The sequence below is a fragment of the Flavobacterium sp. LC2016-23 genome, assembly GCF_009674775.1.
Classification (GTDB): domain Bacteria; phylum Bacteroidota; class Bacteroidia; order Flavobacteriales; family Flavobacteriaceae; genus Flavobacterium.
In genome coordinates this window covers 1-176,325 of sequence record NZ_WKKE01000012.1, presented here as the reverse complement: position 1 = coordinate 176,325, position 176,325 = coordinate 1, and the positions used below count along the sequence as shown (strand labels likewise).

General features: G+C 36.4%; 145 protein-coding genes and 1 tRNA gene. 59 read left to right on the top strand and 87 right to left on the bottom strand.

Annotation, left to right across the window (positions count from 1 at the left end):
• From GJU43_RS12255 to GJU43_RS12205, 11 genes are all read left to right on the top strand, one after another.
• Positions 1-1,455: non-ribosomal peptide synthetase (locus GJU43_RS12255; protein WP_154341042.1), on the top strand; the 1,455-nt coding region annotated here is incomplete at its 5' end.
• A gap of 13 nt (positions 1,456-1,468) precedes the next feature.
• The gene (locus GJU43_RS12250; protein WP_154341041.1) at positions 1,469-7,027 is read left to right on the top strand and encodes a non-ribosomal peptide synthetase; all 5,559 of its coding nucleotides are present in this window, start codon (positions 1,469-1,471) and stop codon (positions 7,025-7,027) included.
• Between the two features lie 60 nt (positions 7,028-7,087).
• Complete coding sequence (locus GJU43_RS12245; protein ID WP_154341040.1) at positions 7,088-9,472, top strand: outer membrane beta-barrel family protein; 2,385 nt, start codon at positions 7,088-7,090, stop codon at positions 9,470-9,472.
• A 62-nt stretch (positions 9,473-9,534) separates the two neighbouring features.
• Positions 9,535-11,160 (top strand): MBL fold metallo-hydrolase, encoded by a 1,626-nt coding sequence (locus GJU43_RS12240; RefSeq protein WP_154341039.1) that lies wholly within the window; start codon positions 9,535-9,537, stop codon positions 11,158-11,160.
• Between the two features lie 109 nt (positions 11,161-11,269).
• The gene (locus GJU43_RS12235; protein WP_154341038.1) at positions 11,270-21,448 is read left to right on the top strand and encodes a non-ribosomal peptide synthetase; all 10,179 of its coding nucleotides are present in this window, start codon (positions 11,270-11,272) and stop codon (positions 21,446-21,448) included.
• A 49-nt stretch (positions 21,449-21,497) separates the two neighbouring features.
• Entirely contained in the window at positions 21,498-23,303 is a 1,806-nt protein-coding gene (locus tag GJU43_RS12230; RefSeq protein ID WP_154341037.1) for an outer membrane beta-barrel family protein, read from the top strand.
• An 11-nt stretch (positions 23,304-23,314) separates the two neighbouring features.
• Entirely contained in the window at positions 23,315-24,034 is a 720-nt protein-coding gene (locus tag GJU43_RS12225) for a thioesterase II family protein (protein ID WP_154341036.1), read from the top strand.
• Entirely contained in the window at positions 24,027-25,670 is a 1,644-nt protein-coding gene (locus GJU43_RS12220; protein WP_154341035.1) for a cyclic peptide export ABC transporter, read from the top strand. Before GJU43_RS12225 ends, GJU43_RS12220 begins: the two co-directional genes overlap by 8 nt.
• Before the next feature lie 82 nt (positions 25,671-25,752).
• Complete coding sequence (locus GJU43_RS12215) at positions 25,753-30,201, top strand: non-ribosomal peptide synthetase (RefSeq protein WP_154341034.1); 4,449 nt, start codon at positions 25,753-25,755, stop codon at positions 30,199-30,201.
• 15 nt (positions 30,202-30,216) lie between these two features.
• A complete protein-coding gene (locus GJU43_RS12210; RefSeq protein ID WP_154341033.1) occupies positions 30,217-30,864 on the top strand; it encodes a 4'-phosphopantetheinyl transferase superfamily protein in 648 nt (215 codons plus the stop codon).
• A 10-nt stretch (positions 30,865-30,874) separates the two neighbouring features.
• The gene (locus GJU43_RS12205) at positions 30,875-32,815 is read left to right on the top strand and encodes an alpha/beta fold hydrolase (RefSeq protein ID WP_154341032.1); all 1,941 of its coding nucleotides are present in this window, start codon (positions 30,875-30,877) and stop codon (positions 32,813-32,815) included.
• 223 nt (positions 32,816-33,038) lie between these two features.
• On the opposite strand, the gene GJU43_RS12200 is transcribed toward GJU43_RS12205, so the two are convergent.
• The 5 genes from GJU43_RS12200 to GJU43_RS12180 form a co-directional block, all read right to left on the bottom strand.
• A complete protein-coding gene (locus tag GJU43_RS12200) occupies positions 33,039-34,088 on the bottom strand; it encodes a serine hydrolase (protein WP_154341031.1) in 1,050 nt (349 codons plus the stop codon).
• Positions 34,089-34,203: 115 nt separating this feature from the next.
• On the bottom strand, positions 34,204-35,106 hold the full coding sequence (locus GJU43_RS12195) for a GyrI-like domain-containing protein (protein WP_154341030.1): 903 nt from the start codon (positions 35,104-35,106) through the stop codon (positions 34,204-34,206).
• Between the two features lie 388 nt (positions 35,107-35,494).
• Positions 35,495-36,955 (bottom strand): NAD(P)/FAD-dependent oxidoreductase, encoded by a 1,461-nt coding sequence (locus GJU43_RS12190; protein ID WP_229655050.1) that lies wholly within the window; start codon positions 36,953-36,955, stop codon positions 35,495-35,497.
• Positions 36,956-37,116: 161 nt separating this feature from the next.
• Entirely contained in the window at positions 37,117-37,665 is a 549-nt protein-coding gene (locus tag GJU43_RS12185; protein WP_154341028.1) for a YbhB/YbcL family Raf kinase inhibitor-like protein, read from the bottom strand.
• Between the two features lie 88 nt (positions 37,666-37,753).
• Positions 37,754-38,590, bottom strand: coding sequence for an AraC family transcriptional regulator (locus tag GJU43_RS12180; protein ID WP_154341027.1), 837 nt, complete (start codon positions 38,588-38,590; stop codon positions 37,754-37,756).
• 212 nt (positions 38,591-38,802) lie between these two features.
• On the opposite strand from GJU43_RS12180, the gene GJU43_RS12175 reads away from it, so the two are divergent.
• The 4 genes from GJU43_RS12175 (at position 38,803) to GJU43_RS12160 (ending at position 41,158) form a co-directional block, all read left to right on the top strand.
• Positions 38,803-39,051, top strand: a complete 249-nt coding sequence (locus GJU43_RS12175; RefSeq protein ID WP_154341026.1) for a redox-active disulfide protein 2 — start codon at positions 38,803-38,805, stop codon at positions 39,049-39,051.
• A 227-nt stretch (positions 39,052-39,278) separates the two neighbouring features.
• Entirely contained in the window at positions 39,279-39,848 is a 570-nt protein-coding gene (locus GJU43_RS12170) for a Crp/Fnr family transcriptional regulator (protein WP_154341025.1), read from the top strand.
• Between the two features lie 80 nt (positions 39,849-39,928).
• Positions 39,929-40,666 carry an SDR family oxidoreductase gene (locus GJU43_RS12165; RefSeq protein WP_154341024.1) on the top strand — a complete coding sequence of 246 codons (738 nt, stop codon included), beginning with the start codon at positions 39,929-39,931 and terminating at the stop codon, positions 40,664-40,666.
• A 48-nt stretch (positions 40,667-40,714) separates the two neighbouring features.
• Positions 40,715-41,158, top strand: a complete 444-nt coding sequence (locus GJU43_RS12160; protein WP_154341023.1) for a VOC family protein — start codon at positions 40,715-40,717, stop codon at positions 41,156-41,158.
• A gap of 57 nt (positions 41,159-41,215) precedes the next feature.
• Here the strand turns inward: GJU43_RS12160 and GJU43_RS12155 are convergent, their stop codons facing one another.
• The 17 genes from GJU43_RS12155 to GJU43_RS12075 all read right to left on the bottom strand — a co-directional run bounded on the left by GJU43_RS12155 (position 41,216) and on the right by GJU43_RS12075 (position 52,040).
• Positions 41,216-41,539: a MazG-like protein gene (locus GJU43_RS12155; RefSeq protein WP_154341022.1), complete on the bottom strand. Its 324-nt coding sequence runs from the start codon at positions 41,537-41,539 to the stop codon at positions 41,216-41,218.
• Between the two features lie 3 nt (positions 41,540-41,542).
• A complete protein-coding gene (locus tag GJU43_RS12150) occupies positions 41,543-42,457 on the bottom strand; it encodes an AraC family transcriptional regulator (RefSeq protein ID WP_154341021.1) in 915 nt (304 codons plus the stop codon).
• Positions 42,458-42,467: 10 nt separating this feature from the next.
• Positions 42,468-42,794 (bottom strand): hypothetical protein, encoded by a 327-nt coding sequence (locus GJU43_RS12145; protein WP_229655049.1) that lies wholly within the window; start codon positions 42,792-42,794, stop codon positions 42,468-42,470.
• Positions 42,795-42,801: 7 nt separating this feature from the next.
• Positions 42,802-43,608 (bottom strand): SDR family oxidoreductase, encoded by an 807-nt coding sequence (locus GJU43_RS12140; RefSeq protein ID WP_154341019.1) that lies wholly within the window; start codon positions 43,606-43,608, stop codon positions 42,802-42,804.
• Between the two features lie 249 nt (positions 43,609-43,857).
• The gene (locus GJU43_RS12135; RefSeq protein ID WP_154341018.1) at positions 43,858-44,424 is read right to left on the bottom strand and encodes a DUF4256 domain-containing protein; all 567 of its coding nucleotides are present in this window, start codon (positions 44,422-44,424) and stop codon (positions 43,858-43,860) included.
• A gap of 5 nt (positions 44,425-44,429) precedes the next feature.
• Complete coding sequence (locus GJU43_RS12130) at positions 44,430-44,819, bottom strand: DoxX family protein (protein WP_154341017.1); 390 nt, start codon at positions 44,817-44,819, stop codon at positions 44,430-44,432.
• Positions 44,820-44,825: 6 nt separating this feature from the next.
• The gene (locus tag GJU43_RS12125; RefSeq protein WP_154341016.1) at positions 44,826-45,293 is read right to left on the bottom strand and encodes an SRPBCC domain-containing protein; all 468 of its coding nucleotides are present in this window, start codon (positions 45,291-45,293) and stop codon (positions 44,826-44,828) included.
• 4 nt (positions 45,294-45,297) lie between these two features.
• Positions 45,298-45,615, bottom strand: coding sequence for a helix-turn-helix transcriptional regulator (locus tag GJU43_RS12120; protein ID WP_154341015.1), 318 nt, complete (start codon positions 45,613-45,615; stop codon positions 45,298-45,300).
• 119 nt (positions 45,616-45,734) lie between these two features.
• Entirely contained in the window at positions 45,735-46,310 is a 576-nt protein-coding gene (locus GJU43_RS12115) for a YdeI family protein (RefSeq protein ID WP_154341014.1), read from the bottom strand.
• Between the two features lie 159 nt (positions 46,311-46,469).
• Positions 46,470-46,835 carry a hypothetical protein gene (locus tag GJU43_RS12110; RefSeq protein WP_154341013.1) on the bottom strand — a complete coding sequence of 122 codons (366 nt, stop codon included), beginning with the start codon at positions 46,833-46,835 and terminating at the stop codon, positions 46,470-46,472.
• Positions 46,836-47,019: 184 nt separating this feature from the next.
• On the bottom strand, positions 47,020-47,952 hold the full coding sequence (locus GJU43_RS12105; RefSeq protein WP_154341012.1) for a transglutaminase: 933 nt from the start codon (positions 47,950-47,952) through the stop codon (positions 47,020-47,022).
• A gap of 18 nt (positions 47,953-47,970) precedes the next feature.
• The gene (locus GJU43_RS12100) at positions 47,971-48,822 is read right to left on the bottom strand and encodes a substrate-binding domain-containing protein (RefSeq protein ID WP_154341011.1); all 852 of its coding nucleotides are present in this window, start codon (positions 48,820-48,822) and stop codon (positions 47,971-47,973) included.
• Between the two features lie 70 nt (positions 48,823-48,892).
• Entirely contained in the window at positions 48,893-49,279 is a 387-nt protein-coding gene (locus GJU43_RS12095; RefSeq protein ID WP_370455608.1) for a DUF4265 domain-containing protein, read from the bottom strand.
• A 120-nt stretch (positions 49,280-49,399) separates the two neighbouring features.
• A complete protein-coding gene (locus GJU43_RS12090; protein ID WP_154341010.1) occupies positions 49,400-49,648 on the bottom strand; it encodes a hypothetical protein in 249 nt (82 codons plus the stop codon).
• 36 nt (positions 49,649-49,684) lie between these two features.
• Positions 49,685-50,554, bottom strand: coding sequence for a nucleoside phosphorylase (locus tag GJU43_RS12085; RefSeq protein WP_154341009.1), 870 nt, complete (start codon positions 50,552-50,554; stop codon positions 49,685-49,687).
• Between the two features lie 88 nt (positions 50,555-50,642).
• Positions 50,643-50,975: a translation initiation factor gene (locus GJU43_RS12080; RefSeq protein WP_127339924.1), complete on the bottom strand. Its 333-nt coding sequence runs from the start codon at positions 50,973-50,975 to the stop codon at positions 50,643-50,645.
• 114 nt (positions 50,976-51,089) lie between these two features.
• The gene (locus GJU43_RS12075; RefSeq protein WP_154341008.1) at positions 51,090-52,040 is read right to left on the bottom strand and encodes an isopenicillin N synthase family oxygenase; all 951 of its coding nucleotides are present in this window, start codon (positions 52,038-52,040) and stop codon (positions 51,090-51,092) included.
• Between the two features lie 346 nt (positions 52,041-52,386).
• Between GJU43_RS12075 and GJU43_RS12070 the strand changes: the two genes are divergently transcribed.
• Positions 52,387-54,363 carry a thiamine pyrophosphate-dependent enzyme gene (locus GJU43_RS12070; protein WP_154341007.1) on the top strand — a complete coding sequence of 659 codons (1,977 nt, stop codon included), beginning with the start codon at positions 52,387-52,389 and terminating at the stop codon, positions 54,361-54,363.
• A 49-nt stretch (positions 54,364-54,412) separates the two neighbouring features.
• A complete protein-coding gene (locus tag GJU43_RS12065; RefSeq protein ID WP_154341006.1) occupies positions 54,413-56,155 on the top strand; it encodes a DUF885 domain-containing protein in 1,743 nt (580 codons plus the stop codon).
• A 132-nt stretch (positions 56,156-56,287) separates the two neighbouring features.
• On the opposite strand, the gene GJU43_RS12060 is transcribed toward GJU43_RS12065, so the two are convergent.
• Entirely contained in the window at positions 56,288-56,695 is a 408-nt protein-coding gene (locus GJU43_RS12060; RefSeq protein ID WP_154341005.1) for a glyoxalase, read from the bottom strand.
• A 70-nt stretch (positions 56,696-56,765) separates the two neighbouring features.
• Between GJU43_RS12060 and GJU43_RS12055 the strand changes: the two genes are divergently transcribed.
• Both GJU43_RS12055 and GJU43_RS12050 read left to right on the top strand, forming a co-directional pair.
• The gene (locus GJU43_RS12055) at positions 56,766-57,149 is read left to right on the top strand and encodes an acyl-CoA thioesterase (RefSeq protein ID WP_127339929.1); all 384 of its coding nucleotides are present in this window, start codon (positions 56,766-56,768) and stop codon (positions 57,147-57,149) included.
• 53 nt (positions 57,150-57,202) lie between these two features.
• Entirely contained in the window at positions 57,203-57,643 is a 441-nt protein-coding gene (locus GJU43_RS12050) for a hypothetical protein (protein WP_154341004.1), read from the top strand.
• Positions 57,644-57,811: 168 nt separating this feature from the next.
• Here the strand turns inward: GJU43_RS12050 and GJU43_RS12045 are convergent, their stop codons facing one another.
• Positions 57,812-59,068: a mechanosensitive ion channel family protein gene (locus tag GJU43_RS12045; protein WP_154341003.1), complete on the bottom strand. Its 1,257-nt coding sequence runs from the start codon at positions 59,066-59,068 to the stop codon at positions 57,812-57,814.
• Positions 59,061-59,348, bottom strand: a complete 288-nt coding sequence (locus GJU43_RS12040) for a DUF3817 domain-containing protein (RefSeq protein WP_154341002.1) — start codon at positions 59,346-59,348, stop codon at positions 59,061-59,063. The genes GJU43_RS12045 and GJU43_RS12040 overlap by 8 nt, the downstream gene beginning before the upstream one ends.
• 103 nt (positions 59,349-59,451) lie before the next feature.
• Between GJU43_RS12040 and GJU43_RS12035 the strand changes: the two genes are divergently transcribed.
• The 4 genes from GJU43_RS12035 to GJU43_RS12020 all read left to right on the top strand — a co-directional run bounded on the left by GJU43_RS12035 (position 59,452) and on the right by GJU43_RS12020 (position 64,413).
• Entirely contained in the window at positions 59,452-59,982 is a 531-nt protein-coding gene (locus GJU43_RS12035) for a DUF6155 family protein (RefSeq protein ID WP_154341001.1), read from the top strand.
• Positions 59,983-60,093: 111 nt separating this feature from the next.
• The gene (locus tag GJU43_RS12030; RefSeq protein ID WP_154341000.1) at positions 60,094-61,632 is read left to right on the top strand and encodes a DEAD/DEAH box helicase; all 1,539 of its coding nucleotides are present in this window, start codon (positions 60,094-60,096) and stop codon (positions 61,630-61,632) included.
• 101 nt (positions 61,633-61,733) lie between these two features.
• Positions 61,734-63,068, top strand: a complete 1,335-nt coding sequence (locus GJU43_RS12025) for a DEAD/DEAH box helicase (RefSeq protein WP_154340999.1) — start codon at positions 61,734-61,736, stop codon at positions 63,066-63,068.
• An 85-nt stretch (positions 63,069-63,153) separates the two neighbouring features.
• A complete protein-coding gene (locus tag GJU43_RS12020) occupies positions 63,154-64,413 on the top strand; it encodes an NAD(P)/FAD-dependent oxidoreductase (protein WP_154340998.1) in 1,260 nt (419 codons plus the stop codon).
• Positions 64,414-64,555: 142 nt separating this feature from the next.
• On the opposite strand, the gene GJU43_RS12015 is transcribed toward GJU43_RS12020, so the two are convergent.
• Positions 64,556-65,785, bottom strand: a complete 1,230-nt coding sequence (locus tag GJU43_RS12015; RefSeq protein ID WP_154340997.1) for a multidrug effflux MFS transporter — start codon at positions 65,783-65,785, stop codon at positions 64,556-64,558.
• Between the two features lie 144 nt (positions 65,786-65,929).
• On the opposite strand from GJU43_RS12015, the gene GJU43_RS12010 reads away from it, so the two are divergent.
• Together GJU43_RS12010 and GJU43_RS12005 are read left to right on the top strand one after the other, a co-directional pair.
• Positions 65,930-66,349, top strand: a complete 420-nt coding sequence (locus GJU43_RS12010) for a hypothetical protein (protein WP_154340996.1) — start codon at positions 65,930-65,932, stop codon at positions 66,347-66,349.
• Between the two features lie 91 nt (positions 66,350-66,440).
• Positions 66,441-66,824, top strand: coding sequence for a hypothetical protein (locus GJU43_RS12005; protein WP_154340995.1), 384 nt, complete (start codon positions 66,441-66,443; stop codon positions 66,822-66,824).
• Between the two features lie 20 nt (positions 66,825-66,844).
• Here GJU43_RS12005 and GJU43_RS12000 read toward each other — a convergent pair whose 3' ends face one another.
• Positions 66,845-67,255: a helix-turn-helix transcriptional regulator gene (locus tag GJU43_RS12000; protein ID WP_154340994.1), complete on the bottom strand. Its 411-nt coding sequence runs from the start codon at positions 67,253-67,255 to the stop codon at positions 66,845-66,847.
• A 482-nt stretch (positions 67,256-67,737) separates the two neighbouring features.
• Between GJU43_RS12000 and GJU43_RS11995 the strand changes: the two genes are divergently transcribed.
• From GJU43_RS11995 to GJU43_RS11985, 3 genes are all read left to right on the top strand, one after another.
• Entirely contained in the window at positions 67,738-68,154 is a 417-nt protein-coding gene (locus GJU43_RS11995) for a hypothetical protein (RefSeq protein WP_154340993.1), read from the top strand.
• Between the two features lie 623 nt (positions 68,155-68,777).
• Positions 68,778-70,694, top strand: coding sequence for a DUF294 nucleotidyltransferase-like domain-containing protein (locus GJU43_RS11990; protein WP_154340992.1), 1,917 nt, complete (start codon positions 68,778-68,780; stop codon positions 70,692-70,694).
• 3 nt (positions 70,695-70,697) lie between these two features.
• Complete coding sequence (locus GJU43_RS11985) at positions 70,698-71,294, top strand: PolC-type DNA polymerase III (RefSeq protein WP_154340991.1); 597 nt, start codon at positions 70,698-70,700, stop codon at positions 71,292-71,294.
• Between the two features lie 182 nt (positions 71,295-71,476).
• Here GJU43_RS11985 and acs read toward each other — a convergent pair whose 3' ends face one another.
• The 7 genes from acs to GJU43_RS11950 all read right to left on the bottom strand — a co-directional run bounded on the left by acs (position 71,477) and on the right by GJU43_RS11950 (position 82,156).
• Entirely contained in the window at positions 71,477-73,387 is a 1,911-nt protein-coding gene (gene acs, locus GJU43_RS11980) for an acetate--CoA ligase (RefSeq protein WP_154340990.1), read from the bottom strand.
• 508 nt (positions 73,388-73,895) lie between these two features.
• Positions 73,896-75,365 (bottom strand): ketol-acid reductoisomerase, encoded by a 1,470-nt coding sequence (ilvC, locus tag GJU43_RS11975; protein ID WP_154340989.1) that lies wholly within the window; start codon positions 75,363-75,365, stop codon positions 73,896-73,898.
• Between the two features lie 44 nt (positions 75,366-75,409).
• Positions 75,410-75,931, bottom strand: coding sequence for an acetolactate synthase small subunit (ilvN, locus tag GJU43_RS11970; RefSeq protein WP_154340988.1), 522 nt, complete (start codon positions 75,929-75,931; stop codon positions 75,410-75,412).
• Positions 75,932-76,024: 93 nt separating this feature from the next.
• On the bottom strand, positions 76,025-77,722 hold the full coding sequence (gene ilvB / locus GJU43_RS11965) for a biosynthetic-type acetolactate synthase large subunit (protein ID WP_154341044.1): 1,698 nt from the start codon (positions 77,720-77,722) through the stop codon (positions 76,025-76,027).
• Positions 77,723-77,846: 124 nt separating this feature from the next.
• Entirely contained in the window at positions 77,847-79,520 is a 1,674-nt protein-coding gene (ilvD, locus tag GJU43_RS11960; RefSeq protein WP_154340987.1) for a dihydroxy-acid dehydratase, read from the bottom strand.
• Positions 79,521-79,787: 267 nt separating this feature from the next.
• The gene (leuB, locus tag GJU43_RS11955; protein WP_154340986.1) at positions 79,788-80,906 is read right to left on the bottom strand and encodes a 3-isopropylmalate dehydrogenase; all 1,119 of its coding nucleotides are present in this window, start codon (positions 80,904-80,906) and stop codon (positions 79,788-79,790) included.
• 74 nt (positions 80,907-80,980) lie between these two features.
• A complete protein-coding gene (locus GJU43_RS11950) occupies positions 80,981-82,156 on the bottom strand; it encodes a 2-isopropylmalate synthase (protein WP_154340985.1) in 1,176 nt (391 codons plus the stop codon).
• 155 nt (positions 82,157-82,311) lie between these two features.
• Here GJU43_RS11950 and GJU43_RS11945 point away from each other — a divergent pair, with 155 nt between their 5' ends.
• Positions 82,312-83,856 (top strand): hypothetical protein, encoded by a 1,545-nt coding sequence (locus GJU43_RS11945; protein WP_154340984.1) that lies wholly within the window; start codon positions 82,312-82,314, stop codon positions 83,854-83,856.
• A 258-nt stretch (positions 83,857-84,114) separates the two neighbouring features.
• Here GJU43_RS11945 and GJU43_RS11940 read toward each other — a convergent pair whose 3' ends face one another.
• Together GJU43_RS11940 and GJU43_RS11935 are read right to left on the bottom strand one after the other, a co-directional pair.
• A complete protein-coding gene (locus GJU43_RS11940) occupies positions 84,115-85,770 on the bottom strand; it encodes a M1 family metallopeptidase (RefSeq protein ID WP_154340983.1) in 1,656 nt (551 codons plus the stop codon).
• Between the two features lie 155 nt (positions 85,771-85,925).
• Positions 85,926-86,303: a hypothetical protein gene (locus tag GJU43_RS11935; RefSeq protein WP_154340982.1), complete on the bottom strand. Its 378-nt coding sequence runs from the start codon at positions 86,301-86,303 to the stop codon at positions 85,926-85,928.
• 209 nt (positions 86,304-86,512) lie between these two features.
• Here GJU43_RS11935 and GJU43_RS11930 point away from each other — a divergent pair, with 209 nt between their 5' ends.
• Positions 86,513-87,211, top strand: coding sequence for a carbohydrate-binding family 9-like protein (locus GJU43_RS11930; RefSeq protein WP_154340981.1), 699 nt, complete (start codon positions 86,513-86,515; stop codon positions 87,209-87,211).
• 123 nt (positions 87,212-87,334) lie between these two features.
• On the opposite strand, the gene GJU43_RS11925 is transcribed toward GJU43_RS11930, so the two are convergent.
• The 12 genes from GJU43_RS11925 to GJU43_RS11870 form a co-directional block, all read right to left on the bottom strand.
• A complete protein-coding gene (locus tag GJU43_RS11925; protein ID WP_154340980.1) occupies positions 87,335-87,940 on the bottom strand; it encodes a hypothetical protein in 606 nt (201 codons plus the stop codon).
• A 128-nt stretch (positions 87,941-88,068) separates the two neighbouring features.
• Positions 88,069-88,665 carry a bifunctional phosphoribosyl-AMP cyclohydrolase/phosphoribosyl-ATP diphosphatase HisIE gene (hisIE, locus tag GJU43_RS11920; RefSeq protein WP_154340979.1) on the bottom strand — a complete coding sequence of 199 codons (597 nt, stop codon included), beginning with the start codon at positions 88,663-88,665 and terminating at the stop codon, positions 88,069-88,071.
• 164 nt (positions 88,666-88,829) lie between these two features.
• A complete protein-coding gene (gene hisF / locus GJU43_RS11915; protein ID WP_154340978.1) occupies positions 88,830-89,585 on the bottom strand; it encodes an imidazole glycerol phosphate synthase subunit HisF in 756 nt (251 codons plus the stop codon).
• Between the two features lie 93 nt (positions 89,586-89,678).
• Positions 89,679-89,990, bottom strand: coding sequence for an NIPSNAP family protein (locus GJU43_RS11910; protein WP_154340977.1), 312 nt, complete (start codon positions 89,988-89,990; stop codon positions 89,679-89,681).
• A 97-nt stretch (positions 89,991-90,087) separates the two neighbouring features.
• On the bottom strand, positions 90,088-90,840 hold the full coding sequence (gene hisA, locus GJU43_RS11905) for a 1-(5-phosphoribosyl)-5-[(5-phosphoribosylamino)methylideneamino]imidazole-4-carboxamide isomerase (RefSeq protein ID WP_154340976.1): 753 nt from the start codon (positions 90,838-90,840) through the stop codon (positions 90,088-90,090).
• A gap of 36 nt (positions 90,841-90,876) precedes the next feature.
• Positions 90,877-91,470, bottom strand: a complete 594-nt coding sequence (hisH, locus tag GJU43_RS11900; protein ID WP_154340975.1) for an imidazole glycerol phosphate synthase subunit HisH — start codon at positions 91,468-91,470, stop codon at positions 90,877-90,879.
• A gap of 68 nt (positions 91,471-91,538) precedes the next feature.
• Positions 91,539-92,675 (bottom strand): bifunctional histidinol-phosphatase/imidazoleglycerol-phosphate dehydratase HisB, encoded by a 1,137-nt coding sequence (gene hisB, locus GJU43_RS11895; protein ID WP_154340974.1) that lies wholly within the window; start codon positions 92,673-92,675, stop codon positions 91,539-91,541.
• Between the two features lie 277 nt (positions 92,676-92,952).
• Positions 92,953-93,999, bottom strand: a complete 1,047-nt coding sequence (hisC, locus tag GJU43_RS11890; RefSeq protein WP_154340973.1) for a histidinol-phosphate transaminase — start codon at positions 93,997-93,999, stop codon at positions 92,953-92,955.
• A 171-nt stretch (positions 94,000-94,170) separates the two neighbouring features.
• Positions 94,171-95,454 (bottom strand): histidinol dehydrogenase, encoded by a 1,284-nt coding sequence (gene hisD, locus GJU43_RS11885; RefSeq protein ID WP_154340972.1) that lies wholly within the window; start codon positions 95,452-95,454, stop codon positions 94,171-94,173.
• A 108-nt stretch (positions 95,455-95,562) separates the two neighbouring features.
• On the bottom strand, positions 95,563-96,420 hold the full coding sequence (hisG, locus tag GJU43_RS11880; RefSeq protein ID WP_154340971.1) for an ATP phosphoribosyltransferase: 858 nt from the start codon (positions 96,418-96,420) through the stop codon (positions 95,563-95,565).
• Positions 96,421-96,744: 324 nt separating this feature from the next.
• Positions 96,745-98,133, bottom strand: a complete 1,389-nt coding sequence (locus GJU43_RS11875) for a HAMP domain-containing sensor histidine kinase (protein ID WP_154340970.1) — start codon at positions 98,131-98,133, stop codon at positions 96,745-96,747.
• A gap of 3 nt (positions 98,134-98,136) precedes the next feature.
• Entirely contained in the window at positions 98,137-98,799 is a 663-nt protein-coding gene (locus GJU43_RS11870) for a response regulator transcription factor (protein WP_154340969.1), read from the bottom strand.
• Positions 98,800-99,010: 211 nt separating this feature from the next.
• Between GJU43_RS11870 and GJU43_RS11865 the strand changes: the two genes are divergently transcribed.
• Positions 99,011-101,101, top strand: a complete 2,091-nt coding sequence (locus tag GJU43_RS11865) for an LTA synthase family protein (RefSeq protein ID WP_154340968.1) — start codon at positions 99,011-99,013, stop codon at positions 101,099-101,101.
• 75 nt (positions 101,102-101,176) lie between these two features.
• Entirely contained in the window at positions 101,177-102,202 is a 1,026-nt protein-coding gene (locus tag GJU43_RS11860; protein WP_154340967.1) for a low specificity L-threonine aldolase, read from the top strand.
• A gap of 120 nt (positions 102,203-102,322) precedes the next feature.
• Here the strand turns inward: GJU43_RS11860 and GJU43_RS11855 are convergent, their stop codons facing one another.
• Positions 102,323-103,321 carry a zinc dependent phospholipase C family protein gene (locus GJU43_RS11855; protein ID WP_154340966.1) on the bottom strand — a complete coding sequence of 333 codons (999 nt, stop codon included), beginning with the start codon at positions 103,319-103,321 and terminating at the stop codon, positions 102,323-102,325.
• A gap of 204 nt (positions 103,322-103,525) precedes the next feature.
• Entirely contained in the window at positions 103,526-104,527 is a 1,002-nt protein-coding gene (locus tag GJU43_RS11850) for a cellulase family glycosylhydrolase (RefSeq protein ID WP_154340965.1), read from the bottom strand.
• A gap of 336 nt (positions 104,528-104,863) precedes the next feature.
• On the opposite strand from GJU43_RS11850, the gene GJU43_RS11845 reads away from it, so the two are divergent.
• Positions 104,864-105,817: a hypothetical protein gene (locus GJU43_RS11845; RefSeq protein WP_154340964.1), complete on the top strand. Its 954-nt coding sequence runs from the start codon at positions 104,864-104,866 to the stop codon at positions 105,815-105,817.
• An 8-nt stretch (positions 105,818-105,825) separates the two neighbouring features.
• Here the strand turns inward: GJU43_RS11845 and GJU43_RS11840 are convergent, their stop codons facing one another.
• The 20 genes from GJU43_RS11840 to GJU43_RS11745 all read right to left on the bottom strand — a co-directional run bounded on the left by GJU43_RS11840 (position 105,826) and on the right by GJU43_RS11745 (position 129,700).
• On the bottom strand, positions 105,826-106,791 hold the full coding sequence (locus GJU43_RS11840; RefSeq protein WP_154340963.1) for a YeiH family protein: 966 nt from the start codon (positions 106,789-106,791) through the stop codon (positions 105,826-105,828).
• A 74-nt stretch (positions 106,792-106,865) separates the two neighbouring features.
• Entirely contained in the window at positions 106,866-107,762 is an 897-nt protein-coding gene (locus GJU43_RS11835) for a LysR family transcriptional regulator (protein WP_154340962.1), read from the bottom strand.
• 196 nt (positions 107,763-107,958) lie between these two features.
• A complete protein-coding gene (locus GJU43_RS11830; RefSeq protein ID WP_154340961.1) occupies positions 107,959-109,986 on the bottom strand; it encodes a hypothetical protein in 2,028 nt (675 codons plus the stop codon).
• Between the two features lie 120 nt (positions 109,987-110,106).
• Entirely contained in the window at positions 110,107-110,853 is a 747-nt protein-coding gene (fabG, locus tag GJU43_RS11825) for a 3-oxoacyl-[acyl-carrier-protein] reductase (RefSeq protein WP_154340960.1), read from the bottom strand.
• Positions 110,854-111,114: 261 nt separating this feature from the next.
• Positions 111,115-111,318: a hypothetical protein gene (locus tag GJU43_RS11820; RefSeq protein WP_154340959.1), complete on the bottom strand. Its 204-nt coding sequence runs from the start codon at positions 111,316-111,318 to the stop codon at positions 111,115-111,117.
• 219 nt (positions 111,319-111,537) lie between these two features.
• Positions 111,538-112,887, bottom strand: coding sequence for a DUF4302 domain-containing protein (locus tag GJU43_RS11815; protein ID WP_154340958.1), 1,350 nt, complete (start codon positions 112,885-112,887; stop codon positions 111,538-111,540).
• A gap of 33 nt (positions 112,888-112,920) precedes the next feature.
• Entirely contained in the window at positions 112,921-113,781 is an 861-nt protein-coding gene (locus tag GJU43_RS11810; protein ID WP_154340957.1) for a putative zinc-binding metallopeptidase, read from the bottom strand.
• A gap of 22 nt (positions 113,782-113,803) precedes the next feature.
• A complete protein-coding gene (locus GJU43_RS11805; protein WP_154340956.1) occupies positions 113,804-115,288 on the bottom strand; it encodes a RagB/SusD family nutrient uptake outer membrane protein in 1,485 nt (494 codons plus the stop codon).
• Positions 115,289-115,299: 11 nt separating this feature from the next.
• A complete protein-coding gene (locus tag GJU43_RS11800; protein WP_154340955.1) occupies positions 115,300-119,025 on the bottom strand; it encodes a SusC/RagA family TonB-linked outer membrane protein in 3,726 nt (1,241 codons plus the stop codon).
• A gap of 306 nt (positions 119,026-119,331) precedes the next feature.
• Positions 119,332-120,444 (bottom strand): FecR family protein, encoded by a 1,113-nt coding sequence (locus tag GJU43_RS11795; RefSeq protein WP_154340954.1) that lies wholly within the window; start codon positions 120,442-120,444, stop codon positions 119,332-119,334.
• A 90-nt stretch (positions 120,445-120,534) separates the two neighbouring features.
• Positions 120,535-121,146, bottom strand: a complete 612-nt coding sequence (locus tag GJU43_RS11790; protein WP_154340953.1) for an RNA polymerase sigma factor — start codon at positions 121,144-121,146, stop codon at positions 120,535-120,537.
• A 342-nt stretch (positions 121,147-121,488) separates the two neighbouring features.
• Positions 121,489-121,917 carry a hypothetical protein gene (locus GJU43_RS11785; RefSeq protein ID WP_154340952.1) on the bottom strand — a complete coding sequence of 143 codons (429 nt, stop codon included), beginning with the start codon at positions 121,915-121,917 and terminating at the stop codon, positions 121,489-121,491.
• Positions 121,918-122,058: 141 nt separating this feature from the next.
• Positions 122,059-122,931, bottom strand: coding sequence for a succinate--CoA ligase subunit alpha (sucD, locus tag GJU43_RS11780; protein ID WP_154340951.1), 873 nt, complete (start codon positions 122,929-122,931; stop codon positions 122,059-122,061).
• An 84-nt stretch (positions 122,932-123,015) separates the two neighbouring features.
• The gene (locus GJU43_RS11775) at positions 123,016-123,378 is read right to left on the bottom strand and encodes a nuclear transport factor 2 family protein (protein ID WP_154340950.1); all 363 of its coding nucleotides are present in this window, start codon (positions 123,376-123,378) and stop codon (positions 123,016-123,018) included.
• A gap of 1 nt (position 123,379) precedes the next feature.
• Positions 123,380-124,309 (bottom strand): UDP-3-O-(3-hydroxymyristoyl)glucosamine N-acyltransferase, encoded by a 930-nt coding sequence (locus GJU43_RS11770; protein WP_154340949.1) that lies wholly within the window; start codon positions 124,307-124,309, stop codon positions 123,380-123,382.
• Positions 124,310-124,443: 134 nt separating this feature from the next.
• Complete coding sequence (efp, locus tag GJU43_RS11765; RefSeq protein WP_072970794.1) at positions 124,444-125,010, bottom strand: elongation factor P; 567 nt, start codon at positions 125,008-125,010, stop codon at positions 124,444-124,446.
• A gap of 136 nt (positions 125,011-125,146) precedes the next feature.
• A complete protein-coding gene (gene lpxA, locus GJU43_RS11760; protein WP_089050747.1) occupies positions 125,147-125,932 on the bottom strand; it encodes an acyl-ACP--UDP-N-acetylglucosamine O-acyltransferase in 786 nt (261 codons plus the stop codon).
• A 74-nt stretch (positions 125,933-126,006) separates the two neighbouring features.
• Complete coding sequence (locus GJU43_RS11755) at positions 126,007-127,395, bottom strand: bifunctional UDP-3-O-[3-hydroxymyristoyl] N-acetylglucosamine deacetylase/3-hydroxyacyl-ACP dehydratase (RefSeq protein ID WP_154340948.1); 1,389 nt, start codon at positions 127,393-127,395, stop codon at positions 126,007-126,009.
• Positions 127,388-128,431 carry a UDP-3-O-(3-hydroxymyristoyl)glucosamine N-acyltransferase gene (lpxD, locus tag GJU43_RS11750; RefSeq protein ID WP_154340947.1) on the bottom strand — a complete coding sequence of 348 codons (1,044 nt, stop codon included), beginning with the start codon at positions 128,429-128,431 and terminating at the stop codon, positions 127,388-127,390. Before lpxD ends, GJU43_RS11755 begins: the two co-directional genes overlap by 8 nt.
• Before the next feature lie 39 nt (positions 128,432-128,470).
• The gene (locus GJU43_RS11745) at positions 128,471-129,700 is read right to left on the bottom strand and encodes an HD domain-containing protein (protein ID WP_370455604.1); all 1,230 of its coding nucleotides are present in this window, start codon (positions 129,698-129,700) and stop codon (positions 128,471-128,473) included.
• 218 nt (positions 129,701-129,918) lie between these two features.
• On the opposite strand from GJU43_RS11745, the gene GJU43_RS11740 reads away from it, so the two are divergent.
• The 5 genes from GJU43_RS11740 to GJU43_RS11720 all read left to right on the top strand — a co-directional run bounded on the left by GJU43_RS11740 (position 129,919) and on the right by GJU43_RS11720 (position 134,387).
• The gene (locus GJU43_RS11740; protein WP_154340946.1) at positions 129,919-131,472 is read left to right on the top strand and encodes a bifunctional response regulator/alkaline phosphatase family protein; all 1,554 of its coding nucleotides are present in this window, start codon (positions 129,919-129,921) and stop codon (positions 131,470-131,472) included.
• Positions 131,473-131,704: 232 nt separating this feature from the next.
• Complete coding sequence (tsaE, locus tag GJU43_RS11735) at positions 131,705-132,112, top strand: tRNA (adenosine(37)-N6)-threonylcarbamoyltransferase complex ATPase subunit type 1 TsaE (protein WP_154340945.1); 408 nt, start codon at positions 131,705-131,707, stop codon at positions 132,110-132,112.
• 94 nt (positions 132,113-132,206) lie between these two features.
• Positions 132,207-132,680, top strand: a complete 474-nt coding sequence (locus tag GJU43_RS11730; RefSeq protein WP_154340944.1) for a GNAT family N-acetyltransferase — start codon at positions 132,207-132,209, stop codon at positions 132,678-132,680.
• Between the two features lie 84 nt (positions 132,681-132,764).
• Positions 132,765-133,964 carry an alanine dehydrogenase gene (locus tag GJU43_RS11725; protein WP_154340943.1) on the top strand — a complete coding sequence of 400 codons (1,200 nt, stop codon included), beginning with the start codon at positions 132,765-132,767 and terminating at the stop codon, positions 133,962-133,964.
• Positions 133,965-134,000: 36 nt separating this feature from the next.
• Complete coding sequence (locus tag GJU43_RS11720) at positions 134,001-134,387, top strand: DUF4258 domain-containing protein (RefSeq protein ID WP_154340942.1); 387 nt, start codon at positions 134,001-134,003, stop codon at positions 134,385-134,387.
• Positions 134,388-134,533: 146 nt separating this feature from the next.
• Here GJU43_RS11720 and GJU43_RS11715 read toward each other — a convergent pair whose 3' ends face one another.
• Positions 134,534-135,199 carry a uracil-DNA glycosylase gene (locus GJU43_RS11715; protein WP_154340941.1) on the bottom strand — a complete coding sequence of 222 codons (666 nt, stop codon included), beginning with the start codon at positions 135,197-135,199 and terminating at the stop codon, positions 134,534-134,536.
• Positions 135,200-135,327: 128 nt separating this feature from the next.
• On the opposite strand from GJU43_RS11715, the gene GJU43_RS11710 reads away from it, so the two are divergent.
• Positions 135,328-137,493 (top strand): DNA mismatch repair protein MutS, encoded by a 2,166-nt coding sequence (locus GJU43_RS11710; RefSeq protein WP_154340940.1) that lies wholly within the window; start codon positions 135,328-135,330, stop codon positions 137,491-137,493.
• A gap of 428 nt (positions 137,494-137,921) precedes the next feature.
• Positions 137,922-138,335 (top strand): thiol-disulfide oxidoreductase DCC family protein, encoded by a 414-nt coding sequence (locus GJU43_RS11705; protein ID WP_154340939.1) that lies wholly within the window; start codon positions 137,922-137,924, stop codon positions 138,333-138,335.
• Between the two features lie 165 nt (positions 138,336-138,500).
• On the opposite strand, the gene ettA is transcribed toward GJU43_RS11705, so the two are convergent.
• The 4 genes from ettA to holA all read right to left on the bottom strand — a co-directional run bounded on the left by ettA (position 138,501) and on the right by holA (position 141,917).
• Complete coding sequence (ettA, locus tag GJU43_RS11700) at positions 138,501-140,192, bottom strand: energy-dependent translational throttle protein EttA (protein ID WP_154340938.1); 1,692 nt, start codon at positions 140,190-140,192, stop codon at positions 138,501-138,503.
• A gap of 46 nt (positions 140,193-140,238) precedes the next feature.
• A complete protein-coding gene (locus GJU43_RS11695; RefSeq protein ID WP_370455602.1) occupies positions 140,239-140,628 on the bottom strand; it encodes a four helix bundle protein in 390 nt (129 codons plus the stop codon).
• A gap of 33 nt (positions 140,629-140,661) precedes the next feature.
• Entirely contained in the window at positions 140,662-140,844 is a 183-nt protein-coding gene (locus GJU43_RS11690; protein ID WP_057122980.1) for a CAL67264 family membrane protein, read from the bottom strand.
• Between the two features lie 68 nt (positions 140,845-140,912).
• Positions 140,913-141,917, bottom strand: coding sequence for a DNA polymerase III subunit delta (gene holA / locus GJU43_RS11685; RefSeq protein ID WP_154340937.1), 1,005 nt, complete (start codon positions 141,915-141,917; stop codon positions 140,913-140,915).
• 95 nt (positions 141,918-142,012) lie between these two features.
• Between holA and GJU43_RS11680 the strand changes: the two genes are divergently transcribed.
• Genes GJU43_RS11680 through GJU43_RS11670 form a run of 3 tightly spaced genes read left to right on the top strand, consistent with a single transcriptional unit; the run spans position 142,013 to position 144,368 of the window.
• Positions 142,013-142,462: a type I restriction enzyme HsdR N-terminal domain-containing protein gene (locus tag GJU43_RS11680; protein WP_154340936.1), complete on the top strand. Its 450-nt coding sequence runs from the start codon at positions 142,013-142,015 to the stop codon at positions 142,460-142,462.
• A gap of 20 nt (positions 142,463-142,482) precedes the next feature.
• Positions 142,483-143,502 (top strand): glycosyltransferase family 2 protein, encoded by a 1,020-nt coding sequence (locus GJU43_RS11675; protein ID WP_154340935.1) that lies wholly within the window; start codon positions 142,483-142,485, stop codon positions 143,500-143,502.
• A gap of 32 nt (positions 143,503-143,534) precedes the next feature.
• Positions 143,535-144,368 (top strand): OmpA family protein, encoded by an 834-nt coding sequence (locus GJU43_RS11670; RefSeq protein WP_154340934.1) that lies wholly within the window; start codon positions 143,535-143,537, stop codon positions 144,366-144,368.
• Positions 144,369-144,559: 191 nt separating this feature from the next.
• On the opposite strand, the gene GJU43_RS11665 is transcribed toward GJU43_RS11670, so the two are convergent.
• The 3 genes from GJU43_RS11665 to GJU43_RS11655 all read right to left on the bottom strand — a co-directional run bounded on the left by GJU43_RS11665 (position 144,560) and on the right by GJU43_RS11655 (position 148,522).
• The gene (locus tag GJU43_RS11665; protein WP_132036854.1) at positions 144,560-145,180 is read right to left on the bottom strand and encodes an L-threonylcarbamoyladenylate synthase; all 621 of its coding nucleotides are present in this window, start codon (positions 145,178-145,180) and stop codon (positions 144,560-144,562) included.
• A gap of 87 nt (positions 145,181-145,267) precedes the next feature.
• Complete coding sequence (locus tag GJU43_RS11660) at positions 145,268-147,604, bottom strand: ATP-dependent helicase (RefSeq protein WP_154340933.1); 2,337 nt, start codon at positions 147,602-147,604, stop codon at positions 145,268-145,270.
• A gap of 150 nt (positions 147,605-147,754) precedes the next feature.
• Positions 147,755-148,522, bottom strand: coding sequence for a TSUP family transporter (locus GJU43_RS11655; protein WP_154340932.1), 768 nt, complete (start codon positions 148,520-148,522; stop codon positions 147,755-147,757).
• A 123-nt stretch (positions 148,523-148,645) separates the two neighbouring features.
• On the opposite strand from GJU43_RS11655, the gene GJU43_RS11650 reads away from it, so the two are divergent.
• Complete coding sequence (locus GJU43_RS11650; protein WP_154340931.1) at positions 148,646-149,167, top strand: hypothetical protein; 522 nt, start codon at positions 148,646-148,648, stop codon at positions 149,165-149,167.
• 124 nt (positions 149,168-149,291) lie between these two features.
• Here GJU43_RS11650 and GJU43_RS11645 read toward each other — a convergent pair whose 3' ends face one another.
• The gene (locus tag GJU43_RS11645) at positions 149,292-150,191 is read right to left on the bottom strand and encodes a patatin family protein (protein WP_154340930.1); all 900 of its coding nucleotides are present in this window, start codon (positions 150,189-150,191) and stop codon (positions 149,292-149,294) included.
• A 230-nt stretch (positions 150,192-150,421) separates the two neighbouring features.
• Positions 150,422-152,482, bottom strand: a complete 2,061-nt coding sequence (locus GJU43_RS11640) for a M1 family metallopeptidase (protein ID WP_154340929.1) — start codon at positions 152,480-152,482, stop codon at positions 150,422-150,424.
• A 66-nt stretch (positions 152,483-152,548) separates the two neighbouring features.
• Between GJU43_RS11640 and GJU43_RS11635 the strand changes: the two genes are divergently transcribed.
• Genes GJU43_RS11635 through GJU43_RS11625 form a run of 3 tightly spaced genes read left to right on the top strand, consistent with a single transcriptional unit; the run spans position 152,549 to position 154,582 of the window.
• Positions 152,549-153,319: a diphthine--ammonia ligase gene (locus tag GJU43_RS11635; protein ID WP_154340928.1), complete on the top strand. Its 771-nt coding sequence runs from the start codon at positions 152,549-152,551 to the stop codon at positions 153,317-153,319.
• A 47-nt stretch (positions 153,320-153,366) separates the two neighbouring features.
• Positions 153,367-154,056, top strand: coding sequence for an aspartyl/asparaginyl beta-hydroxylase domain-containing protein (locus tag GJU43_RS11630; RefSeq protein WP_154340927.1), 690 nt, complete (start codon positions 153,367-153,369; stop codon positions 154,054-154,056).
• Between the two features lie 16 nt (positions 154,057-154,072).
• Positions 154,073-154,582, top strand: coding sequence for a hypothetical protein (locus tag GJU43_RS11625; RefSeq protein WP_154340926.1), 510 nt, complete (start codon positions 154,073-154,075; stop codon positions 154,580-154,582).
• Between the two features lie 77 nt (positions 154,583-154,659).
• Here the strand turns inward: GJU43_RS11625 and GJU43_RS11620 are convergent, their stop codons facing one another.
• The gene (locus tag GJU43_RS11620) at positions 154,660-155,202 is read right to left on the bottom strand and encodes a DUF1697 domain-containing protein (protein WP_154340925.1); all 543 of its coding nucleotides are present in this window, start codon (positions 155,200-155,202) and stop codon (positions 154,660-154,662) included.
• Positions 155,203-155,510: 308 nt separating this feature from the next.
• On the opposite strand from GJU43_RS11620, the gene recG reads away from it, so the two are divergent.
• The 6 genes from recG to GJU43_RS11590 all read left to right on the top strand — a co-directional run bounded on the left by recG (position 155,511) and on the right by GJU43_RS11590 (position 165,760).
• On the top strand, positions 155,511-157,619 hold the full coding sequence (gene recG / locus GJU43_RS11615; RefSeq protein WP_154340924.1) for an ATP-dependent DNA helicase RecG: 2,109 nt from the start codon (positions 155,511-155,513) through the stop codon (positions 157,617-157,619).
• Between the two features lie 632 nt (positions 157,620-158,251).
• Complete coding sequence (locus GJU43_RS11610; RefSeq protein WP_154340923.1) at positions 158,252-159,310, top strand: efflux RND transporter periplasmic adaptor subunit; 1,059 nt, start codon at positions 158,252-158,254, stop codon at positions 159,308-159,310.
• A gap of 95 nt (positions 159,311-159,405) precedes the next feature.
• Complete coding sequence (locus GJU43_RS11605; protein WP_154340922.1) at positions 159,406-162,501, top strand: efflux RND transporter permease subunit; 3,096 nt, start codon at positions 159,406-159,408, stop codon at positions 162,499-162,501.
• Positions 162,502-162,560: 59 nt separating this feature from the next.
• Positions 162,561-163,871: a TolC family protein gene (locus GJU43_RS11600; RefSeq protein ID WP_154340921.1), complete on the top strand. Its 1,311-nt coding sequence runs from the start codon at positions 162,561-162,563 to the stop codon at positions 163,869-163,871.
• 29 nt (positions 163,872-163,900) lie between these two features.
• Positions 163,901-164,764 (top strand): bestrophin family protein, encoded by an 864-nt coding sequence (locus GJU43_RS11595; RefSeq protein WP_154340920.1) that lies wholly within the window; start codon positions 163,901-163,903, stop codon positions 164,762-164,764.
• Between the two features lie 72 nt (positions 164,765-164,836).
• Complete coding sequence (locus GJU43_RS11590) at positions 164,837-165,760, top strand: helix-turn-helix domain-containing protein (RefSeq protein ID WP_154340919.1); 924 nt, start codon at positions 164,837-164,839, stop codon at positions 165,758-165,760.
• A gap of 261 nt (positions 165,761-166,021) precedes the next feature.
• Here GJU43_RS11590 and GJU43_RS11585 read toward each other — a convergent pair whose 3' ends face one another.
• Together GJU43_RS11585 and GJU43_RS11580 are read right to left on the bottom strand one after the other, a co-directional pair.
• A complete protein-coding gene (locus GJU43_RS11585; RefSeq protein ID WP_154340918.1) occupies positions 166,022-166,396 on the bottom strand; it encodes a DUF779 domain-containing protein in 375 nt (124 codons plus the stop codon).
• Positions 166,397-166,472: 76 nt separating this feature from the next.
• Complete coding sequence (locus GJU43_RS11580) at positions 166,473-167,978, bottom strand: aldehyde dehydrogenase family protein (RefSeq protein WP_154340917.1); 1,506 nt, start codon at positions 167,976-167,978, stop codon at positions 166,473-166,475.
• A 274-nt stretch (positions 167,979-168,252) separates the two neighbouring features.
• On the opposite strand from GJU43_RS11580, the gene pheT reads away from it, so the two are divergent.
• Complete coding sequence (gene pheT, locus GJU43_RS11575) at positions 168,253-170,673, top strand: phenylalanine--tRNA ligase subunit beta (RefSeq protein WP_154340916.1); 2,421 nt, start codon at positions 168,253-168,255, stop codon at positions 170,671-170,673.
• Between the two features lie 175 nt (positions 170,674-170,848).
• Here pheT and GJU43_RS11570 read toward each other — a convergent pair whose 3' ends face one another.
• Positions 170,849-171,673, bottom strand: coding sequence for an N-acetylmuramidase family protein (locus GJU43_RS11570; RefSeq protein WP_154340915.1), 825 nt, complete (start codon positions 171,671-171,673; stop codon positions 170,849-170,851).
• 293 nt (positions 171,674-171,966) lie between these two features.
• On the opposite strand from GJU43_RS11570, the gene GJU43_RS11565 reads away from it, so the two are divergent.
• The 4 genes from GJU43_RS11565 (at position 171,967) to GJU43_RS11550 (ending at position 174,460) form a co-directional block, all read left to right on the top strand.
• On the top strand, positions 171,967-172,407 hold the full coding sequence (locus GJU43_RS11565; RefSeq protein WP_154340914.1) for a hypothetical protein: 441 nt from the start codon (positions 171,967-171,969) through the stop codon (positions 172,405-172,407).
• 7 nt (positions 172,408-172,414) lie between these two features.
• Positions 172,415-173,062: a hypothetical protein gene (locus tag GJU43_RS11560; RefSeq protein WP_154340913.1), complete on the top strand. Its 648-nt coding sequence runs from the start codon at positions 172,415-172,417 to the stop codon at positions 173,060-173,062.
• 98 nt (positions 173,063-173,160) lie between these two features.
• The gene (locus GJU43_RS11555; protein WP_229655047.1) at positions 173,161-173,832 is read left to right on the top strand and encodes a sensor histidine kinase; all 672 of its coding nucleotides are present in this window, start codon (positions 173,161-173,163) and stop codon (positions 173,830-173,832) included.
• Positions 173,810-174,460 (top strand): response regulator transcription factor, encoded by a 651-nt coding sequence (locus GJU43_RS11550; protein WP_154340911.1) that lies wholly within the window; start codon positions 173,810-173,812, stop codon positions 174,458-174,460. The genes GJU43_RS11555 and GJU43_RS11550 overlap by 23 nt, the downstream gene beginning before the upstream one ends.
• An 8-nt stretch (positions 174,461-174,468) precedes the next feature.
• Here GJU43_RS11550 and GJU43_RS11545 read toward each other — a convergent pair whose 3' ends face one another.
• On the bottom strand, positions 174,469-175,233 hold the full coding sequence (locus GJU43_RS11545; protein WP_154340910.1) for a hypothetical protein: 765 nt from the start codon (positions 175,231-175,233) through the stop codon (positions 174,469-174,471).
• Positions 175,234-175,271: 38 nt separating this feature from the next.
• Positions 175,272-175,784 carry an adenine phosphoribosyltransferase gene (locus GJU43_RS11540; protein WP_154340909.1) on the bottom strand — a complete coding sequence of 171 codons (513 nt, stop codon included), beginning with the start codon at positions 175,782-175,784 and terminating at the stop codon, positions 175,272-175,274.
• A 112-nt stretch (positions 175,785-175,896) separates the two neighbouring features.
• Here GJU43_RS11540 and GJU43_RS11535 point away from each other — a divergent pair.
• Positions 175,897-175,970 (top strand) — tRNA-Arg (locus GJU43_RS11535).
• A 154-nt stretch (positions 175,971-176,124) separates the two neighbouring features.
• Here GJU43_RS11535 and GJU43_RS11530 read toward each other — a convergent pair.
• A partial coding sequence (locus tag GJU43_RS11530) for a transposase (protein ID WP_195760040.1) occupies positions 176,125-176,325 on the bottom strand: 201 nt, incomplete at its 5' end.

Here is a 176,325-nt window from a genome sequence, read left to right as displayed (position 1 = left end):
ATTAATGAGGCTGAATTTGCCAAATTTAAGTCCGTTCAGAATTCGTATCCCACCACAACGCCTGAACGCGGGGATCTATTGAATCAGCTGGCGTATTGTATTTATACTTCAGGCTCTACAGGAAATCCAAAAGGCGTACTAAACCATCATGCAGGCCTTTACAATCGCCTGGTCTGGATGAAAGAATACCTGAAAGTGGACGAAAAAGAAGTCTTTCTTCAGAAAACGCCTTATACCTTCGATGTTTCCGTTTGGGAATTGATTTTGCCTTTCCTTACCGGAAGTTCCCTGGTCATTGCCAAACCCGAAGGACATAAAGATGTGGTCTATTTACAGGACATCATCAGTAAAAAACAAGTTTCGATCGTGCATTTTGTGCCTTCAATGCTGGGTGTTTTCCTTTTGGATGCCGACGGTGAAAAATGCAAAAGTCTGGCCCATATTGTATGTAGTGGAGAAGAGCTGCCGGCCCTTATGGCACAGGAATGCAAGGAAAAATTCGCAAACGCGCAGCTGCACAATCTTTATGGCCCTACAGAAGCCGCTATTGATGTCACAGCTATCAACCTGAGCGAAATTGATGTTTTAAAGGAAGGCGTAAGCATTGGGAAACCCATCGCCAACACCAGTATTTATATCGTAAATCATTCCCTTGAACTGCAGCCTTTTGGTGTTCCGGGTGAGTTATTGATTTCAGGAATTCAGGTAGCCAGAGGTTATCTGAACCTTCCGGAACTTACACAAGACCGTTTTATAGCCGATCCGTTCAGAGAAGGGTATCAGGTGTACCGCACCGGAGACATCGCCCAATGGAAATCCGATGGCTCGATCCATTATATGGGAAGAATTGACAATCAGGTCAAAATAAGAGGGAACAGGATTGAACTGGGTGAGGTTGAAAACGCCATCATGGCGTATGGCGGCATCCAGCAGGCCGTAGCGACGCCTAAAGAAGTAAACGGCGAGAAAGTTTTGGTGGCCTATTACCTTTTAGAAAGAGGAACAGAAATAGACAAAGCGGCCATCCGTACTTATTTGCAGGGAAAACTTCCCGAATATATGGTACCGGGCTTTTATGTAGTACTGGAAAACTTACCGATGACTTCAAGCGGCAAAGTTGACCGCAAAGCCTTACCGGGAATTGGAGGCGACGATCTTATTCGTAGAGAGTACAAAGCACCCGGAAATCCAACCGAAGAGAAACTGGCCACGATCTGGCAGGATATTCTGGGCATAGAGCAGGTGGGCATTACCGATAATTTTTTCGAACTGGGAGGCACTTCTTTTCAGCTGATCAAATTGCAGAAAATGATTGAATTGCTGTGGCCCGACAAGATGGTTATTTCGGATTTATTTGAATTTAATTCGATAAAAGACATCGCAGTCTTTATCAATAGAGATTCAGGCGAAACCGACTTAGAAGAGAAAGACGAGATGAAATTTTTTGAAATTTAAAAACAAAACGATTATGGATATTGCATTAATTGGAGCTAGTATAAAATATGCTGATATAACAACGCTGCAACAGTTTGCAGAAGTGATAAGAAATAATAGTATTTGTGTCAAACAACCCACAAAAGAAAGAATCTTACATTCTAAAATCGATCCAAAAGAAAGGTATCATCCGTATGGCTATTTAGACAGGGCAGATCTTTTCGACCATGAATTTTTTAATTTGTCCAAAGGAGAAGCCAATACAATCGATCCCGGACACCGAATGATCCTGGAAGGGGTCTGTACTGCCATTGAAAATAGCGGTTATGACTTGGATTATATCGCCTCGCAAAACACAGGATTGTTTACCACCACTCAAACGGGACTTTATAATTTGCTGTACCAATCCGAAAATAAAGGATTGGATTTTATAGGCGGACTGGCTTCAATAGGCGGTGGAAGAATAGCGAATATTCTAAATATCAGAGGGCCTGTAATGAACATAGACACGGCATGTTCGTCGTCTTTGGTGGCTGTGCATGAAGCCGTACAAAACATAAGAAGAGGCGAAATTGATTTAGGCATTGTAGCCGGTTCACGTTTGTTATATCTGTTTAATGAAGCCGACAGTTTCGAAAAAGATGCCATCATGTCGACCGACGGGATGTGCAGGGCTTTTGATGAAGAAGCCTCAGGAACGGCAGGAGGAGAAGGTATAGCCGTTGTGATTCTGAAAAGACTCGACCACGCCATAAGAGATAACGACACTATTTTATCGGTTATAAAAGGATCCGCTATTAATAATGACGGAAGCAGTTCGAATAGTATAACGGCTCCCAGTCCGGCCGCGCAAAAAAATGTTATTTTAAGTGCCTGCAAAAACGCTGATATTCCTGTGACCAGCGTAGGGTATATCGAAACGCACGGAACGGGAACTAAGCTCGGAGACCCTATCGAGTATAAAGGAATAAAAGATGCTTTTTCGAGTACTAATGAGCCTTATTCGGTTCGTTTAGGGACTTTAAAACCCAATATCGGACATCTGGATAATATGTCGGGATTGTTTGGATTCCTAAAAGTAGCTCTTGTACTAAAAGAAAAAGAGTTTTTCCCGCTGGCCAATTTTAATACGGTAAATAAATTTATAGAAGAAGACCCTGATATTCTTCTGCAAAAAGAAGGAAATAAATGGGTTACGGATCAAATTAGAAGGGCAGGAGTGAGTTCGTTTGGCCTGAGTGGTACCAATGTACACATCATTTTGGAAGAATATACAGCAACTGCAGGAACAACTTCAAATACAGATTCTAATAGCTGGTTTAAAATTGCTGCAAAAAGCAAAAATGCCTTAAAAGAGTACATTGACAGTATTTATAATTTTATTTCAGAAACGACTCCGATAGAAGATCTGGCGTATACCTTAAACACTGGCAGAAAAGACTATAAATACCGACTGGCCGTATCAGGTAATACGATTGCTGAAATAAAAAAATCGCTTTTAAACCAAAAAGAGAATGATGAAGTTAAGACAGCAAAATATACCAAAATCGCTTTACTATATCTTTCTGATGCTGTTCCAAATGTTGAAAATTTCTTAAAATGCACGCAATTTAAAGATGTTTTCCTGAACCTGCAAAAAGAGATTGACAACGATCAAACAGATTTTGCGGTGTCACAAACGCTGGCATTCCAGGTTTCTTTATTCAGATACCTGTCGACAAAAGGATTTAACGTCAATCAGCTGATTTGTAATGGTACTGTAGCTAAAGCTTCAAAAGAAATAATTGAAGGTAAAAACAGCATTTCTAAAGGTTTAAACTTTAATGAAAGTTTTAGTTTAGACCTGGAGAAACTAAAAATATTAGCTCAAAACTGTAATGATAATAACATATTGTTAGTCGTGGTTGGTAACAATACCCATTCCATGCCGGGTATTCTTGCAGCGCTAAAAGAAGAACAAATTCCGTGCATAGATGTATTAAAAATCATGGACTGTAATAATTGGAATTTATTGTGGAGTACCCTGTACAATAACGGTCTAGAATTTAACTGGAAAGAATTTTACAGGAACGAAGTATTCAAAAAAGTGAATGCGCCAACGTATCCGTTTGAAAAAATATCTTGCTGGAATGAGCATAAAAATCCTTTGTTTTTTAATCCGATCCACCAAAAAACAGAAGAAGGAAAACCAGCATTTAATATTGAAAACCTGAGTGAGGAAGAAATTGTGGTGGGCATTTTAAAAGAAATTTTAAAAAATGACAATTTAAGCCTTACCGACGATTTTTTTGAATTGGGCGGAAATTCAATTGTAGGCGTTCAGTTTATAAACAGGGTCAATGAACTGTTTGACATCAGCATAAACTTTGATGCTTTGTTTGACTGTTATGAGATCAGTGAAATTGTAACCCTTATTAAAGATGCAGTTGAAGTAAAAAGCATAAATAATGTTGTAGCACTTCCCCTGACCAACGAATTGATTTTTGAAACTCTTGAGGCTTCCAACTCGCAGCAAAGAATGTGGATTGAATCTCTACTAGATACGTCGATGCAATCTATTTACAATATTGCCCTGACCTACAATGCGAAAGGAAGTTTAAATATTGAAGTTTTCAAGCAAACATTACAGGAATTAATCAGGGTGCATGCCTGTCTTCGCTCGACATTCTTCACCGATGAGAATGGAACGATCCAGCAGAAAATAAACGAGATTGAAAACACGGCAATTGATCCGTTTTTCACTTTTTATTCCAGTAACGATCCTTTTCTGCTGGAACAGAAAAAAGAAGAAATTCAAAATTTTCACTTTGATTTAGAACAGGGACCTTTGTTTCATGCCGCTGTTCTTCAAACGGATGAAAGCCATTACAAATTAGTCTTTGTTTTTCATCACATCATTTTTGATGGCTGGTCTACAGGGATTTTTATAAAAGATTTTGTATCCATTTATAAGCAGATTAGCAGTAAAGTGTATGTTCCTGCAGCCGGTAAAAAGGATTATTTTGACTACCTGCTTTGGCTGAAAGGAAATTTGCACCCTGAACAAACAGCATCCTACACCGATTATTGGAGGGAAAAACTGGGAAATATCAATTCCAATTTAAAATTAGGAAATCCGAACACCGGAAGTTTAGACGGGGCGCGGCTGAATTTTACGATAGCTAAAAACCTGAAAGAGAAGTTGGTCGATTATGCCAATAAAAACAGGGTAACACTGTTCAGCCTTTTAATTTCCTCCGTAAGAATCTCATTATACCGACTGGCTCAGGAAAACTTTGTCATCGGTACAGCGGTTTCCGGAAGGGTTAAAAAAGAGTTTGAATCCACCATTGGTATGTTTATCAATACACTGCCTCTTTATACCGAAATAGATGCGGATAAAAGCTTTTCCGATGCTGTCGCTGATGAAATGACGACTATTATGAAGGCATTGGAATACCAGACGTACCCTTACGATTTGATCTTAAATGATTTGAAAATTGCGAACAAAAAGTCCTTTTTTGATGTTATGGTCGTCTTGCAAAATCAGAATAACAGAGCCGGAATGGTGAGCAAAAGCGACCTTCCTTTTGAAATCGAAGAAGAAATCAGTCAGACTGCGGCATTTTCGAGATTCAATCTGTCCTTTACGTTTTTCGATCTTTTAGATACTTTGGAACTGGAATTAGAATACAAATCAGGAGTGTTTAGTCAGGAGTTGATACACGCAATCATGGATACGTTTTTCCATCTTCTGGAACAATTTACTGATGCTCCCGGGAACAAGATTTCGCAGTTTTCCATCTTAAATGAAAACCAGTTTGAGGCCATCGTCTATGGATTTAATGCTACCAAATCTGATTTCCCTGAAGATAAAACCATTATAGAACTATTCGAGGAACAGGTAGAAAAAACGCCCGATATCATTGCCGTTATTTTTGAGGATAAGGAACTAACGTATCAGGAACTTAACGCAGAAGCCAATCAATTGGGCTGCTTTTTAAGAGAGCTTTTCCAAATTGTACCAGACGATCTGATCGGAATTAAACTGGAACGAAGCGAGAGAATGATTCTGGCTATTTTAGGAGTACTCAAATCCGGTGCGGCCTATGTGCCTATAGATCCTTCGTACCCTCAGGAGCGAATAGACTATATCGAAAAAGACAGCAATTGCAAAATTGTAATTGATGAAAATGTATTGCTTTTATTTTATAAAAATCAAAACGCGTACCTCGGTAAAAATATCGAAAAAATAAACAGCCCAAAGGACCTGGCTTATATTATTTACACTTCGGGAACTACAGGAAATCCGAAAGGGGTGATGGTGGAACATACGAATGTAGTGAATCTGATTACTTCACAGACCAGACAGTTTAAAATAGACGAAAACGAAAAAATTCTTCAGCTTTCAAACTACACTTTTGATGCGTCTGTAGAGCAAATTTTCCTGGCGCTTTGCAACGGAGCGAGTTTGTACCTCATTGGAAGATCAGCCTTACTGGAAGCCGAAATCTTTGAAGAATTTATAGCTGCAAATGAAATTACGCATCTTCATGCAGTGCCTTCCGTTCTGGAAAAAATAACACCCGACAGTCGTTTTAGTCTAAAAAGAGTAATTGCCGGAGGAGACAGCTGTCCCGAAAAACTAGCGGAGTCCTGGAGCACGATTTGTGATTTTTATAATGAATACGGTCCAACCGAGACGACAGTCACATCGATTGAACTTCTCTATGACAAAAAAACAACATTTTGTATTGGTACTCCAATTTCAAATACACAGGTGTATATTCTGGATAACAATCTGTTGCCAACCCAGCTCGGCGTTTTGGGCAAAATATACATTTCCGGTGCCGGAGTTACCCGCGGTTATTTGAACAAACCGGAGCTGACTGCCGAAAAATTCATTGAAAATCCATTTGTACCCCATACCAAAATGTACGATACCGGAGATTTAGGCCGATGGCTGCCCGATGGAAACATTGAATTTTCAGGCCGAAATGACGATCAGGTAAAAATAAGAGGTTTCAGAATTGAGCTGGGGGAAATAGAAAATACCCTTTTGCAGTTTTCAGAAGACTTACGACAAGTCGTAGTGCAACCGCAACAGGTGAACGGAGACAAAACTTTAGTGGCGTATTACGTTTCGGATACTGAATTGGACAAAGCCGAAATTCGCCGCTATCTCCAAACGAAGTTACCGGAGTATATGGTTCCTTCCTTTCTGGTCGTTCTGGAACACCTGCCGTTAACGGCCAACGGAAAGATTGATCGCAGTGCCTTGCGAGGGATCAGTGAAGGCGATATCATCAGGAAAGCCTATGTCGGGCCAAGAAATGAAATCGAACAAAAAATAGCCGAAATATGGCAGGAAATTCTTGGAGTTGAAAAAGTAGGCGTTACGGATAGTTTTTTTGAGCTGGGCGGACATAGTCTGAATGCGACAAAACTGATTAGTATTATTCATAAACAGTTTAATGTCAAATTATCCATCATCGATTTGTTTGACAACATTATACTGGAAGAATTAGCACTGCTTTTAGAAAATACCCTCCTGTACAGCAGCAGTAATGAAGAAAACATTTCAATTGAAGAATCTGAAAATTTCACGATCTAATCTGTAAAACCGAAGCCCTCAGGGGGCAAAATTGAAATACTAATAAAACAAAAATCACTAATGAATCGGTTATTATTTATTGCATTTATTTTAAGTAACGTATTAACAGCACAAGTCAAAATATCCGGGAAAGTGGTTACTGCAGAAAATAGTCCTGTAGCGTTTGCTGAAGTGGTCCTTTTTGAAAATAATGGCGCTCGTCCTGTAAAAGGGGAGGTGACAAACGAAAAAGGGGAATTCATAATACCATACAAAGCGGGTTTGTATAGACTGCAAATCAGTCAGTTTAATTCTGTTTTGTATACGAAACAGATAGAAGTTACTGCAGACCTTGATTTAGGGGAAATTATAACGAATCCCGCACAGGAATTAGCGGCAGTGGTCATTACCCAAAAGAAAGAAATCGTAGAGCGAAAAGTAGACCGGCTGGTTTTCAACATAGAAAACACAATTAGTACGGCGGGTGGCGATGCGCTGGACGCCCTAAAGATTACCCCCGGTATACAGATTCAGAATGAGACGATAAACATCGTAGGTAAAAGTACTGTAAGAGTTTTGCTCGACGATAAAATGATTGAACTCGGACAGGAAGAACTGACCAATTTATTGAAATCAATTCCTGCCGAAAACATCAAGAGTATTGAAGTCATTACGACACCGCCCGCTAAATACGAGGCATTGGGAAATAGCGGACTGGTCAATATCAGGTTGAAGAAGGCTAAAAAAGATTCCTGGAACCTCTCTCTCGGGACGGGCTACTTACAGAGACACCACGATAGCGAAGGATCAAACACAAGCAATTTTATATACAACCAGAATAAACTGAGTATGTCTGCTTCCTTGAATTACAGGGATAGCGGAATCTACCTGGAACAGGAAAGCCGCATTCACTTTGCAGATGAATTATGGGTTTTAAATTACCCGCTCCAGAAAAAGTCTAAAATGCTGAATGGAATTTTCAACATGCAATATATAGCAACACCCAAATGGGTGGTGGGCTTTCAGTATCTCACTAACATCAATAAAACAGACACGGATGCCACCAGAAGTCTGTTGATTTATGATAATGATACCAATGAAATTAACAAAAACATTACTTCTGTCGGATATGCTTATTTAAGGCCAACGCTTCATTCCGTAAATTTCTTTAATGAATATAAGCTCAATCCAAAAGGCGGGAAAATGTTCGTGAATCTGGATTATTTCAAATACAAAAGCAAAGATTCCAGACCCTATGAAGGAACTTCAGAGGAATATAACCCGCCTAAGGAACAATTTTTTAAGGGAATCAATAACAACAATCAGAACATCCGTAACTTCTCCGCTAAAATTGATTTTGAAACCCCTTTAGAATGGATCAATCTTGGTTTTGGGGGAAAGGTTTCCTTTTCAGACACCAAAAATTTAATTTCAACATTCAATAGTGATTTTACAGATCAGCCGGTAACCGATTTACCGCTGGCAGAATTTGACTTCAGCTATAAAGAAAATGTTCAGGCCGTATATGCATCCGGAAACAAAAAGTTCAGTAACAATCTGGAATCACAGGTTGGCCTTAGAGTTGAAAATACGCAGGCAAAATCGTATGATGTAGCCTTAGATCAGTCCGTAAATAAGAATTATACCAAGCTGTTCCCGTCGGTCAATATCTCATACGCCCCGCAGCCGGGTGCTGTCTACAGACTGAGTTACAGCCGAAGGATAGACCGGCCTACTTTTGCCCAGTTAAACCCTAACATTGCCTATATCAATCCGTTTCAGAGCATACAGGGGAATCCTTTACTGCAGCCTGCCTTCATCGATAATTTTGAATTTATTTTTTCGTACAAAAAGCTGGAAAGCAAACTGTATTACAGTCATGATAAAAATGTATTCATGCAGATATCCACGCCCGATCCGAATACCAATGTGGTACGGATCATTAACCAAAACATCTTTAATATGGAGCGATACGGGATTTCGGAAATCTATGTCTTCAACAAATTCAAATGGTGGACAAGCAACAACACGGCTGATTTCAATTATACCAAATCAAAATCATTAATTGAATCAACAAACGGAGTGGAAGGTTTTAACCTTAAACTGGCAACGAATAATGATTTCGCCCTAAACGATAAAAAAACAGTCCTGTTAAACGTGAATTACTGGTATGTTTTTCCAAAAACAGAAGGATTTGTAAAGTTAGACGCATCCAGTTCTGCCGCAGTAACACTTCAATATTTACTTAATGACAACCTCAGGATATCACTGAAAGCCAATGATATTTTCAGAACTGAAAAAATAAATTTTAACCCAACCGTAAACGGAGTATACCAGGAATACAGGCTTTACAACGACAGCCGGTACGTACAGCTGTACCTCAATTACAGGCTTGGAAGCAAAAAAGCAAAAAGTGTAAGCAGGAATACCGGGAATGAGGAAGAAAGAAAAAGAGTCGGCAATTAAGGTGTAGCACAGAAAGAAGCAGTCAGTTAATATAAAATACAAATTATAAAAAATATTTTTAGATGGAAGGATTAGTTTATTTAAAACCGAACGTAGTAATTGAGCCTTTAATAGAAAGATGGTATGCCTGGTCGCACCTGATATCGCCCGCAACGGCAGCCATGAATGTAACCAAAAGGCATATTGAAATAATGAATTCTTATCTGGAATCGCCTGCGGTGCACGATGAGGCCGTTAAAGACCCTAAAATGCTGGGTGGTCCTTTTATGGATTATAACGGAGATCGTTCAGAGGACGTAAGAAAGTTGCTGGAATCAACCTTTACCAATCAGAAAGAACTAATTAGTCTTTCCATGGCGATACGAAAACTGGTTTTAATGTTGAATAAAGAGGCCAAAGGACAATCGTTAGAGGGACTGTATAAAAATGTACCCGATATTTTAAAAGGCTATGTAGAATTAATTTATGATCTGAACGGCAATCCATCTTTCCGATTTTACGAGCAGCTTTTATACAAAAGTAAATTTTATAACAAAAACAATCAAAGCCTGGCGTTGTGGGTGACGAATAACGATTCACGTCCTTTTTGCTTAAGCACTCCGCGACTGAATGAGAAAGACGTTCTGCATTTAGATATGCCGTTTGATCATCAATTTATAGATGAATTAAGCAAAATGAAAAGAACGCCCCGTCCTTACAGCGAAATCAGGGAATTGCTGGGCGATTTAAATGAAACCGAGAGCGCTTTATTCGAATCGTTTTTTACGGATACGCCGTCGGTACCGTATGTAAAATATGAAGGCGATAAAATCAGAATGCGATACTTTGGCCATGCCTGCATCCTAATCGAAACCAAAGAAGTAAGCATACTCGTAGATCCGTTAATCAGTTACTACGGATACCAATCCAGCGTAGAGCATTTTTCGGATTACGAACTGCCTGAAAAGATCGATTATGTATTGATTACCCACAATCATCAGGATCATATTTTACTGGAAACGCTGCTGCCGCTTAGACATAAAATAAAAAACATTATAGTGCCGCGTTCCGGTGGCGGACATCTTCAGGATCCTTCCCTGAAACTGATGTTCAACAATATAGGTTTTGATAATATTATTGAAATTGAAGAATTCGCTACGGTAAACTTTTCAGATTGCAGGATTACAGGGGTTCCTTTTACAGGAGAGCACAGTGATCTGGACATCAAGGCTAAAATCTGCTATCACGTTGAAATCGCTGAATTTTCATTGCTTTTTGCAGCAGACTCCAGGATTTTAGAAAAGAAATTATACGAGCATACACAAAGTGTAATCGGTGATGTAGATGTTATTTTCCTTGGAATGGAATGTGACGGCGCTCCATTGACCTGGTTATACGGACCACTGGTCGTAAACGAATTGTCTAAAGAACACGATCAGTCCAGAAGACTGGCCGGATCTGACTTTGCAAGGGGAATGCATTTAGTAGATGTCTTTAACCCATTAGAAGTATATGTGTACGCTATGGGGCAGGAGCCGTGGTGTGAGTTTATCAGCAGTATCAAATACACCGATGAATCCAATCCAATTATACAGTCCAACCGCCTCATTGCCGAATGCAGTTCGAGGGAAATAATCACAGAAAGGTTATTTGGCGAAAAGGAGATCTTATACAGCAAGAAAAAAACAGAAAACTATAGTTTGGTTTAAAAAGAATATGCAAACGGATTACACCGGATTTTAAATAAAAACCACTGTAATCCGTGATCAAAAACAAATCAGGGAATCATTACAGACAAGTATATAATAAGATAAAGCGATGCAAACACTACTCAAAAAATTAAGGGCCTCCAATATAAAACTTAATTTATCGGGAGATAAACTGGATATTAATGCTCCGAAAGGAGTGCTGACGAATGAGTTATTAGATGAAATTAAATTGCACAAGCAAAAAATAATTGATTTCATCAAACTGTCACAAAACGCCAATGATAGCCATAATGATATCCCCAATGTACCTGAGGCGGAAACGTACACCGTTTCCTCATCGCAAAAAAGTTTGTGGCTGCTGTGTCAGTTAGAAGAACAAAACACGGTATATAACATTCCCAGCATTTTTGAATTAAAAGGAGACCTAAATACAGACGCTCTTGAGAAAGCGTTTCAGGCGTTGCTGGAACGCCATGAATCTTTAAGAACGGTTTTTGTTGAAACAGCCAATACTGAAGTAAGACAACAGATTATTGCCCTTAAAGACCTGAATTTTAAGTTTCAAACAGAAGATTTATCTTCTCATAACGGTAACCAGAATCTAAATGATCGTATTGAACAGGAATTAAAATACGCATTTGATTTGGCAAAGGATTGTTTGGTTCGTGCAAAGCTCATCAAAACTTCCGGCGACACTTTTATTTTTGTACTGGTCATTCATCACATCATTAGCGATGGCTGGTCGATACAGGTCATGATGAACGAGCTGTTTGCTTTATATCATGCTTTTACAAAGAATATCTCCAATCCGTTGCCGCCTTTACAAATTCAATATAAAGATTACGCAGCCTGGCAGCAAAACCAGTTAAGAGATACTAGTGCGGCACACAAAGAGTACTGGCTGAAACAATTTCAGGACACTATTCCCATACTGGATTTACCGGTATACAAAACAAGACCGCTTACCAAAACATTTAACGGAGGTATTGTAAAGAGAAGTTTTAGCAGTGAAATCTTAAAAGAATTTTCCAGTTTATGTCAGGCCCATGATGCTACTTTATTCATGGGATTAACCAGCCTGCTGAACGTCTTATTTTACAGATATACTCACCAGAATGATATTATAATCGGGACACCCATTGCCGGAAGACCCCACTCGGATTTGCAAAATCAGACAGGGCTTTATTTAAACACCTTAGCCCTGCGAACTCAGTTTGACGGACAGGACAGCTTTGTTGATGTATTACTGAATGTTAAAAACAGAACACTGGAAGCCTATGAGCATCAGATCTATCCGTTTGATGAATTAATTGAAAATTTAAACTTAAAAAGAGACGCAAGCCGCAGTCCGTTATTTGATGTGATGCTGATCCTGCAGAACATGGACAGTTTCGACAGCAAACAACAACTGGATGGCATCACTATTCAACAATATCAGAACAAACAAAATCTGCTGATCAAATACGACCTGGAGTTTACCTTTGATGAGTTTGGCAATGAATTAAATTTCAACTTAACATTCAATACCGATATTTATACGGTAGATTTTGTTGAAAAAATAACAGCACATTTCGGAACCTTACTGCAAGCCGTTATTGCAGAACCGAACCTTCCGGTTTCGCGTATTGCTTATTTAGCGCCGGAGGAAATAAAGCAGCTGGTTGTCGATTTTAATGACACGTCCGTACCGTATCCAAAAGACAAAACGATTGTACAACTCTTCGAAGAACAGGCCGCACAAACTCCTGATGCTATCGCCATTGTTTTTGAGGAATTGCAATTGACCTATAAAGAACTGAACGAAAAAGTAAATCAGTTTGCCTCTTATCTGCGCGAAAGCTACGATATCCAGCCGGATGATTTTGTAGGCATCAAATTAAGCCGAAGCGAACAGTTGCTGATTGCTATTTTAGGAGTTCTGAAATCCGGAGCCGCCTATGTTCCGATCGATTCCGATTATCCACAGGAAAGAATAGAATACATCGAAGAAGATACCAATTGCAAGGCTATTATTGACGAGGATGAACTGATGATGTTTAACTTCCAGCGCTTCCGGTATAAAACTGAAAATCCGGATCCTGTAAACAGCCCGTCCGATTTAGCCTATATCATTTATACATCAGGTTCCACCGGAAATCCAAAAGGAGTGATGGTGGAGCATCGCAATGTGGTAAGACTGGTTAAGCCTTGTTCCTACTTTCCATTACATTCAGAAAAGATTCTGCTGAGCACAGGTTCCATCTCTTTTGATGCCACCACTATAGAGTTTTTCGGAACGTTGCTAAACGGAGCTACCCTGGTACTCACTACTCAGGACGATTTACTTGATTTATCGACTTTAGAAAACATCGTTAAAACAAATGCAGTCAATAGTCTCTGGATGACGGCTTCCTGGTTTAACAGTGTGGTCGAAAATAATATCGGTTTTTTCGAAAACATCAGTCAGTTGATTGTGGGAGGAGATGTAGTATCACCCAAACACACCCAAAAAGTGTTCGAAAGCAATCCGTCCATAAAAATTGTAAATGGGTACGGACCTACCGAAAACACTACCTTTTCGCTAACTTTTGATATTCAGAACGAAAAGTACATCACGATTCCGATTGGTAAACCCATCCCAAACAGCCAGGCTTACGTGCTGGATCACAATTTACAGCCCGTTGCTATAGGCGTAAGCGGTAAACTGTATTTGTCTGGTGATGGCGTTTCAAGAGGTTATTTAAACCAGCCCGAACTTACAGCCGAAAAATTCATCGAAAATCCGTTTATTCCGGGAACTAAGATATACGATACGGGAGATTTGGGCCGCTGGCTTCCGGATGGTACGATTGAATTTCTGGGCAGAAACGACCATCAGGTCAAAATACGAGGCTACAGAATTGAGCTGGGAGAAATAGAAACCGCCCTTTTGCAATTTTCAGCCAATTTAAAACAAGTCGTTGTTCAGGTGAAAGAGGCCAATGGAGAAAAAGTACTGGTAGCATATTATGTTTCGGACCTCGAAATCGACAATATTGAAATTAGAAATTACCTTCAGACGAAGCTGCCGGAATATATGATTCCTTCCTTTTATGTGCTTTTAGAGCAGATCCCGCTGACCTCAAATGGTAAGACCGACCGTAATGCGCTACCGGGCATCAACGGAGAAGACAGTATTCGAAGAGAGTATGTACAGCCCCGAAATGAGACCGAACAAAAAATGGTCGAAATCTGGCAGGAAGTACTCGGCCTTGAAAAAGTAGGGATTACCGATAATTTCTTTGAAATGGGAGGGCATAGCCTGATTGTGGCACAAGTCATCAACAGGCTCAACAAACAATTGAATAAAACCGTTTCATTCAAGGATTTTTTCTCTAACCCGACCATTGATGCACTGAGTAAAACCTTGAATCAAAATGAGTATGCCGCCATTCCTCAGGCACCGATTATGGAAAGTTATCCTTTAACGGCTTCTCAGAACCGTTTCTGGATTCTGAGCCAGCTCGAAGGAGGTTCTCTGGCCTACAATATGCCGTCGGCGATTAAATTAACCGGCGAGCTGGATACCGCTACTTTTAAAGAAACCTTTAGTTTGCTTATTGAGCGTTATGAAATATTACGAACAAGTTTTAAAAACAATTCAGAAGGTCAGATCGAACAATTTATAACGCCCGCCAATGATATTAATTTTGAAGTGGCAGAGCAGGATTTCAGCAACCATAAGGAGCAGGAAGATCTTGTTTTACAGTATCTGGAGGAACAGAATGCCATTACTTTCAATCTGGAACAAGCCCCTTTGATAAGAGCCTCTTTGATCAAAACAGAAGAAAAGGAACATATTTTTTCACTGTGTATGCATCATATCATTGGTGATGGCTGGTCTGTGCAGTTAATCATTTCCGAAATCGTAAAAATATACAATGCCATAGTTCAGGGAATCCCGGTTGATTTACCCGATTTAAACATCCATTACAAAGATTATGCAGTATGGATTAATGAAGAAAATAAACAGGAAAAGTACCAGCAATCCAGAAAGTTCTGGTTAAACCAGTTGAGTGGAGAATTACCGGTAATAGAACTGCATAGTTTTAAGAAAAGGCCTTTGGTTCAAACCTACAATGGCGCTGTTAAATCTTATGCATTTTCCGCTCCGCTTTTAGAGCAGCTAAAAACGTTTTCAGGGGAACAGGATGTCACCTTGTTTATGACCTTAATGGCCGGAATCAAAACGCTCCTGCACCGCTACAGTAATCAGGACGATATTATTGTGGGCACACCGATAGCAGGCCGTGAACACCCTGATTTAGAAAATCAGTTGGGGCTTTTCCTGAATACACTTGCGATTCGAACCAAATTTGAACCTGGTGACAGCTTTCGGGATGTTTTAAATAAAGAAAAAGAAACGCTTTTAAATGCTTACCAGCATCAGGAGTATTCTTTTGATGAACTGGTGGGAAACCTGAATCTGAAAAGAGACCTGAGCCGATCGGCTTTGTTTGATATTTTGGTGGTGCTTCAAAATCAGGCGCAGTTAAAAAATATAACCAACGACACTGGTTTAACAGGATTAGAAGTAGATGCTTTTGATTTTGAGAATAAAACCTCAAAATTTGATATCACCTTTATTTTTACGGAAACAGAACAGCTGTTGCTGAACGTCAATTACAATACCGATATATACGACACGTTTTTGATCGATGCGCTATTCTGTCACCTCGAAAATGTCTTTAACGAAGGGATCAGTGATCCCGAACAAGCCATTGATAAGCTGGATTATTTGACCGCTGCCGAGAAAACAAGAGTACTGAGCGATTTTAATGCTACTGCGGCAGTTTATCCCGAAAATAAAACACTTATTGATGTGTTTGAAGAACAGCTTGAAAAAACGCCGGATAATATCGCGGTGGTTTTTGAAGAAACAGTACTGACCTATCAAGAACTTAACGAACAGGCCAACCAGCTGGCGTATTATTTGAGAAGAAACCATGCCATTGCACCGGGAGATTTAGCAGGGATAAAACTGGAACGCAGCGAGAGAATAATCGTAACCATTTTAGGAATATTAAAATCAGGAGCAGCTTACGTACCGATTGATTCTTCTTATCCTCAGGAAAGAATTGAATACATCGAAAGAGACAGTAATTGCAAAATTGTAATTGATGAACCTGTCTTTGAGGCCTTTTATGCAACCAGAGAAAGCTATTCAGACCTGAATATTGAAAAAATAAATACCCCGACAGACCTGGCTTATATTATTTATACCTCAGGAACAACGGGGAATCCAAAAGGGGTAATGGTAGAACACAGGAATGTCATCAACCTGATCAGTTCGCAGACCAGACAGTTTCAAATTGATGAAACCGAAAGAATTCTGCAGCTTTCCAATTTTTCTTTTGACGCCTCCGTGGAGCAGACCTTTTTGGCACTCCTGAATGGAGCCGCTTTATACATATTGCCAATAAAAGTGTTGTTAGATGAAGTTGAATTGGAGCAATTTGTATTTGAAAACAAAATTACCCACTTCCATTCCGTTCCGTCGGTAGTAAGTAAATTAAAACCTTCCAAAAGACTTAGTTTAAGAAGAGTACTGTCCGGAGGTGATATTTGTTCCGAAAAACTGGCGGAGTCCTGGAATACTATTTGTGATTTTTACAATAAATATGGTCCAACGGAAACCACTGTGACGTCCATAGAATTTTTGTACAGCAGAGACCAGCCGTTTTCTATTGGTCGTCCGATTTCAAATACGCAGGTATATATCCTTAACAATGCCTTATTGCCAACGCCTCTGGGAGTTTCAGGAAATGTATACATATCCGGAGCAGGAGTGACCCGTGGGTATTGGAATAAACCGGAACTCACCGCAGAAAAGTTCATTGAAAATCCTTTTATTCCAGGTACCAAAATGTACGATACCGGAGATATAGCACGCTGGCTGCCGGACGGAAACATTGAATTTTCAGGCAGAAACGACCATCAGGTAAAAATAAGAGGGTTCCGAATTGAATTAGGCGAAATAGAAACCAGCCTTTTACAATATTCCGCTCCTGTAAAGCAGGCCGTAGTGCAGGCCCGAGAAGTCAACGGAGAAAAAGTACTGGTGGCCTATTATGTAACTGATGCCGAAATAGATAAAGCAGCCATCAGAAGCTATCTTTTAGGAAAGCTGCCGGAATATATGGTGCCTTCGTTTTATATCGGTCTGGATCAGTTCCCGGTAACACCCAACGGCAAAATAGATCGTAAAGCATTGCCGGATATTAGTGGCGAAGATGGTATTCGAAAAGAATATGTTGCCCCACGAAATGAGACCGAACAAAAAATGGCCGAAATATGGCAGGAAGTACTCGCTGTAGAAAAAGTGGGGATTACCGATAATTTCTTTGAGTTGGGCGGACATAGTCTCATCGTGGCACAAGTCATCAACAGGCTCAACAAACAATTGAATAAAACAGTGTCGTTCCGGGATTTTTTTGCTAACCCCACCATCGATGCGCTGAGTAAAACCCTGAACCAAAACGAGTATACAGCCATTCCTCAGGCAGCGATTATGGAAAGCTACCCTTTAACAGCTTCCCAATACCGATTCTGGATATTGAGTCAGCTGGAAGGTGCTTCTTTAGCGTATAATATGCCCGCAGCCCTAAAATTAAAAGGAGAACTGGATACCGATAAATTTAAGGAAACCTTTCAGTTGTTAATTCAAAGACATGAAATATTACGAACAGGCTTCAGGAATACGGCAGCGGGGCAACTGCGCCAGTTTATAAAACCTGTGGAGGAAATTGTTTTTGAAGTGACAGAGAAAGATTTCAGTCATAACGATGGGCAGGAAGCACTTGTTTTAAACTATTTAAAAGAACAAAATGCACTTGTTTTTAATCTGGAGCAAGCTCCTTTACTGCGGGCTTCCTTAATTAAAATAAATAAAAACGAACATGTGTTTTTCCTTAGCCTGCATCATATCATCGGGGACGGATGGTCGATGCAGTTAATCATCTCCGAAGTGGTGAAAATATATAATGCCCTCGTTCAGGGAATCACTATTGATTTGCCACCATTAAACTTCCATTATAAAGATTATGCAGTATGGATCAATGAAAAGATTCAGCAGGAAAAATACCAGAAATCCAAAGACTTTTGGCTGAACCAATTCAGCGGGGAATTACCGGTAACAGAACTTCCGAGCTTTAAGAAAAGACCGCTGGTGCAAACCTACAATGGGGAGAATAAGACGCATCAGTTCTCCGGTGCCTTGTTAGAAAAACTAAAAACGTTTTCAAAAGAACATGACGTTACCCTGTTTATGACCTTAATGTCCGGTGTAAAAACGCTGCTGCACCGCTATACAAATCAGGAAGATATTATTGTCGGTACGCCTATAGCAGGCAGGGAACATCCGGACTTAGAAAACCAATTAGGGCTTTACCTTAACACGTTAGCGATTCGAACAAAGTTTGAACAGGAAGATGACTTTCTGGATATTTTAAACAAAGAAAAAGAAATACTTTTAAATGCCTACCAGCACCAGGATTATTCATTTGATGAATTAGTAGAAAACCTGAACCTGAAGCGGGACCTGAGCCGTTCGGCTTTGTTTGATGTGCTGGTAGTGCTTCAAAACCAGAACCAATTGAAAAATCTGGTAAGTCCTTCCGCATTAGCAGGAATAGAAATAGCCGGTTTAGATTTTGAAAATAAGATTGCCAAGCTGGATATAACCTTCACTTTTGTCGAAACAGAGCAGCTAATCCTGAACATTGATTACAACACGGATATCTATGATGCTTTGTTTATAGAGGCCATTTTTGGGCATCTCAGCAATATATTCAACGAAGCGATTGATGATCCTAAACAAGCCATAAACGAGCTCGATTATCTCACGATTGCAGAGGAAAAGAAATTAGTATTGGATTACAATAACAATTCGACAGCCTATCCGGAGGATAAAACCCTGGTGGATCTGTTCGAGGATCAGGTCGCAAAAACACCGGAAAACAGGGCAGTTGTTTACGAAAACAAGAGCTTCACGTACAGGGAAATCAATGAGCAGGCCAATCAGTTAGGCCATTATCTGAGAGCGAATTACCAAATACAAACCGATGATTTAATAGGCATTAAATTAGACCGAAGTGAAAAAATGATCATCACACTACTGGGGATCCTAAAATCGGGTGCTGCTTACGTACCCATTGATAAATCTTATCCGCAGGAAAGAATAGCGTACATCGAAAAAGACAGTAATTGTAAATTGGTGATTGACGAAAATGTACTTGAATTATTCTATAACAACCAGAAAGAATATCCTAAAGTAAATGTTCAAAGAACCACCAGCGCAAATGATTTAGCCTATATCATTTACACTTCGGGAACTACAGGTCATCCGAAGGGAGTGATGATTGAACATAAAAATGCAACGGCACTCATTCACTGGTCGGAGACCGAATTCGACAGTACTAAATTTGAGACCGTATACGCGGTAACTTCTTATTGTTTTGATTTATCTGTTTTTGAAATATTTTATACCCTTTCGATCGGTAAGACGATAAAACTCCTGAAAAATGGTCTCGAAATCAAAAACCATATCGAAAAAGACCAGAAGATATTAATCAATACAGTTCCGTCTGTGGTGAACCAGCTTTTAGACGATGGTGTTTCTTTTGAGTCCGTAAGTATTTTAAATATGGCAGGAGAACCCATTTCGCACAGCATCCTACAAAGACTGCCTTTGGAACAGCTGGAAGTATACAATTTATACGGCCCGTCAGAAGATACGACGTACAGTACCTATTTCAGGATCAGGCAAAAAGACTATCTGTCCATACCCATCGGAAAAGCAATTTCGAATACGCAGCTCTACATTTTAGATCAAAAACTGCATCCGGTACCTACAGGAGTGTTTGGCAAAATATATGTAGCAGGAGCAGGGGTAGCCAGAGGTTATCTGAACAAGCCGGAACTGACGGCAGAGAAATTTATAGCCAACCCGTTTAAGTCCGGAAGTAAAATGTACGACACCGGAGACTTAGGACGCTGGCTGCCGGACGGCAACATTGAATTTTTAGGCCGAAACGACCATCAGGTAAAAATAAGGGGCTTTAGAATTGAATTAGGTGAAATCGAGGCCCGTTTGGCACAATATTCAGCAGCCATCAAACAAGTTGTGGTGGAAGTCAGAGAAGTACATAACGAAAAGGTTTTGGTAGCGTACTATGCTTCCCAGACCGAAATAGACAAAGCGGAGATAAGAAACCACCTTTTAGGAAAATTGCCGGAATATATGGTGCCTTCTTTTTATGTAGCCATGGATAGTTTGCCCCTGACCCCTAACGGAAAAACAGACCGTAAAGCGCTGCCGGGCATTAGTGGAGAAGACGTAATAAGAACAGCTTACGTAGCACCTGCTAATGGGACAGAAAAGAAAATAGCCGAAATATGGCAGGAAATCCTGGGTCTTGAAAAAGTGGGGACTACCGATAACTTCTTTGAGCTGGGTGGAAATAGTATTTCCGCAATCAACACCATTATTAAAATGAATAAAGAGTTTGCTGCGCATTATCCTTTGGATTCACTCTTCCGTTTTAATACCATCGCCGAAATCATAAAGTATCATCTGACTACTATTTTCGATTCAGATAAGGATTTTTATGAATATGGTAACCCCCAGTCTCAAAGTACCGTCTTTGCTTTTCCACCGATAGCGGGCTACGGAAGTGCTTACAGGGACTTATTCCGGAATAATGAAAACTCCAGATTTATATCCTTCAATTTTGTAGAAAACGAAGCGAATCCGGCAGAGTATTATGCCCATAAAATCAATGAAATTCAGGAAAGTGGCGACATTGTTTTATTCGGCTGGTCAGCAGGAGGAATCTTATCCTACGAAGTCGCCAATTATCTCACGAATGTGCTAAACCGAAAAGTATCCCGAATCATCATGTTTGATTCCGTGAGGCTTAACGAAGAAAAACTAAGCATTGAACGCGCTTCTGAAGGATTTGATTTGGGAACCGAAATCAGCGAAAACATGCAGGAAATACTGGCGCAGGCCAAAGAAAAGCGAATAGCCTACATCAATTACCTCATGTCTTTGAAATACACCCATGCCTTATCGACAGAATTAGTGCTGGTCAAAACCCAAAATAATGAAGACAAAAATTGGGAAGCCAACTTTGAAGCCGTTCGTTATATCACCGGAAAAGGCCAGCACCAGAACATGCTCGAAGGAGATCATTTAAAGCACAACAAAAAAATATTAAATAAAATTATTGCGAAAGAAGACATTCTTACCGCCATTTTTCAAGATTAACCTCTTAAAAATCGGCGCTTAAGAATCATCATAAAAATACAAATTGTACATGAAATATACATTATTTTGCTTGCTGCTCCTTCCGTTTTTAGGCTTTTCACAGACAGGCACTTCCCTGAAAGACCCCAATTCCACCGAAGATTCAGGAGAATACTTTGGAGGTGCGGTAAAGTCTGTTTACAAGCAGCATAAGTTTCCCAGTTTCAACAACAGCATCAATCTCGTCTACAACCGCGGAAGATGGAAAGTCAATTCGAGTATCAGTTACGGACGGGAGAAATTTTTCAGGGAAAATGATGTGAGTACTTTTTTTTCCGATGCCTCCTTTATTGGTTCGGGAACAACCGATTACGACTTTAACAGTTTCGTGACTTTTATTGATGTGCAGTACAAGATTTCAAAAAAGACAAAAATAAATGTCTCCTCGATGAATGATACGTACGAGAATATATTAGATACCAAAACAAACATCGATATCTATAACAGCCCCGACGTATTAGACCGCTATTATACAGGAAGCAAAAAGTTAATTTCGAACCTGAAACGCAATTCCCTGAATGCGCTGTTACGTCATGATTTTAATGAAAAGGAATTTTTAACCATAGAAGCAGACTGGCTTCAGAGACCCTGGGATTACAATCAAAATACCTATGGCCAGGATTATGATGTAAATGGTGCAGCAATTCCCAATCGCAATTATACCGTTTACCATGACGGGCGGACAGATCTGAATATCTATACGCTGAATGGTTTGTATCATGTTCCCACAAGGTTGTTCGATCTGACAGTTGGCGGCAAATGGATCTACATTGAATCCGATTATGTCATCAGGAATTTCAGGAAGTACGATGCCGATTATGTGCAGAATTTAGCGTTGTCACCCACGTGTACCTATATTGAAAACAGACAAATTATATTTTCAGATTTTAAAAAGAATTTTGGAAAACTGGATCTTCAGGTTGGGTTTAAACTCGAAAACACCATTATCAACGGTAATGTTGCGGACGTTAACGCTAAAAAAGCTCTGGACGATAACTATATAAAGCTGTTTCCGTCAGCAAATGTAAGCTACAATTTTGATGATCAGAAGAAGTTAAGTTTTGCCTTTTCGCAGTTTTACAACAGGCCGTTATACCGATTTATAAACCCCTCCCTGGGCATTTATAATGCGTATGAGACGTATTTGGGAAATCCGTTTTTAAAGCCGTCGCTAACCAGCAATTTCAATCTGGTCTATGCTTTTAAATCACAATACGACCTGGGATTTTCCTATTCGAAAACAAAAGACAATTTCTGGTCGCTGCCCAATTATACGGCAGACCATGTCGTAGAGCATAAAGTAGTCAGCTATATGGATTTAAATACGTTTCAGGTTTCAGCTAACGGAGTCTTAAAATATAATACTGCTGTTGAAACGAATTTTCAGTTACAGGGATTCTACAAGCTGAATAAATCCCTGGTGCCCGTTATCGATGATCTGGATGTCTGGGGCTGGTACGGTATGGTCAACAATCAGGTGTATTTCAATCCGGAGAAAAACATTTCCGCTAACCTTAATTTCTGGTACCGTTCTAAAAACATCAGCCAGGAAGCCATGATCAGCAAACAATGTGCACTGGATTTCGGAATGAAATTTTTATTGCTCCAAAAAGCTTTCATCCTCGAAGTAAATGTTACCGATATTTTAAAATCAATGAACGAATACAAAGTATCAACAGTGGACAATGTCAGGCAGACCTTTAGGAACTATCAGGATCCAAGGGCTTTCAGGATTTCGGCCACCTATAAATTTGGAAATAGGAAATTAAATTACGCAGAAAGAATAGCCGAAAACGCCACAGACCATTCCAGATAAAAACTAAAAATATGCAGCTTTTTTTACTACACTTTGCCGGAGGAAATGTTTTTTCATTTGAATTTCTCAGAAAGGAGATCACCCACCTCGATTTCATTCCCCTTGAATTACCGGGAAGAGGTAAAAGGCACAAAGAAGACTTAATTAAGAATAAGGATCAGGCCATTGCAGATTATTGTCAACAGATTAAATCTTTGAGAAACGGAGCCCCTTATCTGCTCTACGGGCACAGTATGGGAGCCACTTTGGGACTTTCCGTAGCCGCAAAAATGGAAATTGCGGGAGATGCGTCCCAGGCACTTGTTGTTTCCGGAAATGCAGGTCCCGGGATTAAAAAAAGCAGCAATGTCCTGCGTCACCAACTGGATGATTTCAATTTTAAAAAAGAACTGCTGAGTCTGGGCGGTATTCCGGCAGGAATAAGCGAAAACGAAGAATTATTTGATTATTTCCTGCCCATTATGAGAGCCGATTTTGAGTGTCTGGAAAAAGATCCTTTTTCCGAAAAAGGTCTCAAATTAAACATCCCGATACATGCCGTAATGGGTGTTGAGGAAGAAACCTGCCAGGAGATCGAAAACTGGAAAAATTTCACTGACGGTACGTTTACCTCTGAGATATGGAGCGGCAACCATTTTTTTATCCACCGTAATGCTGCGGCATTAGCACAGATTTTCACAAGTATCTTTCAAAAACAAATAACCAATCAAAATACAAACTACTATGTTTAAATTAAAATTTTCCTACGTCATTTATCTGTTGCTTTACGCAATACCCAACACGATTCTGAGCTTCGGAATTGTTTATATCATTAATAATGTGATTTCCGGAAAAACAGAATTCTTAACCGATTATATGGGGATTGTATTTGTTTCCACTGTGATCTATACGTATTTACTAAATATTGTTTTCCAGAAGAAAATCAATAAATACTCTTTTGAAGTATTGTATGAAAACGAGAAAAAAATCTTCGACAAAATATTAAAAGCCCCTTTAATTACCTTAGAAAAACTGGGCTCGCAGCGCTTTTATACCGCCATAGAAGATTTAAGGATTTTCGCGACTTTTCCTGAAGTGGTCACCCATACGATCAATTCTTTACTCATGTTGTTGCTCTGTATGATTTACTTGTTTACACTGTCCGTTTCAGCGGCTTTAGTGGTGGTGGGTTTAATTATCCTGATCGCTGTCACCTATTTTTTGGTAATCAGTACGATGTCGCAAAAAGTAGCCCATCTCAGAAAGTACAATGAGCATTATTACAAATACGTAGACGATGTCATAAAAGGATTCAAAGGATTTAAGTTAAGTACCCACAGAAGGGAAAAATTAATGCAGGACCATTTGTCACCGAATCGGGAAAATGCCAAAATACTGGATTTTAATATCAACTATGTTTTTTTATCCATCAACTTAATCAGTCAGTACGGGCTGTATCTGGTTATTGGAGCCATTCTGTTTTTATTGCCCGAGATTGGATTGTTACAAAGAGAAGATGTGATTTCATACGTCGTTATTCTATTATTTGTTTCAGGCCCTATTAACAACCTGATCAATATGCAGAATGTGTATACCAGACTGACTGTTGCCAATAACCGAATCAAGAAATTTTTAAAGGATTTTGACAGTTCAGAGGTAACCGTAACCCTTAAAACTGTAGATACCGAAGCTTTTAGTTCGCTACGATTTAATCAGATTCATTTTGAATATGAAAACAATGCTGCCGAAAAAACATTTGCCTTAGGACCTGTTAATCTTTCAATAGAAAAAGGAGAAATGATCTTTATAATTGGCGGAAACGGCAGTGGAAAAAGTACTTTTATCAACATACTGACCGGCTTGTATCAGCCTACGGAAGGGGAAATAATTGTAAACGAACAAAAAAACACTACGGGAAAAACAACAACACAGAACCTGATATCGGCAGTTTTCACGGACAATCACATATTTTCCAATAATTACGATGCGTACACTTTAGAAAATAATAAGGAATATCAGGAGTTGCTCCGCATCATGGAGCTGGACAAAGTCATTACCGATGATAAGGAAGATTCGGCAAGAAGGCCTTTTTCGAAAGGGCAGGGGAAAAGAATGTCATTGATTTTTGCACTCCTGGAAGACAAGCCAATTCTGGTATTAGACGAATGGGCAGCCGATCAGGATCCGCATTTCAGGAAATATTTCTACGAAAATTTACTGCCCAAGTTAAAACAGGAAGGAAAAACCATTATCGCAGTAACGCATGATGACGCTTATTTCAGGTATGCAGACCGAATCCTGAAATTTGATTATGGAGAAATTGTAAAAGATTTCAAAGTAAAAGACGAAACCCTGCACACAGAAAGCTTATGGCATAATGAAGTGTAGCGCCCGGAGATAAATGAGGCAGAAGCCGCAATTTCACAGATCACATTTTTATAATACAGACTATTAAATACCACACTTTTCAATGAGACTAACGCTTCCACAACAAGATGTTTATTTCGAGCAATTATTATTCCCTAAGGATCCCATTTATAATATTGGGGCCAAAATCGAAATTAAAGGAGTTATAGATACGGAGGCTTTTAAAAAAGCCTACACTACGCTTATTGATCAGCACGATACCTACAGAAGCATACTGGTGAAAAATCAGGAGGAGATAGCAATCAGTGTAGTAGAGGAGCATGATTCCCAACTTGGATTTGTAGATTTCTCCGATCGTGTGAATCCTGAAGAAGAAGCTGCAATTTACATGCAAAAGGAGTTTAGAAAACCTTTTGATTTATTTGATGAAAAGCTCTTGCATGTTTTTACTTTGGTTAAAGTGAAAGAAGATTTCCATTACCTGTTTTCCGTTTACCATCATATCATTACTGATGGCTGGGGTACGTCTTTAATGTTTCAGAGACTGGTACAGAATTATAATGAAATCCGGGAATTCGGGCATGTGACAACCACTTATCCGTTTAGTTATAAGGATTTTATGGAAGACGACCATGAGTACCAGAACGCTGCAGCTTTTTTGGAAGATAAAAAGTACTGGGTAGACAAATTTAAAGTACTGCCGGAGGCACTGTTGGAAAAAGAATTTTTATCTGATGGAATAGAAAACAATAAAAGCAGCCGTAAAGAACTGATTATTAAAAGAGAAGTATACAACCTGATCAACCAGTTGGCGGATGCCTGTAAATGCTCGTCTTTTCATTTGATCTTAGCTATTTTGTATGCCTATTTCGGAAGGAAACATCAAAATACGGATTTTGCTATTGGTTTACCCGTTTTAAACAGAAGTAAAGCGAAATACAAGAAAACAGTAGGCCTTTTTATGGGAATCGCACCGCTGCGGCTTTCGCTGGATTTCGATATGACTTTCGAAGATTTAATCATCCTGATCAAAAATCAATTGCGGGCCGATTACCGTCACCAGCGCTTTCCTTTGGGGAAACTCATCCAGGAATTGCAGGTTTTTACCGAAAAAGAAAAAATATTCAATATTACGCTTTCTTATGAAAAGCAAAATTACGCCACCGATTTCAATAATACCCAAACCCGCGTAATTCCGCTTACCCATGAGTCAGAGCGGGTAGCCCTGGCCATTTATATCCGCGAATTCGATGAATCGGAAGATGTAAAAATTGATTTCGATTACAATTTAAATTATTTCAATGAAGCTCGAATTACGCAGACCGTCCATCATTTTGAAAACCTGCTTAACAACATTTTAGCCGATCCGGACAAAAAGTTAAAAGAACTCACGTATCTAACCAAAGACGAAAGAAACCGGGTTTTAGAAACCTTCAATGCTACAAAAACCGAGTATCCAAAAGAGTTTACCTTACTGGATATATTTCAGCAGCAGGTTGAAAATTTTCCCGGAAAAGAAGCTTTAAAAGACGAAGACAGGTCGTACTCGTATGCCGAGCTCCATAAATTATCCAATCAGATAGCGCAATATCTGTTAACTACTTATGGAAAAAAAGATAAATCTCCTATTGCGGTTTTATTAGAGCGATCGGCTAATATGGTGGTAGTTTTATTAGGCATATTAAAATCGGGAAGATCTTATATCCCGTTAGACCCCACATTTCCGGAAGACCGTCTCAATTACATTATTGACAACAGTCAGAGTAAAATACTGATTACTGAAAAAGATTATTCCCTAAACACCTCCGGTGAGGTAAGGGTAGTAGCATTAGAGAGCATTTTGGAAGGAATCGATATTTTTAACGGAACGCCGGGAAAAGTAGTTTCTCCTAAAGATACAGCTTATATTATCTATACTTCCGGTTCAACAGGAAACCCAAAAGGAGTAGAAATTGGTCATCAGGCATTGCTTAATTTTTTAATCAGCATTCAACAAAAACCGGGAGTTGGATTACACGATACCTTTTTTTCGGTAACGACCTATTCCTTTGATATTTCGATACTAGAGTTTTTCGTGCCGTTACTGTCAGGAGCTACTTTGTACGTGGCCAATCAGAGTGTTTTGGCCGATCCGAATTTGATTATTCAAAAAATAGAAGAGATACAGCCTACGATCATTCAGGCCACACCAAGTTTTTACCAGATGTTGTTTCACGCCGGCTGGCAGGGCGATAAGCGATTAAAAGTACTGTGCGGTGGGGATTTATTGAGTGAAGCACTGGCAGAAAAACTAATCCGGAATAGTCTGGAAATTTGGAACATGTACGGGCCAACAGAAACTACGATTTGGTCCAGTATTAAAAAAATAGAGCATTTTAGGGATGCCTCAAATATTGGAAAACCAATCAACAACACGCAGTTTTATATTCTCGATGAATTTTTAAGCCCTAAACCGATAGGAATTCCCGGAGCCATTTACATAGCAGGCGATGGACTCGCCAAAGGTTATTATAAAAATGAAGAACTAACAAACGGAAAATTCATTGTAAATCCCTTTGACAACAGTAGTTTGCTCTACGAAACCGGCGATGTCGGAAAATGGAATGATAATGGAGAAATTACATTTTTGGGAAGAAATGACAATCAGGTCAAGATCAGAGGCTATAGAATCGAACTTGGCGATATAGAGACGCAGTTAAATCAGATAGAAGGGGTTCAGAATTCGGTGGTAATTGCCAAAAAAGGAGCGCAGCAGGAAGCTTTTCTGGTCGCTTATTTTCTTAAAAACCGGGAAATCGGTGTGGAACAGATTAAGACAGCCTTAAAAATGACTCTTCCATATTATATGATTCCGAACGTGATTGTTCCTTTGGAAGAATTTCCGCTTACTCCAAACCAAAAAATAGACCGGAAATCTTTGTCGAAAAGAGCCATTACAAAGGATACCGACTACGACGATTTTAAAGCTCCCGTTTCAGATTTAGAAAAAACACTTGCTGCCTACTGGAAAGAAGTATTAAATACGAAAGAACCGATAAGTGTTCATGATAATTTTTTTGCTTTAGGCGGTCATTCTCTAAATGCGGTAAAATTGATTGGTCTGGTAACGAAGCAGCTTTCACTTGATATTTCCCTGAAAACGATTTTTGATTATCCTACAATTGAATTGCTGGCGCATTATCTGCAAAAACTAGTTCCCAATCCGCCTGGGGGTATTATATTATCCGAAATAAAAGAGTTTTACGCTTTAACCGCGCCACAATACCATATCTGGCTGGCTTCCCAACAAAAAAACACTTCCATAGCCTACAATATGTTTGCCGCTTACAGTCTGGAAGGAAACGTGAATACGGATAAAATTGCTGCTGCAATTCGTAAAATTATCAGGAAACATGAAATCCTGAGAACGAATTTTACTGAAATAAACGGAATTCCTTATCAGAAAATTAATCCTTTTGAAAAGGTACATTTTTCCATTTCGGTCTCTGAAGCAGGTGATGAAAAAGTAACGGAAATGATTCATAAAGTAAATGATACCCCTTTCGATTTAGAAACAGATGTACTGCTAAGAGTACAGCTAATCAGGGCGGAAGAGAATAAAAATCTACTGCTTTTTTGTACACATCACATTATAATGGATGGTTTATCGCTGGAAATTTTCATTACCGAATTTATTGAAAATTATAAGGAGACCAATTCTTCGGAAACAACAAAAGAGGCTGCTTTGCAATTTCAGTTTAAAGATTATTCGGAATGGTTCAATAAAACGGTAGAAGATAACGCCGCCCAAAATGAGGCTTTCTGGAAAAAGTACCTGCACAATTACCATCCTAAGGATTCCTTTGACCGGGATTTTGAGAACAGGCAAAACGAGCAGGGCGGAGGCAAATATTGGTTTGAACTCAAGCCGGATACGGCCATGGCTTTAAAGAAATTAGCGCTTGACGAGCAGGTTACTTTTTATACCGTTTTAACAGCAGCTTTAAATGTACTGATTTCCAAATTTTCAAACCGTACTGATATTTGTATTGCAACCGCTAACTCAGGCAGAAATATTCCGGAACTGAACAATCAGATTGGAATGTTTGTGAAAACATTGATTTTAAGAACGCAATTAGAGCAGGAACAAAGCTTTACAGCCTTATTGAAAAATACGCAAAGAAATTTATTAGCGATTAATGAGTATCAGAATGTTCCGTTTGATAAAATCCCGCCGGCTGTTTTTGATCTTATGCTGGTGTACCAGAATCCGGAATTTTCCTTTGAAAGCAGTATTGAATTAAACGACCTAAAACTGACATCTTACCCGATGGAAAGCAAATACAGCAGGATGCCTATAGTATTTAATTTATTCGAAAGTGAAAATACGCTAAAAGGAATTATAGATTATAATACTGATCTGTTTGATAAGAATACCATACAGGTCATTGGAGCCAGTTACAGTACTCTTTTAAGCGAAATAGTAAAAAATCCGGCTACGACATTAGAGGCAATCGATATTAGAATAGAATGGGAGAAAAATACCGTGTCTGATTTTGATTTTAACTTCTGATAAACCACTATAGTTTTGATTTATATCTATTATGCTTATCTGTCGGAAGAAAATCACGAAAGTTTGCTGCGAAATAATCTGCTGCATTTTTCAGAAGAATACCAGCAAAAAATTAAGCGGTTCAGAAGATGGCAGGATGCACAATTATCGCTTTTGGGCCGGATATTATTGTTTACAGGGATGAAGGAATTTGGTTTGCAGGGTTCTCACAATAAAGAAATCCGATACACCAGATACAACAAACCTTATTTTGAAAATAATGCCCTGCAGTTTAATATTTCGCATTCGGGTGAAATCGTGGTTTGTGCCCTAAGCAGGGTAACCGAAATAGGAATTGATATTGAAATCATGTCCGACCTGATAATCGATGATTTTAAATTTCAGATGACTAAAAACGAATGGGACAAAATCAGTAATTCCGGCAATCAGAAAAATGCCTTTTTTGAGTATTGGACACAGAAGGAAGCGGTTATAAAAGCTCATGGCCACGGATTATCGATTCCCTTGAAATCCTTCGAAATTGTAGACTACAAAACCAGTATTGAGGGAGAAGAATACTACCTGAAAGAACTAAAAATAGATGAGAAGTACAAATGTATGATCTCCTCCAAAACGAATATGAATGATGTTGTGTTGAAAAACATATCTAAACCAATAATTTAACTGAAATAAAATGAAAAATCTATTACGACTATTTGTATTGCTCTGCCTTTTACCTGCTTGTTCGTTTGCTCAGACGAATGGTTTTAAATTCGAAAAAACAACCACTTTTTTCCCCGAACAAAAAACGATCAATGAGGAAAATATAGAATGGGGGTACTTAACAGTTCCTGAAAATTGGGACAAACCCGAAGGCAAAACAATTAAAATAGCAGTCGCGGTTTTAAAAAGCACCTCCAAAAAAGCAGATACGAATCCCGTGATTTATATTGAAGGCGGGCCGGGAGCAGGAGGGATTAAGGGCATCTGGGGCTGGCTGAAACATCCTTTAAGAAGCAGTAGTACTATTATTTTGGCAGATGTAAGAGGAACCGGTTTTTCGCTTCCTAAATTCTGTCCCGACTTAGGAAAAAAATTCCTGGAAATACTCGCCAAAAATCAAAAGGCAACGCAGGATGAACAGCAAAAAACAATTGCAGCAGCAGCTTGTAAACAGGACCTGCTAAACAGGGATATTGATTTAAACGCCTACAATAGCAAGTCAATAGCCAAAGACCTCAATGCTTTAAAAAAGGCCTTAGGCTATCAAAATTGGAATGTATACGGTACTTCTTACGGAACCTATACCGCTCAGGTCTACGCAAATGATTTCCCTGAAGACATTAAGTCCTTAATTCTGGATTCTTCTATTTCAGATATTTCCAGCTATTATAACCAGAATACGACCAACTACGCCAATAGTTTAGAAAAAGTTTTTAGTGCCTGTAAAAACGATCCGACTTGCAACAAACAATACCCGTATTTAGAAAATGTCTATTATGAAACACTGGAAAAATTAGAGAAAAATCCAATTACCGTAAAAGTAGATAAGAAAATTATTCCTGCCGGTGCCTTCACGTATAATGCGGAGGATTTTAAAATTGCTATCCAGCAGGCTCTTTACCAAAAGAAATTAATCGAACTGTTGCCCTTGCTGATCACCGAATTCAACAGAGGGGACAAAAATACCTTAAGTGCACTGGTAGCGGCTTTTTCCGGAGCATTGGGATTAGATTACGGACAATATTACTGTGTGAGCTGCAACGAAACGGTACCTTCTAATTCTATTGCAGCGTTTGATGCGAATGCAGCCCAATACCAAAAATTAAAAGGCGGCTTGTCTTTTTATAAATCAGACTTTTTGGTGTGTGACAAATGGAATTTGGGAGGTGTAACAAAATCGAAATCCACGTATGATTTATCGAATCTGTCAGCCGTAAAAGCACCGGTCTTAGTACTTGCGGGAGCATTTGATCCGATTACTCCGGCTTCCAACGGAAAGGTGACAGTAGGTCGATTCAAAAACGGATTTTTAGTGAATGCCCCTGTTTTTGGACATGCTCCCGGTTTTTCTAAAATTGGAGCTAAAATTATAGGTGATTTTGTAGGCAATCCGAATAAAAAACCGGACATAAGTGGCTTTCAGTCCGTGGCTAAAGTAAATTTTATTACAGATGTAAAATTAAGCGGAGGAGTTTCAAATTTTGCCAATAGTCTCAACGGTTTTAATCTTTTGTTTTTCGCGCCCTTTCTAATTGCTTTTCTCATTTTACTGGTTTCTGTTTTTGGACTGATTTACGGTTTTATAAAAAAAGAAATCACTACTAAGACCAATAAAGGAATCAGGGCTTTAATTGTAATTACGTCCTTATTAGGCCTCTTTACTATCATCGGATTTGTTCTGGCGATAAACGATACTGCACAGGATAATTTTTACATACTTGCTTTTGGAATGCGCAGCCAGTTTGGTTATTTGTTCATCGTGCAATGGTTTTTTATCGCATTTACTTTATTTTCAATTCTTTATTTTGCTTTTAAAATCAGCTCCGTTTCAAATGCAGGCGTTATTTCTACCATCTTGTTCTCTTTAATTCTGGTAGGGGTTTACTTTCAATATTGGGGCTTTTTGCTTTAATTTAACCGCAAGGCACCCAAAGGTTTTTTGATTATAGAATTCTATAATAAACGCAAAGTTCGCAAAGCTGTAACAGATAAAGCTTTGCGAACTTTGCGTTTTTAAGCACAATATCAGGATAAAAAACTTTGCTTGCCTTGCGGTTAAATCAATTTTAACGCAAAGTCAGAAGTTTGGAATTTTTTACTTGGAATTTATCATTTCAAGTATTTTTTCCACTGTTTTAATTCCGTACAGGAACCTTAATCTCATTGTAAGGCTTGTCTTCAAGTATAGATTTTATGGAATCACTAATAGCCTTTAAATTATTTTGTTTGTTATTGCTCATTAAAATAATGGTAAAATCAGGATTACTGATTAATAAAGCCTGATAATTAAAAGCAGCGCCATCGTGTATGTGGCTGAATACTTTCCCGTTTTCAACACTTCCTTCTCCAAGACCTGTCTGATTTCCTTCAGAAAAAGGGATAAAAATTTCTGCTGTTGATTCTTTGGTAATCAGTTTAAATGAATTAACGGCTTCCGACCATTTGTAAAAATCTTCTAAATTTAATGCCGTCCAGCCTGAAATATTATACTTAATAACATCCTGTTTTCCTTTATTATTAAACGATTTAGCGAACTGTTTCTCTTTTTCATCAGGATCAACAAGTCCATCTTTTATTCCGATTGGTCGAAGTAGTTTTTTTACAACAAAAACATTGAACGGCAGCTGCGTTATCTTTTCGATAATTCTCCTTTGCAGAAATACGTTATTGTTATTATAATCGTACTTGGTTCCCGGTTCAAAATCAAGAGATTCCGTTTTTTTTAATTCCGTCATGTTGTCGGAATCCTGATTGACTTCACTCCATTTTATTTGCGGGAGGCCGCTTGTATATTGAAGCAGGTGTATTATTTTAATTTTACTGGCCCATGAAGGAAGCTCGGGAAGGAACCTGGAAACAGGATCATCCAGTTTTAACTTTCCTTGTTCTTTTAGCATCATAATACCGACCGCATTAAATTCTTTGGCGATCGAACCGATATGAAAACGGTACTTTTTATTTAATGCAAGAGTACCACTGGCATCTGCCTGTCCAAAGGCTTTTTCGTATATAATTTTTCCGTTTTGCGAAATTAAAACGTTCCCGTTGAAGGCTTTCGAATGTTGTGCCTTTAGAAATAAACTGTCAAGATTTGCTTCTTTGTGAGAGGTTTGACTGTAACAATGGCTAAAAGTTATTAGCAATATCGTAAAAAGTAAAATGCTGTTTTTTAGATTCCTATCCATTTTATAAATTTAAACAAACATAAGTTGCATCAAAAAATATTTTCGGGTACTTCGTAATTTAAACGAAAAGGTATCCCTAATTTGATTTTTACATTCCTTTTTTAATAAGTCTTACTTATTCAATAGGAATACAAAAATCTACAATGCTAATTTTTTCGGGATGTTCATTAAAATTATTATAATAAATTTCATAAGGATTCCGGTCTGCTTTTTTATATCCGTTTTCACTCATCCAGATAAAAAGACTACTCCAGGATTTTTCAAATTCATGAATACCAATTTCAAAATGGCCCACAATACATTTTCCTTTTTCAAGCGTAGTCAGGCCAATTTCGCCGTTCACTTCCACTTTTTCTTCCAGCGAAATACAGGCACTCATTCTGACTTTATCAGCTTCGGTAATTTTAAAACTATCGTGATAAATGGTCACTACTTTTAAGTTTTTATTTTCTAAAAGCCCTTTTGGAGTGGCCCATTTTATTAATTTGGCATAGGTATTTTCCATTCCTTTAGGCCCGATTTGCGTAATAAAGGCTAAATCTAATTGAGGCATTTCTTTAATTTCAATTTTTGCTTTCATTTTAATCCAGTTAATATGATTAGTAATGTTGCAAATATAAGCAGCCAATGATCCGCCTTCTTGTCCGTTCTTGCTTTCTGTTTTACCGATCTTGCTAAATTTATAGCGATTGTTTTTTCTAAATTCTGATGGACTCAGACCATAAAATTTTTTGAAAGTTCTGGTAAACGATGAATTACTATTAAATCCGTGCTGTAATGAAAGTTCAGAAATGGACACTTCTCTTTGATGTAAAAGTACTGCCGCCGCTTTTTCAACTCTTTTGCGTGTAATGTATTCGTTCAGGGTTTCGTTGGTGATGGCTTTAAAAATCCTGTGCAAATGAAAAGGAGAATAAAACCCAATAGCAGCAAGGGTTTCCAAATTCAGTTCCTGGTCTAAATGCTCATCAATAAAAAGGAATATGTTGTTAATTCGTTTAATGTAATCTTCTTTCATTTTCAGTTTATAAGGAATACAAAAAGTTTAAATATCACTTTGCAAACATTGTGGTTAAATTTAGATTTTAAATTTAATTTAGCATAAGAAAAATCAATTAAAGAAGTAACTTTTTAGAAATTCTAAGCCTTCGACTTCGCTCAGGGTGACAGCAGGTTTCATAAAATAAAAAATATTAAATTTTAACCGCAAGGCACGCAAAGGATTTTTTATTTATAGGATTCTATACAAACGCAAGGTTCGCAAAGCTTTATGTGTTACAGCTTTGCGAACCTTGCGTTTGTAAGCACACTAACAGGATAAAAAAACTCTGCGTGCCTTGCGGTTAAATCAATTTTACCCTAAATCATAGAAGTTTGGAATTTGGATTTTTTTTATTTGGAATTTATTACTTCAGGCACCTTCCACGTGGTTCATCACCTTCATGAAGCACAACTTCAGAATGAAGGAATTGCGCAGCATCGGCCGAATCTTTGACTTTCACGGCACTGCGTTCTAACATTTCCGATTCAAATTCGGTTAACACACTTTCCCTTAGACCGGCTTTTCTCCATTGCGACAAAGGTCTGCAGCCTCTTGCGATTCCGCGGGCCAGTGACAGTGCATCCAAAAGGGCCTGATTCGCTCCCTGTCCTTTAAATGGACTCATTGGGTGCGCTGCATCTCCAATTAGTGTTATCTGGTTTCCCTTCTCCAACAATTCAGAATGAAGTAATTCGCGATCGTATACCGGATAACCGCAAACCTGAGCTGCGAGCGTTGCGGCCATAATCTGCGGAATCGGATCATGCCATTGCGTTCTGCGACAGGCCTCTTCCTTCAGTGCCTGAGGTCCCTGGGTACTTAACGCCTTAGCTTCTTCTTCGGACATTGGAAAACTAAGCTGCCACATTACGGAGTCTGCCGTATAAGGCATCATATAAATACGCTCATTGCCATTGGCCGTCTGAAATACCGTAGCCGAATCCAGTAACGGACTGTCTATACCTTCGAGGGCTTCTAAAGGGCAAATACCCAATATCACAATACAATCGAGGTAACGTAAAGGGGTAACATCGTCACCAATCAACAGCCTGCGCACCGAACTGCGAATACCGTCGGCTCCTACCACAAGATCTGCCCTGAAGTGCTTGATTTCTCCATTCACCTGAAAGTTCAGTACTACGCCTTCGCCTTCAGATTCTTTAAAATCGATTAACTGATGTCCCCATTGTATTTTGTCTTCTCCGCCAAGTTGCTCCAGCAGTGCCAGACGCAAAGCTTGTCGTGCAATATGTATATTCGAACGTTTCGTAAAGTTTTTTACCTCTGAAGGTATCCATTTTCTGACTCCCCATTCCCCAATCACTTTTCCGTCTGTGGTATGAACAAGATGTCTGGTTGAAATCACGCCTTTGTCTAAGGAGAAAATACCCAATCCTTCTATTGCTCTACTGGCTTGCTGCAAAGTAAGTCCATAACCCTGAGAACGTGCTTCAAAGTTATCATCACGTTCAAAAAGTGTAAAAGGGATCCCGCGGTGCAGACAGGCTACAGCCAAAGCCACGCCACCAATACCGCCTCCAATGATAGCAACATGCGGGTAATTTTCTGTATCAGCTTCAGGAAAACTGTCTGAAGGAATTAATCCGGATCCCGAACAGTCCGGACAGGAGTAGAGGTTGGCTTTCGGTCGTATAGGAGGAGTTCCTTCTCCATTTGTTTTTTCAAATTGATCTAATTCGATCTGGTAGAGGAGTCGTACTTTCTTGCTGAGCCTCCGGCTTTTTTTACCGCGTCCCTGGCATTCGGGACAAATAGTCCAGCAGGCTTGTTCGTTTTCTGATTTTTCCAATTTTTTTAACTCCATTCTCATGCTCTTTATAAAAAACTTAGCCGTTTGTAACAACTGCACAAATTTAGGATAAAAGATAAGGAGTATGAAACTACTTTAGAATTTTATCGTGTCTGCGTACAAAAAACAAAGCTTCATTATTTCTAATGGAGCTTTGGTCAGATTTGTATAAAATTTTATCGCTTATAATAGGCAACAATACTCGCTTTTGCTAATGTATTATTCCAAAGATTAAAACCAACAATAGCAGGATTGGTATTTTCAGTAAGTTCCAATTTATCTGTTTTTAAAGCATAAACCGTTATGATGTATTCATGAAATCCGTGACCTTCGGGAGGACAAGGTCCGCCGAATCCTTTTATACCATAATCGGTTACGCTTTGAATAGCACCTTTTGGGAATAAATTCAGAGAAACATTTCCTGCATTTGTTACGATTTCATTCACATTCGACGGAATATTAAACGCAATCCAGTGCCAAAAACCACTGCCGGTAGGAGCATCCGGATCATACATCGTGATGGCGAAGCTTTTTGTTCCTTCCGGAGCATTTTTCCATAGCAATTGAGGAGACTGATTTTCTCCGGAACAGCCAAATCCGTTGAATTCAAGTGCTTTTGTTCCCTGACCTCCCAAATCCTTGCTTGAAAGCGTAAATGTTCTTTGTGCGAAAAGTGTAGTTGAAAAAATAACAGACACTGCTAAAAGTAAATTTGCTAATTTCATTTTATAATTATTTAAATGTTCAGGCAAATTTAAGACAGGGCAGGCCTTGAAAATTATAGAATACTGTTCAAAAAGTGTTGCTAAAAGCTCAAATTTTATGATGGTGTTTTGGCGTAGTACCATATTTTGATTTATAGGCCTGTATAAAGCTTGATAAGTTTTCATACCCAACTTCAAAATAGATTTCCGACGGACTTTTCTGTTCCTGATCTAATAAATAGTAAGCGTATTCTAATCTCTTGTTCTGAAACCATTTGATCGGAGATTCGCCATAGTATTTTTCAAATTCCCTTTTAAATTTCGAAACACTCATGTCACATAAAAAAGCCAGCTCTTTCAGAGTTAATTTGCTAAACTGATTGTTTTCAATTGTTCGAATGAACTTTTGAGAAATATCGTTACTGTTCGTTAGTAATGAGTCAAGAAAAGCTGTACCATATTTTTCGATCAGATATAACATTATTTCTTCGAATTTGACTTCCAGTAACTTTGTTTTTGTAGTAGTGGAAAGCACAGAAATATCTAATAAACTGTTTACAAATCTTTGTATAAAAGGATCATAACTAAATGCCATTACAGAAGGAGGATTTGAGAGTTCTGTTTTATATATCTCCAGTTTACGAATGAATTTTAATACAATTTCATTAGAAAAGAAAAGCAGCACACTTCTGTAATTATTTACATCTGAAAGTTTTTCAGTCATGAGACAATGACCGGATTTCATCACTAAAAATTTGGAATTGTCGATCGATAGAGAAGAATTGTTAAAAACAACTTCTTTTGTGCCTTCCATCAGAAAGCTCAATGCATTTTGATTTAGAATTATTTGCTGTCTGCAAATTTCTTCCGAATTATAATAGTCGTAAACTCCTATCAATGGTGAAGAAAGTAAATCTAATTGGTCAGGAATTGTGATTATTTTCATTTTGTTTTACAGTTTTCAATCTTTGTTTTACGATACTATGCAGGGAAGTGTTCAAAAATAGGATTATTTGTCTAATTAATAATGACTGTTCATTTATATTAGTGAAATAAAAGAAGCAGATAAATACTTAATTGATCTTTACTTTCAGAATGTCCGACAAGTATATATATTCGAAAATCTTTTACCTTTATCCGAAACTATACTTTTAAGAAATGAAAAACGACGGACTGAACAAAATGAGTGACGAACAATTACTCAAATACCAGCAAACATTAAGAATTGTAACTTATATGCTTATAGTCGCTATCCTGGCATTGTTGGTTATCAATATTTTGAAAGCTATAGAAAAAGGAGTTAATTCTTTCAGTATTATTCCCATTGCATTAGTTCCTATTGCCATAGTCAATTTTAAAACGCTGAGAGAAATAAAAAAGGAAAAAGGCGTGAGGAACTTAAAATAATATGACTATCCGTTACTTGTACCAATTTTGAGAATGGTACACGGATGACACGGATTTAAACCGATAAAAAACGGATTTTTATATTAATAGCAGCGAAAATCAGTCTAATCCATGTCTTCTGCGTCCTTTATTGGGCATTAGTCCGCTAAGCGGACAGTCATATAAAATAAACTACTTTTTTGCCATATGGCAAATCCCCAATAAAAAGATATGCTTAACTTTCCATCATGAAAGAATTACTACCCTATATTTTGCAGTTTGGCAATTTAAATCAACAGCAGATTGATTTAATCTCAAAGAAAGCTACTGAAATAACCTTTAGCAAAGACGAATATTTTTCTGAAGCCGGAAAAGTCGCCGTACAGGTGGGTTTTATTATAGAGGGCATCATGAGGGTATGTTACTACAATAACAAAGGCGAGGAAATTACCAAATACTTCATAGAAGAAAATAATATGGTCGTAGATTTAGAAAGTTTCAATAACAGCATTTGCTCTTCGGCATATGTTCAGGCTGTCACAGACTGTAAACTTATCGTTTTTTCTAAGCCAGACTGGGAAGAACTCCTTGCTACCATTGTGGGCTGGGACACTATCGTACATAAGATCATTTCGAGGGCATTAATGCAAAAAGTAGACAGAAGAAGTCCTTTGGTTTCAGAAGATGCGACTACTCGTTATCTGTCTTTTATGGAAAAATATCCTAAAGTAATCAATCGAATTCCGCTATCCTATCTCGCCTCTTATTTAGGAATTACACAATCTTCTTTAAGCCGGATTAGAAAAAACATACGCTAAAATCGCTTTTTGCCAAATGGCAAATGTTTTTGTTTTTTATCGCTGCACCTTTGTAATCAATAATTTAAAAAGATAACAAAATGAAATCAGCACTAATTACAGGAGCTAATAGAAGCATCGGTTTGGAAACAGCGAAACAGCTTTCACAAAAAGGATTATTCGTTTACATCGGAAGCCGTGACCTTGCAAAAGGGGAGGAAGTGGTAAAAGAATTACTACAGGATGGTTTTCAAGACATCAAAGCCATTCAGATCGATGTCACGGATCCCAAAAGCGTTTTGGCCGCCAGAAACATTGTAGAGCAGGAAAAGGGAAAATTAGATCTTCTTATTAACAACGCCGGAGTATTGGGCGCTTTGCCTCAGGAACCCTCCACGAATTCGATAGAAAATATCCAGCAAACCTTTGACACCAACTTTTTCGGCGTAATAACGGTTACCCAGACTTTTCTGGAGCTGCTTAAAAAATCAGATAGTCCGAGAATCAGCAACATCACTTCCGGACTTGGTTCGCTTACGTTGCACAGCGATCCCACCTGGAAATACTACACTATAAAAGCACTTTCTTATGTTTCGTCTAAAGCGGCCCTGAATGCTTTTACCATTGCATTGGCCTACGAACTGAGAGATTTACCGTTTAAGGTAAACGCCATTGATCCGGGTTACACCGCAACAGATTTTAATCATTTTAGCGGTCCGGGAAGTGTAGAAAGCGCGGCAGGTTTTATTGTAAAACATACGTTAACAGATGAAAATGCACCAACAGGAAAATTTTTCAGCAACGATATCGAAGACGAAAGCGAAGAAAGTCCGTGGTAAATAAAACGTTCTTTACAGCATAATCTTGTACATAAAAAATACATTAAAATGGAAAATCAAATCACGCCCCTCACATTTCCTGAAAAAAATACGGCTAGTGTTTTTAGCGACCTTAAATCAGGCCACGTTGGCATCCGAACTACAAAATACGATGAAATACTGCAGTGGTATACAGAAAACCTGGACTTCCGGATCATTCATAAATGGACTGTAGGCGATATTAAACTGGCCTTTATTGCTCCGCCAAACGATAATGATTTTATTATCGAAATTATTTGTTATGACAGTACGGAAAAGGACAGCACTGAAGAAAAATCAGGGTACAACCATTTGTCTTTTAGTGTCGATAATTTAGATCAGACGATCGAGCATCTTACCAAGAAAAACATCAAGATCAACAGGAGTTTTAGCGTTCCGGCAATTGGCCTGCGGGTGGCTTTTATCGCTGATCCTTTTGGCAATACGATTGAATTTTGTGATGAACTTAAATAGTATATTAAATTAAATCAAAAACCTCCAAAATCATCTGAGTTTGGAGGTTTTTTACTTTTAATTGCCTATTAATTTTTCTGTTTTGGACAGGAAGCCTTCTAACGCTTCTTTAATATCAATATTCATTCGCTCAGACAACACCACAAGCCACCAGATCGATTCACCCAATTTATGGCGGAGTTCTTCGTCTGTGTTTGTTTTGGGCCATCTTCCTTGATGGGACATGGTGAGTCTTCCAACCAGACCGGCATCAGTCAGAAAAGCTAATGCATCTTCTTCCACAGTCCATTCGCTGCCGTGATGCTGCAGTTCTAATTCGCGGTATTGTTTTCTTATTGCAAGAGAGCGCTGTTTCAGGGCTGCTAAATTTATTTTTGCCATACTTTAATTTTTATGAAAGGACTGCTGAAATGCTATCGGTGTGCTATTGGTTTTTTGTTTGAATAATTTATTGAAGGATTGCGGATGCTCAAATCCTAATTTATATGCAATCTCGGCTATCGAAAAATTACCTTTCATAATATATTCTTTCGCTTTTTCGATGAGTTTATCATGAATGAAGTGCTGTGTATTCTGTCCGCAGAGATTTCGCAGTAAATCACTCAGGTATCTTGGCGACAGCTTCAGTTGTTCTGCCACAAAAGCTACTGTGGGCAGACCATTTAATAAGGCTTCTTCATCATCGAAATAACTATTTAATAAACTTTCCAGCTGCGCCAGAACATCATTGTTTACCGCTTTTCGTGTTATAAACTGACGACTGTAAAAACGGTTGCTGTAATTAAGTAAAAGCTCAATCTGCGAAATAATAACATCCTGGCTAAAATTGTCAATTCGTTGCTTCAATTCATTATGAATACTGGTATAAACGCCTAAAATAGTTTCTTTTTCGTTTTCGGACAAATACAACGCTTCAGACGCCGTATAATTGAAAAAACCGTATTGTTTGATGTTGGTATTTAAAGCATAGGGGCGAATGAAATCAGGGTGAATGTGCAGTGACATTCCGCTGTAATCTGCTTCTTCTTCCTGCATTTTCAGGAGCTGTCCGGGAGCAACAAAAGACATTCCGCCTTCTTCAAAATCGTAAAAGCCGTGTCCGTATTTTATTTTTCCGTTAAAACTGGTTTTAAAAGATATTTTGTAAAAATCCAGCATAATGCCCTGTTCAAAATCCTTTGGATCAAAAACAGCTTCTCCGTAATTAATAATACTGATCAGCGGATGCAGCGGCTTTGGAAGTTCCATCGCTTTATGCAACTCAGAAAGTGTATGGAATATTTTAGGCTGATTCTTCATAACAATGATTTTAAATCCCCTGTGGATTGATTTGCAAACTTACGAAATGTTCTATTGGCGTAATATTCCAACTCACGGTACTCTGATCAATCATATCGTGTACAACAGAATCACTGAGTTCGTCCATTAGTAAATGCATTGCTTCGGTTCCGTCTGTGGTGCTGTTCCATATCAGCATATCGTATACAACGCCTTTTAATTCAAAGATTGTTCTGGAACGAAAGCCTTTCTGACGCTTCAAAAAAGCATCAATTTCCGCATTGGCTTCTATAAATTCTTTAATCGTAAAACCTTTTAGTTTAAAGGTAGTAAGTTCTATAGCATGATTTTTCATCATTATAAAATTAAAAAGTAAACATTGCTTTTATATTTTCAACCTGAGCTTCCGATCCTGATTGAATGCGTTCGTTGTATAAAGTTACTGCATCGTTTCCGGCCACATAGCGCATTTGATTTTTACCATCGGTAGTGGCTTCATATACAATTTTGGCAACATCTTCGACTTTGGTATAATTAGCCAATTGCTCTGCACTGTAGCCTTTACTGACTTCTGCTGTTAATTTCTCATAAGCATCGTGCTGGCCTGTTTCCATCGAGCGAATAGCAAAATCAGTCTGCATGCCGCCCGGGGCAATCACTTTGACCTGTATGCCAAATTGCACTAATTCTGAGGCCAGACTCTCCGAAAAGCCATCTACGGCAAATTTTGTAGCACTGTACACCGAACAGGTCGGGAATCCCATTAATCCAAATGTCGAAGTGATATTAAGGAAGATTCCGCTTCTTTTTTCACGGAAATGCGCTGTAAAGGCTTTAGTAACTCTTATAACGCCCATTAAATTTGTTTCAATCTGACGAAAGATTTGTTCATCGGTTAAAGCTTCCAGCGCACCAATCAAGCCGTAACCTGCGTTATTCATGACTACATCGACCGTATATTTTTCAGTCACACTTTTTACAGTATGATCGATCTGTGAAGCATTCGTCACATCCAACGGAAGTACAATTACATTTTCTAATGTATTGAGTTCGTTTTCCTTTTCCGGATTACGCATGGTGGCAATAACCTGCCAGCCTTTACTTTGAAATAAAAGTGCTGTTGCTTTTCCTAAACCTGATGATGCCCCTGTGATAAAAATTGTCTTTTGCATTTTTTTTTGTTTTAAAATTATAATGCAAAGTTCTACCGAAATGCAAAGAGGGAAGTAGCCGATTTGCATTTTGTATGAGCCAAAATGACGGTTTCCTTATTTTACCTATTTCGCAACGACACTGTCTGATAACCTTTGTCGTATAATTTTAAAAACAGTAAAATACAGGTTCTTTAGGAATATCATCAAACCTAAAAAACGCTATTGGCGCTAATAGCGTTTCTTTATAAGTTTTTGAATCTGTTATATTTAAACTTTCAGCATACCCCGAAATCCTCTGGCCGCATAATACGAATCAGCCCCATTGTGATAGACAAAAACGGTATTATAACGGAAATCCGAAAAAAGAGCGCCACCCAATTTTCTGATATCTGCAGGCGTTTTGATCCAGCTGGAAGTTTTGGTATCAAATTTTCCGAGTTGCTGTAATTCGCGATATTGTGCTTCGGTTAGTATCTCAATCCCCATTTCTTCGGCCATATTCATTGCGCTGTCTTTGGGTTTGTTTTCTTTTCTTTTTTCCAAAGCTTCCTGATCATAACAAATACTTCTGCGGCCTTTTGGGCTTTCTGCAGCACAGTCCACAAAAATATACTCGTCTGTCTTTTTATCATAGCCGATAACGTCCGGTTCACCTTCAGTTCTTTCCATTTCGTCAAGCGATCCCAGTTTTTCAGGACTGGCTTGTAATTTTGTCTGGATTTTGTCCCACTCAAGACCTTCATGACGTTGTGTATTTTCCTCAAATCGTTTCTGCAAAATATGAAGTATTGCTTCCTGCTGATCCGGTGACAACTTGTTTTTAGTAGTACTCATGTTGTTTATGCTTTTATCTTATTTAAAATTAATTTTCGGTCTGCCGGTCTGAGATACCAGGATAAAAGGGTCAGAACGATTAATAACAGCGGGCCAAAAAGTTCTTTCGCAGGATCTCCGCAAAATAGGTGAGAAAAAACAGCTCCCGACATGGCGAAGAAAAAGCCAGCATACGTCCATTCTTTCAATAAAGCAGATTTAGGAATAAGAATGGCGATAACCCCTAAGATTTTCCAGACACCAAGTATGGTTAAAAAATAAAGCGGATACCCCAGGTGTTTCATCATTTCTGTTTCTTCTTTCAACGGAATCAATTGTACAATTCCTGTGGATGCCATTCCCAAAGCAAGCCAGAGTGTGGCAATCCAGTAGATAATTTTGTTTCTCTTAGTCATACTATTTTATTTAAGTTTATTTACAATGTCCTGTAATCTGTTGTGTGCCATGTTTATACCTTGTGCAAAAGGGAGTTTGAGCATTTGATCCCGCAGGGCAACAGATTTATAAATGATGTGTATATTTAGTTTACTGGTTTCGTCGTTGCATTCTTCAAATTCTAAAAACTCAAGCTGAACAGGGAAGGGGCTGTTTTCCATTTCAAAAGTGCGTGTAATTTTCTGGTTTGGAACAAATTCATGAATAACACCATTTGCCTGAAACACTACATTTCCTTTTGGATCACTGGTTTCAAACTGCCAGCTGCCGTGTTTCTTGTTTTCCAGTTTTATGACTTTTGTACCCATCCATTGTGCTACGATTTCAGGATCTGTATAAGCTTTGAAAAGTAACTCCAAAGGCAAATCAAATTCCCTTGTGATTAGTATTTCCTGTTTATCGTCTTCAGCATTGATTTTTGTCTTTCTTTCCATGTCCTTATTTTTTATAATTTTTCATGATTGCTTCTAATTTATTGAAACGTTCATCCCACATTTTCCGGAAAGGTTCAATGAAATGGTCTATTTCCTTAATTTTTTCAGGATTTAAATGATAATAAATCTCTCTTCCGTTTTGGCTTTGATGCAGTAATTCACATTCATTTAGAATCTTGATGTGTTTTGAAATGGTCTGTCTTGAAGAATCAAAATTGGCTGCGATCGCACCAGGGGTCATCGCTTGCAGGGCCACTAAACTCAATATGGCTCTGCGGGTCGGGTCGGCTATTGCCTGAAATACATCTCGTCTAATTTCCATTGCGCAGTTATTTGACTGCAAATATAACGCAGTTATTTGACTGCGCAAATTTTTCCGGGATTATTTTTAACAAAACCTTCAAGAAGAAGCATTTACAGTAAATTAACAAGGTAGTACACTTAGCTAATGTGTTTTGGTTTTAAATTTTGAGCAGCAAGTACCGCCACTTCATTGATCCGCTTTTGTCTCGTTTCAGGACGTTTAGCGGAAACAACCCAGTACAGGATCATCTTTTTGACAGATTTGCTTAAACTTAAAAAGTACTCTTTCGCGCCAGGATTGGCTTCAAAAGCAATTTCGAGGTCTTCCGGGATAAATAATTCTTCTACCGTATCTAAAATGATCCAGGAACCATTTTGTTTTGCGCGTTCGACACTTTCAAGACCGGCCTGAAACATAAGGCCTTCACGAATCAGCCTCTCAATTTTTTCCTTATTTATTTTCGACCAGTTGCTGTTGGGTTTGCGTCTGGTGAAAAATTGTATGAATTTATCAGAATCAATAGATTTGCGCGTGCTGTCAATCCAGCCGAAACAGAGCGCTTCATCTACGGCATCACTCCAGCTGATTGTGGGTACATTCGCTTGCTTTTTATAACAAACAAGCCAAACATAATGTTTCACATCATGGTTTTCTTTTAGCCATTCTCTCCAATCCTGCTTACATGTCGGATAAAAAGTTTCTATGTCCTGCATCTTGTGTATTCAATTTAGTCTACAAATCTAAAAAGTGTTTGTGACAAGGGTATGTCAACAGCCTGATTTAATTATAAAAATAAAAAACTCCTTAAAATTAAGAAGTTTTTATTCTTTTGTTGTGGTATTTTTATTCCGATTTAGTGGGAAAAACAAAAATTATATTTTTTTAAGTGTCAACTTCATTTCTTTGCTGTCCAGTATCAGTTCATCACTTGTGATCGTACTTTCATAAGGATAAGGCGTACCTGTTTCGTCTTTGATAATCAGATTTTTTCCCCCTTTTGTTAAGGCAAAGGTACCATTCGTTATCTCATCCTCTAAATACCCGTTAACGTGTCCGTCTTCTGTAAATGTTAATTTTCCCTGTTTCAGAATTATATTTTTAACAGAATCAGAAAGAGGCGTTTTAGCTTCTACGGTAGTAATTTTCCAGGAGTGAATCAATTTGTTTCGACCCTTACAGGAAAACAGTACTATTGTTGCCAGAAGAATTCCAAAGATAATTAATTTAGATTTTTTCATGATTTTTGATTAAAAGTTAAACAGGAAACAAGTTACAAAAAAAATAAATCCAAAACACTCATCATCAGCTATTTAGAAAAAGTGAAATGTTTTTAGAATTTTGACCTGAAAAATTTAAGTCTTTTTATGGTATTCTTTTAAAAACCAAAAAATCAGCAACTTAAAACCTGTTTAAAACAATAGGCTAATTAAGGGTAAGAGCTCCCAAAATCTCTTCATACATAAAAGGTCCTCCGGGATATTTAGCCGTATAATCAAGATTCATCCAGACCTGACCCCGTTCGTCTATGTGATAATGCAAAGTCTGTTTGTAGCTTTCTTTGACAAAAAGCACATTCTTAATCAGATAATTGACTTTTTCCAGGTCGATTAAGGAGCCTATTAGTATTTCAGGATAAATATGTCCCTTCGTATGAATAAGCCTCGGTGTTCCTCCAATAGAGCGTATCGCGGCGGCCATTAAAATAGAATGATCATCACAATCTCCGGAGAAATATTGCAAAGATTCACTTGCCGTAGCAATATAATCTCCTTCTTTGGGATCATTGACATAGTTCCATCGACTGTTTATTTCTTTAAATACCGCAAAACACTGAATGATTGTTCTGTAATCCGAATATCCTTTTATGCCCTTAAAATGCTTTGTGGTTGCCATAATGGCAAAATTTCGGACTTTTGGATTCTCGTATTCAATGGCACTTATAATTTTCGACTTGTTCGGAAACGGAAGTAACTTTGCCACAATAATATCCTGCGGAAAAGGATTATCAGACATGGTATAAATCATCGAATTGTAATCTTCGGAGATTTCGGTAAAACCATAATTGCCTATAACCGTTCCGTAAAACAAAACCAGCAGATAAATCGCTATACAAATTATAATAATGGTTCGCAGCAGCATAAGAAGTGTAAATACAGCAACAAAAACAAATATAAAGATGAATACACGATCTAAATTGAAGGGCCATTTTAAATCGATGAGATTTTGATGCAGTATGATAAAAATCGGAATAGTAATCAAAAGACTCAGCAGCATAATAATAATCCTGTCCCAGGGTGATTTCACCTGTAATTTGGATTTTAATTGCGGAAAGTCGATTTTAGGGAATTTTATCATAAGAATCAAAAGCAGTTTTTATAGTGCTTTTACTGTTTCTACAAAAGTACTTTTTTTATCAATAATTCCCAGATCAAATAATTGATTTTGGATTTTAATAAATGCTTTTTCAGTTAAATGTTTCTGAGACCATTGTGTGAGTTTTAACCATTCCTGAATATCTTCCTGTTTTTGATGAAAAAGCTCCGATAATGTTTTGTCAATATCCGGAATCTGAGTAAAGTCGTGTGTGGTTTTGTTGATGATTTCAAGGATTTTTTCAACCGTTTTCGGGTTCTTTTTCAAAAACTCATCACGAACAGTAATCACAAAGGAAGGCCATGGAGTAGGGCAGTCGCCGACTCTCCTGAAAACGCCACTGTCTACCAGTGGTTTTGTCATAAAATGTTCCCACATAAAATAATCGGCGGTTCCATTTGTCAAAGCTTCAACAGCGCCATCTATCGTATTGATAATTTCGAATTCTAAATCGTCCGTTTTCCAGCCCTGTTCATTGGCATTGACATAAGCCATGAGCTGCGACCCTGAACCTAATCGGGAAATAGCTACTTTTTTGTTTTCAAGGTCTTTTATAGTTTGAAATTCTGATTTTGCAGCCACGTGAATGCCCCAAATCAAAGGAGACTGCACATAAATCTGAACAATTTTACTCGGATTACCGGCTACAATATCTTTTACAATTCCTTCCGTCAGGATTACGGCAATATCAGTTTCTCCGTCACGAAGCATCTGACACATTTTTCCGGTACCTTCAGGAATATTTTTCCATTGCAAATCAATATTTTCTGCTTCAAATTCACCATTTTCAATGCATAGATGCCATGGCAAATTGAAGTGTTCAGGAACACCTACAATTTTTACGGTTTTCATTATAGTTTAAGTTTAAGTTAAGTTGGGTATGCGTATGCTAAGTTTATTGTTGATAGTTTGTTGTTGTTGATTAATTTTTTAATAAATCTGCTCTGTGCTTGTCCGAAAGGGATGGTTCTCCATAATCTATCACTGAAAGCTCCCTGTATTCCTCTAATATACTTCTTACGAAAGAATAATCTACTTCTTTAGTCACTTCGACAGCAAAAAGAGTTTCATTCATACCTTCAGATTCGCAATTAATTTCTTTCAGTTTTTCTCTTATAATTTCCTTATCGAAACCTTTTTCTATGATTATAATCTGTACAATTGAGTTTCCCGAAGTTTCAATCGTTTCTCTGTAAGTGAGTCTTTCTTCTTTCTCATCATATTCTGCAAAGAAAACGTCCTCTGTGGCAATCATAGGTCCAAAAAACGGGATATTATCTAATTTAAAAATTCCCTTTTCTAAATCTATAATTTCTGCCTACATGGTTTCTGTAACCGTATCTTCTAACAAATCGCTGTAATATCTGAATAAGATTTTTTTATGCGTTTCTTTCTCCATTATTTCATTTTCTAATTGACGTATTTAATGTTATCCTTCAATTTTTTTGATCAGAAATATAAAGCTTATAAAAAGAATTATACCCGCGAGAAAGTTCTTTTGGGCAGTGGTAAATCCATTTTTATCGACCGTATTATCTTTATTATCCCAATAATATTCTAAATCTTTTGAATATTTATCTTCAAAAGAAGCATTCAGCAATTGAAAAAAACACCACCTGAACAAACCTCCAATTCCTAAAAAAAAGGCCTGCAAAACATGTTGAATTAAATGTATCATTAAATTATCTAATTTTTAAATGGACACATTATCCAATTAATTTCCCGCCAATTTATTCAATGTATAAGTAATCAGTTCGTCTACAGCCTTGTACGGATCTTCACTAAAAGTACCTGATGCACGGTTGGCAATAATTGCATTCAGGGATAAAGCTTTATGTCCTAAAAGAGCAGAAAGGCCATAAATAGCAGCAGTTTCCATTTCCAGATTGGTAATTTGATTGTCGTTGAAATTAAAATTATCCATTTTACCATTCAATTCCTCATCCTGAATATTCAAACGCAACACACGCCCCTGCGGACCATAAAATCCTCCGGCTGTTGCTGTAATTCCTTTGAAAATCCTGTCAGATTCAATAATTTTTTCCAGTTCCTCCGAACAGGCAATCGCATAAGGTCTTCCTTTTCGGACATCCCAGTTCGTATGTGCAATAAAAGCGTCTTCAATAGCAGCATTCGAAACTTCATCAATTAAGTAGGAGCGTAGCATATTGTCTAATCCTAATCCGAATTTTGACAGTACAAAGCTGTCTACCGGAATATTTTCCTGCAAAGAGCCCGAAGTTCCGATTCTTATGATATTCAATGAAGTGAGGTTTTCCTTTGGCTGACGCGTTTTCAGGTCGATGTTGACTAAAGCGTCTAATTCGTTTACAACAATATCGATATTGTCCGGCCCGATTCCGGTTGACATTACCGAAATGCGTTTGCCTTTGTAAATCCCTGTTTGGGTTTTGAATTCTCTCTTTTGAGCTGAAAATTCGATGGAATCAAAAAACTGAGTGATTTTTTCTACTCTGTTCTGGTCTCCAACAAAAATTATATCGTTGGCTATGTGTTCCGGAAGAAGATTTAAGTGGTAAACACTCCCGTCCGGATTTAATATTAATTCTGATGCTTGTATCATTTTTTTGTGAGGTGCTAAGGTTGTGAGGTGCTAAGGTGCTGAGTTTTTTTCTGAAATTTTAAATCTAAACTCTAAAATCAGAAATCTACTATCCTCCAACTCTTTTGGTTTTAAATCCTTTTTCTTTTAAAATGGCCATAATTTTATCGCGATAATCTCCCTGAATAATAATGGAATCATCTTTGAAGGTTCCGCCGACACTTAGTTTTGTTTTGATTTCTTTAGCTAAAATTTTAAAGTCTTCATCACTGCCTTCGTAGCCTTCGATTATGGTGGTTGCTTTTCCTTTTCTTTTTTCAAATTTGCAGATCATAGGCTCTTTCTGAACATAAAGCACATGGTCTTCCTGCTGAACTTCTTCAGGTTCAGTTGATTCGATGTGATCGGGAAACAAATTTTTTAACTGATCTTGTAAATCCATAAATTTTTATTGTAAAAAAATAAACTCCAGCGATTAAGGTTTTTAAAAATTAAATTCCAAATTCCAATGGAATCTTGGAATTTGGAATTTTAATATTGGAATTTATTTAAGTTTTTATTTTTTGATCAAACCTAAATCTACTAAACGTTCATATAAGTAGTCTCCTGCGGTGATATCTTCAAATTTCTTAGGATTTTCAGCATCAATGCAATTTTCTAAACAATCCAGGCGCATATCGCTTACCGGGTGCATAAAAAACGGAATCGAGTAACGTGAAGTTCCCCATAATTCCCTTGGAGGATTTACTACCTGGTGAATCGTTGATTTTAGCTTATTATTGGTATGTCTTGACAACATATCGCCAACATTGATTACTAACTCGTCATCCTGCGCGATAGCATCAATCCATTCGCCATCGTGATTCTGAACTTGTAATCCTTTGCCCTGAGCCCCCATTAAAAGTGTAATCAGGTTAATATCTCCGTGAGCTGCGGCACGAATGGCATTTTCAGGCTCTGAAGTAATAGGCGGATAATGAATGGGTCTCAAAATAGAGTTTCCTTCTTTGGCATACTGATCAAAGTAAAACTCATCTAAACCCAAATGCAAAGCCAGCGCTCGTAAAACATAAACACCTGTTTTTTCAAGCATTTGGTACGCTTCTTTGCCCACCACATTAAAACGAGGCAATTCTTTTACTTCTACGTTGTCCGGATATTCCGATGCGTATTTGGAATCTTTGTCAACATATTGACCAAAATGCCAGAATTCTTTTAAATCGCCCTCTTTTCGCCCTTTGGCATGTTCTTTTCCAAAAGAAACATAACCTCTCTGGCCACCGATTCCGGGAATTTCATAATTATGCTTGGTTTCTACTGGCAAGGCGAAAAATTTTCTTATTTCACCATAAAGTTCGTCTACCAGCTGGTCATCCAGAAAATGACCTTTTAGGGCTACGAAGCCAATGTTTTCAAATGCACTGCCGATTTCATTTACAAATTTTTGTTTACGTTCCGGGTCGCCCGAAAGGAAATCACGTAAGTCTACACTAGGAATGTTTTGCATACTTTACATTTTTATTAAAGATAAAAGACATAGAAAAGTCTTTCAATAACAAAGGTAGAGAATATTTTATATTTCAATTTTAAATTTTAGGATAAAATTCATTTGTTTATTTGATCCCGAAGATATACCTGCCCCTTATTTCGCTGTTTAAAAATGTATTCTAATGCCAATTATGGGATAAAGAATAAAATTGTACTTTTCTGATGAAAAAGCATCTTAGCCGTTATTAAATTTTCTATTTTTATTTCGGCTAATTCAAAAACTTTTAAAAAGTTAATTATTTAACAAATACTGTTAAAATTGTTATATTTTTATATATTTGAAAACTATAAAAAAACAACCTGAAATGATCTTTTACAGACAAAACTTAACCGATTCCCAACTTTTAGATTTATATAAAAAAATACTAAAACCCAGATTAATAGAAGAGAAAATGCTCATCCTGATCCGTCAGGGCAAAGTATCAAAATGGTTCTCCGGAATAGGCCAGGAAGCCATAGCCGTAGGGGTTACCGCCGCTTTGGATGAATCAGAATACGTATTGCCCATGCACCGTAACCTGGGGGTTTTCACGACGCGAAATATCCCCTTTTACCGTCTGTTCTCGCAATGGCAGGGAAAAGCAAACGGTTTTACAAAAGGAAGAGACCGCAGTTTTCACTTCGGAACCCAGGAATACAATATTATTGGCATGATTTCGCATCTTGGTCCTCAATTGGGGATTGCAGACGGAATCGCTCTGGCTGATAAACTGGAGAATAATAAAAAAGTCACTGCCGTTTTTACCGGTGAAGGCGCCACCAGTGAAGGGGATTTTCACGAAGCATTGAACATTGCTGCCGTTTGGAAATTGCCGGTAATGTTTATCATTGAAAATAACGGTTATGGTCTTTCAACACCAACCAATGAACAATATCTTTGCGAAAATCTTGCAGACAAAGGCATTGGCTATGGTATTGAAAGTTATATTATAGACGGTAATAATATTGTTGAAGTTTACAATAAACTGACGCAGCTTAAAGCTGAAATGATAGAAAACCCGCATCCTGTTTTACTGGAGTTTAAAACCTTCAGAATGCGTGGCCATGAAGAGGCGAGTGGTACAAAATATGTCCCGCAGGAACTAATGGACGAATGGGCTGCGAAAGATCCGGTGGCAAATTACAGGACTTATTTAACGGAAGCAGGTATTCTGACTCCCGAATTTGATGAAGCTTTACACAGTGAAATAAAACAGGAAATAGATGAAAATCTGGCCATCGCTAACGCAGAACCTGAAATCGTCCCTACCTATAGCGGAGAATTAGATGATGTTTACAAACCTTATCAGCATGAAGAGATTAACCCGTCTTCTTCATCAGAAAATATTCGTTTTATTGATGCGATCCGCAATGGTTTAAATCAATCGATGCAGCGTCATAAAAACCTGGTTATTATGGGGCAGGACATTGCAGAATACGGCGGAGCTTTTAAAATAACGGATGGTTTTGTAGAACTCTACGGAAAAGGCCGTATCCGCAATACGCCCATTTGCGAAAGTGCCGTAGTTTCAGCAGGAATGGGATTATCGATTAATGGATATAAGGCCATTGTAGAAATGCAATTTGCTGATTTTGTATCGACAGGTTTCAATCCAATTGTCAATTTACTGGCCAAATCACACTATCGCTGGGGCGAAAATGCCGATGTAGTGGTTCGAATGCCTTGTGGGGGCGGAACTCAGGCGGGACCTTTTCATTCACAGACCAATGAAGCCTGGTTTACCAAAACTCCGGGATTAAAGGTAGTTTATCCTGCTTTTCCTTATGATGCCAAAGGCTTATTGAATACCTCGATCAATGACCCGAATCCGGTTTTGTTTTTTGAACACAAACAGCTGTATCGAAGCGTTTATCAGGATGTTCCGGAAGATTATTATACTATTCCCTTAGGAAAAGCTGCCTTATTAAAGGAAGGAAGCGCGATTACCATTATTGCGTTTGGAGCTCCTGTTCACTGGGCATTGGATACTTTGGCTAAAAATCCGCAAATAGAAGCTGATCTGATTGATTTAAGAACTTTACAGCCATTGGATACGGAAACTATTTTTGCATCTGTTAAAAAAACCGGAAAAGTAATTATCTACCAGGAAGATACTTTGTTTGGCGGAATTGCAAGCGATATTTCAGCTTTAATCATGGAAGAATGTTTCGAATATCTGGATGCTCCTGTAAAAAGAGTAGCGAGCCTGGATTCTCCAATCCCGTTTACAAAAGCACTTGAAGACCAGTTTCTGCCTAAAAACCGTTTTGAACAAGTTTTATTGGAATTATTACAATATTAGACTTATTTTAGAGCACCTTAAAACCTTTAGTATTAGTAAATAATAAATTATGAAAAAACTGCTTCTTTCCATTTGTACGGTAACATTACTGCTTTCCTGTAATAAAAGTGCAAAAAGTTCTGACGACACTTCCTTAGATAAAAAATTCGACCACTATAAAGATGGTTTTGTTACAAGCCTTTGGGAAGTCTATCCGGGCTGGGCTTCAGGTGTCGGCTACCATAAATTAGACAGTGTTTTGGTCATTCCCGATAGTAAGGATGAAAAAAAACAGCTTGATTTTGCTGCCGCACAATTAGATTCCCTAAAACAGTATAATATTGACGATTTATCAGATAAGAATAAAACGGATTTCTACATGATAAAAAATCAAATGGACGGTATTATTTTCAGTACCACAAAAATGAAATCGTCTCAATGGAACCCTTCTGAATACAATGTTTGTGGTTCTTTTGCGGAAATTCTGAATGGAAGCTACGATAGCCTGGAAACTCGTTTAAAAGCTTTTAATACGAAGATGAACGGAATTCCGGCCTATTATGAAGCAGCTAAAAAGAATATCAAAAACCCGACTATAGAACATACCGAACTGGCTATTGCTCAAAACTTAGGCGGATCCTCTGTTTTTGAAGGAGAACTAAGTGCTGCTTTAGATAAAAGTAAATTAACGGAAGCGGAGAAAAAGGAAATGCTTGACAAAGCCAAAGTTGCCGTAAAAGCAATTAAAGATTATGCAGACTGGCTAAAAAAATTACCGAATAAAACGCCGCGTTCTTTTAGACTAGGAGCTGAATTGTATGCTGAAAAATTCGATTTGGACATTCAGTCCGGATACAACGTAGATCAGATTTATAAAATAGCAATTGATCATAAAAAAGACCTGCACGACAAAATGTTTGTTCTTGCAGACAAACTTTGGACTAAATACAAAGGAACTGCACCAAAACCAGCCGATAAATTAGAATTAATCAAACAGGTTATTGATAAAATTTCACTACAGCATACAACACCGGAGAAATTTCAATCTGAAATTGAAAAACAAATTCCGGAGCTAACGGCTTATGTAAAAGCAAAGGATTTATTGTACATCGATCCCTCAAAACCGCTTGTGGTGCGCAAAGAGCCGGCTTACATGGCCGGAGTGGCGGGAGCTTCTATCTCGGCACCGGGACCTTATGATAAAAATGCAAATACGTACTACAATGTAGGAAGCATGTCCGGCTGGACAGCAGAAAATTCTGAAAGCTATTTACGTGAATACAACGATTATATTCTTCAGATCTTAAACATACACGAAGCGATTCCGGGACATTACACACAATTGGTCTACAGCAACCAGTCACCAAGTATTATAAAATCAATTCTTGGGAATGGTGCCATGGTAGAAGGATGGGCTGTTTATGCCGAAAAAATGATGCTGGAAAGCGGTTACAAGAATTCTGACGAAATGTGGCTGATGTATTATAAATGGAATTTAAGAACGACTTGCAATACCATTCTGGACATCAGCGTTCATACTAAGAACATGTCTAAAGGAGATGCTTTGGATTTGTTAACCAAAGAAGCCTTCCAGCAACAAGCCGAAGCCGATGGCAAATGGAAACGTGTCACTTTATCACAGGTTCAGTTGTGTTCTTATTTTACCGGATATACTGAAATTTATAATTTAAGAGAAGATCTTAAAAAGCAACAAGGTAAGGATTTTAACCTGAAAAAATTTCATGAAAAATTCCTGAGTTTCGGCAGCGCTCCCGTGAAATACATTAAGGAATTGATGTTGTCTAAAGAGTAATCACACACACAAAAGAGGCCTTTTCTGTATGGAAAGGCTTATTTTTTTTAGTCTCAGTTTTCAGTCACAGTTTACAGTCGCAGTCTCAGTCACAGTTTTCAGTCTCACATCTTGCATCTTGCATCTCAACATCTAACTTTTCACATCTACCTTTTCAAACAACTGCACCTGGCTTTTCAAACGCTCAGTTAGTAAATTCATCATTCGTTTGTTTAAGCTCGATGAATTCTGAATGTATGTATTGTATTCTTCAACGGTAAAAAGTGCTATTACCATTCCTTTCAGGGAGTTTCTGAATTTAATGTCTTTCTGGATCGAATTTTCGATGGTTTGTAATTTCTTTTCTACGGTATACGAATAAAAATCAGCTTTGTTTTTATTGACATAGTTGATAAAAGCAGCGATAAAAAGATCATTCTGGAGTTTTAAAACCGGCCTGATCGTCTGATTCTGGAACAGCTCATCTGCCGAAGACTGAGCACTTACAGTTCCTAAAGTTTCGCCTCTGAATTCTTTTAAAAAAGTGTCTCTGTCTGTCATGTTTTTTCTTTAAAATTAAAGAAAAAATCCGATAGTAAAAACCTATTTTTGTTTTATCTAAAATAAAAATATGCGATTTCATACCAGAAAATGGGTTAAGCCTCAGGATTTAAATCCAAACGGAACTTTATTTGGCGGACATTTATTGTCCTGGATTGATGAAGAACTGGCACTGTACAGTATCATTCAATTGCAGAATCAAAAAGTAGTCACTAAATACATGTCCGAGATTAATTTCAAAAGTTCCGCCAGACAAGGGGATATTGTCGAAATCGGAATTGATGTAGTCAAATTCGGAAATACGTCGCTCGTACTCAAATGTGCCGTTAGAAACATGATGACCCGCGAAATCATTATTACAATCGACAACGCTACTATGGTCAATCTGGATGAAAGCGGTAAACCACTGGCACACGGAAAAACGCAGATTGAATTTGTAAAAGACCGTTTGTAAGCAAAACTTCAATACTCTTAAATACAGATTGTTTTAAAAACAGAACGACAAAAATGCAAAAAATCCTTAAAACTCTCCTTTCATTCGCCCTTTTCATTCTGGTGTTTTCGTGCAATTCCAAAGAAGGAAAAGAAAAATACCAAAAGGCTTTCTATCGTGCCGTGCATAAGAAAGACACTGCCGTTCTGGAAATCAACATGAATGATAAACGATTCTTTGGCCGATATGAAATTTCGCATTATGGAGTAGGGAAGGACTCCGGAGATGTACGCGGCGATATAAAAGGAGATACTTTACGCGGCGATTACCATTATCTGACTTTTGGAGGAAGCTGGAAAAGGGTGCCTTTAGCGCTTTTAAAAAAAGACAATAAATTATTTTTAGGAAAAGGGGTAATAGGAACTTATTTTAATCTTCCCTGTTTTGTTCCTGATGTTCCCATCGAATACCATAACTCAGCCTTTATCTTCGAAGAAATCCAAACAAAAAAATAAAACCATATAAGTGATTTAAGTACATGTAAGTTTTATTTTATATGCACTTAAAAGACTTATATGGTTAAAAAAATATTCCAATAGGTCGATCAAAACGAAGAAACAAACCATACAGCCCGTTTAAAGCAAAGCTTAAATGACTCAAATGACTTATATGGTAAAAAAAAATCAATCCAATCGGCCAATTTGAGATGGCAGTTCAAATATATCAAGATCAAAATAGATCACTGAAGCCATTACATGATCGAAAATATCAGCCATAATGTATTCGTAATTGGCCCAGCGTTTATCGCTCGAAAAGGCATAAATTTCTAAAGGAACTCCATGCGCCGTAGATTGTAACTGGCGGCACATGATGTGCATATCTTTATTTAGTCCGGGATGTGTCATCAAATACTGCATGATATACTTTCGAAATAATCCCAGATTGGTCATATTACGGCCATTTAGAGCCAATGATTTATCAACTCCGCGCAGTTCGTTGTATTTTTCAATTTCTGCCTGTCTGGTTTCTATGTAGGAACTGATAAGCTGCACTTTTTTCATCAGATCCAGATCTTCGTTATTTAAAAAACGAATGCTGCTGCTTTTGATCAAAATATGCCTCTTAATACGGCGCCCATCCGATTTTTGCATACCGCGCCAGTTCTGAAAAGAATCGGAACTCAAAGCATAAGTCGGAATGGTTGTAATCGTATTATCAAAATTTCGGACTTTTACTGTCGTAAGGTTAATTTCGATCACATCTCCGTCGGCACCAAATTTATCCATCGTAATCCAGTCGCCAATTCGGACCATATCATTTATCGCAACCTGCACACTAGATACAAATCCGAGTATTGTATCCCTGAAAATCAGGATAATAATTGCTGAAAGTGTTCCTAAAATAGTTAATAGTTCGCCTTGTTTGATACCAAACAATTTCGAAATAATTATGGCAACTCCGAATATCCAGAGGACAATCATGATAACCTGAACAAAACTGTCAATGGGTTTGTCGCTGTACTCGGGTTTTTGCTTTAAATAATCACGTAACGAATTAAAAATCGTACGAACAATCCATAATCCAAGCAAAACAATATAAACACCTACTATTTTACCGAAAATCAATTCCCAGTATTCGTATTTATCTAAAATAACCGGAACCGCTTTATAAATAAAGAAAAACGGAATCAGATAAGCGGTATATCGGGTCGTTTTATTCTGAATGAGATAATCATCAAATTTTGTTTTGGTACGTTGTGCAAAAATAGCCGTTAACGTCACCAGCAAAAATTTTGCTGCATAGTAAATAATATAAGCCAGCGCGATTAAAATAATAATATTGAAAAACAGGCTGAAATAAGACGCGAAATTGCGGCTCATGCCCCAATCCCTGAAAATCGGATATAAAAAGTTAAATATTTTATCCAAAAGCTTATGCATTATTTTCTAAGTATTTTTTCTCGATATAAAAAGTCCCAAACGGAATAAGAGAAGCAATTAAAATAATTCCAAAAGTTTTTAAGTCCCAGTTCTGAGGTTTTTTCAACAAAAAGGCCAATACAATGTAACCAATAAATAATACTCCGTGCGCCATTCCCAGAGGACGCAGGAGCGTATGGTAAAGTTCCGGATTGTTGGTTTTGATAATAAGCATATTAGCAAATAAAACTAAATAAGAGATTCCTTCTAAAATTGCTGTAACTTTAAAAATCTTGAGCATGTATTTATTTTTTGAGTTTATACAGGCAAAATTAAGTATTATCGATGGCATTTTGAGTATGAATGCCAAAAGTAATTTACTTTTGTAATCTTAAACTTTGATAATGAGTAAGCGCGATTTAAAAAAATATTTATCCGAATTAAATAAAGAACAGCTCGAAGAACAAATTATCGAATTGTACGAAAAATTTAGTCCGGTAAAAGTCTACTATGATTTTGCTTTTAACCCAAAAGAAGATAAACTTTTGCAGGAATGCAAGGTTAAAATCTCGCAGGAATATTTTCCCATTAAAAAGCCCAATGCAAAATGGCGCCCAAAAGCAAAAATGCGTCGTTCTGTGGCACAAAAATACATCAAGCATTTTATTTCACTCGGAGTAGATCCTTTTGTGATTGCAGACGTAATGTTGTTTAACCTTGAAATTGCCCAGACCTTTTCGGCTCAAAATTTTATAAAGCAGGAATTGTTCTACAAAAGCATGTTTAATTCCTTTGAACAAGCGGTGAATTTTACAATTTCGAACGGCATTTTGAATGAATTTAAGCCCCGAATAATTGCGGTCGAACAAGAAACAATGCAACAAAAATGGAAAAACAGGCATGATTTTGAGACAATTTTAGACAAAATCGACTAATAAAAACACTTCCCATAAAAAATCTTATTAAAAAGAATCATTTATTTTACGTTAAAATAAGATGAATAACTGTTTTTTAGGTGTACTTTTGCAAAAATCCAAAAATTTACAATGTCTCAAAACACTTTAGAAATAGAAAGAGAAGAGAAAAAAGAACTTTATGCTTACCAAAAAGGCGACATTGACGCCATTTTTGATCGTTTAGACAATGCTCCTGCTCAACATCATTTATTGTATCAACTACCAACAGGTGGAGGGAAAACAGTTATTTTCTCCGAAATTGTTCGTCGTTACTTAGCGAATAATGACAAAAAAGTAGTGGTTTTAACGCATCGTATCGAACTTTGCAAACAGACCTCAAAAATGCTGAAAGGCTTTGGTGTTTCTAATAAAATAATCAACAGTAAAGTAAAAGAATTACCGGATCAAAACGAGTTTTCGTGTTTTGTGGCCATGGTTGAAACTTTAAAAAACCGTATCAATGATGAAAAATTACATCTGGATAATATCGGTTTGGTTATTATTGATGAGGCGCATTACAATTCATTCCGTAAATTATTAAACTCATTCAAAAATGCTTTTATTCTTGGAGTAACTGCAACACCTTTGAGTTCGAATATCAAATTACCCATGCACCAAAGTTATGACGAACTTATTGTGGGAGACACCATTAGTTCATTGATTGACAAAGGATTTTTGGCGCGTGCTACAACCTATAGCTATGATGTGGGTCTGACGTCTCTAAAAGTGGGTATTAACGGAGATTATACCGTAAAATCATCCGATGATTTATATACCAATACGGTCATGCAGGAAAAATTACTGCATGCTTATACAGAGCGTTCATTAGGTAAAAAAACACTGATTTTCAACAACGGTATCCATACATCTTTGTATGTATATGAAACCTTCAGGGAAGCAGGATACGATATCAGGCACCTGGATAATACCAGTAGTTCTGAAGAACGTAAAGATATTTTGCAATGGTTCAAGAAAACTCCGGACGCGATCTTAACTTCGGTTGGAATTTTAACCACTGGTTTTGATGAGCCTACCGTGGAGACTATTATCTTAAACAGAGCTACAAAATCTTTAACTTTATACTACCAGATGATTGGTCGCGGATCTCGTAAATTACCTGGTAAAGATGAGTTTACAGTGATTGATTTAGGGAATAATGCAGCACGTTTTGGTTTATGGAGCGAGCCGGTTAACTGGCAGCATATTTTTAAATCACCGGAATTTTATTTAGAAAATCTTCGTGATGATACCGAAATAGAGTTGTATTTCAAATACAGCATGCCTCCGGAATTACGTGCCAAATTCAGTAAAACTGCCGACGTTACTTTTGATGTTGATGAAGAACATAAACTAATCATTAAACAAAATTTACGTTCTAAAGTAGTATTAGACAAGTCATTAGAGCAACATGCCGCAATGTGTGTGGATAACAGTGAAACTTTACAGGAAGCAAAAGCTCTTGGTAAAGAACTGGATGATGATATCGAATGCCGTATCAAACGTTATGCAAAATGCCTGAGCCAGTGCAGTAAAAATTACCGTGAATGGCTAGTTGACGATTATAAATTAAAAATGGTGCTGTTAATCGGTAAAAAATACCGTGAAAAAATCATGAACGAGCCGGATTGATTCCGGAAAGGTTAAAAAAAGTTTCAGGTTTCAGGTTAGATGTAGATTACAATAACCTGAAACTTGAAACTTGAAACAAAAAACAATAACAAAAACAAAACATGTCTAAACCATTCTCAGCATTAGGAATTTCAGCACCCATTTTAAAAACGTTAAGCGAATTGAATATCGTTGAACCAACAGAAATTCAACAAAAAACGATTCCGCTTCTTTTAGCTGAAAATCATGATTTAGTAGGTTTAGCCAAAACCGGAACAGGTAAAACAGCTGCTTTCGGATTGCCTTTGTTGCAATTAATAAATACAGAATTACCCATTGTTCAGGCCATCATTCTGGTCCCGACCAGAGAACTTGGGCAACAGATTTTTAGAAATTTAGAGGATTTTGGAAAACATATTCCAAACATATCTATCGCTTCAACTTGCGGTGGAATTCCAATAAAACCGCAAATAGAACGTCTTACGCAGCCCACACATATTGTGGTAGCCACTCCGGGACGTTTAATCGATTTGATTCAGCGTAAAGCCATCGATTTAAAACAAACCCAATACTTAGTTTTAGACGAAGCCGATGAAATGGTTTCGATCCTAAAAGAAAGTTTAGACGAAATTGTAGCGGAACTTCCTAAAAAACATCGCACTTTATTATTCTCCGCTACCTTGCCGGGAACAATCAAGCAATTGATTCAGAATTACCTAAATAAGAATGTAGTTCAGGTGAGTGCCGATATGGAAACTGTTGGGAACCAGGGAATAGATCACGAATATATCATTGTGGACCCCATTGAAAAACTGGACGTTTTAATGCATTTCCTAAATTCAAAAGAAGGCCAACGCGGGATTATATTCTGTAAAACCAAAGCTGCAGTCAATAAATTAGCCAAAAATCTGGCTATTAATCGTTTTTCATCAGGAGCGTTGCACGGAAGTTTATCGCAGGGAATTCGTGACAGAATCATGGAACAATTTCGTGAAGGGCATATTAATATTCTGGTAGCCACAGATTTGGCGGCAAGAGGAATTGATGTAAAAGAAATTGCTTATGTGGTAAATTACCATCTGCCGGATACGTATGAAAATTATGTACACCGCAGCGGCAGAACAGCAAGAGCAGGAGCAAAGGGACTTTCCTTAACCGTTTTGCAAGAGGAAGAAGTAATTGAAATTCCGGAATTCGAAAAAGAACTGGGGATCAAATTCACTAAGTTTCAGAAACCTTCCGTAGTTAGTTTAGAAGAGAATAATACCTTGTTATGGGCGAAACAAATCTTCAAAACAAAGCCCAATCAGGAGATTTCTGCTGATTTAAAAACAAAAGTAAAAACTGTCTTTCATCATTTAACCAAAGACGAACTGATCGAAAAATTGTTAGCCAATTATGTTTTGCAAAACAAAATCGATGTAGTAGAAAAACCTGTTAAAAAATTCAAAAAGTAAGTTCTAATGACTTTGTAACTGTTAATTTATGTTGTACTTTTAAGGTGATTTAAAAGAAAATAATCTTATTCGTAAAACAATATATATGAAAATAGTCATTATTGGAGGTGGTTTTGCAGGTTTGAATCTCGCGAAAGAACTTGTTAATCAGCCTCAGATACAAGTAACGCTTGTAGACAAAAACAATTATAATTTTTTCCCACCACTTATATACCAGGTTGCCACCGCTTTTTTAGAACCTTCAAGTATCAGTTATCCCTTCAGAAAATTTTTTGCCGGTAAAAAGAATCTTCAATTTCGTCTTGGGGAATTACTTTCCGTAGTTCCTTCCGAAAATAAAATCATCCTTAATAATGGAGAACTGAACTACGATTACCTTGTTTTTGCCACAGGTGCCGAAACAAGCTATTTTGGAATGGAAAACGTAATGAAAAATGCTATTCCGATGAAAACCTTAAATGATGCCATCGAAATGCGTAATACACTGCTTAAAAACCTTGAAAAAGCAGCAATCACCAAAGATATCCGCAAACGCCGCAAATTATTGACTATTGTTGTCGCCGGTGGGGGACCTACTGGAGTGGAAGTTTCAGGGATGTTTGCCGAAATGCGAAAAAATATTCTGCTAAAAGAATATCCGGAACTGGAAACATCAGCCAGTAATGTTTATTTAGTAGATGGAGGAGATGCTTTACTCGCACCAATGAGCGAAGCTTCTCAAAAAGATACCTTGGAAGCACTTACCAATTTGGGCGTTGTCGTGAAATTACACAGCCGCGTGACGGATTATATTGATGACACTGTTTATTTCGAAAATGGCGAAACCATCAAAACCAAAAACCTGATTTGGGCCGCAGGAGTTTCTGCTAAAATTTTTGAAGGAATTCCAAAAGAAAGTTATGGCCGTGGTCGTCGAATGGCAACCGATCAGTATAACAAAGTAAACGGACTTGAGAATATTTACGCGATCGGCGATACCGCAATTTTAGCCGGAGATTCAAAATTTCCTGACGGGCATCCCCAGGTAGCACAAGTTGCGATTCAGCAAGGACTCAATTTAGCTAAAAACTTTAAAGCAATTATTAAAAACAAGACTCTTAAACCTTTTACTTACAATGATAAAGGTTCAATGGCCATTATAGGAAAAAATAAAGCTGTAGTTGATCTGCCAAGCCCAAAATGGCATTTCAAAGGATTCTTTGCCTGGATTATATGGCTGTTTATTCACCTGATCTCGCTAATAACTTATAGAAACAGATTAAATACGTTCTGGAACTGGATGGTAGCGTATTTCGCCAGCGATCAGTCGCTTAGAATGATTATCAGACCCGATAAAAGAAGCTAAAAAAAGGTAATTTTCAATTTTTTTAAATTCCAAATTCCAAACGTGTTACGAAATTTGAAAAGCATAAAAAAGCCAGAGTTTATTAAATTCTGGCTTTTTTATTGGAATTTGGAATTTAAAAAAATTGAAAATTATTGTCCTTTTAATGCCCGATTACAGTGTCGTCTCCTGCTGTTACTTCAACTTTTTGTGTAATAAAACGTTTACCAACATTCAAAACAATAAAGGCAATAATGGTAGTTACGGTCATAATAAGAACCATAGGTGCTACGGAATCCTTTACAAAAATTCCGACAGCGAAAGAAGCTAAAGCCCCAAGACCTAACTGAATAGCGCCCATCAAAGCGGAAGCACTTCCGGCATTTTTAGCAAAAGGAGCCATTGTAAGTCCTGCAGTATTTGGGTTTGAGATTCCCAAACAAGCCAGAAACAAAAATAACATTCCGATAGTTTCGTAAAGGCCCAGCAAATTATTTAAGGAAAGAATCAGGAAAAGAATCGTTATAACAGATTGTGCGATTAAGGCTCCGAAAATCATTTGCTCACTTGAAAATTTCTTCAGTAAAAGTGAATTTAACTGGCTTGAACCAATAAAGCTGACCGACATAAAGGCAAAAATCCAGCCGTACGTTTTAGCATTAACATGGTAAATATCCATAAAAATGATAGGAGAGGCCGCTACGTACGTAAATAAGCCTGAAAAAGCAATCGAGCCTGTAAACGCATAAGTGTAAAACTGAGGTTCCTTAAGTACCTTTATAAAGTTAGAAATAATTGGTTTCGGTTTCAGCGAAATTGAAGAATCCGGTTTGTAACTGTTCGGCAAACCAATCTGTGAAGCAATCAAAATAGCGATCCCCATAAACATCAGGATTAAGAACACGATATGCCAGCCGTAATCTTCCGTTACATAACCACCAATTGTGGGTGCCAGCATTGGTGATAGCCCAAGAACAAGCATCAATAACGAAAATACTTTCGGAATGTCCTTTACAGGAAACAAATCCCTGACCATTGCTACAGAAGCAACCGTCGCAGCACAACTGCCAACAGCCTGAATAAAACGCAAAAATATAAAAGAATCAATATCTCTCACGTAAACACATCCCAATGAAGCAAGTATATAAATCATCAAACCAATAAATAATGGTTTTTTTCGGCCAAAACGATCTAATAAAGGTCCGTAAAGCAATTGTCCGGCAGAAATTCCAATAAAATAACTGGATAAACTCATTGAAACTTTGGCTACAGTAGTATGCAGGTCTTTTGCAATACCTGAAAATCCAGGCAGATACATATCAATCGAAAAAGGCCCAAGTGCTGTTAAAGAACCCAAAATCAGGATAAGCTTAATGTATTTTTTTGTTGTCATTTTCTTAAAATTTTGCTTTTTATTTCGTGCAAAGATAAATATTTAGTACCTTGTTGCATATAATAATTACATTTTGTATAAAAAATGGTTATTATGTAAGTTTTAGAAAATATTTTGAAACTTTAACCCTTAAAATTAAAATTTATGAAAAAATTCACTTTACTATTGGCTCTTATTTTTACAACAATTTCATTTGGACAATCTATTACCACAAAAATTGAAGAAGCAAATGCAGATCAGTATGCTTTACTTGAAATGGTAAATAAATATTATCCGGACATTACCTTAAACAAATCCGTTACCAATTTCTATGCTGATGGCAAAATCATTGACACACAACAGGAATTCAATTTAACAACTTCAAAATTTTCAAGCTATAAATTAGGAATTGAGCCTGATAATAAAAAATTATTATTTGAATATGTTTCAGATGAAACAGGAAAAGTTTGGGGAGATGTACAGATCTTTAAAGGAAATGCTTTAAGAACAACTTTCTCTGAAAAAAATAATGAAATCAATGTTTCGTTAAACGGAAAATCAGTGTACCTGAAAAAAATTAAATAAATATAGTGCCGAAACAACTTAAAGCATCACGAAAGTGATGCTTTTTTCATTTATATTTGAAATTCAATTATTTTTAAAAGTTTTCACCTGTATGAGAAAAATCATTTTGATTATAGCATTTATATCTTTTTCCGCATATTCCCAAACCAATCAGTTTACAGGGACCTGGAGCAACGAAAATTGCACGAACTGTAATAAGAAATATATTTTAAATTTGAATATAGCGCAGTCAAACAGTAAAATTTTCGGAACTGCTGAAGTTACCGGTAAAGACGAAAAGCTAAATAGCGGAATTATGGAAGTCACCGGCTATGTTTATGTTCTGGGAGAAAAAGCTCAGATTACCATAAAGACAAAAGACGGAGCTTCAACTAGTGCGGTTTTATTTGTCAATGACGGAGTTATACAGTTGAGTAAAAGAGGCGGATCTGATTTGATTCCAAAAGAAGCGATTCTGACAAAGTTATCCGAGTAGAAAAGCTAACAACCTTAAGACTATTTCTCCCGAATCAATTTCTCCAATCTGTCTATCATTTCCTTTTGCTGTTCAAGCATACGCTCGTAAAGCTCTACCATTTTATCTAAAGGATTGAAGGTAGGCTGGTTATTAAAAAAAGCTGGTTGTTGGCAATTATCAAAAGAGGCAGTGTTTGAGATTATATTTATCGCTTGTTCTTCATCAAAATTCTTTATAGCATCCGCAGGCACTTTAAGAATTTTAGCAACCTGGTCTAAAATATCATTTTCAATCAATTCTTTCTGCTCCAAAAGAGAAATTTTCTTCTGATTCCAGTCATCACCCAATTCATAGGCCAGGACTTCTTGTTTTATACCCAGCATTTCACGAAAACGCTTTATATTTCGACCCTGATGTATTTTCTTTTCCAGCATATTAATATTTATCATAAATGTCAAATATAAGATTTTTACCTAGAATAATTAAGCGATATTGAAAAGAATACTTAAAGTAATTTCACTTGAAAATCTGTTTATTTGAAAAAAAATAAAATAATTTTCAAATAGGAGAAATTTGAAGCATCACATACTATGTGATGCTTTTTTATTTGAACGCATATAAATCCGTTATTTGAAATTTAAAAATTTTATTTCTCAAATACGAGAAAATTTAAAGCTGTAAATAGTATGAATTTGGATTCGTATAAATCTCATATTTAAAATAAAGTAATTTGTTTTTCAGAATATGAGATTTCTGAATAAGATATAGTATCTGCGAATGCAAAGAAGGACAAATAAATGAAGCCGGTGTCTGTCAGTCAACACATATATTTTGAACTATGATTTATAAATTGTTATAAAAGAATAAATAATTATACCGTTTGAAAAATTCATATATTTTATATATTAGCCTTAAAAAAATAAAGTTTTAAATGAAAAATATATTAAAATTCGCAATCTATTTATTTTCTATTTTATTATTTACTTACGGTTTATACGATGTAATAAATAGGTGCGCAAATTATTTAGCACATTTAGAATCTATTTCATTTATAGCAGGATTTATTATAATGCTTTTACTAGGTACAACATTGACAATTTTAATAATGGGTTTTGTTGTAAAATTTTTCTGGAGCTTCAATACTTTTGATAAAACAGCAAATTACATTATAATTCCAATAGTATCTCTACATTGCTTTGTTCATATTATTTATCTGTTCAGAACATATGTAATTGACAGCGTATTTATTTTATGTGTAATCTTAATTATATACAATACGCTTGCCTTAATAAAAACATTGGTAAATGTTGAAGACCCCAAATTTAACCCAGATAAAAAGCCTTTGTAAATCAATACAAAGGCTTATCTATTATATAATCATTAGAGTATTGCCGAGCGATATAATTACCAGTTTTTCTATTGTAAATATTAATGTATTGATAATCAAATCCAACATTTTTACACCAGTTATGCAAATGTTTAAGAAGTTTTGACTCGAATTGTAATTTCTATATTTGAACCACGGATTCTTAGAAATAATGTTTTAAACTTTAAATGAGAGGTTTTGCAAAATTTACGCATTTTTTTTAAAAATGTTTTTGCATTGAAATTTGTGTGACGCATCTTGTTTAATTCTACAAGTAATAGCGTGTAATTCTCTAAAGAGGAACGTTTTAAAGCCATTTGGTAGTGTTAATTAGTTACATCACAAATGAACTATAATTTATATTATGTAAAATAGAATATTTAGAAACTACTTTAAATTAGATAATTGCAGCAATTGCAAATCAAAACAATATTACATAATTACAAAATACTTCACAATTAGTAATTTGAAATAACAAAAAGGGAAATTTATGCTTCCTGAATACCATATTCCTAGTTTTGTTTAAAATCGCACAGATGCTTTCATTGTAAGAGTTTATTTTATTATTTTTACATTCGATACTTTAAAAAAATTATCATAAACGTATGAATACAATTGCCGAGCATATTGCAGATTTTTTAAAAGAATATCAGCCATTTAAGAATCTGACTTTTCAGGAATTATCTGAAATTGCAACTAATATCCGTGTTATCAACTTAGAAAAACATGCGGTATTATTTCAAAACAATGATATCCTGCATGACAGTTTTTATGTGGTAGCTTCCGGGGTTATAAATCTGACGACAATTGCTGATGCTGAAGAAACAATTATAAACAAATGTCATGAAGGTGATATTTTTGGTCTGCGTCCGTTTTTTGCTAAAAACAACTACATGATGACCGCTAAGGCTCGTGAAGAAACTATTGTTTATGCAATACCCATAGCTGTTTTCAGACCTTTTGTGGCTAATAATTCTGATGTTTTAAACTTTTTACTGGAAAGTTTTGCAACAAATTCAAGACATACCAAGGACAGTGTCAGCTCAAATGGAAAACTGATTTCTGATACTTCGTTTTACGTAGATCAGCAGTCAGAAATGCAGTACATACAATCCCTTACGTATAACAATTCGCCATTAAAAACAGAAGCACATCACATTGTAAAAGATGTTGCCATTTTAATGACTGAAGCAATGGTAGATAATATTGTAGTCTGTGAAAAAAACCATCCGATTGGAATTGTTACGGATGCTGATTTATCATCAAAAATAGCGACAGGCCGCTATCCTATTACCGAAACTATTGACAAAATCATGTCTTCGCCTGTGGTTACAGTATTAGAAAATGTTTCTTTGGCCGAAGCACAATTGTTAATGCTGAAACACAATGTAACGCATTTATGTGTAACTAAGGATGGTACGAGTAAGTCTGCTGTAAAAGGAATTATATCTGAACACGATTTAATTGTAGCCCAGGCCAGTAATCCCGGAGTTTTGATTAAAGAAATCAAACGTTCACAACTTCCAAAAGATTTAAAACAAATACGCGATCGTTTGTCTGATCTGATTCAGAATTCGATTCAGAAAAATATTCCGATTTCGCATGTCAGTAATATCGCAAGTGAAATAAACCTGGCCATTATAAAACGATCTGTGGAGTTATCCATTTTAGATCTGGGCTCACCTCCTGCCCGATTTGCGTGGCTGAGTATTGGTAGTCAGGGGCGTAAAGAACAGCTTTTATTAACAGATCAGGACAGCATTTTAATATTTGAAGATGTTACTCCTGAAAAATACCGGGATGTAAAAGATTACTTTTTACGACTGGCAAAAAGAACTACTGCCATCCTGGAAAAAGTAGGTTATGAACTTTGTCCAAACGGACATATGGGAAGTAATATGCTTTGGTGTAAGTCATTGACTGACTGGACGAAACAATACAACAGCTGGATGAATACTCCAGGTGAAAACAGCAACGATCTGAGCAGTATTTTCTTTGATTATGAAATTGTTTTCGGAGAACCTAAAATTGAAGAAGCGATAGAAAGTGTTATTTTTAAAAATGCCGTAAACAATACTTTATTCTTTGATTTCCTGGGTAATGATGCCTTAAAGAAAAATTCGCCATTGAGTTTCTTCAAAAAATTCCTTGTAGAAGAAGATGGGCCGCATAAAGGAAAATTCGATATAAAAACGCGTGCCCTGATGCCTTTAATTGATGGTGCCCGTTTGTTAATTTTGAATTCAAATATAAAAGGAATACAGAATACGTATTTACGATTCAAGCAATTGGCGATAACGGATTCTAAAAATGCTGAAATCTATCTAAGTTGCGCTGAAGCTTTTTTAACACTATCTAAATTCAGAACTGTTGAAGGTTTGAAAAATGATGATTCGGGACAATTTATAAATTTGAGAGAGATGTCAAAAAATGATAAAGAAAAATTAAAAAATGCTTTAACACCAATGAAAGATCTTGAAGAATTAATTAAGAACAAATTTCAACTTACACAATTCTCCTAAAATATGCTGGACTGGATTAAAAATATCAACAAAGAACATCCTGATTTCTGGAAAGATTACCTGACCAAATTCGAGACTAAACCCAATAGATTTGTAGTTTTATCTACAGAAACTTCTGGTTTGAACCCGAATAAGGATGTGATTTTATCCTTGGGCGCTTTTACTGTAGTTGATGACAGCGTTGTAATTAAGGATAGCTTTGAATCTGTTTTACTGCAATATAAGTTTTTGGAAGACAACGGACTTTCAAATGAATTTATTATTGAAAGTAAAATGATAAAAATGGAAGAACCTAAAGCAATTGAAGCTTTTATCAATTTTTTGGGCAATGCTGTTTTAGTGGGACATCATATTAATTTTGACGTCGAAATGATTAATACTGCCTTAGAGCGTCTGGATTGCGGAAGATTAAAAAATGAAGCGCTGGACGTGGATATGATGTATAGAAAATTAATGGATATCAACGATAAGCAGTTTTCACTAGATGACTTATGCGATATTTATAAAATTCCAAAAAGTGACCGTAATTCATCTTCCGAGGAAGCTTACAGAATTGCGTTACTATTTTTGAAGTTAAAATCCCGTTTGGGAATTAAATAAATAAAACGATGTCAGGCTGAGCGAAGTCGAAGCTTCCGCAAAGTGATTCTGCATGACGGACTTCGACTTCGCTCAGTCTGACAGGATTTTCGGTTTTGGAAACTGATTATATAAAAAATGCCTCTTAAAATTAAGAGGCATTTTTATTTCTATGTTTTAAAATCTGATAAAGACGATTTTAATTAAGCGATTCTGTCTTTTGTAATTTCTTCGACAACTTCAGGATTCAGTAAAGTTGAAGTATCTCCAAAATTAGAAAAATCTCCTTCCGCAATTTTACGCAGAATTCTACGCATGATTTTTCCGGAACGTGTTTTTGGCAATCCCGAAACGAATTGAATTTTATCTAATTTCGCAATTGGCCCGATATGATCTGAAATATACTGATTGATTTCTTTTGATAAATTTTCTTTATTTCTGACTTCTCCTGTTTCTTTCAGAATCACATAACCGTATAAGGCATTTCCTTTTATTTCATGAGGGAAACCAACAATGGCAGATTCTGCAACTGCAGGATGCTCATTAATAGCATCTTCAATAGGAGCCGTTCCTAAATTATGTCCGGAAACGATAACCACATCATCCACTCTTCCCGTAATTCTGTAATATCCTACTTCATCTCTCAAAGCGCCGTCACCTGTGAAATATTTCCCCGGAAAAGCAGAAAAATAAGTTTCTTTATAACGTTCATGATCTCCCCAGATTGTTCTGGCGATTCCCGGCCATGGAAATTTAATGCATAAACTTCCTACCACCTGATTTCCTTCAATTTCATTACGTTTTTCATCCATCAAAACAGGCTGGATTCCAGGTAATGGTAAAGTGGCATACGTTGGTTTTGTTGGTGTTACAAACGCAATCGGAGAAATCATGATTCCACCGGTTTCCGTCTGCCACCAGGTATCTACAACAGGGCATCTTTTATCTCCAACGTGATCATTGAACCAGTGCCATGCTTCCTCATTAATTGGCTCTCCAACAGATCCAATAACTTTAAGTGATTTCAGAGGATATTTTTGAATATAATCTAAACTCTCTTTTGCTAGTGAACGGATTGCCGTTGGTGCTGTGTAAAACTGTGTAATTTTATGTTTTTCGATAATATCCCAAAAACGGCTGAAATCCGGATAAGACGGAACTCCTTCGAAAATTACGGTTGTTCCTCCGTTTAGTAAAGGTCCGTATAAAATATAAGAGTGACCTGTGATCCAGCCAATATCTGCCGTACACCAGAAAATATCATTTTCTTCGTGGCTGAAAACATTCTTAAAAGTATAAGCGGTATAAACCATATATCCGGCCGTGGTATGCACCATTCCTTTAGGTTTTCCTGTTGATCCCGAAGTATATAAAATAAACAAAGGATCTTCAGCGTCCATGATCTCAGCAACACTATTATCTATAGCAGCATCTAATAAAGGTTGTAACCAAATGTCACGACCGTCTTTCATTTTAACTTCTGTCTGAGTCCTTTTAACGACTAAAACTTTAGAAACAGATGGACAAGTATCAAGAGCTTCATCTACAATTCCTTTCAGGTCAATTGTTTTGTTTCCTCTGTAACCACCGTCTGACGTAATTACCATTTTGCATTCGCAATCGTTAATCCTTGCCGATACGGCAGATGCTGAAAATCCCGCAAAAATTACCGAGTGAATGGCTCCGATTCTGGCACAGGCCAATACAGCCACTGCTAATTCCGGAATCATTGGTAAGTAAATACAAACTCTGTCTCCTTTGCGAACTCCCTGCTCACGCAAAACGTTGGCCATTCTTGACACGCGTTCGTAAAGTTCGTTGTATGTTATATGTAAAGCTGTTTCAGAAGGATCGTTTGGTTCAAAAATAATTGCTGTTTTTTCTCCTCTTTTGCTTAAATGTCTGTCGATGCAATTTTTAGTAATATTTACTTTTGCTTCAGTAAACCATTTTACTTCAGCATCAGCCATATTGAAATCTACAACTTTTTCCCATTGTTGGTACCAGGTAAAATTTTCTTCTGCTATTTTCCCCCAAAATTTCCTCGGTTCCCTTATTGACTTATTGTAATGTTTAAAATATTGTTCTAAATTTTCAATTTTATAATAACTCATATGTTTTTGGAATTTTTTTATAAATGTATTAAATATCAGCGTATTCTTAAAATTATTTAATTCATAAATTTTAGCATAAAAAAACATATATTAAAAAAAATGTAGTTTTTTTATGAATTTAATATAAAAATTAAGGTTTTATGATAAATTGATTATCACAAAAAAGGCACAATATATAAATATCATGCCTTCTTCTTTTTAACAATTTCAATAACAATTAATTTTTTTTTTGTAATACTGCATTACTATGCTTTTGTTCTATTTTGAAAATAGCAGCATCATTATTAATTAATATAGAAATCCATACCAGTACATTTATTACTAAACATACCCCATTATTCGGGATTACCTTCACTTAACTTACAAACTCACATAAGAAGTTAAGTGAATACAATATGCATCTATATCCATATAATCTTAATAAGTGCTTACTAATTCAAAATATTACATAAAACAGAGATACAGTGCAAATCCCATCACAGTCGATTGTGTGGTAATTCCCAATTTATTATCCAATTTTTTTCATTGCAGTCATAGATTCTCTCAACCATGCTCCTACTTCTTCAATAGGATGCTGACGGATTTCTTTGTTTACTGCAATCAAAACAGCATTATCTACTCCGTTTGAAGTAGAGAATGGTTTTCCTATTACATTTGTTTCTACTTTTTTCATGAATTCAGTCAGTAACGGTTTACAGGCATGGTCAAATAAATAGCAGCCATATTCTGCCGTATCCGAAATAACACGATTCATTTCAAATAATTTTTTTCTTGCAATCGTATTGGCGATCAATGGCAATTCATGCAAAGACTCGTAGTAAGCCGATTCTTCGATGATACCTGCTTCTGTCATAGTTTCAAAAGCCAGTTCAACTCCGGCTTTCACCATTGCGATCATTAAAACTCCGTTGTCAAAATATTCCTGTTCCGCAATTGGAGCTTCCTGTGGAGCTGTTTTTTCGAAGTTCGTTTCTCCGGTTGCAGCTCTCCATTTTAATAAGTTTACATCATCATTAGCCCAGTCGATCATCATTGTTCTTGAAAATTCGCCGGAAATAATATCATCCTGATGTTTTTGAAACAAAGGACGCATAATATCTTTCAGTTCATCAGCTAATTCGTAAGCTTCGATTTTTGCAGGATTTGAAAGACGGTCCATCATATTGGTGATTCCTCCATGTTTCAAAGCTTCTGTGATCGTCTCCCATCCGTATTGAATTAATTTTGAAGCATAAGCCGGATCAATTCCTTTTTCAACCATTTTATCAAAACATAAAATAGAGCCGGTTTGCAACAAACCACAAAGGATGGTTTGTTCTCCCATTAAATCTGATTTTACTTCAGCAACAAAAGATGATTTCAAAACTCCTGCTTTATGTCCGCCAGTAGCTACAGCATATGCTTTTGCCTGATCTAAACCAAAACCGTTCGGATCATTTTCAGGGTGTACAGCGATAAGGGTTGGTACACCAAAACCTCTTTTATATTCTTCACGAACTTCAGAACCCGGACATTTTGGGGCACACATGATTACCGTAATATCTTTACGAATCTGCATTCCTTCTTCCACAATATTAAATCCGTGGGAATAAGCCAATGTAGAACCGTTTTTCATTAATGGCATAATTGCAGTAACAACAGCGGTATGTTGCTTATCCGGAGTCAGGTTACAAACTAAATCGGCTGTTGGAATTAATTCTTCATAAGTCCCCACTTTAAAACCATTTTCGGTTGCATTTTTATAAGAAGCTCTTTTTTCAGCGATTGCATCGGCACGAAGTGCGTATGAAATATCCAATCCGGAGTCTCTCATGTTTAAACCCTGATTCAAACCTTGTGCACCACAACCTACAATCACAACTTTTTTTCCGGCCAAAGCTGCAATTCCGTCTGCAAATTCTGATTGCTCCATAAATTCGCAAACGCCTAATTGTTCTAATTGTAATCTAAGTGGTAGTGTGTTGAAATAATTTGCCATTTTTTTAATAATATTTAATGAATGTTGTAATTTAATAATTGATACTATTTAAGAGTTTCCAGCATTGTTGAGATTTCCATTTTCTCTTTGGAAACCGATATTCTTCCCGAACGTACAAACTGCATGATGCCATACGGTTTGAATTTTGCATATAATTCTTCAATTTCAGAACGTCTTCCTGATTTTGAAATCACAAAGAAATCCCGGGAAACCGTTACGATTGTCGACTGACTTTCTTTGATGATATTCTGAATTTGTTTTTCATCAAATAATAAACCTGAAGCAATTTTGAATAAGGCATTTTCCAAATAAATAGTCTCTTCATCGGTGTGATAAAATGCTTTAATGACTTCAATTTGTTTTTCAATTTGTCCAACAATATTCTGAACCCATTTTTCAGTTGTATTCACTACAATGATAAATCTTGAAACATTCTCTATTTCTGATTCTGAAACGTTTAGACTTAATATATTAATGTGACGCTTTAAGAATATTCCTGATATCCTATTCAATAACCCCACGTTATTTTCCGAATATACCGATATGGTAAATGTTTTATCTTCCATGTAATTTTTGTTTAAAGTTTATTTTGTTTCAGGTTTCAGGTTTCACGTTGCTGAGAACCTGAAACTTGAAACTTAAAACTTGAAACTTCTATTTTAGCTTAATCTAATTTGAGAAACACATGCTCCTGTTGGAATCATCGGAAATACATTGTTTTCTTTTTCAACCATAACTTCCAGGAAATAAGAATCTTTCGAAGCCATCATTTCTGCGACAGCTGCGTCTAAATCTTCACGTTTTGTTACTTTTTTAGATTTAATGTAATAGCCCTCGGCAATTGCCACAAAATTTGGATTAATCATATTTGTTGACGCATATCGGTTATCAAAAAACAATTCCTGCCACTGACGCACCATTCCGAGAAACTCATTGTTTAGTACCACAATTTTCACAGGGACTTTGGTCTGAAAAATGGTGCCCAATTCCTGAATAGTCATCTGAAAACCACCATCACCAATAATAGCTACCACTTCGCGGTCCGGTCTTCCCATTTTAGCTCCGATTGCAGCCGGTAATGCAAATCCCATGGTCCCTAAACCACCGGAAGTAATATTACTTTTGGTTGTATTAAATTTCGCATAACGACAGGCAAACATCTGGTGCTGCCCCACATCTGAAACCATGATCGCATCCCCTTTGGAGTGTTTATTGATCATTTCGATGGTTTCTCCCATTGAAATTCCTTTATTATTTGTCGGATTTAATTCTTCCTTTATAACCGAATCAAATTCGATTTGATGTTTTTCTTTGAATTCATTGTGCCAGGCCGTGTGAGAATTGCTATCGATTAAAGGCAATAATGCATTTAATGCTTCTTTGACATCTCCTAAAACCGCTACTTCTGTTTTTACGTTTTTATCGACTTCCGCCGGATCAATTTCAAAATGAATTACTTTTGCCTGTTTGGCATAGGTTTTCAAATCACCTGTTACACGGTCGTCAAAACGCATTCCTAATGCAATTAAAACATCACATTCGTTTGTTAGTAAATTAGGCCCGTAATTCCCATGCATTCCTAACATTCCCACATTTAAAGGGTGATCTGTCGGTAAGGCTGAAAGTCCTAAAATCGTCCATCCAGCCGGAATTCCTGATTTTTCGATAAATGCTTTTAACTGTTCTTCGGCCTGACCCAGAATAATTCCCTGGCCAAAAACGATGAAAGGTTTTTTAGCACTATTGATTATTGCAGCAGCTTCCGCCACCTTATCTAATTTTAATTTTGGAACCGGAACATAACTTCTGATTCCCGTGCATTTTTCATAACTAAACTCAAACTCATCAAACTGAGCATTTTTAGTAATATCAATTAAAACAGGTCCCGGACGACCGGAACGTGCAATATAAAATGCTTTTGCAATGATCTCAGGAATCTCTGAAGCTTCGGTAATCTGGTAATTCCATTTGGTAACAGGAGTTGAAATTCCGATAATATCGGTTTCCTGAAAGGCATCGGAACCTAATAAATGTTTCCCAACCTGCCCTGTGATACAAACCATTGGCGTTGAATCAATCTGAGCATCTGCAATTCCGGTAACTAAATTGGTTGCTCCCGGTCCCGAAGTAGCAATGGCGACTCCAACTTTTCCTGTAGCTCTGGCATATCCCTGAGCCGCATGTGTTGCACCTTGTTCGTGGCGTACTAAAACATGGTGCAGCTGCTCCTGAAATTTATATAATTCGTCATAAACCGGCATGATCGCTCCTCCCGGATAACCATAAACCAGGTCTACTCCTTCTGCTAACAAACATCTTATAACAGCTTCAGCGCCTGATATTTTTATCTTTCCCATTTTGGTATCTTTTTCTTTGCTCCAATCCTCAAATGAAGCGGAGTTGAGATCTATATTTTCTTCTTTCAATAATTCCTTCATTTTTTTGAATTTTGAAATTAATTTTTTGAAATGTAATTGAATACTATTTATCGGTCACGCAACCTGTGGAAGCGCTTGAAACCGATCTGGCATATTTAAGCAAAACTCCTTTGGTAACTTTTAAAGGAGGCTGAACCCAACTCGCTTTTCGAGCCGCAAATTCTTCATCAGATATTTTCAGATCGATCGTGTTTTTCACGGCATCAATAGCAATCAAATCACCATCTTTAACCAGTGCAATACCACCACCATCATAAGCCTCGGGTGTTACGTGTCCTACCACGAATCCATGTGAACCTCCCGAGAATCGGCCATCTGTAATCAGTGCAACGCTGCTTCCTAATCCGGCGCCAATAATGGCCGATGTCGGTTTTAGCATTTCAGGCATTCCCGGACCACCTTTTGGTCCACAATACCTGATGACGACTACATTACCCGGTTTTATTTTTCCGGCCTCAAGTCCCGGAATTACTTCAAATTCACCTTCAAATACAACAGCCGGACCTTCAAAATATTCTCCTTCTTTTCCGCTGATTTTTGCAACCGCACCTTCAGAAGCAAGATTTCCGTATAAAACCTGAATGTTTCCGGTTGGTTTTAAAGCTTTTTGAATTTCATGAATCACCTGCTGTCCATCTTGTAAATCCGGAATGCTTGCTAAGTTTTCTGCAACAGTTTTTCCGGTTACCGTCAGACAATCTCCGTGAATTAATCCTTCTTTCAGTAAATATTTCATTACTGATGGAATACCTCCTACAGCATGAATATCTTCCATCATATATTTTCCACTTGGCTTCATGTCCGCCAATACTGGTGTTTTATCATTGATTGCCTGAAAATCATCCAGCGTAATTTCGATATCAACCGCATGAGCCATTGCAATTAAGTGCATTACTGCATTTGTAGAACCTCCTAAAACGGCAACAATTGTAATGGCGTTTTCGAAAGCTTTACGCGTCATGATATCCCTTGGTTTGATATCTTTTTCTAATAATATTTTTATTGCAGCACCGGCTGCCAGACATTCGTCTCTTTTTTCCTGACTTAATGCAGGATTTGAAGAACTGTATGGCAAACTCATTCCTAAGGCTTCAATAGCAGACGACATGGTATTTGCCGTATACATTCCACCACAGGCGCCAGCACCGGGACAGGCATTCTGAATGACACCTTTAAAATCTTCCGGAGTAATTTCGTTTTTTACTTTTTTTCCTAAGGCTTCAAAAGCGGATACAATATTCAGCGATTCACCCTTCCATTTTCCGGAATGAATTGATCCTCCGTAAACCATTATAGACGGGCGGTTTAGGCGTCCCATTGCAATTAATGCTCCGGGCATATTTTTATCACAACCCGGAATGGCAATTAAACTGTCGTACCATTGTGCTCCCACTACAGTTTCAATAGAATCTGCAATTACATCACGGGAAACCAATGAAAAACGCATTCCTTCCGTACCGTTTGAAATTCCATCACTTACACCAATGGTATTAAAAATAAGTCCGACCAGATTTGCATCCCAAACACCTTTTTTAACATCTTTTGCCAAATCATTCAGGTGCATGTTACACGTGTTACCATCGTAACCCATACTCACAATACCCACTTGTGCTTTTTTCAAATCTTCTTCAGTTAAACCAATACCGTACAACATCGCTTGCGCCGCAGGTTGTGTCTGATCTTGAGTGATGGTTTTGCTGTACTTATTTAATTCCATTATTGTATTGTTTATTTTAATTTTTATTCAAAAAAAAACCTTCCAGTATTTGGAAGGTTTGTAATATAGTTTTTCAATTATATTTATACCATTCCCGATGCAGATGTGCTAAACACATTGACAACAACGACAGAAGTAATAATAATTGAGATTTGCATCATTTATTTTTTAGTGTTACAAAAGTATAAAAACTTTAAGAACTAAAAAAATAAAATCTCAACATTTCCAATACTTCTTGTTATTTATTTCATTGTTTTAATAAAAAAATTAAACAATCGTCGATTGTCCGATATGAACGTTATCATTATTGAAATAGAGTAAGTCATCTTTACTGAAAATAAAATTGGAAACAAACTCCCCTACTTCATTGGTACCGAATTTTGAATCTGATTTTAAGTCAGTTGTTACCACTTTAAACTCTATCGCTTTTTCAACAGCCTGATAAACCACATTTGCTTCTTTAAATAATCCGAAATGTTCCAACAACATCGCAGCGGATAAAATGGAAGCAATTGGATTGGCAATATTTTTTCCTTTTGCCTGAGGATAAGACCCGTGAATTGGCTCAAACAAAGCGTTTTTTTCTCCCAAAGATGCCGAAGCCAGTAAACCGATAGATCCTGTAATGACGCTCGCTTCATCTGATAGGATATCCCCAAACAAATTCTCTGTCAAAATCACATCAAATTGTTTTGGGTTTAAAATAATCTGCATGGCTGCGTTATCTACAAATAAAAAGTCTAAAGCTACATCCGGATAATTAACACTCACTTTCTGAACTACTTTTCTCCATAATCTTGAAGTTTCCAAAACATTTGCTTTGTCTACCATTGTCAGCTTTTTGCGTCGGTTTTGTGCCGATTTAAAAGCTAAATGTGTAATTCTGGTGATTTCTTCTTCTGAATATTCACATAAATCGGAAGCATGTGTTCCTTCTTCATTTACTGTTTTTGCTCCAAAGTAAGCACCACCCGTTAATTCCCTGAAAATAGTAAAATCAGCTCCTTCGATAATTTCTCTTTTTAAAGGAGAAGCATCCAGTAATGATTTATAAGGTTTTATGGGACGAATGTTTGCAAACAAACCCAGTTCCTTACGCAGTTTCAACAATCCCTGCTCCGGACGAACTTTTGCATTTGGATTATTGTCATATTTAGGATCTCCGATTGCTCCAAACAAAACCGCATCTGTGTTTAAGCAGAGGTTCAGCGTTTGTTCCGGCAAAGGATTTCCTGTTTTGTCGATGGCGACAGCCCCCATTAGGGCTTCTTCAAAAACAAATTCATGATTGTACACTTCACCAATGGCATATAATGCTTTTTTGGCTTGTAAAATTACCTCCGGTCCAATTCCGTCTCCCGGTAAAACTGCTATTTTCAAATTCATAACGTCTCGTTCTTTATGTATTTAAATCTCTATTTTTTCTTTGTTCTATTCTCTATTTTCTATCTTCTACTAAACTAGCTTCTGATTAAATCGCCTTCAATTTTTGAAGCTTCAATAATTTGATGAATGTCTGCGTCTATTACTTCTTTTTTAATATCCGCAAATTTCAAAAACTCAAGGTATACAATATCCAATTGTACTTTTGTAAGCTCGTAACCTACTTTTTTAGCACGGTACGCCAAAGCAGCTCTTCCGCTTCTTGCTGTAAGGATGATAGAAGATTCGTTTACTCCAACGTCAAGCGGATCCATGATTTCGTAAGTAGCTCTGTTTTTGATCACACCATCCTGATGAATTCCTGAACTGTGTGCAAAAGCATTTGCTCCAACGATTGCTTTATTTGGCTGAACGATCATTCCCATGCTTTCTGAAACCAAACGGCTCATTTCGTTTAATTCTCTTGTATTGATATTGGTGTCTAAATTTAGGTAAGGATGTTGTTTGAAAATCATTACCACTTCTTCCAATGCTGTATTTCCGGCTCTTTCGCCAATACCGTTAATCGTACATTCTATTTGTCTTGCTCCGTTGATAGCTCCTGCAATTGAGTTTGCAGTGGCCATTCCCAAATCGTTATGGCAGTGGCACGAAAGAATTACGTTTTCGATTCCTTTTACGTTTTCTTTTAGATATTTTATTTTTGCCCCATATTCTTCCGGCAAACAATATCCGGTTGTATCCGGGATATTTAATACGGTTGCTCCTGATTTGATTACTTCTTCACAGACTTTTGCAAGGAAAGCATTATCTGTTCTGCCGGCATCTTCTGCATAGAATTCAACATCTTCTACATAAGATTTTGCGTGTGCTACCGCATATTTTGCTCTTGCAATAATATCTTCTCTGGTGGTATTTAATTTATGGAGTATGTGAGATTCAGATGTTCCTATTCCGGTGTGGATTCTAGGTCTTTTAGCATGCTTCAGGGCCGCTGCCGCAACATCAATGTCGTTTTTTACAGCTCTTGTCAGTCCGCAGACGGTTGCATTTTCTACTATTTTACAAATCTCAGAGACCGATAAAAAATCGCCCGGGCTTGACACAGGAAAACCTGCTTCGATAACGTCAACTCCCATTTTATCAAGTCTTTCTGCGATAACTAATTTTTGTTTCGTATCTAACTTACATCCCGGGACCTGCTCACCATCGCGCAAAGTGGTGTCAAAAATTTGAACTTTCTCTCTATTCATATTCATTTATTTAATGTAATTTCACATCTTGATAACAAATATATATTGTACTACTTGAGTATGAAATTCATTTTAATGAAATTATACTGTTCATAAAACAATTTATATACTATTAAATAACTAAAAACCAATAAGTTACATTATTATATTTTACAATGGCTAACCATCAAAAAGATTTCTTATTTGTTCTGATTAAATCACTTTCAAAATCTGAGAAAAGACAGTTTAAAATTTTTGCAAGTCGTTTGGAGACGAGTTCAAATACAAAATTTATTGAATTGTTTAATATTTTAGATAAGTCTGAAAACTATGATGAAAAGCTTATCCTTAAAAGCGGAATTATCAAAAAAGTACAGCTATCTAATTTAAAATCATACTTATACAAACAAATTCTCGTAAGTATACGATTGAATATTCCGAGTCAGAACATTCGATACCAATTGCGTGAACAAATCGATTTTGCAGTAATTCTGTATAATAAAGGATTGTACAAACAGAGTTTGAAAATTCTGGATAAAACAAAAATCATTGCGCTTGAAAATGATGAAAAATATATGGCGTATGAAATTGTGGAATTCGAAAAGCTGATCGAATCACAATACATTACAAGAAGTATTCAGGGCCGTGCAGACGAATTGGTAATTCAGGCGAAAGAGTTAAATTATCGCAATACTATTTCGAGTAAGTTATCGAATTTATCGCTTCAGCTTTACGGAATCATGCTGAAAACGGGTTATGTAAAAAGTGATGAAGAGTATAAATATATCGACGACTATTTCAACAAACATATTGCAAAATTAGACGAAAGTAAATTTGGTTTTCGCGAGAAATACTGGTTTTACAATGCCAATCTCTGGCGAAGCTTCCTGGTTCAGGATTTTTTAGCGAGTTATAAATATGCTTACAAATGGGTTCGTTTGTTTTATGATAATCCGAATATGATTATTCAGAATCCGGTATTTTTTCTAAAAGGGAACCATTACTTTCTGGAATCCCTCTACATGTTGAAATACAAATCGAATTTCAAAAAATATCTCGCTCTTTTGGAAGAAACCATTGAGGATCCCAAATTTCCTGTAAACGATAACATTGCATCGCTATCATTTCTGTACGTTTATAACAATAAACTTAATTTACACATTCTGGAAGGGACTTTTGCCGAGAGTGAATATTTGATTCCGGAGATTTTAGACAAAATAAAATTACACAGTGAACATCTGGATGAACATCACGAAATGTTGTTCTTCTATAAAATTGCTTCTATTTATTTTGGAAATGAAAAGTATACGGAATGCATTCAGTATTTAGATAAGATCATCAATAACAAGAACTTATCCATGCGCGAAGATTTAATGTGTTTTGCGAGACTATTGTCCCTCATTGCGCATTATGAGCTTGGAAAGGATTATTACCTGGAAAATCACCTTAAAAACACGTATAAGTTTCTAATCAAAATGAACGACTTACATGAAGTTCAAAAAGAAATCATCAAGTTTTTAAGAAACCTGAATAATTTATATCCGGCCGATATTAAAAAGGAATTTATTAAGATGCGCCTGCGTTTTATTGAATTGGAAAAAAACACTTACGAGAAAAGAGCTTTCCTGTATCTGGATATTATTTCCTGGCTGGAAAGTAAAATTGAAAACCGAAAAATAGCTGATATTATCAGGGAGAAGGCAAAATTGAATAGCCGCTAGGGTTTGAAATTCCAATTTTTGAAGTCCCAAATTCCAAAACATAACAAACCCGACAGGTTTTAAAAACCTGTCGGGTTTCGTTTTAACATACTCCGTACAGAAATCGCCAGTCTTTGTCGAGCTTCTCGCGAAGATTTCTCCTGCGTCGAAATGACATTCTTTTAGTAAAAAAGGTTATCTGCGTTAATCCATAAAAAAATCCCAAACTCCAACAGAATTGGAATTTGGGATTTAAAAAATTGGAATTTCCCTTTTAATTTATTCCACAATATTAGAACTCGTTATATAAAAGTTCTTATCCACTTCTAAAGTTCTGTTTTCATTCGTAGTTTTTGCTGATTGCCACTCTGTTGTTGGCTTTAACCAGGTTTCAACACCATTGATTTTTACTTTTACAGGCATATCAAAATTGGCAACACAATTGGTCCAGTGATAGCCTAAAGTTCCGTTTTTAAACATATATTCAAAAACCGGAATCTGAGTGGTCGTTAAATACTGTGCAAAAACCCTGTTGAAATTAATTCCTGATTGTGTATTAATGTATTCCTGAATTTGCTTAGAAGTAACCGTCTGATGGTAAAAAGTACTGTTTAAACCTCTTAAAATCGACTTCCATTTGGCATCGTCGTTAATGACCTGACGAATGGAATGCAGCATGTTGGCTCCTTTTGGATACATATCGCCGGAACCTTCATTGTTGACATCGTAATTTCCAATAACCGGTTTATCATTTTGAATTCCTTTTCTGCAACCGATAACATATTCAGCACCGGCTTCTTTTCCATAATAATACTCCACAAAAAGACTTTCAGAATAGCTTGTAAAACTCTCGTGAATCCACATATCTGCGATGTCTTTGTACGTAATATTGTTCGCAAACCATTCATGTCCTGATTCGTGAATAATAATAAAATCGAATTTCAGTCCCCAGCCTGTTCCGCTTAAATCACGGCCTAAATACCCATTTTTATACCCATTTCCGTAAGTCACACAACTTTGGTGCTCCATACCTAAATAAGGAGCTTCAACCAATTTATAACTGTCTTCGTAAAACGGATAAGGTCCAAACCAGTTTTCGAAAGCTTTCAGCATTCTTGGAGCGTCTTTGAACTGCTCTTTCGCTTTATCTAAATTATCTCTCAATACATAATAGTTACAATCTAAATCGCCTTTTTCTCCTTTGTATTTCTCTGAAAAATTAACGTAATCACCAATATTAATGTTTACACCGTAATTGTTAATGGGATTAGAAACATACCAGTTGAAGGTTTTAGTACCGTCTTTTTCTTTTTTAACGCTTTTTAATCTTCCATTCGAAACATCAGTCAAATCACCGGGAACATTGACGCTGATCAGCATATTCTCCACTTCATCGTACATATGATCTTTGTTGGGCCACCAGACACTTGCTCCAAGTCCCTGGCAGGACGATGCAATAAAATCTTTTCCGTTTTTATCTTTTTTCCAGGTAATTCCTCCATCCCATGGTGGTTTTACAGCTTCTTTAGGTTTTCCGCCGAAAGAAATTACAATCTCTTTGGTTTCTCCTACTTTTTGGGCAGCAGTCAGTTCAATAAAAAAAGCATTTCCTTCTCTGACAAATTTCTGTTCTTTTCCGTTTTGGGTTACTTTGTAAATTTGCATCGGTTCCTGCAAATCGATCTGCATTTTATTGTTAGCAGATAAAACTTTATAACGAACAGTATTAGATCCCGTTATTGTTTTTTCGGAAGGATTTACTTTCACATCAAGGTGATAGTATTTTAAATCCCACCAGGCTCTTTCTTTTGTAATGCTTCCGCGTAACGTATCCTGATGTGTAAAAACGGTTTCAGACTTATTTAAAAGTCCTTGTGCGTTGGCCGTAAAACCAAACAAAGAGGCGACAAAAACGCCGGCAAGGTATTTTTTCATACGAAGTAAATATTTTCTTTTAATCGAAATAAAGAAGGCCTTTCAACCCGCTTATGCTTCAACAAATGTAAACATTCGAATTAAGTTTTCTAAAGTTTTATCATTTAAAAAAAGAAAACTAATCAACTTAAATAATTGATTGTAGTATATTTAAATTATACATTTAATGTAATAGAATCTCTATAATACTGAATGCGTCCCTGAGAATTATTTTTATCAAATATGATAGAAAAATTAATCCCTTTTTTACCATCCATCCAATTATTTGCAGTTATTTTATCTGAATAAAACCAAAACTCAAATTCATTCTCTAAAACTTTTTCACAAATTGTTTCCCTTTTTGTAAACTCAATGTAAAGATCATTTACTTTATATTTTATTTGAGGAAAAGAGTTTTTCTTTTTCTCTTTTTCATTTAAATCTATTATATGTGAAATAGCAGAGCGAGCAAGATCAATTGCAATAATGAGCATATTTGTATACTCCTTATCAATTGCAAATGATGTAATTAAATTATTTTTATCGTCTTCCATCTTTTCAATTTTCAACAAAAATAATCACTTATTAATTATATTTCTTACAAAAATATAAATTTTAATTTAAATGCGATAGCTTCATTTTTAAAGTTTTGAATATTAGTCATAACAGAACTAATCAAATGCTTTAGTATTAATTAAATTTTCATTTTGAAATAAATATGTAGATTCCTTCTTATTTTAGCATGACAAGTATTCCCCTGTTTATGAAATTATCATTGCCATTCCTATCTTTTTTATTGATAAACTTTTTATCAGGATATGCACAAAATGTTCCTGTTCAGAAAATAACTGACAAACCAACGATAGACGGCGATTTATCAGACTGGAAAACTTCTTTTTCAAGGCCTTTTGTGATTCATAATTCCGGAGAAAAAGCAACTCAAAATACAGTGGTTTCCCTTTCATGGAATGAAGAAAACCTTTATGTCGCCTATCGTTCAATAGATTCTCAAATAGTTGGAAAACCTCAGAGCAAAGATTCTGAAATCTACAAAACAGATGATTTAGTAGAAATTTTTATTGATCCGGATGGAGACGGTCAAAATTATATTGAAATAGGTGTAAATGCATTCTCAACGAATTACGATATGCTGATAAAATGTATCTCGCCCGAATGTGGTGGCTGGAAAACTTCAACCTCTTTTGATATTTCAGGATTGGAAGCGGTCAGTAAAATAACTCCGGAAGGCTTTTGTACTGAAATCAAAATTCCATTTTCGAGTCTCGAAAAAATCCAAAACGGCCATTTTTCGAAGCCCAAAATCGGAACAAAATGGAAAGGAAATACTTTTAGAATAGATTACGGTAACACAACAGAATATCTTGCTTTACAACCTTATAAGAGTTTAAAATTCGGATTTCATCAGCCACAGGAGTTTGCTGTTTTTGAGTTTGTGGAATGATGGTTTAAGCGTTTATTTGGTTAATTGTGTAATCGTAGCTATTTGTCCGACTGAGCGAAGTCGAAGTCCTGAAAAGCAATTCAAAAAACCAAATTTAAGGGTTATGACGTAGTTTTTTAGTATTCAATTGATAAACTGTGGTATTAAATTAAATTTAACTTCAGAATAACGTACATCATTGCCAACTAAAAATTTAAAGACCCTATTACTTTCTTTCATTTTATAAATTTCAAATACAGACTTATTTGACTCTATATGAATATTTTGTAAAAACCTATCATTTAAATCTCCATAAACTTTATAAGTTTGTAAAAACATCGAAATTCCTTCTTTTAAAACTGTAGGATTAACAAACTCTTTTGGAAGAAATATATTTATAAAAGAATCATTATCTATGTATATCTCTCCAGTGCTATCATTAATTGGGCTAAAATTATCATTAGGTGATTTTTCTAAAAACAAAATTAATCTCTGGCCAGTTTTTAGCTCTTTAATTCTTGGATCACAAATCCACTCGTTCCAGATTGAAACCTTAATTTTCAAAGGTGATTTTCCTTTTACAAACTGTTTTATTGTAAATTCGTATTTATCTTTTGAAACTTTAGAAATTATTCCATCAACAATTAAATCCGCTTTTGCAATAACAATTGAATATGGCAATTCATGTTTTTTAAAAGCGTAATTAAAACTTGTATTCAACAACATCACCAAACAGATAAACAACTTCATAAACGAATATTTAGAGATATTAAAAATACTTTTTTTTCAAATATTACACACAAAAAATTGCATTATGTTTAAAACTTTAATAGTTATAAATCACAATGCAATTTTATTTTCTTGCCTTAAACACCAAACTACTTCTGACGTTTCTTCAAAACATCCACCACATCATTCAGTTGAAAACCTTTGGCCTGTAATAAAATCAGATAGTGAAATAGCAAGTCCGCACTTTCACTCAAAAACAGATCATCGTTATCGTCTTTGGCTTCAATAACTACTTCCACAGCCTCTTCGCCTACTTTTTGGGCGATTTTGTTAATTCCTTTTTCGAATAAGGAAGCTACATAACTTTTCTCGGAATCTGCATTTTCCCTGCGGATTGCTATTGTTTTTTCTAACTCAGATATGAAACCATAATTTTCCTTGTTTTCCTCCTGCCAGCAGGTATCTGCACCGGTGTGGCACGTTGGTCCTACAGGTTTTGCCTGAATCAGCAATGTATCGCCATCGCAGTCGTTTTTAATATCAACAAGGTTCAAAAAATTACCACTCTCCTCGCCTTTTGTCCACAATCTTTGTTTGGAACGGCTGAAAAAAGTTACTTTTTGAGTTTCTATGGTTTTTTGAAGTGATTCTTCGTTCATATACCCCAACATCAAAACATTTTTTGTTTCCGAATCCTGAATAATTGCCGGAATTAATCCGTGGCTGCTTTTTATATCTATGTTCATTTTTATTTTTTATTTTAGAGTTCAGATTTTAGATTGCTGCGCTCTGTTGTTGTTAATTAGAGTCAAGAGCCAAGATTAAAGAGCCAAGAGTTGTATTCTCTTTCCTCTATCTTCTTTGCTCTATTCTCTTTACTCTATTCTCTTTACTCTATTCTCTTTACTCTCTACAGTCGAACCTCAATATCATTCTTCCTCAATTCTTCTTTCAAAGCTTTGATTTCGATTTCCTTAAAGTGAAAAACACTCGCAGCCAGTGCGGCATCAGCTTTTCCGTCTTTAAAAGTATCCACAAAATGCTGCATATTTCCTGCACCACCGGAAGCAATTATCGGAATATTGACCAATTCAGAAAGTTTAGCCAAAGCTTCGTTTGCAAAACCGTTCTTGGTTCCGTCATTGTCCATTGAGGTGAATAAAATCTCTCCCGCACCTCTTTCAGCGACTTCTACTGCCCAATCGAAGAGGTCTAGTTCCGTTGGTACTTTTCCTCCCACCAAATGTACGATCCATTGACCGTTAATTTGTTTGGCATCAATCGCCACCACAACACACTGACTTCCGAATTTCTGAGCCAGATCATTGATCAGCTGCGGATTTTTGACTGCCGATGAATTAATTGAAACCTTGTCAGCTCCATTATTCAAAAGGATTTCAACGTCTTCTACAGAGGAAATTCCACCGCCGACCGTAAACGGAATATTGATTTTCTCAGCCACACTTCGTACCATATTCACCAGTGTTTTCCTGCGTTCTTCGGTAGCTGAAATATCGAGAAAAACCAGTTCATCTGCGCCTTCAGCGGAATAAATTTCCGCCAGTTCGACGGGATCTCCCGCATCGCGCAGGTCGACAAAATTAACGCCTTTTACCGTTCTTCCGTTTTTGATATCCAGGCAGGGTATGATTCTTTTTGCTAACATTATTTTAATGTGTTAATGAGAAAATTTGATAATTAGATAATTTCAGCGTAATGCAAAAAAACATCTAATTTTCTAATTGACATATTATCTAATTTATTTAAAAACCGGACGTAAAAACGTTCTTTCATAACTTATGATACATCTTGTATCTTCGGCAATTTTAAAAGCTTCTACGCACTCCTGATCGTCTTTTGAAAACATCTTTTTTCTGTAATTTTCATAATCTGCAAAACTTGGAAAAGAAAATAAGGCATAAGCAACATTATTGGCTCCTTCCGAAGGCATAAAATAACCATGGTGCTGACCTCCTAACCGATTTACGATTTTGATCCATCGCTTGCTATAGTCTTCAAAAGCCTCTAATTGATAAGGATCTATGATGTATTTTAAGTGACAAGTTATCATATTTTTAATGTTTTTTTTTAATGAGAAAATTAGAGAATTTGATAATTAGATAATTTCTACACAATCCTAAAAATTATCTAATTATCTAATTGACATATTATCTAATTATAAAATTTTCCAGTTGCTTCAGGGTAATTCTGCCTTCGTAAATTGCTTTCCCAATTATCGTTCCTTCACAGCCTAATTCAGCCAGTTTTGGCAATTCATCGAAAGTTGAAATTCCGCCGGAAGCGATTAATTTTACTTTTTTGGTGATTGTTTTCTCGTCTGTAATTATTGTCGCCTGATCTAATATTTTTTTATACAAATCAAAACTTGGTCCTTCCAGCATTCCGTCTTTTGCAATATCAGTGCAAATTACGTATTGAATTCCTTTTTTCATGTATTCTTTAATAAACGGCACTAAATCTTCATTTGAATCTTCTAACCAGCCGGAAACGGCTACTTTTTCGTCTTTGGCATCGGCTCCCAAAATGATCTTATCGGATCCGTATTCTGAAATCCATTTTTCGAAAATTGTTCTGTTTTTAACAGCAATACTTCCGCCTGTAATTTGATTGGCACCGCTTTCAAAGGCGATTTTTAAATCGGAATCTGCTTTTAAACCACCTCCAAAATCAATTTTTAAAGTGGTTTGTGTGGCAATTTGTTCCAGAATTTTATAATTGACGATCTTACTCGATTTTGCACCGTCCAAATCCACTAAATGAAGGTATTCGATTCCGTGCGCTTCAAATGATTTTGCCACTTCAAGCGGGTTTTCGTTGTAAATAATCTTGGTGTTGTAATCTCCTTTTGACAAGCGGACACATTTTCCGTCAATTATATCTATGGCTGGTATTATTCTCATGTTTTGATATTTTGATTGAATTTGGAATTTGGATTTTTAAGTATTGGAATTTAATTTTAGAAAGTTCTCCAGTATTTTCTCCCCAACAGCACCGCTTTTTTCGGGGTGAAACTGAGTTCCGTAAAAATTATCTTTTTGCAAAGCCGATGCGTATTCCAGCTCATAATTGGTTGTCGCAATGGCTTCATCGCAATTTGGGGCGTAAAAACTATGGACCAGATACATAAATTCATTTTCAGGAATAGCCACAAATAAATCCGATTTTAAATCATAAATCTGATTCCATCCCATTTGCGGTACTTTTACCTGGTTTGAAAACTTAATGACATCCACATCAAAAATCCCTAAACCTCTGGTGTTTCCTTCTTCAGAGGACCTGCACATCAGTTGCATTCCCAGACAAATTCCCAAAACAGGCTGTTTCAGATTCGGAATCAAAGCATCTAAACCGCTTTCTCTAAGCTTTGTCATTGCCGAACTTGCCTCGCCAACTCCGGGGAAGATCACTTTATCTGCCTTCTGAATTTCTTCCGGATTATTACTCAAAACAGCCTTAAAACCCAATCGTTCAATAGCAAACATAATGCTTTGAATATTTCCTGCTCCGTAATTTATGATTACTATTTTCATTTAAAAAGCTTTAGGCTTTAAGCCCTAAGCTTTAGGCTTATTGCCTATAGCTTAAAGCTTATAGCGTTTTACAACATCCCTTTCGTCGAAGGTAAGATCATTTTCTCTGTATCTCGTTTTACGGCTACTTTTATGGCTTTGGCGAAAGCTTTAAAAATGGCTTCAATTTTATGGTGTTCGTTGGTTCCTTCCGCCTTTATATTGATATTGGCTTTGGCTCCGTCTGAAAATGATTTGAAGAAGTGATAAAACATCTCTGTTGGCATTTTGCCGACCATTTCACGTTTGAATTCGGTTTCCCAGACCAGCCAGTTTCTTCCGCCAAAATCAATGGCCACCTGCGCCAGGCAATCGTCCATTGGAAGGCAGAAACCATAACGCTCGATTCCTAATTTATTCCCTAACGCTTTTGCAAAAACTTCCCCCAGAGCAATGGCCGTATCTTCGATTGTATGGTGTTCATCGACTTCCAGGTCCCCTTTTACCCGAATTTCAAGATTCATTTGACCGTGACGTGAAATCTGGTCCAGCATATGATCGAAAAACGCAATTCCGGTTTCGATTTTACTTTTTCCTGTTCCGTCAAGATTTAAATCGATAAAAATATCAGTTTCATTGGTTTTACGGGTTATTGAGGCAGAACGGGCTTCTAATTTTAAAAACTCATAAATTTCTTTCCAGCTCATCGTCTGAAGAACAATCGTCCCGTCCAGTTCCTCGCGTTTTAATGAAATTTCATTGCTCCCGATTCCGTCATTGTCATTGATAAAAATAGCTTTAGCGCCCAGGTTTTTCGCCAGTTCAACATCAGTTAACCGATCTCCTAAAACAAAGGAATTTTCCAAATCATACTCTGGATTATTCAAATATTTGGTCAGCATTCCCGTTCTTGGCTTGCGTGTCGGTGCATTATCTGCAGGAAACGACCTGTCGATAAAAATTTCATCAAACAAAACGCCTTCGTTTTCAAATGCTTTTAAAATAAAATTCTGCGTCGGCCAAAACGTATCTTCTGGAAAACTAGCTGTTCCCAGGCCATCCTGATTGGTTACCATAGCCAGCTCGTAATCTAATTCACTGGCAATTTTAGCCAGATACTGAAACGCTTTTGGATAAAATTCTACTTTCTCCAAAGCATCTAACTGATAATTTTCAGGTTCTAACACAATCGTTCCGTCACGATCGATAAAAAGTACTTTTTTCATATTTTAATTATATTTTGGGCGTGTCCCTCCGGGGCGGGCTTTCGGCTATATCTTTTGTTTCGTTGCTCTTCACAAAAGGATACCGCCTCTATCCCTCACGCAAAACGGTTCTCGAGATATTTTTTCTTTGCCACGAATTATACGAATTTTCAATAATTCAATTCGTTGTAATTCGTGTAATTTGTGGCTAAAAATCAATTTAATCTTTTTAATCTGTGGCAAATAAATTAGCGCTCTTAGCGTAATTCCTCGCGAACTTTGCGGTTAAACTTTTAATTTAATTCAACAATTTCAATTCTTTAATCAAAACGACATTTTCCTCCGGGATTCCAATTGTAAAACGGAGACAGTTTTCACATAAAGGCTGAGTAGTTCTGTTCCGGATTACGATTCCTTTTGCGATTAGCTGATCGTATCTTTTATTGGCATCGTCTACTTTTACTAATACAAAGTTAGCTTCCGTTGGATAGACTTTTTCGACAAAATTTATATCAAGTAAAACTTTAAGTAATTCTTCTCTTTGTTCTATAATAGAAATTATTTCCTGTTTTATTTTGTCTGAATCCTTCAAACGTTCGATAGCTCTTTGCTGTGTTAGTTCGTTTACATTGTAAGGTGGTTTTATTTTATTTAAAACCGAAATTACAGCTTCCGATGCATAACAAATTCCCAATCGAATTCCAGCCAGGCCATAAGCTTTTGAAAGCGTTTGCGTAATCACCAGATTCGGATATTCATCGATTTCCATCAGCCAGCTTTCTTTATCTGAAAAGTCAATGTACGCCTCATCAATAACGATCAGACCTTTGAAATTCTGAAGCAATTTTACCACGTTTTCATCCGAAAAAGAATTTCCGGTCGGATTATTGGGCGAGCATAAAAAGATGATTTTTGTATTATCGTCCACAGCATCTAAAATCTTTTCTACCTGTGGCTGAAAATCTGCAGAAAGCAAAATTTCCCTGTTTTCCACCGCATTGATGTTGGCTAAAACCCCATACATGCCATAGGTTGGCGGTAATGAAATAATATTATCAGTTTTAGGCTCGCAAAAAGCCCTGAAAAGCAGATCAAGCACTTCATCACTTCCGTTTCCAAGCAAAATCTGACTGGTTTTTACATTATTATTCTTTGCCAGAATCGCTTTCACCGAGTTTTGTTGCGGATCCGGATAACGGTTTACACCATTCTGAAACGGATTTTCATTAGCATCCAGAAAAATCATGTCGGCAGTATCAAAATCCTCAAACTCATCCCGTGCTGATGAATACGGTTTTAATGATTTTACGTTTTCTCTGGTTATTGTATTTATATCGAATTCCATTGTTTTATTTTTTTGGGATATAGATTTTTTTTGGAATATAGAAAATAGAATAAAGAGAACGGATTTCTCCTTTTATCTAAAATTTCTATTTTCTTTGTTCGATGCTCTATACTCTTTGTTCTATACTCTTTATTCTATACTCTTTATTCTATACTCTTTATTCTATACTCTTTACTCTAGACTCTTTAATCTCAGCGTTACAGCATTTTTATGCGCCTGCAAACCTTCGGCTTCGGCCATAACTTCAATTGCTTTTCCGATATTCTGAATTCCTTTCTCCGTTATTTTCTGGAACGTCATGGATTTCATGAAACTATCCAGGTTTACCCCACTGTAATTTTTGGCATATCCATTTGTCGGCAGAGTGTGATTCGTTCCCGATGCATAATCCCCGGCACTTTCGGGAGTGTAATTGCCGATAAAGACAGACCCTGCGTTTACAATTCCATTACAATAAAAATCATCGTACTCTGAGCAGATAATAAAGTGTTCCGGCCCGTAATCGTTGATTAAATCTAAAGCAATCTGATCATTTTCAACCCAGATTAATTTTGAATTTTCGATTGCTTTTTCAGCGATTGCCTTTCTTGGAAGTTCTTCAATCTGAATCTGAATTTCTTTTTCAACAGCATCGATAAGTTTTTTTGAAGTCGAAACTAAAATTACCTGACTGTCTGTTCCGTGTTCTGCCTGCGATAAAAGATCTGAAGCCACAAACGCAGGGACAGCTGTATCATCTGCTACGATTAACAATTCAGAAGGTCCGGCCGGCATATCTATCGCAACTCCAAACTGAGTTGCCAGTTGTTTGGCCACCGTTACAAACTGATTACCAGGTCCGAAAATCTTATATACTTTCGGAATTGATGTTGTGCCAAACGTCATCCCGGCAATCGCCTGTATACCGCCTACTTTTACTATTTTGGTTACACCACACAACTGAGCAGCGTACAAAATAGCAGGATTAATTTTTCCTGTTTTATCCGGCGGGGAACACAAAACAATTTCTTTACAACCTGCAATTGCAGCAGGAACAGCCAGCATCAGGACCGTAGAAAACAAGGGAGCCGTTCCGCCCGGAATATACAATCCGATTTTCTGGATCGGTCTTTTTTCCTGCCAGCAGCTCACCCCTTCTGTCGTTTCTATCGAAATTCGCTCTGTTTTTTGCGCACTATGAAACTTATAAATATTATTTTTTGCCAACTGGATCGCTTCTTTCAAATCATTTGAAATCAAACTGACAGCTTCCTGAATTTCTTCCTGAGAAACTTCATAATTTGCTAAAGAGATTCCGTCAAAAATAGAAGTATATTTGGCGATCGCTTCATCTCCTTTTTTCTGAACTTCCCTGAAGATTTCCTTTACGGTCACTTCAATATCATCTATCGTTTTGGTTGGTCTCTTTAGTATTTCGGACCAGCTTTCTGGTTTTGGATTGTCTATTTTATTCATTTCTTTTTTTTGCTTTAAGCTATAAGCTGTACGCCTTAAGCTTTATTAACTTTGTGTTTTTCTTTTTCGGCTTAAAGCATATTGCCTATAGCCTAAAGCGGGATAACCCTAAAGAACCATTTTCTCGATTGGACAAACTAAAATTCCCTCTGCTCCAACTTCTTTCAACTGATCGATTACATCCCAGAAAGTATCTTTGTCAATTACAGAGTGTACGCTGCTCCAGCCTTCCTGAGCCAACGGCAAAACCGTTAAGCTTCTAAGCACCGGAAGAATTTTTCCAACGGCATCAATTTTGTCATTGGGAACGTTCATTAGAATATATTTTGAATTTCGGGCTCTTAAAACCGCCTGGATTCTGAATTTTAAAGTATCAATGTGCTTTTGAATTTCCGGAGAAACTTTTGGAGAGACAGCCAGGACCGCTTCGCTCTTCAAAATCACTTCCACTTCTTTTAAGTTGTTTTTGAATAATGTACTGCCACTGGAAACAATATCAACGATAGCATCTGCAAGTCCAATATTCGGTGCGATCTCAACAGAGCCTGAAATCTGGTGAATATCAACAGTTAGTCCAAAAGAATTAAAATATTCATTTACGGTATTTGGATAAGAAGTTGCAATTCGCAGCCCTGCTAAATCCTGAATGGAATTGTATTCTAATGTTTTAGGAACCGCTACAGAGACTTTGCATTTAGAAAATCCTAATTTCTGGATCACCTCTATCCCTTTTCCTTTCTCTACTAATAAATTATCTCCAACGATAGCCAGATCTACAACACCATCAATTAAGTATTGTGGAATATCGGAATTTCTTAAATATAAAACTTCTAAGGGAAAATTTGAAGCTTCTGCTTTTAACTGGTCGATGCCGTTGTTGATCGAAATACCACAGTCTTTTAAGATTTGAATGCTTTCTTCGTTTAAACGACCCGATTTTTGAATTGCAATTTTTAAAGTACTCATTTTTTTAGTTTTTGTTGAATTAATAGTCTGAGTACAAAGAATTGGAATTAAAAAAAAACCCGTTTGATGTACTCAAACGGGTTTTAAAATATGATGATTTACATGCATACCATTAACACATCGCCTGAGAGCAATAATGAAAATGATGATGATGTAATTGAATAGAAATCATGACTTGGTTTATTTTATAATTCTTTGATTCGGTTGCAAATATAGGAGATAATTTAATAAAAAAGCAATTTTTAATTTAACTTAATGATAGTTTATTGTTAAAAAATATCTGAAGCCCATTTTTTCTTCTTTATTTCCTTTTACTGCAACGATTTAATTTTTTTCATCAAAGCTTAAAGATACTGTAGTTCCCTCGCCTATTTTGCTTTCGATTTCAAACGAGATATGAAGCAGTTCCGAAAAGCGTTTTACAATTGACAATCCTAAACCCGTACCTTTTATTTCAGGATGTCCGGAAGAGTCTGACCGGAAAAACGGATTAAAAATAGCTTCTATATCTTCTTTTGCAATTCCGATTCCGTTATCTGAGACTTTACATAATGTTCTTTCGTTTTGACGCGATAATAAAATAGAAACCTCACCATCGATATTGGTATATTTAAGGGCATTTGAAATAACATTTCTTAAAATAGTGATGACAAGATAATTATCTGAATTAATAAAATAATCCTCCTCAGCATCAAAATTCACCTTTAAGTTTTTTGCGGATATCTTCTCTGAATTCAATTTTAATACATCTAAAATTAAAGCATTCAGGTAAACGGGTTCGTATTTCAGTTCTGCCTTTTTATTTTCAAAACGAGCCATCAAAAGAAGCTGATCCGCCAATATATTTAGGTGGTCTACTTCTCTAATACAAAAATTAATTTTATCCTCATACTCCTTGTTATCTCTGGGTTTACGAATTAAAACCTCAAGCGTCCCTTTAATCACTGTTAAAGGAGTTCTTAATTCGTGCGAGGCATCAGAAGTGAATTGTTTTTCACGTTCAATGGCATCCTCAATGCGATTTAATAAATTATTTATCGTTTTAGAAAGTGTATATAATTCGTCTTTGGTTTTGGGAAGCGGAATTCTCGTGTTAAGATTTTCCCTGGTAATCATTTTTGAGATACTGGTGATCTCATTTATCGGTTTTATGCTTCGGCCTGCAAAAAAACGGGCAATAAAAAATAACAGCAACAAAATCGCCGGAAAAGCCAGACACATGATTTCAAACAAATTATTAAGAACCATACGGGAATTCGTCAGCGACATTCCTATAATCAGGTAGCCTATCTTTTTAGATCTTATAAAAAGAGGAACCTGAACCTGACGGATAATGTTATCTTTTATTTTAGTATCAAATAATTTATAATTTTCAATACTGTCATCAAAAATCAAACTTTCGGTTTTGAGATTTGGTGATTTCTCCACTATTTTTTTATTGATATCCAGAAACTGGACAAAAACAGGGTTTACATCAACCGTATTATGCTCTCTTTCTTCCCATTCTTCTTTATCAACCAATATTACAACACCATTGACCTCTCTTATTTCTTTGAGATGATTCTGAATTTCCACATTAATACCTTCGTCGATATGGCTGTAAACAGAGTGTTTAATAATAGAATAAATCGTGAAGAAAACCACAAAAATCAACAAACCCGTTGTGATAATATAGTTTAAAGCAATTCTGTTTTTAAAAGAAAGTGGTACCATTTTTTAATCATTAGCGATGTATCCTACCCCGCGAATTGTTTTTATATAATCTTCTTCTATTTTCAGATTGAGTTTTTTCCGGATTGCATTCATAAAAACATCAATAACACCAGTATCATATTCGAAATTTATGTCCCAAACGTCTTTTAAAATCTGATTTCTGGTACATACTTTTCCTTTATTACGAATCAAATAAGTCAGTAATTCAAACTCTCGTTGCGTAAGGGAAATTTCTTGATTATTTTTTACGACTATGTATTTTGACAAATCAATTTTTATGGTTCCCAGAGAAAGAATTTCGTTTACTTTTTCTTTGCGAAAATGAATTTTAATCCGTTCTATCAATTCTTCAAAACTGAAAGGCTTTTTGATATAATCGTTTGCACCTGCTTTTAAACCTTCAATAGTTTCCTGCACGGTATCTTTGGCCGTCAGGAATATAATTGGAGTCGCCTGATCTTTAATCCTGATGGCTTTGCATAAGTCCAACCCATTAATTTTAGGCAGCATCCAGTCCAGTAAAATTAAATCAAATTGCTGACTTTGGGTCAATTCAAATCCCTTCGAACCATCACTGGCTGTCGTCACCTTGTACCCTTCCTCCTGAAGGCCCTGCTGCAAAAACTGAACAATGCCTAATTCGTCTTCAACTATTAAAATATGCATTTAACTTAATTTTAATAAGGTTAGTTGTATAAATTATATTATCTTGCCAGTCAAAGATAAATATTTTAAAATTCAGATGTACGTTTTAAATCAGTAGATCGCAACAAAATAGACATCTTAAGCAAACATTAAGTTAACACTAAGTAAGGTAAAAGGTTGACTTAATCTAAATTTAATGAATCGAATTTAATTTTGTCAAAAAAATAATACTATGAATTTATACAGGAAGTTAGCTCCATTTTACAATCTTGCTTTATTTTATTTTGTGATCAGTTCTATACTTCGCGTCGTCTTATTTTTTCATCCTATAACGCAAAGTTCTTTTTCGTTTATTGAAAGTATAAAAATCTTTGGTTTGGGGTTAATTTCAGATCTATTCGTTTTTGTTATTGCAAGTTTGTTTTTGTGGCTGTATTTAATTTTTGTTTCAAATTCGAAATATAATAAGCCGTGGGGCTATCTTATTCTAGGCGCTTTTATTGCTTTATTTCTTTATATCGTATCAGGGAAAAGTATTCTTGACGAATATGGCGGTGCTTTGCCACGAATTGTTTTAATTTTTATAGGAATCAAAACAATCATCTTTGCGCTTTTGCTTTTTCTTCCAAAACATAGAGACAAAATCCGATTTTGGCTTTTTGCTTTTGTTATCTTTTTATATGTTTTATTGATTCTTCAAAACGGATTGAGTGAATATTTCTTTTGGAATGAATTTGGTGTAAAATACAATTTTATAGCCGTCAATTATTTGATTTACACCAATGAAGTCATTGGAAATATTATGGAGTCTTATCCGGTAATTCCAATCTTTTCGGCCTTGTTTCTGGTGACAGGGGGTTTTACTTATTTTATTCTGAAAAATTCGACAGCCTTCATTACTACTATTCCTTCCTTTACTGAAAAAATCAAAATTTCAGTTGTATATATTGGATTGTTTTTGGTTTCATTAGTAGCAATCCCTACGTTAGCTTTAACGGAAAATTCTAAAAATCTTTTTGTTAACGAATTACAATCTAATGGGCTATACAAGTTTTATTTAGCATTTCAAAACAGCGATCTGGATTACTTTAAGTTTTATAAGACGATTCCAGACGACAAAGCTTTTGCTGTTTTAAAACAGCAGTTGCCAACAATCTCCGGAGAAAATACAACCCGAAAAATTGAAAGCGATTCAGCAGAAAACCATAAAAATGTAGTCCTTATTACTATTGAAAGCTATAGTGCCGACTTTATGAAAATGTATGGGAACGATCAAAACATCACTCCTTTTTTAGATAGTTTAGCTCAAAAAAGTCTTCAGTTTACCAACTTATACGCTACAGGAAACCGAACTGTTCGCGGACTTGAAGCCGTTACCTTATGCATCCCTCCAACAGCAGGCGAAAGTGTTGTAAAAAGAGAAGATAATAAAAACAAATTTTCTACCGGTGCTATTTTTAAGCAAAAAGGATATCAGGTAAAATTTATGTATGGCGGTGATGCTTTTTTTGACAATATGCGGGATTTCTATTCCGGAAACGGCTATGAAATTGTGGACAAGTCAAGCTTCCCTCCCGAAGAAATCACATTTTCGAATGTATGGGGAGTGTGTGATGAAGATATGTATCACAAGGCGATAAAAGTGATGAATAAAGAATCAAAAGAAAACAAACCTTTCTTCAATCATATTATGACCGTGAGTAATCACAGGCCTTTTACCTATCCGAACAATAAAATAGATATTCCCGGAGATGTAAAATCACGTGACGGCGGCGTAAAATATACTGACTATTCGTTGAAAAAATTCTTTTCAATGGCGTCTAAGCAACCCTGGTTTAAAAATACTGTTTTTGTAATTGTGGCAGATCATTGTGCGTCAAGTGCCGGAAAAACAGAATTACCTATGGACAAATACAGAATCCCTGCTTTCGTTTACAGCCCTGGAATTAAGCCTGAAAAATACACGCAGCTCATGTCACAGATTGATCTGATGCCAACCGTTTTTGGATTATTGCATTTCAGTTATGAGAGTAAGTTTTTTGGTCAGGATGTTTTAAAAACGGATTATAAACCTCGCGCTTTCATTGCCACGTATCAGGATTTAGGTCTGATTAAAGATAATATTCTGACTATTTTGTCTCCCAAACAACAGGTAAAACAGTTTGAATTAGAGCTGAATCCCAAAAAAGGAGTTGCTCCGGAATATCAGATTTATTATTATGAGAAGCCATTAAAACAAGAAAGAACAGATTTGGTAAATGAAACTGTTTCGTTTTATCAAACCGCTTCGTATCTATTGAAAAATAAGAAGTATCAAAAGTAAAAAATCAGGTGGTGCTCTGTATTTATGATAGTAACTTTTGTATTTTTGAAAAAGCACTTATCATAAATATACAAAATGTACAATTTTAAAAACGACTACTCGGAAGGGGCGCACCCCAATATTTTAAACAAACTAATCGAAACCAATCTGATACAGCAATTGGGATATGGTGAAGATGAATATTCGATACAGGCAAAAGATGTACTGAAAGAAAAAATAAACAATCGTGAGGCGGTCATTTATTTTCTATCCGGAGGTACACAAACCAATCTTATTGTTATTGCTTCCTCATTACGTGCTCACGAAGCAGTTATCAGTGCCAAAACCGGGCATATTTCGGCTAACGAAACGGGAGCCATAGAAGCAACGGGACATAAAGTCATTGCTATTGAAACTACAGACGGAAAATTAAAACCTTCCGATATTCATTTAACGCTGCAGGAACACGCTCTTAGACCACACGTCGTAAAGCCAAGAATGGTGTATATTTCCAATTCTACAGAAATTGGGACTATCTACACTAAAGCTGAGCTTCTTGCTTTATCTGAGTGCTGCAAAGCGAACGATTTATTGCTTTATTTAGATGGCGCACGATTGGGACATGCCTTAACGGCGGAAAACAATGATCTGACTTTGTCTGATGTCGCCCAACTTACTGATATGTTTTACATTGGTGCCACTAAAAATGGTGGCCTGATCGGGGAAGCCATTGTTTTTAACCGACCTGAAGTTGCAGCAGATTTTGATTATGTACTCAAACAAAGAGGTGCTTTGCTGGCAAAAGGAAGGTTACTGGCGATTCAGTTTTTGGAACTATTCAAAGATGATTTGTATTTTACGCTCGCCAAACATGCGAATGTTATGGCTATGAAGATCTCAGCTGTTGTTAAAGAAAAGGGATATACTTTTTTGACCAATTCGACAACAAATCAAATTTTCCCCATTTTACCCAATGCTGTGATCGAAAAACTAAATGAAAAGTACTTGTTTTATGTCTGGAAAGCGATTGACAAAGAACAATCTGCTGTAAGGCTTATTACTTCCTGGGCTACAGATGAAACTATGGTTGACGCTTTTATAGAAGACCTGAAAAATGCATAGCATTTCACAGTCAAAATAAGGTAATACCAAAATTAAAAATTACAAATAAAAAGCCTCAAATTCAACTGAAATTGAGGCTTTTTTATATCTGTAAACCAGAAACTGAGACTGTAAACTGTACTAGTCGTTCTGATTTTTCATTCCGAACAGGTCTCCTTGTTGATACAGTTTAAAATCATCTCTCAAAGCCTGATAATTTCTTTGTGTAACAGCCGGTGCATCTAAATTGCTTAAATCCGGTTTTCCTGCATTTACCCAGGCCGTATACCAAAAACTGGCAGTGGCCGTAATGGCTTTTCTCATTTGATTTTCAACCATTCCGTTTAACTGTTCATGCAGTTTCTTCGCATATTCATCGGAGAAAACCGCTGAATTGTATTTGCTTTTCAATACTTTTCCATCAGCATCCATTTTAAAAACCTGATTTTCCGGAGTTCCGGTTCTTAGTTTTTTATCAACGTCTAGTAACGGCTGTGCTAAACTATGTGTATCATTGATCATGTTCCAAATTGCTTTGTGAACATCTTCGTAATATTGTGCCTGCGGAACATTTAATTTATAATTTTTAGCAAATAATTCCGGAAGTTTGCTTTCCCAAAGGGCATGAATTCCTTTTTGGTCGCTCAATTGTCCGTCATGATTAGCCGAAGTATGCAAAGGCATGTGCGCATCTCCAATGTAATGACCTAAATCTGCAGCAAGAAATAAAATCTCCGCTCTGTTTTTATCTTTGAAGGCTTTGGTTAATTTCGCCATCATATCTTCGATATACCAAGGCAGGATTCCGTTGTCATTCAGAAATTTAGCATCGTATTTCTTTTTGGCGGCTTCCATTGTTTGCGGAATGCTGTCGGCAGCGCCAAAATTTTCCATGTCAAAATAATGTCTTGGATTTTCGTCTTTGTAATTTAAGGCATATTTACGAATATCCGGCACAGAAGCTTCCTGGGTAATAAAATCAATATGGTTGTAAAAAAATACCTGAAGTTGCTGAGGCAAAGCCATAACAGCCGCTTTATTGATACGTTCATGACCCACGATTCCCCATGATAATGTCAAGAATCCAATTCCTAATACCAAAAGAGCGATTAGTTTTGGTTTCATTTTAAAGTTTTTCATTTGCAATTTTTATTAGAAGTGCAAATCTATATTCATTTAAGGATAATACAAAAGAATACTAATAAATATTCTGTTAATTTAATTAAGTACATCAAAATCAAAAGTATACTGCAAAATTAATAACAGACTTGTTTTCATTCGAAATTCCAGGCTAAAAATCCTTCTGAAGCTTTTTCAGAAGGATTAAAATACTCTTTTTACGGTTTACAGCTTATTATAAACCGTATTAAAATACGAAGATTTCGCATACGTTTTAGGACTTCCGCTTGTAAAAGACTGAAATTGAGGCGAGATCATATTCATACCTATTCCGTCTCCAGCCCACGCCCAGCCTATTACGGTCCAACCTTTCGATTTTGCATAATCTACAATACCGGACCAATCGGCACCCGAACCGCCAATGCTGCCAAACTCACCCAGCATACATGCTCTGCCCGAAGAAGCCAGGTCATCCAGATCCGAATTGTTCAGATAACGGCCTTTGGCCTGATTGTAAGCTCCGGGATATACGTGTGCAGAGAGGATAATTTTTGTGTCATTAATTTTTGTCTGACCAGAATTACAGCCTTTCACCGCGCAGGCTGCAGTTGCCGTTTCCTGTCCCCAACCCGGTATATCGATGATGATACTTCCGCTGTATACTTTACGGACTTCTGTAATTGCTGCATTGTAAGCAGATGCAAAAGCGGCGGGAGTAATGTTATGGCTTCCCCATTCGTTCATTAAATTTACGATGAAACCGCCACCCAGGTTATTGTAATTATTTTTCCACCAGGTTCCTGCTGCCAGAAGCTCTGATGCACTATCGGAACCTAAAACAGTTGCTTTATGATAGGTGACAATAACTTTATAGCCATTTGCTTTGGCTTCGGATATCCAGCGTTTTGCATTATTCTCCTGTCCCGGTTCTACTTCAATTCGTACCGTCTGAATTTTAGTATTTTGTTTCATCAGCGTCCAGCCCAAATCACAATTGCCTCCATTGTAATAAGAGGGCTGAAGATTAACTCCGTTTCCAATATCTCCCGCTGTTGATGCTGTTTTAGAAGTTAAACCTGAATTGGATACCGTAATTACTGCTTTGGCGTCCGGAGCAGTCTGATCGGATTCCGATTGCTCACAGCTGATAAACAACGATATACTTACGGCTAAAAATAAAACATGTACTGTTTTAAACATTTTGGTAATAAAACCTGATTTTCTCATACTTTAGTTTTTTAGTGGTTAATGAAGTTAGTGTTTTGTAAAATCTTCATTGCAAATGTTTAAATTTAAGTAAGATAAAACCGATGCTATTTTATCAAACTATAATACAGAAAATGCATTTTAACTTGTTAAAAATAAACTTACACTACCATTTGTGTTAAAAAAATAAAATAATAACAATATTTATTAAATTAAATGAAAGCATTTTATTAACAAAGACCTCTGCGTTGTAAAACGGAGCGTATATAATTTCTTTAAAAAGAGCGGATTTCTCTAAGGTTTACTAACAAAAAACAATGTAAATTTGATTTTATAAATTACTCTTACTACTACCACATGAAAATAATTAAAGCTTTTGTTTTTACCTTTTTATTTGTTTCTGTTTGTTCGGCACAAGAAGACATTGTGCAACTAAAAAACGTTAGTGACACCATCTTAAATACCAAAAGAATTCTGGCCGTGTCAGGTGAGCTGGATGCTATAAAAACAATGCAGCAATTATTTCCGGGTAAGTTATACAAGCTATCGGATCGTAATACTTTTATAAGCTGGAAGTGTAAAAACTGTAAAACGGCTTCCTACACAGATGTAAATGGTGAGGAAGGAGATCAGATATTTCCTTACGAAAGAGGCGTTGCGACACGATTACTTTCTAATTTGGATTATACGGATTCAAAAGGAAATCAATTCAAATTGCTGCTTTTTAACCACTCCGTTTACGATGAAGACGGATTGCAAACCAGCAGATTTTCCGGAGGTTTAGTAGGTGTTGCGAAGTTTGCGAAAAACAATAACATCTGGGAAATGAGATCTTTTCAGCCTGGCGTTGCAGCGTTTGGCGCCTTTGCTCAGGCTCCTAAGCCTAAACTTACAGAAATTGGAGAAGACCAGTATGCTTTTACTTTATTGCATGTCAATGGCGGCGGCGGAGGTCCATTTGAAGGTACGCTGTATCTTGTCGCCGGATTTGACGGCAAATATCAACCGATTATGGAAGTCCATGATTATGAACTTACCAACGTTGAAAGCGTAACCTGGTCAAGTTCTTACACTGTGGTAAATGATCCTGCTAAAAAACATTTCAGGGATATCGTGATTAAAACAAAAGGTTCTTTTAATAAAACTGCACAGGCCAAAGATGAATTTGAAGTAAATCTCCCGGCTGAAATAGCAGCAATGGCAAAAACGAAAAAACAGTTTACTTTTGAAATTGAAAAGCGCTTTTCTTTTAAAGGAAAATCATATAAGATGACTGCAAAGCCGATTGTAAAATTCTTAAATGTAAAATAACGCCGTTTCTAATGGAAATATAAAATTGAAGCCAATCCCAAACCAGCAATAAATATCCAGAGAAAAACACCCTGAAGTAAAGGCTTCACTCCTACTGATTTCAGCGTATTCACATTTAAGGTTGCCCCGATAAGAAACAAGGTAATCGTTAAGCCAATTTTGGCAACACCCACAATAGAAGGAGCCATAAATGCTGCTGCGGGTACATACGTATTAAAAAGCATGGCTAAAACAAACAATCCTATAAAATAAGGAATCTTGATTTTACTGTTTTTATTTTTGAATAAAACCGCTGTAAAAACTGAAATCGGAATGATCCATAAAGCCCTGGCCAGTTTTACTGTTGTGGCGATTTGCAGGGCTTCGGCACCGTATTTATTGGTCGCACCCACTACAGAGCTGGTATCGTGAATCGCAATGGCACACCATAATCCAAATTCTCTCTGGGATAAATCCAGTTGATGTCCAATAAACGGAAATACAAATAAGGCTATCGAATTTAAGATAAAAATTACCCCCAAAGCAATTGAGGTCTGACTTTCATTGGATTTGATTACGGGAGAAATGGCTGCGATGGCACTTCCTCCACAAATGGCTGTGCCGCAGGAAATTAAATGCGAAGTTTTTTGATCTGTTTTAAACCACTTTCCTAATAAAGTCCCGAAAATTAAGGTACTTAAAATTGAAAATATAGTCAGTAGAAAACCTTCTCTCCCGGCTGAAAGCGCACTGGTTGCATTCATACCAAAACCAAGGCCCACTACCGAAAATTGAAGCAAAAATGTAATTGCTTTAGAATTGAAGGCTAAAAATGGATTCCCAAAAACATTGACCATTAAAACTCCTAATAGCAAAGCGACTGGCGGGGAAATAACCGAAAATAAACACAAAACTACAATCAGACCAAAAAGGGCCTGTTGGAAATAAATACTTACTTCTACTAAATGTGCGACGGGTTGTTCTTGCGTTTTCAAAATATATTACCTGATAATTACATGACAAAGGTCTGTCGATTATATTGTAATTACCAATCGTAAAATACAATCGACTATAACTTCAGGTTATAATAAGCCGACATGTTCTGAATAAATAATTCAGATAAAGGATCTGTTTTACCGAGTAATGTAATGATATAAAAGTATCTTTCAATAGTTAAATTATCCACATCCAATACCATTAATTCATTATTTTTCAACTCCTTACTCACTGCATGTACAGACATAAAAGCAAAACAATCTGAATTCAACAAATAGGATTTAATGCTTTCGGTACTGCCTAACTGCATTTCGATTTGTAAATCCGTTATTTTAACATCAACTTGTTTTAGGGCATACTCAATAACTTCAAGTGTTCCGGAACCACGTTCACGCGTGATAAATTTCATTGCTTTCAAATCGTCTAATGAAATTTCATTTTGCTGAATGTATGGATTTTTACTATTACAAACCAAAACCAATTCGTCTTTTAAAAACGGAATGTATTTGATGGACTGATTTTTAGACTGCCCTTCTACAATTCCGATTTCAATTTCTTTATTAATTAGAGCATTTTCAATCTGTTCCGTATTTCCGTTAAGCAAATTGACTTTTATCTCCTGCTGCTGCTGGTGAAAACGGGCCAGAACGGGAGAGATAATATATTGGGAAATCGTGGTACTTGATCCCAGACGCAGTAAACCCTGACGTTTGCTCACAAACGTACTCATATCAAAGTCTATTTTGCGATAGATTTCGAAAATATTTTTGGTGTGTTTCAATAAAATTTCCCCCGCCGGAGTTAACGCTATTTTAGAACCGTTTCGTTCAAAAAGCTTGATTTTGTAAGTCTCTTCTAATTCCTGAATGTGTTTGGAAACAGCCGGCTGTGTAATATACAATTCGCTCGCTGCTTTTGTAAAGTTGAGCCTGAGCGCAACGGTGTGAAATACTTTTAGCCTGAAATCCATTGTATGAGTTCGTTTTGTTTCATGTTTAAGGTTTCAAGTTAAGTAAAATTTTGAAACTTTATAACTAAGATTTTAATGACTTTAACCAAATTAAGCTCCTGTTGGGATGAACCTGGCAGTATTTGATTCACTATCTTCGATCTATTCAAAACCTATGAACCTTTGAACCTATGAACCTTTGAACCTTTGTAGCTTTTTAAAGTAATCCATTATACTTTCTGACGAACCACTCGGTTGTCAGCAAAGCAACAATCAAAATTAACAACCAAACCCAATCAATTAGAGGTGTTTTCGTTGAGTTGTTTTTTTCTATCGATTTGTATTCTTTATTTTCTAAAAGTGTTTTAATCAGCTCTGCTGCCTGATTCTGAAAAAAGGCTTTTCCATTGGTTTGCAAAGCCAATTGTTTTAATTTCAAAACATCAGGATTCACAAATTGTTTTTCGATGTCAAAATCCAAAATTTCAAAATGGCCTGTATAACTTGTGTTTGTATTTAATTCCTTTACCGAAAAATTATATTTCCCGGCAGGCAAACCGTCCAGATTCACAGAAAAAGAATTGTTTCCTTTTAGCAAATCGTAGTTTTTGGTTTGCTTCGTTACAGCATTGGTGACATTTATGGTAAGTCTTGCCTTTTCATCGAATTCGTAATTTTTGTTGAAGTACTGTGCGTTGATTACTATGGCTTCTCCGGAATTATAAAAACTTTCGTGCGTTACAACCAATGATTTTCTTGACGCTGCTGATGCTAAATATTGAATTATTTTATCCGTAAAAACATCATACTTTTCAAAAGACTGATGATCGATATGACTTTGCAAACGCCATTTCCAACTGTTTTCTCCTAAAAGAAAAGCGGTTCTTTTGCCCTGATTTTCAGCGAAAGCCAGCAAAGGCGCATTGGTAGACACGTTTCTGATTTTTGAAGAAAGTAAAACCGATACATTTCCATTTGTACTGATCGTACCGAATAAATTTTGCAAAGGCGGGAAATTTTCGAAACCGATATTATCAATAGCAAACAGATTAAACTGCGACTGAAATTCGTTTAAGTAATCTTCTCTCTGATTGCTCATTTTAAAGATCAGATTGTTTTGCTGCTGATTTAAAAAATTAAAATCGGTATTGGTTCCGGTAATAATAAACGTATTGGTTCCGGCTAATTTATTGTTGTCAAAAATGGGTTTAAAAGCGGCTGTTGGCTGGTATAAAACCAAAACAGAAACATCCTGTAATAAATTGATTTCATTAGGTTTGACTAATATTACCTTACGTTGAGCATTAGATTCAATTGAACGTTTGAGTGCGGCAATATCGGGATGATTTATGGCCGAAACTATGGCTATGACCGACTTTTGGTCAATGACTTCCACAGCAAAATTCTTGATGTTATTGTAACTGTTTTTTTCTTTTGTATTAGAAGAAATACTGGCCTTAAAAACCTGCAATCCCACTTTATCCGCCGGTAAAAGCAAATTTAAAGTAGCCGTTTTTTTAGAAGATGAAAAAGAAACTTTCTCCTTCGCAATAACCGAATTTCCCTGAACAATTGAAAAATCTGCTGTTGTGCTTTTATCTCCGGCATATTGCAGAAATACTTCTACCGGAAATTTATTTTTGTGAAAAGCGTATTTATTAACGTTGAGCTGATTGATTTTTAGATCGAAAAAAGTAGTGGTATCCCCGACAATTAAAGAGTAGACCTTATTTAGCGGATCAAAACGATAGACATAATCGTTTCCTGTCGTCTGATTTCCATCTGTTATGATAACGGTTGGAAATATAATATTTCTGTTGATGCTTTTTAAACTCTGTGCAACGGCATCTAAATTGGTCTGTTTTCCTTTGAAATCAAATATTGCTGAAGGCTTTAGATCTGCATCGAACTGATACGACTGAATTTCGAATTTTTCCTGAAGTGCAGGATTTGAAACCAGTTCCTGGTACAATTCAGTAACTTTTTTATCTGATTTTAAAGCTGTAATCGAAGCTGAATTATCAACTGCAATTGCCAGAGGTGTTTTGGTGACGACCCATTCATTTTTAGTAATAACCGGATTGATCAACAGCACAAGTAAAGCAAAAATGGCTAAAAAACGCAAAAAAGCCAAAAGTACCATCACATTGGATTTACTTTTGGCTTTAAAATAATATTGAAAATACGACAAACCACCAGCTATTACTAAAGAAAGTAATAATAATAAAATCGTATTTGTAGTCATATTTTATAGTTTGCAGTGGCAGTTCTCAGTAATCAGCAATAACTGAAAACCGTAAACTGAAATTTTTAGATTGTATTAAGTTCGCAGTGTAAACTGAAAACCGTAAACTGAGACTTTATCTTAGGTAAGCATTCCTCCACAAACATTCAAAACCTGTCCTGTAATATAGGCGCTCATGTCTGAAGCAAGAAACAAGCAGGCATTGGCAACATCTTCTGTTGTTCCGCCACGTTTCAAAGGAATTCCTTCTCTCCATCCTTTTACGATATCTTCACTTAATTTTGCTGTCATTTCAGTTTCGATAAATCCCGGAGCAATAGCATTGCAACGAATATTACGCGAACCTAATTCCAGTGCAACAGATTTGGTAAAACCAATTGCACCTGCTTTTGAAGCTGCATAGTTGGTCTGACCTGCATTTCCGGAAACTCCGACTACAGAACTGATATTAATAATAGAACCTGCTCGTTGTTTCAGGAATGTTTTCTGAATTGCTTTTGTCATATTAAAAACAGACTTCAAGTTAACATTAATTACCTGGTCGAAATCTGCTTCAGACATACGCATCAGCAAATTATCTTTTGTAATCCCGGCATTATTAATCAAAATATCTACTGTTCCGAAATCGGCCAAAACAGCGTCTACAAAAGTTTGTGCCTCATTAAAATCGGCTGCATTCGATTGGTATCCTTTTGCCTTAACTCCTAAAGCGTTCAATTCAGCCTCTAAAGCTTCAGCAGAAGCAACAGATGAGCTGTAGGTAAACGCTACGTTTGCACCGTGTTTCGCAAAAACTTCAGCAATTCCTTTTCCAATTCCACGACTAGCGCCCGTAATGATGGCCACTTTTCCTTCTAGTAATTTCATATTCAAAATTAAATTTAATATTTATTTGTAGCTAATCCTGCTATCCATTTCAATCTTTTCTGTTTTTAAAGAAAAAACAGAAAAGGATTTCCATTTCTATCAGGGCTATGAACGACTCGTCAAATATATGATAATTCCCTTTTTAAAAAAAAACAATTGTCAGTCATTTAAAGTATAAAAGCCAAATACAACAATTGGAACATCTTCAAATTAGCAAAAAAAATAAAAAAACCAGTAGTTATTTTCTACTGGCATGGGGTATTATGGTTTTAAAAGGGGTTCTTCCGTAAATGGCTCAAGCGGCTCCACCGGAGTGACCGGAGGAAGCATAATGCATGGCCCGTTATAAGGAAATGGCGTCCATGGTATGGTACATCTCTGACCGCCGCTTCCATTCATGTTTTTTAGTTCTTCTCTGCTTAATACTTCAACTCCTGAAAAATTCAAAATTGTTTTTAACATCATAATAGGTTGTTTAATATTTTGTTCCCTCAAACTTTTTGATGCCTGTTGAGTTTCAGACCTGTAAATAACCTTAAGCATATAATTTCGATGATAAATATAAGAATAACTTTCTAATAATTAAAAGAATAACAAGAAAATATTTATTTTATTGCTAGTGAAAAAGCAGCCCACAAGTGAGCTGCATCTATCCAAAAATTAAAAAAACTAAAAATAAAAATCTTAATTAAGTTTCCAGGTCGTCATTCTAAACGAACTTGAAGCACTTGTAAATGTATAAACCGGTTCTGTATAAAACAGTCTGAAATTTTCTCTCTTTACATAAACACCGGCTGCATTGACCAGATGTTTATCAAAATCCTTTAAAAAGGCGGGAGTTCCTACAGTGGTATTGCCATTCCATGATTTGTGACTCAGGATAACTTTTTTGCCTACCGGATCTTCTGTTACATTTACAAAATGGAATATCGCTGCTCTTCCCGCAAATGTGTAATAGATAAAATTACCAAGTGAGTGATTGAGGTAAAGCTGTACAGAGGTAATGGTAACACCTGTCGGTAGAGATGCATTAATTCCGGCTAATTCCTTAACAAACAATTCTGAATTTGTCGGGGCATCTTCTGTGTAATCGCCTACATAATAGCCGAACCAGGCGTGTGGACTTCCCGGAAGCAGTATTTTATAATCATTCGTCAAAGTCAGAGGTGCGTTGCTGTATTTAATGGCAGCGCTTATTCCTCCTGTTCCCGTTGCGGTAAAGCTTTCGCTGGCTTCGTCATATGCAAAGTTTGTCAGGCTCTGTCCTGCCACTTTTAAAGCCGGGCTTACCACAAGACCTGTTGGGGTATACCCCACTCCCATGCTAACTACTTCTGAAGAACCCGCGTCCAGGGAAGAAGAAGAGGAATATCTGGATAACGGATTATATTCAAATTCATATTTCTTAATCGATTTTCCATCATTGATTTCAAGCAATTTGAATAATGGCTTATCAATTCCTCCCACTAAATTTTGCTTCGATACCAGATTTTTAGCCAAATCCGTCCAGTCTTGCTGTGTGGCTTTTACAAAACGTACTTCTCTGACTAATCTGTTGCTTTTAAAAACAAGATCACCATTTTCCTGTCCGTAATATAAAAACTGAAAATCTCCCAGATATCCCTTACCTCTTAAAGCACTGGTTGGATAGTTGTCTGAATCGGATAAAAGATGTATTTTATTGAATGTGGTAAATACTAGACTAACTGTACTCCCTAATACCACATCATACTCGCTTTCATGAGGCAGGACATCATCATCAAAATCAGATGCCATTACTACTTTTCCTCCGGCAGAGAATTTAAACAAATGTGTAAAGCCTCCTAACTGCGTATCATCGGTAAAGTAAACGGCTTTCCAGCCAAACTCTGAAGAAAGCAACGCATCGTTTAATTCTTTTTTTTGTGCATTCAGACGTTCCGACGGGGTTTTATCGAATATCTGTTCTGCTTCTGTGCTATTTGTACAAGCGCCTAAGGCATACACTGCCAGAAAGGCAACCATTAAGTACTTCAATATATTTTTTGGTTTCATAATTTTACTTTTATAAATTGTACATTAAAGTGCTTATTGATTAACAACAGCTGTTGTATTTCTCTCAGCAGCATCTCTTAAAGCATAGAAATCAATATTAAAAGCATCTTTATAATATTGTACAACTATTGCTTCTTTCTGTTTCAGTTTTGCTCTTCCGTTTGCATTGGTAATACTGGCCAAAAGCGCCGCATATTCTGCTTTTGAACTCGTCAGTATGGTAGAGGCTGTTTCAGCAAAATCTTCAATAATATTATTTCTTGCGTAGTTGGTTACAAACCCCAGATTTCTTGAGGTCTGAAGCTGCTCTAAATGCCACGTTCCGGTATAATCTCCCGGCGTTATTTTTTGCCAGGCCTGTTCATCAAAAGGCTTGTTTTGATTTAAGATATGTACATATTCGTGTTGAATGGTATGAATGAATTCGGTAACATTTTCACGATTTGATGTGTCCAGATAATCTACCTCAAAAAGGGTGATTCTTTGTCCGGAGTCTGCAATTCCAAGTGTTCTTGTTCCGTTCGAATTAGAGTTTAGGCCTCCAACCAGAACAATTTCCCTTGGTGCCAGTATCTTTACAAAATCAGCACCGCCTACTTCCGAATAACTGTCAATCCAGATTTGTTTAACAACTTCCAGCGCCGGTTGTACATTCTCTACCAACGGAGGAAAAAGGAATCTGTTGTTATCTACTTTGTTCTGGTTCCATTTGTATTGTGCACTGATATTATACGGATTAAGAAAGTTAGTCGAAATCCAGTTGTCTAAGGCTGTTTTTACAGGTATTGAATAATCCAGCTGACTTTCGGTTGGCTGATCTTCATGGGCACAGGCTGTAAAAGTTAAAACCCCTGCAACTGCCAGTATTGCTTTATATTTTTTTAATATTTTCATAGTCTAAAAAATTGAATTAAAATTATCGGGGATTTTTTTCTATTCCGTAGTTTGATGCGCTAAGCGGTATTTGCAAAGCTCTGCGTTTATCGTCTTTTACCAAAGTTTTAACCGGACTACCAGCGTCATTTCGGCTTACTACAATATTAAAACGTTTTACATCAAGCCATCTTAATCCTTCGTGTACAAAATCCCTTCTTCTCGCTTCTGCAATGGCTTTAACATAAGAAGTCTGCAATGGCGTCAGGCTGTAATAAGGTGTAAACTCATCTGTAATAACCGGGTATTTTGCCACTACTTTCGCTTCAGTCAGTTTATCTGTTGTCGGATTGTATCCTGCTGTTCTTGTTCCTAAAAAATACTCTAATTCTGTATTGGCTTCTTCAATTCTGTTCTTCATTACCAGTGCTTCAATACGGTTCAGGTAAAACTCATCATTAGATAAAAGCACAATTCCGGCATACGGTATTCCTATATTCGCCGTCAGGTTGGTATATTTAAAGTATTCTTCAAACTTCGGTGTAAACAAGGTGCTGCTGCTGTTGTAACTGTAAAAATCAAACAACCATGCTTTATTGTAAAAACTGGTTTGAGGGCCAAAAAGCTCCGTTTGTTTTCCATCAGTAAGATAATAGTTGCTACCGCTTGCAGATCTTCCTATAAGTGTATTCGGGGATGCTATGAGCAGATTAGCCGTATAAGATGATTTTCCGTATTCTATAAACTGAACATCCGGAGCCAGGCTTGACAGCGTTACATAATCTTTAAGCTTTCCGTCAGGCTTAGAACCTAAACTGGCAGAAACTTCCAGTACTTTATCCCAATCTCCTTTTACAAGATAGAAACGGCTCGCAAATGCTTTAGCGGCTTCTTTATTGAAATGAAATTTAGGTTCTTTGTAATCGTTGGTTACATATCTCAGACCTTCCTCCAGGTCCTTCTGAATAAAATTAAAAACTTCTTCTACACTATTTCTTTTGTAGCTTTTCAGCAATTCCGTTTCCGGTTCCGTTACATAAGGTACTCCTAAATCTTTCGCTGCTGTAGCGGGATTGTAACGATTGGACCAAAATGTCACTAACATAAAGTGTGCATAGGCTCTGGCCAGTAAGGCTTCTCCTTTTTGCGGATTTAAACCAGCGGGATCTCCAAGTTTTTTAATCGATTCCAGTGCCTGATTGGCATGGGCAATAGCTTTATAGCAGGCATCCCAGTAGTTGGCTTCACTATCTACATTGGTCTGATCGTGCATTTCCCAATAATAGCTCTGCTCGTTTTTTATATTGGAGTTGTTCAGTCCCGCGTCTGCAACGTTATCAGACATCGTTTCGGCAAAATCCATATAAGAGGCTTCCGGATAGGCATTTACCAGTAATTCCGATATTTTATCCGGCGTATCAATTTGCGTTCTGTTATCCGGCACTTCCGAAAGAAATTCATCGCAGCTGCTGAGCGTAATGATCAGTAAAAATGCCAGGGTGATTTTTATATATTTTATATTTTTCATAATCAACTATATTAGAATGAAAGGTTTAAAGAAAAACTGTACTGTGTTGTAATTGGAAAAGCAACACCACCTGTATTACGGAATTCAGGATCTTGTCCGTTTAATCTCTTATCAGAATAAATCAGCCAAGGATTAACCGCTGAACCTTTTAAGGTAAAAGTACTTACTCCTAATTTTTTCTTGAAATCATTTGGAAATTCCCAGCTAAGCGAAACATTTTTCAGTCTCACAAAATCACCGTCAGCAATTCTTACATCAGAATAGTTGTAAGTATTGTAGGCACGTCCTAATGCATTTGCCCCATCGTAGTTGGTAATCAGTCGTTTGTCTGCAATTACAGGAACATTAGTGTATTGTTCGTCACCAGGGTTGATCCAGCGGTTGGTAAAGTCTTTTGTAAATACAGTCAAATCATCATACTGACTGCTGAAAGCCGGATTTAAGCGAACTTTATTTCCGCCTGAACCTACAACAAATACATATAGCGACCATCTTTTGTATGTAAAAGTGTTCGCTAAACCTATTGATTTATTAGGTTCAATAGAACCTTCATATTTCAGGTATTTCGTCACATTTTCAGTATCCTGGAAATTAGCTCCTGTTACTTTATCAGACTCTCCATCCTGCATGATAAAAGTAGGTAGTCCCTGATTGTTTAAACCTGTAAACTGGTAAGAATAAATGGAGTTTCTAGGTCGTCCGATGGCGTTTCCTCCATTTCCATCCACTAAATCAAATGCAGTTGGCTGATTTTCTAATTTGGTAATTTCCTGGTTGTATACGGAAAAATTAAGTGTTGTTGACCATTTAAAATTGCTTGTTGCAATGTTTTGAGTGGTAAAACCAACCTCAATACCCTTAGTCTCCATATTGGCGTTATTTCCCTGTTTGATTTTTTGTCCTCCAATTCCGGAAGTCACTACGAAATCAACCAAATCAAACGCTTTACGGCTATAAACATCTGTTGTAAATTGTACTCTGTTGTTAAACATCCCCAAATCTACACCGACGTTTGTTTCGTATTGTTTTTCCCAGGTTAAGTCCGCATTTTGCAATTCGTCAATATTAATTCCGGTTTCTCTGTCTGAAATTCCCAGACGATCTGTAATAAAACTTTTGTAAATCGCTAATGAATTTGTTGCAGGTCCTGCTGTAGCGGTAAGTCCATAAGAAGCTCTTAAAGCTAAATTATTTATAGATTCTACATTTTTCATGAATTTCTCTTCGGCCACATTCCATTTACCACTTACGGTATACGTTGGCAGCCATCTTGAAGAACCGCTGTTTCCCTGTCTGTTCGATCCGTCATAACGACCTGTAATCGAACCGGTGTAACGACGATCATAGGTATACCCTACTTTTCCGAAGAAACCAACTGTTCTTTCTCTTTCTGTATTAAATCCAAAATAGGAACTTCCCTCATTGATGATTTTTTCAATAATCTTTGGATCCGTAAAAGCAGTAAGTCCTCTGTCATACTGAATTCCGGCAGCTGTAAAGTTATCGCTGTTTCGGTCTAATGATCTTAATTCAGTACCAAAAAAGCCTTCTAATTCATGTTTGTCGTTCAAAGTGTTTCGGTATGTTACACTGTTTCTGATATTGTATGAAGTCAGATCATTTGTAAATTTTCTTAAAAATCCTCCATTCGGCAATACTGAAATGGGTTGTGCCGTTAAATCGTTTGGATCTTTATATAAAAAGATATTGGCATTTCTAACAATGGTATTAGCTCCGTCTGCTCCATATTCCGTACCTGCTTTGTAAGCTTCCACCACATTAGAATTTTCATAGATTTTGTGCTCTCTGCTGGTGTTCGCATAACGCGCAGAACCAGTAAGATTATAGCTTAAATGCTTGTTGATTTTATAATCTAAATCCAACTGAAAACGAATATCTTTTACTTTTATCTCTAAAACATTGTTTTCCAATTCATTTATAATATTCATCGGAGCCCAGTTATTTCTGTAATATTCCTTGTTCCCTAAATCATCGTAAGGTCTCAGGGTTCTGCTGGTGCTTAAAACATAATTAAACGGATTGATATCGAAATCCCTTGTTACGTTACCAAACACAACATCCTGCTGGCTTTCGTAACTTCCCGGTGCATTCTGATCACGAACAGAAGCCATGGTAGATAAGGTAATATTCAATTTATCATTTACATAAAAAGTTCCTTTTATATTGGATGACAATTGTTTAACGCTGTCCGCAATAGTCCATCCCGGATCAGTATAATAACCTAAAGAAGCATAAAAAGTATTGTTTTTTCCACCACCGGAAAAACTCAAAGAGTGATTTTGTGTAATGGATGGCCTGAACAAAACTTTGAACCAGTCGGTATTGGCTAATTCGTATTTTTTTAAAAATTCGTTTTGATAAGGCTGTTCGTTTTTCACTCCAAATTGCCCTCCGGATGTCTGATATAGATTAATTTGTCTGGAAAGAAGATTGTACACCCCTCCATATCTTCCCTGAAGGGTTGAGGGCATGTCCAGAAATCCTTTTTGCTCCATTTCTTTTAAAATGCTCATCGATTCCTGAGAATTTAAAATATCATACTGCGTATAACTCGGAACTGTTCGTACTGTATTTTCAACAGAATAATTCACTTTTAACGGAGAATCCCTTCGTCCTTGCTTCGTTGTTACAACTACAACCCCGTTTAATGATCTTGAACCATAGATTGAAGTAGCAGAAGCATCTTTAAGAATTTCAATGCTTTGAATATCATTTGAATTCAAACCTGCAACGGCAGAACTTAATAAAGTTTCCGAATTTCCGGAAGCTAAATCAGCAAATGAAATATTGATAATATCTTCCTGTACCACACCATCAATAACCCATAATGGTTTTGTATCTCCAAAGATAGAAGAAGATCCACGTACTGTAATTTTAGGCGCAGTACCAAATGTACCCGTCACGTTCTGAACGGTAACCCCGGCAGCTTTTCCTTCAATCATCCTGCTGATATCAACAACGCCGTCTACTTTTAATTCTGTTCCGGAAATTTTGCTGATGGCTCCTGTAAAAGTTCTCTTTGATGTTTTTTCGTAACCCGTAGTCACTACTACTTCTTTTAAATTTTGTCCTGCTTCATTCAGAACTACCGTTGGAGTCGTATTTTCTATCCCGATTTCTTTAGTTTCCATACCTACATAAGAAATCACCAATGCTGTGCTATTGGCCGGCATATCTATCGAAAAGTTACCGTCAAAGTCTGTAAGCACAGCGATTTTAGTCCCTTTTGCCAATACTGTAGCACCCGGAAGCGGAACACCGCTGGGATCTGTAACTTTACCTTTTATAATTGGTCCCGGAACTAAACTTTCAAATAGTGAATTTGTATTTTCTGAATCTGAGAACAGATTTTTACTGCTTTTTTGCAATACAATCTGATTACTGATTTCTGAATATGAAATGTTTAGGGGCTCCAAAATTCTGGACAGAATAGCAGATAATGTTTCATTATTAGCTTCAATACTTACTTTCTGATTCAGTTGCGCTATTCTTGAATTATAGGAAAACTTTACATGTGCAGATTTCGAAAGTTTAGATAACGCATTGTCCAAAGTTAAATTTTCAACTGTAATTGTTACTTTGGTATCTAATTTTTTTTGTCCATTTGCATCGTTCGCCATAGCGCCACTTGAAAATATAAGTGCTAAGACAAACTGAAATAGTGTTATTTTCATGATTCGATGGAGTAATCGTTGTTTAACAACTGGTTTTTTCATAATTTTGGTTTGTTTTGATTAATACTGTTTAGAGCGTATTTTAAGAAACGAATGAATTCCTTTTTACAGAAAGCAATTCAACTTTATTTAAGTGTCGAAAATGTTACAGCATTTCGGCACTTTTTTTTTTGCATTTTAAATTCACATAGGCCTTTGTTTTTATTTTTGAATGATTCTTTTTGTTCTTTTAGATTCATGCAAACTCCTCCTGCTTAAAAGAATTCAGCTTACCTCTTTTAAAAAATGATAAGATGCTGCACTGAAATTATTCCCTGGCAACAGTAGTGATACAAGTCTTTGAAAAAGTTAATTACATCCTTCAGATGTTATAATAATCTGATTGCCATTCATCTCAAAACTGGTATTATTACCAATACTTCGACAGACAATTTTTAGTTTTTCCGTGAGGGGCTGATCGCTTAGTGAGGTGGTAAGATGACAATCCTTTAGCTTTTCGTGAGGATAATCAATATCAATTAAGTAGGCCTGCTCTATGGTCTCAAAGATCTGGGAAACAGGAATGTCGGTAAATTCAAAACTCAATTGTTCAATATTACCCACACTGCCGGACAGCGTTTCATCCTCGGTAATATTAGTGATTTTGTTAAAAGTTAAATCATGTCTTACAAATCGCAAGGCCTGATTAGGAAGCAAAACTACTTCCCGATCTGATGACGACACTAACTCATTGGATTTTACCTTAACTTTACCGGTGCGAACAAGAACTTCAACATCAGGCTGATCAGAATAAGCTTTAACTCTAAAACTGGTTCCTACAACTTTTGTGACGATTTCGTTTGCATAAACGAAAAAAGGCTTTTTAGGATTTTTACTAATTTCAAAGAAACCTTCGCCGGACAAATACACCTTTCTTTCGTTTCCGGTAAAGATTTTAGGGTAACTTAATTTACTATTGGGCTGTAATAAAACCGAACTTCCATCAGATAATGTGATGATTTGCGGTTTATTGGAATTATTGGTCTGCTCTACCAATCCTTCACTATTTTTATCTATAAGTTCTTTGTAGGTTACAATTTCATGACCTTCGTTAAAACTGCTTTTGTAAAACCAAACCGACAGTAAGCAAAAAAATAAGGTTGCTGCAACTCCGGAAAGAAAATATTTCTTAACGAATCTCTGTTTGGTACCTTGGCTGAAATCAATTTTCTTTTGGCTATTTTCAATTTTGATCCAGGTATTTTGTAACGCTCTGTGAATATCGGAAGCTGATAGTTGCGACTCCGGTACTTTCATGGCGAGCAATATTAATCTGGCATCTTCAACCAGTTTTGCACGCTGTTGATTTTCTAAAGTCCATTCTTCCCAACCCTCTTCATCCACTTTAGACAAGATCCAGGCCTGGAATGAATCATCAGATAAAAAATCTTCAATTTCGGTATAGGTATTACGTTTTTGCATCTGTAAAATGAGGTTACAAAAACATAGAGGACAGACCTCTTATTATATACTCACCAAATTGTGATTTTTTTTATTTTTTTTGAAATATTTTTAAAAAGTACCTGAAGATAATAGTGTTAATAAGGATAAAGCACCCTTCCATTCTTTACGAAGCGTAAGTAAACCACGGTATAATAAATTACTTGCAGACTGATAATTTACGTCGAGCATTTCAGCAATCTGCTCTACTGTCAAGCCCTGATGGTACTTGAGATACAAAGCTTCTTTTTGTCTGGGAGGAAGATTATTCAATAAATTATTTAAACGGGCCACTTTTTCTTTTGTTGCATCATCGTCATCGTCTATAAGATCATGTTCTACCGAAAATTCCAAAAGAAAAGCAATAGAATCAGTACTGGTGACTTTTCTAAAAATATGATCTCTTTCGTACAGCCGTGCAATTCTCTTGCGAACACTTGATAATAAGTACGCTTTTACAACAACGGAACTTTGCAGTTTTTCTTTGTAATTCCAGACATCAATAAATACATCTTGTATGCAATCCTGCACTTTTTCTGTATAAGGCGAAAGTGAATTGCCATAACGCACTAAATCACCGTAATACTTTTCAAATAATATCGAAAAGGATTTCTCATCACCTTCCCTCATGTTATTCCAAAGAGTAATATCATCAAAAGTGTTTTGTACGGTTGTGGTTTTCATAATTTGTTTGGGCGCAGAATTGCTAAAAAAGATACTTTTACTTAATACAAAGAATATAGTTTTTTAACATTATTCTTTAGATTTGTGCGATAAATATATAAAAGCAAATATATAAAACCAATTTTTTTACACAAAAGAGACAGTTTTCTAACATAGAAAACTGTCTCTTTTGTTGATTTAGCGGGCTATAGGGGCGAATGTTAAAGTTATTTTATATTTAAAAATTGTCAGATTTTACACAGTCCACATATAGATTCAAATCTAGCTATTGATCGTATTAAAAAGAAAAGCCCTACTAAAGAATAGTAGGGCTTTTGAATATTTTTTTTAATAAAACAGCTTTTAGAAAGCCACATTCCATCTTGGGAGTTTACCATTTTCATCTAAGAAATTTTGCAAAACCTGTCCTTCAACAGTAGTTGGAATTCCTTTTACTTCAGCAGTAAAAGTTTCGTACCACACTACTTCTAAAGCCGTGATGTTTTCTAATTTCATTTGTGCAGACCAGGAATATTTTCTTCCTGTTTTAGCAAACTGGTGTCCGTTTACGATTTTATCATATAAACCGCCATTTTTACTTTTTAAAGTCCCGTCATTCTGAACAGTTCCTGTAGAAGCTACCATGATTAATTCTTTTGCATCACCTTCAACAGCATAAACCACAAAAACGCCTGCACCCGCTTCCGGAGCATTACAAGTTTGTTCTAAACTATCTTCAACAGTAAAAGTAAAACTATTGCTTACTTTAAATTTTTCTAATTCTTTGTACATATTTCTTTTGTTTAAGCTTCTAAGGTTCTGAGAATCTGAGCCGCTAAGTTTTAAATTAAATTCCAGTCATTTTAAAAATGTAAAAAAGTCTCAACAAAATATTGAGACTTTTTGGGAATTTGTTATTTTGAATACCGGAGATTATCCCAATACTTCTTTTACTTTTTTACCAATTTCAGCTGGTGAATCAACAACGTGAATTCCGTTGTCTCTCATGATTTGTTTTTTAGCAGCAGCTGTATCATCAGAACCACCAACAATAGCACCTGCGTGACCCATTGTTCTACCGGCAGGAGCTGTTTCTCCGGCGATAAAACCAACAACTGGCTTGCGGTTACCATCAGCTCTTACCCATTTAGCAGCATCAGCTTCTAATTGACCTCCAATTTCACCAATCATGATGATAATTTCAGTTTCAGGGTCATTCATTAATAATTCAACAGCTTCTTTAGTTGTCGTTCCAATAATTGGATCTCCACCAATACCAATAGCTGTAGTAATTCCTAAACCTTGTTTTACAACCTGGTCAGCAGCTTCATAAGTTAAAGTTCCTGATTTAGAAACGATACCAACAGTTCCTTTTTTGAAAACGAAACCTGGCATAATACCAACTTTAGCTTCACCCGGAGTGATGATACCAGGACAGTTTGGTCCGATTAATCTGGAATTTCTTTCCTTAACATAATTATTCGCTTTAATCATATCTGCTACAGGAATTCCTTCTGTAATAGCAATAATTACTTTAATTCCGGCATCAGCAGCTTCCATAATTGCATCAGCAGCAAAAGCTGGCGGAACAAAAATGATAGAAGTATCAGCTCCGGCTTGGTCTACAGCGTCTTTTACTGTATTAAAAACCGGACGATCTAAATGGGTCGTTCCTCCTTTTCCGGGAGTTACACCACCAACAACATTAGTACCGTACTCAATCATTTGAGAAGCGTGGAAAGTTCCTTCGCTACCTGTAAATCCTTGAACAATTATTTTGGAATCTTTATTAACTAAAACACTCATGATATATATTTTATGTAGTTTTTAAAATTGTGATGCAAAAATAAGGTTTTGTAATGTATTTTAACCTTTTTGTCATCAAAAAAATTAAGAAAATTGACTCATTTGATAACCGCGATATAATTTATCGTCTTTAATTTGCCAAATGGTAGAAAAATGAGCCAGCAACATTTCTTCCCTCGGATTTTCAATAGTCTTAACGTAGTGAGAATAACGTATTGATACTAAATCATCTTCGGCAATAATATGACTAATTCTAACTTTTGAACGCACATAAGCACGACTTAATTCATTGGCCATAGCGAGCATTGAAGCATGATCCAGCATAATTAGCCCCTTTGTACTATTCCATTCTACTGTAACTTCAGGATGTAAATAAGCTTTCATGATTTCACTGTCAATCAGGGCATCCGACTTATAAAACTTTTGAACAAATTCTTTTATAGACATATCACTTCAATTTATTTAGAATTTCAGGAATCTTTTTGATATTGGCCAGTTGTTTTAACTTTTCTCTTGATTCTTCGATTGGAGTTCCGAAATAAGATTTTCCGCCTTCAACCGATTTTGTAACTCCTGTCTGCCCCATAATAACAGCTTTCGCTCCTATCGTAATACCGCTGGTGGTACCAACCTGTCCCCAGATCGTTACTTCATCTTCAATAACAACACAACCGGCAATACCGGTTTGTGAAGCGATCAGGCATTTTTTTCCTATTACAGAATCATGTCCGACATGCACCTGATTGTCAATTTTGGTTCCTTCTCCGATAGTGGTATCACCGGTAACACCTTTGTCAATAGTACAAAGTGCCCCAATACCTACGTTATCTTTAATTACAACTCTTCCTCCTGAAATCAACTGATCGAAACCATCGGGACGTTTTTTATAGTAGAAAGCATCAGCTCCCAGAATAGTACCGGCATGAATGATTACATTATCACCAATAACGGTATGATCGTAAATAGAAACATTGGAATGAATCAGACAGTTCTTTCCGATTTTTACATGATTACCAATAAAACTATTGGGCTGGATAACCGTTCCTTCACCAATAACTGCAGAAGCCGAAACCGCTACATTCGCAAATTGAAAAGGTTTAAAATGTCTGGTCAGCGTATTAAAATCTCTGAAAGGATCATCAGAAATTAAAAGAGCTTTACCTTCCGGGCAATCTACTTTCTTATTGATCAGAACAATAGTTGCAGCCGATTGTAAAGCTTTTTCATAATATTTGGGATGGTCAACAAAAACAATATCGCCCGGTTCAACAACATGTATTTCATTCATGCCTGAAACTGGAAAGTTTTGGTCGCCAATAAATTCGCATTCAAGCAAATTTGCAATTTCTTGTAAAGAATGAATCTTTGGAAATTTCATATTTTATAATTAGAAAATTTGTCAATTAGAAAATGTGTCAATTAGAAAATGAGTCAGTTAGAAATAAATGTTCAAATTGTGTTGATTCACAAATTATCTAATTGACTCATTGACAAATTATCTTAATTAATAAACTACTCTTTTACACGCTCCATGTAATTTCCTGAAGCAGTATCTATTTTAATTTTATCACCTTCGTTGATGAACAACGGAACGTTTACAGTTGCTCCCGTTTCTACCGTAGCAGATTTTGTAGCATTTGTAGCTGTATTTCCTTTTACTCCCGGTTCAGCATAAGTAACTTCAAGAATTACAGAAGATGGCATATCTACTGATAATGGCAAATCTGTTTCTGTATTTACCTGAACCATTACACTTGTTCCTTCTTTCAATAATCCCGGAGCATCCAGGATATTTTTATTCAAGGAAATTTGCTCAAAGGATTCTGTATTCATAAAATGAAATTCATCTCCTTCAGCATACAAAAACTGGTAATTATGCGTCTCTACACGCACATCGTCTATTTTATGTCCCGCAGAAAATGTATTGTCCAATACTCTTCCTGTAGTTAAACTTCTTAATTTTGTTCTTACGAAAGCGGGACCTTTTCCAGGTTTTACGTGAAGAAATTCAACGATTTTATAAATATCGTGATTGAATTTAATACACAATCCGTTTCTAATATCTGATGTAGATGCCATTTGTTTTTTATTTTAGATTTTTGAAAGTAGATTTTAGATTTTGAAAAACTAATCTACATTTTTTATAATATTTTAATCTTTTTAATTTTATATACTGCAGCTTAGAAATCTAAAATCAGAAATCTAAACTCTAAAATTAATAATTCCCTGAATAACCTTTCATAATTCCTCTTGATGAATTTCTGATAAAATCCAGAATTTCATCTCTCTCCGGAGTAGCTTCCATTTCCGCTTCAATAATGCTTAAAGCTTGTGTTGTATTGTAATTTTTTTGGTATAAAATTCTGTAGATTTCCTGAATTTCCCTGATTTTATCGGTACTGAAACCTCTTCTTCTTAAACCTACGGAATTGATTCCTACGTAGGATAACGGCTCTTTTGCTGCTTTTGTATAAGGCGGAACATCTTTTCGTACCAAAGAACCACCTGAAATCATAGCGTGATCTCCAATATGAATAAATTGATGAATCGCAGCCAAACCTCCAATTACGGCATGATTACCCACTACCACGTGACCTGCCAGGGCAACCCCGTTTACAATAATAGCATTGTTTCCAATTTCGCAATCATGTGCAATATGTGCATATGCCATCACCAGACAATTGTTTCCTAAGATCGTTTGTCCTGAGGCAACTGTACCTCTGTTTATAGTTACACATTCTCTGATCGTACAATTGTCTCCAATAATAGCCAAAGAATCTTCTCCTCCAAATTTTAAATCTTGTGGAACTGCAGAAATTACCGCACCCGGAAAAATATTGCAATTTTTACCAATACGAGCGCCTTCCATGATGGTCACATTTGAACCAATCCAGGTGCCGTCACCAATAATAACATTATTGTGAATTGTTGTAAAGGGCTCAATTACAACATTTTTAGCGATTTTAGCGCCAGGATGAACATAAGCTAATGGTTGATTCATCTGTATGTTTTATATTTTTAATTAAAATAGTCTGATTTGGGCAACAAACGTAAACAATAAATTTGATTAAATTATTATTGTTTTTTTACAATTTGCGCCATTAATTCTGCCTCAGTAACTAATTTTCCATTTGCGTATGCATTTGCCTGCATATGACAGATTCCTCTTCTGATAGGAGAAATCAATTCACATTTAAAAATTAAGGTATCACCCGGCAATACTTTGTGTTTGAATTTAACATTATCTATTTTCATAAAATAAGTCAAATAATTTTCAGGATCCGGAACAGTACTTAAAACCAAAATTCCTCCGGTCTGAGCCATAGCTTCAACAATTAAAACGCCTGGCATAACAGGTGCTTCTGGAAAATGCCCTACAAAGAAATTTTCATTCATTGTTACATTTTTCAAACCAACCACATGACGATCAGACATTTCTATAATCCTGTCGATTAATAAAAACGGTGGTCTGTGTGGCAGCATGGCCATGATTTTGTGAATATCCATCAAAGGCTCTTTGTTCAGATCGTAAACCGGAACATGATTTCTTTGTTCAATCTTAATTATTTTACCAATTTTCTTGGCAAATTGGGTATTTACGTAGTGTCCCGGTTTGTTTGCAATAATTTTCCCCTGGATTCTAACACCAATTAAAGCTAAATCTCCAACAACATCCAATAATTTGTGACGTGCTGCTTCATTAGGGTAATGCAAGGTAAGATTGTCCAGAACTCCATTTGGTTTTACCGAAATTTTATCTTTACCAAATGCTTTCTTTAAATTTTCCATTGTACTTTCAGATATTTCCTTATCTACATATACAATTGCATTATTTAAATCACCCCCTTTAATTAATCCATTCTCTAATAAAGATTCTAATTCATGTAAAAAACTAAAAGTTCTTGAATTAGCTATTTCTTCTTTAAAATCAGCTATGCTTTTCATGGTTGCATTTTGAGTACCTAACACTTTAGTACCAAAATCTACCATTGCAGTCACCTGATAATCATCACTTGGCATAACAAGAATCTCGCTTCCGGTAGCTTCGTCAGTAAATGAAATCACTTCTTTTACCACATAAACATTACGTTTAGCATCTTGTTCTTCGATTCCTGCTTTTTCAATAGCCTCTACAAAATATTTTGAAGAACCATCCATGATAGGTAGTTCTGAAGCATTCAATTCTATAACAACATTATCCAGATCACAACCAACTAAAGCTGCCAAAACATGTTCCGGAGTCTGAATTTTTACACCTAGTTTTTCTAAGTTTGTGCCTCTCTGCGTATTAACAACATAGTTAGCATCTGCTTCGATCACCGGCTGACCTTGCAAATCTACTCTTACAAAAGTGAAACCGTTATTAATTGGAGCTGGTTTGAAAGTCATTGTAACTTCTTTTCCAGTGTGTAATCCAACGCCTGTTAGTGAAATTTCATTTTTGATGGTCTTCTGTTTAACCATTATTTCCATTTTTTGGGTTTATTATTTGTTTTTTTAATTCTTCCAGTTCGGCTACGATTTTAGGTAAATTTTTAAAATGAACATATGATTTATTAAAATCTGTATATCCAAGTGATGGCGTTCCCTGCAAAATCTCATCATCTTTAATGTTTCTTGCTACTCCGGACTGAGCCTGCAGCCTGACATTATTACCTATCACCAGATGACCTGCTATACCAACCTGCCCGCCAATCATACAATTTTCGCCAATTTTTGTAGAACCTGCCACACCTGATTGCGCTGCAATCACAGTATTTTTACCAATTTCTACATTGTGGGCAATCTGAATCTGATTGTCTAATTTTACTCCTTTTCTTATAATCGTAGAACCGAGAGTTGCTCTGTCTATTGTAGTGTTAGCTCCAATATCTACGTTATCCTCTATAATAACATTACCAATCTGTGGCACTTTACTATAAATTCCTGCTTCATTTGGCACAAAACCAAAACCATCTGCACCTATTATAGTACCGGAATGAATCGTACAATTATTTCCAATTATCGTCTCCGAATATATTTTGGCGCCTGCAAAAATATATACATTATCTCCAATAACAACATTATCTCCAATAAAACTGTTTGGATAAATTTTCACATTGTTACCTAAAACGACATTTTGGCCTATATAACTGAAACTTCCTAAATATAAATTTTCTCCATATTTAGTTCCTTCAGACATAAAAGATTGCGCTTCTATTCCGTTTTTATTCAATTTAACCTGATTGTAAAACTGTAAAAGCTTCGAAAAAGAGGCATATGCATCTTCTACTTTTATTAAAGTGGTAGTAATTTCCTGTTCAGGCGTGAAGCTATCATTAACAATTGTTACTGAAGCCTTTGTAGTATATATGTAATTGATATATTTTGGGTTAGCCAAAAAAGTAAGAGATCCTTCCTCACCTTCTTCAATCTTAGATAAGCGAGAAACTTCTGCATTGGGATTCCCAACAACTTCTCCTTCTAAAATTCCTGCTATTTGTTCTGCTGTAAATTTCATTGCGACAAAAATATAAAAAATAGATTTTAAATGTTAATTTTAAATAAGTTGTTTTGGAAAACAGATGTAATATTTTGTCACCAGTTTAGATAATGATTTCAAATTCAGCTGATCAGAAGCTTCAACAACATCTTCAATTGTTTTATCTTTTTTCAAAATTCGTATCGGTTCAGCTTCTTTACTGTAAGCCTGGTTTTTTATTTTTCCTCTGAAAATAAAATAACCCGCTTCCAGTAAGCTAATATGATGCTCTTCTGCAAATTCTTCTTTTAAGGACTGGGATTCTTCCATCGGGATTTTTTCGGCACTCAACTTAATCTTCAGCAAATCCCTGTTAATGATCATTTTACTTAATGTAGAAAGAATAAAATCATCTTGTTTTTGCCAGGCTTTCAATGCGCTGATAATATCAAAATCATCCAATTGTGAAAACAGATCCAATTTTTCAGCATCGAAATCTTCAAGGGTAATTTTGTTTTTCATAAAATACAAAAGAGGCGCACTGCAAGGCAGATTTACCCCTTTTAACGTTAGTTCTTTGGCTCTTTTTAAGACTTTCATCAAAATTAATTCCGCCACGAGACTTGTTTTATGCAAATAAGCCTGCCAGTACATCAGTCTTCGTGAAAGCAGGAATTTTTCTACAGAATAAATACCTTTTTCTTCAATGACCAAAATACCGTCAACCACATTCATCATCTGAATCAATCGCTCAGAATTGACATTTCCTTCTGCCACACCGGTGTAAAAACTATCTCGTTTCAAATAATCCATTCGATCCATATCCAATTGACTTGAAATCAATTGCAACATGAATTTACGGTGATAATCTCCTTTGAAGACCTGAATGGCCAAACTCAGTTTTCCTTCAAATTCATCGTTCAGCTGATTCATAAACAGCAGTGAAATAGCTTCATGATTCACATCTTCTACAATACTTTTTTCCATGGCATGCGAAAAGGGACCATGACCAATATCGTGCAGTAAAATAGCAATATATAAAGCATTCTCTTCTTCTGATGAAACAGCAACTCCTTTAAAACGAAGCGTTTCTACCGCTTTCTGCATTAAATGCATACAGCCCAATGCATGATGGAAACGGGTATGATTTGCTCCAGGATAGACCAAATAAGACAATCCCATCTGAGAAATACGGCGCAAACGCTGAAAGTACGGATGCTGGATTAAATCGTAAATAAGCTCGTTTGGGATGGAAATAAACCCGTAAATGGGGTCATTGAATATTTTTAACTTATTAATGTGAGTCACTATTTGGTTATTTTTAAGTCAACAAATATAAGTAAATAACTATAAAGAGTTTTCGGTTTTTGATTTAAAATAATACCGTTCCATACGAGCATATTGCAAAACCACAATTGAACAAAAGTCATTTGAAAAAAAACATAATTTGTTATTCTGAATTTTATACTATTTTTAATACTTTTTAAGTTCTATACCTTTAAATTGCATTAAAATTAATTTTGTTTATGGATAAGATAAAAATACTTTGGGTCGATGACGAGATCGATCTTTTGAAACCACATATATTATTTCTTGAAAAGAAAAATTACGCTGTAACCACTTGTAATAACGGATTAGACGCAATCGCATTGTTTGACGAAGATAATTTTGACATTGTTTTTTTAGATGAAAATATGCCCGGAATGAGTGGTCTGGAAACACTTTCTGAAATGAAAGAAAAAAAATCTGCCATTCCGATGATTATGATTACCAAAAGCGAGGAAGAATATATAATGGAAGAAGCCATTGGTTCTAAAATCGCTGATTATCTGATAAAACCGGTAAATCCGAACCAAATTTTACTGAGCTTAAAGAAAAACCTCGATCATTCAAGACTTATTTCAGAGAAAACAACCTTAGATTACCAGAAAGAATTCCGAAAAATCTCAATGGAATTAGCGATGGTGAATTCATTTGAAGACTGGGTGGAATTATACAAAAAATTGATTTTCTGGGAATTAGAACTAGAAAACATCAATGATCAGGGAATGATTGAGATATTGGAATCTCAAAAAGTAGAAGCCAATTCTCAATTTGGAAAATATATCGAGCGCAATTACGAAGACTGGTTTGCACCAAAAGCAGACAAACCTATTCAGTCACATACGCTGTTTAAGGAATTAGTAGTTCCTGAAATCAAAAAGAAAGACAAGCCAATTTTGTTTGTAGTTATTGATAATCTGCGTTACGACCAGTGGAAATCTTTTGAAACCGTAGTAGCCAACTACTATAAACTGGAAAAAGAAGTTCCTTATTACTCTATTCTTCCAACAGCGACACAATATGCCAGAAATGCTATTTTCTCCGGTTTATTGCCAACTGAGATGGAAAAACAATTTCCGCAATACTGGAAAAATGACGTGGAAGACGGAGGAAAAAACCTGTATGAAGCCGAATTTTTAAGCGCACAGCTAAAACGTTTGGGCTTAAATATTAAAGAAGATTATTTCAAAATCACCAATTATGCCGGCGGAAAAAAACTGGCTGAAAACTTCAAGGCGCTAAAAGGCAACGATCTGGTAACTGTTGTCTATAATTTCGTTGATATGTTATCGCATGCCAAAACCGAAATGGATGTGGTAAAAGAACTGGCTTCCGATGATAAAGCCTATCGTTCCTTAACATTGAGCTGGTTTAAAAACTCTCCGCTTTTAGAAATTATTCAGCAGGCTCAACTTTTAGGTTTTAAATTAATCCTGACTACCGATCACGGAACGATTAATGTAAAAAACCCTTCAAAAGTTGTCGGAGATAAAAATACAAGCTTAAATTTGCGTTACAAAACCGGTCGTAGTCTTACATATGAGCAAAAAGATGTCTATGTCGTAAAAGAACCAAAAGATATTGGCTTACCGGCCATAAATATGAGCAGTTCGTTTATTTTCGCTAAAAATGATTTCTTTTTGGCCTATGTAAACAACTATAACCATTATGTGAGTTATTACAGAAATACGTATCAGCATGGGGGGATTTCTTTAGAAGAAATGATTATTCCGTTTTTGGTATTTAACCCGAAATAGAGAAAAGTTTACGGTGGCAGTCTCAGTTTTCAGTGTCAGTTTAGAGTAAAAAAAGTTGCCACGAATTTCACTAATTAGTGCGAATTTCTTTTTAAATACCACTTTTAAATTAGTGGAAATTCGTGAAATTCGTGGCAAAAAAAGTTTTTAGTCTACGTTCAGTAACTGAAAACTGAGACTGAGACTGAGACTGAGACTGTTACTGAACACCATTCAAAAATTAAATTAAGACATGAATATTATTTTTTCATTAGATGAGATTAAAGAAGTAGCAGGGCAAATTTTATCGCAGAACCCAAAGAAAATTATTCTTTTCAACGGAGAAATGGGTGTTGGGAAAACTACTTTGATCAAACAATTGTGCAAAACTCTGGGAGTTGAAGACGCTACAAGCAGTCCGACTTTTTCTTTAGTTAATGAATACTATACTTCTGACAATCAAATTGTCTATCATTTTGACTTTTACCGTCTAAACAAAGAAACAGAAGCACTCGATATGGGAGTTGATGATTATCTGTATTCCGGCAACTGGTGTTTTATTGAATGGTCCGAAAAAATAGAAAATCTGATTCCTGAAGAGCATTCTGTTGTTACAATTGAACAATTGGCTGACGGAACAAGGTCGTTGACTTTAGTTTAATTATTTCACAGAGATACACAAAAAGCTTTGTGAGTCTTTGCAAAATCACGGCGAATCTTTGTTAAATAAGTTGATTTTAATAAAATTATTAAAAATGAATCCGCAGCAAACAGTAGAAATAATTCCTTTTTCAGCTGATCTAAAAGAGGCTGTCAAAATCCTCAATACAGAATGGCTAAAGAAGTATTTCAGAGTAGAACAAAGAGACGAATTGGTCCTTTCAAATCCGCAGGAAGAAATTATTGATAAGGGCGGATTTATCTTTTATGCGAGATATAACAATGAAATCATTGGAACGTATTCTTTGCTAAAGGCAGATGATACGACATTCGAACTTGGAAAAATGGCCGTTTCCGATAAAGCACAGGGACTTGGAATTGGCAACAAAATGCTAGTGCACTGCATGGCTGTAGCCGGGGAAAACAACATTAAAAAACTGTTTTTATATTCGAACAGAATACTGCTTCCGGCCATTCATTTATATGAAAAATTTGGTTTTAAGGAGATTCCGCTGGAAGAAGGGATTTATGAAAGAGCCGATATTAAAATGGAAAAAATAATGCCTTAATTATTAATGTTTTATTAGCAGAATAATTCTACTAATTTTAAAACTTTTTACGTAATTTGTACTCTTAACATTTTTGAATAATACATGTCAATTACCTTAACTCCGTTTACGAAACAACAATTGTTGCCTCAAGAAGAAAAACTTGAAGTGGGACGATTTAAAAGAGAACTTTTTATAGGAATCCCTAAAGAAACAAGTTATCAGGAACGTCGTATATGCCTGACTCCTGACGCCGTAAACTCATTGACCTATGAAGGCCACCGCGTTATGATTGAATCCGGAGCCGGAGAAAGTTCAAGTTATACCGATAAAGAATATGCAGATGCCGGTGCAGAAGTAACAAAAGATACCAAAAAAGTATTTGGCTGTCCGATGCTCCTTAAAGTAGAACCGCCAACTCTGGCTGAAATTGAAATGATTAATCCGGAAACGATCATTATTTCTGCCATTCAGTTAAAAACAAAGAAAAAAACATACTTCGAAGCTTTAGCACAAAAAAAGATTACTGCACTTGCTTTTGAATATATAAAAGATGAAGACGGATCCTATCCGGCCGTAAAATCATTAAGCGAAATAGCAGGAACCGCCTCGATACTTATTGCAGCAGAATTAATGATCACGGATGAATTTGGAAAAGGCCTTCTGTTTGGAAACATTACCGGCGTACCTCCTACTGAAGTTGTTATTTTAGGAGCGGGAACCGTAGGTGAATTTGCCGCTAAAACCGCTATTGGCTTAGGTGCAAACGTAAAAGTTTTTGACAATTCGATTACTAAGTTACGTCGCCTGCAGAATAATTTAAACCAAAGAATCTTTACTTCCACAGTGCAGCAAAAAGCATTATTAAAAGCCTTAAGACGCTGCGATGTGGCTATTGGAGCCATGCGCGGAAAAGAACGCTGTCCTATTATAGTAACAGAAACTATGGTAGAGCACATGAAAAAAGGGGCTGTAATCGTTGATGTAAGCATTGATACCGGAGGATGTTTTGAAACCTCGGAAGTGACAACCCATGAAAAACCAACCTTTATCAAAAGCAATGTTTTGCATTATTGTGTACCTAATATTCCTTCACGATATTCCAAAACGGCCTCACTTTCAATAAGTAATATCTTAACGCCTTACCTGCTTCAAATAGCAGAAGAAGGTGGCCTGGAAAGCTCGATAAGATGCAATAAAGGACTTAAAAACGGAGTGTATCTGTATCATGGAATCCTTACCAACAAAGCCATTGGAGAATGGTTTGATTTACCGGATAACGACATTAATTTACTTGTATTTTAAAAGAACTTTAATGTACCTTTGCCAAAAAAATATTTCATGAAGTTCGTACATCGTTTTGCTTATTATTTGATTGGTCTTATTATGGGATGCTTTTTCGTAGCCCTTGTTTTTAGTGGAAAAGACACCCGATGCAATTACTTTCCAAATGCCCGCGTTTTAAACAATCTGCGTACCAAACCTTTTCAGTATTCCCCACAAGCAATTCAGACCTTAAATGAAAAATGGGTTGACACAGCTGATGTCAGAAAGACATTAACCTACGGAGATGTTGATTTTGATCAGAGCAATGTACCTTTCAAAAAAGGAAAACTTTATGTCATTGAAGGCAAAACCATAAAAAATCAGGAAATTATCCTAAAGGTAATCAACTACGAAAACAAAGCCGTTTTAGATGAGATTATTAAGAAACCTTTAGAAAAATAGTCGGCATTTTGTCATTTCGAAGAATGAGAAATCACATCCGGAGAGTAATGAACTGTTAATTCACTATTTGATTTTCTAGGCCCCCGAAATGACAAGCTTGCAGAACCCTCTTATAGGTGACTATCATCCATTTATATGGTATAAAATTACCACTCAATTTCTGTAATTCCTTTTGATTTCAGGAAAGTATTCGTCTGACTAAAATGTTTGTTTCCAAACCAAAATCCTCTATTTGCGCTTAAAGGCGAAGGATGCCCTGATTTTAAAATATGGTGTTTTGAAGCGTCAATTAATGCTGCTTTCTTTTGGGCAAAGCCTCCCCAAAGTAAAAAAACAACATTTTCACTCTCCGCCGAGATTTGCTTAATAACAGCATCCGTAAATTTTTCCCAGCCTTTTCCCTGATGGCTTCCGGCTTCAGATTGTCGAACGGTTAAAGTAGCATTTAGGAGAAAAACACCCTGATCTGCCCAACGTTCTAAATTACCCGTTTTCGGCAATGGCTTACTTAAATCCGTTTCAATTTCTTTAAAAATATTCTGGAGAGAAGGTGGAAACGGAATTCCGTCATTTACGGAAAAGCACAATCCGTTGGCCTGATTAGGACCATGATAAGGATCTTGTCCGATGATTACAACTTTTACCTGATCAAAATGACAATGATCAAAAGCGGAAAAAATCTGACTTCCTTTCGGGTAACAAATTTTGGTTGTGTATTCTGATTTTACGAAAGCAATTAACTCGTTGAAATAGGGCTTTTCGAATTCCTCCTTCAAAACGGGCTTCCAGGAATCATGCATTTTAACGTCCATACTTTTTTATGCGAATTTCGGAATTTTTTCATTGCAATCATATTTACACGCTATAAAATTAGAGCCAAACTTTACATCATTCAATGCTACAATTTTTGTACTTTTGCGTGACTTCATAAAGAGAATAAATGATCAGTATTACCGAAAAAACATTACAAGACTTACAATTTCCAACCGTACTCGAAACCATTTCAGCTGGTTGCAATACCGACATTGGAAAGGAAAAAGCTTTACATATAACTCCGTTTAGAGACAAGGAAACTTTGATGCAGGCTTTGATGCAGACATCAGAATATGTTTCGTCTTTCCAGAATAATAACGCAATTCCAAATCATGGTTTTGACGCCATAACGCACGAAATTAAATTTCTGGCCATAGAAGACAGTTTTCTGGAAGTAGGCAGTTTCAGGAAAATTGCAACACTTTCGTCAACCTCGAATTTTCTGCTGAATTTCCTTAAAAAATTCGATGACTATTATCCGAATTTAAATGCCAGAGCTTCAAGAGTAGAATACACAAAAGATATTGTAACGCTAATTGATGCCATTGTAGACAAATATGGCGAAATAAAAGACAATGCCTCACCTGCTCTTTTGAGCATTCGACAAAATATGAACATCGTTCGTGGTAAAGTAAACCAGAGTTTTGGAGTTGCCCTTACGCACAACAACAGTCTTGGTTACTTAGACGATATCAAAGAAAGTTTTGTTCAGAACCGCAGAGTTCTTGCGGTTTTAGCGATGTATCGCCGTAAAGTAAAAGGTTCTATTTTAGGAAGTTCCAAAACCGGAAGTATTGCCTATATCGAACCTGAAGCAACTTTACAATATTCAAGAGAATTAGCAAATCTTGAATACGAAGAGAAAGAGGAAATTATGCGAATTTTGAAACAATTATCAAATGCAATTCGTCCTTTTTTACCTTTATTAATTGAATATCAGGAGTTTTTAAGTGATATTGATGTGGTGGCAGGAAAAGCAAAATATGCCAACAGAATCAACGGAATTCTGCCAACAATTACGGAAGAAAGAAGATTATTTTTCAGAGAAGCCTATCATCCGATTTTGTATCTCAATAACAAGCAGAAAAACGAAATCACCCACCCGCAAACTATTGAATTAAAACAAGATAACCGAATCATTGTTATTTCAGGACCCAATGCAGGCGGAAAAACAATTTCACTTAAAACAGTAGGCTTACTGCAATTGATGTTACAATCCGGAATGCTGATTCCGGTACACGAACGCAGCGAAACTTTTCTTTTTGACAGAATCTTAACGGATATTGGAGATAATCAATCCATTGAAAATCATTTAAGTACCTACAGCTATCGATTAAAAAACATGAATTACTTCCTGAAAAAGTGTAATAAAAAAACCATGTTTCTGATTGATGAATTCGGTACAGGTTCTGATCCTGAATTGGGAGGTGCTTTAGCGGAAATCTTTCTGGAAGAATTCTATCATCGTGAAGCTTTCGGAATTATCACGACCCATTATTCTAATCTCAAAATTCTCGCCAACGAATTGCCTTTTGCTACAAACGCCAATATGATGTTTGACGAAAAATCGCTTGAACCTATGTATAAACTGGCCCTTGGTCAGGCCGGAAGTTCCTTTACCTTTGAAGTGGCCTTGAAAAACGGAATCCCATTTGGATTGATTAATCGTGCGAAAAAGAAAATTGAAGTCGGCAAAGTCCGTTTCGATAAAACGATTGCGACCCTGCAGAAAGAGCGTTCCAAGCTGGAAAAAACTTCCATCAATCTAAAAGAAGAAGAAACCCGGGCGCGTGAGGAAAGCAAAAAGATGGAAAACATCAATGTAAAAATCAAGCAAAAACTGGAAAGCTATCAGGAATTATATGACAGCAACCAAAAGACCATTTACATTGGGCAAAAAATAGAAGACATCTCTGAGAAATATTTTAACAACAAAAACAAAAAAGAACTGATTGGCGAATTTTTGAAAATAATTGAAATTGAAAATTCGAAACGTAAAAAAGCCACTCCAAAAGAAGCAAAAGCTATAATCGAAAAAAAGAAAGAAGTTATTGCCGAAATAACCGTTCAGGTCGAAGAAATCAGAAAAGAGAAAAAAGAAAAGAAACTCAAACCTGTTATCGAAAAACCTAAACCAATTCTAAAAGTGGGTGACCGCGTAAGAATGCTTGATGGAAGATCTGTTGGTAGTATCGATTCAATTGAAAAAAATAAGGCAACAGTAAATTACGGCATCTTTACTTCGAAAGTAAGTCTGGATGAATTGGAATTTGTTGAAGCGGGTAAGAAGTAGTTTTCGGTTTTGAGTCGCAGTTTTTGAGTTTTAAAATAGTGAAAATTAGGTAAAATTAAAATAAGGCGATTTAAACAAGCATCTGCTTGAGAACTATAAACGAATTTGTAAAATTTAAAAAAATCGCTTAAAACTTATTTATGAAGGTTGTTTTTGATTTGTAAAATCTATGCAAAAAACTATTTTTATAAACAAAAAAAATAGTTTTGAAAAAGCTTTTTTATTTGATGGAAAGATCACCCGCAATCTTGTCATTTCGACGAAGGAGAAATCACACGCGCAGCTCGAAAAAGACTGATGATATTCTGTATGGAATTACTGGTGTGATTTCTCCTTCGTCGAAATGACAAACTACAGGCAAGCTTTGTCAAAGTTTTAAACTTTGACAAAGCTTAAAAACTCTAAATCTTAAACTTGAAATTTTCCAAATGAAAGACCTTCCAAAAGACAAAAAAATTATCCTCTTCGACGGAGTCTGCAATTTATGCAATGGCGCCGTTCAGTTTATCATCAGTCATGATAAAAAAGATATTTTTAGGTTTGTGGCTTTGCAATCTGAATTAGGAATTGCCATTTGTAATTATATTGGTGTTGATCAGACTAAAATTGACAGCATTATTTTGTACCATCCTGGTGTTGCTTATTATTACAAATCTTCGGCTGTTCTTGAAATTGGCGAAGATTTAGGTGGAATCTATAGCTTAGCTTTCGTTTTTAAAATTTTTCCTGAAAAATTCCGAAATTACCTTTATGATTATATTGCCAAAAACAGATACAAGTGGTACGGCAAAAAAGAAAGCTGCATGATTCCTACTCCGGAGTTGAAGGCAAAGTTTCTTTAAATTCCAATTCTTTTAAAATTCTAATCTTTTAAATTCCAAATTCCAATTCTTCAGGGCAGTAAGAACAAAAAATACGTCAATCCAATAAAACCAATAAAAAATCCCAAATTCAATTTTCAAAATTGGAATTTGGGATTTTTAAATTTGAAATTTATTTAGAAATTATTATCTAATTAACTTTCTGTATTTCAAACGTTTTGGAGTTAAATCACCACCTAAACGTTTCTTTTTGTTTTCTTCGTATTCAGAGAAACCACCTTCAAAATAATAAACTTCAGAATCTCCTTCGAAAGCTAAAATGTGCGTACAAATTCTGTCTAAGAACCATCTGTCGTGTGAAATAATTACGGCACAACCTGCAAAATTCTCCAAACCTTCTTCCAGTGCACGAAGTGTGTTTACATCCAGATCATTCGTTGGCTCATCCAGTAAAAGTACATTTCCTTCTTCTTTCAATGTCATTGCTAAGTGCAAACGGTTACGTTCTCCCCCTGACAACATGGATACTTTTTTATTCTGCTCACCGCCACCAAAATTGAAACGTGATAAATAAGCTCTTGAATTCACTTGTTTTCCACCCATCATGATTAGTTCCTGACCGTCAGCAAAGTTTTCCCAAATAGATTTATTCGGATCAATGTTAGAATGTGATTGATCTACATAAGCGATCTTTACCGTTTCACCCACAGAAAATTCTCCGCTATCCGTTTTTTGCTCTCCCATGATCATTTTGAAAATGGTTGATTTACCAGCACCGTTTGGTCCGATAATTCCAACAATTCCGGCTTGTGGTAAAGTGAAGTTTAAATTATCATACAGCAATTTGTCTCCAAAAGCTTTGGCTACATTTTTGGCTTCGATAACATTGGTACCTAAACGCGGACCATTCGGGATATAAATTTCCAGATTTTCATCCAGTTGTTTTTGGTCTTCGTTCAATAATTTATCGTAATTCTGTAAACGCGCTTTTTGTTTCGTCTGACGTCCTTTCGCTCCCTGACGAACCCAGTCCAGCTCACGTTCTAATGTTTTTCTGCGTTTAGAAGCTACCTTTTCCTCTTGTGCCATACGGTTTGATTTTTGATCTAACCAGGAAGAATAATTTCCTTTCCACGGAATACCTTCTCCTCTATCAAGCTCTAAAATCCAGCCTGCTACATTATCAAGGAAATACCTGTCGTGCGTTACCGCAATTACAGTTCCTGCATATTGTGCCAAATGCTGCTCTAACCAAAGTACAGACTCCGCATCAAGGTGGTTGGTAGGCTCATCCAAAAGCAATACATCCGGTTGTTGTAATAACAAACGACATAAAGCTACACGACGGCGCTCCCCTCCTGAAAGATTTTTAATAGGCGTATCACCTTCCGGAGTACGCAACGCATCCATTGCAATTTCTAATTTAGTATCGATTTCCCAGGCACCAAGAGCATCAATTTTGTCTTGTAAAGCAGCCTGACGATCCATTAATTTGTCCATTTTGTCCTGATCTTCGTAATTTTCAGGAAGACCAAACAAATCATTAATTTGATTGTATTCTTCTAAAACTGCCATAGTTTCAGCAGCGCCTTCACGAACAATTTCGATCACCGTCTTAGAATCATCAAGAATTGGTTCCTGTTCTAAATACCCTACAGTATATCCAGGTTGAAAAACAACATCTCCCTGATAGTTTTTATCAACTCCTGCAATAATCTTTAACAAAGAAGATTTTCCTGAACCGTTAAGTCCAAGAATACCAATTTTTGCACCGTAAAAGAAACTCAGGTAAATATTTTTAAGAATCGGCTTGTCTGCTCCCTGATAGGTTTTGCTCAATTTCTGCATTGAGAAAATTACTTTCTTATCGTCTGACATATTATGTTTATTGTTATTAGTTTATTGTTATTAATTTATTGGTAAATTATTTAAATTTAAGTCCTTTGATTTCACAATTCATTAAATAATTCATCATTGCTCCTATTTTATTTTTTTCTATTTCAGTCATTTCATTTAATTTCAAATATTGTTCTTCTGAAATCAACTTTTTATCAAAAGCTCTGTAAGATTGCGATTTTACTTCCCCGGCTGAACCTTTTGCAATACTCAAAAATTGTATAAATTCTCTATTCCCATTTCTTTCAAAACCTTCTGCAATATTATCCATTACAGATCCTGAGCTTCTTTCAATTTGATCTTTAAGTGAATAATTTGTTTTTAAAGTTGTTGTTTGAATCAATAACTCAACATATTGACATAATTCTCTAGCTTTTTGCCAAATTTCTAAATCTTCAAATTTATTTATTCTCGCCACAACAACAACAAACTATAAACAACAAACTACCAACTAAACTCTCCCTTTCAAAGCATTAAAAACCCAGGCATTAGCAAAAAAACCCACACCTACTGCTACAAATCCCCAGCCGGATACATCACTGTACCTGAAAGCTCCAAGACCTATAAGTAATAATCCCATAAGTACCATTATAAAAGTTGCCCATCCTAGAACGGTATTTTTATTCATTCCCATAATTGATTAATTAATTTTTAATGTCGTTTATTTTTTTCGGAAAGGCAAATATCGTGAATTTTCATGGCTTAATTAAATATTTTGTACAGCATTTCTTTTAACAAGTCCGATTGCGATAAAGCATTAGCTCCAACTCCCTTACTTTTTACATCAATATCACGCAGCGCACCCACAATCTGACTCACTTTTCGCATCGGATAGTTCTTTATAGCCAAATCGTACTCTTTTAGAAAATAAGGATTTACGCCAATTGCCGCAGCAACATTCTTAGGGTTCTTATCTTTTAGTCCATGGTATTTTAAAAGCTGTATAAAAAAGCCAAAAACCAATCCTGTTGTCATTACCAGTGGATATTCCTTAGGATTATGTGCGAAATTTTCAGCAATTTTATAGGCTTTTAACTCATTTCGTTCTCCAATTGCTTTACGAAGTTCAAAAACATTATAATCCTTACTGAAACCTATATTTTCTTCAATATGACTGGGTGTAATTACAGTTCCCTGAGGCAAAATAATCTGTAATTTTTCAAGTTCATTATTAATTTTACTTAAATCAGTCCCTAAAAATTCTACTAACATCGCATTAGCCTTGGGATCAATGGTATATTTTTTTCCTGCGAGTACCCTCTTGATCCAGTCGCCGACCTGATTTTCGTATAATTTTTTACTCTCATAAACCACTCCATTCTGAGCAAGTAGTTTCGTAACTTTTTTGCGTTTATCAAGTGTTTTATATTTGTAACAAAAAACCAAAACAGTAGTTTCCATTGGGTTATTGACGTAAGACTCAATTTTGTCAATCGTCCTGGACAAATCCTGTGCTTCTTTAACAATAACAACCTGGCGATCCGCCATCATAGGATAGCGCTTGGCTGTAGAAACGATATCCTCAACAGAAACATCTCTTCCGTACAAAACGGTCTGATTAAACCCTTTTTCTTCTTCTGAAAGTACATTCTGCTCAATATACTCCGACAATTTATCGATATAATAAGGTTCTTCCCCCATTAAAAAATAAATTGGTTTAATATTTCCGGCTTTTATATCATTAACAATTTTTACAACTTCGTCCATTAAAATTTTGTTTCAGGTTTAAAGTTTCAGGTACTTGTTTCAATAACTTGAAACTTTAAACCTAAAACTTGAAACCATTTTTATATTTTTGCTTTATGCTAAGATTAAATTTCCCTACTTATACTTTCCGATTCAAAAATAGCGAAAATAAAGTGTCTATTTTTGATGAAATCAGGAAAAAATTTATCATTCTTACCCCGGAAGAATGGGTTCGCCAGCATGTTGTTCATTTTTTAATGAATGAAAAAAAATACCCGAAGTCGCTCATCAATGTAGAAAAAGTTCTCACAGTCAACGGATTGAGAAAACGTTATGATGTTGTTGTGTTTAATTCTGACGGTTCTATACATATATTAGTAGAGTGCAAAGCTCCTGAAGTAAAAATTTCGCAGGCCACTTTTGATCAGATTGCACGTTATAATATGACAATGAAGGCACGGTTTTTGAACGTTACCAACGGTCTGAATCATTTTTATTGTCAGATGGATTTTGAAAACGAAAAATATCAGTTTTTACAATCGCTACCCGATTACAAGCAGATTTAAAAAATTATAAAAAAATACTTTTGGATAAAATAGCAGTTGTCATTTTAAATTGGAACGGGGTAAAATTGTTAGAACAATTTTTACCATCTGTAGTTCGATTTTCAGCAGGAGCCACTATATATGTTGCAGATAATGCGTCAACTGACGATTCTGTAAATTTTGTCAAAGAAAAATTCCCAAGTATTAAAATTATACAAAATAGCGGTAATCATGGCTTTGCAAAAGGTTATAATGATGCTTTACAACATGTTGATGCTGAAATATATGCTTTGGTCAATTCTGATATTGAAGTAACTGAAAATTGGCTGAAACCTATTATTGAGACTTTTGAGATTGAAAATCAGACAGCTATTATACAACCCAAAATTCTTGACTTTAAAAATAAAGAATATTTTGAATATGCCGGCGCCGCTGGTGGCTTCATAGATAAATATGGCTATCCCTACTGTCGTGGCCGTATTTTTGAAACCATCGAAAAAGATCAGGGCCAATATGATGATAATTGCGAACTATCATGGGCTTCCGGAGCCTGCTTTTTTATACGAAAACAGGTCTATCACGAATTAGGCGGGTTTGACGAAACCTTTTTTGCCCATCAGGAAGAAATCGATTTGTGCTGGCGTGCCCTGAACGAAGGATACATTATTAAGTACAATTCCCAATCTACTGTTTATCATGTTGGCGGAGCCACTTTACAGCAGGGAAATCCGAAAAAGACCTATTTAAATTTCAGGAATTCGCTATTAATGCTTGTCAAAAATCTACCCAAAAAAGGGCTTTTCTTTGTGATTTTCACCCGAATGATTCTGGATGGAATTGCGGCTGTACGCTTTCTTACACAGGGAAAAATCAAACATACTTTTGCCATTTTGAAAGCACATCTTTCGTTTTATTGCATATCTTTAAAGTACACAAGAAAAAGAAAAGATTTTCAGATGCAACAATACTATAGCGTAAAAAGTATCGTTTACTTGTATTACGTAGAGAAATTGACAGTATTTAAAGAAATCTTTAACAGAATTAAAAATATTAAAAACTAAATTTGTAATCAACGTTTAATTAAATTAAAATTATGAGAAAAATAGTAATTGCACTATCAGTATTAATGGCTTTAACATCGTGCGTTTCTAAAAAGGAATATGCAGCCTTGGAAGCTAAAAACAAAGAGATTCAGGACTTATTAAATTCTTGTACTGTAAAACTTAATTCATGTTTAGAAGAAAAAGCAGGATTGGCGGCTACGGCAGAAAGTTATAAACAACATAATCAGGATTTAATAAACAGTTCAAAAGACTTAACTGTACTGACTACAAAAGGTGCTGAAAATCTTGAAAAATCTTTAGAAAGTTTAAAAGAAAAAGATTTAAAAATATCGAGATTACAAGACGCTTTAACTAAAAAAGACAGTGTAACGTTAGCTTTAGTAACAAGTTTAAAAGGAGCAGTTGGAATCAACGACCCGGATATAGAAATCAACGTAGAAAAAGGAGTGGTTTTTATTTCTATTGCTGACAAATTACTATTCAAAAGTGGTAGTTACGACGTAAGTGATAAAGCAAAATCAGTTTTAGCAAAAGTAGCTAAGGTAGTAAACGACAAACCGGATTTCGAATGTATGGTTGAAGGTCACACCGATGATGTACCCTACAAAAGTAATGGTGTTTTGTTAGACAACTGGGATTTAAGTGTTAAACGTTCCACTTCAATCGTTCGTGTCTTAACAAATGATTTAGGTGTTAATCCTGCAAAATTAATTGCTGCCGGTAGAAGTTCATATGTACCTTTAGTAGCAAATGATTCTCCTGAAAACAAATCACGTAACAGAAGAACACGTATTGTTGTTATGCCAAAAATCGATCAGTTCTATGATATGATCGAAAAAGAAATGAAAAAACAGGCGAAATAAAAAATACCGTTTTCTTTATTATAAAAACAGAAAAAGCAGGTCATTAGACCTGCTTTTATGTATTCTTAACTTTTTTAATAACCAATTAAATATAAATCAAGAATAGCATTATTTTCAATTAACTAACTAAATTTTAACTGATATTAAAGTTAAGTATTATTTTTTTATTATTACACAATTTCAGTTTTTTTTTACAAAATTCCTATGTCGCCTTTTCCTTCCCTTACAATTACCGGTTCATGTTCTGATAAATCGATAATCGTCGAACCTACATTATCTCCGTAACCACCATCAATAACCAAATCTACAAGGTTTTGCCATTTTTCAAAAATCAATTCCGGATCAGTAGTATATTCAATTACATCATCTTCATCCCGGATGGAAGTAGACACAACAGGATTTCCTAATTGCCTAACAATTTCCAGAATAATATTATTATCGGGAACACGGATACCAACTGTTGTTTTCTTTTTGAACTCTTTTGGGAGATTATTATTTCCCGGTAAAATAAAAGTATACGGCCCGGGTAAAGCTCTTTTTAGAATCTTAAAAGTAGCTGTATCAATCTGACGCACATAATCTGATAAATTGCTTAAATCGTGGCAAATAAACGAGAAGTTTGCTTTTTCCAGTTTTACACCCTTAATTTTTGCAATTTTTTCCAAAGCTCTTGAATTTGTAATATCACAACCTAAACCGTAAACGGTATCTGTCGGGTAAATTACTAAACCACCGTTCTGAAGCACTTTTACAACTTTGGCAATTGCAGCTTCACTGGGTTTATCGGGATATATTTTTATAAATTCTGCCATTTTTTTTGTTTAAAAGTTTAATTTGTCTCAGGTTTCATGTTTGAAGGTAGTCAAAAACAACCTGAAAACTGAAACTTAAAACATTATTTATCCAACAACATCCAGTTTGGCAAATCGCAGCAAAAGTTTTTTGATTCCTCCAACTTCAAATTTAATCTCTGCTTTTTTATCCGGTCCTACGCCTTCCAGATTAATCACTTCTCCTTTTCCAAAACGCTCGTGCATCACTATATTACCGACAGTCAGCTTATTGTCAAATAAATTGGGAGCACCGGAATTTGGGTTGGTACCGGCAACTGGTTTTAATTTTCGGATATTCAAATCCGGTTTCGGTTCATTGTCTGTTATATATTTCGGCGGAGTTCCTCCTACCGGTTTTGCCAATCGCAGTTTCGATTTGTCAATATCTCCAAAAATATCGCTGTCAATCATAGGCTTATAGCGGTAATTGCTTTCTGCCGGTGTTAAATATTCTAAATATTGCGGATCAATTTCTTCAATAAATCGTGATGGTTCGCTGTCGGTTAGTTTTCCCCAGCGGTATCGTGATTGTGCATAAGTCAAATAGGCCTGATGTTCTGCACGGGTCAGTGCTACATAAAACAAACGTCTTTCTTCTTCCAGTTCACTTCTTGTACTCATACTCATGGCACTCGGAAACAGATCCTCTTCCATTCCGACCACAAAAACGTGGGGAAATTCAAGTCCTTTTGCCAGGTGAATGGTCATTAAAGCGACACGATCTTCATCGGTAGTATCTTTATCTAAATCTGTTGCCAGCGCTACGTCTTCCATAAATTCAGACAAAGCTCCTCTGGCACCATCAATTTCTTTCTGACCTTCCGTAAAATCTTTTATACCGTTTAAAAGTTCTTCAATATTCTGAATTTTAGCCATTCCTTCGGGAGTAGCATCTTTTTTAAGTTCCTGAACTAAACCGGTTTTTTTCGCTACATAATCAGTAATATAAAAAGCATCCTGATTCTGATCAATTACCTGAAAACTCTGGATCATGGTTACGAAATCGTTTAGCTTTTGTTTTGTTCCGGAATTCAGTTTCAGGTCAATTTTATCAATATTGACCATTACTTCCCAGATCGATCTTTTGTAATGATTGGCGGCAATAGTTAGTTTTTCAACGGTTGTATCCCCAATTCCACGTGCCGGATAGTTGATTACACGAATCAGGGCTTCTTCGTCTTTCGGATTAATCACGAGGCGCAGATAACAAAGCACATCCTTAATTTCTTTACGTTGATAGAAGGATAAACCTCCATAAATTCGATAGGGAATATCACGTTTTCTCAGCGCATCTTCCATGGCACGCGATTGCGCATTGGTACGGTACAAAATAGCAAAAGACCCGTTGTGCAGTTGATTTTGCATCTTTTGTTCGAAGATGGTACTGGCTACAAAACGACCTTCTTCGGCATCAGTTAGACTTCGGTGAATTTTTATTTTTGGACCAAAATCATTGGCTGTCCAAACGATCTTATCCAGCTTAGTTTTATTGTGATCGATAATCGTATTTGCAGCTTCTACAATATTTCGCGTTGAGCGGTAATTTTGTTCCAGTCGAAAGGTTTTTACGCCTTCATAATCTTTCTGGAAATTCAAAATATTATTGATATTCGCACCACGGAAAGCATAAATACTCTGCGCATCATCTCCTACCACACAAATATTCTGAAATTTATCGGATAATGCCCTAACAATCAAATACTGAGAGTGATTCGTATCCTGGTACTCATCCACCAGAATATAGCGGAAACGGTTTTGGTATTTGGATAAAACTTCAGGAAAACGGGTTAATAATTCATTGGTTTTCAATAATAAATCATCAAAATCCATTGCTCCGGCCTTGAAACACCGGTCTACGTACTGTTGGTAGATTTCTCCTAACCTTGGCTTTTTAGCCATAGCATCGGCTTCCTGCAATTCCGGATTGTTGAAATAGGCTTTTACCGTAATTAAGCTGTTTTTATAACTTGAAATTCGGCCTAAAACCTGCTTAGGTTTGTAGACATCACGATCCAGTTGCATTTCTTTTATAATAGAAGAAATCAGTCTCTGCGAATCCTGTGAATCATAAATGGTAAAATTGGAAGGGTATCCCAAATGTTCTGATTCTGAACGAAGGATACGGGCAAAAATCGAGTGAAATGTTCCCATCCAAAGATTTTTTGCTTCGGTCGGTCCCACAATATCAGAGATTCTGTGCTTCATTTCACGAGCTGCCTTGTTCGTAAAAGTAAGTGACAAAATATTAAAAGCGTCAATACCCTGATGCATCAAATAGGCAATTCGAATGGTTAAAACACGTGTTTTTCCCGAACCTGCACCAGCAATAATAATCATTGGCCCGTCTTTTTGCAGAACGGGTTCTCTTTGCGCTTCGTTTAGCTGGTCAATATATTTATGCATGAATTTTTTTCTGTTTATGCAAAAATAAGAATTAAAGATGGAAAAAGAAAGTGACTAAGTGGCTATGATGAAGATACGAAGACAGTCTGCTTTTAAGATTGGTATAATTTGAAAAATGCAGCCTGTCGGGCAACCCGATATACCGTCAGATTACTTATAAAAAACATCGTACGCAAAGCGGATCAAAGTACCGATTACTACCACCAAAAAGAAAATTCTGATAAAGCCGTTTCCTTTATTAATGGCCAATTTAGCGCCCATCCAGCCTCCCAATGCGTTACTTGCCGCCATTGGCAATGCGATTGCCCAGATTATTTTCCCTTTGGAAATAAACAAACAAATCGAACCGAAATTCGTTGCCAGATTGACCATTTTAGCATTCGCGGAAGCGTGCAGAAAATCAAAACCCATTAAGGCTATGAAAGCCACTACCAAAAAACTTCCCGTTCCGGGACCAATAAATCCGTCGTAAAAACCAACAATTATGCTAATTACAACCGCATATAAAATTTGTGTCTTATCGGAATGTTCTTTAGCCACATGCTGCCCGAAATTTTTCTTCGCATAAGTGTAAATCAACAAAAGTGACAAAACTACCAGCAGGAGCGGTTTCATAAAATCATTACTTACATAGGTCAGTATCGCAGAACCCAAAAAGGCTGAAGGAACTGCCAGAAACATCATGATTAACAATAATTTCCACTGAATTACTACTTTTTTCAGGTATTGAAAAGCTGCAAATGCCGTACCGCTGAAAGCCGGTAATTTTAAAGTCCCGATAACCGTAGAAACCGGTAAATTAGGCAATAAGATCAATCCCATTGGGGTTTGAATCAATCCTCCGCCTCCAACAATGGCATCAATAAATCCTGCAGCAAAAGCAGCTAAGCAAAGTAAAATAATGATGTATGATTCCATTTCTGTTGTTTATCAGTAGGTTTAAAGAATTGTGCACAAAAGTAGAATTCCATTTTGTTTATTACAATAATTTTAAAGTGGATTTCTCCTCAAAAAGTATATTTTTGCTAAAAAATTACTCAAATGGATTTTACAAGAATTATAGAATTAGCAAGTTATACTTTACCCGCCATTGTTACGGGATTTGTGGCCTACAGTTTTTTTGAATTACATATTAAAAACAACGACAGAAAACGTGCTTTTTTATTAAACAAACAAGCCCACAGCGAATCGCTGCCAATTCGTTTACAGGCCTACGAACGCATGACTTTGTATTTGGAGCGCATCAACTTAACGAAACTATTAATCAGAATTGCGCCTATTTCTACTGAAAAACATGATTATGAAAATTTTGTAATCGATCAGATTGAACAGGAATTCGAACACAATCTGACCCAGCAGATTTATATGTCTGACGAATGCTGGACTATTATCACAACAGCTAAAAACTCCACAATACAAATTATTCGTAAAGCTGCAATGAGCGAACGCGTTGAAAGTGCGGATAAATTGCGTGAAGTAATTCTGAATGACTTATTAGAAAAACAATCTCCAAGTAATGCTGCTTTGGGATACATTAAAAATGAGGTTTCTGAATTGTGGTAGAACCCTGAGCATTACTGCAGACAAAATAGACTTCTATAATACTATAGCAGGAGCCCATTTATGGATTCCTGCTTTTTTTTTTGAATGATGACAGTAAGTAAATTTTTCTTCCCAGGTATTCAAACTACTTGTTATCACTCATGATTTCTGATTTGTTCTGAGCATATTCGTACCCCTGTTCCCACCATTCTTTCATCACTTCTTTATTAAAAATCAAAGCGTTATTGGTAAGTTTTGTCGGCGTATAATACAAATTGAGTTTCACGTTTTTATTGTTGGCCATTAATTTCCCAATCGCAATATCATGCTTTTCAACCTGATCTAAGGCAATTCGAAACAAATCGATCATCAGTGAAAACGGATTTTTACCAATAACCATTTTATCCATATTAACTTCGGTTTCCAATACAATAACATCAATTTCGGTGGCACCCCGATTGATGGCTTCGCGAATGGGTACCAGACTCGAAAAACCACCGTCCCCGTATTCATAATTGTTTTTGGTCACCAGACTCATAAACGGAATATAATTACTGGAAATCCAGGTCCAGTCACAGAATTCATCGTAAGTACAATCTTTAACCGATTTGTATTCTGCTTCGTTTTTGGTTAAATTCGTAACCGTTACAATAACATCAGAGTTGAGCTTTTTGAGTTTATTAAAATCGGATATCGAAAAATTGTTTTTGATATATTTCTGCAAACCTTTACTTTCACCAAAGGTTCTTTTTCCCTTGAAAAACTGACGTATAACATTAAAATGGTTGATCGTCACAATATCAATTCCATCTTTAATTTTCACAACGAAAGGGCAAATATTAAAGATTTTAGACATGGTAACATTGGTGTAAACCCAGTGGATTTTTTTTATATGCCCAAGAGCCAAATGCGGAATTAACAAACTTCCGGTTGAAGTTCCTAAAAAGAGATCGTACTCATGCTTTTTTTCTTCTATTAAATATTGTGCGACGCCGCCAGCAAATGCTCCTTTACTGCCTCCGCCAGAAATAACCAATGCTCTCATAAGTTTATTGTAATTTTTTTTTTTTTGGAAAACAGAGCCAAGAATATAGAGTCAAGAGAATAGACTTAGCCTATTGCTTATACTCTGTATTCTAAACTTTACTCTCCTGATCTATGTTCTATGCTCTATTCTCTTGTCTCTTGCCTCTATACTCTTTCTTCTATACTCTTTCTTCTATACTCTTCCTTCTATACTCTTCCTTCTATACTCTTTCTTCTATATTCTATACTCTACTCCTTCAATAACCGATTCAACTGAAACTGCTCATCGGGGTTCAAATTAGGCAAAATTCTTTCAAACGACACACGCATTTCTGAATTTTTTAATAAGCTCCGTATAGAATCCCTTCCGAATTTTGAAAATTGCCACATATGGTGCGTTGTCGCATTTACAAGATTTATTAAAACGGGATCGTTTGTCAGTTTAAAGGCTATAAGCTTTTCCAGTGCATTCTGTCGGGTTGTAGCCTCATATTTAGTGGAAGAAAAAGCAACCAACTCAGCTATTAAGGCGTCCGGATCCTCAGCGTAATCTGGCGTCGATAAGGCCAGTGAAAGCCATAACGTACGCAGATTGTAATCGTTAAAACCAATCCAGTCTTTAGATTTATCTAAATAAGCTCTACGGTGATCCGGAAAGTTTCTCCATAAATTGAACAGCGCGATTTCCTGCGTCTGGTAGGATTTATCGTCCAGTAAAGTTTCGTAATTTACTCTGAAATCTTCTGGAATCCCGCTAAAACTATCGGCAAGAGTCTGGCGAACCTGAACATCATTCGTATGTAAAGCAATCAGTAATAATTCCTTTTTTAAGTCATATTTCTCATTTTGAATCTGATCTACAATAGCTTCTTTTACAGAATGGTATACATCAGAATTTAAAGTTTTAATTAAAAAATCTTTCTTTTCTGCAAAAGGTATTTTTTTTAGTTTATCAACTTCCAAACGGATTTGAATTGCTTTGTTTTTACTCAGTAAAGCGTTGGCTGTTGGCGTATCGAAGGCCACCGATTCCAGCCAGGTTTTTTGAAATTGCTCCAGATCAAAATTAGAAACCTTTTTTATTTCATCAAAGAAATCCTGAGTATTCACGGTTTGATAAGCATATTTTTTCAAATAACTTTTAATGGCTTTTTTGAATGCCTTATCTCCTATTGACTCATGCAAAACGAACAACGCCCAGGCCCCCTTTTCATAAAAAGTCAATGAACTCGCTTTAGCATTTAAAACAGGAACAGCATCTGTCCGTGAGGCAAACTTCAGCTGCTGGGCTGTTTCATATAATCTGGAATAAAAATAATCGTCTCCAAAAATATCCCTTTCCGCCAACAAAGCGTAGTAGGTTGCAAAACCTTCCTGCAGCCAGTGATGGGTGCCGCTTTCAGCAGTAATGAGATCGCCAAACCAATGGTGCGCCAATTCATGAGCATCAACATTCGTATATTTTCTGTCCGCAAAACCAGTTGAATCTACTACATAGCGTGTGGTAAAAAGCGTTGCAGTTGTATTTTCCATTCCGCCATACAGGAAATCACGAACCGGAATTTGCCTGTAAATTTCCCAGGGATACTTCACGCCTATTTCTTTTTCCAGAAAATCAAAAATGCGTTTAGAATAGCGATAAGTCGGCTCAAAAGATTTTTTGTCTTTATTTTCTAAGTAATACTCTAACGGAATTTTAGTTTTTGAAGTAAACTCATTTTTATCAAATTTACCAACGGCAAGCATCAGCAAATAAGAACTCATGGGATGCTCCATTTCATATTGCCAGTCTGTTTGACTGTTGTTCTCTATCTTATTCTTTAAAACACCATTCGAAACCACCTGATAATCTTTATCATAACTAATTTGTAAATTAAAAATCACTTTCTCATTCACATCATCGAAACTGGGAAACCAATTACTGGTGTACCTTCCCTGGCCCTGTGTCCAGATCTGAACTTCAGCATTTTCGATATCAACGAAATATAACGCTTGTTTCGGTTTAACAGAGTAATCAAAACTTAAATGTTTTTTACCTTTTTGAAAGTGCGAAATAATCTGTAGCTCCTTTCCCGTATTTAAAAAGACAACTTCTTTTCCATCTATTTTCACCTGAGTAAACTCCATGTTTTTGGCATCGATTTTAACCGTATCAACGGGTTTCAGGACATTAAAATCATAAACAACAGATCCGGAAACCGATTTTTCTTTTGCATTTAATGCTAGTTGTCCGGAAACCGATTTAAAATCCACAAAATGAGTTTGTTGTGCAAAAACGACGCTGGTAATAAATAGAAAGATGTATTTCATTGAAAATAAATTTGGGCAGAAACCCAAAGTTACAAAGGTTTGACAAACAAATCGAAGGAAATTTGTATGTTTACGATAGAAAACTATCAGAACGTGTCAAAACCAATCAAAGCCTTATTTAACTGGAGCAGTGGAAAAGATTCCGCACTGACCCTTTACAAAATTTTACAGAATCCGGAGTATAAAATTGAATATCTATTAACGAGTGTCAACCAAAAATTTCAGCGCATTTCGATGCATGGTGTTCGCGTGGAGCTGCTTGAAGCACAGGCCGAAAGTATAGGCTTACCGCTGAAAATCATGCAGGTTCCCGAGATGCCCACCATGGAAGTATATGAAAAGGTAATGACCGAAACGCTGACCGAACTTAAAAATGAAGGAATAACCCATTCGGTTTTTGGGGATATTTTTCTGGAAGATTTGCGGAAATACAGGGAAACACAACTGGCAAGAATAAATTTTGAAGGCGTTTTCCCAATCTGGAAGATTCCAACCAGTGAATTGATCCGGGAATTCATTCAATTGGGTTTTAAAACGATTGTGGTTTGTGTGAACGAACGCTATTTAGACAAAAGTTTTGTCGGACGCATCATTGATTCCGATTTTATAAAGGATTTACCTGAAAATGTAGATGTATGCGGAGAAAATGGTGAATTTCATACCTTTACATTCGATGGCCCTATTTTTTCCAGGCCGATAGTGTTTGAAATCGGCGAGATCGTTTACCGCAAATACGAACGGCCAAAAAATGAAGAGTCATCTGACACCGCATGCGATACCAGTGCCACCGATGCTTTTGACTTTGGATTCTGGTATTGCGATCTGATTCCGAAATAAAGCATTGAACTTGTGGCAGTTTACCAATACTATTTAAAGCAAAAAATATGGATAGATTAATACGTTTTATCAAATTTCCAATCTCTTTTGATGTCGACAAACTCAAAAGCGACCTTGCAGGAATACTGAATAAAAGCTGGACAGATCATTACAACAAAAATGATTATACGGGAAAATGGACTTCTGTAGCCCTGATGTCTAAAGACGGAAAATCCGATTCTATTTTTGCCTTGTCCAATGCTGGTGATGAAATGATGCATACCGAAATTTTAGATTCCTGTACATACTTCAAAGAAATTCTGGACAATTTTCATTTCGAAAAAACAGCCGTAAGATTACTTCAGCTCGCTGTGGGAGCAGAAATCAAGCCCCATTCAGATCATTGTCTCGGGTATGAAGATGGTTCGTTCCGATTGCATATTCCGATTATTACCAATCCGGATGTTGAATTTATACTGGACGGAAAACGTCTGATTATGAATGAAGGGGAATGCTGGTATATTGATGCTAATTTTACCCATTCAGTGGCCAACAGAGGAAATCAGGACCGGATTCATCTCGTAATTGACGGCATTAGAAATGACTGGACTGATGCCTTATTTTATAAAGAAGCTCCCGAAAATCAATTTATAAAACCGGAAAGCGCCATGAACGAAGAGCAAAAGCAATTGATGATAGCTGAGTTAAAACGTATGAATACAACTGCTGCAAATGAACTGATTAAAAATTTGAAATAACAACTTTTTTAACCCCATGAATGTGCCCGTAAAAGAAGCTTTAGAAACACAACAAACCTTATCTTTCCTTAAAGAAATAGGAATCGATGTAATTGAAAAAGAATTAGATGACACTTTTTTACCCGGATTAAGTTTAGGTCCCAATTGTATTTATATCGATTATGATAAATTATTATATCCCGGGGATATACTTCACGAAGCAGGACATTTGGCCGTTACAACTGCTACCGAACGAAAATTAGTCGGAACCGAACATATATCAGCGGAATGGCCGACTCAGGCAGAAGAAATGGGTGCAATTCTCTGGTCTTTTGCTGCAGTAAATCATTTAAAGTTACCTGTCGAATTCGTGTTTCATCCCAATGGCTATAAAAACGAATCTGATTGGCTAATTTCAAATTTTAATACTGAAAACTATGTAGGATTGCCTTTTCTGGAATGGATCGGGCTTTGTCTGGGGAAAGATCGCGCAGGTAAGGAAAACAAACCTGCCTTTCCAACGATGCTCAAATGGATGAGAGATTAATCGGATCCATTTGAAAATTAATTATTTCTCGGTGCAGCTTTTAAATCAGTGATCAGGAATTTTCACCTGCCTGTGGTCTATTCAGAATACATATTTAATAAATTTGTAACCGTGTTCCAGTTTCTAATGGTTGCCGTAACATTTAGTTTTTTCTCTATATATTTCTGATCAAATCTTGTTTTTCCGGCGCCCACGGCATATTTAATAAAGATTCTGTTACCGTCAATACTCGCTTCATCAGGCTTAAACTGGCTAATTTTCAGATCATTTATATTTTCACTTTTCAGGGCGATGGAAACAAAAGCAACGTAAAGCTTTTTGGTATCCAAATCCTTTTCTTTTAAATACGGACTGTTTGTAAAACAAGCTTGTAAATCTTCTTTCGTAATGACAATCGTTGGAACTTCATGTCCGAAAACCTTAAAAATTTCCTGCTTGATCATGAACCCCACTTTCGAAGCACTTTCTTCCTCTGTATCCACAAATACATTTCCCGATTGCAGGTACGTTCTGACATTTTGAAAACCGATATTTTCTAACATTGTTTTCAAAGCCTCCATTTTCATCATATTGTGACCGGAAACGTTGATACCGCGTAAAAGTGCTAAATGTGTTGTCATTTTTTAAATTTTATTCAAAGATATTGTTTTCTAAATCAAAGTCTAAAAAACAATCCATTTCCTTGAAGGACATGAATCCTCTTTTTTACAAAAAACAATATATCAAACAGCCGGATTTTCAAAATTCCTAATTAAAATCTATCTTCGCGTAAGGAGAAAAGAATATAGAGTATAGAATAAAGAAAATAGAGTACAGATTAATAAATCTTACTCTTTATTCTATTTTCTTTGTTCTATTTTCTAAAAATCTAAAGATCCAACAATCTAAAGATCTAAAAATCTAAAAAAAGCTCCAACAATCTAAAAAAATGTCTAATAATCTCCTTGAAACTCCAATCGAATACCTAAAAGGTGTTGGCCCAAGTCGCGGTCAGCTGCTTCGCAAGGAATTGGGGATTCATAAATATGGTGATTTAATTAACTTTTTTCCGAACAGATACATTGACCGGACCCGTTATTACAAAATAAACGAACTTCAGAATACCGGCTCTGAAGTGCAGTTGGTTGGAAAAATAATCAATATAAAAACGGTTGAGTTTGCTAAAAACAAAAAGCGTCTGGTCGCTACTTTCGTGGATGATACAGGATCACTGGACCTCAATTGGTTCCAGGGACACAAATGGGTCCGCGAAAGTCTGAAACTGAATGAACCCTGTGTAATTTTTGGAAAATGTTCCCTTTACGGAAGCCAGTTTAGCATGGCACATCCGGAAATTGAACTTTTAAGCGAACACGAAAAAAGCCTTCGTTCTGCCATGCAGCCCGTTTATCCTTCGACAGAAACCCTGACCAATCGTGGTATTTCAAACCGAACGATCAATAAATTAATGGAACAATTGTTTATTGAAACACAGGCTTTGTTTACCGAAACGTTTCCTCCGTATTTAATAGAAGAATTAAAACTGATTTCCAAAAAAGCGGCTTTATTCAACATCCATTTTCCGAAAAGTGCCGATGCCTTATCAAAAGCGCAGTTTCGTTTAAAATTTGAAGAATTGTTTTTTATTCAATTACAATTAATCACTAAAAACCTTATTAGAAAACATAAAATAAAAGGACATCCGTTTACCAGAGTGGGTAAACTTTTTAATGACTTTTATAAAAATCATTTACCGTTTGAATTGACAAATGCCCAAAAAAGGGTGATCAAAGAAATTCGATCAGATATGGGAAGTAATGCCCAAATGAACCGCTTATTGCAGGGAGACGTGGGATCCGGAAAAACCATTGTAGCCTTTATGAGTATGCTTTTGGCAATCGATAATGGTTTTCAGGCCTGTCTGATGGCGCCGACCGAAATTCTGGCCAATCAGCATTTTATTGGTTTATCGGAACTGGCAGAAACTTTAGGCATCAATATTAAGATACTTACGGGTTCCACCAAAACGGCTGCCCGAAAAATCATTCATGAAGAACTCGAAAACGGAAGTTTACATATTTTAATTGGTACTCACGCCTTGTTGGAAGATAAAGTGAAATTTCAGAATTTAGGTTTATCCGTAATTGATGAGCAGCACCGGTTTGGCGTAGAACAGCGTTCTAAATTATGGAAGAAAAACGATATTCCGCCACATATTTTGGTGATGACCGCCACCCCTATTCCGAGAACGCTGGCTATGAGTCTCTATGGTGACCTGGATATTTCTGTTATCGATGAATTACCGCCTGGAAGAAAACCGATTCAGACCGTACACCGATTTGATTCCAATCGTCTGAAAGTATGGAAATTCCTGCGTGACGAAATTGCGCTCGGCAGACAAATTTATATTGTTTATCCCCTAATTCAGGAATCCGAAAAAATGGATTACAAAGATTTAATGGACGGATACGAAAGTATTTCACGTGATTTTCCCTTACCGCAATATTCCATTTCAATTTTACACGGAAAAATGAAACCAGCGGATAAAGATGCTGAAATGAAACGTTTTTCTGAAGGTAAAACCAATATCATGGTCGCCACAACCGTTATTGAAGTTGGCGTAAACGTTCCGAACGCGAGTGTGATGATTATTGAAAGCGCCGAACGTTTTGGACTGTCTCAGCTCCATCAGCTGCGTGGCCGCGTGGGTCGTGGAGCCGAACAAAGTTACTGTATCCTGATGACCAGCCATAAATTAAGTGCCGACAGCAAAACCCGTATGGAAACGATGGTAGGTACCAATGATGGTTTTGAAATTGCTGAAGTCGATCTTAAACTTCGCGGCCCCGGGGATTTGATGGGTACACAACAAAGTGGTGTTTTAAACCTGCAAATTGCAGATATCGTGCGTGATCGCGATATTCTGGCCTTAGGACGAAATTATGCCATGAAGATCCTCAAAGAAGATCCCGCTCTTCAAAAACCGGAACACACAGTCCTGAAAGCCGTTTTTATCGAACTGACAAAGAAGAAAAATATTTGGAATTATATTAGTTAAAGGTTCAGAGGGACAAAGATTCAGAGATACAAAGGTTCAAAAGTACTAACTTGCTGATTTTCTGAAACTATAAGTGATTCAGATAAAAAAGTTAGTCAACTTTCTAAAACTATCGTTTTATAAAAAGAAATAACCTATCCATTATTAATTCAACTGCCCACTATAATATTTTGTTGAAACTTATCCCAGTACGAATAAATCAATAAACTGCAAATAATTTTTTTTTTAAGTACCAATTAACTTATTTTCAATGTTGCTTTTTGATTAAATCTACAGGTGTACAAACAGCGAAAAAAGGACAAATTATAAGACATTTCTAAGGGTTTTGTTAAAAAAAACATAAATAAAGGACATTTCATTAAACCAAATATAAAAATAAAGGTCTTAAAAAGCTTATCCATCTGTGATATGCTAAATAACATACTTTACAAAATAACTAAATAAGACCAAAACTAATAAAAAACAATGCCTTGAAAATTCACAATAACCTGACTGAAAAATACTTATATCCAATGTAAAGATTTGTACATACAAATGTTAAATAAAAGATAACGCCATTTGGATTCAGTACAAAAAGTTAAATTTGCAGACTTACTAAAACTCACACCAAAAATTACATTTACCTCAATTCTATGAAAGTAAAAAACCTAGTTTACGCCCTTCTAATTATCGGACTCGGAGGATTTATTGCCTACAGGGTCATCTCTAATAAAAGTAAAAATGAAGATTCTAAAAAATCAGGAGACAAAGACAAACCTACAACCGTAACAGGTATTGTAGTTACAACTTCTACATTTGATAATAACCTTTCCTTATCCGGATCTATTGAAGCTAATGAACAAGTAGAAATTCACAGTGAAGTCTCAGGTATTGTCGAAGGTATTTATTTTACGGAAGGCACGAATGTAAACAAAGGTCAGGTACTTTTTAAAGTAAATGATATTGAATTAAGAGCACAATTAAGACAGGCTGTTACCAAAGAAGGCTTAGCAGGTGAAAATCAGAGAAGAGCCAAACTGCTACTTCAGAAAGAAGCCATTAGTCAGGAAGAATTTGATGTGGCAAATGCCGATTATGCATCCATGCAGGCACAAACGCAACTGATCAGGGCTCAGATTGCCAAAACTTCTGTAAAAGCCCCTTTCTCCGGGAAAATTGGTTTACGTTCTATTTCTCCGGGAACTTACATTACCCCTACTGTTCTGGTAGCGAAATTAGTCAACACCGGAAAACTGAAAATTACATTCTCAATTCCTGAAAAATATGCTTCACAGGTACAGTCAGGATCTGTTATAGATTTTACCGTATCCGGTTCCAATAAAGTGTACAAGGCAAAAATATATGCTATTGAGCCTGAAGTGGCCGTAGCAACCCGTACTTTACAAATTCGCGCCATCGCCGATAATTTAGACGGCAAACTTTTCCCGGGTACTTTTGCCGATGTAAAATTACCTTTAAACATCATCAAAGATGCCATAGTAGTTCCTTCGCAGGCTATTGTTCCCGTGCAAAGCGGCAAAAAAGTATATATCGCCAATATGGGCAAAGCCAAAGAAGTTATGGTAGATGCCACTACCAGAACCGATGCCTCTATTCTGGTTTTATCCGGACTGAAAGCGGGTGATACGCTAATAACAAGCGGTGTGATGTCCTTAAAAAATGAAGCTCCGATAAAAGTTAAAGTAAAATAATATGTAGTTTTAAAATTCCAAAAACTAAATTCCAAATTCCAAAGATCCAAGAATCTGAAATCTAAAGTCTAAGATCTAAAATCCAAAATCTCAACATGAGTTTATCCACCACAAGTATAAGAAGACCTGTTTTAACCATTGTACTGAATCTTTTGATTATTTTATTCGGTTTCATTGGGTATACCTTTTTAGGTGTTCGGGAATTCCCTTCCATTGACCCCGCGCAGGTTTCGATAAGAACCAATTATACCGGAGCCAATGCCGATATTATTGAATCACAAATTACTGAGCCGTTAGAAAAAGCTGTTAATGCTATCGACGGAATTCGAAATATAACGTCATCCAGTAATCAGGGAAGCAGCAGTATTACCATCGAATTCAATCTGGATAAAGATTTAGAAGAAGCTGCCAATGATGTCCGTGATAAGGTTTCACAAGCCGTGAGAAGTTTACCGCAGGATATTGATGCCCCTCCGGTAGTTTCCAAAGCCGATGCTGATAGTGAATCTATTATTTCGATGACCGTTCAGAGTGATACACGAAGCTCTTTGGAATTGAGTGATTACGCCGAAAATGTCATTTCACAACGATTAGAAACTATTCCGGGCGTAAGTGGGGTACAAATCTGGGGACAAAAACGCTACGCGATGCGTTTATGGATCGACCCTTCAAAACTTGCCGCATACGGTTGTACGGTGGCAGAAGTCCGCACAGCACTGAATGCACAAAATGTCGAACTGCCTTCCGGAAAGCTAACCGGAAACAATACTGAACTGACTGTAAAAACCATCGGAAATCTTTCAAAACCAGAAGAATTTAATAATATCATCATCCGTACAGACGGAGACAAGATTGTTCGTTTAAGTGATGTTGGCGGTGCCGAATTAGGACCCGAAAATATCGAAACTTCCCTAACATCTTCAGGGCTTCCTATGATTGGTCTGGCTATTGTACCCATGCCCGGAGCGAATTATTTGGATATTTCGTCTGAATTTTATAAAAAATACGAAGCCCTAAAAAAGGATTTACCGAAGGATATCAAGCTTAATATTGCACTGGACAATACCCTTTTCGTTAAAAAATCGGTACTTGAAGTAGCGGAAACCCTGGGGATTTCAATTATATTGGTAATCATCATTATTTATTTGTTCTTCAGGGACTGGGCCATTGCTTTCAGACCCCTAATTGACATTCCTGTATCCTTAATAGCAACCTTTTTTATCATGTGGCTTTTCGGGTTCTCCATCAATGTACTGACCCTTTTAGCTATTGTTTTGGCAACGGGACTGGTAGTCGATGACGGAATTGTTGTCACCGAAAATATATTCAAAAAAGTAGAGGAAGGAATGTCGCCAATTGAAGCCGCAATCAAAGGTTCCAACGAAATTTTTTATGCCGTAATTTCGATTTCGGTGACATTGGCAGCCGTGTTTTTACCGGTAATTTTCTTAGAAGGTTTCGTAGGAAGACTATTCCGGGAATTTGGTGTTGTTATTGGTGCTGCAGTATTAATTTCCGCTTTTGTATCGCTGACTTTAACCCCTATGCTGAATGCCTATTTGATGAAAGGCGGTGAACAGAAAAAATCGAAGTTTTACATTAAAACAGAGCCTTTCTTCGAAAAATTAAACAGTGGTTATGCCGACGCCTTAAACCGTTTTATGGCAAAAAAATGGATCAGTTTTCCGATTTTGATTGTATGTTTCGGATTGATTTATTTGTTTTTTACTGTACTTCCAAAAGAAACCGCTCCTTATGATGACCGTAGTTCGGTAACCATGCGTATGACTACTCCCGAGGGTTCTTCTTATGAATATACCAACCGTTTTATGCAGGAAATATCAAAACTGGTGGATGACTCGATTAAGGATAAAAAAGTAAGTTTAGTTATTACCGCCGGAGGTTCCGGAGGTTCTGCCACCAATTCGGGCTTCATCAGGCTTTCTTTAAAAGACCCCGGAGAAAGAAAAACATCGCAAAAAGACATTGCCGATAAATTAACCAAATGGACCAAAAAATATCCGGACGCTAAAACATCTGTTATTCAACAGCCTACAATTGCCGTAAACAGACGTGGCGGCTTACCGATTCAATACATTATTCAGGCGCCTACTTTTGAAAAATTAAGAGAAAAAATTCCGCTTTTTATGGACGAAGTGGGTAAAAGTGATGTTTTCTCGGTTACCGATGTAAATTTAAAATTCAACAAACCGGAAATCAACGTAAGCATCGATCGGGCAAAAGCCGAAAGTTTAGGTATTTCTATTCTGGATATTGCTCAGACTTTACAGCTTTCGTTAAGTGGTCAGCGTTTTGGCTATTTCATTAAAAACGGAAAACAGTATCAGGTGATTGGGCAATTTGACCAAAAAGATCGCTCTAAGCCGTTGGATTTAACTTCGATGTTTGTTAAAAACAAAAATGGAGAACTGATTCAGATGGATAACGTGGTGAACATAGAAGAACAAAGTAACCCGCCGCAATTGTATCACAACAATCGTTATATGTCGGCCACTGTTTCGGCAGGTTTAGCGCCGGGAAAAAGTATAAGTGACGGAATCGAAGCGATGAATCAGATTAAAGCAAAGGTACTGGATGAGAGTTTTACAACCGATTTAAGTGGTGAATCAAGGGATTTTGTGGAAAGTAGTTCCAATACCTCTTTTGCTTTCGGACTGGCTTTATTGCTTATATTTTTAATTCTTGCCGCTCAGTTTGAAAGTTTTATAGATCCGTTTATTATTATCTTAACGGTACCTATGGCCGTTGCCGGAGCTTTATTCTCGTTATGGTTGTTCAATCAGACCTGGAACATTTTCAGCCAGATTGGAACGGTAATGCTTATCGGACTGGTGACGAAAAACGGTATCCTGATTGTCGAATTTGCCAATCAGCTAAGGGAACAGGGAAAACCTAAAATGGAAGCTATTTTAGAAGCTACAGAAGCGCGTTTACGTCCGATTTTAATGACCAGTTTAGCTATTGCTTTGGGAGCGCTGCCGATTGCAATGTCACTTGGGGCTGCTTCTACCAGCAGAATCGGAATGGGAGTTGTTATTGTGGGAGGAACTATTTTCTCTTTAGCCCTGACACTTTTTGTAATTCCGGCGATCTATCTGATGTGGTCCAAAGCCCGAAAACATTATCCGGAATTTGATCATATCGAAGAATACGAAAAAGAAAGTAAATAACTAGTAGTCCGGAATTCCTGCATTATAATTGCGGGATTCCGGACAAAAGAAAAACAAATATGAATACTAAATTTTTATTCACCAGCCTTCTTTTATGCTTCTTCTGCGTTGCTAAAATGCACGCACAGGAAGTCCTGACTATTGAAGACGCGATGAAAATAGCTTTGGAAAACAATTTTGAAATCAAGATTGCCAAAAACAATTCAAAGATAAGCGAGACGAATGTAACGGCTGGAAATGCCGGAATGCTGCCTGTCGCAACCGCGTCGGTTACCGATAACAACAGCATCCAGAATTCAAAACAGACCCGTCAGGACGGAACTTCAACCTCACTGGACAACGCCAAAAACAACAGTTTAAATTACGGTGTAAGTATTGGCTGGACTATTTTTGACGGAATGAAAATGTTTGCAAGGCATGATCAGTTAAAAGAACTTCAAAAATTGGGTGATTCTGAGTTAAAAAGAACCATTTTGGCTAAAATTGGCCAGGTAAATTCCGCTTATTACGATTTGGTGCAGCAACAGCATCAATTGGCAGCATTAGATACTACCATTGTTATTTCCAATCAAAGGCTGACTCTCGCCAAAAACCGTTTTAGCATTGGTAAAGCTTCAAAATTAGAAGTTTTAAATGCTCAGGTAGATTTAAATTCAGATCAGGTTGCTTTGCTAAGACAAAAGGAATCCTACGCCAATGCCAAAATCCTGTTAAATCAATATTTGGCCCGGGATGCTAAAATAGATTTTAAAGTAACAGATCTGGTAACAGTAGACAACAAATTAGTTTTGGCCGATTTAATAGCTTTAGCACAAAAACAAAATCCGGCCCTGGAAACCCAAATCATAAACAAACGCGTCGCAGAATTACAGTTGAAACAAGTCAAAGCAGATCGTTATCCTGTGGTAAGACTAACTTCAGGTTATAATTTTGCAGAAAGCGAATCTAGTCTGGGTTTTACCAGTTCCACATCGGCAAGGGGTTTAAACTACGGTTTCAATGCTACCTTAAATATTTTTGACGGTTTCAATCAGCACCGAAATGAAAAGATTGCGAAACTGCAAATTGAGAATTCGCAAATTGCAATCGAACAGCAAAACATGATCTTAAATTCGCAGTTAAGTACTGCTTTTCAAACCTATTTAACCAATTTAGAGCTAATTGATCTAGAAGAAGACAACGAGGCGATCGCAAGACAAAACTTAGAGATTACCCTGGATAAATTCAAAATCGGAACGATCACAACTATTGATTTCAGAACTGCCCAGCTGAATTATGTAAATGCAAAAGTGCGCTATAGCAATGCACAATATGAGGCAAAACTATCTGAAATTGCCTTAAAAGAATTGGCGGGAAATATCAATTTTTAAGTTAATTTTGTTTTCAAAACAAAAATTAAATGATCTCATACAATACGAAAGACTGGTTTTCTTTTATTTTTCACTTTCACAAATCCGATACCGTAAGACAACTTTTTCCGGTGATGCTTGCCATTGGAATTTATGCTGCAGTCGTTGGTTATTTTGAAGTAGTTTATTTCGGAATCGATGAAAATCATTACATCAAAAATATTCCTTTGATGCACGGAATATTAGGTTTTGTGATTTCATTATTATTAGTATTCAGAACCAACACCGCTTACGACCGCTGGTGGGAAGCCCGAAAATTATGGGGTGCATTAGTTAATAACAGCCGGAATTTTGCCATCAAACTCTCCTGCATGCTAAAAGACGAAAACGATCGTAAATTTTTCAGGAAATTTATTCCCGCATACGCTTCAGTTTTATACAAACATTTAAACAATTCTGAAACTGCAAAACAGCTTTTTGACGATGTAGATTTAGAGCTGGATCATCATAAGCACAAACCCAATCAGGTAAAACGTATGATGTCGCATAAAATCAATGATTTGTACGAAGCCAAAAAAATCACGGGCGATCAGCTTATTATTTTGAATGCCGAACTGGTTGCCTTTACCGATATTTGCGGTGCCTGCGAAAGAATTAAAAACACCCCTATACCCTACTCGTACAGTGCTTTCATCAAAAAGTTTATCTTTTTTTACATCATGACGCTGCCTTTTGGCTATTCTTTGAGCCTCGGATATTATGTGGCACCGGTAGTTGTTTTTATCTTTTATGTACTAGCCAGTTTAGAATTAATTGCGGAAGAAATTGAGGATCCGTTTGGTGACGATGAAAACGATTTACCGATCAAAAAAATATCAGAGAACATTAAAAAACACGTGGAAGAATTAATTTAATGAAACGTTAAATCTAAAATTTATATACTTATTTTCATTAAATTTAAAGTCTTCACTTAAAATTTAATCACAATGCAGAATCAACGTGTTTTAATAAGTCCTCCTCATTTATCCAATGAAAAATCATTAAAAACACTGGTCGAAAACAGGAGTGTGTACACGCTCAATCATTGTGAACTGAATATTTTTGAAACGTACGAGTCTTCGAAACTGGTTCCGCTAAAATTCAACGATTTTGTAGTGACCAGCATGCTCAGAGGAAAAAAAATCATGCATCTTTTTGATGAACCCGGATTTGATTACCTGCCGGGTGAAACAGTAATCATTCCTTCTAATGTAGAAATGAAAATTGACTTTCCGGAAGCCTCCAGAGAGACCCCGACGCAATGCCTTGCCCTGGCCATAGAAAAATCTAAAATTACAGAAACCCTTAATTTCCTGAACGAACGCTATCCTAAAGAAGGTAATGATGTATACTGGCAATTAAACTATCAGAATTATTTCTTTTACAATAACATCGATCTGGCGACCACTATTAATAAACTTATAAAAGAATGCATGGGCACATCGATCACCAAAGATGCCCTGGCGGATCTGACTTTACAGGAACTGTTAATCCGAATTATCCAGACCCAGACCATAAAATCAATTGACGAAGGCCTTACCATTCATTCCAACAATCCGATTTTTGAAGTTACCGAATTTATTAAGCTCAATTTAAAAGAGAATATAAACCTTAAAAGCCTGAGCGACAAAGCGTGTATGAGCAGTGCTTCTTTCTATCGTTTTTTCAAACGCGAACTGGGTATGAGTCCTATTGAGTATATTTTAAATGAAAAAATAAAATACGCCAAAAAATTACTCAAAAATCCCAATATCCAGGTTAATGAAGTTTGCTATTTGTCCGGTTTTGAAGATGCCAATTATTTTATTCGTTTATTCAAAAAACATGAAGGAATTACTCCGAAGCAGTATCAGTTGTTATATGTTAACTGAAAAAGGTGCTAAGGTTCTGAGATGCTAAGGTTCTGAGATTTTTTTCAATCTTTGTCATTAAGAGGAACAAAGAATATCCGCAATATTTTTACTGTATAAGCGCACAGCAGTGCGTCTATGTCCCAATTCCTGATACCTTATTTCAGACGCACTGCTGTGCGCCTCTACGGAAAACCTTTGTACCTTTGTACCTTTGTACCTTTGCACCTTTGCACCTTTGCACCTTTGTATCTCAGAACCTCAGTACCTCAGAACCTTTTTTTAATCAATAAACCTCACCGGTTCCAGATCCTTCTCCTCTTCTTCCGTAAAAATCCGGTATTCGATCTGAAAGGTTTTTTTTAAAGGCGTTTCGAGAGAAAAGCCGCCCACGCCAAAGGCATCAATTACTTTTAGTGTAAAATGAGCATGTTTCCAGTATTCAAATAAATCCTTATCGACCCAGAATTCAGTATCTTCGATAGTTCCGATACAGACATCTCCCATTCTCTGATAATAGCCGCCTTTTTCAAAACATTGCGGCTGCGTACCTTCACAGCATCCGCCCGCCTGATAAAACATTAAATCTCCGTGTTTCTTCTTTAATATTCGGATCAGCTCAATGGCTTCAGCTGTAGCCTCAAGTCTTTTTATCATGATATTTTTCTTTACATTAAATTTACAAAAAAAGGTAAGTCAGAAACTTACCTTTTCGAACCAACATAACAACAAATTAAAAGAAACCTAATTTCTTTTTATCGTAAGAAATCAGCATATTTTTAGTCTGACGGTATTGTCCTAACATCATTTTGTGGTTTTCACGACCAATTCCGGATTGTTTATATCCGCCAAACGGAGCACCCGCAGGATACGAATGGTATTGATTAATCCAGATACGACCGGAATGAATGGCTCTCGGAACCTGATAAATCTCGTGTGCATCACGTGTCCATACACCCGCACCTAAGCCGTACATCGTATCGTTGGCGATTTCGATGGCTTCTTCAGTGGTTTTAAAAGTGGTAACCGCCAAAACCGGTCCGAAGATTTCTTCCTGAAAAATGCGCATTTTGTTATGTCCTTTAAACAACGTTGGTTTAATGTAATAACCGCCTTCCAGATCTCCTCCCAGATGATTCACATCACCTCCGGTCAGTAATTCTGCCCCTTCTTCTTTTCCTAATTTTATATAAGATAATATTTTTTCTTTTTGAACCAGTGATGTCTGAGCCCCAATCATAGTCGATTGGTCTAACGGATTTCCGGCTATAATAGCTTCTGTTCTTTCGATTACTTTTGCAATAAACTTCTCGTAAATATCTTCGTGAATTAATAATCTTGACGGACACGTACAAATTTCACCCTGATTCAGCGCGAATAAAACCGCTCCTTCAACCGCTTTATCAAAGAAATCATCGTCATGATCGGCTACTGAGGCAAAGAAAATATTGGGTGACTTACCCCCTAATTCCAGGGTAACCGGGATAATATTTTCGGTCGCATATTGCATTACCAGACGCCCTGTAGTAGTAGAACCGGTAAAAGCCGCTTTAGCTACTTTTTTATTGGTGACCAAAGGCCGGCCTAATTCTGCCCCAAAACCGTTTACGATATTCAAAACCCCCGGAGGAAGGATATCGCCTATCAATTCCATTAAAACCAATATGGAAATGGGTGTACTTTCGGCAGGTTTTAAAACAATCGTATTTCCTGCGGCCAGTGCCGGAGCAATTTTCCAGACGGCCATTAAAATCGGAAAGTTCCACGGAATGATCTGTGCGACAACTCCTAGTGGTTCGCTTAAAGCGATAGAAACCGTTTGCGAATCCAGTTCGGCTATCGAACTTTCTTCGGCGCGAATGACACCTGCAAAATACCTGAAATGATCAATGGCCAGCGGAATATCGGCTGCCAGGGTTTCACGAATCGGTTTTCCGTTATCTATAGTTTCAACGGTCGCAATATATTCGAGATTGTCCTCTATTTTTTGTGCAATCTTATTCAATAAAATACTCCTCTCGGTTACTGAAGTTTTTCCCCAGGTTTTAAATGCTTCATAGGCTGCATCAACTGCCAGTTCCAAATCTTCCTTGCCGGAATGGGCAGCCCTGGTAAATACTTTTCCGTCAATTGGAGACAATACATCAAAGTATTCTCCTTTTACAGGTGCTGTAAATTTTCCATTGATATAATTGTCATACTTTGCCTTAAATTCAGGTCTTTGTGCTATAGTACTCATAATTTTATTTTTTGATTCATTTCAAATTTAACTTCCTAAATTGAAAAAGAATAGCACTTTTCATTCATCTAATAGCACAAAAATTCCATATTCATTTTTATGACCAACTAATAATACGAATTTAATAAAATAGTAGTGTTGAAAATATAAAATACTCATTATTACAGACTTCTATTCAAAAATAAAAACAGTTAGAAAAAAGCAAATAAATTCTTTCTTACTACAATACGCAATCCTTATATTTGTATCCTTATTTAAGAACAAAAAAGTTAACATGAAAATATCTTACAACTGGTTAAAACAATTCATTAAAACAGACTGGACATCTGAGCAAACTTCAGAATTACTGACAGATTTAGGTCTGGAAGTAGAAGTTGTTGAGAAGTACGAATCAGTAAAAGGCGGTTTAGAAGGAGTTGTTGTAGGACACGTACTGACTTGTGAAAAACACCCCGATGCCGACAGACTAAATATTACAACCGTTAATATCGGACAGGAATCTCCTCTACAAATTGTTTGTGGTGCTGCCAATGTTGCTGCAGGTCAAAAAGTACCGGTTGCCACTATCGGAACCGTTTTGTATGATAAAGATGGTGGGGAATTTACCATTAAAAAAGGAAAAATCCGCGGACAGGAGAGCCACGGAATGATTTGCGCAGAAGACGAATTAGGTCTGGGTACAAGCCATGACGGCATTATGATTTTAGACGAGAACCTAGAGCCCGGAACTCCGGCTGCAAAAGTATTTGATATTGTAAGTGATGAAGTTTTCGAAATAGGATTAACGCCTAACCGCGCCGATGCCATGAGTCACTATGGCACTGCCCGTGATCTTAGAGCCGGAATGTTACAGCGTGGGGTAAACATCGAATTAATTACGCCATCAGTAAGCAATTTCAGGGTAGAAATGCGTACCCTAAAAATTGATGTTACGGTAGAAGAGCCTGTTTTAGCACCAAGATATTGCGGACTGACTATTTCAGGAATTTCTGTTGAAGAATCTCCGGCATGGTTACAGGATCGTCTGAAAGCTATCGGTTTAACACCAAAAAACAATATTGTTGACGTTACTAATTATGTGCTGCATGAATTAGGACAGCCTCTGCATGCTTTTGATGCGGCAAAAATCAACGGAAAAATAATTGTAAAAACACTACCGGAAGGTACCAAATTTACCACTCTGGATGATGTTGAAAGAACATTGCACGCGGAGGATCTAATGATTTGTGACGAAAAAGGCCCTCTTTGTATTGCGGGTGTTTTTGGCGGAAAAAAATCAGGAGTTTCTGAAGGAACTACTTCTATTTTCCTCGAAAGTGCTTATTTTGATGCCGTAAGCGTTCGTAAAACCGCTAAAAGACATCAGTTAAATACCGATGCTTCTTTTAGATTTGAAAGAGGAATTGACCCGACTATTACAGAATATGCCTTAAAACGTGCAGCGCTTCTAATTCAGGAAGTGGCCGGCGGAAAAATCACTTCTGATGTGGTAGAAGTTTACCCTAAAAAAGTAGAAGATTTTTCTGTCCTGCTAAACTTTAGTCATGTTTCTAAAATCATCGGACAGGAAATCCCAAAAGATACCATTAAGAAGATACTGGTTTCTCTGGACATCAAAGTAAACAGTGTTTCTGAATCGGGCCTTGGTTTAACAATTCCGGCTTACCGTGTGGATGTACAACGTGAAATTGATGTAATTGAAGAAATTTTAAGGGTGTACGGATACAACAACATTGAATTCTCGAAGAAGTTTAATGCAACTGTAGCCAACTCCCCAAGAACAGAAGATTATAAAGTGCAGAATATCATCGCTTCACAGTTAAACTCACAGGGTTTTCATGAAATGATGGCGAATTCTTTAACGACAGCTGCTTATGCAAAACTATCGACTGTTTTGAAAGAAGAGCATAATGTAACAATGCTGAACCCGTTAAGCGGTGATTTGGCCACTATGCGTCAGTCGTTGTTATTCTCAGCTTTAGAAGCGGTTTCCTACAACATTAACAGAAGAAATTCTGATTTGAAATTGTTTGAATTTGGAAAAACATACCACAAATACCTGAATGGTTTCGAAGAACACAAACATCTTACGTTATCCATTTCAGGAAACAGAAATAAAGAAAGCTGGACCAATCCGCAAAAACCAACGGATTTCTTTTTGTTAAAAGGATACGTAAAAGCAATTTTGTCCCGTCTTGGCGTTGATAAAGTAACTAATGCTCCGGTGCAATCTGATATTTTCTCTGAAGGAACGTCGATTTGCTACAACAATGATACTTTGGTGGAAATGGGCGTCGTTAAAAAATCAATCCTGAAGCATTTCGGAATCAAACAGGATGTTTATTTTGCCGATTTCAACTGGGATCTGATTTTAAAAATCATTTCAGGAAAAATTAAATACAACGAAATTCCAAAATATCCGGAAGTCCGCAGGGATTTAGCTTTATTAATCGATCAGAAGACGACTTACGAAAGTATTTATAATCTGGCGAAACAAACGGAAAAAGTACTTTTAAAAGACGTAAACCTTTTTGATGTGTATGAAGGTAAAAATCTTCCGGAAGGTAAAAAATCATATGCGTTGAGCTTTACGATTCAGGATAGCACCAAAACACTAACCGACGCTCAGATTGATAAAATTATGTCAAAACTGCAACAAAGTTTTGAGACAGAACTTGGAGCGAGTTTGAGGTAAAAATTTGTAGTCGCAGTCGCAGTTTTCAGTCACTGCACAATGAACTTTATACAATACAAACCCGACAGGCTTTAAAAACCTGTCGGGTTTAATTATTTATTGTCTTCTGAGATGGGACTGCAAACTGCGCGTGCAAACTGAAAACTGTGACTGAAAACTGCGACTGAAAACTTTGTCACGACGCAAATCTCACATAAGCATTTTTCAGTTTTTCGTCATATTTATTGGCCTTGTACCCTTCACCGTTATATTTCAGTGCGAATTCTGCCCAATTTTTATTTCTTAAAACAGGGATCAGCTTGTTTTTTTCGAGGAATAATCCAAACGCTTTTAAGTGTTCACCTTCATTCAGGTACATTTTCTGTACAAATTCATCAATATTCTGATATCCGATAGAAACTGCATTGAAACCCATAATCTGGAAAAGTCCCCACGAAGCAGCACAATTGGCGGCATCACTGAATTTTTTATCCGGATTTAAATGAATAGCCTTTTCCAATCGTTCGTATTCAGCAGCGCCACCGAGATAATATTTTCGGGTATAGTTTTTAAAGAGGATGTTTTCCGTATTCGCATTTTCATAGGTTTGACAACTGATGCCTCTCTTCTCAAGCTCTCTCCAAAAAACATGTCCTTCAAACAAAATTTTAGGCCTTCCGTCTAAAAGAAATCCCTTTCCGTTGCTTTCAACAGAATTAACAGCCTTTACGATTGCCAGTTCAAGATTATGCTGCTTCGAAAAATCGATCAGGTTTTGTTCTGAAAGCAATTTAGAATTGGATAAAAAACCGGCTGCGCTTTTCTCCATAAGTGCAGACCAGGTCTTCAGCCCAACAATACCGTCAACAACCAGATTATTTTTGAGTTGGAAATCCCGGACAGCTTTATCAGTTTCAACTCCGAAATAATCAGAAACAACAATGCTGTATTTTAGTTTTTCGAGTAATTCATTTAAGTAATATACTTCGACAGATTTTACACCGGATTTTAAAGTTTTCATAGCTTTTTAATTTAATATCGTTCATTGCGGCAATTCTTTAAAGCTTTACATTTTAACAGGCTTATTTTAAAGTTTCGTAGTGTTTATTTCCCTGCGAAAATGAGCGATATAAAATTAATTATTCATAAATGATTATAAAACAGCATTTTGACTATTTTATTTTAATAATTTTACCTATCAAAAAAGGGTGAATTTACCCTTGTACACTTTTATCTTTTAAAATAATTTTGTCAGGAATATTTTCAAAACCATAAATAAATTTTAACTAATTATTTTTAAAACCAAAAAAGATCATGAAAAACCTTTCCGAAAAACCAAGTCAGTTGATTACAAAAGAATTCGCCAAAGAGCTGAATTTGAATTACACTCGTAAAAGAGGAAAACTAATTCATAAATCAACCAAAAAAGAAGATGCAAATGCCATTTGGTACTCACTGGAAGCTTTAGAAAGCTACATTAATTATATCAAGACCCACGGAGCTGATACGGGATATGAAGTGGACGGAATCCGATTTTATTTTGGCGTATACCCGGATGATGAAAAACATGGTGAAAAGGCCGGTTTAACCACTTTATTTCTGGCCGCAACAGGAAAGAAAACGGTATCAGAAGAAGAAAAGTCAAATCAGATACAAAGTTTTATGATGGCAAAAGAAGATGCTTCTGCTGATATTGAGAGCCTTGACCCAATGAATTATGGCAACATAGGAAGACCACCTAGCATTATATACTAAATAAATTATGTTTGAATTTTTAAGATCGTATATTATCTATCTCGCTATGCTATCAGGAGTCATCGGATTAATTTCCCTGCATAAACTTCCCGGTAACAAAGGCAAATTTTTAGTACTTTTAATCTGGTTTTCAGCATTAACTGAAGTTGTTGGGTATTTCTTTACACAGTGGACGGGCTTATTGAATTATTATGTTTATAATTTTTATATGCTCGTTAGTTTTTCCGCCTATATACTGCTCCTTCGAAGTCTTTTACAGAAACAAACCAACAGAATTTCAGCCGTACTATTTTTAATATTATTTCTAATTTCCTTTTTTTTAAATATTTTATATTACAAAAAAGACATAAATCACTCCTTTACGTACAGTTTTGCGGTAGGAGTTATAGTGGTTATGATGCTCTCCTGCTTATATCTGGTAGAGATTTTCAATTCAAACAAGATCTTAAATTTTAAAAAATCGGTGTTTTTCTGGTATATTCTGGGTATACTTGTTTTTCATGTTCCCGTTCTGCCCTTTATGCTGGCTATCAAATGGTTCCTGATCAAACAAGATGAATCTGTATTTAGTCTGGTCCTGTTTATTTTAAATTTTTTAGCACATAGTTGTTATATAATCGGATTTGTATGGAGCGAAAAGAAATACAATTATTAGTTATTTCATTAGGTATTGTTTTTTTTACATTACTGATCACGCTGCTTGTCATTTTTTTTTATTTTTTGAAGAAAAAAAACCATTATCTGGTTGAAAAAATGGAATCTGAGATGTATTTCCAGTCCGAGTTAGTAAAGACCAGAATCGAAATTAAAGATCAGACCCTTTCTGAAATAAGCAAAGAACTGCACGACAATATCGGCCAGATTGTTTCGGTAGGCATTATGCAGCTCAATATGTACATACAGAACGGTCAGGCTGTTAAAAGTAAAGAACTCACGGATCTTAAAGATGTTTTAGCCAAATCGTTAGATGAAATCAGAATTTTATCGCGAATTATAAATAAAGATAATTTACTCGAGACCAATTTTATAGAAGCTATAAAACAAGATCTGCAACGTGTAAAAAAATTAAAACATATTCAGTACAATTACAATTTTAAAGGAAAAATACCCAAAATTAATGAAGGACACGATTTGTTTATTTACCGCATTTTTCAGGAAGCCCTGCACAATAGCCTGAAACATTCACACAGTGATTTGTATGAGGTGAATATTACAACAACCGAAACCCTTTTTCAATTAAAAATGAAAGATTTCGGAATTGGTTATGATACCAAAAAAAACAATTCCGGTATAGGATTAAACAACATGAAATTGCGAGCTAAACTAATTGGTGCCAAACTAATTATAGAATCAAACCAATACGGAACAAGTATACTATTAGAATACCCATTAACCCCACCAGATGAAAACAATAGCGAAGAATAAAATTATTATTGTTGATGATCACTTGCTATTCTCCCAGTCCTTACAGCTTCTGATCAATAGTTTTAAAGAATTTGAAGTGATCAACCGCTTCGAAAATGGTAAAGTTTTTATAAATTATCTTCAGGAAAACACCGATTCAGAAGTCGATTTAATTTTACTGGATGTAAATATGCCGGTGCTGGATGGTGTTGAAACAATGAAATGGATCAAAGAAAACAGGCCTTCCCTAAAAGTGATCGCACTGTCTGTAAATGACGATGAAGAAATCATAATCAGGATGATTACCAATGGTGCCAAAGGCTACCTGCTCAAAGACACTTCGCCCGAAATATTCAAAGAAGCCATGTGCTGTGTCATTGAAAAAGGCTTTTACTTCACCGAACTGGTTTCCGGAATGCTGGTCAAAAAAGCCAATGACGATTCTAAAAAAATCAGTTTAAAAGAAAAAGAAATCGTTTTTATACGACATGCCTGCAGCGAAAAAACCTATAAGGAAATCGCCTCAGAAATGTGCCTGAGCCCTAAAACAATTGATGGCTACAGAGAGTGTTTGTTCGATAAACTCGAAATCAAAACCCGTATCGGTTTGGTTTTATATGCCATTAAACACAAAATTGTACTCGTATAAAAGAATCTTTACTTAAATTCAATCAGTTTATCATTCGGTAAATCATATTCATATAATTTCCTGTTTTCGCTGTCCAGATACAGCCACTGGATGATACTGGTACGATTTTCGAATTCGTTGGAAATTCCTAAAACCGTGTAGGAACGTCCGTCCTTTTCGCGGTCTTCTATCGAATAGACAAACTGTGTTTCAGGATTCTGCAGGTGTACTTTTACAAGGTCTTTTTTAGAATTGGCTAAATAATATTGTACCTGAGTGTACAGATAATCCTTGAAATCTTTGGTGTATTCTTGGCCTTCTGCCCAAGTATATTTAATTGGTCTGGTGTATTTTTTCTTAAATAAACTAACTTTTCCGTCTTTTACTTTTTCAGCGTTTATAAGGCACTCGGTAAAATCAAGTTTTTCTCCCTCACCTGCTATAAAAGTAGAATCCATTTTCCAGGTGATTTTTAAGACGTCACCTCTGTTGAATTGATCAGAGCCTTCAAAATTAGTCTGGAGTGCCACTACTTCATTTCCTTTTTTTATGGTGAATAAAGCATAGTCGCCGTTCGCATCATAATCTACATATTCTACTTCATCCGCGTACTGCTCGCCTTTATTCAGTCTTTCATCGGGCCGTATGGCACTAAACACATTAACTTCTTCAGGAATTACGTCAATATTTTCAGAAGTAATACCAGTACTATCATTTGATTTTTTTGGAACTGAAACTTTTTTATCCGTACAGGAAAATAATAAAAAAAGTGATGCTAAAAGAAAATATCTCATCGTGGCGTTTAGGTTAATCGGTTTTTGAAAAGGTAAAGTTAATAAGTTAGGGCGGCAAAAATCGGATGACCTTCAATTTTATTTCTTCCGTTTAAAAAAGAAAGTTCCATAAGGAAATTATACTGTACAATTTCTCCGCCCAGCCGCTGAACCAATTCTCCGAGAGCTTTTGCCGTCCCTCCTGTAGCCAGAACATCGTCGTGTATCAAAACCCTGTCTCCTTTTTGAATGGCATCTGTGTGTATTTCTAATGCATTAGTACCGTATTCCAAATCGTAGGAAGCCGAAATAGTGGTATACGGAAGTTTTTTAGGTTTACGCGCCGGGACAAAACCGGCATTTAATTCCTGGGCCAGTAACATTCCGAAGAAAAAACCGCGGCTTTCCGCTCCTATTACCTTATCAATATGCTGTCCGTTTAAAGAGGCCACTAAAACAGACAGGCATTCTTTCCTCGCCATCGGGTCATTTAAGAGTGGGGTGATATCTTTAAACAAAATTCCTTCTTTAGGAAAGTCCTGAATATCACGTATATAATTTTTAATCTGCATTTTTTTTTACTTTTATGTTATTTTTCCCTTGTTTATCTCACATTTATCTCTATCTTTGCACCCGCAAACAGCGTTCATCAAAGCTACGAAAATTAGCTTAATGAAAAAAACTGGCCTCGTGGCGCAACTGAATAGCGCACTTGATTACGGCTCAAGAGGTTACTGGTTTGAATCCAGTCGAGGTCACAAAACTAAAATCCCATTCTAACGAATGGGATTTTTTTTATGCTTTTTCTAATTATTACTATCGTATTCTAAAGTTTGAATTCCGGATATTTTATTCCGTTACAGCGTACAGATTCTTTACGGATCAACACGAAAACCTGTGGATTAACAAAAATTAAGCATAAATATTAGTTAGTCTAAAAAGGAAGTATTCTATATTCCTAACACCTCTGAATTTTGATCTGAATGCTTTTATTTTAGCATTGAATGATTCTGCAGAGGCATTAGTGCTTCTGTTGTCAAAATAGTTTAATATGGTTTGATAATGATTCATAATTGTACGAGAGATTGTGCCGAAAGACTTAAACCCGGATTG

Bases quoted from the DNA above. Each gene is read 5' to 3' on its own strand.
- GJU43_RS12250 (WP_154341041.1), top strand. From the start codon at position 1,469: ATGGATATTGCATTAATTGGAGCTAGTATAAAATATGCTGATATAACA.
- GJU43_RS12245 (WP_154341040.1), top strand. From the start codon at position 7,088: ATGAATCGGTTATTATTTATTGCATTTATTTTAAGTAACGTATTAACA.
- GJU43_RS12240 (WP_154341039.1), top strand. From the start codon at position 9,535: ATGGAAGGATTAGTTTATTTAAAACCGAACGTAGTAATTGAGCCTTTA.
- GJU43_RS12235 (WP_154341038.1), top strand. From the start codon at position 11,270: ATGCAAACACTACTCAAAAAATTAAGGGCCTCCAATATAAAACTTAAT.
- GJU43_RS12230 (WP_154341037.1), top strand. From the start codon at position 21,498: ATGAAATATACATTATTTTGCTTGCTGCTCCTTCCGTTTTTAGGCTTT.
- GJU43_RS12225 (WP_154341036.1), top strand. From the start codon at position 23,315: ATGCAGCTTTTTTTACTACACTTTGCCGGAGGAAATGTTTTTTCATTT.
- GJU43_RS12220 (WP_154341035.1), top strand. From the start codon at position 24,027: ATGTTTAAATTAAAATTTTCCTACGTCATTTATCTGTTGCTTTACGCA.
- GJU43_RS12215 (WP_154341034.1), top strand. From the start codon at position 25,753: ATGAGACTAACGCTTCCACAACAAGATGTTTATTTCGAGCAATTATTA.
- GJU43_RS12205 (WP_154341032.1), top strand. From the start codon at position 30,875: ATGAAAAATCTATTACGACTATTTGTATTGCTCTGCCTTTTACCTGCT.
- GJU43_RS12200 (WP_154341031.1), bottom strand. From the start codon at position 34,088: ATGGATAGGAATCTAAAAAACAGCATTTTACTTTTTACGATATTGCTA.
- GJU43_RS12195 (WP_154341030.1), bottom strand. From the start codon at position 35,106: ATGAAAGAAGATTACATTAAACGAATTAACAACATATTCCTTTTTATT.
- GJU43_RS12190 (WP_229655050.1), bottom strand. From the start codon at position 36,955: ATGGAGTTAAAAAAATTGGAAAAATCAGAAAACGAACAAGCCTGCTGG.
- GJU43_RS12185 (WP_154341028.1), bottom strand. From the start codon at position 37,665: ATGAAATTAGCAAATTTACTTTTAGCAGTGTCTGTTATTTTTTCAACT.
- GJU43_RS12180 (WP_154341027.1), bottom strand. From the start codon at position 38,590: ATGAAAATAATCACAATTCCTGACCAATTAGATTTACTTTCTTCACCA.
- GJU43_RS12175 (WP_154341026.1), top strand. From the start codon at position 38,803: ATGAAAAACGACGGACTGAACAAAATGAGTGACGAACAATTACTCAAA.
- GJU43_RS12170 (WP_154341025.1), top strand. From the start codon at position 39,279: ATGAAAGAATTACTACCCTATATTTTGCAGTTTGGCAATTTAAATCAA.
- GJU43_RS12165 (WP_154341024.1), top strand. From the start codon at position 39,929: ATGAAATCAGCACTAATTACAGGAGCTAATAGAAGCATCGGTTTGGAA.
- GJU43_RS12160 (WP_154341023.1), top strand. From the start codon at position 40,715: ATGGAAAATCAAATCACGCCCCTCACATTTCCTGAAAAAAATACGGCT.
- GJU43_RS12155 (WP_154341022.1), bottom strand. From the start codon at position 41,539: ATGGCAAAAATAAATTTAGCAGCCCTGAAACAGCGCTCTCTTGCAATA.
- GJU43_RS12150 (WP_154341021.1), bottom strand. From the start codon at position 42,457: ATGAAGAATCAGCCTAAAATATTCCATACACTTTCTGAGTTGCATAAA.
- GJU43_RS12145 (WP_229655049.1), bottom strand. From the start codon at position 42,794: ATGATGAAAAATCATGCTATAGAACTTACTACCTTTAAACTAAAAGGT.
- GJU43_RS12140 (WP_154341019.1), bottom strand. From the start codon at position 43,608: ATGCAAAAGACAATTTTTATCACAGGGGCATCATCAGGTTTAGGAAAA.
- GJU43_RS12135 (WP_154341018.1), bottom strand. From the start codon at position 44,424: ATGAGTACTACTAAAAACAAGTTGTCACCGGATCAGCAGGAAGCAATA.
- GJU43_RS12130 (WP_154341017.1), bottom strand. From the start codon at position 44,819: ATGACTAAGAGAAACAAAATTATCTACTGGATTGCCACACTCTGGCTT.
- GJU43_RS12125 (WP_154341016.1), bottom strand. From the start codon at position 45,293: ATGGAAAGAAAGACAAAAATCAATGCTGAAGACGATAAACAGGAAATA.
- GJU43_RS12120 (WP_154341015.1), bottom strand. From the start codon at position 45,615: ATGGAAATTAGACGAGATGTATTTCAGGCAATAGCCGACCCGACCCGC.
- GJU43_RS12115 (WP_154341014.1), bottom strand. From the start codon at position 46,310: ATGCAGGACATAGAAACTTTTTATCCGACATGTAAGCAGGATTGGAGA.
- GJU43_RS12110 (WP_154341013.1), bottom strand. From the start codon at position 46,835: ATGAAAAAATCTAAATTAATTATCTTTGGAATTCTTCTGGCAACAATA.
- GJU43_RS12105 (WP_154341012.1), bottom strand. From the start codon at position 47,952: ATGATAAAATTCCCTAAAATCGACTTTCCGCAATTAAAATCCAAATTA.
- GJU43_RS12100 (WP_154341011.1), bottom strand. From the start codon at position 48,822: ATGAAAACCGTAAAAATTGTAGGTGTTCCTGAACACTTCAATTTGCCA.
- GJU43_RS12090 (WP_154341010.1), bottom strand. From the start codon at position 49,648: ATGATACATTTAATTCAACATGTTTTGCAGGCCTTTTTTTTAGGAATT.
- GJU43_RS12085 (WP_154341009.1), bottom strand. From the start codon at position 50,554: ATGATACAAGCATCAGAATTAATATTAAATCCGGACGGGAGTGTTTAC.
- GJU43_RS12080 (WP_127339924.1), bottom strand. From the start codon at position 50,975: ATGGATTTACAAGATCAGTTAAAAAATTTGTTTCCCGATCACATCGAA.
- GJU43_RS12075 (WP_154341008.1), bottom strand. From the start codon at position 52,040: ATGCAAAACATTCCTAGTGTAGACTTACGTGATTTCCTTTCGGGCGAC.
- GJU43_RS12070 (WP_154341007.1), top strand. From the start codon at position 52,387: ATGATCTTTTACAGACAAAACTTAACCGATTCCCAACTTTTAGATTTA.
- GJU43_RS12065 (WP_154341006.1), top strand. From the start codon at position 54,413: ATGAAAAAACTGCTTCTTTCCATTTGTACGGTAACATTACTGCTTTCC.
- GJU43_RS12060 (WP_154341005.1), bottom strand. From the start codon at position 56,695: ATGACAGACAGAGACACTTTTTTAAAAGAATTCAGAGGCGAAACTTTA.
- GJU43_RS12055 (WP_127339929.1), top strand. From the start codon at position 56,766: ATGCGATTTCATACCAGAAAATGGGTTAAGCCTCAGGATTTAAATCCA.
- GJU43_RS12050 (WP_154341004.1), top strand. From the start codon at position 57,203: ATGCAAAAAATCCTTAAAACTCTCCTTTCATTCGCCCTTTTCATTCTG.
- GJU43_RS12045 (WP_154341003.1), bottom strand. From the start codon at position 59,068: ATGCATAAGCTTTTGGATAAAATATTTAACTTTTTATATCCGATTTTC.
- GJU43_RS12040 (WP_154341002.1), bottom strand. From the start codon at position 59,348: ATGCTCAAGATTTTTAAAGTTACAGCAATTTTAGAAGGAATCTCTTAT.
- GJU43_RS12035 (WP_154341001.1), top strand. From the start codon at position 59,452: ATGAGTAAGCGCGATTTAAAAAAATATTTATCCGAATTAAATAAAGAA.
- GJU43_RS12030 (WP_154341000.1), top strand. From the start codon at position 60,094: ATGTCTCAAAACACTTTAGAAATAGAAAGAGAAGAGAAAAAAGAACTT.
- GJU43_RS12025 (WP_154340999.1), top strand. From the start codon at position 61,734: ATGTCTAAACCATTCTCAGCATTAGGAATTTCAGCACCCATTTTAAAA.
- GJU43_RS12020 (WP_154340998.1), top strand. From the start codon at position 63,154: ATGAAAATAGTCATTATTGGAGGTGGTTTTGCAGGTTTGAATCTCGCG.
- GJU43_RS12015 (WP_154340997.1), bottom strand. From the start codon at position 65,785: ATGACAACAAAAAAATACATTAAGCTTATCCTGATTTTGGGTTCTTTA.
- GJU43_RS12010 (WP_154340996.1), top strand. From the start codon at position 65,930: ATGAAAAAATTCACTTTACTATTGGCTCTTATTTTTACAACAATTTCA.
- GJU43_RS12005 (WP_154340995.1), top strand. From the start codon at position 66,441: ATGAGAAAAATCATTTTGATTATAGCATTTATATCTTTTTCCGCATAT.
- GJU43_RS12000 (WP_154340994.1), bottom strand. From the start codon at position 67,255: ATGATAAATATTAATATGCTGGAAAAGAAAATACATCAGGGTCGAAAT.
- GJU43_RS11995 (WP_154340993.1), top strand. From the start codon at position 67,738: ATGAAAAATATATTAAAATTCGCAATCTATTTATTTTCTATTTTATTA.
- GJU43_RS11990 (WP_154340992.1), top strand. From the start codon at position 68,778: ATGAATACAATTGCCGAGCATATTGCAGATTTTTTAAAAGAATATCAG.
- GJU43_RS11985 (WP_154340991.1), top strand. From the start codon at position 70,698: ATGCTGGACTGGATTAAAAATATCAACAAAGAACATCCTGATTTCTGG.
- acs (WP_154340990.1), bottom strand. From the start codon at position 73,387: ATGAGTTATTATAAAATTGAAAATTTAGAACAATATTTTAAACATTAC.
- ilvC (WP_154340989.1), bottom strand. From the start codon at position 75,365: ATGGCAAATTATTTCAACACACTACCACTTAGATTACAATTAGAACAA.
- ilvN (WP_154340988.1), bottom strand. From the start codon at position 75,931: ATGGAAGATAAAACATTTACCATATCGGTATATTCGGAAAATAACGTG.
- ilvB (WP_154341044.1), bottom strand. From the start codon at position 77,722: ATGGGAAAGATAAAAATATCAGGCGCTGAAGCTGTTATAAGATGTTTG.
- ilvD (WP_154340987.1), bottom strand. From the start codon at position 79,520: ATGGAATTAAATAAGTACAGCAAAACCATCACTCAAGATCAGACACAA.
- leuB (WP_154340986.1), bottom strand. From the start codon at position 80,906: ATGAATTTGAAAATAGCAGTTTTACCGGGAGACGGAATTGGACCGGAG.
- GJU43_RS11950 (WP_154340985.1), bottom strand. From the start codon at position 82,156: ATGAATAGAGAGAAAGTTCAAATTTTTGACACCACTTTGCGCGATGGT.
- GJU43_RS11945 (WP_154340984.1), top strand. From the start codon at position 82,312: ATGGCTAACCATCAAAAAGATTTCTTATTTGTTCTGATTAAATCACTT.
- GJU43_RS11940 (WP_154340983.1), bottom strand. From the start codon at position 85,770: ATGAAAAAATACCTTGCCGGCGTTTTTGTCGCCTCTTTGTTTGGTTTT.
- GJU43_RS11935 (WP_154340982.1), bottom strand. From the start codon at position 86,303: ATGGAAGACGATAAAAATAATTTAATTACATCATTTGCAATTGATAAG.
- GJU43_RS11930 (WP_154340981.1), top strand. From the start codon at position 86,513: ATGAAATTATCATTGCCATTCCTATCTTTTTTATTGATAAACTTTTTA.
- GJU43_RS11925 (WP_154340980.1), bottom strand. From the start codon at position 87,940: ATGAAGTTGTTTATCTGTTTGGTGATGTTGTTGAATACAAGTTTTAAT.
- hisIE (WP_154340979.1), bottom strand. From the start codon at position 88,665: ATGAACATAGATATAAAAAGCAGCCACGGATTAATTCCGGCAATTATT.
- hisF (WP_154340978.1), bottom strand. From the start codon at position 89,585: ATGTTAGCAAAAAGAATCATACCCTGCCTGGATATCAAAAACGGAAGA.
- GJU43_RS11910 (WP_154340977.1), bottom strand. From the start codon at position 89,990: ATGATAACTTGTCACTTAAAATACATCATAGATCCTTATCAATTAGAG.
- hisA (WP_154340976.1), bottom strand. From the start codon at position 90,840: ATGAGAATAATACCAGCCATAGATATAATTGACGGAAAATGTGTCCGC.
- hisH (WP_154340975.1), bottom strand. From the start codon at position 91,470: ATGAAAATAGTAATCATAAATTACGGAGCAGGAAATATTCAAAGCATT.
- hisB (WP_154340974.1), bottom strand. From the start codon at position 92,675: ATGAAAAAAGTACTTTTTATCGATCGTGACGGAACGATTGTGTTAGAA.
- hisC (WP_154340973.1), bottom strand. From the start codon at position 93,999: ATGGAATTCGATATAAATACAATAACCAGAGAAAACGTAAAATCATTA.
- hisD (WP_154340972.1), bottom strand. From the start codon at position 95,454: ATGAATAAAATAGACAATCCAAAACCAGAAAGCTGGTCCGAAATACTA.
- hisG (WP_154340971.1), bottom strand. From the start codon at position 96,420: ATGAGTACTTTAAAAATTGCAATTCAAAAATCGGGTCGTTTAAACGAA.
- GJU43_RS11875 (WP_154340970.1), bottom strand. From the start codon at position 98,133: ATGGTACCACTTTCTTTTAAAAACAGAATTGCTTTAAACTATATTATC.
- GJU43_RS11870 (WP_154340969.1), bottom strand. From the start codon at position 98,799: ATGCATATTTTAATAGTTGAAGACGAATTAGGCATTGTTCAGTTTTTG.
- GJU43_RS11865 (WP_154340968.1), top strand. From the start codon at position 99,011: ATGAATTTATACAGGAAGTTAGCTCCATTTTACAATCTTGCTTTATTT.
- GJU43_RS11860 (WP_154340967.1), top strand. From the start codon at position 101,177: ATGTACAATTTTAAAAACGACTACTCGGAAGGGGCGCACCCCAATATT.
- GJU43_RS11855 (WP_154340966.1), bottom strand. From the start codon at position 103,321: ATGAAAAACTTTAAAATGAAACCAAAACTAATCGCTCTTTTGGTATTA.
- GJU43_RS11850 (WP_154340965.1), bottom strand. From the start codon at position 104,527: ATGAGAAAATCAGGTTTTATTACCAAAATGTTTAAAACAGTACATGTT.
- GJU43_RS11845 (WP_154340964.1), top strand. From the start codon at position 104,864: ATGAAAATAATTAAAGCTTTTGTTTTTACCTTTTTATTTGTTTCTGTT.
- GJU43_RS11835 (WP_154340962.1), bottom strand. From the start codon at position 107,762: ATGGATTTCAGGCTAAAAGTATTTCACACCGTTGCGCTCAGGCTCAAC.
- GJU43_RS11830 (WP_154340961.1), bottom strand. From the start codon at position 109,986: ATGACTACAAATACGATTTTATTATTATTACTTTCTTTAGTAATAGCT.
- fabG (WP_154340960.1), bottom strand. From the start codon at position 110,853: ATGAAATTACTAGAAGGAAAAGTGGCCATCATTACGGGCGCTAGTCGT.
- GJU43_RS11820 (WP_154340959.1), bottom strand. From the start codon at position 111,318: ATGATGTTAAAAACAATTTTGAATTTTTCAGGAGTTGAAGTATTAAGC.
- GJU43_RS11815 (WP_154340958.1), bottom strand. From the start codon at position 112,887: ATGAAACCAAAAAATATATTGAAGTACTTAATGGTTGCCTTTCTGGCA.
- GJU43_RS11810 (WP_154340957.1), bottom strand. From the start codon at position 113,781: ATGAAAATATTAAAAAAATATAAAGCAATACTGGCAGTTGCAGGGGTT.
- GJU43_RS11805 (WP_154340956.1), bottom strand. From the start codon at position 115,288: ATGAAAAATATAAAATATATAAAAATCACCCTGGCATTTTTACTGATC.
- GJU43_RS11800 (WP_154340955.1), bottom strand. From the start codon at position 119,025: ATGAAAAAACCAGTTGTTAAACAACGATTACTCCATCGAATCATGAAA.
- GJU43_RS11795 (WP_154340954.1), bottom strand. From the start codon at position 120,444: ATGCAAAAACGTAATACCTATACCGAAATTGAAGATTTTTTATCTGAT.
- GJU43_RS11790 (WP_154340953.1), bottom strand. From the start codon at position 121,146: ATGAAAACCACAACCGTACAAAACACTTTTGATGATATTACTCTTTGG.
- GJU43_RS11785 (WP_154340952.1), bottom strand. From the start codon at position 121,917: ATGTACAAAGAATTAGAAAAATTTAAAGTAAGCAATAGTTTTACTTTT.
- sucD (WP_154340951.1), bottom strand. From the start codon at position 122,931: ATGAGTGTTTTAGTTAATAAAGATTCCAAAATAATTGTTCAAGGATTT.
- GJU43_RS11775 (WP_154340950.1), bottom strand. From the start codon at position 123,378: ATGTCTATAAAAGAATTTGTTCAAAAGTTTTATAAGTCGGATGCCCTG.
- GJU43_RS11770 (WP_154340949.1), bottom strand. From the start codon at position 124,309: ATGAAATTTCCAAAGATTCATTCTTTACAAGAAATTGCAAATTTGCTT.
- efp (WP_072970794.1), bottom strand. From the start codon at position 125,010: ATGGCATCTACATCAGATATTAGAAACGGATTGTGTATTAAATTCAAT.
- lpxA (WP_089050747.1), bottom strand. From the start codon at position 125,932: ATGAATCAACCATTAGCTTATGTTCATCCTGGCGCTAAAATCGCTAAA.
- GJU43_RS11755 (WP_154340948.1), bottom strand. From the start codon at position 127,395: ATGGTTAAACAGAAGACCATCAAAAATGAAATTTCACTAACAGGCGTT.
- lpxD (WP_154340947.1), bottom strand. From the start codon at position 128,431: ATGAAATTTACAGCAGAACAAATAGCAGGAATTTTAGAAGGAGAAGTT.
- GJU43_RS11740 (WP_154340946.1), top strand. From the start codon at position 129,919: ATGGATAAGATAAAAATACTTTGGGTCGATGACGAGATCGATCTTTTG.
- tsaE (WP_154340945.1), top strand. From the start codon at position 131,705: ATGAATATTATTTTTTCATTAGATGAGATTAAAGAAGTAGCAGGGCAA.
- GJU43_RS11730 (WP_154340944.1), top strand. From the start codon at position 132,207: ATGAATCCGCAGCAAACAGTAGAAATAATTCCTTTTTCAGCTGATCTA.
- GJU43_RS11725 (WP_154340943.1), top strand. From the start codon at position 132,765: ATGTCAATTACCTTAACTCCGTTTACGAAACAACAATTGTTGCCTCAA.
- GJU43_RS11720 (WP_154340942.1), top strand. From the start codon at position 134,001: ATGAAGTTCGTACATCGTTTTGCTTATTATTTGATTGGTCTTATTATG.
- GJU43_RS11715 (WP_154340941.1), bottom strand. From the start codon at position 135,199: ATGGACGTTAAAATGCATGATTCCTGGAAGCCCGTTTTGAAGGAGGAA.
- GJU43_RS11710 (WP_154340940.1), top strand. From the start codon at position 135,328: ATGATCAGTATTACCGAAAAAACATTACAAGACTTACAATTTCCAACC.
- GJU43_RS11705 (WP_154340939.1), top strand. From the start codon at position 137,922: ATGAAAGACCTTCCAAAAGACAAAAAAATTATCCTCTTCGACGGAGTC.
- ettA (WP_154340938.1), bottom strand. From the start codon at position 140,192: ATGTCAGACGATAAGAAAGTAATTTTCTCAATGCAGAAATTGAGCAAA.
- GJU43_RS11690 (WP_057122980.1), bottom strand. From the start codon at position 140,844: ATGGGAATGAATAAAAATACCGTTCTAGGATGGGCAACTTTTATAATG.
- holA (WP_154340937.1), bottom strand. From the start codon at position 141,917: ATGGACGAAGTTGTAAAAATTGTTAATGATATAAAAGCCGGAAATATT.
- GJU43_RS11680 (WP_154340936.1), top strand. From the start codon at position 142,013: ATGCTAAGATTAAATTTCCCTACTTATACTTTCCGATTCAAAAATAGC.
- GJU43_RS11670 (WP_154340934.1), top strand. From the start codon at position 143,535: ATGAGAAAAATAGTAATTGCACTATCAGTATTAATGGCTTTAACATCG.
- GJU43_RS11665 (WP_132036854.1), bottom strand. From the start codon at position 145,180: ATGGCAGAATTTATAAAAATATATCCCGATAAACCCAGTGAAGCTGCA.
- GJU43_RS11660 (WP_154340933.1), bottom strand. From the start codon at position 147,604: ATGCATAAATATATTGACCAGCTAAACGAAGCGCAAAGAGAACCCGTT.
- GJU43_RS11655 (WP_154340932.1), bottom strand. From the start codon at position 148,522: ATGGAATCATACATCATTATTTTACTTTGCTTAGCTGCTTTTGCTGCA.
- GJU43_RS11650 (WP_154340931.1), top strand. From the start codon at position 148,646: ATGGATTTTACAAGAATTATAGAATTAGCAAGTTATACTTTACCCGCC.
- GJU43_RS11645 (WP_154340930.1), bottom strand. From the start codon at position 150,191: ATGAGAGCATTGGTTATTTCTGGCGGAGGCAGTAAAGGAGCATTTGCT.
- GJU43_RS11640 (WP_154340929.1), bottom strand. From the start codon at position 152,482: ATGAAATACATCTTTCTATTTATTACCAGCGTCGTTTTTGCACAACAA.
- GJU43_RS11635 (WP_154340928.1), top strand. From the start codon at position 152,549: ATGTTTACGATAGAAAACTATCAGAACGTGTCAAAACCAATCAAAGCC.
- GJU43_RS11630 (WP_154340927.1), top strand. From the start codon at position 153,367: ATGGATAGATTAATACGTTTTATCAAATTTCCAATCTCTTTTGATGTC.
- GJU43_RS11625 (WP_154340926.1), top strand. From the start codon at position 154,073: ATGAATGTGCCCGTAAAAGAAGCTTTAGAAACACAACAAACCTTATCT.
- GJU43_RS11620 (WP_154340925.1), bottom strand. From the start codon at position 155,202: ATGACAACACATTTAGCACTTTTACGCGGTATCAACGTTTCCGGTCAC.
- recG (WP_154340924.1), top strand. From the start codon at position 155,511: ATGTCTAATAATCTCCTTGAAACTCCAATCGAATACCTAAAAGGTGTT.
- GJU43_RS11610 (WP_154340923.1), top strand. From the start codon at position 158,252: ATGAAAGTAAAAAACCTAGTTTACGCCCTTCTAATTATCGGACTCGGA.
- GJU43_RS11605 (WP_154340922.1), top strand. From the start codon at position 159,406: ATGAGTTTATCCACCACAAGTATAAGAAGACCTGTTTTAACCATTGTA.
- GJU43_RS11600 (WP_154340921.1), top strand. From the start codon at position 162,561: ATGAATACTAAATTTTTATTCACCAGCCTTCTTTTATGCTTCTTCTGC.
- GJU43_RS11595 (WP_154340920.1), top strand. From the start codon at position 163,901: ATGATCTCATACAATACGAAAGACTGGTTTTCTTTTATTTTTCACTTT.
- GJU43_RS11590 (WP_154340919.1), top strand. From the start codon at position 164,837: ATGCAGAATCAACGTGTTTTAATAAGTCCTCCTCATTTATCCAATGAA.
- GJU43_RS11585 (WP_154340918.1), bottom strand. From the start codon at position 166,396: ATGATAAAAAGACTTGAGGCTACAGCTGAAGCCATTGAGCTGATCCGA.
- GJU43_RS11580 (WP_154340917.1), bottom strand. From the start codon at position 167,978: ATGAGTACTATAGCACAAAGACCTGAATTTAAGGCAAAGTATGACAAT.
- pheT (WP_154340916.1), top strand. From the start codon at position 168,253: ATGAAAATATCTTACAACTGGTTAAAACAATTCATTAAAACAGACTGG.
- GJU43_RS11570 (WP_154340915.1), bottom strand. From the start codon at position 171,673: ATGAAAACTTTAAAATCCGGTGTAAAATCTGTCGAAGTATATTACTTA.
- GJU43_RS11565 (WP_154340914.1), top strand. From the start codon at position 171,967: ATGAAAAACCTTTCCGAAAAACCAAGTCAGTTGATTACAAAAGAATTC.
- GJU43_RS11560 (WP_154340913.1), top strand. From the start codon at position 172,415: ATGTTTGAATTTTTAAGATCGTATATTATCTATCTCGCTATGCTATCA.
- GJU43_RS11555 (WP_229655047.1), top strand. From the start codon at position 173,161: ATGGAATCTGAGATGTATTTCCAGTCCGAGTTAGTAAAGACCAGAATC.
- GJU43_RS11550 (WP_154340911.1), top strand. From the start codon at position 173,810: ATGAAAACAATAGCGAAGAATAAAATTATTATTGTTGATGATCACTTG.
- GJU43_RS11545 (WP_154340910.1), bottom strand. From the start codon at position 175,233: ATGAGATATTTTCTTTTAGCATCACTTTTTTTATTATTTTCCTGTACG.
- GJU43_RS11540 (WP_154340909.1), bottom strand. From the start codon at position 175,784: ATGCAGATTAAAAATTATATACGTGATATTCAGGACTTTCCTAAAGAA.